The following is a 228,792-nucleotide window of genomic DNA, read 5'->3' as shown; positions in this document are numbered from 1 at the left end:
CCCATCCAGTGCGAGTATTACGCACTCGAGGGCCTGAGCCAGCTGCTGAAAAACATCGAGATGATCCAGAAGCATTTGAATGCTGATCTGGAAGTCTCCACCATTCTGCTGACCATGTACGACGGCCGGACGAACCTGGCCGCGCAGGTCGCCGCTGAAGTCCGGCAGCACTTCCCGGACCAGGTGCTGGGCGCTGTGGTCCCGCGCTCCGTGCGGATCTCCGAGGCGCCGAGCTACCAGCAGACTGTCATGACCTACGATCCATCCTCCAGCGGCGCGTTGTCCTACCTGGAAGCCGCAGCGGAAATCGCTGAGCGTTAGAATTTTCCAAACACAGCAACAGCCGGAGCCCGGCATAGCCGGGCTCTTCCGATGGAGGGAATCATCCATGAGCGATAAGCGACGCGGGCTCGGTCGCGGTCTTGGCGCACTCATTCCAAGTTCCGCTTCCGCAGGCGCTTCGGGTAACGGAGCAGCTCCGTCGCGCCCTGTGGATCTCTTCTTCCCGGAGGCGCGCAAGGCGGCTGAACCCGTCCCTGCCGTAGATTCGGACGAGTCAGTCCTCGACGAAGCGCCGGCGCGCCGGTCCGGCCTGAAGGCTGCGGCTGAAGCTCCGGACTCGGCCGAAGCGGGCGACTCGGATGCGGCGAAGCCCTCTCCTGCCAAGTCCACGGCCAGGACTGCCGATCCTCGGGGTGTCGCTTCGGGTGCCGGCGCGGATGCCGGCAGGAATGCTGGTGCGGCCAAGTCCGCCGAGGATGCTGAGAAGTCCGAGGCCATTCGCCAAGACACATCCGCAGTGGCTGAGCCTCGGAACGATGGAGATTCGGCCCCGGCTGTCGCCGGCGCGCAAAAAGCAGGCGTCGCTGCTGTCCTGGATAACGACGTCGAACTCGTCGAGGTGCCTGGCGTCCGTTTTGCCGAAATCCCGGTTACTGACATCCATCCCAACCGCAAACAACCGCGTACCGTCTTCGATGAGGACGACATGGCGGAGCTTGTTCACTCTGTTCGAGAAATAGGCGTCCTCCAGCCAATCGTGGTGCGTACTTCAACCGAAAAGGGTGGAGAACCGTACGAGCTGGTAATGGGTGAGCGTCGGTGGCGGGCAGTTCAGGCCGCCGGACTCTCCACGATCCCGGCGATTGTCCGTGACACGACGGATGATGACCTGCTTCGTGACGCGCTTCTGGAGAACCTGCACCGCAGCCAGCTGAATCCGCTCGAAGAGGCAGCCGCGTACCAGCAGCTGCTGGAGGACTTTGGCACAACGCACGAGCAGTTGGCTGACCGCATCGGACGTTCACGCCCCCAGGTATCCAACACTCTACGGCTGTTGAAGCTCCCCCCGCTGGTCCAACGTCGTGTAGCAGCCAATGTGCTCTCGGCCGGGCACGCCCGGGCTCTCCTCTCGCTTCCTGATGCAGCGGCCATGGAACGCCTTGCCCAGAAGATTGTGGCTGAAGGCATGTCGGTCCGTGCCACAGAGGAAGCCGTCACACTGCACCGTGAACCCGCGACACCGGCCAAGAACAACATCCCCCGCCCGGGTGCACGACACGAACGTCTGGATTACCTGGCCTCCTCGCTCTCGGACAGGCTCGACACCAACGTGAAGATCTCGCTCGGAGCGCGCAAGGGCCGCGTGAGCATTGAGTTCGCGAGTGTTGAAGACCTCAACCGCATCATGGACGTCCTCGCACCGGGGGCCGACAACTAAGGTATTAGTTGAAGATTGGGGTCCGTTCAGATGAACGGGCCCTTTTCTATTCCTGTGTGCGGATCCTGGCTGGATTGCACGCCGGCTAGGGGCTACTGGACTGCTGCTCAGGGTGGTCGGCCCTGGTGAGTTGACTTCTGATGGGCTGTTGGCGGCGCCGGCCTATGGACCAACGGTGGGGCTCAAGGGGCCTCTTTGAAAGGCGTTCCTGGTTGCGCGCAGAACATGTGCTGTCTGCAGGAGTGCCGCAACGAAAAGTTTCGGTGCTTGAACGCGAATGCGGTCAGCTAGAACTCGCTGTATGTGTCGTGCCCGCCTATTCCGGGAGTTTCGTGGCGGCTCCATTTGTCTCGGCCGCTATGGCTCCTACTAATTGCCGTTGTAGCAAGTCCGTGAGTCGCCGCTAATGTGGGCTCTAGCACGTCTTATGCGCTTTGCGCGCGTGAAGACTGGACGCCAGCCCGGCCTATTCGGCGCTGGCGCGCTCAAAGCCCCCTTAGAGGGGCCGCTGGCGCCGTCCTGGGCTGCCACTATCATCCGGAGGCGGAGGCGCGGGCGCGCCACCGTTGACCGGCAGCCGCTCGCATCCGTGCACACCGCGTAAAGCTGGATGGCAGAAGGCTTTGCTTTTCATCCGGCGGCCGGTTTGGCTTCGAGTTCTGGCGTGTGGGAAACTCGCGGACGCAAGCATGCGTGCCTTATGGTCCTGACGTGCAAAGTGACGGTTTCGGTGCAGTGCGATGCGGTGCATGGCCGTCGGTTTCAGTGTGATGTTGCCTTCCAGTGCCTGGTCCTGTTTCACGTGAAACTCCGCCCGGACTTATCGCCCTATCCGGCTAAACGCCGGACCTGATTCTGGGAAATCGTGACGCTATTGCCGCGGCTGTTTCTCCGGTGTTACCGTGGCCAGCGCGCCAAGGCGCGGATGCGCTCTTGTTAGCTGGGTGTTCTACACCGCGGCGATAGAGTTACCTACACTGGCTGTGTCCCTGCTTCCCACTCACGTTTGGCCGTGAACTTATCGCCCACTTGTGGCCGAGGCTGCCACAACTCTGCTCGTCAGGCACGCCTCCCACATTGTTTGGGAACGCCCCATGTCCCCAGTGTGCAACCCACGGTTGCGGCGGCTGCAGGCTGTGCAGCTGACTGTTTCTTGGTTCTGGGTCTAGCGACTCGGGTTACCTCGTTTGTACCTGCGGAGTAGCTCTTGCCCTGGTTGTGCGGTGCCGTGACGAGCGTAGGGGCATCACGCCCCGGGCACCCGTTTCACGTGAAACGTCAGCGTCGCGCGTTGCACCTTTCAGTTGAGAGTCCTTCAGGCGCCCCGTTTCACGTGAAACAAGCGAACGGCAGACCCCTAAGCAACGCCATTGACCGTGCCACGAATGTGAATTCCTCCGTGCAGGCGGCCAGCATTTTCAGTGCCTCATGCCGGCATTGAATTTGCCGAGTATCGGACGCGATGACGCTAAGCCAAAGCGCGCATGCAGTGGCGCAGGGTACTGACGTCCATCGGAGGCTCTTAGGATGCTTCTGTGGTCCTCCTAAGGCCCCATGCGAAGAGCTGCAGGCCGGGCTGGCAAAAGGGCACGGAGGCCGAGCGCTCGATTGTCAGGGGTGTCGGGGGTGGCAACCAACCGGGGGTCGGACGGAGCCCTTGTGAGCAGGATCCCGACACGGATCCGGGCTCGATCCGATACCTCAGAGGTTTCGATGAACAGTGGCGCAACAGGCAGGTTCCGCGGATGCTCCTCTGGGTTCTGCCATTGTTCGCCTGCCCCGTGTACGGGATCGTCGTGAGGGGGCGGCAGCGTAAGGATATGTCGTTTCGAATATGGCCGGTGCCAAGCTCCACCGGTGCTCGTAGCGTTCTGTTTTTGTCCGTCTCCCCCGTGTATGCGATCACCGCACGAAGCCTGCACGACAGTGACAAATCGTGTCGTAGATGGCTCCCTCCAAGACCAGCGGGTGCTCCTCAGATCTTCTTTCGTCTGCCCACCGTGTACGCGATCATCGCGCAAAGCCTGCAAGGCAGCGTCTAACCACTTGGAAGATATCTAGCGCCAGGCCGACTTCCGTCGCAATCCGCTGACCGCTGCCTGCGCCAGGAAGCGCGCCTGTTCTGAGAGTCCAGCCGCTCCTCTCTCGTAGTTCGGCCACCCAGCGTTTCACGTGAAACGTCCCTATCACTGGCAACGCGCTTCGACTAGCTGTCCAGGCGGAGAACCTAGCGCCTCCCAGAAGTCGACTGTGGGGCCGCTCCGTCTCGGCAACTCATTGACGCTCGGCAACTCATTGACGCTCGGCAACTCATTAGCGCGGCGCATTGGCGTGCGGGGCCGTTTCCAATTCGACCGAATCCCCCGTATGCGTCCGCCGTCAGGCAGCATCAGAGCAACGCCGAAATCTCCGGGTTATGCCTGGCTGCGATAGTGGTCCGGTTGTGGGATCGCATTCGGCCTGCATCGAATCCGCGGACTGAATGTCCTCACCAGCCTGCCGGGCGTTCGTCCCTACCCCTACAGAAGTCCAGTGGGGGCGCCCAATTGCCAGAGCCGCGTGGCGGGCTCCGTCGTATTGGATTTGCCTTTACCCGACCCGAGGGCTGCACTGGTTCTCGGTCGGCGGCCCCAGAGTCACTGTTATAGCACCAAGGGGTGCCGACAGCAAGGTAGCTGGTCCACCGTTCAAGCTGCCTGACTCGAGCGCATGACATTGGCGAGAGCCGTCCGAGTGCCGGGGAATCCACAGGTTCCCACCGGCTTTCCCGGCTCTCTCCACTGGTGATAAGCCGGTGGATAAGGCTGTGGATAACCCTGTGGGTAAAGCTGGGGATATGACGCAGTCCGCGGCCGAGTTGACCAGGTCAGTGGGTCCGGTCGGGCGTGGGTGATGCCCGCTCTCGTAGGTTCCTGCTGCGGATGTTTCACGTGAAACGGCGCATCAGTACCAGCGCGCCGGTGCGCTCCAGCACTTAGGGCGGCTCTTGCAGTCATTCAACGAGCCCAATAGGTTTCCTATCCCCTTTCCTGACGCACAGTTTCAGTGGATCGTCGTCCGGACGACCATATGGAATCGTACGGCGCAACTCCGCGGAGCGCGCGCCCGGGACAAGTCACGCTGTGAATTTCCTCATAGACGCCCCCTCGTAATCCACAGCACAGCGCAGCGGGCTGTGGATAAGGCTGTGGATTCCGTTGTGGATAAGTCTGTGAATAATGTCATTGTGAGTCTCAATACATCGGCACATGAAGGCCCCTTGATTCGCTTCAGGTCTGCCATTCCGTGGGTTCCGCAGGGGCCCTCGGACCGGTTTTGGGAGAAGCCACAACGGAGATGTCCGATCCCGAGCCATCCCTCATGGTGCCTGGTCGCCCGAGAAGGCACGACTCCGGATTCACCATCTAGCCCCGACGCCGGGTGGACAGTGCGTGCGGCGCACGCTGAACCACCTCTCCCGCAAGCAGGTCGTGGCGCGCCCTTGATCTGATCAAAGCTCGATAGGCCGCTGGTATTCCAGTGCACGGTTGCATGAACTTTGCCGTAGGGGCTCCAACTGGCGCGTTGGCCTCCGGGGCAGGGTATGGAATTCGGCGATCGGGCCAGCGGGCCGGCGTGGAGAGCGCACCATGGAGTAGTGCCCTTACATACGGGCGGTAGCCGAAGCCCCTCGGTTCCACGTGCTCAGGGCCCACGGCCCGGAGCTTGGTCGTTTCCTGGAGGCCGGGGGTGAAAGCCCCTAACCACGATGCAGGCCCTGGGGCGACCATCGTCCGCTTCCATGCTGGAGTCGGTGCCTGTACATTAGTGTCGGTCACCAACCGCGACGTTGGTGCCGTGGTCCAGCGATTGTTTCTGCTGCCCTGTGCCGGGGTGAGGATGCTGTGGCCTCAGACTGGAGTCGCCCAGGTTTGCCACCCTTCGGATGCATGCGGCGTCGCGTCCACCTGCCGGACGTTGAGAGATGCCGGCCCTTCTCATTTCGCCTTCGAGGCTGAGTACGGACCATCGCCGGATGAGCTGGTTGCTTCGGATGCCACCGTGCGGGGTCACCGACGGCTCTGTCGGTATCGGTCGTCCTTCAACAGCCGTCGGGGCCGGTGACTATGAAGACGTGAGCAGGTTTGACGTGTGATGACGTGGAGGCCCGAGCGGGCCTGGCAGGACGCGGTATAGGACCTCTTGAGTGGACGGGCACAGCGGTCGACTCGAAGCGGTCGCGAGTTGGGGGCCGTGCAGCGCTATGCACCGTTCGCCGGTCAAGAGTGCTTGTGACCGTACGGCGAAGCCGTACTCAGCACTTCGTGGTCCTTCCCCATCCGTGACGTCTTCGCCTGCGTTTTTCGGACCAGCCAGGTAAACGCTCAGTGCCGGGACGAGCATGACCGTGAAAGCGAGGGCTCCGAGCCATGGTGGTGCTTGGCGTGCGGATCGTCTTGTTGCGGTGCGCCCATTTCTTCCGCTAGTTTCACGTGAAACGTTGAGTACGAGCCTAGCCCTGTGGTTCTCCGCGCTACGGGCAGTTCTTCGAAGTAGCTGGCCGCTGCAATGCATGCAGCTTCGCTGCATGCATTGGTCTCCGTCCTCGGTGAGGTGCCCGTTCGGTGAATGTGGCAGGTGGCAGCCTGCAGATTGGAGCCCCGTGGAATGTGAATGAAGGCCTGCACGTACGCTTGCCCCGACTTGGCGGGGCCAGGACTGAGTTTGAGGAGCGGATCGATGACGAGGATGCCCCGAGCACTGTTGTGGAACGTTTTCGCGAGTATGGCTACTCGCCCGTAGGCATGCCGAAGCCCGACTGGCACTGCCACGCACTGTTTCACGTGAAACACCCTTACGGGATAGTGGTGGCATGCGACCCGCCAAGATTGTTCGTGTTTCACCTGAAATGAGAACTTGCGTCTCGGCTAAACACTGCCGGTGCTGCACAGGGCCGACCCTGCAGGATAGCGCGGTTGGCCGCCCCAGAGGTGACTACTTGACCACGTTGCGTACAGAAGCACACGGCATCTTCGCGGAACACAACCCCTTCATTGTCTATGCTGTCCTGGCGGGCGGCATGTCAGGCTCCGATGACAGTCTCCAAGCAATTGGAGTGGTTCGAGCGAAAGCTGGTCTCCTCCGGCGCTATATTCGTTAGTCCGCCCAAGCGCACACGCCTACCTACTTCCTGGCCGCGATTGAGTTCGGCAGATGGCTCTGTTCTTCCTTGATGCTCTCTGACGCGGGCGTATGTTCCGCTACGTGCCCATGGTGCATTGAGTGCGTGGCCCGGGTGCAGGTGAATCGATTAGTGTCGCCGCAGGCTGGCCGAAGGGAGGCACCCTCTGCACCCACGAAGAATCTCCTGAAGAATCCTCCAGTTCTTGGTGAGCCTTCTTCAGTTTCTGGGTAGGTGAGTGTGCAGGCGGATCGGGTGCTTGCTTTGACTAGCGATTTGCGTTGAATATCCGTCCACGCAGCGGATTTGTCGCATTCGCCACTCATTCGCTTCCCATGCCGGATTTCGGAAATCACGCGATCGGAACATGGGGCATCTGGTGGCTATTGGAGATCTGTGACAATCTGAACCGCCCGCCCGCCGGAGGCGGGCGTTCTATAGCCCCCGCGCAAGACTGGGTCGGAGTCAGGCGGGGACGCCCCAAACGCTGCGGATAGAGGGGTGCGCTGAGGGCTCAGGGTACGCCCTGATGTGTCCAGCCGCGGGCCGGTGCTGTCTGTTTATGGCGGGCAACTGGATGGATAGTCGGGTAGGGGACTGCTCAGGACTGCTACGGTCGGTGCGGTGTGTTTCACGTGAAACACACCTGCCTCAAAGGGCTCCCAGCAAGGCGTTCGCCGAGGGCTTTCGGGTTCCCAGGAGACGCTGTTATATCCGCCGGTGCTGTAGCCGGCACCATGCGCCGCGGTCCGAGCGGCTGCGCCAAGAAGGGGACCGCGCCTAAGTGAAGGCCCGGAGTTCGATTTGTCAGTACATTGCGGGGCGCCTTCAGGGGTAGTTCGTGTCGTTCATGGCGCTGCCGGTAATGACTGGTGGGCATCACCAGAAGTCCCTTGCGGACGCGCTGTTGCGGAGACAGTCGTTCCCAATGCTTTGCGAAACGTGCGCGGGGTGCGCGTAGTGCCGGCATGAACGTGGACTGTTACTGAGATGGGTCGTTTTTTTCTGGCAAACCCCACAATGGCGGCCCACGCCGGCGGCCCTGTACGCGAATGGGGCACGTCGTGGCCCAGATCCCAGATCCAGTCGCTCAGCCCGCTAGTTTCACGTGAAACATTGCCACTGGGCGGGCGCCTCGGAGGAACTGGTTTCGGCTAGCTCCGAAGGACATCGAATGCACCCGATCTGAAAAGGTCATCAGCCAAGATGCGGCGGTTCTGGAGGGTGTCTGCGGGTCAAAGGTTGCTCGCACCACGCTTCGGTGTCGTCGGATGGATTCTGGGTGAAAATACAGCGAGAAAGAAATCGAAAGAGGTTCGTTTAGCCCAACTGCCTCGAAGTTTGGCTCCACTTGTGAGCATGCCTGCACTGGGCCCCCGGATTGGACTCGGGATTGAAGTCTGCGGCACGAGCGTATCGGCCTACGCTGGACCGGACGGCTGTAAGGCTGGACTGGCTGGGGCCTTCGGCCTCCCCTGCTGGTGATGACGCCGTCGCTGAGCTGCAGGTGTCATCGTGCACGAGACCCAGCAGAGGAACAAAAAGGTGGCCACCACTCCCCTGAGAGTGATGGCCACCGTTGTACGCATCGCCGGCGTTGCCTGTCAGGTTTCCCGTCAAGGCCTGATGTGGCTTAGGACAGAACGTCCGCGAATTCCTTCTCGAAGAACTGCTTCGGCTTGGCACCGATGACTGTGCTCTTCACTTCGCCGCCCTGGAACAGGTACACGGCGGGAATGGAGGTGATGCCGTACTCCGCGGCGATGGCCGGGTTGTCATCGACGTTCACCTTGACGACATTGACCTTCTCGCCGTACTCCACCGAGATCTCATCCAGGATGGGACCCAGTTTCCGGCACGGACCGCACCATTCGGCCCAGAAGTCAACGATTACCGGCTTGTCAGCGGCGAGTACATCAGTGCTGAAGCTCGCGTCAGTTACGTCTTTTGCGTTGCTCATAACCCTTGTCTCTCTCTTCGAATGATTTTTCAGCGCCGGTCAGGCGTGAAGGTCTGCGAGGTAGTGCTCGACGTCGATCGCTGCAACACAGCCGGAGCCTGATGCAGTGATCGCCTGGCGGTAGGTCGGGTCCACGACGTCGCCGGCGGCGAAGACTCCCTTGATGCTGGTGCGGGAGCTGCGGCCCTCGACGGCGATGGTTCCGGCGTCCGTGATCTCGAGGCTGTCCTTGATGAGCTCTGTGCGCGGATCGTTGCCTATCGCCACGAAGACGCCGGTCACGGCGAGCTCGGACTCGGTGCCGTCGACCAGGTTCTTCAGCTTCAGGCCGGTGACTTTGTCTCCGCCGAGGACGTCCTCGACGGCGGTGTTCCACACGAAGCTGATCTTCTCGTGGGCCTGCGCGCGGTCACCCATGATTTTGGACGCCTTCAGCGTGTCGCGGCGGTGCACCACGGTCACGGACTTGGCGAACTTGGTGAGGAAGAGTGCTTCCTCCATGGCAGAGTCGCCGCCGCCGATCACTGCGATGTCCTGGTCCTTGAAGAAGAAACCGTCGCAGGTTGCACACCAGCTGACACCGTGGCCCGAGAGCCGCTTTTCGTTGGCCAGGCCGAGTTCACGATACGCCGAGCCGGTGGAAAGAATGATGGCGCGGGCGCGGAAGGTCTCCCCCGTTGCGATCGTGACCGTCTTGATGTCGCCGTCGAGATCCAAGGCTGTGACGTCCTCGAACTGGATCTCGGTGCCGAAGCGGGCAGCCTGCTTTTCGAAGTTCTCCATCAGGTCCGGACCCATGATGCCCTCCGGGAAGCCCGGGTAGTTCTCGACATCCGTGGTGTTCATGAGCTCACCGCCCGCGGTAACGGAGCCAGCCAGCAGCAGCGGCTTCAGGTTGGCGCGGGCCGTGTACACGGCGGCCGTGTAACCTGCGGGGCCGGAGCCGACGATGATGACATCACGTACTTCTGACGCGCTGTTTTCTGCGGTGCTCACTGAACGGTGAACCTCTTCCTTTGTCGATGCGCCAGCCTTCCGGCCGGCCACATGGCACAACTGATTGGCAGTGCGGAATATTCCAAACGTGTTTGGAGGCAGGCGAGAACGCCCGTGCCTGCACGGACACACCGCCACGGGACTTTCCACAAGGGTACCGCCTCCGGCGACCCCAGGGCATGCCGGTTACGCCCGGGAGGAACGTGACTGCTGAACGGCAGTGACCCTACTGGACCTTGATCTCCGCGAGCCGCAGGCCGTAACCAAAGCGGGTCTTCGGAGCAGCAAGCTTGGGCAGGTTCTTGATCGAGATGATGACGTACTGCGCGGTCACCGGTTCGGCCAGCGGCATGGTGAGGTCAGGCGAGGTGAAGCTGTTGGTTCCCACCTGCTTAGCACCGTCGAGCGCCGGGCGGTCGTTGGTGTAGACCGTGATGCTTCCGCCCGAGGCACCCAGCTGGTTCAGAGTGATCGAGGAGACCTGGGACGGGCTCTTGAGCTTGACCACCAGCGGGACACCCTCGGGAGCAAGGCCGCCCCAGTCCTCGGTAGCAAACTCCATGTCTGACCAGTAGCTGGCCGCATTTCCGTCGAACGCCTTGCCGAGGTCGTCGTCGTACGTCGCAGCGAAATCAAAGTTGCCCTGGCGGGTGATCCCCTCGATGGCCGGCGGCCCTGCCGCCGGAGCGGTGCTCTTGGTCGGCGTTCCGGCACTCGGCTCGGTGGCAGCCGACGGCGGTGCGGTGGCTCCGGGGGTCGCTTCCGTTTGCGGTGCGCTCTTGAAGAGGCTGCCGAGGTTGGTCACGGCGAAGATGAGCCCGACGATCAGTACGGCCGCGAGAAGGCCACCGACAAGCCACCGCATGGAACGCGGTTCCTTCTGTGGCTCGTCGTCTTCATCGCCGTAATAGTCGGCAGCGGGAGCAGTGCCGGTGCGGGCAACGGCAGGGAAATTGCCTGCACGGCGGTCCTGCTCGTGCGCGTTGGTGCCCTCGTCGTCGTACTCGTCTTCGGGGACGTAGTCATAGTCGTTTTCGGACCACAGCGACACCTTGGATGAGTTATGGCCGTCACCCGAAGCGGCGGCGGCACCGGCGGCCGCTGCACGTGCGCCCGCGGCACCTCGTGCGGCGTTTCCGGGGCGGTTGTTGTCGCGCTGCAGAAGTGCCTGCTCAACGTTGTTATGCTGCGCGGCGTCCTGCTCGTAGCCCTGATCCGGCTGAATCGGCTGCGGCGCAGTGGTCTCCGGGACGCCCTGCCTGTTGCTCCGCGACCCAGCCACCCCCGCGGCGGCGGCACCTGCGCCAGCCACACCCGCGGCTGCGGCACCTGCGGCACCGGCACCCGCGGCGGGACGGGCCGAAGGAAGCGGCGGCACGACAGGAGCCTTCCGCGCCGGCGCTGTGGGTGCCTGCGCAGGAGCCTGCTGCCCCAGCCCCTGCGGAGCCGCTGCCCCGTGGCTGGACCGGCTGGCGGCGGGGGCCGGCGCGGTGGCAGGGTACTGCCCGTCCGGCCGTGACTGGCCTTCGTTGTAGTTGATGTACCCGGCTTCGACCTCGTCTTCGTCGTCGTAGGCTTCGGGTTCGTAGGAGCGGGCCTGGCCGAAGATCTCGCTGCCCAGGGTGTCCGTGAAGAACGGCTCTACGTAGGGCGGGTTTGAGGCAACCACGAGGTCCAGCAGGTCAGCGGCCGAGGTGTGGTTGGTGATCAGATACGTCGTTGCGTCGCTGACTCCGAGGTCCAGGATCTGCACGTTTCCCGGGCGCTCTCCCGTGGCCACTTCGCGGGCGCTTTGGGCTACCTGGTCAGCGTTGTACGGGCCGGCCACCAGGATGCTGACCGGACGGTTCAGCACCTGGTCCACACCGTCCAGCACCAGATCCTGGTCATGCGAACTCAGCACTGTGGCCGTGACCTTGTAGCGGCCGCCAAGTACTGATCCGACATCGATCGGGTGGGACACGTGTTCCTCCTAGCCTGTCCGGGAATTGCTTCTGGCCCTGGCGATGCATCGCCGGAGAAGGCCTCCGGCGCGCCGGCGGACCCCTTGGTCTGCAACTACCCTTGTTCCCCTCGATCCTAGCCGATGCTGTGCAACGGCCGCGGAAGACGGGGCTGGCCGACTCCCGTCCAGGCTACTTTTTCTTCCGCCGCCGCGACGGGAAATGCGGGTTCTGGCCGGGGGTCCCCTGATAGGTCCGGCGGCCAGGGAGCGGGATCTCCCCGCGCAGGACGTTCCCTCGGGCTGTCCCGGGGACGTCCTCCTCAGGAAGGTAAGCGGCGCCGTCGTAATCTTCCGGTTCCGGCCGGGGCGTAGGCCCGACACGGAAGGAGGCAGAATCGAACTCGCCGGAAATCCGGGGAATCAGGCCGGTGTCCGAAGAGACCGTGGCGCGTTCCGGCGTCGGACGCCGCCTCGAGGCAGTGCCAGGGGACGCTCCGGCAGCCGAAGCCCCCGCGGTTGCACGGGCAGGCGGAGCAGCCGCCGGTGCGCCGGAACCGCGGCCCAGCCGCCCCAGCAGCGGCCGCAGCAGGTCGCGCAGCTCGGTGACCCGGAACAGCTTCAGCAGCACCAGGTACGCGGCAAGCATGACAGGCCCGACGACGACGATGGTCACCAGGGCGGCGGGCCGGCTGCTCCAGGCGAAGCCGACCGGGCTGTAGCTGCCCATGAGCCACAGTGCCCCCACGCCGGCAATGGCCGAGCCGAGGGCGGCGTAGCCCATGCGGATGTATGAGTTGATGATCCGCGGACCGTCCAGGTGTCCCAGCAGCCGGCGGAGGAAGATGGCGGAGACGACCACCGAGAGGATGTTCCCTGCGGTGTATAGGACGGCGATGGCGAAAATGATCTGGTCGAACGGCAGGAACTGGATGAAGAACGCGGCCACGACATTAACCAGGGCCAGCACCAGCTGGATGTAGAACGGCGTGCGCGCGTCCTCGTTCGCGTAAAAGACCCGGGACATCATGAAGTTGGCGCTCATGAACGGGGTGCTGAGCGCCAGGATGGTGAGGGTCTGCGCCAGCAGGACACCGTCCGTGGGGCGACCGCCGGAGAAAAACATGCCCAACGGACCCGCCAGGGCGAAAAGCGCCAAGGCTCCGAAAACGGTCGCCACGGCCATGGTCCGCAGGCCGTGGGACAGGGCATCGCGGAGCTCCGCACGGTTCCCATCCTGGGAAGCCCTGGTCATCCTGTTGAACAGCACGGTGGCCAGGGAGAGCGCGATGATCGAGTGCGGCAGCAGGTACAGCTGGCTGGCCACCTCGAGCACGGCGTTGCCGGGCAGCATGGCGGCTGTGCCATGGTCACCCGCCTTCTCGAGGCGAAGCCGCTCGGTACCGGGAATGGTGGCGATGCGCATTACGTACAGGAAGGCGAGCTGCCCGACGGCGGCCGTCAAGAGCGTCCACACGCTCAGTCTTGCGGCGTGGCCGAGTCCCACGCCGCGCCAGCCGAACCGCGGACGCAGTCCCAGCTTCAGCCGGAACACGGGAACCAGCAGAATGGCGGTCTGGGCAACCACGCCGATCGTGGAGAAACCGGCGACATAAAACGTCTGGGACCCGCCCCAGTTGTCCAGCGAATGCGGATTGGTCGTGTTGGCGCCGAAAATCCATATGAACATGCCGAGGCCCGCGATGGCCACGATGTTGTTCAGAATGGGCGCCCACATGGCAGGTCCAAACGCGCCATTGGCATTGAGGACCTGGGTGAGCAGGGCATACAGGCCGTAGAAGAAAATCTGCGGCAGGCACCAGAAGGCGAAGGCAACGGCCAGCGACTTCTGCTGCGGCGAGTAGCCCTGCGTTGTGAGTTCAATAACGGCCGGTGCAAACAGGGTGACGAGCAGGGTCAGGGACATCAGCACCAGGACGGCCAGCGTGAGCAGCCTGCTGATGTAGTCCGCTCCCCTGTCCGGGGCCTTGCTCGCTTTGATGATCTGTGGCACCAGCACCGCATTGAAGACGCCGCCAGCTACCAGAAGGAAGATCAGGTTGGGCAGGTTGTTGGCGTTGATGAAAGTGTCAGTGACTGTGGAGCCCAAGCCGAGGGCGGCGCCCAGCATCCAGGTCTTGCCGAAGCCCAGAAAACGCGAAACGAGGGTTCCGGCCGCCATGATGGCGCTGGAACGGGCCTCGCCGGGCTGCGCGGCACTGGAGGCTGCCTCGCTGGCAGGCGTCACACCGGATGGTGTTTCGCCCGGCTGTGCGGGCTGGTCGGAGGACGGATTGGCTGCTGACATCGTCTTCATCGTCTCACCCGGACGCTGATTTTGCGGCACGCAAAGGGCATCCGGCGGGCATTGCCGGACGGTCAGAGGTGCTCGGGAAGGACTTCGCGTGCCAGGTCGGCGATGCGGCGTTCATTGGGGAACGAAAGCTTGCGGGCAAGCTCGTGGATGGGAACCCAGGCAACATCAACCGCTTCCTTGTCAGGATCGTTTTCGATGGTGAGTTCACCCCCGGTGGCTCGCAGCAGGTAGTGGTGGACTGTCTTGTGGACGCGGTGCCCGCTGACAGTGAACCAGTAATCGATGCTGCCCAGCGGGGCCAGAATGTCACCGTCGATGCCGGTTTCCTCGGCAATCTCACGGACCGCGGCTTCCTCATTGTTCTCCCGGCCCTCCGGATGCCCTTTGGGCAGGCACCACTCCAGCCGGCCGCCCCTGTTAAGGCGGGCAATAATCGCAACCCTCAGTTCGTCGTCGGACGTGTCCACCACGACGCCCCCGGCGGAGACCTCCTCAACGGTGGGGAGCGAGGCCGGGGCCGAGTGCGGTGCAGGCGCGACGTGGGCACCGATTGCCGATGGCAACGGTGGGTTCGTCCTCCTGCCGGGAGCGCTCGGTACTGGATGGGCCATGCAGTCCACTCTAACGACTCTTGCCCCGCGGTGATGACCGGGACATGGCCAGCAGGTGGACTCCATGTGACGGGCTTCGCCGGCGCCGTCGGACAATGACGGGATTTGGTGCGGTGGGGCTTGGTTTTCTGACAAGCTTAAGTAACTATGGCGCACGCACATCAAAAGACTGATCTTCACACCGTTGACTTCCAGGTGGACCCGGTGGTCCTGGAGCTTGGTCAACGGTTCGTGGATGCCGGTCATGAGCTGTCGCTCGTCGGCGGCCCGGTCCGGGACCTCTTCCTGGGCCGCACCTCCCCCGACCTCGATTTCACGACGGACGCGACGCCGGACCAGACCGTGGCGCTGATCAAGAAGTGGGCGGACAACTTCTGGGAGATCGGCCGTGCTTTCGGAACGATCGGCATGCGCAAGGCCGGCTTCCAGATCGAAATCACTACCTACCGGGCCGAAGCCTACGACCCCGAGTCCCGGAAGCCCGTGGTGGCCTTCGGTTCCTCCCTCACGGACGACCTGCTGCGCCGCGACTTCACCATCAACGCCATGGCCCTGCGGCTGCCCTCGATGGAACTGGTGGATCCTTTCGGCGGAGTCCGCGACCTGCACGCCTCCGTGCTGGCCACCCCGGGCGCTCCCGAGGCATCTTTTTCCGACGATCCCCTGCGGATGATGCGGGCAGCGAGGTTTGCATCCCAGCTGGGGGTGGCTGTGCGGGACGACGTCCGAGTTGCCATGACCCGGATGGCCGGGCGCATCAGCATCATCTCGGCTGAACGCGTCCGTGATGAGTTGGTCAAACTCGTCTGCGGGCGGTATCCCCGCGTGGGCATCGACCTGCTGGTGGACACCGGCCTTGCCGAGTTCGTGCTGCCCGAGGTGTCCGCGCTCAGGCTGGAATCTGACGAGCACCACCGCCACAAGGACGTCTACCAGCACTCCCTCCAGGTCCTCGAACAGGCGGCCGCCCTGGAGACGGATTCCGACGGCGCCGTCCCCGGTCCGGACTTTGTCCTGCGGTTTGCGGCGCTGATGCACGACGTCGGGAAGCCGGCTACGCGCCGGTTCGAACCGGGCGGTGCGGTCAGCTTCCGCCACCACGACATGGTGGGGGCCAAACTGACGACGAAGCGGATGAAGAACCTGCGCTTCGATAATGACACCATCAAGGCCGTGGCCCGACTCGTGGAACTGCACATGCGCTTCTACGGCTACGGAGACGCCGGCTGGACCGATTCCGCAGTGCGCCGTTACGTCACCGACGCCGGTCCCCTGCTGGAACGCCTGCACCGCCTGACCCGCTCCGACGTCACCACACGCAACCAGCGCAAGGCCGACCGGCTGTCCTTCGCCTACGACGACCTCGAAGCCCGGATTGCGGCCCTCCGTGAACAGGAATCCTTGGACGCGGTCCGGCCGGACCTCAACGGCGCCGAGATCATGGCCCTGCTGGACCTGAAACCCGGACCCGTCGTGGGCAGGGCGTACAAGTTCCTCCTGGAGGAACGGATGGACAACGGCCCGCTCGATCCTGCTGACGCCGAGTCCCGGCTGCGGGCGTGGTGGGCTGAGCAGCCCGAGTCAGTTGCTCCTTCTCCCGACTCTCACGCTTCTCCCGCCGACGTCGAATCTTCCCTAACCGAGGAGTCCAAGTGAACGCCGCCAACATCGCCCGCCCCCAGCTCTGGATCCTGCGGCACGGCGAAACCGAATGGTCCAAGAGCGGCCAGTACACCGGACTGACGGATCTTCCCCTGACGGTGGAGGGCGAGCAGCAGGCCGTCGAGGCGCGCAGGATCCTGGACACCGTCGATTTCGACCTGGTCCTGACCTCTCCGCTGCGCCGAGCGCGGCGGACCGCGGAACTCGCCGGTTTCCCCGATGCCGTCCACGAACCGCTGGCCGTTGAATGGGACTACGGCGACTACGAGGGCATCAGCTCCGACCTGATCCGCAAGGACAACCCTGATTACCTCATCTGGACGCACGGCGTCCCCAACGGCGAGAAGCTCCATGATGTGGCCGCCCGGGCAGACAAGATCGTGGCCCGGGTCCTGGAGTCCGGGCTGGACAACGTCCTGATCGTGGCCCACGGCCACTTTTCCCGCATCCTTACCGCTCGCTGGCTCGAACTCGAACCTGAAGAGGGCCGGCACTTCATCCTGGGAACAGCCAAAGTCTGCACCCTGGGCTGGGACAAAAGGACGCCTGCCATTGTCCGCTGGGGTCTGTAAAAAGCACCTTGTGGATTTATTTTCAGAATTTCTTGGAAATAAGTAGTCAACCCCATCATTCTTGGTGTACTTTTATTTCTGACCCCAGAGCGACCTGCCAGGGTCATGGCGCACGTTGTCCGGCCAGTCAGCCAGCAACGGCATAGCAGAAAAGGAGGTTGGGAAAATGATTACTTTGACTAGCGGATGGAAGATGACCATCACCGCGTTTCCGGCCTTCGTTGCTGATCCGCGCCCTCTTCACGGACTCGCCCGAGCCTAATTCTGACCCTTCAGCCGCTCTCCCACTTAACAGGAGAGCAGGCCGGACATCGGCAGATGATTCTGCCACCTTTTCAGAAACTCTGACTTCGGCGGTCTGATGTAGCGGTACCCCGCGGTTGCGCAGCTCCCCATAATTCGGAACCCTGCTTCTTGTTGGGGTTGCCGCGCTGCCGATTCTTGGGCCAATTGCCGCTTTTGCGGATTCCTTTTCCTTACCGGGCATTTCTTTGCCTTTTTATGGCCATTTCTTTGCATGCCCGAATGGCTCCAATTGCCATGCCCGGATTATTTTCCTCATTTCCTGAAAGGGGGTGACAAACTATGCTCCGCAAACTCCAAGAGATCCTTTCCGGCCGCGATTCCAGCGGTGATGCCGGCCCTTCCGGCCCCGATTCCGCATCGGCCCAGCCACAGTTCGATGGCCGGCTGCTGGACCGGAAACGGGAGGACGTCTACACGCTCATGCATCAGCAGATGAGCAGCCTGCGCTGACCACCGGCCCTTCGCGGTTTGGATCCAACCCCTTCGAACCAATCAGGAGGATCTGATGGGCCACATCGGTCAGCCATCTCCGCAGGGAGCCCGCGCGGCTACGCGCGGGCTCTCGCCTTTTAAGCTCCCGCCCTTTTAAGCGGGGACCCACCGGTAAGCTCGAGACCATGCAGGAGACACAGCCGCCGCCCGATCGGAAGCTCGCCCGCCTGGTGGTGCCGAGCCGCAGCGACCGGCTCCTGCGGAACTTCACCGAGCTCATCGGCGGGCCCCTGGGCCACCGGTCTGCGCCGGGGGTGGTCGCGCCCGGCTTCTTCACAGTGGAACGCGTGCTGATCATCCTGACCGTGCTCGCTGCCCTCGCTGCCATCGCCATCAAGGACTACTGCCGGGTGAACGGCTGGGAGACGCCGTCGCAGTTCTACGCAACCTGCTATTCGGATTTCCCTGAGTTGTTCCGCAACCGGGGCCTGGGCGACGGGGCCTTCCCGTTCTTCACCCCGGGTGCCCTCTTCGAGTACCCGGTTCTGATGGGCCTGATTGCGGGTATCACGGCCCGCCTGGTGCCCGGCGAGGGAGTCACGGACGCCCGGATCCTCGGCTACTTCGACGTCAACGCGACCCTGATCGTCGCCGTCTGGATCGTCACCGTGCTGGCCACGGCCCGCATGACCGGGCGGCGGCCCTGGGACGCAGCCATGGTGGCCCTGGCGCCCGGCATCGTCCTCGCCGGAGTGATCAACTGGGACATGTGGGCCGTGGCCATGCTGGCCCTTGGCATGTATTTCCTGTCCCGGGAGCGGCTGGTCCTGGCCGGCGTCATGATCGGCCTGGGGACTGCCACCAAGCTCTACCCCGTCCTGGTCTTTGGCGCCATCTTCCTGCTGGCCCTGCGCACCGGGAAGATCCGTGCTTTCGTAGTCCCGGCAGCATCTGCCGCCGCAGCCTGGCTCGCCGTCAACCTGCCCATTGCCGCGCGGGACCCGGCCGGCTGGAAGTACTTCTTCGAATTCACGCAGGACCGCCCCGCCGGTTACAGCTCGCCCTGGTTTGCTTACAACCTGGTTGCCGGGCGGGTGCACTGGACGCTTCTCACTCCGGAGGCCATCAACACGCTCGCCCTGAATGTGTTCCTGCTTGCGTGCGTCCTCATTGCGGTCCTTGCCCTGTCAGTCCCGCAGCGGCCGCGGATTGCGCAGCTGACCTTCCTGATTGTGGCGGCCTTCATCCTCACCAACAAGGTCTACTCGCCCCAGTTTGTCCTGTGGCTCGTGCCGCTGCTGGCCCTCGCCCGGCCGACGTGGCGTGATTTCCTGATCTGGCAGGGCATCGAGGGGCTGCACTGGGCAGCAATCTGGATGTATCTTGGCCAAGTGACCAGCGGCGGCGTCTCACAGCACAACATCGACATGCCGTACTACGTCCTGGCCGTCGCCGCCCACATGCTTGCGACTGCATATCTCATGCTGCGGGTCGCCTGGGACGTCTGGGACTCCCGCTACGATCCCATCCGGCGGCACGCCATGGACGACCCCCACGGCGGCCCCTTCGACAAGGCCCGGGACAGGCTGCGGATCGATCTGCTCCGCCCCTCTGCTTCCCTGCTCCCGTGGCGAACGGTCGCCCGCGATGCCTGACGTCGCCGTCGTTGGTTCCGGCCCTAACGGACTCGCCGCCGCCGTCGTCATGGCACGAGCGGGGCTCAAGGTGCACGTGTACGAGGCCGCGGACCAGCTCGGCGGAGGATCCCGGACGTCCCAGGTCATCGAGGAAGGGCACTGGCACGACATCTGCTCGGCTGTGCACCCCATGGCGCTGGCCTCGCCCTTTTTCCGGGCGTTCGAACTATCGCGGCGGGTGGACCTGCAGCTGCCGCCAGTGCAGTTCGGCTCCCCGTTGGATGGTGGCCGGTCGGCCCTGGCGTACCGGTCGCTCGACCGGACCGCCGACGAGCTGGGCCGGGACGGCCGGGCCTACCGCCGGCTCCTCGCTCCGTTGCTCCGGCACATTGACGGCATTGTGCAAATCACGTCCGACCAGCTGCTGCGCTTTCCCGCCGACCCGCTGGCCGCCGCCGTTCTGGGACTGCGGACCTTCGAACAGGGATCGCCGATCTGGAACCTGCGCTTCCGGCAGGACCTGGCACCCGCCCTTGTCAGCGGTGTGGCAGCCCACGCCGTGGCCCGGCTGCCATCGCTGTCGGCGGCCGGCGCCGGCCTACTCCTTAACGCTTTGGCGCATAGCGGGGGCTGGCCCATCCCGGTGGGCGGATCGTCCGCGATCGCCGAAGCATTGACCAAGGACATCGAAGCCCATGGCGGCGTGCTGCAGACAGGGTTCCGAGTCACGTCGCTGGCCGAGCTTGAGCCGGCGAAGGCAGTGCTGCTGGATGTGGCGCCTCCCGCCCTCTCACGCATCGCCGGTGACCGCCTGCCCGCCTCCTACCGCCGCGCGCTGGAGTCCTTCCGGTTTGGCAACGGCGCATGCAAGGTGGACTTCATCCTGTCCGGTCCCGTGCCGTGGACCGCTGCAGGACTGGCAGGGGCCGGAACAGTGCACGTCGGCGGCACACGGGAGGAGATGACGGAGGCGGAGAACGCCGTGTCCCGGGGCCGGCACCCGGAGCGGCCCTACGTCCTGGTTTCGCAGCCGTCCGTGGTTGATCCCGGCCGCGCACCGGAGGGCAGGCACATCCTCTGGACCTACTGCCATGTGCCTGCGGGGTCCACGGTTGACATGGGCCAGGCCGTCATGGACCAGCTGGAGCGCTTCGCCCCCGGGTTCCGTGACCTCGTGCTGCGGCATAGGGTCACAACCGCGGCAGAGCTGGCCTCCTACAACGAAAACTATGTCGGCGGCGACTTCAGCGCCGGACTCCTGGACGCCCGGGGCCTGATCCAGCGGCCGGTCGTCTCGCCCGTTCCATGGCGCACTCCTGCACGCGGCGTATACCTGTGCTCCTCCTCGACACCGCCCGGACCCGGCGTCACCGGCATGTCCGGGTTCCATACGGCCAAATATGCGCTCAAAGACATATTTGGGTTGGACGTCCCTGTACTAGGCCTTTAGCCCGCGTTTCTTCCGTAACAGCGGACGGACAATTGAGCCCGCTGACCGCGGGCGCACTGGGCGCCAAGTGCCTGCTTGTCGTGCCGGAGCGGGGGTGGGTTGTGGCGTGGCTGGCGCCGGGCGGCCGCCGGGGGATAATAACGCGGTGGGGAACACTAAAAAACTTTCACTTGTCCTTGTCGGTCTCATACTCAGCGGCTCACTGGTGGGCTGCGACGACGGCCGCGGCGGCGCGGAAGCGGCAGCGAAGCAACTGGCCTCCGCCGTCGCCGGCCTGGACCTCCGCCCGGTGGCCTTCGACGGGCGCGATTCGACAGTGGCCAACGACCAGCTCAACCAGGTCTTCAAGGCGCTGGCGCCGGCCAAGCCTTCCGTCGAAGCGGGCGAGCTGACGCTCGACGGCGACACCGCCCGGATCCCGCTGAACTACAGCTGGAAGATTTCCACCGGCGAGTGGAAGTACACGGTCTCGGCCGACCTGCGGAAATCCGGCGACAAGTGGCTTACCGTGTGGTCGCCCGGGCTACTGGTCCCGAACCTGGGCGAAGGGGAGATCCTCAGCAAGGCCACGCAGTCGTCCCCGCGAGCCGACATTCTCGGTGCCGGCAACCAGAAACTCGTGACGTTGCGCCCGGTGGTCAAGGTGGGCATCGACAAGCCGCAGCTGGGCGGTGCCGATGCCGCAGATTCCGCCACCAGGCTCGCCAAGCTCGTGGGCGTGGATCCCGCGGCCTACGTGCAGCAGGTGCAGGCGTCCGGGGCTGAGGCATTCGTTCCCGCCATCACCCTGCGTAACACCAGCGACCGTGCCGTGACCGACGCCGAGATCGAGGCCATCCCGGGTGGCAGGGCCATCCCGGACGAACTGCCGCTGGCACCGACGCGGAACTTCGCCAGGGCTGTCCTTGGCACCGTTGGCGAAGCCAGCGCGGAGCAGATTGAAAAGTCCAACGGTACCCTGACCGCCGGCGACGTCATCGGCACCGGCGGACTTCAGCAGCGGTACGACGCCCAGCTCCGCGGAACCGACGGCACCGTAGTCCGCGTGCAGCGCGCCGATCTGACCCGGGAAGAGATCCAGGCCGCAGCCACCGACCCGCGGCGCACCGTCTTTGAGGTGCAGGCTGTTCCCGGCACGCCGCTGCGGACCACCCTCGACACGAAGCTGCAGCAGCTTGCCGAGGACACCCTTGCCGACATCAAGCCGGCGTCAGCCATCGTGGCACTCCGGCCGTCCACGGGAGCGGTGCTCGCCGCCGCGTCGGGACCCGGAAGCAACGGCTACAACACCGCGATGCTAGGCCAGTACGCGCCGGGATCTACCTTCAAGGTGGTGGATTCCCTCGCCATGATGCGTAACGGATTCACCCCCGATTCCACCGTCGAATGCACGCCCACGCTCACCGTCGACGGCAGGAAATTCAAGAACGCCGAGGGCTATCCCAAGGACTCCCTCGGATCCGTGACCCTGCGTGACGCCTTCGCCCACTCCTGCAACACCGCCTTCATTGCCGCCCGGGACAAGGTCACCCAGGCCCAGCTGGAGTCGGCCGCCACCTCCCTCGGGGTAGCCGTAGAGGCCCCGAAGCTGGGAGCCGAGGCATTCCTGGGCTCCGTTCCCAGTGAGGCCGAGGGCACCGAACACGCGGCAGCCATGATCGGCCAGGGCCGGGTGCTGATGTCACCGCTGTCGGCAGCCGTTATGGCGGGCTCGGTGGCAAAGGGCTCACCCGTGTCCCCGGTCCTGGTGGAGGAGACCGCTCCGGCAGTATCGTCGTCGGCCAGCCCGGCGCCGACAACGGAAGGTTCCGCCCCGGCCTCGACCGTCACAGCTGAGGCCCCCGCGAAAACCGCCCAGACACCAGTGACCAAGGCCGAAGCGGCGGCCCTCGCGGACATGATGCGTGCGGTGGTGACCTCCGGCCACGCCGGATTCCTGGCCGACGTCCCCGGCGAACCAGTTGGTGCCAAGACCGGAACCGCCGAGTTCGGCAACGCCAACCCGCCCAAGACCCACGCATGGATCATTGCCGTGCATGGGGACCTGGCCGTAGCCGTGTTCGTCGAGGACGGTGGGCTCGGCGCCACCACCTCCGGCCCGCTCCTGAAGAAGTTCCTGACCGCCGCCGGCTAACGCCCGCGCACTCCCACCCCCACCCCGGAGTTTTTGTCCTCTCGTCGCAACTCCATTTGTGCACGATATCTGTACAAAAAATGCGGCGTGCGGGGCGTGGGAGAATTGCCCGGTGGCCCATATTGACGTTTCCGGCATCGACTACTTCCTCTCCGACGGCACCCAGCTTCTTAATGGGGTGACCTTCAAGGTCCCTGACGGCACCAAGACGGCGCTCATCGGACCCAACGGAACGGGCAAGACCACCCTGTTCCGGATCATCGCCGGAGACCTCACCCCGGACGAAGGCGTGATCGGCCGCTCCGGCAACATGGGTATCATGCGGCAGTTCGTGGGGCAGGTCCGCGACGACTCCACCGTCCGCGACCTCCTGGTGTCCGCCGCACCCCCGGCGCTGGCCGACGCCGCCCGCGCCGTGGATGAGGCTGAGCTGGCCATGTTGGAGCACGACGACGAGCCCAGCCAGATGCGGTACGCCCAGGCAATCGTCGACTGGGGAGACGCCGGCGGGTACGACGTCGAGACCGTCTGGGACGAGGTCTGCATGGCCGCGCTGGGACTGCCCTTTGACCGCGCCCAGCACCGCCGCGCGTCCACGCTGTCCGGCGGCGAGCAGAAGCGGCTGGTGCTGGAGGCCCTCTTTGCCGGTCCCGACGAACTGCTGCTCCTCGACGAACCGGACAACTACCTCGATGTCCCGGGCAAGCGCTGGCTCGAGGACAAGCTCAATGATTCGAAGAAAACAGTCTTCTTCATCAGCCACGACCGAGAGCTGCTGAACAACGCCGCCGGCCGCATCGTCACTCTTGAACCGGGCATCAACGGGGCCGGCGCCTGGATCCACGGCGGCGGCTTCGGATCCTACGTGGAGGCGCGGGCGGACCGGAACGCGCGCTTCGAGGAGCTTCGCAAGCGCTGGGACGAGGAGCACGCGAAGCTGAAGGAACTGGTCAACATGTACAAGAACAAGGCTGCCTTCCGCTCGGACATGGCCAACCGCTACCACGCAGCCCAGACCCGGCTGGCGAAGTTCCTCGAGGTCGGCCCGCCCGAAGCGCTGCCGATCGAGCAGAACGTGCAGATGCGGCTCAAGGGCGGGCGCACCGCCAAGCGCGCCATCGTGGCCGAAAAGCTGGAGTTGACCGGCCTGATGAAGGCCTTCTCCACGGAGATCTGGTTCGGGGACCGGGTGGGCGTGCTGGGCTCCAATGGATCCGGCAAGTCGCACTTCCTGCGGCTGCTCGCCACCGGGGGCACTGATCCGGAGCGGGAACACCTTCCGGTGTCGGACGTCGAAATCGCCGAAGTGCCCCACGAGGGCACCGTGAAACTTGGCGCCCGTATCCGCCCCGGGTTCTTTGCGCAGACCCACGTCCGGCCCGACCTGATGAACCGCACCCTGCTGGACATCCTGCACCGCGGCGACGAGCACCGTTCCGGCCTGGGGCGCGAGGCCGCTGCGGGTGCACTCGACGGCTACGGGCTGGCGGGACAGTCGGAACAGAAGTACGAGTCGCTGTCCGGCGGACAGCAGGCACGGTTCCAGATCCTGCTGCTGCAGCTGTCCGGCGCCACACTGCTGCTGCTGGACGAGCCCACCGACAACCTCGACCTGCACTCGGCCGAGGCCTTGGAGCGGGCCATCGACCACTTCGAGGGCACCGTCCTTGCCGTCACGCACGACCGCTGGTTCGCCCGGACCTTTGACCGCTTCCTGGTCTTCGGCTCCGACGGAAGGGTGTACGAGTCCGCCGAGCCGGTCTGGGACGAGAAGCGGGTGGAACGCGCCCGCTGAGGGTTTCGGCAGGCACAACCAGCGGCTGGCACCCTGACTGACTAGAGTTGTCGAATGACCTCAACCCAGCAGCTTGCCGGCCGGCAGGTCTCCGCCGCCGCCTTGGCCACGTTCATCATTTTCGGCGCCAACGGCCTGGTCTTTGCGAGCTGGGCGGCCCGCATTCCGGCTGTTACGGAGATCCTGGGAATCTCGTCCGGGCAGATGGGCACCCTGCTGCTGTGCACCGCCGTCGGATCGCTGATCGCGCTTCCCACCGCCGGCCACGTCATCACCCGGATCGGCACCGCCAACAGCGTGCGGGCGGGCGGCCTCCTCGCCGCGCTGGCGAGTGCGGGCATCTCGGCGTCGCTATTGGCTGAATCAGTGCCCGCCACGGCTGCCTCGCTTTTCTTCTTTGGCATGGGCGTGGGTCTCTGGGACGTATCCCAGAATGTTGAGGGGGCGGACGTCGAGCACCGGCTCCGGAAGACCGTGATGCCCAAGTTCCATGCGGCCTTCAGCGGCGGCGCCTTCGTGGGCGCGCTGATCGGGGCAGGCCTGTCCGGGTTGGGCGTTGGCCTGCCGCAGCACCTGCTGGTCATCGCCGCCTCGGTGGCCGTGCTGACGTTCGTGGTCCCCCGGTATTTCCTCCCCCACACCGCACCCGAACAGCCCGGCGATGGTGAAGCCAAGATGGCCCGCGGACCATCGGCATGGCGGGACGGCCGCACCCTGCTGATCGGCGTCGTGGTCCTTGGGGCCACGCTGACAGAGGGTGCAGGCAACGACTGGATCGCCAAGGCGTCAGTGGACGGACTGGGAACTTCCGAGGCCACCGGTGCCCTGCTCTTCGCCCTCTTTGTGCTGGCCATGACCGCCATGCGGTTCTTCGGCGGCCCGGTCATCGACAAGTACGGCCGGGTGGCAGTGCTCCGTGGAAGCATGGCTGCTGCTGCCCTGGGCCTGGCCCTGTTCGTCTTCGCCGGAAACCTCTGGCTGGCTGCTGTTGGCGCAGCGCTGTGGGGAGTGGGGGCGGCCCTGGCGTTTCCCATGGGAATGTCGGCCGCCGCGGACGATCCGCGGCACGCGGCGGCGAGGGTGTCGGTGGTTTCCACCATCGGCTACGTCGCCTTCCTGGCCGGTCCCCCGCTGCTTGGCTATCTGGGGGACCTGACGGGAATCCACCTGGCACTGCTGGCCATCGGTGTGCCCATCCTGGTCGCCCTGCTGCTCGCCGGCGCCGCCAAGCCTCTTCCAGTCAGGGAATAACCCGCCGGGGACAGAAATCAGCCGTAGCGGGAACACACCCCTGTACCGGGCGGTAGGGTGGGGAAATGCGACGAATGCTGCGCCGCGGCCCCGGCTGGGTTGCCGCCCTCGACCGCACGCTGATGCGGGCCGTCTCCGGCTTTCCGGGCGGGCACCATGACACCTTCTTCAGGCGCCTTTCGGCCTCGGCCAACAAGGGAAAGCTTTGGTTTGGCGTGGCTGCCGTGGCTGCCGCCATCCCCGGACGCACCAGGCGCGCGGCGGTCCACGGGCTGCTGGCCCAGGGTGTGGCGTCAGCCGTGACCAACCTCGTTTTCAAGGCCGTGCTGCCCCGCGCCCGGCCCCTGCCAGAGCACTTGCCGGTGTTCCGATTCGTCCATCCGCAACCCACCAGCTCGTCCATGCCCTCGGGCCACTCCGCCTCCGCGGTGGCGTTCGCCCTCGGCACGGGACTGGTGCAGCCCGTGCTTGGAGCCGTCATAGCTCCCGTGGCAGCGGGCGTCGCATACTCCAGAGTGCATACAGGCGCCCACTGGCCCTCGGATGTGCTGTTCGGTTCCGCGATCGGGGCCGGTGCAGCCCTCGTGACGAGGAAGTGGTGGCCTGTCCGCCCGCCCATGCCTGCCACCTCCAGGCGACGGGTGGAGGCGGCCCCGCTGCCGCAGGGCGAGGGCCTGAGCATCGCAGTGAACACGCTGGGCGGCTCCTTTAGCGAGGAAACCGCTGCCGCCCTGAAGGAAGTATTCCCGCACGCTCATATAACCCTCATTGCCCCCGAGGACGATGTGGCCCGGAGGATGGAGGAGGCAGCCACTCTGCCGGGCATCGTCGCTCTCGGCGTGTGGGGCGGGGACGGCACGGTGGGCACTGCCGCGGCTGCCGCCGTCGCACATGATCTTCCCTTGCTGGTGCTGGCCGGCGGAACCCTCAACCACTTCGCCCGCGATGCCGGAACGCCCTCCCTGATGGAGGCGGTGGCCGCAGCGGAACGCGGCGAAGCGGCGCTGGCAGACGTGGGCGCCGTGACTGTTGAACGCGGCCTCGCGGACGATCCCGAAAAGGTGGAGCTGATCATGCTCAACACCGCGAGCATCGGGCTGTACCCGAACCTGGTGCGGCGCCGCGAACATCTGCAGCCCGCGCTGGGCAAGCCGCTTGCCGGCGTCGTGGCGATGTTCCGGACCTTCGCCGTGGAGAAGCCGATTACGCTGATCGTCAATGGCGTCCGGCACAGGCTGTGGATCATGTATCTGGGCCGCGGCCGCTACTACCCCCGGGACCACGCCCCGCTCTTCCGGCCGGTGCTGGATGACGGTGTGCTGGACGTCAGGATGATGACTGCCGACGAGTCGTTCGCCCGGCTGCGCATGCTCTGGTCCGTGCTGACCGGTACGGTGGCGACGTCCAGGATCACCCACCTCACCGAAGCCACCCGTGTCCGCGTGGAATGCGGTACCGGGCCCATGGTGCTGGCGGTGGACGGCGAAACCATGCCCGGCGTCCGGGCCGTCGAGTTCACCCTGAAGCGCGCCGCCCTGCGCTACTACTCACCGGCGGACGGCAGCTGAGCCTGGGCCGCCGACCCGCGCCGCTCATCCCACCGGATGACACGCGTTACCCTGAGTGGCCCCTGAATCATCCCTGAGACCGGCGAATTCGGCAGTCGGCGTCGGTAGCGTGGGACGTGCACACCAGACAGCACGCCCGTAGCTACGCAAAGGAAAGCTTCCATGATTGAGGCAGAAGGCCTGACAAAGGTCTACGGCGACAAAACCGCCGTCGGCGGCGTCAGTTTCACCGTCCAAGCCGGCCAGGTCACCGGCTTCCTGGGACCCAACGGGGCCGGCAAGTCGACCACCATGCGCATGATCATGGGCCTGGACACCCCGACGGCGGGAACGGTCACCGTGAACGGCGTCCCGTTCGCCCGGCACACGGCACCGCTGCGCGAAATCGGGGCGCTGCTGGACGCCAAGGCCGTCCACACGAGCCGCTCCGCGTACAACCACCTGCTGGCCATGGCCGCCACGCACAGCATCCCGCGGAAGCGGGTGCACGAGGTCATCGACATGACAGGCCTCGCGGATGTGGCCCGGAAAAAGGTCAAGGGGTTCTCCCTGGGCATGGGGCAGCGGCTGGGCATCGCCGCCGCGCTCCTCGGCGATCCGCAGACCATCATCCTGGACGAACCCGTCAACGGACTCGATCCGGAAGGCGTGGTCTGGGTGCGAAACCTCGTGAAGTACCTGGCCTCCGAGGGGCGCACGGTGTTCCTCTCCAGCCACCTCATGAGCGAGATGGCCTTGACCGCCGACCACCTGATCGTGATCGGCCGCGGAAAGATCATCGCCGACGCACCCATCAAGGACATCATCACGGGCAAGGGCCAGAGCCGGACCCGGGTCCGCTCCGACCAACCCGACCGGCTCATGCACGTTCTCGCCGGAACAGGTGTCTCGGTGGAGCTGCAGGACCACGAACTCCTTGAGGTCGCGGGCCTGGACCCCCGACAGATCGCCCGCAGCGCCCTGGACAACCAGGTTCTGATCTACGAACTCACACCGCTCCAGGCGAGCCTCGAAGAGGCCTACATGGAGCTGACCAAGGACGAGGTCGAATACCACTCGCTGATCACCACGGGAGCCCCGGTTCCCGCCCAGTCCGGAGGCAACTGACGCCATGAGCACATCGACTTCAACCCAGCCTGCCGCGGGTCCCGGCCGCGCTGCCACCCGCAACGCAGCAAGCCCGGGGCCCGGTCCAAGCTTCTTCCGGGTGCTGAACTCGGAATTCATCAAGTTCCGCACGCTCCTGTCCACGCTGATCCTGCTTGTTTCGACGGCCGTCGTCATGGTTGGCTTCGGCGCCCTATCCGCCTGGGGAACAGGCCAGTTCGCGGACCAGGCCAGCTCCGATCCCGAGGCGGCTGCGGCCATCGCGGCACAGGGCGGCGACCTCGCCGTCACGGTCCCCACCTCGGGCGTCGCCTTTGCACAGCTGATTCTGGGCTCATTGGGCGTCCTGCTCATGAGTTCGGAGTTCACCAGCGGCATGGCCCGCTCGACGTTCGCGGCCGTGCCCAAGCGGCTCCCCGCATTCATTGCCAAGCTCGTGGTGGTCATCCTCAGCGCCTTCGTCCTGACGGCAGTGTCCACCTACATCGCCGGCCTGGTTGCGGTGCCGATCCTGGACAACTTCAATCTCAAGCTCGACCTCGCCAGCTCGCAGTCGGTCAAGCTGCTCCTCGTCACCAGCGCGTACGTGGCAGCGGTGGCCGCAATCGGCATGGCATTCGGCACGCTGCTGCGGAATTCAGCCGGCGGCATTATGGCCCTCGTTGGCCTGTTCTTCGTGGCACCGATCGCGTTCCAGCTCATTCCGGGCGACTTCTTCGAGGAGGCCCGAAAGTACCTCCCCGGGAACACGATCAACCCGCTGACCGCCGTGGAGCACGTCCCGGACACACTCGAAGTCTGGCAGGCGGCCCTCGTACTCGGCGCCTGGGTGGTTGTGCCGGTGGTGCTGGCCATGGTCCTGCTGAAGAAACGGGACGTCTAGCAGCACCCAGTTCCTGCCCATGATTGATGCTGCTTCCGTGAAGGACACGCCAGCCACACCGGCCGACGCGTCTTTCGCCGAGCTTGCGGCCCGACGGCGGGGCCTGCTCCGGCGCTACCTGCACCGGCGTCCGCGGGTCATGGATGCCGTGGTCGTCGCCTGCTATGCGGTGCTGGTGGTGCCCACCGTGATCGACGCCGCGAATGCGGGCAGGTGGGCCGCTGTCGGGCTGCTCGCCGCCGTCGCGCTGTCCCTGCTCCTGCGGCGCCGGCGCCCGGTGGCCGTGGTGGTGTTCGTTGCGCTGGCCGAAGTTGGCGTGACCCTGCTCCACCCGTGGGGCTCCAATGTGTCGGCAGGGCTGTGGTTTTCGCTTTACGCCGTGGCCGTAGTGCACACGCGCCGCTTTACCCTGCTCACGATGGCTGTGGCCACCGCGCCGCTGGCATTGCTGTACTTCCTGGCCCCGGTGGGGCCGCTGGACCGGGAACTGCCAACCCGTGCTGCCTCGCCCGAGGAGTTCCACCTGGTGACCAGCATCGCCGCGGGCACCAGCATCGCGTTTTCCAATATCATCGCCACCGGAATCGGCATTTCTGTCCGCCAGCGGCGTGAGCACGAGCAGGAAATTGCAGCGTGGGCCGCGCAGGCCGCCCGCCTGGGTTCCGTCAATGAACGCAACAGGATTGCCCGGGAGATGCACGACGTCGTTGCCCACTCGCTGACCGTGATGGTCGCCCTGTCCGACGGGGCCGCCGTCGTGGTCCGCAGGGATCCGGAACGCGCCGCAGAGGTCCTGGCAGAACTGTCCAGGACCGGCCGCGCCGCCCTCGCGGACATGCGCCGGGTACTCGGGGTCCTGCGGGATGACGCGTCCGCCGGCCAGGCGCCCCGTGAGCCGCTCGCGGATGGCGCCAGCCTCGGGAAGCTGCTGGACGGGTTCCGGACTGCCGGCCTTCCGGTCCATTACTCGCACATGGGTCCGGCGCTGCCGGAGGACGTGGCCCTCCAGCTGACCGTGTACCGAATCGTGCAGGAATCACTGACCAACGTGCTGCGCTACGGCCGCGCACTGAGCCGGGTGGACGTGTTGGTGGTGCGCGACGATTCCACCGTCACCATTGAAGTGCTCGACGACGGCCGGGGCACCGTTGATGCCGTCACTTCCGGCGGGACAGGACAGGGCCTGATCGGGATGAAGGAACGGGCTGGAATCTACGGCGGTACGGTGGAGGCAGGCCCTGCTGCCGGCGGCTGGCGTGTCCGGGCGGTCCTGGCACTGAACGGCAAGATGCGGGACGGCAGCCGCTGACCGGCAGGATGCGGGACGGCAGCCGCTGACCGGCAGGATGCGGGACGGCAGCACGCTGACCGGCAGGATGCGGGACGGCAACTTGGAGAACGGCAAATGGGGGAACAAATGAACGAGTCCGGACGCCTCCGGGTCCTGCTGGCGGATGACCAGCCGCTGCTGCGGATGGGTTTCCGGCTCATTCTGGAGGGTGAGGACGGCCTCGAGGTGGTGGGCGAGGCCTCCGACGGGGCCGACGCCGTCCGCCAGGTGGGCCACCTCGATCCCGACGTCGTGCTCATGGACGTCCGGATGCCTACGCTCGACGGGATCGAGGCTACCCGGGCCATCACCGGCTCCGGTTCGCGCGCCAGGATCATCATCCTGACCACCTTCGACCTGGATGAGTACGCCTTCGCCGGGCTCCAGGCCGGGGCCTCCGCCTTCCTGCTGAAGGATGTGGCACCCGCCGAGCTAGTCCAGGCCGTCCGGGTGGTGGCCAGCGGGGACGCCGTGGTGGCGCCCCGCGTGACCCAGCGGCTTCTTGAGACGTACGTCCGCGGTGCCGGACCCGCTCCCGCGTGGGATGGTCCGGGCATGGCGTCCCCGGCGGCCGCGGCACCTGCCCCCCGCGACCCGCTGCTGGCGGACCTCACTCCCCGGGAAACCGAGATGCTGGAAGCGATGTCCGAGGGGCTGTCCAATGCGGAGATCGCGCACCGCTATTTCCTGTCGGAGGCCACCGTGAAGACCCATGTGCGGCGGATCCTGACCAAGCTGCACCTCCGTGACCGCGTCCAGGCCGTGGTGTACGCCTACGAAACCGGTCTGGTGACCCCGAGCAACCCGGACTACTGAGCTGGCAAGTTACTGAAACAGGCTCCACAGCTCCCACACAGCCGGGCCCTATGCAGGCCATAGCAGGCTGGAGTTGGATGGTGCCATGACAACTGCACCCCGCACGCCCGTTGGACAGCAGCTCCAGCACCAGCCGAATCCCAACCATGACCGCGGGCTCGAGTTCGATCTCTCCACGCTGATGTCCCGACGCTCACTGGGAATGTTCTTCGGCGCCGGCACGGCGGCCGCGCTAGCGGCCTGCACGCCCGGCGGTTCGTCAGGATCACCGTCGGGATCGCCGTCGTCGGCTTCCCCCAGCCCAACGGCCACCGCCACCACAGCAACGACGGCGCCGGCAGCTTCCACAACCGCCTCGGCTTCCGCTTCCCCCACCGTGACCCGTGCCATCGCCGATTGCCGCGTGGAGATACCGCAGGAGACGGCCGGGCCGTACCCTGGCGACGGCTCCAACGGACCGAACGTCCTGGAAGCCTCCGGGGTGGTCCGGCAGGACATCATCTCAAGCTTCGGCACGTCCACCACGAAAGCGGACGGTGTGCCGCTAACCGTCACGCTTACCCTGCTCGACAACGCCAACGGCTGCGTCCCGCTGGCCGGCGCGGCCGTCTACGCCTGGCACTGCGACAAGGAGGGGCGCTACTCGCTCTACGATTCGGGGCTGGAGAAGGAGAACTTCCTGCGCGGCGTGCAGGAGGCGGACGCCAACGGCCAGGTCAGCTTCAAGACCATCTACCCCGGCGCCTACAATGGCCGCTGGCCGCACATCCACTTCGAAGTGTTCGAGTCCATGAACAACGCCACGGCGGCAGGGCAGGTCCTTGCGGTCTCGCAGATAGCCCTGACGAACGCCGCCTGCCGGGAGGTCTACGCCTCCACGGGCTACGAAACCAGCGCCCGGAATTTCCCCAACACCACGCTGCAGTCGGACAACGTGTTCGGCGAGGACGGTGGCATCTACCAGCTGGCCACCATGACGGGTTCTGTCTCCGGCGGCTACACGGCAGGGCTCAACGTCACCATCTAGGCCAACGCTAGACTCGGAGCCATGCCTCTCCATTCCTCCCCCGCCGAGCACATCCGGGACCTGGGCGACTACGTCAGCGCCTCGCCGTCGAGCTTTCACGCCGCCCACGAGGGCGCCCGGCGCCTGGCGGAGGCCGGCTTCACCGGCCTGGACGAGCTGCAGCCCTGGGACGCCACGGCAGGCAAGTTCTACGTCGTTCGGGACGGTGCGCTCATTGCTTGGGTCACGCCCGAAGGTGCCGGGCCCACCACCGGCTTCAACATCCTGGGCGCCCACACGGATTCGCCGTCGTTCAAGCTCAAGCCCAAGCCGACCACGGGGCGGTTCGGGTGGCTCCAGGCCGGCGTGGAGGTGTACGGCGGTCCGCTGCTGAACTCGTGGCTGGACCGGGAACTGCAGCTGGCCGGGCGCCTGGTGATGCTCGACGGCACCCAGCACCTGACCGCCACCGGTCCGCTGCTGCGCTTTCCGCAGCTGGCCATCCACCTGGACCGGGCCGTGAACGAGGGCCTGACCCTCGACAAACAGCAGCACATGAACCCTGTGTTCGGGCTCGGCGATCCTGGCGGGGAGGACCTGCTGGCGGTGCTGGCCGAACGGGTGTACGGCGAGGGCACGCCTGTTGACCCGGCCCAGATCGGCGGCTATGACGTCGTCATCGCGGACACGCAGCCGCCCGCGGTTTTCGGGGTCAGAAGTGAGTTCTTCGCCTCCGGGCGGCTGGACAACCTGTCCGCCACGCACGCCGGGATCACGGCGCTCATCGCGCACGCTGACGCTTCCGACGGCGGCCCGGACGCTCCCGGGGGAACCGCACCGATTGCGGTGCTCGCCGCCTTCGACCACGAGGAAATCGGCTCCGCGTCCCGGTCCGGTGCGTGCGGGCCGGTCCTGGAAGACATTCTGGTCCGGATCTCGGACGGGCTGGGCGCGTCGGTGAGCCAGCGGCGGCAGGCGTTCGCGGCGTCGTTCTGTGTTTCTGCCGACGCCGGCCACGCCGTCCACCCCAACTATGCCGAACGGCACGACCCCGTCAACCGTCCCGTCCTCAACGGCGGGCCGCTGCTAAAGATCAACGCCAACCAGCGGTACGCCACCGACGCCGCCGGGGCTGCACTCTGGGCGCGGCTGTGCGGCGAGGCCGGGGTCCCCTTCCAGGAGTTTGTCTCCAACAACGTGATGCCGTGCGGTTCCACGATCGGCCCGCTGACGGCCACCCGGCTGGGCATCAGGACCGTGGACGTGGGTGTTCCCCTGCTGTCCATGCACTCGGCCAGGGAGCTCTGCGGCGTGGAGGATCCGCACCGCCTTGCCCGGGTGACTGAGCTGTTCTTTGGAGCCGCAGCGCACGCCTAGTGCGCAGGTGACAGATTTCCACGCGGTTACAAAAGTGCCTTATGGGCAACCTTTGTTGCTTGGCGGCGTGCTTGGCTGGAAATGTGCCTGTTTTTGATTGCCGTAAACTGTGTCTTTGCACAGCCCGGACCTGCCTCCGGCTCCCTTATTGTGAAACGCACAGTGTGGTCCCCGGCACAGACTTCGCCGCCCGGCCACTGCCCAAAACCTGCAATCAAAACGAGGATGGCGCAGCCATGCACGCTGACCAACAACTGTCGAAATCCCTAAAACCCCGGCACCTGTCGATGATCGCCATTGCGGGCGTCATCGGCGCCGGCCTGTTTGTCGGCTCCGGCGCGGCCATCCAGCAGGCCGGTCCCGGCATCCTGCTGGCCTATATGGCCGCAGGCATCGTGGTCATCCTCGTCATGCGGATGCTTGGCGAGATGGCGGCCGCGAACCCCGAAACCGGTTCCTTCTCCACCTACGCAGACAAGGCGCTGGGCCGCTGGGCGGGCTTCAGCATCGGCTGGCTCTACGCGTGGTTCTGGATCATCGTGCTGGGCATCGAAGCCACAGCCGGTGCGGCGATCATGCACCGGTGGGTGCCCGGCATCGACCAGTGGGTCTGGGCTCTGGCGCTCATGATCCTGCTCACGCTGACCAACCTGGGCTCGGTGAAGTCCTATGGGGAGTTCGAGTTCTGGTTCGCCTCCATCAAGGTCACGGCCATCATCCTGTTCCTCCTTTTCGGCGTGGCGGCGATCCTCGGCCTGGTTCCGGGCGTTCCGGCGCCGGGCCTGAGCAACCTGACCGGCAACGGCGGCTTCCTCCCCAACGGCCCGGGAGCCGTCCTGGCCGGAATCCTCGTGGTGGTCTTCGCGTTCTTCGGCGCAGAGATCGCCACCATCGCAGCCGGTGAATCCGAAAACCCGGTTGAAGCGGTCAAGAAGGCCGTAAAGTCCACCGTCTGGCGCATCCTCGTCTTCTACATCGGCTCCATCGCGATTGTGGTTACGCTGCTCCCCTGGAACTCCGCCAACGTGGCCAAGAGCCCTTATGTCGCGGTCATCGAGCTGTTCGGCATCCCCGGCGCGGGCACCATCATGGACGTCGTGGTGCTGACCTCGGTGCTGTCCTGCCTGAACTCCGGCCTCTACACGGCCAGCCGCATGCTGTTCTCGCTTTCGCAGCGCGGCGATGCCCCGAAGTCCTGGACCCGCATCTCCAAGCGCGGCGTGCCCGCCGCAGCAGTGTTGGCCTCCACCGTGGTTGGCTTCATCACGGTGGGACTGAACTACATCGCCCCGGACACGGTCTTCCTGTTCCTCGTGAACACCTCCGGTGCCATCGCACTGTTTGTCTGGCTGGTCATTGCATCGTCCCAGCTGGTGCTGCGCCGCCGGATGGGGGCCGCAGCGAAGGACCTGACGCTGAAGATGTGGTTCTTCCCCTACCTCACCTGGCTGGCAATCGGCAGCATCGTGGCGCTCATCATCGGCATGGTGATCCTGGATTCCACCCGCGAGTCGCTCCTGCTCTCCGTGGCACTGGCCGCCGTGGTGGTCGGCATCGGTGTGTGGCGCTACCGCAAGGGCGGTCCGGGCCGGGCTGAGGTGGCGGCCGCCGCCGAAACGTCCGCCGAAACCGCGGACGCAGGCGTGGGGTCCGGCCCGGCGTCGTAATCACGCCTCTGCACCCGTCTTTCCCCTTTCTGGAACCATCCGCCCGGTTGGCCGTTTACGGCCTGACCGGGCGGATGGTCTTTATTTGGGCGTCAGCCGTGTCTGGGGGCGAACATGATGACGGCGACGCCAACGAGGCAGACGGCGGCACCGATGATGTCCCAGCGGTCGGGCCGGAAACCGTCCAGAAGCATGCCCCACACCAGCGAGCCGGCGATGAAGACCCCGCCGTACGCCGCCAGGACCCGGCCGAAATGGGCATCCGGCTGGAAGGCGGCGACAAAGCCGTAGAGCCCCAGCGCCACAATTCCGAGTCCGGCCCACCACCACGCCTTGTCCTCCCGCACGGCCTGCCAGATCAGCCAGGCTCCGCCGATCTCCGCCACGGCAGCAAGGGTGAAAAGGAGCACGGATTTCAGAATCGTCATAGCTCCAGTATTCAGCGCCGGAATTTGTCCACAGCCCGAGGCCATATGACTGGCGCCGGCGCCGGATTCCCCTTAGATTCACAGCATCAGTGAGAGTCCGACAGAAATCTGGGGAAAATGTCGCAACAACCACCTGTTTCCGCGCCTGCCGTGCCCGATCTTCCGGCGCATCAACCTGGAACACCTCCGGGCCCACAACCGGGCAATTCATTCTTCGATTTCCGCCTGCTTTGGACCGGCGCTGCCGCTGCGGCTGCCTCCTACGTCGCGGTGTACATGTTCAGCCTCGCAACCGTGGTCCTGTCACTCGCAGGCATTGCCGCCAGCCAAGGCAACCCGATCCCGGCACTGGGCGGAGCAATTGCCGCGGAGCAGGCACCCGACGCCTGGTCCCAGCTGGGCCAGCTAACCGCCCAGCTGGTGGCCATGGCGCATTTGGGCAGTGCGGGTACCGCCGTGGCAGGTGTGGTGCCGTTTCTTGGGTCCGTCCGGGGTGAGGGCCACGTCTACGCAGTCCCGTTGGCGGTGCTGCTGGTCAGTGCTGTGGGCATCTATCTGGCCAGCCGCCTGGCGGAACGGCGGTTTCCGTCCGCTGGCCGTCCGCAGCTCCTGCTTCAGTCCGCAGTCAGCGGCGCGGTTTTCGCGCTGCTGGTCAACGGTGTGGCCGCGGCCGCTGCCGTCCGTTTCCCTGCCGGGGACGGATTCAGCATCGATCCCATTTCAGCAGCCGGCGGATGGCCTGTTTTTGTTGCCTTCCTTCTTGCTGCCGGCCTGTCTGCGCTGTCCCGGAACGCTACATATTCGCGGCGTGCGGCGAACGGTGCGGCACTCCTTCGCGGACAACTGAACCTGCCGCTGGCCGTCGTCGCTATACACGTGGCAGTTTTTTCGGTCATCGCCGTCCCCGCGGCATGGATAACAGCCGCCGTCTCCGCCGGCTGGGCGGCCCTGCTGTCCGGTCCGCTGCTAATCGGCAACGCGGCGGGTTATGGCCTTGTAGCCGGCCACCTCGGAGGCCTCCACGTGCTGTCAGAAACGACGCAGATTTTCGCGGCACAGCAGAGCCGGAACGAGGACCAGACCATTTACGGCTTCGGTGCTGACGCAGCAGGCACGGGCGCCGCGGGCGCTGCGTGGGCGGCGCTGGCACTGGCATTGGTCTGCACGGTCATTTCCGGCCTTTGCGTTCTGCTGCGCAGGGGACCGGTTCCAAACGCTGACCTCCGGTCATGGATACCCGTGCCTGCCGGGTTCCTCCTTCTGGGACTGCTTCTGCTGCCTCTCCTGACCGTCCGCGCTGACTTTGATGCACCGGGACTCGCGGCCGGGCAATATGTCCTGGCGCCGGCGTGGTGGTCGCCAGCCGTCTTCCTCGGCTGGGGGCTGCTGGTCGAAGTTGCGGCACGTTTCCTGGCGCCCTACCTGGTGCCGGTGGTGCCGGCCCGGCTGCAGCGGCTGCTCCGTGTCCTCCCCGCCAGGCTCCAAGGCTGTCCGGGAACCGCCTATCCCGGAACCACCCATCCCGGCCCGGCAGCAGGCGGCGGGGTCGCGAATCAGCCGTCCGGGGAAAGCCAGCCGGGTGTAGCCGGTCCTCCGGCAACCGCCCCTGCTGAACGGCTGCTTACGGCCAAGGGCAGGAAGCGCCTGCTGGTGTCAGCCGCCGTCGTCGGCGTGGTCCTGGTGCTGGCCATCGGCTCGGTGGTGACGGTCAATGCGGTCAAACCAGGCCCGGACCAGCCGGTGAAGGACTACGCCCAGGCACTCGTTGACGGCGATGCGCGCAGAGCCCTGGAAATTCTGGATCCTGACGTGCCCCACGAGGAACGGACCCTCCTGACGAATGAGGTCCTCGGCGCCGCAGCCAACCGCATCGACGGCTTCTCGATTATTTCCACCAAGATTTCCGGTGAGTCGGCGCAGGTCCGTGCCGAACTGAGGCAGGGCGGGCGCAAGTACGAGCAGACGTTCGCCCTCGTCAAGAACCAGCCCGAGCTTTTGGACGACCACTGGAAGCTTGAGGCGTTCCCTCTGCAGCACGTCACCGTGTCCGCCGATGCTCCCCTGGCTGCCGTCGCGGTGAACGGAGTAACTGTCACCGCGGGTCAGAATGAGGCCACTGCTTTTGGGACAAACATCAGTCTCCCGGCGTTTCCCGGATCCTACTCGGTAGGTCTTCCCGACACCGAGAAGTACCTCTCGGCCGAGGACCAGCAGGTGATGGTCTCGGGCGGGGCGCTGCCGCAGGCACCCGAGACGGCCAGGCTTACGGTGAAGGCCTCGGACGCGCTCGTGGCGGAAACGTCCCGGCAGGTGGCCGCCGCCCTTGCCGGCTGCGAAAAATCCACTGACCTTGAACCGGAGGGATGCCCGTTCTCATGGTTTGCCTTCGGCGATGTCCGGAACGTGAAGTGGTCGGTCACCGCCGATCCCGACTACGGGCTTACCCGGTCGTTTGATGGCACTTGGCGGCTCAGCGGAGGCAAAGCCGGCGAGGCCACGGTGAGCTACGAGCGGAGTGCCTCCTTCAGCAAGGCGAACCCGGAGTGGGAGAAGGAGACGGACCAGGTGCAGTTCTACGTCAGGGGCAACGTGTCAGTCGAGTCGGGCAAGGTGCTGGTGAGTCTTTCCCGCTTCTGACGCCGGGGTTTTCCACATAGCCTGCCCGCCACTTCCGGCCCACTGTCGGGGACAGTAGCCTTGGAGCTGTCCGAATCGCGGAAATCCTCCCCGATGCACTAGGATAGTGAAGTCTGTGCTGCGCCCTGGTCCGTTTTTGGATGCGGGCGTGCACGGCATCGCAAATGAACCTCCTGTTACGGAAATACCGTAACCGCTTAGCCCAAAGGAGGTGGGTTCACATATGCGTCCTTACGAATTGATGGTAATCATCGACCCCGAGGTCGAAGAGCGTACCGTAGAGCCGTCGCTTCAGAAGTTCCTGAACGTCATCACCAACGATGGTGGAACCATCGAGAAGGTTGACATCTGGGGCCGTCGCCGTCTGGCTTACGACATCAAGAAGAAGTCCGAAGGTATCTACGCCGTGGTGAACTTCACCGCGACGCCGGCTACCGCCAAGGAACTTGACCGCCAGCTGGGTCTCAACGAGACCATCATGCGCACCAAGATCATCCGCCCCGAAGAGCAGAAGGTTGTTGCTGAGTAATTTCAGCTACGAACTTTCATTCTTTACCCCGCAGGAACGAACAAGGAGGCAGTAGATGGCAGGCGAAACCACTATTACGGTCATTGGTAATCTCACCAATGACCCCGAACTGAGGTTCACACCGTCAGGTTCGGCAGTAGCGAACTTCACCATCGCGTCCACGCCTCGCACCTTCGACCGCCAGTCCAATGAGTGGAAGGACGGGGAAACCTTGTTCCTGCGTGCTTCGGTCTGGCGCGAGGCAGCAGAGAACGTCGCCGAGTCCCTCACCAAGGGCACCCGCGTGATTGTTTCCGGCCGCCTGAAGAGCCGTTCCTACGAAACAAAAGAAGGCGAGAAGCGCACCGTTATCGAGCTCGAAGTCGACGAAATCGGCCCGAGCTTGCGTTATGCCAATGCCAAGGTCAACCGCACCCAGCGCTCCGGCGGCCAGGGCGGTTTCGGCGGCGGCAACAGCGGCGGTTTCGGTGGCGGTGGATTCGGTGGCGGCCAGGGTGGAAACCAGGGCGGCAACACCGGAGGAAGCTGGGGCGGCAACCAGCCCGCAGCAGGGCAGGATGACCCATGGGCCACGCCCGGGGTCAGCAATGCGGGCGGCGGCTGGGGCAACGGCCCGGATTCCGAACCTCCCTTCTAAACAACAAAACAAAGGTCCGGCGCAGCTTCCGCCACAGCGTTCCAGATGGGACGTTTTGTGCATGCCGCGGTCGGACCACCACCATCCCGTGGATCACGATTCACGGGCTCCCTAGAATAGGAGCTCCACGATGGCTAAGGCTGAACTCCGTAAGCCCAAACCAAAGTCCAACCCCTTGAAGGCCGCTGACATCACTGTCATCGACTACAAGGACGTAGCATTGCTGCGCAAGTTCATCTCCGACCGCGGAAAGATCCGCGCCCGTCGCGTCACTGGCGTCACGGTGCAGGAGCAGCGCAAGATCGCCCAGGCAATCAAGAACGCCCGCGAAGTTGCTCTGCTGCCCTACTCCGGCGCTGGCCGGGGCTAAGGAAAGGGATTAACTAACATGGCAAAGCTCATTCTGACCCACGAAGTAACCGGTCTCGGTGCTGCTGGCGACGTTGTCGAGGTCAAGGACGGTTACGCACGTAACTTCCTGCTGCCCCGCGGCTTCGCTCTGACCTGGTCCAAGGGTGGCGAGAAGCAGGTTGAGTCCATCAAGGCTGCCCGCGTTGCCCGCGAGCACGCTTCCCTGGAAGACGCTCAGAAGCAGGCTGCTGCACTCTCCGCCAAGCCGGTCAAGCTCGTTGTCAAGGCTGGCGAGACCGGACGCCTGTTCGGCACCGTCAAGCAGGGCGACGTGGCCGACGCTGTTGAGGCCGCTGGCCTCGGCCGCATCGACAAGCGCAAGGTTGAACTTCCGGCTCACATCAAGTCGGTCGGTTCCTACCAGGCCAACGTCCGTCTGCACGACGACGTTGCCGCTGTGATCGAACTCGACGTAGTCGCAGGCAAGTAGTAGATCCGGCATTTGCCGGATCACTCCGCAGTCCTGAACTGCTGACGGCCCCCGCCGTCGGATTCCTCCGGGAAGCCGACGGCGGGGGCTTCGTCGTTCCGGCGGCTTTCGTCCGGCCGCCTACCTGCTGTGCAGGATTGTGGTCCCGTAGCGGTAGCCTATGCTGATCAGCTCGGCCAGCACGGCTTCATCGACGTCGGCCAGCTTGTTGATGTAGAGGCAGCTGGCGCCCGTCTTGTGCTTTCCCAGGCGGCCAGGAGCGCAGCCGACTCCGGTGCGTTCGTTAGGCCATAGAGCGAGAGGCTGGCTTTGCGGGGAGAAAACCCCACCGCTGCAGTGTCCCCTTCGCGCCCGGTGGCGTATTTATAGTGCACCCTGCCGAATCCGACGATGGTGGGACCCCACATTTCCGGCTCCTGGCCCGTCAACTCCGCCAGGAGGGCGCGAAGGCCCACGCCGTCCTGCCGGCGCACCGGGTGCTCCAGAGCCGCGATGTAGTCGTCCGCCGAAACCCCCGTCACCTGTGTCTTGTTATCCGCCATGGACGCAGTGCACTGGGCCGTCTAGTGGGCAGCGGAATAAAGGCCGGTCCTCCCGGGTTGAGCGAATAGATGCAAATGCATATACCGAGCAAACAAGAGGAGACCGCCATGGAGACCCGCCGCATAACCGTTCTGTCCGCCGGCCTGGGAGTGCCGTCGTCGACCCGCCTGCTGGCCGACCAGCTGGCGGCCGCCGCCACACGGGAGCTGACGGCCGCCGGCTACGACGTGACCACCGAGGTCGTGGAGCTCCGTGAACTGGCCGCGGACATCGCCAACAACTTCGTCACGGGTTTTGCTCCGCCCCGGCTGGCAGAGGTGATCGCCGGCGTCGAGGCCTCCGACGGGATCATCGCGGTCTCACCGGTGTTCAGCGCCTCTTACAGCGGGCTGTTCAAGTCGTTCATTGACGTGCTGGACCCCAAGTCCCTGGACGGCAAGGCGGCCCTCTTGGGGGCCACCGGCGGAACGGACCGCCACCAGATGGTGCTCGACCACGCCATGCGCCCGCTGTTCAGCTACCTGCGTACGCGGACCGCGGCCACAGCTGTCTTCGCCGGCCCCCAGGACTGGGGAAACGCCGACGACGGCGGGACCCCGCTTTCGGTGCGGATCGAACGGGCGGCGGCAGAGTTCAGCCGCCTCCTGGAAGGGGACCAGCCGGGCCGCAAGCCGGCCCTGCTGGAGTCGCTGCCCTTTGAACAGCTGCTGGCCGGAATCTCACGCGGGCAGTAACGCGAACTAATCGCAGCACCCGCTCGTTGTGCCGGGCATGAAATGTCCCATTGATTCTTCAGACCTGGTCATGAGCGAACGCAGCGGTGTGGAAATCGACTACTGTCCGCAGTGCCGGGGTGTGTGGCTGGACCGCGGCGAACTGGACAAGATCATCGACCGGGTCAACGCCGGGGCGCCGGCGGCACCTCCGGCGCCCATTCGCCCTGCTCCCGCGTCACCCGCGCCCGGCATGGTTCCTCCGCCGCTGTACCGCAACTCCGAACCGCGGCGTGACCAGCCGCGCTACGACGACCGTAGCTACGGCAAGGGATACGACCGCGACAATGACCGCCGCCGCCACAAGAAGAAAGAAGGCTGGCTGGGGGACCTGTTCGACTTCTAGCTGGCTGCGGCCACCCGGCCGCGGTTAGTCGTCGAGCAGGGCGATGAATTCGCGCGCCTGCTTCATGGTGATGTCCGAGTGCCGGGTCAGCGCGGTGGCGGCTGCTTCGATGTTGCCGCTCTTGGCCAGCGTGCGGATGCGGCCATAGATTTCGTCATTGAGCATGTTGCTGCTGACCTCCCGGGTGACATCGCCTTTGCTGGCAATGGCCCGGTACCGGTACGGGAACCGCTGAGGTGGCTCGTCGTCGTCTTCGGGTTCGCTGGGTTCCTGGGCCGGTGAGCGGAAAGGCTGCGGGTGGGCTGCCAGCGCGGCCACTGCGTCCCGCGATGCGCGCAAGCCCTGTCCTGACACCTCGTAGTACAGCTTGATGGCCGCCATGGCCTGGCCTTGTGCGATGAGCGCATACAGCCGCCTGTGTTCTTCCTCGGACAGCTTGGCTGCGGCTTCCCTTGCCAGCTCTGTGGACTCCGCCGGTGGTTTGGCCGGCTCCCGAACCGTGCGCCGGCGGCGGCTCAACGCACGTGCCGCGAGGGCCACAGCGACAGCCACGGCCACGAGGATCAGGAAGGGGATCAGGAGCGATTCCATGGTTACAGCCGATCTACATATTGCTTGGCGGTCAAAAGGTTGGCATGGGTGGCCTGGCGCAAAAGCCGTATGGCCTGGAGCTTCTGCCCGTTGCGCACCAATGTCTGCAGCTGCAGCGCCGGCTGTGGGTTCAGCATGGTCCCGGGCGCAAGTGCCGCAGGGTCAGAGCCGTACGGGTAGCCAGGATGGTGGCCGGGATCGTGACCAGGATTGCCCGGTGGCGGCGTCGGACGATGGTCATGCTGCTGGATCTCCTGCTGCCGGTTCTGGCTTGGCAGGGTTGCCGCCTCCAGGCGTGCCCTTGCCGCCATGGCCGCCTGAACTTGGGCTGCGTAGTGGGCTTGGGAACGCCGAGCCAGATCCAGCTGGTAGCGGTCCGCGTCGGACATGCCCCCATCACGCGGCTTCAGTGCCGTAGCGAGAGCCCAGAGGGCTGCGGCGAGGACAAGGGCAGGAACCAAGACTGTCAGAACGTCGCCCATACCTAGAGCTTAACGCCAGATCCGCGTTATCCACAGCATATGCCCGGCTGCGTATAGTGCGGGCCTGCGGTGATGACCCTTGACGGGAAGATTCGTGCAGGCGGCATGCATGCCGGGACAGCTCGGACATATCCCGGTGACCCGTATCACAAAGTGGGAATGTAGGTTGCGAAAACGCCCTCCTGGAGCGGACTTACCGGCCGGTATCCCCAGTAGACGGTTAAGGCTGTGGATGAAGGTTGGCGCAAGATTTAAATTTGTCCACAGGAAAATCTCAACGTTTCCGCACGTCAGACCGCATATATGCCGAAAAGAAAATTTCTATCCACAGCTTCCCCCACAGGCTGTGCACAAGCAGCAGTATCTTGTGCACACGTTATCCACAGAGGTGCGAAACTGCGGGCTTTGTGAGTGGCCAGTCGGACGCTAACGTATCGGAGACACCCCATTCGGGTGAGTTTTCCCTTCCGGCCTGAAGACCGGAGCCGGCGGACAGCCGGACTCCGGGCGATTCGTGCTGCCCTGTGGAAAACCTGTGGATGAGGTGTCGCCGGGGTTCAACGGCCCCGACCGAAAATGTCAGGGCCTGCTGGTGTAGTTGCATTAGCCCGGGCAGCAGATGTTTGCTGCGCGGCCCACCCCCGGCACACGGCACACGCGCCGCAGTCCTCCTGCACGGACTGCGGACACAATGGAGGACGGCAGCTTTGTCAGTTACGCACCTGGACTCAATCGAAGGTACCCGCGAATCCGAAGGCAGCCGTAAACCTCCCCAGGACATCCCCGCCGAACAGTCCGTACTGGGCGGCATGATGCTCTCCAAGGACGCCATTGCGGACGTGGTTGAGATCCTGCGCGGGCAGGACTTCTACCGTCCTGCCCACGAAACCATCTACGAGGCCGTCATCGACCTCTATGGCCGCGGAGAACCCGCGGATGCCGTCACGGTGTCCGATGAGCTGACCAAACGCGGCGAGATCAACCGGATCGGCGGACCGGCGTACCTCCATGAGCTCATTCAGACGGTACCCACAGCCGCGAACGCGGGCTACTACGCCGAGATCGTGGCCGAGCGCGCCGTGCTCCGGCGGCTGGTCAATGCCGGCACCAAGATCGTGCAGCTCGGGTACGGGCAGGACGGCGAGGTGGAAGACCTGGTCAACCAGGCCCAGGCGGAGGTCTACGCGGTTGCCGAACGCCGCACAGCGGAAGACTACGTCGTCCTGAAGGACGTCATGGAGTCCACGGTGGATGAGATCGAGGCCTCCGGCCACCGCGGCGAAGGCATGGTGGGCGTTCCCACCGGCTTCTACGAACTGGACGAGCTGACGCACGGGCTGCATCCGGGCCAGATGATCGTCATTGCCGCCCGGCCTGCCGTGGGTAAGTCCACCTTCGCGCTGGACTTTGCCCGCTCGGCCGCCATTAAGAACAACCTGAGCACGGTGATGTTCTCCCTGGAAATGGGGCGCAACGAGATCGCCATGCGTCTTCTGTCGGCCGAGGCCACCATCGGCCTGCAGGACCTTCGCAAGGGCACCATCAAGGATGAGCAGTGGTCCAAGATCGCCACCACCATGGGGCGAATGAATGATGCCCCGCTGTTCATTGACGACAGCCCCAACATGTCCCTTATGGAGATCCGGGCCAAATGCCGCCGCCTCAAGCAGCAGCACGACCTTAAACTCGTGATCCTTGACTACCTGCAGCTCATGAGTTCGGGCAAGAAGGTGGAGTCCCGCCAGCAGGAAGTCTCCGAGTTCTCCCGTGCGCTGAAGCTGCTCGCCAAGGAACTCCAGGTCCCCGTCATCGCGCTGTCGCAGCTAAACCGTGGTTCCGAGCAACGCCAGGACAAGCGCCCCATGGTCTCGGACCTGCGTGAATCGGGGTCCATCGAGCAGGACGCCGACATGGTGATCCTGCTGCACCGCGAGGACGTCTACGACAAGGAGTCCCCGCGTGCCGGTGAGGCAGACATCCTCGTGGCGAAACATCGTAACGGCCCCACCAAGGACATCGTGGTTGCGTTCCAGGGCCACTACTCGCGGTTCGCCAACATGGCGGGGGATGCCGGAGGAGGAGGCGGCTTCTAGGCTGCGGTGGTTCCGGCCCGGTGTTCCGCTGGAACAGTTTCCAAGGTGAAGCTTCCGTGCGGAACAGCGCAGGCCGCCGGTGTTAGTGCGGTTGCGACTGCAGCAGGTGGTTGGGGAGCCTGTTCCCCGGGGCCGCTGCCCTGATTTCCAGGAGCTCCCGCGCATGGGCGTGGAGCCGCTTATCCTCCTCGGACACGGGGGTCCATGCCGGGATGGGGACCGAGGTGCCTTCGGCGTCGCGGGCGACCATGACGGTGAGGCAGTAGGTGGTCAGGTTCAGTTCACGGCCCTTGGGGTCCCCGGAGCGGACATGTACGGCTATGTGCATGCCCTTGGTGCCCGTGTAGACCAGCCGGGCCTCCACCTCCACCACGTGGCCGATCAGCAGCGGCCGGTAGAAGCGCACGCCGCCGGAGAAGACAGCTACCGTGTCCCGGCCGCAGTAGCGCGAGGCGCAGACATATGCGGCCTCATCGATCCATTTCATGACGATGCCGCCATGGACTTTTCCGCCCCAGTTCACGTCGGTAGGCGCCGCCATGAACCGCAGGACGACGCGCTCGGCGGTGCCGGCATCGGTATATTCCTGCGCGCTCATGGCTTCGACGATCTGCTCGCGGATCGCGATGCGTGCCAGGGCGTGGTCCCGCTGTTCCAGTTCCTCCGCCGTTACCGGCTCGAACTGCTTTACCGGGACGGGTTTCCCATCCTCGCCAACCGCCACAAAGATCACCATGCACTGGCTGCGCATGGTGGCCGGACCGCCCTTGGGGTCCCCGGAGGAAACCACCGTTCGGATATGCATGGAGGAGCGGCCGGTGTAGACGATCGTGGCCGTGACCTCAACCATGTCGCCTATGTTCACCGGGTCTGCAAAGTGGATGTTCCCCACGTAGGCGGTGACGCAGTAGGACTTGGCCCAGCCTACGGCCGCCGCATAGGCCGCCTTGTCCACCCACTCGAGCACTGTTCCGGCGTCAACGGATCCGCTGTGGCCCACGTCCATGGGGGCGGCAAGGAAGCGGAGGGTTACTGAGTTGGCGGCAGTCTCGCTCATGACCGCAGTTTACTGACACCTGTCCTTGGGGCAGATCCCGGCCTTCACAAACGTGCCCATCGACGCCATAAGGCGCAGGCCCTGCATCCCGCGTCATGCAAGAGGCGCAGTGGCGGAGACACTAAAGATAATGATTATCATTAGTGTCATGCTGATGAGACGATCTACTCTTCCTGCCCCGACCACCACCCGCCGCCGCGGCCGCTCAGAGGACCCATGTGCAAGGTTGTCCACAAAGCCGCTCACGGTCGCTTTCAAAAGGCCCCTCGCAGCGCCGCTAGTCGCGCAGGTGGCCGCCGCCTGCGGAGCTGCGCTGCTGCTGTCAGGCTGCGCTGCCGGCCCGGCGCAAAGTTCCGCCGAACGTTCCGCCGGCCCTTCGCTGCACGCAAAGACCGCACAACCTACCGAGCTTCGCGCACCTGAGCCGCGCCTGGTCTACACGTACGCTGGCGGCATCGGAGTGCTGGACGCGGCCACCCTTGAGCCCGTGGGGGACGTTGCGGTGGACGGCTACAACCGCATCAGCCCTGCCGGGGACGGCCGCCACGTCCTGGTGGCGGCGGGTGAGTCGTTCCGCGTGCTCGATGCCGGCATCTGGACCGAGCAGCATGGCGACCATGGCCATTCCTATGCCGCCGAGCCCACGCTGACGGATCACGCATTCGAGGCGAGCAAGCCGGGCCACGTGGTGCGGCACGCCGGGAGGACCGTCCTGTTCAGTGACGGGTCCGGCAAGGTGGAGTCTTTTGAATCGGCCGCCCTCGGAGCGCTGGCGGATGACGGTCTTCCGCAAACGTCCACCTACACCGCGCCCGAGGCCCACCACGGCGTGGCTGTGGAACTGGATGACGGCAGGCTGCTGGTGACAGTGGGAGACGAGGATGCCCGCAACGCCGTGGCTCTCCTGGGGCAGGCCGCGGGCCAGGACCGCAAGGAGATCCTGCGGAGCCAGAACTGCCCGGGTGTCCACGGTGAGGCGGTGGCCGGCGAAAACACCGTGATTTTCGGATGTGAGGATGGGATGCTGGTGTTCGAGGACGGCAAGTTCGCCAAGGTCTCCAGCCCTGACGCCTATGGCAGGATGGGCAACCAGGCGGGCTCGCCGGCGTCGCCTGTGGTGCTGGGGGACTACAAGGTGGACAAGGATGCAGTGCTGGAGCGGCCCACCAGGATTTCACTGGTGAACACTGGCACCAAGGCCCTGAAGCTGGTGGAACTCGGGACCAGCTACTCCTTCCGGTCGCTGGGGCGCGGGCCGGCCGGGGAGGCGCTGGTTCTAGGCACCGATGGCGCACTGCATGTTCTCAATCCGCTGACCGGCGCCACCGTGTCCACGGTCCCCGTCGTGCCGGCCTGGCAGGAGCCCGAGGCGTGGCAGGACCCGCGGCCCACCCTGTACGTCCAGGGCTCCACGGCCTACGTAACCGAGCCGGCCGCGCGGAAACTCCACGCCGTCGACCTGAAGACGGGGAAGACCGTCCGCACCGCAACGTTGGCCCATGCGCCGGATGAACTGACGGGCGTCACCGGCTGAGGTAACAGCCATCGGCTGAATCACAACAACCGGCCGAAACTACGGAAAACATCGAAACAACGGCGGCCGCCCACCGGGCACCGAAGCGCCAGGCGAGCAGCCGCCGTCGTTGTTTCCTGGACAGTCACCGTTTTGGAGCGGCGCTGCAAATCCGGGATGTTACGCGAGGACCTTGAGCTTTGAATCATTGCGGCCGAACAGGGCTGCATCCGCTGAGAGGCGGCCGGCTCCGGCAAGGGCGATGGCCGCTGCTCCGGCTGCAAGCAGGAGAACCAGCTCGTAGCCGCCGGTGGCCACGAAAACTCCGGCCGAGGCGTGGACCAGGAAGAGGGCGCCGAGCATGTCCAGTGCGAGCAGCGCGGCGAAAACGCGGGTCAGCACGCCGAGGATGAGGGCGATGCCGCCCACCAGTTCCAGGGTGGCGACGAGCGGGGCGGCGATTTCAGCGGCCGGAACCCCCATCTTGGCGAAGGATGCCTGCGTGCCGGCGATGGTGAATTCGTTGAACTTCTGCCAGCCGTGCGCGGCGAAGAGGAATCCCGCGATCACTCGCAGGATCGTCAGGGCTGTGGTGGTCTGGGTGGACTGGTTCATGGAGATTCTCACCGTTCGGATCGATTGGGGGTTTGTCTCTTTTGGGCACGCGGTCCGGAGCGCGTCGGGTGAAGCTTCCCTTCCACTCTCCCGAAATTTTGTTGAAGTGTCAACTAATGTGTCACGGTTATCTTTTTTGCGGCAGCTAGGCTAAACCCGTGCCCCACTCGCCTTCCGCCGCCGTGTCCACCCCAAAACCCGAGAGCCACGGCCGTGAAATCCTCCGGCTTGCCGTTCCCGCCTTTGGCGCGCTGATCGCCGAACCGCTCTTTCTGCTTGCCGATTCGGCCATCGTGGGGCACCTGGGCGTTGCCCAGCTGGCCGGCGTCGGACTGGCCTCGGCGGTGCTGCATACCGCGGTGGGGCTGATGGTTTTCCTGGCCTACTCCACCACCCCCGCCGTGGCGCGGGCGGTGGGGGACCGCCAGCTGGGCAGGGCGCTGGCCGCCGGGCGCGACGGCGTCTGGCTGGCCCTGCTGCTCGGGACCGCGCTGGCGCTGGCAGGATTCCTTGCCGCGGAGCCGCTGATCGGGCTCATGGGACCGAGCCCGGAGATCCGCACCTTCGCCGTGGACTATCTGCGCTGGTCCATGCCCGGGCTGGTCGCGATGCTGCTGATCTTTGCCGGCACGGGTGTGCTGAGGGGGCTGCAGGACACCCGGACGCCATTGGTGGTGGCCACGGCGGGATTCTCGCTGAACATCGTGCTGAACCTGGTGCTGGTTTACGGACTCGGGCTGTCTGTTGTCGGGTCTGCAGTGGGAACGAGCATCGCGCAGTGGGCCATGGCTGCGGTGTATCTGGTGATGGTGCAGCGCAACGCCCGTCACCATGGCGTCAGCCTGCTGCCCGACTGGCACGGGATCCGGGCCATGACAAAGGTGGGTTCCTGGCTCATGCTGCGGACCCTCAGCCTGCGCACCGCCATCCTTGCCACCGTGCTCGTGGTCACGGCCCAGGGTGCCGTGAACCTGGCTGCCCACCAGTTGGCCATGACGGTCTTCACCTTCCTTGCCTTCGCACTGGACGCCCTGGCCATCGCTGCGCAGGCGCTGATCGGCAAGGAACTGGGGGCCTCCAACCCCGGCAAAGCCCGGATCCTAACCCGGACCATGATCCGCTGGGGCGCCGGCTTCGGTGTGGCCACCGGCGTGCTGCTCGCCCTGGCGGCCCCGTTCGCCGGGGCCCTCTTCACACCCGACGCCGGCGTCCAGTCGGTGCTGACCGCGGCGCTGTGGGTACTGGCCGCGGGCCAGCCCCTCGCGGGGTACGTGTTCGTCCTCGACGGGGTGCTGATCGGGGCGGGCGACGCGAAGTATCTGGCGATTGCCGGCGTCGTTAATCTTGCGGTGTACCTTCCGCTGCTGCTGGCGGTGCCGCTGGCCGGGTCCGACGGCGCGGCGGCGCTGGTTTGGGTGTGGGTGGCCTTTTCGCTGGGCTACATGTGCGCCCGCGCCCTGACGCTCGGGCTGCGGGCCAGGACAGACCGCTGGATGGTGCTCGGCTCATAGCTCGCGGCCTGGATTCGCGGGAGCAGGCTGGCGCACTAAACTGGAGCGGTGACTTCCCCTGCTAACCCTGCCGAATCCGACGTGCCTGCCCCCTCGGCGGAGCTGTGGAAACCCGCCCTGCTGCGGGCCGCCGCCGCACTGGTCTTCGGTGCCGTAACCGTGTTCTGGGCGGCTCCTTCCGTGACCGGAATGTCACTGGCGGGCGGAGTGTATCTGCTGGCCACCGGCCTGATCCTGCTGTGGGGCATTCCGCCGACCGGTTTCCGCCGGGACGCGCCTGCCGGCCGCATGCTGTCCGCCGCGGGAGCGGCCCTGACCGGTGCCGGCGTGGCGCTGCTGTTCCTGCAGGGCAGCCTGGTGTTCGCCGTGATTGGCGCTTTGGGGCTGGCCGTGGCGTCGGCAGCGGAACTGTATCTGGGCATCAGGTTCCGAGGACGGCATGTCCTGGCCCGTGACTGGTTGGCCTCCGGAATCATCGGGCTGGGCACGGCCGGCACCCTGCCGTTCTTTGTGGGCCTTGGCCCGCATGCGCTGCTGGGGGTTGCCGGCGGCGGTGCCATTATCTCGGGCGTGCTCTGGATCCTGGCGGGCCTCTCGCTCCGGCACGATGCGCGGGCGGACACGCCAAAGGCCGTAAACTAGTACCCAGGGCTTCTACTCGTTGTAGAACAGCCTTCGACAACCAGTACCCCTTCAGGACCAGCACACATCACAGCGGGCAGGCCGCATCGCGCCGCCCGCACGGGAGGAATCACCTTGGCACACCAGAAACCAGGAGAACCGCGCAATCTGCGGACCTCGGTGAAGGGACCCCTGATGTTCTCCGCCTTCTGGGCCGTGGTGGCATTCTTCGCAGTGCTGATTTTTGCTTCCGGCGGCAGCGCCCGGTCGCCGCGGTTCGACCTGGCCTTCACCGCCGCCGGCATCGCCTTCATCGTCACCCTCGTCATCGCCGCGATGCTGTCCATGAGCTACAAGGACAACGCCGCCCACCTGGGCAAAGGCTCCGGCGTGAACCTGAGCTCGGCCCGGAAGCCCTCGCAGGGACACGGAGGCCATGGGACCCAGGGTACCCAAAGCGAGGGAACTCAGCGCCGCCCCGATGCCCCGGGCGCTGCGGGTTCGGCCGGAACGGGTGACTCCGGGCCCGACGCCGGAGCCTCCTAACGCCCGACAGCCAGTCGCCGCCGGCGCGGCTTGCTCTCTGCCCGCGCTGACTACTCTCCGCTGGCGCTGATTACTCTCCGCTGGCGCGGCGCGCCCGGTACGCCGCCACATGCGCGCGGTTGGCGCAGTTTCCGGTGTCGCAGTATCGCTTGGACCGGTTCCGGCTGAGGTCGAGCACCGCCGCGTCGCAGTCATCGGCCGCGCACACGAGCATGCGGTCCATCTCCTTGCTGCGGATCACGTCCACCAGCGCCATGGCTGCTTCGGTGCCCATCCTGTCCGCCAGCGGCGCATCGTGCGTGGTGGCGTGCAGGTGCCAGTCCCACTGGTCGTGCTTGAGGAGCTGGGGGAGTGCTTGGGCCTCGCGCAGGAGCCGATTGACGCCAGCCACGGCCGTATCCTCATCCGCTGTCCACAGCGTTGCCAGTTCCGTCCGCAGTGCGTGGATGCTGGACAGTTCGGCGGCGTCGTGGGTGCGGGAACCGGTAAAGCCCTCCTGCCGCAGGAACTCGTCCAGATCTTCCACTGTGGCCAGCTTTTCCTCGCCGTTCGCGGCCGAGTTGATGAGCTTCACCACGAAGCGCAGCGCGAGTTCCGTGTCAGGGGCAAAGACCATCTTGACTCCTTACAATGCGGGGGCGTAGTGTCAGGACCAATACCCCACTTTACTCCTGACGGGAGGCATCCGTGCCCGCATCGAACAACCGCGCCGAAACGGCGCTAACTTCCGCGGCTCGCGCTTCGGCGGTGGCTCCGGCCCCTACTCAGGCTGCCGCTCCCGCACGGGCTGCCACGGCCAAAGCCTCCGGCTTCCTTGCGTCAGGACTGGGTGTCGCCCTTTTTTCCTCCGCGATCTTCGGGCTCTCCGGCTCCTTCGCCAAGGCACTGCTGGAAACCGGCTGGACGCCCGGGGCTGCCGTCACCGCCCGGCTGACGGGTGCCGCGCTCATCCTCGCAATCCCCGCGGTTCCGGCGCTCCGGGGCCGATGGCACCAGCTGCGGTCGAACTGGCTGACCATTGTGCTGTTTGGCCTGATCGGCGTCGCAGGCTGCCAGCTCTTCTACTTCAACGCCGTGGCCCGGCTGTCCGTTGGCGTGGCACTGCTGCTCGAATACCTCGGCCCCGTATTGATTGTGCTGTGGCTCTGGGTTGTCAGCCGGAAGCGGCCGCGCCCCCTCACCGTCGCAGGGACGCTGCTGTCCTTGGGCGGTCTGGTCCTCGTCCTGGATCTCACCGGTGCTGTGAAGGTCGACGCCGTCGGTGTGCTCTGGGGCCTTGCCGCGGCTGTCTGCCTTGCTATCTATTTCTTCCTCACGGCCAAGGAGAACGACACCCTGCCGCCCATCGTCCTCGCATCGGGCGGGCTCTTGGTGGGCGCCGCTGTCACGTGGTTGGCGGCAGCCACCGGCCTCCTGCCCATGGTCATGAGCACGGCCGACACCAGGCTCGGTCCATGGACCACGCCGTGGTGGGTTCCGCTGGGCGGTCTGGTGGTGCTGGCGACTGTCCTGGCTTACGTCTCCGGGATCATGGCTGCACGCGCACTCGGCACCAAGGTGGCCTCGTTCGTGTCCCTGACCGAGGTACTGTTTGCCGTGATCTGGGCCTGGCTGCTGCTTGGCGAACTGCCTGGTGCCATTCAGCTCGCGGGCGGAGTGCTGATCGTCGGCGGGGTGCTGTGCGTCCGGCTGGATGAGCTCCGAGGAGCCAAACCGGGGGCCCAGGCAGCGGTGACCGAGCCGCTCAACCACGCGAACGACGTCGAACCCGTCCCCTAAGTCTGCAGCGACTAAGTCTGCAGCGACGACCGGTCTTTAAGTGACGGACCGCTTAAATGCCGGAGGGCCGGACGCATGGTGCGTCCGGCCCTCCGGTGCATTGCCGGTCTAGCCGCGGGAAGCTTCCTCCTGCTGGGAAGCGTTGCGGCTGGCCTGCTTGCCGGCCTCGTCCAGAGCCTGCGCCACCTTGGCAAGGGCTGCTGCGTGCTGGCCATTCCACTCGCTGCGGAACTTGTCAGCGTCCGGGCCCTTCCAGTCGGTGCCCTCGAGCACCTTGGTCAGCAGCGACTTCTGCTTCTCGATTTCATTCGAACCAGCCTGCAGCTTGTTGCCCAGGTTCTTCAGCTGCTGAGTGTCTGCACCCCAAAAAGCCATTAGATATCTCCTTTAATCAACGGACCCGATCCAGTCGGCATCCCCAGCGGCCTCCGGCTCGTCCGGAAGATCCATTGCCTAAAAACTATCCTCCGGTTCAAAGGAGTGTCGATGGGCAGCGCTCCCCATGCAGTCCTGCCCATGGGGCACATGCCCTGCCCGCAGCGGGCCCGGAAGGGTCGATCCTCGGCGTTCCAGAGCCTAGCATGATGGTATGTGCCGGAATATCCGTACCCTCCACAATTACGAACCGCATGCCACGTCGGAGGAGATACACGCCGCGGCGTTGCAGTACGTGCGAAAAATCAGCGGCAGCACCAAGCCCTCCAAGGCCAACGAGGAGGCGTTCGAGCACGCCGTGCACGAGATAGCACACGTGACCCAGCACCTGCTCGAGTCCCTTGTGACGCACGCTCCCGCCAAGGACCGCGACGAGGAAGCGGCCAAGGCGAAGGCACGGGCGGCCGTCCGCTTCGGGACGGCCTAGGGTCCGGGTACCTGCCGGCCCAAGTGAGCAGCAGCAGTGGGCTTTCCCAGCTGGGAACGCCCCCAGCTGCTACATAGTTGGGTACTACCTGCCGAAGCGGCGCAGCCTGAGCGAGTTGGCCACCACCAGCACCGAGCTCGCCGCCATGGCCACGCCGGCCACCATGGGATTGAGCAGGCCGAGGGCCGCTACCGGAATGCCCACCGCGTTGTAGAAGAAGGCCCAGAACAGGTTGGTCTTGATGGTGGCCAGCGTGCCTCGGGACAGCTCGATTGCGGTGGCCACGTGCCCGAGGTCGTTGCCCATTACGGTCAGGTCAGCGGCCTCGATCGCCACGTCCGTGCCGGAGCCCATTGCGATGCCGAGGTCGGCCTGTGCCAGGGCCGCGGCGTCGTTCACGCCGTCACCTGCCATGGCCACCGTCGCGCCGCCGGCCTGCAGTCGCCGGACGGCTTCCACCTTGCCTTCGGGCAGCACACCGGCGAAGACATCGTCCGCGTCGATTCCGACGGCGGCAGCCACCTGGGCCGCGACCGCGGCGTTGTCGCCCGTGAGCAGCATCGGCCGCAGGCCCAGGGCCTTGAGACGTGCGACAGCTGCCTTCGATCCCGCCTTGACCGTGTCCCGCAGCTCGATGATGCCGGCAGCCTCGCCGTCCACTGTCACCCAGATTGCCGTGGCGCCGGACTCTTCAGCGGCGCGGAGCGCCTGATCCTGCGCCGGGGTGGGCTCAACGCCGTTGTCCCGGAGCCAACCGCTGCGCCCGGCAACCACGAGCCGGCCTTCAACGGTTCCCACCACTCCGCCGCCCGGCGCGGAATGGAAGCCGACGACGGCGGGTAGGTCCGCGCCGTCGTTCGCTTCACTGCCGCTATGGCTCGTGTACGACCGCCGGCCCGCAGCGGGCACAGCTGACCTTGCGGCCGCAGCGATCGCGGCGGCGATCGGATGCTCCGACGCCGACTCGACCGCACCCGCGAGCCGCAGGACTTCCGCCTCGCTGAACGGGGCGAACGCCGCGGTTGCGACCACGGACAGCTGGCCGCTGGTGACGGTTCCGGTCTTGTCCAGCAGAATGGTGTCCACCATGCGGGTGTCCTCCAGGACCTGCGGACCCTTGATGAGGATGCCCAGTTGGGCACCGCGACCCGTGCCGGTCAGGAGACCCACGGGGGTAGCCAGGCCAAGGGCGCAGGGGCACGCGATGACCAGCACCGCCACCGCAGCCGTGAAGGCCGCGCGAAGCTCCGGCCCCGTGATGTCCGGCCCGGCGGCAAGCAGCCAGCCGGCGAACGTGAGGACAGCGATGGCCAGGACCACCGGCACGAATGCCGCGCTGATCCGGTCAGCAAGCCGGGCGATCGGCGCCTTGCCGGTCTGCGCCTGCGAAACGAGCCGCCCCATCTGGGCCAGGGTGGTTTCGGCGCCGACGCGCGTGGCCCGGACCAGCACCCGGCCGGATGTATTGATGGTGGCACCGGTGACAAGGCTGCCCGGACCGACGTCCACGGGAACCGATTCGCCAGTGACCAGCGAGGCGTCCACTGCCGAGACGCCGTCCACCACCACTCCGTCGGTAGCGATCTTCTCACCGGGGCGGACCACGATCAGGTCCCCGACCGCCAGCCGGCTGGCCGGGATCTTTACCTCGGTGCCGTTTTGCAGGACGGTGGCGTCCTTGGCCCCCAGGTCCAGGAGGGCGCGCAGGGCGTCCCCGGCCTTCGACTTGGCGTTCGCCTCCAGGAACCGGCCCAGCAGGAGGAACGTGGTGACCACGCTGGCCACCTCGAAGTACAGGCCGCCGGAACCCGCACCGCCCATCTGTTCCATGCCGGGGTGCTCGGTCAGGCGGGGGCTGGCGAGGAGCTGCCAGGCGGAAAACAGGTAGGCGGCGATGACACCGAGCGATACCAGAGTGTCCATGGTGGAGGCGAAGTGGCGGGCGTTGATGGCGGCCGCCCTGTGGAACGGCCACGCAGCCCAGCTGACCACCGGCAGCGCCAAGGCGCCCACCACCCAGCCCCAGTTGGGGAACTGGAAGGCGGGGAACATCGAGATCAGGAACACCGGCACGGCGAGGACTGCCGCGACGAGCAGACGCGGTTTCAGTTCGGATGCCTTGCTGCCGTGGGCCATGTGGTCTTGGTCCTCCGCCGGTCCGCCATGCTCCGCGTGCTCGCTCGTTCCTCGCTTAGACGCACGCTTCCGCATGCCGGCACCGGCGTCGGTTGCTTGCGTCGTCGGGTGTTGGGCTGGCCTGACTCTTGCCTTGTAGCCGGCTGCGGCTACCTGGTCTGTGACCTGCTGGTCGGTAATGCCTGCCGGGACTGTTACGTGGGCTGTTTCCAGAGGCAGGTTGACCGTGGCCTGGACGCCGTCGAGCTTGGCGAGCTTTTTTTCCACCCTGTTCACGCAAGACGCGCAGGTCATACCCTCGACGTCGAGTTCGATCATCCGGCGGGCGGAGCCTGCGGGAAGGTGTTCGGTGCGCATGACTGGTCCTTCTGTGATGGTGCTTTGGTGGTGCTCGGTGCGGATGGGAGGCGGGGTTAGGCCTCGTTGGCCACCACCACGTAGCCCGCCTCGGCCACTGCCTCGCCGATTTCCGAGGGGGAGAGCTTCTGCGTGGAGGTGATGGTGACAGTCGAAACGCCGCCGGCATTGAGGTCGATATCGATCTCCTCGACGCCGGCAAGTGCCTCGAGCTCCTCGCTGACGGCGGACACACAGTGCCCGCAGGTCATTCCGGAGACGTGGACTTTTGTGGAGATGGTGCTCATTGCTGACTCCTCGTTGGTGCGCTGACTGGGTTGGCCAGCTGGGTGGGTGGTGGTTTTGCCGCTAGCGCAGGAGGCGCCCGATGGCACCCGCCGCCTCCTTGACCTTGACGTCGATGGCTTCTGCCCGCAGGTCCGGATCAGGTTCAGAGGCCGCCCCGACAACGCAGTGGCCGATGTGTTCTTCCACAAGGCCCAGGCTGACGGCGTGCAGGGCCTTGGTAACGGCCGCGACCTGCGTCAGGATGTCGATGCAGTACTTGTCCTCCTCGACCATCCGGGCGATTCCGCGGACCTGTCCCTCGATCCGCCGGAGCCGGCGCAGGTACGCGTCCTTGTCCGCCGTGTAGCCGTGCTGCAGGGATTCAGTAATAGCTTCTTCGTTGGGCGCCGTGGGCGTCCGTCCTTCGGAAGTCTCCATGCCCACCAAACTATACCCCTAGGGGGTATCAGTCAAGGAAGATGCGGGAAGTCAGCAATGGTGCGAAAAGTGAGGATCCGAGAGAAAACCGGATGCCCGAAGGTTTTCGGGCAACAAAAAAGCTCCGGAGCGCGTTATTGGGGGATACGCACTCCGGAGCGGTCTTTGGGCGGGCTCTGGATCAGCCTGCCTGATCAGCTTACTTGCCGGTAGCCAGGTTGGCCACCGCCACGAATAACTACTTTCGCTTTACTTTCCGCAGCTGCACAAAGTCGGCGCTGAAGCCGCCATCCGGCTACTCCGCCCGGTCCTGATGCGCCGCCATCCGGAAGGGGACCACCAGCACGGGCCGGCTCTGATGGTGGGTGAGCCAGGCGGCCACGGAACCGTTGAGGAGTTCCGTTATGCGGTGCCCGAAGCCGCGTTCCGGCGTACCAACAATGATCATCGGAGCATTGACTTCCGACGCCAGCCTGCCGAGGGCGCGGGCGGGGTCCCCCGCCAGCGTCCGCAAGGTCCATGCCGGTCCGCCGTCCTGGATGGCCGACGTGATGACCGACTTCAGTTCTGTGGTTACGGAACGGATGTCGTCGTCGTCCTTATCCGGATGCAGGGAGAGGCGGTGCGCGGAGCGCGCCGGATCCCACTCAACCAGGTAGCTTGCCTCGTCCACAAAGGCGCAGAGCAAGGGGGCCGACAGCTTCTGGGCCAGGCCGACTGCGGTCTTGAGGACCTCCGGATGCTGGCCGGGGACCACGCCCACAAGGAGGGGAGGCGGGCCGCTGAAGTGCTCTGCATCCATAATCAATTGTGTGCCCGCGGCATCTGGAAAGGCCAGAGCCACCCGAGGCCGTCGCCCAGCTCAGTGGCGGTTTTCAACCCCGCGGTATGGCTGCGGTCCTGTGCGGGAGAGTGCCGGTTTTCCCTTGAATCCCGCGCGCAGCGAGCCTAGCGTGGAGACGTAGAAAGGCGGCGTCCCATGCAGATTTACATGTGGTGGCTTGATCTGGACCTAAAAAGCAAGGAATGGCTTCGCGAGAATCTGCGGGCCAGCGACGTTCCGCTGTTCGTGATGCAGGGGATCGCCGAAGCGGGAGGTCCGCACCCGGATACCCCGCAGGCAGTCCTCACCGAAGCCGAGTGGGATTTCATCGAGACGCAGTCTGAGTTTGTGGACTGAGGAGTTCGTAGACTGACTGGTTCGCGGACCGCGGGCCGGTCAGGCTGCGCGCACCACCGGTAACTCGTCCCAGTGCGTGGTGTAGCGCGGTGAACGCATTCCACGCTTCATGCTCCAGTCCAGGCCGCTCCTCAGGCCTGCGAACCCTAGCCCGATCGTGCCCCTGCCGTACTTCCGGCTGATCTGCTCAACCAGCGGGCCGATCCCGCGTTCCTCGTGCGGGTTGGTGAAGAGCTCCAGGGGCTGCTGATTGCCGGAAGGCCGCAGGTCGGTGACCATGATGCCGGCACGGGCGTATTTGACGCCGTCCTGGATCGCGGGAAGCAGGGCGTGGGCAGCTCTGGTGAGCAGCACCGGGTCTGAGGTTGGCATGGGCAGCGGAACGCACACCGAGGGAAACGACTTGTCGTTCGGGTTGTAATGGGACGTGCCGGCGAACGCGGTAAGGACCTTGGCCTGAAGGTGGTGCCGGGCCAGCCGGGCACTCGCCTGCTGGGCATAGACGCTCAGGACCTGGCGAAATTCGGGGACCGAGGTCAGGGGTGTGGAAAACGAACGGGAGAAGATCAGTTGGTCCCGCCCCGGGCGTTCCTCCTCCAGCGGAATGCAGGGTGTTCCGCGCAGTTCCAACACAGTGCGCATCGGCACTACCGACAAGCGGTCGCGTACCATCACCGGGTCTGCCCGGCTAAGCTCCAGGATGGAGCAGATCCCCATGGCGTTCAGCCGCCTTTCCAGCCGGCCCGCCACGCCCCAGACCTCCGAGACCGGCAGCCGGGCCATGAGCAGCTCACGCGCCTCCGGGGGCATCGACTCCCAGCGGCACACCCCTCCAAGCCCGGGGTTGTTCTTGGCCCACCGGTTGGCGAGTTTGGCGAGGGTTTTGGTGCTGGCGATGCCGACGCACACGGGCACCCCGACGTTGCGCTGGACCGCGGCCTTCATGGTCCGTCCGAGCCCCACCACGTGTTCGGGGCTGCCCTTGATGCCCAGGAAGGCCTCGTCGATGCTGTACACCTCGAGCCAGGCCGAGTAGCGTCCCAGCAGTTCCATGACGCGGGCACTGATGTCGCCGTACAGTTCATAGTTGCTGGACCGGGCAACGAGGCCCCACTCCTTGGCCCGAGGGGCGAGCTTGAACCACGGTTCGCCCGTGCTGATCCCCAGGGCCTTGGCCTCCGGACTGCGGGTCACGGCGCAGCCGTCGTTGTTGGAGAGCACGACCAGCGGTTTGCCTTCGAGGGAGGGGTCGAAGGCACGCTCCGCGCTGGCGTAAAAGCAATTCACGTCCACCAGGGCTATCTGCTGCCGCGTTTCAGACATAGTGCAGGCACCTCGTGGCCACGCCCCAAATGGTGAGGTCGGCCAAGGCGGGGACGCTGATGTCCGGATACAAAGGGTTGGCCGCCTGGAGCACTACACCGGCCGCCGTGATCTTCAGGCGCTTGATGGTCAGTTCGCCGTCCAGCACTGCGACGACCACGGATCCGTCCCCGCGGTTCCAGTGCACGGTTGACGATCAGTTCGTCGCCGTCGCTGATGCCGGCCTGCTCCATGGAGTCCCCGGACACCCGCACGATGTAGGTGCTGGTGATGTCCTTGATCAGGTGCTCGTTCAGGTCGATCCGCCCGTCAAAGTAGTCCTGGGCCGGGGACGGGAAGCCTGCCGCCACGGCGACGGGTGAGATCAGCACCAGCCGTACGGAAAGTCCCGCCTCTATCACGCGGGGACCAATGACCACGCCCACAACACACCTTTTTTCGAATATATGTTCGATAGTTCAGTGTAGCCCCCGGGGCTGACAGAATGCAGCCAGGCCAAGTAGCGGTTGTATTCATCACACGTTCGTCGTGCCGTCTCCGTCGCAGCGGGTCTGCGTCGCATACTGGTCTCATGGGGATGCAAGGCGCAGGAGGATCAGTGGTGGAAACCTTGAAGAGGGTGGTGCGGAACGAGTACTTTCCGGCATCAGCCGTGCTGACGCTGGTGGTGCTCTTCTGGGTTGCGGGCCTGTTCGGCGGCCTGTCCCTGCTGAGCCGGAGCCAGCCCCCGATCGCCACGCTCACCTGGCTGCTGTTCGTTTACGCCGCCGCCGTCCTTACGCCCCTGGCAGGAATCCTGGCCGCCGCCGATCTGCTCCGCCGGTGGTGGCGGAACCGCCGTGCCGCGAAAGCCGGCACCGCGAAAGCCGCGAGAATCGGGTCCTAGGGCCGGCCCCTGGCAACGTACCCAGGCAAACTCAGGGGGGCCATAACCATTGCAGCCCCTCCGCCCGAGTGGTTGCATGGGGTGCATGAATGCCTCAGAGAGTTTCGTTTTAGCAATCGGGACCAAAAAGGGCCTCTGGCTGGCCACCAGCCAGGACCGGAAGCAGTGGTCCTTTTCCGGCCCGCACTTCCTGATGAGCGAGATACCCAGCATCGGAATCGACAGACGGGACGGCCGCACACGCATCATGGTGGGGGTGCGGTCCGAGCACTGGGGCCCCTACGTTGCCCACTCAGATGACCTCGGCGCCACCTGGACTGAGCCCGAGCAGGGCGCCATCAAGTTCCCAGAAGGCACCGATGCCGCTGTGGAACGGATCTGGCAGATCTACCCCGACGCGGAATCCCGACCGGGGGTGGTCTGGGCCGGCGCGGAGCCGATTTCGGTGTGGAAATCGACCGACGGCGGTGAGCACTTCGAGCTGAACCGCGGTCTGTGGGACCACCCGCACCGCAGTGAGTGGGGTGCCGGTTATGGTGGCGCAGCCGCCCACTCGATCGTGGTCAACCCCGCCGGGGACAACGTGCACGTGGCCATGAGCACCGGGGGAGTGTACCGCTCGCTCGACGGCGGGACGTCCTGGGAGCCGCGGAACAAAGGCATCTCCGCCTACTTCATGCCCGATCCCAACCCGGAATTCGGCCAGTGCGTGCACAAGATTGCGGCGGATGCCGCCGTCGAAGGCCGCCTTTACGCGCAGAACCACCACGGCGTGTACCGCACCGATGACAACGCCGAGAACTGGGAATCGATAGCGGAGGGCCTGCCGGCCGACTTCGGGTTCGTCATGCTGACGCACCCCAGGCGTGCAGGCACGGCCTGGGTTGTCCCCTTAAAGGCCGACGGCGAACGCATCCCGCCGGACGGAAAGCTCGCCGTCCACCGTACCGACGACGCAGGCGCCACCTGGAAGCGCCTGGACTCCGGGCTCCCGCAGTCAGAATTCAACGCCGTGCTCCGTGACGCGGCCGCCGTGGATTCCGCTGAACCCGCCGGGGTGTACTTCGGAACGCGAGGGGGCGCGGTGTATGCGAGCGCCGACGAAGGTGAAACCTTTGCGGAGGTGGCGTCCCACCTGCCGGATGTGTTGTGCGTCCGCGCTGCTGTTGTGGCCGGAGCCCCGGTTACCGCGGCGGCATCTGCATGAGGATATGCAGTGGCTGAGATCAGCGTGGTCCTTCCCAGCGTCCTCCAGCCGCTCGCCGGCGGGCAGTCCATACTGACTACACCCGCCGACGGGGCGGTGACTGTGGGGTGTTTGCTGGATTCCGTGACCGGGACCTACCCGGTGCTCGCCAGGCGGCTGCGGGACGAAACTGGTGCCCTCCGCCGCTACGTGAATATTTACGTGAACGGTGAGGAGGTCCGGCGTCTCCGCGGCCTGGAAACGGAGGTTTCTGCCGGCCAGGAAGTGCTGATTATTCAGTCGGTAGCCGGCGGTTAGGGGGCTCAGGCGACGCGCCAAACGCTGCATTCGTCCGTGTTGATGGCCTTGCGCATGCCCGTGTGATGATCCATGATCCACACGACGCCGATGCCCGGGGCTGTCTCCTGGACGCTGCCGCGGCGGATGATGACGTCGTCATAGCTGGGGCCCACCGACAGGCGGGCCTCGATCTCGTCGCCGCGATGCAGCTGGTCCAGGGCACGGACCCGGGTGATGTGGGGTTTGGCTTCCTTCAACATGGCGTGGCCTCCTGAGCTGGAGCTGGTGCCTGCAATTGCCGGCACATCCAGTGTGGCTGGGCAATGTTGCGCACGGGTTTCCTGCCCGTTAGCGCCCGGTTAGTTTCCGGCGCCGATGCGGTTTCCGCGCGCCATCACCGGCTGTGGGGCCCCGCTGACGGCCATCGGGGAGCCGTGGAGGATGCCTGCATCCGGTGGCGCATTTCGCCGACGCCGCGCATGTAGGTGACGAGTTCGACGTCTCCGGGGAACAGCTGCGTGACTTTGGAGAGGCGGGCGATGATCTCCGGAACCGGGAAGACCATGTTCGAGGTGTTGCCCTTCTGGACCTGTTCGGCGTTGATGTCACAGCCCAGTTCGATGCTGTCAGGGTCCTCGAATTCGTCGGAGGTGACCAGCAGCGGACCGGCTGGCCCGAACCCGGGGAAGGACTTGGCGAGGCTGTACTGCGGCGCCGGCCCGGCTGACTGCATGGTGCGTTCGGACAGGTCCTGCCCGATGGTGATCCCGGCGACGTGGCTCCACGCCGTGTCCGCCGGGATGTTCGTGGGCGCGTGTACGACAAGACGCCTGGCCGGTTAATGCCCTGCGAGGCGTCCTACTGGCTGTCGCGGCCCGCAACGCCGTTTCCGCAGCCGGCGGCTGACTGCAATAAAGGTCTTGAGCTGACGCCAGAACGGAAGACGGTGGTGGCCCGCACGTATGTGGTGGTGTAGCCCCGGCAGCCACGGGTGAACGCCCCGTTCGGTAATTGAAAGGGCATAGGATGGGTGCGGACACCACGGGCGCGGGCCCTGAGCGGATGCGAACCGGGAGCAGACATGGCGGCGGGACGAAGCGCGGCAGAAGCAGACGAAGCACAAGGAACCGATGCCACGACTGCCGATGAGTCGGCAGACCTGACCAACAAGTCCGTCATTAAGGCAACTGTCCTGCTTAGCGAATTGGGCCGCCACAGGCAGGGCATCACCGTCACGGAACTGGCCCAGGCCGTGGGCATGACCCGCCCGACGGCCTTCCGCCTGCTTCTCAGCCTGGAAAAGACGGGCTTTGTGGACCGCGTGGACAACCGCTATCTGCTGGGCTGGCAGGTGGCCCGGCTGGGCAGGCTTGCCGACCCCTACACGGGCGCCATTGCCAGGATCCAGCCAATCTTGGACGAATACGCCGCGAAACTCAACGAGACGATCAGCTTCGCGGTGGTCCGGAGTGACACGTCCTACGACGTGATCGCCGAAGCCTCGGGCTCCCGCTACCTCAACGCCACCCATCTGTACGTCGGAGGGAACTACCCCGCACACGCCAGTGCTACGGGGAAACTCCTACTTTCTGAACTCAGCGACGACGGTATTGCCGCGACGCTTCCTGAGAAGCTGGAGGCCTACACCGCCCGCACCATTACGAACCGGAAGGCACTCCTGCAGGAGATCCGACAGGTCCGCGAACAGGGCTATGCAGTCACCGATGAGGAGCTTGAAGAGGGCCTTTTCGCCGTCGCCTATCCGGTGCGTGACCGTTCGGACGGGCTGATCGGGGTGCTTGGGGCCCAGGGACCAGTCCAGCGGTTCAAATCTGACAAGCTTCCCGGGGTTGTCGACCAACTGCACAAGGCTGCCGACGATGTCGCGAAGGCTTTGCCCTAGCGGCGGCCTCTTTTGCAAGCACAAGCGTCACCGGCATAAGCCATGGGCCGAGGCCATTGACCGCCGATTCTTCTGGAACAAGACTTTCAGTGGGCCAGCAGCCCGCCACCGTCGACCAGGAGGAGCCAGCGATGACCACGCAGGAAACCGAGGCAGAGGCGGCCTACCGGGCCGGCAGGGAGTGGTTCAAGAGCGCGGTGGTGTACCAGATCTATCCGCGCAGCTTCGCTGATTCGGACGGCGACGGCATCGGCGACCTCCGCGGGATCATCGGCAAGCTGGACTATCTGCAAAAGCTGGGGGTCGACGTCGTCTGGCTGTCCCCGGTGTACCGGTCACCGCAGGATGACAACGGCTACGACATCAGCGACTACCGCGACATCGACCCCGTGTTCGGCGACCTGGAGACCCTCGACGAACTGCTGGACGGCCTGCACTCGCGGGACATGAAGCTGGTGATGGACCTCGTGGTCAACCACACCTCGGACGAGCACCCGTGGTTCGTGGAATCCCGCTCCAGCAGGGACAACCCGAAGCGGGACTGGTACTGGTGGCGGCCGCCGCGCGAAGGCCGTGGGCTGGAAACGGCAGCGCCGGGCACACCCGGCGCCGAGCCCAACAACTGGGGCTCTGCCTTCTCGGGCCCGGCCTGGGAGTACGACGCGGAGACGGGGGAGTACTACCTGCACCTGTTCTCCCGGAAGCAGCCGGACCTCAACTGGGAAAGCCCGGAGGTGCGGGCCGCCGTGTACGACATGATGAACTGGTGGCTTGACCGCGGTGTGGACGGCTTCCGGATGGATGTCATCAACTTCATCTCCAAGGAGCAGTCGCTGCCGGACGGTCCGCAGGCCGAAGGGATGCTCTATGGCGACGGCGGCCCTTACTTCATCTGCGGCCCGCGCATCCACGAATTCCTGCAGGAGATGCACCAGGAGGTCTTCGCGGGGCGGGACAAGGACCTCCTGACCGTGGGCGAGATGCCGGGCGTCACCGTCGAGGATGCTGTCCTCTTCACGGATCCCGGCCGGCGGGAGGTGGACATGGTGTTCCAGTTCGAGCACGTGGCACTCGACCAGGAGGGCGGCAACAAGTGGCGGCCCAAGAAGCTGCTGCTCACCGACCTCAAAAAGTCCCTGGGCCGCTGGCAGGAAGGGCTTGCCGGGCGCGGCTGGAACAGCCTCTACTGGGGGAACCACGATCAGGCCCGCGCCGTTTCCCGGTTCGGCGACGACGGCCAGTACCGGGAGCTGTCGGCGAAGATGCTGGCCGCCGTCCTGCACCTGCACCGCGGCACGCCGTACGTCTACCAGGGCGAAGAGCTGGGCATGACCAACATGGCGTTCGGCGCAATCAGCGACTACCGGGACATCGAAGTCCTCAACCACCACCGCGAAGCCACCACGCACCTGGGCCACACCGACGCCGAGGTCCTCGCGGCCCTGGCACCGCTGAACCGGGACAACGCCCGGACGCCGGTGCAGTGGGACGCCAGCCGGCATGGCGGCTTCACCACCGGGGCGCCCTGGATTGCGGTGAATCCCAACGCCAACACGATCAACGCCGCCGCCCAGGTTGACGACCCCGGGTCGGTCTTCAACTTCTATCGCAAGGTGATCGCCTTCCGGCACTCGGATCCCGTGGTCGCGTACGGGGATTTCAGCATGCTGCTGCCCGACGACGAACACATCTATGCGTTCAAGCGCTCCCTTCCGGGCGGCGAACCAACGAACAGTGAGGCAGCGGGTGCTGAACTTCTGGTGCTGGCCAACTTTTCGGGGACCGGCCGGACGGCCGACGTCGACGACGGCACCTGGTTTAACGAGGGCGCCGAGCTAGTGCTGGGAAACTACCCGCCGGGCGCCGGCGAAGCGCAGCCGTTCGATCTGCGCCCATGGGAGGTCAAGGTCTTCCGCCGGAACCTTTAGCCGGGCCCGGGGTCAGGGCGCCAGGCGGTCGCCCGGCCGGTGGACGCGGAACCAGCGGTAGCCGTACCGGCCCAGCTCAACGGTGAACCCGCCGTCGGACTCCAACGGAACGTTCCCGCCGTCGAACAAATCCAACAGCATGGCGTCCCTGAACGCCCGCGGTGGACTGTCCTCGGACCCGACGTTCGCGGTGACCTTGACGGGCGTCGCGCCGAAGTTGTGGAGCAGCACCACGGTGGCCTCCGGCGAGCTGCAGCGGTGCGCAAACACGGCCGGCTCGGGCTGTTCGAGGACGGCGAACTCGCCCCAGCCCAGCTCCGGTGACTCGCGGTACCGCTGGATGAGCGTGGCCATGAAGTTCCACAGCGACTCAGGGTCCCGTTTGGCGCTGGCCGCGTTGACCTTTTCCGGGCCGTACTCCCCGCGGGGCAGCGGGACCACCAGCTCGGACACCTTGGCGCTGGAGAAGCCGCCGTTCTTTTCGTCGTTCCACTGCATGGGCGTGCGGACGGCGGCGCGGCCCTTCTGCCGCAGGTCCTCGCCCATGCCGATCTCCTCGCCGTAGAAGAGGACCGGTGTGCCGGGCAGGGAGAACATCAGCGAGTAGACCATCCAGATCCGGTCGGCGTCGCCGTCCAGCATCGGCGGCAGCCGGCGCCGCAGTCCCCGCCCGTAGAGCTGCATGTTCTTGTCCGGTCCGAACGCGGCGAAGACCTCTTCCCGCTCTCGGTCGCTGAGCTTGTCCAGCGTGAGCTCGTCATGGTTGCGCACGAACATCGCCCAGTGGTTGTCGGGATGCAGCCGCGGACGCGTCTTCAGCGTTTCGGCCAGCGGACGGGCGTCCTGCCTGGCGAGCGACAGGTAGATGTGCTGCATGGACATGAAGTCGAACTGCATGTTCAGCTCGTTGCCTTCGGCGCCGCCGAAATACTCCAGCTGGTCCTTGTACGGCAGGTTCACCTCGCCCAGCAGCACCGCGGCGCCGTTGCGCCGGTTGACGAAGCTGCGCAGGGCGCTGAGGTAGTCGTGCGGGTCGATGTTGGCCGCCTCGTCCTTGGGCGCGCCCCGGGTCTCGAGGAAAAAAGGCACCGCATCCAGACGGAATCCGTCCAGCCCGAGCTCCAGCCAGAGGCCCATGGCCTTGGCGATCTCGTTACGGACTTTGGGGTTGGTCACGTTGAGGTCCGGCTGGTGCTCCATGAACATGTGCAGGTACCACTCGCCGGTGGCATCGTCCTGGGTCCAGAGGGAGGTCTGTTCGCCCGGGAACACCACTTCGGAGGACGTGTCAGGCGGCGGATCGCTCCGCCAGACGTAGTAGTCCCGGTACGGGTTGTCCACGGATTTGCGGGCCTCGACGAACCAGGGGTGCTGGTTGGAGGTGTGGTTGACCACGAAGTCGGCGATTACCCGGATGCCGCGGTCCTTCGCGGTGCGGATGAACTCCACAAAGTCGCCCAGCGTGCCCAGCCGGCGGTCGACGTCGAAGAAGTCCGTCACGTCGTAGCCGTCGTCCCGGTCCGGCGACGGATAGAAGGGCATGAGCCAGATGCAGTTCACGCCCAGCGCCGCCAGGTAGTCCACGCGCTGGGTCAGGCCGCCGAAATCACCGGTGCCGTCGCCGTCGTAGTCAAAGAAAGTTTCCACGTCCAGGCAGTAGACGACGGCGGTTTTCCACCACAGGTCCGATGTCTCCGCGATGTTCATGCCACAGGGACCTTCCGCAGCTGCGGCAGGACACTCTGCGCGAAGGCGTCGATGAACGGCGCCTGCTCCTGCCCCACGAAGTGGAGGTACAGCTCGTCGAAGCCGAGGTCCAGATACTCGCCCAGCCACTGCACGTGGCGGTCCAGGCTGGCGGAGACGTTCACCGATTTCCTCACCTGGGCTTCCCCGACGTCCGCGCTGACGCCGTCGAAGTGCGCCGCCGTCGGCAGGTCCCACGGGATGGGCGGGGTGAAGACGTTCGAACGCCACTGATCCATGGCAATGGCGACGGCGTCCTCCTCCCGGGGAGCCCAGGACAGGTGGATCTGCAGCACGGCCTTGCCCTTGCCGCCCTCGGACCGGTACGCCGCCAGCATTTCCGTGAGCTTTTCGGCCGGCTGGTTCACAGTCACCAGGCCGTCAGCCCAGCCGGCGGCCCGGCGCGCCGTGTCCACGCTGATGGCCGGTGCGATCAGGGGCGGCGGCGGCGAGGGCACATCCCAGATCCGTGCCTGTTCCACGGTGACCAGGCCGTGGTGGGTCACCTCCTCGCCGGCGTGCAGCCGGCGGATGACGTCCACGCACTCCTCCAGCCGTTGCTGGCGCGTCTCCTTCAACGGCCAGGGGTCGCCGGTGACGTGCTCGTTCATGTACTCGCCGCTGCCAGGGGCCATCCAGAACCGGCCGGGAAACATGGACGCCAGCGTGGCCGAGGCGTGGGCGATGATGGCCGGGTGGTACCGCTGTCCCGGCGCGGTGACCACGCCGAAGCGCAGGCCAGTAGTGGCCAGGGCGGCGCCGAGCCAGGACCACGCGAAGCCCGAGTGCCCCTGCCGGGCCGACCACGGTTCGATGTGGTCTGAGCACATGGCGGCGTCGAAGCCCGCCTCCTCGGCGAGCCGGACGTCCTTCAGGAGCTGGCCGGGGCTGATCTGTTCATGCGATGCGTGGAAACCGATAGCTGCCATCGTTAATGTCTACCGGCGGGCGGGGGTCGTGTCGAGGGATGGGCGGTGTTGAGGAGCGGCTGGCTGCCGGCCATCCTCAAGTAGACCCGTCCGGGCCGGGGGTGGCGTCCGGCAAGGTCCCGGGCAAGAATGGGGCCTATGCAGCTGCCGGTCATGCCCCCTGTCGCCCCCATGCTGGCCAAATCGGTCGGTGCCATCCCCGAAGGCCGCCTGAGCTACGAGCCGAAGTGGGACGGCTTCCGCTCCATCATCTTCCGCGACGGCGACGACGTGGAGATCGGCAGCCGCAACGAGAAGCCGATGACGCGCTACTTCCCCGAACTCGTGGAGGCGCTGAAGGCCAACCTGCCGCCCAAATGCGTGATCGACGGCGAGATCGTTTTGGTGGGCTCGTCCGGCGATCGGCTGGACTTCGACGCCCTGCAGCAGCGGATCCACCCCGCGGCCAGCAGGGTCAAGCTGCTTTCCGAACAGACACCGGCCAAATTCGTGGCCTTCGATCTGCTGGCCCTCGGTGACGAGGACTTCAGCGGCCGTCCCTTCGCCGAGCGGCGAGCCGCCCTGGAGCAGGCGTTCGCCGGCGCCAGCGCCCCGGTCCACCTGACCTCCGCCACACAGGATCCGGAGCTGGCCGGAAAATGGTTCCACCAGTTCGAGGGCGCGGGCCTGGACGGAATCATTGCCAAGCCGCTGGACGGGCCATACCAGCCGGACAAGCGTGTGATGTTCAAGATCAAGCACGAACGGACCGCCGACTGTGTCCTGGCCGGCTACCGCGTCCACAAGAGCGGCACCGACACGATCGGGTCGCTGCTGCTGGGCCTGTACAGACCCGACGGCGAACTCGCCAGCGTGGGAGTGGTTGGCGCCTTTCCAATGAAGCGGCGCAAGGAACTTTTCGAGGAGCTCCAGCCCCTGGTCACCAGCTTCGACGAGCACCCGTGGGCCTGGGCCAAGCAGGAGGAAGGCACCCGGACACCCCGCAACGCGGAGGGCAGCAGGTGGAGCGCAGGCAAGGACCTGTCCTTCACGCCGTTGCGGCCGGAGCGGGTGCTGGAAGTGAAATACGACCACATGGAAGGCGAGCGGTTCCGCCACACCGCCCAGTTCGTGCGCTGGCGCCCGGACCGGGACCCGGAGTCCTGCAACTTTGAACAGCTCGAGGAACCAGTGAAGTTCGACCTCGCCGAAGTGCTTGCCACCTGATGGCTGTTTAAATCCCGACGGCGGTCCGCCCCTTCCGAAAAGGGGTGGACCGCCGTCGTAAAGCGATTGGCTTGGGCCGGGCTACTTGAGCCCGAGCTCCTTGGTGGGAACCTTGAAGGTCTCCTTGGCCGTAAAGGCCGAGACGGCGGCGATGACGCAGATGACCGCGGTGAAGATGCTGATCTGCACCCAGCCGCCGGGCTTGATGCCGCCCATGGCCGCGACGATGGCAGGGGCGAAGCCGGCCATGAGGAAGCCGAGCTGCGTGCCGATGGCCAGGCCGGAGAAGCGGACCTTGGTGCTGAACATCTCGGCGTAGAAGGACGGCCAGACCGCGTTCGAGGCCGCGTAGCCACAGGAGAAGAAGACGATGGCGGCCACGAACATCAGCGGGACGTTGCCGGACTCAAGGCTCAGCAGGAACAGCGGGGCCAGCGCCGCGCTGGACAGGGCGCCGTAAATGAACACGGGCTTCCGGCCGATCCGGTCCGCCAGCTTGCCGAACAGCGGCTGGGTGCCCAGTGCAACGAGGTTGGCGCCCACCACGAGCCAGAGAGTGGTGGTGCCGTCCACGCCGGCCACGGTCTTGGCGTAACTGATGGCGAGGGTGCCGAACACCGTGGAGACGGCGGCGATGAAGGCGCAGCAGATGACCCGGACGACGTCGCGCCAGTGGGCCTTGAGCAGGTCGGCCACGGGCAGCTTGGCGATCTGGGCTGACTTCTGGGCAGCTTCGAAGGCCGGCGGCTCGTGCAGGCTGCGGCGGATGAAGAAGGCAACAATGACAACCACGGCGCTGAGCCAGAACGGGATCCGCCAGCCGATGCCGTACTTGATCTCGTCGGGCAGTGCGAGCACCGGAATGAAGACGAGTGCCGCGAGGATCTGGCCGCCCTGCGTGCCGGTCAGGGTCCACGACGTGAAGAAGGAACGCTGGTTGTCCGGAGCGTGCTCCAGGGTCATGGAGGATGCGCCGGCCTGTTCACCGGCCGCGGAGAGGCCCTGGCAGAGGCGGGCCAGCACCAGCAGGGCCGGAGCCCACCAGCCAACGGTGTTGAAGTCCGGCAGGCAGCCGATCAGGAAGGTGGAAGCGCCCATGAGGACCAGGGTGAACATGAGGACCTTGCGCCGGCCCACCCGGTCACCAAAGTGTCCCAGCACAACCGCGCCGATGGGCCGCGCGATGTAGGCAAAACCAAACGTCGCAAACGACATGATGGCGGCGTTGGCGTCGGCGCTCGGGAAAAACACGTGCGGGAAGATCAGTGCGGCTGCCGAGCCGAAGATAAAGAAGTCGTAGTACTCGACGGCGCTGCCGAGGAAGCTGGCAAGGGCTGCCTTCTTCGGTGTCCCGGCCGGGGCAACGGTGCCCGGCGCGGCGGACGGAATGGTCTGGCTCATGGTGTTCCTTCAGGGGGACGACGTTGTCGCGGGATAAAGCAGGTCGCGGCCGCCGTCCTTGTTGGGAGGGGGCGGTTGGAGGTCCTTGGAAGACCCGGACTCAGTAGCCACATGGTGAGAGCTACTTTTGCGATACAGCAATGATGGCTGTGAGGACAGTCACCTGTCAAGAAACCTGCTCACGATCTAGAAATAGCTCTCACATTGTGGCAACATCGAGTTATGAGTGTGAAGGAAGCCACAGGCGAAGACGCCTCCCCAGATACCCCCGTTGGAGCAGCAGCACCCGCCAAGGGGCAGTCCCGCACCGACATGGTGGGCAAGGCCCTGGGCCTGCTGGTCCTGCTGGGGGATGAGCCCCGCGGAGCCAGCGCGGCAGAGATTTCCCGGCGCGCGGACCTTCCCTTCAGCACCACCTACCGGCTCCTCGGCTCGCTCACCCGCGATGGGTTCGTGGACTACGAACCGGACGGCCGCCGGTACCACCTCGGCCTGCGCATCTTCCAGCTGGGCCAGCGGGTCTCCAACCACCACGGCTTCGCCGGTACGGCGCTGCCCATCCTGCGCCGCGTCACCGAGCAGACGGGGGAAGCCACCATCCTCTCCGTCCGCGACGGCATCCACCACCTCACGGTGAACAAGGTTGACGGCCCACAGACCTTCCGCGTGACCAGCGACCCCGGGTTTCTTGGCGCGCTCCACACCACCTCCGTCGGCAAGGCACTCGTCGCGTTCGCGGAGGATGAGGACCGCGAGCGGCTGCTCGAGGAGCTTCCGCTGGAGCCGCTGACCAGCCTGTCCATCACCGACCGGGACGCCTTCCGCGCCGAGATCGAGCAAGTCCGGCGGCAGGGATACGCGGTCATGGATGAGGAAAACGAGCTTGGCATGCGCGCCATAGCCGTGCCCGTCTTTAACTCCCAGGGCGTCGCTTTTGCGTCCCTGGCCACCGCCGCTCCGGTGTTCCGGCTCAGCATGGAGGCGATGGTGGCGCTGGTTCCCCTCCTGCAGGCGGCCGCCGTCGAGCTTTCCGCCCGGCTGCCCCAGCGCTAAAGTCGCGCCCGAACTGCTGCCCAAAGAGCTTTGTTCGTATCTAGAACAAGAGTGCATCATATGAACTTTTCCTGTACTGTTATCCGTATCACCCGGCCAGCGTGGGGCGCAGCAGGCGCCCCAAACCGGTCGAGTGCCGTTGTCAAAGGAGCCGCACGCATGAGCAATCGAACCGAGTCCTACCTCATAGGACTTGTCGGGGATGGCGTGATGCCGTCGCTCTCGCCCCACATGCATGAGCGCGAAGGCGACGTGCAGGGCGTCCGCTACCTGTACCGGCCCATTGACCTGCACGAGCTCGACCTGCCGGCCGCCGCCGTCGGCGACCTGCTGCAAAGCGCCTACCGGATGGGCTTCAACGGGCTGAACATCACGCACCCGTGCAAGCAGCTGGTCCTCGAGCACCTCGACGAGATCGCCCCGGATGCCGAACGCCTGGGTGCCGTCAATACCGTGGTGATCCAGGACGGCCGGTTCATCGGCCACAACACAGACTTCTCCGGCTTTGCCGCCGCCCTCGCCTCCGGACTTCCGGACGCCAAGCTGGACCGCGTGGTGCAGCTGGGAGCGGGCGGCGCCGGATCCGCCGTCGCCTACGCACTGCTCACGGCCGGCGTGCAGACGCTGGAGCTCGTGGACATGGATCCGGCGCGCTGCGCCGAACGCGCCGCCGAACTTGCCGGCTTCTTCCCGGACCGCACCGTCACCGCCCGCACGACGGCGGAGCTGCCGCAGCTGATGCCCGCCGCCGACGGGCTGGTGCACTGCACCCCCGTGGGCATGGCCGCACACCCCGGCACGCCGCTGGACATGGCCCTCGTGGAGCCCCGGCACTGGGTGGCGGACATCGTCTACCGCCCCATCGAAACCGAGCTCGTCCGCGAAGCGCGGGCCAAGGGCTGCCAGGTACTGGACGGCGGACGCATGGCAGTGGGCCAGGCCGCCGATGCTTTCCGGATCTTCACCGGACTCGAGCCCGACGCCGAACGGATGCGCGCCCACTTCCTGGAGCTCATTGCGGCGGAAGAGGTGGCCGTCTGATGCGCACCGGGATCGCCACCGTCTGCCTCTCCGGCACGCTGAAGGAAAAGATGCAGGCCTGCGCCATCGCGGGCTTCGACGGCATCGAGATCTTCGAGCAGGACCTGGTCACCTCGTCGCTGAGCCCTGAAGACGTCCGCAAGATGGCAGCGGACCTGGGCCTCACGCTGGACCTCTACCAGCCGTTCCGCGACTTCGACAGTGTTACCGAGGACCTGCTGGCAGCCAACCTCCGCCGGGCCGGGGCCAAGTTCCGGCTCATGTCCCGGCTGGGCATGGACACCATCCTGGTCTGCACCAACGTCGCCACCGCCTCGATCAACGACGACGACCTCCGCGCCGCGCAGCTCGCCGCCCTGGCGGACCTAGCGGGTGAGCACGGCGTCAAGGTTGCCTACGAGGCCCTCGCCTGGGGCAAGTACGTCAACGACTTCGAGCACGCCCACCGCCTCGTGGAGATGGTGGACCACCCCAACCTCGGCACGTGCCTGGACTCCTTCCACATCCTGTCCCGGGACTGGGACACCGCGCCCATCGAGGACATCAACGCCGACAAGATCTTCTTCGTGCAGGTGGCCGACGCCCCGAAGCTCTCCATGGACGTGCTCTCCTGGAGCCGGCACTACCGGGTCTTCCCGGGCGAGGGCCAGTTCGAGCTCGCGAAGTTCATGGGCCACGTGGTGCGCGCCGGCTACACCGGGCCGGTGTCCCTGGAGGTCTTCAACGACGTCTTCCGCCAGTCCGACGTCGAACGCACCGCCGTCGACGCGATGCGCTCACTGATCTGGCTGGAGGAGCAGAGCGCCAAGTGGCTGGACACGAACGCGCCGGCCTCCTTCGGTGGTGCCGGAGGCACTGCTGCTGGTGGTCCTCCGGCCCCTGCCCGCCGTCGTTATCCCATGGAACTGGCAACGCTCCCGCAGGTGGCAGAGCCCGCCGGCTTCAACTTCGCCGAGGTCAAGGCAGCGGACACCGGAGTGCTGGAAACCGTCCTCGGCCAACTCGGCTTCGAGTTCAACGGACGCCACCGCACCAAGGACGTCCAGCTCTGGACCATGGGCCACGCCCGGGTGATCATCAACGAACAGGCCCCCGAAGCTGCCGAACCCGCCATCGCCGCCCTGGGGTTCGACGTCGACTCCCCGGTGATTGCCTCGGCCCGCGCCCAGCAGCTCAAGGCCCCCGTGGTTCCCCGGAAGAGCCAGGCCAACGAGGAAGTGTTCCAGGGCTTCGCCGCCCCGGACTCCACCGAGATTTTCCTGTGCCAGGGCAACCCGGACGGAACCGCCGCCTGGACCCGTGAGTTCGGTGAGGGGCTCGAGGTACCTTCCGGCGCCCGGACCGCGGTGATCGACCACGTGAACCTGGCCCAGCCGTGGCAGCACTTCGACGAGGCCGTCCTCTTCTACACGAGCGCCCTGGCGCTGGAGCCGCTGCCGTACGCCGAGGTGGCCAGCCCCAGCGGGCTGGTCCGGTCGCAGGTCATGCAGACCTCGGACCGGGACGTGCGCCTGGTCCTGAACCTGGCCCCGGTCATCCAGCAGGACGGCGCGGAGCCGCGGACGGCCCCGCGGAAGACCTACCAGGAGCACATCGCCTTTGCGGTGGATGACCTGGTGGCCACCGCCCGCGCCGCCAGCAACCGGGGACTGGCCTTCCTGCAGATCCCGGAAAACTACTACGAGGACCTGGACGCCCGCTTCGACCTCGACCCCGGTTTCCTGGACACGCTCCGGGACCTCAACCTGCTGTACGACCGCGACGCCGACGGCGAGTTCCTGCACTTCTACACCGCCACGGTGGGCAGCGTGTTCTTCGAAATGGTGGAACGCCGCGGCAACTACGACGGCTACGGGGCGCCCAACGCACCGGTGCGCCACGCCGTCCAGTACGACCATCTGCACGACCTGACCCAAACCAACCACTGATTCCAACCACAGATTGAAAGGAGGCTGCTGTGCCTGAAGACGTGAATCTCGCAACGTACAACGCCGACGCGCTGACCGAGGACCTGTCGGACGCAGTACCCGCAACCCCGGCCGCCCCGACGGCTGTCCCCGCTGAAGCGCGCCGCGTGGAAACCCAGCAGGATCTCGACGCGGAGATCAAGGCCCTCGGAGACGCCTACGCCCGGGCGCTGAAGGACGGTGCGGCGCCGGAAACCCAGCCGCGCCTGGACTTCCCGCCCTACCGCAGCAGCCTCCTGCGCCACCCCACCAAGAGCCTGCACCACGCCGACCCGGAAACCATCGAGCTGTACTCCCCGGCGTTCGGTCACCAGGACGTCCACGAGCTGGAATCGGACCTGACCATCCAGCACAACGGCGAACCGCTGGGTGAGCGGATCATCGTCCAGGGCAAGGTCCTCGACGGCGACGGCCGCCCGGTGGCCGGCCAGCTGGTGGAGATCTGGCAGGCCAACTCCTCCGGCCGCTACATCCACAAGCGCGACCAGCACCCGGCACCGCTGGACCCCAACTTCACCGGCGTGGGGCGCTGCATCACCGGCCCTGACGGCTCCTACCGCTTCGTCACCATCAAGCCGGGCGCCTACCCGTGGAAGAACCACCTCAACGCCTGGCGTCCCGCGCACATCCACTTCTCGCTGTTCGGCCAGGAGTTCACGCAGCGGATCGTGACCCAGATGTACTTCCCTGGCGACCAGCTCTTCCCGCTGGACCCGATCTACCAGTCGATCGTGGACCAGGATGCCCGCGACCGCCTCGTGGCCACCTACGACCACGACCTCACCCAGCCGGAATGGGCGCTGGGCTACAACTGGGACATCATCCTGACGGGCTCCAAGCGGACCTGGACCGAGAACGAGGCGCTAGGCGCGGAAGGCGACGACCATGAGTAACTCCACCAAGCTTGTTCCCACCCCGGGCCAGACCGTAGGCCCGTTTTACGGCTACGCCCTGCCCTACAATAAAGACCGCGAGCTGCTTGCCCCCGGATCCCCGGGCTCCATCCGCCTCCAGGGCACCGTCTACGACGGCGCCGGGCACCCGGTTCCGGATGCCATCCTCGAAATCTGGCAGCCGGACTCCGAGGGCAACATCGTCCACCGGACCGGCTCCCTGGTCCGGGACGGCTACACCTTCACCGGCTTCGGCCGCAGCGCCGTCGGCAACACCGGCGTCTACACCTTCACCACGGTGAACCCCGGTCCCACCGAACCCGGCGCAGCAGCCTTCATCTCCGTCGCGGTCTTTGCCCGCGGCCTGATGAACCGCCTCTTCACCCGCGTGTACCTGCCGGAGAACGACGAAGCACTGGCGAAGGACCCGCTGCTGTCCTCGCTGGACCCCGAGCGCCGCAAGACGCTGATCGCACGCCGCGACGCCGACGGCGGCCTCACCTGGGACATCCGCCTGCAGGGCGAGGGCGAAACCGTCTTCCTCGACTTCGAGGGAACCGGAACCGGGGGCGCCGCACAGTGACCGGCTTCCAGGCAGCGGGCGCCGGCGGCGGGCTGTACGGCGACGCGGCGCTCCACGGCGACGCCGGGTTCGGCGACGTTGGTCTGCTGAGCCCCGTGTCGGCGTCGCCCCTCGTGGCGGCACTGACCGGCGACCGGGCCGTCCTCGCGGCGATTCTCGCCGTCGAGGCCGGCTGGGGCGCGGTGCTGGAGCAGCATGACCTCACTCCCGCCGGCTCCGCTGCCGTGGTAGCCCACGCTGCCGACGCCTCCCGGTACGATCTTGCCGACATCGCCAGGCGGGCCCAGGGCGGCGGCAACCCGGTGATCCCGCTGCTGGCCGACCTCCGGATCCAGGTCAAGGCGCTGGACACCGCCGGCGTCGGTGCCGCGAAGGCAGTGCACACCTCGCTGACCAGCCAGGACGTGCTGGACACGGCCCTGATGCTGGTGGCCCGCAACACCGTTGCGGCGCTGCTCGCAGACGTGAAAGGCACGACGGCGGTGCTCGCCCGCATGGCGGAACAGCATGCGGACACGCTGTGCGTCGGCAGGAGCCTGACCCAGCATTCACTACCGTTCACGTTCGGGCTTCGGGCGGCTCAGTGGTTCCACGGATTGGCGGCCGCCGCACGCCGGCTCGAGGCGCTGGAGCTGCCGGTGCAGTTTGGCGGCGCGGCGGGCACGCTGGCCGCCGGCACGGTGCTGACTTCAAATGCCGGGTTGACTTCAACTGCCGGGCTTACCTCCAAGGCAGGGCCCACCTCCGGCCCTGCCACGGACCCCTTCGCTCTGTCTGACGCGCTGGCCGCCCAACTGGGACTCGCCGCCGCGCCGGCACCTTGGCACACCAACCGGCTGGCCGTGACGTCGCTGGGCGACGCCGTGGCCTCCGCGGTGGACGCGCTCGGCAAGATCGCTGCGGATGTCCTGTTCCTGAGCCGTCCCGAGGTGGCCGAAGTGGCCGAACCGCGCGCCCCGGGCCGCGGAGTGTCCTCGGCGATGCCGCAGAAGCAGAACCCCGTGCTGTCGGTGCTGGTTCGCAGCGCCGCCCTGCAGGCGCCCGGCCTGGCTGCGCAGCTGCACTTGGCCGCGGCCACCTTCAACGACGAACGCCCCGACGGTGCGTGGCACACCGAATGGCCGGCCCTGCGCCAGCTGCTCGCCCTTGCCCTCGGCGCCGCCGGCCACGTGCGGGAACTCGCGGACGGGCTGCAGGTCTTCCCCGAGGCCATGCGGCGGAACCTGGACCTGTCCGGCCCGCTGCTGCTCAGCGAGGCCGTCTCGGCGGCGGTGGCGCCGCTTCTTTCCGCCGACGGAGCTGGCGCTGGCGCCCCCGGAGCTGTCCTGGACGGGAAGCAGCAGCTGCAGGCCGTCGTCGACAAGACGCTGCAGGCGCCGCCGGCCGAACAGGCCGGCACCTACCGCCGGCTGCTGCGCGAGGCCGTCCCCGCGGACAGGCTCTCCGATGCCCAGCTGGAGGAGCTGCTCGACCCCGCCACCTACCTCGGGCAGGCAGCCGAGATCTCGCGGCGGATCCTGGCGGCTTTCCCGGATTTTGCGCTTACTTCAACCGAACCAGACGGAAACGGAGATTCCCGTGGCTAAACCAGCAGTGAAGGCAGTGCTGCTTTCCCCCCAGCGCTCGCTGGGGGACAAACCGCTCCTGATCGTCGGGCCGTCGCTCGGCACCTCCTCGGTGCTGTGGGCCCGGGTCGGCTCGCTCCTGGGCACCGACTTCGACGTCGTCGCCTGGGACCTGCCCGGACACGGTGTTTCTGCCGCCGCCGCCGAAACGTTCAGCGTCGCGGACCTCGCGGACGCCGTCGTCGAACTTGTTGACTCGATCGCCCCCGGAGAGAAGTTCCACTACGCCGGAGTGTCCCTTGGCGGGGCCACCGGCCTGCAGCTGGGCATCAAGCACGGCGACCGGCTCAAGAGCCTCTCCGTGCAGTGCTCCGGCGCCAAGCTCGGCACCCCCGAGGGCTGGCTGGAACGCGCCGAGACTGTCCGCACCCAGGGCACCCCGGTGATGATCCAGGGCTCGGCCGAACGCTGGTTCGCGCCCGGGTTCATGGACCGCGAACCCGAACTCAGCAGCCGGCTCCTGCACTCCCTGCGCGACGCCGACCGCTTCAGCTACGCCTTCTGCTGCGAGGCACTGGCGGGCTTCGACGTGCGCGACCAGCTCGGCAGCATCACCGTCCCGACGCAGGTGGTGGCGGGTGCGCTGGACGGGGTGGCCCCGCCGTCGTTCGCCGAAGAGGTAGCCGCCGGCATCACGGCCGGCGGCGGCACAGCGTCCGCAGCCACGCTCGAAGGCGTGGCGCACCTGGCGCCCGCCGAGGCACCGGCCCACGTGGCCGAGCTGATGCGGAGCCTCATTTCCTGGACCGAAACCAACGGAGGAGCGAAGTGAGCGGCGCCGAAGCTACTGGCACCCAAGCGGCGGGCACCCAGCCTGCCGACACCCGGCCTGCCGACGCCCGGCGCAACGGTGTGGTCCAGCCGGACGCCACCAGCCAGGAGATTTACGACGGCGGAATGGTGGTCCGGCGCGAAGTGCTCGGCGACGCGCACGTGGACCGGGCCAACGCCAAGAAGGACGCCTTCACCGAGGACTTCCAGGACATGATCACCCGCATCGCGTGGGGCGGCATCTGGACCCGCCCGGGCCTGCCGCGCCAGATGCGCTCCGCCGTCACCATCACCGCCATGGTGGCGCACGGGCACTGGGAAGAGCTGGCCATGCACATCCGCGCGGCCATTACCAACGGACTGAGCAGGGACGAGATCAAGGAGATCCTGCTGCAGACCGCCATCTACTGCGGAGTCCCCTCCGCCAACACCGCCTTCAAGACAGCCCAGCAGGTCTTCCATGAAATGGACAGCGCCGGGCTCGACAACACCCCCATCCCACCCAACTAGGTAGCAGCAGAGGGCGTTCTGAGCTCTCATAACGCCCTTAAGTGCTACCCAGTTGGGTCCAGAGAATTCGAGGAATTCATGAACCAGGCATTTGTATACGACGCCGTACGCACGCCGTTCGGAAAGTTCGGCTCCGGCCTCGCCGGCGTCCGGCCCGACGACCTTGCAGCGCATGTGATCGGCGAGTCTGTGAAGCGCGCCCCGCAGCTTGACGTTGAGCGGATTGATGAGGTGGTCTTCGGGAACGCGAACGGTGCCGGCGAGGAGAACCGCAACATCGCCCGGATGGGCACGTTGCTGGCCGGGCTGCCGGTCTCGATCCCCGGCACCACGGTGAACCGGCTCTGCGGTTCGTCGCTGGATGCGGCGATCATCGCGTCCCGTCAGATCAACGCCGGCGACGCAGACCTGGTCCTCGTGGGCGGCGCCGAGTCGATGAGCCGCGCGCCGTGGGTGCTGCCCAAGACGGAGAAGCCCTACCCGGCCGGGGACATGACCCTGGCGTCCACCACGCTGGGCTGGCGCCTGGTGAACAAGGCCATGCCGAAGGAGTGGACCATCTCCCTGGGTGAGGCCACCGAGCGTTTGCGTGAGAAGTATGGCGTGACCCGGCAGCAGCAGGATGAGTTCGCCGCGAACTCGCACAACCTGTCGGCCGCGGCGTGGGACGAGGGGTTCTACGACAACCTGGTGGCCCCGGTTCCGGGCACGGACCTGGTCCGCGATGAGGGCATCCGCCCCGGTTCGTCGGCGGAGAAGCTGGCCGGGCTGAAGACGGTGTTCCGTGCTGAGGCTGACGATGCTGCGTCGGGAACCACTAAGGGTGGCACGGTCACCGCCGGAAACGCCTCGCCGCTGTCCGACGGCGCGTCCGCGGCCTGGGTCGGGTCCGAGAATGCTTCATCGATCCTGGGACTGGAACCTTTGGCACGCATCGCGGGCAGGGGCGCGCACGGCAACGATCCGCAGTTCTTCGGCTTCGCCCCCGTGGAGGCGGCGAACAAGGCCCTCGCGAAGGCGGGCATCGGCTGGGACCAGGTGGGCGCCGTCGAACTTAACGAGGCCTTCGCCGCGCAGTCCCTGGCGTGCATCAACGCCTGGGGGATCGACCCTTCGATCGTGAACCGCCACGGCGGGGCGATCGCGATGGGCCACCCGCTGGGCGCGTCCGGTACCCGGATCCTGGGCACGCTGGCGCGGAGCCTGCAGGCCTCCGGTGAGCGCTGGGGAGTGGCGGCGATCTGCATCGGCGTCGGCCAGGGCCTCGCCGTCGTGCTCGAAAACGTGACTCCTTCCTCCGGAAACAACACAGGAAAGGCATAGGCGATGCTGAATTTCGTTGACACGGTCGGCGAGGCCGTCGCGGCCGTCAAGGACGGCTCCACCGTGATGATCGGCGGATTCGGCAACGCCGGCCAGCCGTTCGAACTGATCGACGCGCTGCTGGACAGCGGCGCCACGGACCTGACCGTCGTGAACAACAACGCCGGCCAGGGCGACCAGGGCCTGGCGCTGCTCATCAAGGAAGGCCGGGTCCGCAAGATGATCTGCTCCTTCCCGCGGCAGTCCGACTCCTGGCACTTTGACGCGAAGTACAAGGCCGGGCAGATCGAGCTGGAGCTGGTGCCGCAGGGCAACCTGGCTGAACGCATCCGCGCCGCCGGCGCCGGCATCGGCGGCTTCTTCACGCCGACCGGCTACGGCACCATGCTGGCCGAGGGCAAGGAAACCCGCATTATCGACGGCCGCGGCCAGGTTTTCGAAACACCCATTCACGCCGACGTCGCACTGATCAAGGCGCTGAAGGCCGACGGCGTCGGAAACCTGATCTACCGCAAGACCGCCCGGAACTTCGGCCCGATCATGGCCGCCGCGGCCAAGCACACCGTGGTCCAGGTGTCCGAGGTCGTGCCCACCGGCGCGCTGGACCCGGAGAACATCGTGACCCCCGGCATTTACGTCAACAGCATCGTCCGTATTGATTCCCGCGGAGCTGCCGCCGCCGGCACCGCAGAACAGGTGGCCTGAGATGAGCCTTGTAGAAACGAGCATCCAGACGTCCGAAACGCCGCTGGGGCGCGACGACCTCGCCCGGCTCGTGGCCCGGGACATCGCGCCGGGGTCGTTCGTAAACCTGGGGATCGGCCAGCCCACACTGGTGTCGAACTACCTCAAGCCGGAGCAGAACATCACCCTCCACACCGAAAACGGCATGCTGGGAATGGGCCCGGTGGCCACCGGGGACCAGATCGATGAGGACCTCATCAACGCCGGCAAGATCCCCGTCACCGAGCTCCCGGGCGCGTCGTACTTCCACCACGCCGACTCGTTCGCGATCATGCGCGGCGGCCACCTGGACATCTGCGTCCTCGGCGCGTTCCAGGTTTCCGCGACCGGCGACCTCGCCAACTGGCACACCGGAGCTCCTGACGCCATCCCCGCCGTGGGCGGCGCGATGGATCTGGCCACCGGGGCCAAGGACGTGTTCGTGATGATGACCCTTCTGACCAGGGAAGGGGCCTCCAAGATCGTGGAATCCTGCACCTACCCGCTCACCGGCGTGGGCTGCGTGACCCGCGTCTACACGGACAAAGCCGTATTCCTCACCGGGCCCGACGGCGTCCGCGTCCGGGAAACCTTCGGCTGCACCCTCGAGGAACTCCAGGCCCTGGTGCCCGTCCCGCTCACGGCAGCCCCCGCCGTCGAGCACTAACCCGCCGTTCCCTCCGACTCCCAGCGCGAACGGACACTTGGCGCCCTTGCCCTCGCTCGGGCCGGGGCCGGAAGTGTCCGTTCGCGCTGGGGGCGGGGCCGGAAGTGTCCGTTCGCGCTGGGGGCGGGGCCGGAAGTGTCCGTTCGCGCCGATTAGGATTGGTGACCATGACCGACGCAGCAGCAGGGACCACGCCTCGGGCGGGCCGCCCGCCGAAGGACGGTGCGGCGCCAGCGGCCAGTGACCAGTACGTACAGTCGCTCGCGCGCGGGCTGGCGGTCATCCGCGCGTTCGACACAGAGCATGCCGACATGACGCTCACCGAGGTGGCTGCCCGCACGGATCTCACGCGTGCCACGGCCCGGCGTTTCCTGCACACGCTCGTGGAGCTCGGCTACGTCCGCACCGACGGCAAGACCTTCGCGCTCACGGCCCAGGTTTTGCAGCTCGGTTACGCCTACCTTTCAGGGCTCTCCCTGCCGCAACTGGCCCAGCCGCACCTTGAAGAGCTGTCGCTGAAGCTCGGGGAGTCGACGTCGGCGGCGGTGCTGGACGGGACCGACATCGCCTACATCGCCAGGGTTACCACCCGCCGGATCATGACCATCGGCATCACCGTGGGGACCAGGTTCCCGGCCTATGCGACGTCGATGGGCAGGGTGCTGCTCGCCGGGCTTCCCCCGGAGCGGCTGAAGGAATACCTGGCCGCGGCGGAGATCAAACCCCTCACCCCGCGCGCGATCGGCACGGTGAGAGACCTTTTGGCCACCCTCGACAAAGTCCGGGCTCAAGGCTGGTGCCTGCTGGACCAGGAGCTAGAGCTTGGGCTGATGTCCGTGGCCGCTCCGGTCTACCACGGTCCGAAGGTTGTGGCCGCGGTCAACGTTTCGCTGCAGGCACAGTCCGTGGCCGCCAAGCCGGATCCCGAGGCCTACCTCGAATCCGTGCGGAAGGAAATCGTCGCCACGGCAGAGCGAATTTCGTCAGACTTCTCCAGCGGTCGGTAGGGGCAGTCAGCGGTACACACAGGCCGGTTCACTCCAACGCGAATTCGACGGGTCACCCTCCCGCCACGCGGTCTTGGGCCATAGACTCTAGCCAACTACGTGCAGCAGCGCCGCTCCGTCCATCCGACCGCGAAGGTCCGGAAACTCCAAGGGAGCAGAAGCGCCGCTGCACCCGTTGGAAGGAAGTGGCGGGTGAAGCTGGGCATAGCGCGGGAGCGCCGGGAAGGCGAACGGCGGGTCGCTGCGACGCCGGAAACCGTAAAGCAGCTGGCCGGACTGGGCCTGGAGGTGCTGGTCGAATCCCGGGCGGGCGTCTCCGCCGGGCATGCCGACGATGAATACCGCCAGGCAGGCGCCCACATCGTTGCCGACCTCGACCCCGCCGGGCTGGATATCCTCGCCCATGTCCGCCCGCTGGAACTCCCGACGGCGACAGCCCTGAAGCGGGGCGCCGTCACCGTGGGTTTGGCCTCGCCGTCGTCCGAACTCGCAACCGTGAGGGCGCTCGCCGAACGTGGGGTCACGTCGTTCGCGCTGGAACTCGTGCCGCGCATCTCCCGTGCCCAGTCCATGGACGCCCTCTCCTCGCAGGCCCTCGTGGCCGGCTACCGCTGCGTCCTCGAAGCTGCCATCCGCCTGCCCCGCTTCTTCCCGCTGTACATGACAGCAGCTGGAACTGTCCCGCCCGCGAGGGTGCTGGTGCTCGGCGTCGGCGTGGCCGGGCTGCAGGCGATCGGAACGGCGAAGCGGCTCGGCGCCCGCGTCTCCGCCAACGACATCCGGCCCTCCTCCGCTGAAGAAGTCACGTCCATGGGCGGCACCTTCATCAAACTGGACCTGGAGACGGCCGAGGCGGCTGGCGGGTACGCCCGTGAGCTCAGCGCCGACCGCGGCGCGCTGCAGCGCCAGTTGCTGGCTCCGCATGTCGCCGATGCCGACGTGCTGATCACGACGGCGGCGGTTCCCGGCCGGCATGCCCCGCTCCTGGTGACCCGGGAGATGGTGCAGGGGATGCGCCCCGGGTCGGTCGTCGTCGACCTCGCCGCGGAGTCAGGCGGCAACGTCGAAGGGTCCGTTGCCGGCCGGGACATCCACGTCCCCACCGCCGACGGAAAGGGGACCGTCACCGTCGTCGGCCTCAAGGACGCGCCGTCGGCCATGCCCACTGACGCGTCCCGGCTCTACGCAAAGAACGTGGCCAACCTGCTCGCCCTGATGACGCGGGACGGGATGGTGGCCCCGGATTTCGGCGACGACGTGATAGCAGGTGCCTGCCTGACGCACGACGGCGTGGTGCGGCACCCGCCGACGGCGGACGCCCTCGCGGCGCTCGCCGGGGACAACGCGCCGGAGGGCGGCGCGTCAGACGGCGCGCCACCAGATACTGCCGACGGGGCGGACAGCGAACTCGCAGACCAGATGGCGAATGACCCGGTGAAGGCGTCGGAAAACGAAGGGGTGGTCTGATGGACGGCATCAGCCTGCTGACGATCACAGTGCTTGCGGTGTTTGTCGGCTTCGAAGTGGTGTCGAAGGTCTCCAGCACGCTGCACACGCCATTGATGTCCGGTGCGAACGCAATCCACGGGATCATCCTGGTTGGCGCCATCATCGTCGCCGGCCGGGCCACGCACCCCTGGGTCCTCGCGGTGGCGCTGCTGGCGGTCGTTCTTGCCACGGCGAACCTGGTGGGCGGCTTCGTCGTGACGGACCGCATGCTTGAGATGTTCCGCGGCCGCAAGCCGGTTAAACCGGCCAAACCCGCCCCCGAGGTCGGAGCTCCAGGGCAGGGCGTCCCTCAGAGTGAAACCCAGGAGAACACGGAGGCCACGCGGTGATCCTCCTCGACCCCAACGTCACCGCCCTGCTCTACCTCGCGGCCGCCGTCTTCTTCATCCTGGCGCTGAAGGGCCTGAATTCCCCGCGCACCGCCCGCCGCGGCAACCTCATCGGCGCCTTCGGTGCGCTGGTCGCCGTCGTTACGGTCTTTTTCTCCACCCGGCTGGACAACGTCCCCCTGATCCTCGGCGCCATTGTCGTCGGTTCCGGTGTGGCCGCCCCCGTGGCCAGGCGCGTCAAGATGACCCAGATGCCCCAGCTCGTCGCCCTCTTCAATGGCGTGGGCGGCGGCGCCGCCGCCCTCGTGGCGCTGCTGGAACTGCCGCATGCGGAGGACGCCTGGGTGCGCGTCGCCGTCGTCTTTACCCTGCTGGTGGGGGCGGTGTCCTTCGCCGGCTCAGCCGTGACGTTTGCGAAGCTGCAGGAGCTCATGACCACCCGCCCCGTGGTGTTCCCCGGCCTGCCAGTGCTCATGGGGGCGGTGCTGCTGGCCGCAGTCGGTGCCGCGGCCGCCGTTGTGATGGGCGGCTCGCTCGTCCTGGCGCTGCTGCTCCTGCTGCTGGGCCTGGCGGCAGGCGTGCTGTTGGTGCTGCCGGTGGGCGGCGCCGACGTGCCTATCGTCATCTCGCTGCTCAACGCGTTCACCGGTCTCGCCGTTGCCGCGTCCGGACTGGTGCTGGGCAACGTGCTGCTGGTGGTGGCGGGCACGCTGGTGGGGGCGTCGGGCACCATCCTCACCCGGGCGATGGCCGCGGCCATGGGCCGCAGCGTGGCCGGCATCCTGTTCGGCGCCTTCAGGGGAGGTTCGATGGCGGGATCCACCACCGTGAGCGACCGTCCGGTCCGTTCGTCCAGCCCGGAGGACGTGGCCGTGCTGCTGGGCTACGCGCAGCGAGTGATCATCGTTCCCGGCTACGGCCTGGCCGTAGCGCAGGGACAGCACACCGCGGCCGAGCTGGCTCAGGCCCTGGAATCCCGGGGTATCCGGGTGGACTTCGCCATCCATCCCGTGGCGGGACGCATGCCCGGGCACATGAACGTGCTTCTCGCCGAGGCCAATGTGCCGTACGAATCGCTCAAGGAAATGGGCGAGATCAACTCCGAGTTCCGCACCGCCGACGTCGCGCTGGTGGTGGGCGCGAACGACGTCGTCAACCCCGCCGCGAAGACCACCGCCGGCTCCCCGATCTACGGGATGCCGATCCTCGAGGTGGCGGACGCGCGCCAGGTGGTGTTCCTCAAACGCTCCATGCGGCCGGGGTTCGCCGGGATCGAGAACGACCTCATGTTCGAGCCGCAAACCACGCTGCTGTTCGGCGACGCGAAGGAGTCCCTGACGAAGGTGCTAGGGGCGGTGAAGGCCCTGTAGGGTATTGGGTCCGGGGGTGTCTGCCATCCCCTTCCGGCGGCTCCGCCGTTACCTAAATGTGACTTTTGGTACGTGCATGCGATAGCCTCGGCCGGTGCCCTGGTTCCAATCAGGGCATTCCCGGGCAGAATGCCGAGCCCTGCCGCTGACCGGGATCCGTTCGCTATAACCGACAGGCAGGGACGGGGGAACCACCTTAGTACCGGCCTTGCGCGTCAAGGCCTTGGGGTTAAGTCCAGCGCTGCGCCTACCCGGCGGGCAGGACCGGGTGACTCCCATCCGAACCCGACAGCTCACCCCGCAGGCATGGGAGAGGCAATCCACCATGTCACGTAAGTCCGCATCCGCGCGCCACCGCGCCACCCCAACGACGTCCATCGCCCTGCAGGGTCTGTCGTATTCCCTGAAGTCCAACGCAGCCTCGGTTGCCAAGCCGGCGGCTGCCGCCGCCGTCGCTTCCGGTCTCCTCTTCGGCGCCGGGGCACCCGCCCACGCAGGCGCCTACGCCCCTGAGACCCCGGACGCCGCTGCACAGTCCGCCACCGGCCAGGCAGTGGCCGCCCCGGCCGCCGCTGCACAGTCCGCCACCGGCCAGGCAGTGGCCGCCCCGGCCGCCACTGCCCAGTCCGTCGCTGGCCAGGCGCTCGCCGCACCGGCAGTCCCGGCCCCGGCAGGCGGAGGATCTGCTGTTGCCGGTGCGTCGCACACCGTCGAGCCCGGCGACACCCTTGGTGCCATCGCAGCACGCCATGGTATCAGCCTTGATGCACTTCTCGCAGAGAACGGCTTGTCCCTGGCCTCGGTCATTTACCCCGGCGACCAGATCTTCATCCCCGGGCCGGGTGCAGCTGCGGCTCCGGCAGCTCCTGCGGCTCCGGCAGCTCCTGCCGCGCCGGCAGCCCCTGCGGCCCCGGCCGTCCCGGCGCCCACCGGCATGGGAATCTACAACGCCTCCGCGTCGATAACGCCGGCAGCAACACCCGCTCCGGCAGCCAGCGGCGTGGGCGCAGCCATTGTGGCTTCCGCCCGGGCGCAGCTCGGTGCCACCCAGGACTGCACCATCCTGGTGGAACAGGCTCTGCGCTCCGTCGGCAAGTCCGTCGGCGACCTGGCGCCCGCGCAGTTCCATCAGTACGGCACTCCGGTTTCCGCCCCGCAGCCCGGCGACCTGATGATCAGCGCCGGGCACGTCGGCGTTTACATCGGCGGCGGCCAGGCCATCAGCAGCGGCATGAACGGTGTCAACGAAACCATCGTGCACCCGGCCTCGTGGCTCACCGGCTCCACCTACGTGCGGGTGAACGCTTAACAGGCGGCAGGGTCCATACAGCAGCGGCGGGTGCATCAGCACCCGCCGCTGCTGCGTTTGGTCGCTTTCGCAATACCGTGGCCCTGTTGTGCTGCCGCCTGGTCGGGGTGCCTAGTTTCGGTGCGGCGGCAGCGTTTGGGCGGCGCGGACGACGGCGTCCGTCACCTCCGTGAGGCCCGGTGAATCCAGCGTCCACACCTGCCAGTAGAGCCGAAGGTCCTCGCTCCACGCCGGGTCGAGCTCCACGAGTGAGTTTTCCGGATCCTGTTGGTCCGGCACCATGCCCCAGCCCAGGCCCGCGTGGACCGATTCGACGTACTGGACTGAATCGGGAATGAAGTGCTGCGGGGGAGTGGCATCCGGCGCGATGCGCGCGAGGACAGCGAGCTGGTGGGTGTCCTTCCGGTCGTACTGCATGACGGGGGCTGCGGCGAGGGCCTCAGGGGTGGGGCCGTCGGGGAACCAGCGGGCCACGAACTCGCGCGACGCCTTGGCCCGGTACACCATGGTGCCCAGCGGCCGGATGGTGCATCCCTGCACCGGCCGGGGATCCGCGGTGATCGCACCGACGGCGTCGCCGGATCGAAGGAGGTCGGCCGTGGAGTGCTCGTCGTCGCGCAGCAGCTCAAGGGCGACGCGGCCGCCGAGCGCAATCTCCCGGTAGGCCGCCGGCAGCCACGTCGCGATCGAGTCCGCGTTGGCCACGATGGGAACCCGCAGCCGCTCGGCACTGGGCTGCCCGCCGTCGTCCCACTCCGCGCGCCCCGGCCCCCGCAGGGCAAGGACCGCCTCGTCGGCGAGGAGCAGGAGCTGCCGCGCGGATCGGAGGAGCTGCTCGCCCGCCGGCGTAGGCCGGACCGGCTTGAGGCGCCGCACCAGGACGCTGCCCACGGAGCGTTCGAGTGCCTTGATCCGCTGGCTCACGGCTGAGGGGGTGAGCCGGAGTTCCCCCGCCGCGGCGTCGAAGGTCTCGTGGTCGACGACGGCGGCAAGCGCCCTGAGCTGGTCGAGTTCCATGAAGATACTCTAATGGAAGTACAGAAAAAGTGAATTGTGTTTCAGATTATCGGATCGTACCTTCGAAGAATGCTTTCTTTTCTGACCGGACTCGGAGCCGGCCTCAGCCTCATCGTCGCCATTGGAGCCCAGAACGCATTTGTCCTGCGCCAGGGCCTCAAGCGCGAGGCCGTTCTTCCGGTCGTCCTGGTGTGCCTCGCCAGCGATGCGGTCCTGATCCTCGCCGGGGTCGCCGGGATCGGCGCGCTCGTCCAGGGCGCGCCGCTGCTCCTTGCCGCAGTGCGGTGGTTCGGCGTCGCGTTCCTTCTGGCGTACGGGGTTTTCGCTGCTCGGCGTGCAGTGCGGCCCGGAGCGCTCAAGGCAGCAGATTCCCCGGGCAGGGGAACCGTCTGGTCTGCTGTGCTCACCGCCGCTGGCATCACCTGGCTCAATCCCCACGTTTACCTCGACACGCTGGTGCTGCTGGGCTCGCTGGCCAACACCCACGGTGATTCAGGCAAGTGGCTGTTCGGGGCAGGGGCTGCCGCCGGCAGCGCCGTCTGGTTTCCCCTTATCGGCTACGGGGCACGTGGACTCAGCGGCTTTTTCGCGCGGCCAGCGTCGTGGCGCATCCTCGACGGCGGTGTCGCCCTGCTCATGCTCACTTTGGCCGTCGTCCTGGCGACTGGTCACTGACGCTCGCAACCGCGCACTGACGCTCGCAACCGGATCCTGACCATCGTCCTCGCGACCTGACACCGGCGGCTGCCCGGCCGGCGGTCCGGAGCCGCCTTGCTACGGCGGGCCGCCGGCCATTCGATCGAGTATCCCGGCGATGATGTCCAGCGCACGGGCCAGCTGCAGATCGGTCGGGGCGCCGTATCCCATGACCAAACCGTTCTCCGGCGTCCGTTCTGCAAAGTAGCTTGCCAGTGTTACGACCCGGACCCCCTGTCCCAGTGCTTCCTCGGCCAGGCGCTCGGCAGGAACGTTCCACTGGAGCCGGATGACGGCGTGCAGGCCGCCGTCCAGGGCCGCCAACTGTACATCTGTCCGGCCTCCGAGCCGGTCAAGCAGCAGTTCGCGGCGATGCGCGTACTGGCGCCGTGCCCGGGCGATGTGCCGCGCGAGGCCGCCGCCGGCGATGTAGTTGGCCAAGGCAGACTGCATCACTCCGGGAACGGGCGTGCCGAGGTCAAGCCGCGCGTTCTTGAGGCGCTGCCCTGAGGTGCCGCGAAGCACGAGATACCCGCACCGCAGCCACGGGCTCAGCGACTTTGAGAAGGTGCCCACCAAAACGACTTCGGCCGCGGAGGGCAGCGAGGCGAGGGCAGGCAGGGGCATCCTGCGGTGCCGGAACTCGCTGTCGTAGTCGTCCTCCAAGATGATCACGCGGTTGGCTTCAGCCCAGGCCAAGAGAGCCAGCCTTTCCTTCACCGGCATCCGGCCGCCCAGGGGGTACTGGTGGCTGGGCGTCACCAGGATGGCGTCAGGATGGGGGCCGAGGGCCGCAAGCTGTGCCGCTTCCAGTCCGTCGTCGTCAACCGGAAGGGTTTCCACCGCGGCTCCCGCGGCGGAAAGCACCCGCCTGGCCGTGGGATAGCCGGGGTCCTCCATCAGCACGCGGGGCCGGTCCGCCGGTCCACGGAGTGCTGCGACGATCAGCTGCAGGGCGTCACTGGTGCCTGCCGTGATGATGACGTCCTCAGCACTCACTGTCAGCCCGCGGGCAGCCGCGAGGTGATCGGCAACGGCAGCGCGAAGGGCCGGGGTGCCCAAGGCGGCCGGAAGCTCAACCTCCACCGGCTCGGCAACGGCCTTCCGCCAGGCGGCCCGCCAGTCGCGGTCACGGAACGGGGCGCCGGACGGCCGTCCGGGCGTGAGGTCGATCGTTGCAGTTTGCTCCATGCCGGATGCCGCCAGGGTGCCTTCCGACGCCAAGCCCCGGCCGTCGGAGCGTACCGCCACACGGGTACCGCCCGAGCCCCGGCCCTCCAGGTACCCCTCGCCGGCAAGCTGCTCGTAGGCGCGGACCACCACTCCGCGGGAGACGCCCAGCCCGGCGGCAAGGCGCCGCGATGCGGGAAGCGTGTGCTCCGGCCTCAGGGTCCCGTCCAGGATGGCTTCCCGCAGCCTGCCGACCAGCTGGGTGGCCAGCGGAACGCGGCTCTGGTGGTCTAGAACCAGCGGCAGTTCGGCTTCGATCTTGGTCCTCCTGAATTGTGGATTCTTGGATCTATGCTAGGACCAATCCGGCTGTGAGCATGAAGGGAGAAACCAAAGCTGAACTGAAGAGAGGACACCTTTCATGTTTAAAGGCCTTTGTGCGTTTCCCCTGACTCCGCTCGCTGGGGACAACGTCGACGAAGCCGCACTGGTGCGGCTGGTCGGCCGGTGTGTTGATGCCGGAGCGGACTCCATCGGTGTGCTTGGTTCGACGGGCGTCTACACCTATCTGCTGCGCGGGGAACGCCGCAGGGTGGTGGAGGCCGCCGTCGAAGCTGCCCAGAGGACTCCCGTGGTGGCAGGTGTCGGTGCCATGCGCACCCGTGACGTGCTGGAGTGCGTCAGTGATGCCCAGGCTGCGGGCGCCTCGGGTCTGCTGCTGGCGCCGGTTTCGTATCAGCGGCTGACCGAAGAAGAGGTCTACGGCCTCTATTGCGAGGTCTCGTCCGCGTCCGATCTGCCGATCGCCGTCTACGACAACCCGGCCACGACAGGGTTCACCTTCTCGGATGAACTCCACGGCCGCATCGCTGAACTTCCGGGCATTGCCTCGATCAAGTTCCCGCCCCCGGCCCCGGGACAGGCCGCCGACCGCATCGCCCGGCTCCGGGCGGCAGTTCCTGGGGGTGTCTCTTTGGGTATCAGCGGCGACTGGGCCGCAGCGGAGGCATTGCTCGCCGGCTGCGACGTTTGGTATTCAGTCATCGCTGGCCTGTTTCCCAAAACCGCCAGGGTGATTGTGGATCTTGCCCAGACCGCCCAGATCGGCCAGACGGTCCAGTCCGGCCAACCGTCCGGCCAGGGCGACCTGGCGCTGGAAGCATCTGCTGCGCTGGAGCCCGTATGGGCGCTCTTCCGCGGGTACGGGAGCCTGCGGGTCGCTGCCACCATGGCCGAAGTGCTGGGCTTCGTGGAGGCGCCGTGCCTGCCCCGCCCACTGAAAAGCCTCGACGGTGAGGGCCGCACCCGAGTCGAGGAAGCCCTGCGGCTCAGCGGCTTGGGCGCCTGAGCAGGTACGGCATGGGTAGCCTGAACCGCGGTACGGCGGAGCAAGAAGCACGGGTGGAGCAGGAAGCGCCGAAGAAGCAGGCACCGGCCCGGGCCGGCGGCGGACTGGCCCGCTACGTGGCGGCCGCGACGCTGGCACGCACCGCGGACGGCGGGGCCGTTGTGGCGATTGTCCTCATGGTCACCACAGGAGGGGCGCCGGGTTGGCTTGCCGGCTTGCTCGGTGCCTGCATCACCGCGCCGCACCTGCTGGGGCCGCTGGTGGCGCGGAGTCTGGACTCCTGCCGTGACGGACGCGTCCTGATCGCGTGGGCGTGCGTCGTCCATGGCGCTACGCTGGCCGCCGCCGTGCTGCTGTACCCGGTGACGTGGCCGGCGGTCACGGGCGTTTTGCTGGTGGTTTCGGGGCTGGTCGGGCCGCTGCTGACCGGTGGCATCAGCAGCCGCCTTCCGGCAATCGCCGGCCCGGACCAGGTCAGCCAGCGCCGTGCGCAGGGATGGGACGTGGCCACCTACGGAATAGGCGGGACCATCGGCCCGAGCGTCGTGGCCGCCGTCTCCGCCTGGGCCGGGCCCACTGTAGCCGCGCTTATCCTGGCGGCGGCCACATTCGTGGCTGGCGCCGTCGTTCGATTGCTGCCCTACGCTCCTCCCGCAGCAGTGGCAGCCGAGGTTCCGGGGCCGGCGAAGACCCTGCGGCTCATGGCTGTCACAGGCCGCCTTCGGAGAATGCTGTACCTGACCGTCACGGTGGCGTTCTCCGTTGCGGCTCTCCCCATCGCGGCCGTCGCCTCCACCGCCATGTTCCAGGTGCAACCGGCGGCCGCCGGCGTTCTGACGGCCGCCTACGGGCTGGGCGGCCTGGCAGGTTCGGCCGGAGTGATGTGCCGTCCGCTGCGGGGCGACGCGGACCGGCTGGTGACGCGTCTCGCGGGATTCGTCGCTGCGGCGCTGGCCGTCGCCGCCCTGTCCGGGTCCTTTGTGCCTGCCGTCGCCGCTTACGCAGCCGCTGGGGTCTTGAACTCGTACTTCTTCGCGGCGACCCTCGCCGCCCGGAGCGAATTTGCCCCGCCGCAGGTCCGGGGGCAGGTGTTCGTTTGGGTTGGTGCCCTCAAAATCACCGCCGGGTCCGCCGGAACAGCCGCGGCCGGCGTCGTCATAACAGGGGAGCCGCAGCTTCCCCTGTTCCTTGCCGCCGCACTCATCCTGGCCAGTGCCGGGGCATCGGTCCTGGACCGCCGCGGCGCCGGCGGGCTGAAGACGGCGCACTGAGGGTCGCCGGCCGCGCACCGGTCGCCTTCGCAAGTATCAGCCGGATGGATAGGGCCGTGCCCCATATCCCGGGATCGCGGTTACGATTTGAGTTCCGGGGCTTTCGGGCCCGCCCGCAGCAGCCGAAGGACACCATGACAGCCCAGAATGCTTCCTCGCCGCCACGGGCCGCCGTGGTCGTAAACCCCGCCAAGGCTGTTGGCGCCGACCTCCGCGCCTCGCTGGTCCGGCTGTGCGATACGCAGGGCTGGGCCGAGCCCATGTGGCTGGAAACCACAGTTGAAGACCCGGGCGTAGGCCAAGCCCGCGAGGCGCTGGAGGCGGGGGTCGACGTCGTTATTGCCGCCGGCGGCGACGGTACCGTGCGGTGCGTGGCTGAGGCGCTGGCCGGAACCGATACCCCGATGGGGATGGTGCCGCTGGGCACGGGCAACTTGCTGGCCCGCAACATGGGCGTGGACATCTCCGATCCCGTTTCCGCCGCGTACGACGTGCTCAACGGGACCGACCGCACGGTTGACGTCGCCAGGGCCACCTTTGACGGGTCCGCGGACGAGAACGTCTTCCTGGTGATGGCCGGTGTGGGCTACGACGCCGCGATCATGGCGGACACCGTGGATGCGCTCAAGGACCGCATGGGCTGGCTCGCGTACGTTGAAGCCGGCATCCGGAAGCTGCCGGGCAAGCCGGTCAGGGCAACCGTCAGGGTGGACGACAAGCACCCGGTCAAGCGCCGGATCCGCAGTGTCATGGCCGGTAACTGCGGCCGGATCATGGGCGGCATCGAGATTTTCCCCGAGGCGAAGATCGACGACGGCAATTTTGGACCTGCTGATCCTGGCCCCCCGCGGGCACTTCGGCTGGCTCGGCGTCGTGGCGGGGATATTCGGCCGCAGGAAGAACAAAAAGGAATCCGCGGAGTACTTCCAGGGCAAGAAGATCGAGGTCACATTGGAGCAGGAGGAGGAGTTCCAGCTCGACGGCGATCACGTCGGCGCCGTCAAGCAGCTGTCCATTTGGGTGGAGCCCGGGGCGCTCAAGGTCCGGATGTAGCCCGATCCGGATGTAGGTCCACTCCGGAAGCAGAGCGCCCCGGGCTTGGGAGTGCCCGGGCCTGGCCTGTACAGACAGGCGCGTCAGTCCCCGAGGAGCCTGCCCCACCTTGGTGCGAGCAAGGGTGAGCCGGCAAGTTTCAGGCAGTGCCACAGCGTCACGGCAACCGAGTCCAGGACCGGTACGCCCGTGCCCGCCTCGATTTCTGCCGCGATGTTGGCGCCGTACAGGTTGGTGCAGAGGTAGATCAGCGCATCCGGAGCGTCGGCCGCGAGCTCCAGGGAGCCGGGACGCATTTCATCGTCGGTGACCCGGCCGAAGGACTCGTTGTCGCTCAGGCCCAGGCAGCGGTGGCTGACGGTTTTGATGCCGTCCCGCTCATAGGACTTGATGATGGCCTCGTTGACGTCCTCCGTGTATGGCGTGAACAGCGCGATCCGCTCGGTGCCGAAGGACCGGAACGCCTCGAAGTATGCGAGCGTGGACGTCGTGGCGGGGATGCCGGTGGCGTCGGTGATTTCAAGGACGAGGTCGCGGTCGTGAGTGGACCCCAGCCATGATCCCGAGGTGCCATTCCAGGCGATCACGTCGACGTCCGCCGTCGCCAGCAGCCTGGCGGCCTCGCGCATGACGGCGGGGTTGAACTGCCTGTCCGATGAATCGTCCAGCGCAATCCGTGTGACCGGGATCCGGGTGAAGTGGATGGTGACGTCGGTGCGGTCGCCCAGGATGCGGTAGCTCTGCGGTTCCAGGCAGGTGTTGGAGGACGGCACGATCATGCCGATCCGGGTCGGGCGGACAGCCGGAGTTGGGCGGAAAGGTGAAGTCTGGCGGTTCACGGGTGCTCCTAGAGGGTCGCGGCGGACAGGTCGGCAGCGGCGGCAAGGTGTTCCCGGAATCCGTTCCTGGAAACGAAGCGGCCCACAGCGCCGGGATCGTGGAAGCCCTCCCGGTCCAGTACCACACGGCCTGCGGAAACCACGACGGCGGGCCAGCCGGCCAGCGTGCGGCCGTCGAAAGGCGAGAAGTCGGTGCCCATGTGCAGCGCGCCGCCGTCCACCGTCCTGTGTTCTGAAGGATCGAAGAGCACCAGGTCGGCGTCGAAGCCCTCGGCGATGGAGCCCTTGCCGGGCAGGGCGTTGATGCGCGCCGGTCCGGCGGAGAAGACCTCCACAAAGGCCTCCACGTTGCTGCCGCATTCAGCCATCGCCGTGAACGTGACGGGCATGCGGGTTTCCACGCCCGGGAGGCCGTGCGGCATGGCGCGGACGTCGTCGGTGCGTTCCCGCTTCTGGGTCAGGTCGTAGCAGGAATGGTCCGAGGAGACGGTGTGGATGGCGCCGTCGGCCAGCCGTTCCCTGAGCGCCGCGACCGTTTCCGGGCTGCGCATCGGCGGGCAGCAGGCGTACCACTCCGGGAAGGCCGAGCCGTACACGGTGTCGTCGAGCGTGAGATAGTGCGGGCACGTTTCCGAGTAAGCCTCCTGGCCGCGGGCACGGGCCTCGGTGACCAGGTCGACCGCTCCGGGCGTGGACTGGTGGACAAAGTACACCGGGGCCTTCGTGTACTGGGCCATGGCCAGGGTTTCCTTGACCGAGATTTCCTCGGCAAGTTCGGGGCGCGTGCGGTGCAGGTGCTCGATGCCGATCCTGCCGTCGTCGGCGTGCTGCGCCGTGCAGTCCGCGATGATGGGGTCGTGCTCGGCGTGGATGTACGTGAGCCCGTCCAGCCGGACCATTTCTCGCATCACCTTCAGGATGGTGTCCCCGTCCGCCATGGTGGTGCCGCGGTTAGTGGTGTACATCTTCACGGAGCGGACACCCTCGGCGGCGAGCTGTTCGAGCTGCCACGGCACGGTCTCGTCCCAGCTGATCACGGACCCGTGCAGGGCCACGTCGCAGCGGGACTCCTGCGCCAATTCCTTCTTGTTGAGCACGGCCGCCAGCGGGGTTTCGCGGGCGTCACGGGGGATGCCGAAGTCGATGAGGGTGGTAGTGCCTCCCCACAGGGCAGCGGTAGAGGTGGTCCGGTAATCGTCCAGGGTGCGGAACCGGCCGGTTACCTGGGCCACGTGGCAGTGCCCGTCCACGCCGCCGGGGATCACCAGCTGGCCGGTGGCGTCGATGGTGCATTCGGCGTCGGGCGCGGGTTCTGCTGCGTCGACGAGCTGGCTGATCTTGCCGTCCACCACCACGATGTGGGCGGACCGGCGGCCGAAGCTGTTGACGACGGTGCCGTTGGCGATGACGAGTTCGGGGATGCGGGACATCGTTGTCCTCCTGACTGGGAAGCTGACGGGATTAGTTGTGCGTGGAAGCCGCGGCGTTTGCTGCCGTCTGGGCGGCGGTCAGGGCGGCGTCGAGGTTTTCGGACAGGCCCTTGCGGGCCTTGACCGGCGGCGGGGCGAAGGCGCCGGCCCGGTGCAGGCCGGACTGGAGCCCCACCACGGCCTCGGCCATCCGGATGCCGGCGGAGATGCCGTCCACCACCGGCACGGGGATCTGCCCCCGGAGTTCGCGGGCCAGCCCCGCCAGAGGCGCTCCGGCGAGGATGACGACGTCGGCCCCGTCCTCCGCGACGGCCTGCCGGCTGAGTGCCAGGAGGGTTTCCTTGAAGTCCTGCTGCACCGAGCCGATGGCGTTCAGGGTCTCGTTGATGGAGCGGATGGAGGCCAGCCGTCCGCCGAGGCCGAACCGCTCCACGCAGTCCAGGTACCACGGGCGGATCCGGTCCGAGATGGCAATGATGGAGAACCGGTGCCCCTGCAGCGCCGCGGCGCAAAGGGCTGCCTCGGTGATTCCGATGACGGGGACGTCGGCCAGCTCCTTCAGGGCCGGCATTCCGGGGTCCCCGAAGGCCGCCACAACGACGCCGTCGATGGGATCGCCGTCGCTGCCGCCTGTGGCGGTGTGTTCGGCGATGATTTCGGCGACGGCGCCCGCCGCGATGAGTGACTCAAAGCGGGTTTCGATGTACTCCACCCCGTGGCCGGCCGTGCGGACCACCAGGCTGGTCCCGGGCGAGGCGGAGCGCAGGGCCTCGGACCCGATCAGGGCAGTGACGTCGTCGCTGATGTTGGGGTTGATGACAAGGAGTTTCATTTTTTCTTCCGGTGAAGGGCGGGTTCTGTTTTCTGGAAGTCGTCGGGGAACTGTTCACGGTATTTGCCGATGTGCGACGCCGACTGGGCTGCGGCCCGGTCGGGATCACCGCTGGCGATGGCATCGTAAAGTTCCCGGTGTTCCTGGATCAGTTCGGGCAGGTCGCTGACGTGGCGGAACAGCCAGTGCATTCGGCCCTGGAGCGGTTCAAGGGCGGACTTGAGGAAGCCGTTGTCCGCGATCCGGGTGATCGCGTCATGGAATTCGCTGTTGGCCCGGTGGGCCTCCATGACGGCGCCTTTGGCGAGGTGGCCGTCGGCCTCGTCCAGGAGCCCGTCAAGGTAGCTGAGATCTTCCGGTGTTGCCCTGACTGCGGCAAGGCGGCAGGCCAGCACTTCCAGCGACTGGCGGACGTCGAAGAGATCCTCCACGTCTTTGGGGCTGAGTGAGCTGACCTCGGCGCCGCGGGCTCCCCGGTCACTTAGGAGGCCTTCCTGGCGCAGCATCCGAAGCGCCTCGCGAACCGGCAAGCGGGAGACATTGAACTCGGCTGCCAGGTCGCGTTCCACCAGCCGTGTGCCGGGAGCGTAATGCCCTTCGAAGATCCGGGTGCGGAGCGTGTCCCGGACAGTCTCGCGGAGGGGCCGTTCCTTGTTCTGGGTTTCTTCTGCGGCAAGCATGGTGCTCCATTCGTGGTTTTTCACAGACTCTATGTCCTCGGCGGCATCCATCTCAGGTCAATCCGCCGAACCTGGCCGGGGACCTGAATGGCGGAGGGCTGGAGCGGCCAAACTTCCGTTCAAGGGCCGCGGCGACGGCGAGTACCTCGCGGTCCCGGTATGGCCGGCCCACCACCTGGACGCCCACGGGCAGGCCCTCGCTGGAAAGCCCGCACGGCACAACCGCCACTGGGAAACCAAGGATGCTGATGGCTCGGCAGCAGGATCCCAGCTCCGTCCAGGGAATGTCCTTGCCGCTGACATTGAAGGTTCCGGTCCGGGGATCCGACGCCGGAACGCTGGCCACGGGCAGCAGCAGGATGTTGTGCTCCTCCATGAACCCCAGCACCAGTGCGCGGATCGCATCCCGCTCCGCGGCAGCCTTGCGGTATTCCGCCACCGTGCCGGGTGCTGCGCCCAGCAGGGAGCTGCGGAGGTTGCTACCCAGCTCCTCCTCGCGCCCTGAGGCAAGTTCCACCACTTCCGGCATTCCCTCGGCCGTGCGGAGAGCCACGAAGGCTGCCGCCGCCCGCTCGATGCCTGGCGGCCTGCCGTGCTTCGTCGGAACACCGAGGTCCTCGAGGGCTTCCGCGGCCCTCCGGACGGCAGCCACCAGATCGTCCCGGACGGGGTGGGTACCCTCGTCCTCGAACCAGGCACAGCTGATCCCGGCCAAGGAATCGACCGGACCGCCCAGCGGAACCGGCACGGTGGAGGGATCCACCCCATCCGGCCCGGCGAGGATGCCAAGCAGTACGCCCAGATCGTCCACGCTCCGGGCCAGCCACGCCATGGTGCCGAGCCTGTGCAGGGCAGACATCGAGTTGGGTGCGGGCAGGCTCTCGCCGGCCGCTGGCGGCACGTACGGCAGGAGACCTGTCTCGGGCACCAGTCCGACGGTGGGCCGCAGGGCTGCCAGGCCTGTACAGTGGGCCGGCCAGCGGATGGACCCGCCAAAGTCGGTGCCGAGCCCGAAGGCACTCATACCGGACGCCACGGCTGCGCTGTCGCCGCCGGTGGAACCGCCGGACGTCAGGCCCGTGTCCCAAGGATTCCAGGTGTCACCGAAGAGCGCGTTGCGCGTGTGTGTCTCAACCGCGAACTCCGAACAGTTCGTCTTGCCCAGCAACACCGCTCCTGCCTCCTGAAGGCGGCGGACCGCCGTCGCGGACTGCTCCGGAACGTAATCCCCCAGAAGGGGGCTTCCCGCCGTGGTGCGCAGGCCTTTCGTAGCGAGCGTGTCCTTCACCGTGAACGGCACTCCGTGCAAGGGGCCCAGCGACCTGCCGTCGGCGGCAGCCCTGTCCGCGACGGCAGCTTCCTCAGCGGCCAGGGGGTTGAGGGTGACGACGGCGTTCAGGCGGGGGTTCTCCTGGGCGATCCGTTCCAGGTGTAGCTCCAGGCATTCCGTGGCCGTCAGGCGGCCCTCCTGCAGGGCGCCCGCCCATTCGGTCATGGAAAGTTGGGTCAACTGCTCCTTGTCCCTGGTGGCCTGCAGTGAAGGCAGGGCGGTGTTGTTCATGTCCATGATCCTTATCGTGTGGTGCTGGCCGTCTTGCCGGCCTCGTTCATGGTGATCTTGGACGTTTCCTTGGCAACGTAGACGCAGAACACCATGAGCAGCAGTGCGGCGGACAGGTATCCAGCCACGGCGAATCCGGAGCTGGTCAGGACGATCAGCTGGATGGCGATCAGCGGGGCAAAGCCGCCGCCAAAGACGCCAGCGAGCTGGAAGCCTACGGCGGAGCCGGTGTAGCGGACCTTGGTTGCGAACAGTTCGGGGATGAACGAAGCCACCGGGGCGTACATGGCCGCAACGATCACCAGGCCGATGGCGGGGGCGATGAGCACCAGGAACGGGTCCTTGGAGTTAAGCATCGCAATGAACACGAAGCTGTAAATGATGCCCGCGACGGCGCCGCCGATCATGACGGGCCTGCGGCCCACACGGTCCGAGAGTGCGCCGAACAGCGGGATGCTGATCATCTGGGCAACAGCCGAAATGGTCGATGCCGCCAGGGCCAGGCTCTTTGGCAGGCCGAGGTGTTCGGTTCCGTAGACGAGGACGAACAGCGCGAAGATGTAGAACGCGATGTCGCTGCCGATGCGGGCGCCGACGGCCAGGGCCAGTTGCTTCTTATAGTGCTTGAAGACATATAGGAGTGGAGCCTTGACTTCTTCCTGCTTCTTCTCCGCGGCCTTCTGTTCCGTCTGTTCGAAGATTGGCGATTCCGCGAGCTTCAGTCGGATGTAGAGACCGATGGCAACGAGCGCAAAGCTGATCAGGAACGGGATCCGCCAACCCCAGGCGAGGAAGGCTTCCTTCGAGAGGGCCGAGGTCATGAGCGTGAAGATGCCGGTGGCCAGGAGCAAGCCCGTGGGCGCGGCGGTCTGGACGAGGCTGCCGAAGAGCCCGCGCCGGCCGCTCTTGTCCGACTCGGTGACCATGAGGGCAGCTCCGCCCCATTCGCCGCCGATGCCGATTCCCTGCAGGAAGCGCAGGCTAACCAGAAGGACCGGAGCCCAGATGCCGATGTTGTCGTAGGTGGGCAGGAGCCCGACGGCGGCACTGGCCAGGCCCATCAGGAGCAGTGTGGTGACCAGGACGTTTTTACGTCCAATTTTGTCGCCGAAGTGGCCGAAGATGGCGGCGCCCAGGGGACGCACCACGTAGCCCACCGCGTAGGTGGCCAAGGCCAGCAGGAGGCCGGTGGCAGGTTCTGAACCTGGGAAGAACAGGATGGGGAAGACGATGGAGGCTGCTGTGCTGTAGGCAAAGAAGTCGTAGTACTCAAGTGTGGTGCCGACGAAGCTCGCGGCAACGACCCTCTTCATTGAGTTCCCGCCGCCCTTCTGTTTGGCGTCGGACAGGGAACTGCGGGTTTGGGAGTTGATCGACATGTTGCCCTCCTGGGCGATGCGACGGGGGTACAGGACCGGGTTGAGGTGAGGAAGCTGTGTCCTCGTATTACCGGTTTGGGATCCCAAATATGACGGTAGGTTGTGAATGAGCTGATGTCAATGGTTTGGGATCCCAAAGCAGGGATCGTTTAGAACGACAGGCTCGGCCGGTTTAGACCGGCAGCCGCTTGTTGTAGTTCAGGGTGAGCACGGAGACCCCCATGATGATGGCGGATCCCACGAAGTAGAGCAGCGCCCAGGTGTAGGAGCCGGTGGCGCCGACGATGAGGCCGACGGCGATCGGCGTGACAAACCCGGAGATGTTGCCGCTGAAGTTCATCGCCCCGCCGAGTACACCGGCGTTGGTGCGGCCGCCCAGGATGGACGGGATGCTCCAGAACAGGCCCACCCAGCGGAGGAAGAACATCACCACGGAGAGAAGGACGACGGCGGTGGTCGGGTCAGCGACGACGGTCACCCCGACGAGGCCGCCCACCACCACGACGCTGGAGATGCCCAGCAGCGTCCGCATGACGCGGTTGGCGGAGGCGCCGGTCGCCCGCCACTTGTCGGCGATAGTGCCGCCCAGGATCTCGCCGACGAAGCCGGCTCCAAAGATCACGAAGGTGGACCAGCCGATGGTTTTCAGGTCGAAGCCCTTGGCCTGGGCGAGGTAGAGAGGGCCCCACGTGAGCAGGCCGTAGAACACGCCGTTGAAGCCCAGCCAGCCAAAGCACATGGCCCAGAAGGAGCGGAATTTCAGGTAGGGGAGCAGTGCCCGCTTGCCCTTGCTGCCTTCCCTCTCGGCTTCGGCATCCTCCTCGGCGTGGGAGGCCTCGATGTAGTCGGCCTCGGCCGCGTTGACGCCGCGGTGCTGGCGGGGATTGTCGCGGACGTACCACCAGACGGCCAGACCCATGAGCACTGTGGCGGCGCCGGCGATGACGAACGAACTGCGCCAGCTGCCGGTGGCGGCGATGAGGCCGGCGATGAGGATGCCGCCCAGGCCGGCGCCGAGTGGTGCGCCGGCGTCCAGGATGGTGGCGCCGCGGCCACGCTCCGACTTGTGCATCCAGATGGCGTTCAGCTTGCCGCCGGCCGGCATCACGCCGGCCTCGGTGACGCCGATGCCGAGGCGGGCGATGAACATGCTCAGGAAGCCGCCGGCCATGCCGGAGGCGGCGGTGGCCGCGCCCCAGCCGACGCAGGAGGCGGTCATGACCTTCCGCGGACCGAACTTGTCGATTAGCAGGCCGATCGGGATCTGCATCAGGGCGTAGGTCCAAAAAAAGGCCGAGAGCAGGAGGCCCACGAGCTCCGGGGCGAGGTTGAATTCCTTTTGGATGATGGGCAGCGCCACCGAGATGGAACCGCGGTCGATGTAGTTGACGGAGACCAGGACGAGCAGCAGCAAAAAGAGCTTCCAGCGGACGCTGGTGCGCCGTTGCACGCCGTCCTTGCCGGGCTTGATGCTGCGGGGTTCGGTGGATTGGGCCGGGGTTGTCACTGCTTCAGTTTCTGGGAGAGACACAGCTTCTCCTTTGCGGGAAGGGTGCGGACAGGAAAGGGGGATGAGCTTGTGCGGGGCGGTGCGGCCGCGGTTGGCGGGACCTCCGGAAGGGCGGATTGTTGGATGTCGCCGCGGAGACATCTTGCCGTTTGGGATCCCGTTTTGGGATCCCAAACTCAAGGTAAGGAGTGGCGTGGGACACTGTCAAGGGTTTTCGGAGAAGATGGCCGTGGCTCACGAAAAAACGAATTGTGACCGCGGCCCGACGGCAAGACATCGAAAGGAAGTAGCGAGTGAAAACGGTCCGACTTGGAAACTCCGGTCTGGAAATCAGCGCCGTTGTCCTGGGCATGATGAGCTACGGCGATCCGGGAAAGGGCTCGCACGAGTGGAGCGTGGGCCTCGAGGAAGCCAGGCCGTTCGTGCGGCGCGCCTACGAAGCGGGCATCACCACCTTCGACACAGCGAATGTGTACTCGGCCGGTTCGAGCGAGGAGATCACCGGCGCCCTGCTCAAGGAACTGGCGCCCCGTGAGGAGGTCCAGATCGCCACCAAGGTCCACGGCCGGATGCGCCAGGCCCGCAACGGCGCCGGCCTCAGCCGGGCCGCGATCATGCACGAGATCGACGCATCCCTCACCCGGCTTGGCACGGACTACGTGGACCTGTACCAGATCCACCGCTATGACCCGGTGACTCCCGTCGAGGAGACGATGGAGGCCCTGCACGACGTCGTGAAGGCAGGAAAGGCCCGGTACATCGGGGCGTCAAGCATGTGGGCCTGGCAGTTCGCCCGGATGCAGCATGTGGCGGAGCTGAACGGCTGGACCAGGTTCGTGTCGATGCAGGACCAGTACAACCTCCTCGAGCGGGAGGAAGAGCGGGAAATGCACCCGTTCTGCCTGGCAACAGGTGTGGGCGTCATCCCCTGGAGCCCGCTGGCGCGCGGAAACCTGACCAGGCCCTGGGGTGCTGCGGGGTCCGGGACCCGGAAGGACATGGACGAGTTCGGCAAGGGCCTGTACAAGCAGGACGAGGACGCGAACAGGGCCATCGTCGACGCAGTCGCCGCCGTGGCCGACGAACGCGGCGTGCCGATGGCGCAGATCGCCTTGGCCTGGAGCGCGGGCAAGTCCGCAGTCACCGCCCCCATCATCGGGGCGACGAAGGAACGCCATATCGACGACGCCGCTGCCGCCGTCCAACTTAACCTGACCGAGTCGGAGGTCCGGCGCCTCGAAGAAAGCTACACGCCCCGCTATCCGTCCGGGTTCTGACCGACCCGAAGAGGCTCCCGGTGCGCCAGGATTTCGGCGAGCTCCGCGAGCCGGTGGGCGCGGGCCGACTCAGCGGGCGTGAACGGTTCGCCGGGACGGAAAAAGGTGATGGGTCCGTGCCAGGCGGTCGGAATCTTCAGGACGGTGCCGGCGTCGTTCGTTGCACCGCCGTGGCGGGCTGACTCGCTGCCGGGGTCGAGGATCCTGGCGGACAGCAGTTCCGCCACGGCCAGCGGAAGCTCCCCCGGCGCGGCGGCGATCCGTGTGGCCAGGCTCAGGGCCTTGGTCTGCCCGTCGGCCATGGCCAGGGCTGTGGTGGGCCAGACCTGCGTGCTGCGTCCGCCGCCGTCCATCAGGGCTTCCAGCAGCTGGCGCTCGCTGACTCCGCCGGGGGCGGACAGGACGAATTCATCCATCACCCCGCCCCGAACCGGATGGACGTGGATGCCCAGGATGTTGGTGTCCAGCAGTGCCAGCGACCTGGTGATCCGCTTGAGGGAGCCGGGCTCGTCGCGGAGCACCGTCCGGGCACGCCACAGCGCAGGTGCCGTGCCAAGCCGCCGTCGGTGCCGCAGCGCGGGCGCGTGGAGCCACCGCCGCAGGATCCGCGCCGCGGACGGCTCGGCCACCCAGATCACCAGGACCGTGGCCGTCAGCGTCAGGACCAGTACCTTGGCCACGTAAGGCAGATGCGTCTGCACCACCAGCGCGTGCACCAGCAGTTCGATGGGCAGCATGACGGCGACATTGGCCACCGTGAGGCGTGTCTTGGTGGGCTCGGGCATCTGCCCGCAGACTTCGCAGCTGAGCTCGGCCGCGGCGGGGGTCGGTTTGTGATGGTTCCGCACGGGGGACTTCGGCGCCTGGGGCTTCATGGTCCCAGCCTGCCCGCCCGCTGTTACGGCGGGATTGCCCCCGCGTTCCGATCCCGCGAAACATTAGCCGTTCCGCAGCGCTCTGGCCAGCCTCCGGCCCCTGTACCTACACTGAAGGGACCAGCGTGCGGAGCTCCCGTACAACGGCCTGCTCGCACGGAAGAGTCGACTCGTGGAGAGCACCGTCATGCCCATCAGCATCAGTTCAGGCCATATACGCCGCCGTGCCGCGGTAGGGTTCCTCGCCCTCGCCGTGCTCCTGGTCCCCGCACCCGTCGCCTCGGCCGGAGAGGCCCGAGCAGTGCAATCCCGTTCGGGGGATGTCGCTCCGGTCATCCTGCTGGACGGGGCCAAGGGTGCCGAAGGCATCGCGGCCGCCGGCAGCACCAAATTCTTCGCCGGTGACCTGGTCACCGGGGACATCTACCGTGGGGACATCCGCAAGGACAAGGCGACCAAGTTTATCGATGCGCCCGACGGCAGGGTGGCCGTGGGCATGAAGGCGGACCGGCACAACGACCTGCTGTTCGTGGCCGGCGGCCCCACCGGGCAGGCCTACGTGTACGACACCGACACGGGCAAGACGGTCAGGACCTTCCAGCTGACCAAGAAGGAAGCCTTCATCAACGACGTGGCGCTCACCGACCACGGCGCCTGGTTCACCAACTCGCGGCAGGCTGAGCTGTACTTCATCCCGGTGGACGACGACGGTGACCTCGGCACCGTGCGCACGCTGACCCTGAAGGGCCCCGCGGCGGATACCAGCAAGCAGTTCAACCTCAACGGCATCGCCTACTCACGCGACGCCCGCCGTCTGGTGGTGGCCCACTCGGGCAACCAGGCGCTGTACACGGTCAGCCCGCGGACCGGCGCCAGCACCGAGATCACCGGTGTGAAGGTGCCCAACGTCGATGGCGTCCTGGTCAAGGGCGATACCGTCTGGGCCGTGCAGAACATGTCCAACCAGATCAGCCGGCTGCGGGTAAACTTCCACGAATCGACGGCAAAGCTGCGGGAGGTCATCACCAGCCCGGACTTCAACATCCCGACGACGGCCGCCCTCTTCGATGACACCCTCGCCGCCGTCAACGCCAAATTTGGCGTGCCGAACGCCAAGACCTTTGAAGTGATCACGGTAGACGCACGCACCAACGCCACCAGGTAGGCGGACCGATTAGGCCGGACCGATTAGGCCTGACCGATTGGGTCCGGCTGAGGAGGCGCCGGCGGCCAGGGAGCCGGACTAACGCTCAGGGAGACGAACGCAACAGGGCAGCAGGCGGCCTCCGGGGGAATGGCCGCGGCCGCCCCCGTTAAACTGGTAAGCGGACGCCAGCGCCGCCGTCGTCAGATCCAGACTGCAACGAAAGGCGCCATTCCCCCGTGAAGCTGCTGGCCGAGATGTTCACCCTTGCCCCGCCAAACAAGGATCATCACGTCGCCGTGCGGTGCGCCGTGGGGGTGTTCGTGCCGCTGATCACCCTGGTGCTGCTGGGCCGCCTGGACCTGGCGATTTTTGCCTCCTTCGGCGCATTCACGGGCATCTACGGCCGCGGGGAGCTGCACCGCAAGCGGTTCTTCATTCAGGTCCGGGCGGGTGCGCTCATGCTCCTGGTGATCCTCCTGGCCACGGTGACCGCCCGCGTCGTGCACGCGGGCGGACTGTCCCACGAGGCGGGCATCTGGCTGCAGGTTCTGGCCACCACCCTCGTGGCCGGCGGCTGCTCACTGGTGATCGCCCGGTGGCGGCACCGGCCGGCCGGCTCGCTGTTCCACATCTTCGCGTTCGCCGCGATCGCGTCCATCCCCAACCAGCCGCCGCTGTGGCAGTGCTTGCTGGTGTCCGTCGTGACCACGCTTTTCTGCCTGGCGGTGGGGCTGTCCTCCCGGGTACTGCGGAGCCACCGGACGCCGTGGGAGATGCCTCCGCCCGTCCGGCTTACCGCCGAGGAGAAGCGTGCGGCCCGGCTCGAGGCCGGGGGCTACCTGGTGGCCGCGGGGCTCGCAGGCACCCTCGCGACCCTCGTGGGCCAGCTGCTCGGCTTCGGGCACAACTACTGGGCCATGGTGGCGGCAGTCGTTCCGCTGGTGGGACGCACCACCCGGCACCGCATCGCCCGCGGCATCCAGAGGATCATCGGCACAGTGCTGGGCCTCATCCTGCTGGCGGGCATCCTGCTGCTGCAGCCCGTGCCATGGCAGACGGTCCTGGTGATCGCCGTCTGCCAGTTCGGCGCCGAGCTCTTCATTGCCCGGAACTACGTGCTGGCCCAGGTTTTCGTGACGCCGCTGGCACTGACCTCGACGCTGCTGGTCTCGCCTGCCGCGCCCGGCATCCTCCTCCGGGACCGGATCGTGGAGACGGTGATCGGCGCGGCAGTCGGAATCGGCGTGGTGCTGGCCCCCGCCGTGTGGTCCCGGCTTTCGCAGCGGACTTCGGCGGGAGTGCCGGCGCGGTAAGGCGGCTTCAGTCCCCGCGCACTCAGCCGCCGTTCATTCAGCCACCAGGAGCGCCTGGGGCGCGGCCTGCTTCATCCTGGTCTGCAGCCACCGGATCTCCAGCTCCGAATCGCCCTCACACTGCTCCACGACGCCCTGGAGGTCCTTGTCCCGGTCACCCTTGGCGGCCTGCCCCACCATCATCCAGGTGACGTCGATGTGGCTGACCAGCACGTACAGGTCCTGCAGGTCCAGCATCAAAGCCAGCGGACCGGAACGGACTTCCTTCACGCCGTTGGCCGTCAGCCGGTGCTCCTCCTCGCCCTCCACGTCTTCGCCGTAGCGATCGATGACAGGCTTCAATGCTTCCCGGTGCGCGTCGCACTTCTTGGCGAACGTCTGCAGGATGAAGTGTACGTCGGGTTCGTCGCCGTGGCCGTCCGCCACAACCCGGAACGACGACGCCAGCGTGGCTTCCGCCTCGTCCAGCAGGCCGATGTAGACAGGTAGTTTCATCGCCGGGCTCCTGTCGCGCGGCGGGATGCGGTGGTGTCCGGGGCCTTCGACGGGCCGTCGCCGCTCCGCAGCTTTTCCACCCGGACGGCCGCGTTCTTGAACAGTGGCTGCTTGGACACCGGGTCCCATTCGGTGACGGTGAGTTCGTTCGCGGCACGGTGCCGGCCGCCGTCGGACGTGTCCCAGTAGCCATAGTGGAACGGCGCGAAGACGGTGCCCGGCCGGATGTCCCCGACCCGCACCGGAACTTCCAGGCTGCCGCGGCGTGACGTCACCCGGGCGATGTCCCCCTCCTGGCAGCCGGCGCGTGCGGCGTCCTCCACGGACATCTCGATCCATGGCTCCGGTGCGGCGCCATTGAGGCGGCGGCTGCGGCCGGTCTTGGTCCGGGTGTGGAAGTGGTACGCCGTCCGGCCGGTGGTGTAGCGCAACGGGTAGTCGGCGTCGGGTTCCTCGTGCGGCGGCGTGTACTCGAGGGCCTTGAGCCAGGCCTTCCCGGGTTCGACGGTTGCCTTGTACTGGGTTTCGCCCGTGGTGGCGCCGGTGAGGAGGTCGTGCCCGAAGGACTCGCAGTGCTCGGGCGCGGTGGGGAATTCGGCGTCGGTGTACAGTCGCTCGGTGCCGCCGGGCTGCTCCGCGGTGCAGGGCCACTGGATGCCGCTGCCGCCGCGGAGCTTGTCGTAGCTGAGCCCCGTGTAGTCGCACGGCCGGCCGCGCGAGCATTCCTTCCAGGCCTCGAAGCCGTCCTCGGGGCCGGACCAGTCCAGCAGTGGCTGCCCGTCCCTGTCCGTAAAACCCATCCGGCGGGCATAGTCGAGGAAGACGTCGAGGTCGCTCCGTGCCTCGCCCGGCGGATCGACGGCCTTCTCGGACAGGTGGACGGTCCGGTCAACGTTGGTGAAGGTGCCGGTCTTCTCGCCCCACGCAGCGCAGGGGAGGACGACGTCGGCATACTGCGCTGTTTCGGTGAGGTAGATGTCCTGCACCACCAGGAACAGGCTGTCCTTGTCCAGGATGTGACGTATGCGTTCCAGCTGCGGCATGGACACGGCAGGGTTTGTGGCGGAAATCCACAGCAGGCCGATGGAGCCCTGCTCGACGTAGCGGAAGATCTGCAGGGCGTGGGTGGGCGGGGCCCAGTCCGGGATGATGCCCGGGTCAACGTTCCACAGCCGGGCCAGGTCCTCCACATGCTGCGGGTTCTCCCAGTTGCGGAAGCCCGGCAGGTCGCCGTCGGCCCCGCACTCCCTGTTGTTCTGGGCGGTGGGCTGGCCGTTCATCTGCAGCAGGCCGCAGCCGGGGCTGCCCAGCATGCCGCGGAGCAGATGCAGGTTGTTGACCTGGCACGCGGACGCCGTCGCGTGGGCCGACTGGTAGAAGCCCTGCAGGACCGTGGAAAGCACCCTGTCTTCAGTGCCGAAGATCTCCGCCGCGCGCCGCACGTCGGCGGCATCCACGCCGCATGTTTCGGCCACTTTCTCCGGGGTCCACGGCTCCACCACGCTGCGCAGTTGCTCCACGTTGGCAGTGTGCTCGGCGATGTAGGCCTCATCGATCCAGCCATTGGCGAAGAGCTCGCGGACCAGCCCGTTCATCAGCGCCAGATTGGTGCCCGGATGAACTGCCAGGTGCACGTCGGCGCGGCGGGCCACCTCGGTGTCGCGCGGGTCAACGCACACGAGCTTCGGCGGGTTGGGCCCGTCCAGCCGGTCCAGCACGCGCGACCACAGCACCGTCTGCGTCTCCGCCATGTTGTGGCCATACAGGAAGACGGCGCTGCACTCATCGACGTCGGCATAGCTGCCGGGCTGGCCGTCGGCGCCGAAGGATTCCTTCAGCGCCGCCGCAGCCGTGGCCGTGCAGAGCCGCGTGTTGCCGTCCATGTGCGGCGTGCCGATCCCGGCCTTGCCGAGGATGCCCAGCGCGTAATACTCCTCCAGGAACAGTTGCCCGCTGGTGTAGAAGCCGTGGCTGAGCGGGCCCTTGCTGGCCAGGAGTTCTTTGCTCCGCTCCACGATGCGGCCCATGGCGGTGTCCCAGTCCGTTTCCACCAGCCCGCCATCCACCCTGATCAGCGGGCGGGTCAGGCGGTCCCGGTGTGCTTCGCCCTGCCAGCTGCCGTAGAGGCCTTTCGGCCCGAGCCTGCCCCGGTTCACCCGGTCTGCCGCTCGGCCGCGGATCCCCACCATTTTCCCGTCCTTGACGGCGATGTCGCAGCCGCAGCCGTTGCTGCACAGGACGCAGGCCGACTGCACCCAGCGGTCCACGTCGCCGTCGGTCAGCCCCTCGGCCAGAACCTGGTCCACGCGCTCGGGCCACGCCTGGCCGCTTCCGTGGGGTGTCCGTTCGCCCCAGATGTCTGCGATCCGGTCCGTCATGGGGCCAGCCTCCAAGGATGGTAAGTGAACTTACTGTCCCTAGGTTACCCGCCGCCGTCGCCAGCGGAAGGGGCGATGCAATGTGCGCGTTTAGGAGCGCCCGACGCCGGACGGTTGGCCGGGTGCCGGGGCGATCGCGTGGGGGACGGCCACCAGGGCCAGCACTCCGAGCACCGCGGCGGCGGCGAAGACGTAGAAGCCCCACGGGTACGCGATGCCGGCGGCCACCAGGGTTCCGGTGACGGCCGGTCCCATGATGGCGCCGAGCCGTCCCACGCCCGCGGCAAAGCCGAGGGCTGTGCCGCGGAGCCGGGCCGGGAAGAGCTGGCTGACCCACGCGTAGACGAGGACCTGCGAGCTGAAGACGAACACGCCGGTCACGAACACGGCGGCGTTGAGCAGAAATTCGCTCTGGATCTTGATGCTGAGGACAGCGAGGAAGAGGGCGGACAAGCCGAACCAGAGGAGCACGATCTTCTTGGTGCCGTGCTTGTCGGCCAGGATGCCGGCCACGATCAGGCCCACCACGGCGCCCACGTTAAGCACCAGCAGCAGCACCAGGCCTGTGCTGACCGTGTACCCGGCGGCGGACATGAGCTGAGGCAGCCAGGTGTTCAGGCCGTACACCAGCAGGAGGCCCATGAATGACGCCACAGCAATACCCAGGGCAACCAGCGGATACGGCTTGCGGGTGAGGTCCCGGAAGCTGGCCCGCTCGCCGGCCTGGTCGGCAGCCAGCAGCGACGCCGGCGCGGCCTCGGGTTCAGCCGCCGGCACGGCGATGGGCCGGTGTGCCCGGGCGGCCCCGGCACGACGGGCTTCCGCTGGTTCACCTTTGGCGCCCCTGGTTTCGGTGCCCTGCTCGGCAAGGACCGGCGGCAGGGTCTCCGGCAGCCGGAACCACAGGAATGGCACCAGCGCGAACCCGGCAAGTCCCCCCACCACGAACATGATGCGCCAGTCCGGCACCACCAGGATGGCCAGGAAAGCGGTGGCCACGGCGCCCACGTGATAGCCGGTCATGGTCCTGGTGGTGGACTTTCCTGCCGTTCCGGCCCGGGCGTAGTCGTTCATATAGGCCAGTGCTGCCGGCAGGCAGGCGCCGAGCCCCACGCCTGCGAGGAGCCGGAAGATCCCGAACATGGCGACGTTGGGGGCAAAAACCACGGCGATGGTGAACAAGGAGAACCAGGCGACGCATGCAACCAGCAGGCGGCGGCGTCCAAAGCGGTCGGAGAGCGGTGCGATGAAGAGCGCTCCGATGCCCACACCCACCAGGGAGATGGTGGCAGCATAGGTCGCTCCCACGGCGTCGAAGCCAAGGTCCTGCGTCTTGATCAGGGTGGGAATGACGGTGCCCAGCACCACCAGGTCGAAACCGTCCAGCACCATGGCCAGCCAGCAAAGCCAGACGGGCCACTGGGAGCGGCGGGCAACAGAGAGCGTTGACATGGGAACCTCATCGTCCGGGTAGAAGCTTTTATGGAAGCGAAGGTGGTGCGGGGCTGCAGCTGCACCGGACCGGCAGTTCTTCCGGAAGCGGTGGGCCGCGAAGCGCTCGGGGCGGTGTGCCAGGGGCTCCTGTTGGCTCCGGGCTGCCGACATCACATTCGACATGAGATTTGTATCACCGCCGGGTGTAATCTGGGACAACCAAAACCATTCAATGGAAGCGTGGATGTGGTGGCCAATTCAGTTTCCGGGGATTCAGTGGTGGACCGTGTGGTGCGCGTCATCGCGGCGTTCCCGGCCGGCGTCACCGTCCTGCAGCTGTCCGAGCTCGCGGAGCGCGCGGACCTCCCCCTCACCACCGCCCACCGTCTGGTGCGGCAGCTGGCCACGCACGGACTCCTGGAAACCAGCCCCGGCGGCTCGGTGCGCCCGGGCCTGAGGCTGTGGGAGCTGGTGAACCGCAATTCGCCCACGCTGGCCTTGCGTCAGGCGGCCATGCCCTTCATGGAGGACATCCAGCATGTGCTGAACCAGAACGTGAATCTCGCGGTGCTTGACGGTTGGGAAGCGCTCTTTGTTGAGCGGCTGTCCCGCCGCGGATCCGTAGCCAACCGGGCCCAGGTCGCGGGCCGGATGGCAGTCCACGTCTCGTCGGCCGGACTGGCCCTGATGTCGCACCAGCCAAAGCACGTCCAGGCCGAGTACCTGGACCAGTTCGCGGACCCTGTCGGAAAAGTTGGCCGTGACGAAGTGCGCGCCTTGCTGGCCGAGGCCGCGAACCAGGGCTTCGCCGAACTGGCTGGCGTGATCGATCCCGACACCTGGGGTATTGCTGTTCCCGTGCTGGACGGCCAGAAGCGCGCGGTGGCAGCGATCGGCGTCGTGGTTCCGCTGCGGGAGATGCGCATGCAGGCGCTGGTACCGGCGCTTCAGACGGCGGCGCGCGGCATCGCCCGGCGGCTCAGCGAGGGTGCCGGATAAGCTCTCTCACCGCCGATGCTTCCATTCAGCGGAATGGCTGTAACGCCGACCACACTCTCCGGCGCACACTGTTAGCCAGCGACCACCTTCTGCCCGGACTCCCGGGCCACGCAACGGAGCGAGGAACACCATGGCACGACAGATCATCACCACCCAGGTGGCCATTCTGGGCGCCGGCCCTGCGGGACTCATGCTGTCCCACCTGCTGGCCAAGGCCGGAATTGAATCCACGGTGATCGAAATCCGCAGCCGCCAGGAAATTTCGGAGACAGTCCGCGCGGGCATCCTGGAGCACGGCACAGTGAACATGCTCGTCGACGGTGGTGTGTCCGACCGCGTGCTGCGGGAAGGCGACCGGCACGACGGCATCGAGCTGCGGTTCAACGGCGAAAGCCACCGCATCGACTTCAAGGAACTCGTGGGCGAGTCCGTCTGGCTCTACCCGCAGACCGACGTCTTCATGGACCTCGCCGCACGCCGGGAGGCCGACGGCGGGGACGTCCGCTACCGCGTCACCGAAACGACCATCCACGACATCGAGGACAAGCCCAAGGTCTGGTTCACGGATGCTGACGGCGTGGAGTACGAGCTCCAGGCCGACTTCATCACCGGTGCCGACGGCTCGCGCAGCCACTGCCGCTTCCAGATCCCCGAGGCGCACCGCAAGTGGTACTTCCACGAGTACCCGTTCGCGTGGTTCGGCATCCTTGCCGAGGCGCCGCGCAGTTCCGACGAGCTGATCTACGCCAACTCCGAGAACGGCTTTGCCCTCATCAGCCAGCGCACTGAAACCGTGCAGCGCATGTACTTCCAGTGCGACCCCAAGGAAAACGTGGCCGACTGGAACGATGAGCGGATCTGGGCGGAGTTCCGCAGCCGGGTCAACGGCAACGGCTTCGAGCTGAAGGAAGGCCCGGTCATCGACAAGATGGTCCTGCCGTTCCGCAGCTTCGTGCACACGCCCATGCGGCACGGGAAGCTGTTCCTCGCCGGCGACGCCGCGCACACCGTTCCGCCAACGGGCGCCAAGGGCCTGAACCTGGCGATCCACGACGTGAAGGTGCTGTTCGAGGGGCTGGACAGCTACTACAACAGCGGCTCCACGGCCCTCCTGGACTCATACAGCGACCGCGCCCTGGACCGCGTGTGGAAGGCCCAGCAGTTCTCCTACTGGATGACCACTATGCTGCACACCCCTGCCGATGCCGGCGACTTCGCCCGGGCCCGTCAGCTGGGCGAGCTGAACTCCGTGGTGTCCTCCCGGCACGGCCAGGCGTACCTTGCCGAGGCCTACACCGGCTGGCCGTCGGCCTAAGTCCCCGGCCGCCCGCGCTGGGGCGTCCCGCTCTCCCGGCGTCCCGCCCTCCCGGCGTCCCGCCGTCGGGCTTAACATCGGTCCATGGAAGCCATAACCATCATCGGCGGCGGCATTGCCGGCCTCGCGCTCGCGGCCGGCCTGGATCCGGAGCGCTTCGCCGTGACCATCCACGAGCAGCGGCCCGGTGTGCCGGCGGTGGAGACGTCGCTGGCCATGTGGCCGGAGGCCCAGGCGGCGCTGGCGGTCCTGGGGGTCCTGCCGCAGATCAGGGAGGCGGGCACGACCTTCGGCGGGATGGCCCTGCGTGACGCCACGGGCACAGCCCTGGTGGCACCCGAGGTCCGCGGGGTCCTGGGCGTCTCCCGGGTGGATCTCCTGCGGATCCTCGAAGCCGTCGTGCCCGCATCCGTGCGCCGCGCCGAGGGCAGGGTGGACGACATCCCCGCTACCGGACCGCTGGCGTCAGGCCTGCTGGTGGGGGCCGACGGCGTCCACAGCGTGGTGCGCCGCTCCTTCTGGGGCGCCAGGTCGCAGGCAAGGCTGACGCCGTACCTGGCGCTGCGCGGTGTCCTTCCGGTGCCCGTCCAGGCCGACGCCGGCGGGGAATACTGGGGACGGGGACAACTGTTCGGCATCACGCCCGCGTCCGGCGGGAGGACGTACTGGTATGCCTCATTCCGCTCAAGCCTGGGCCCGGCAGGCGTCGACGCGGCTGAAGCACTGAAGCAGGCCAAGGAGCGGTTCGCCGGAAGCGCGCCGGCCGTCCGGGCAGTGCTGGAGCAGGCCACGCCGGACGCCACGCTGGCGCAGCGGATCTGGACCACGCCCAACCTCGGCAGCTTTGTGCGGCCGGGCGCCGTCCTGGCGGGCGACGCTGCCCACGGCATGACGCCCAATCTTGGTCGCGGCGCGTGCGAGGCGCTCGTGGACGCCGTCACGCTGGCCGAACTCCTCAATACCCGGCCGCTGGAGGACGCGCTTAAGGCCTACAACCGGCAGCGCGCCCTCAAGACCCAGCTGCTGGGGCTGGCTTCCTCCGCCATGGCGGGCGTGGCCCTGGCCGAACGGGCACAGCCGCTGCGCGACGGGCTCCTCAGGCTGGCTTCCCGTTAGGGCCCTGGCGGCGCGCCCTGGCTTTCCCGAATCCCGGACGACGGCGGTTCGCTAGTCCTGCTGGAGCGTTTCAGTGAGGTGGTGCGTGGGGATGCGGTCGCGGTCGTAGGTGATTTCCGTGTAGCCGTGCGGCTCCGGCTTACCGGTGGCGCTGAGGTTCACGAACACGATCTCCTCAATGGTGAGGATGCTCTGCCGGGTGATCATGTTGCGTACCTCGGCGCGCATGGTCAGCGACGTGCGGCCAAAGCGCGTGGCTGTCAGGCCCATCTCAATCAGGTCGCCCTGGACCGCGGAGCTGACGAAGTTGATTTCGGAGATGTACTTGGTGACGGCGCGGCCGTTGCCCAGCTGGAGGATGGCGTAGATCGCGGCTTCCTCGTCGATCCATTTCAGCAGGCTGCCACCGAACAGCGTGCCGTTGGCGTTGAGGTCCTCAGGCCGCACCCACTTGCGGGTGCGGAACGTAATGTCTTTGGTTTCCATAGCGCGAGATTAGCCGACCGCGGCCCGCCCCACCTGAGTGTGACGGCAGCCGCTCAGGCCATGGCGGTGTGCGCTGCACTGTGGCAATCGATCCGCTTGGCGAAACAGTACGAGTGCTCGACGCCGACGTAGGGGCCGAAATTTGGAACGGGATCGAAGCCTGAGTTCGCGTAGAAGTTGCGGCCGTCAGTCTGTACCGAGCCGGCCTCCGCGGTGATCCGGGTAATCCCCCGGGCAAAGGCCTCCGCCTCGAGGGCTGCCAGGATGGAACTGGCCACGCCGGAGCCGCGGGTGTAGGGGAGAACGTAGAGGCGCTTGATCTCCGCCGTCTCGGCGTCGAGCAGCCGCAGGCCGCCGCAGCCCACCGGCTGGCCGGACCCCTTGTCGTAGGCCACGAGGAACACGGCCGTGTCGGCTTCGGACGGTTTGGGTCCGGGCTCATGGTCGGCACATCCGAAGCGGGCGTCCAGTTCAGCCTGCTGTGCCGCGCGGAGGTCGGCGCCAACCGGGTTGGACCAGCTGACTTTCCGGATGTTGAGCCGGGGGTTGGTCTGCATCTGAGCCTCGATTCGCCGAAGGGGTGATGCACATCAAGGCTAGAAGGGCGCCGTTACCGCGGTGTTTCCTGCCGGTAAGCGCCGTGGGAACACTTGGCGCCCGTCCAGCACTGATGGCAACGGGGTCCTAGCCCGTGGTCTTTTCCCATCGGGTCCTCGGCGGTGGGATCGGCCAGGGCGAGGCCGCCCACCGGGCTGGCGTCCCAGTGGATCAGGTTCCAGCCGCCCTCGGGTTCGCCTTCCAGCGCCACAATGCCGGTGTTGGCGAGGACGTGCCGAGCGGCGAATTCCATGTCGATGTTGTCCGCCCGGTGCCCTGCCCAGACGCGGATCGCGGCGCCGTGGCTCACCAGCGCGATTGCGCCGGCGTCGGCGGCTTCCGCGGCCACCTTGGCGATGGCCGCGTCATAGCGCTCGAAGAACTCGTGACCGTTGGGTCCGGCGGGCATCCGGCGGTCGAAATCACCGTCAGCCCAGGCGAAGACGGTGCTCATGTACCGCCGGTGGGACTCGTGGTCCGTCAGCTTCTCGAGGGCGCCCGCTTCGATCTCGTGGATGCCGTCCAGGATCTCCACATCGAGGCCGAGCTCCCGGCTCAGCGGTTTGGCAGTGATCTGGGTGCGAAGCAACGTGGAGGCGTACAGGGCGCTAATCGGCTCGTTCACCAGGGCACGCGGCAGGGCCTCCGCCTGGCGTTCGCCCAGCTCGGTGAGGCCGGGGCCCGGGTGGGCGGTGTCCAGCTGACCCAGCACGTTCCCGGGAGTTTCGCCGTGGCGGATGAGCAGCAGCCTCATGGTTTCGCCGTCCTTGTCATCGTCGGGAAGGTAGGCGGCACGAGCCGCCTAGGGCGGGATTGGCCGCTTCTTGCGGACGCCGCCGGAAACGGAAGCGGTGCCGGGCAGCAAAGCCCGGCACCGCCGTCGTACTTACTTGAGGTGGTCCACCAGCTGGTCCGCGATGCCGGTGTACTTGCCGGGTGTCAGGGCGAGCAGCCGCGCCTCGGCCTCTGCGGAGAGGCCCAGGCCCTGTACGAACTCCTGCATCCGGGCGGCGTCCACGCGCTGTCCGCGGGTGAGGTCCTTGAGCCGTTCGTACGGGTTCTCCATGCCTTCGACGCCGGCAATCGACTCCGCGCGCATCACCATCTGGATGGCTTCGCCCAGGACTTCCCAGTTCGTGTCGAGGTCCCCGGCCAGCACGTCTTCGGCCACGTCGAGCCGCTCCAGGCCCTTGGCCACATTGGAGATGGCCAACAGGGAGTGACCGAAGGCCACGCCGATGTTGCGCTGGCTGGAGGAGTCCGTGAGGTCACGCTGCCAGCGCGAGGTGACCAGAGTGGAGCCCAGCACGTCCAGGAGCCCGGAGGAGATCTCCAGGTTGGCCTCTGCGTTTTCGAAGCGGATTGGGTTTACCTTGTGCGGCATCGTGGAGGAACCGGTGGCACCTGCCACGGGAATCTGCGCGAAGTAGCCGATCGAGATGTAGCTCCAGATGTCCGTGCAGACGTTGTGCAGGATCCGGTTGAAGCGGGCGACGTCGGCGTACAGCTCGGCCTGCCAGTCGTGGCTTTCAATCTGGGTGGTCAGCGGGTTCCAGGTCAGTCCCAGCTTCTCCACGAACGACTTCGAGACCTGCTGCCAGTCCGCGCCCGGGACAGAGGCCACGTGGGCGGCGTACGTGCCAGTGGCGCCGTTGATCTTGCCGAGGTATTCGGTCCTGGCGATGCGCTCCAGCTGCCGGTTCAGGCGGTGCGCGATGACGGCGAGTTCCTTGCCCAGGGTGGTGGGCGTGGCGGGCTGGCCGTGCGTGCGGGACAGCATCGGAACGGCGCGGTTGTCCTCGGCCATCTTGCCGATCTGGGCCACGAGGGCCCGGGCAGCGGGCAGCCACACGTCCTCCACAGCACCCTTCACACCCAGGGCGTAGGACAGGTTGTTGATGTCCTCGGAGGTGCAGCCGAAGTGCACCATCGCGGTCAGGTTCTCGATCCCGATGGCGGGCAGGCGGCGGCCGATGTAGTACTCCACGGCCTTCACGTCGTGGACGGTGACGGCTTCGATTTCGGCCAGCTCGGCGACGGAGGAGGCATCGAATTCGGTGACGATGGCCCGCAGCTGCTGCTGCTGGTCCTCGGTCAGGGGGCCGGCGCCCGGGAGGACGTTGTCCCCGGTCAGGTGGATAAGCCACTCCACCTCGACGGCGACGCGGTCGCGGTTGAGGGCTGCCTCGGACAGGTAGTCAACGAGGGGTGCGACGGCGGACTTGTAGCGGCCGTCCAGCGGGCCAAGCGCGATTTCTTCCCCTGACGCGGCGAGGGCGAGGCGTCCGGAGGGCGTACGGGTGTCAGCTGTGGCGGCAGTTTCAGGCATGTCCTGATTCTTTCATGAAGTTCTGTGCGCGCTGAAGAACGGGATTCCGTGTGACTTCTCCTCCACAGCCCCCGCCCTCACGTACTTCTCCACATGGACGACGCCGGCCATTCTGTCGGCGGCGGACTGCACCTTAACGTCGTGGGCAGGAAGCGAGGAAGGGCCGGGCACCGGGCGCCGGCCCACAGGGGATGGGGGTATCCGGATGAGCGCCAGCATCACGGCGATGAGCGCCAGCGTCACGGCGGCCGACGCCGCGGCATGTTCGTCGCGCAGTTTCGAAGTCCAGCTGTTGGCCGGGCGGGTGGAGGCCTGCGCGGAACAGATCGAAGCCGTCCAAGCCAGGCTCTCGCAGCTCCAGCTCATGGACTGGCGGTCGCCTGCCGGGCAGGCATACCGGTCCAAGCTCCGGGTGCAGGCCATTGCCCTGGGCAGGGCGCGGGAAAAGGCGCTTGCTGCTGCCCTTGCCCTGCGCCGGCACTCCGTGCACGTCGCCGAGTCCGCCCTCCCTGCCGCCGGGGGCTACTGATGGCCGAAGCCGCGCCAGGCGGAGGCGGCGGGCAGCTCCGTCCCGCCGAACCGGCCTCCAACGGTGTCCTCTCCGTGCGAGGCGGAGTAGGCGGGATCTCCTTCCAGCTCGAGGAACTGGATACGGGGGCGCGGGAGCTGGATGTGCTCGCCCGGGACTTGGCGGCGGTGGAACTGGGCATCTACAGGGTCTGGGAGGCGTTGGGAGGCTACCAGCGGGATGACCCGTTCAGCGGCGCCGAGGCCCTGACCGCCGTCTGGGAAGGGCAGCGCTCCGTGGCGGCCGTGCGGGAGGAGCTGGAGCACCTGGCCGGCGGCGTGCGCACCTGCCAGCTCGAGTACAGCGCCGCCGAGGGCGCGAATCTTATTTGGACGCGGCTCCACCTGGACTCGCCGTGGTTGGCGGGGCGGCAGTTCTTCGACCTGGGTCTGTCCGGTGACGGGCGCCCGAACACGGCAACCACCGAGGCGATCGCCTCGAGCGACCCCGTGGCTGCCGGCGTCCTCCTTGCGGCGCTCCTGGGAGTGCGGCTGAGTCCCGTGGATGCCGCCGTGAAGATGGCACTGGTCGCCGGCATGACCGGCTCGAGTGTCCCAACCCTTGCCCGGATGCTGGTGGACCGCGTCCTGCCGGAACTCAGGCCGCGGCCGGTCAGGGCACTGAAGCAGGGCTCCGCAGACATTGACCTGGATGCCTCCCCGGCAGGCCTCCTCACCCGGGCAGGGGAGGTGGAAGACGCTGGCCCGGGCCAAATCGAGATCATCCAGACAACCAGCCGAGGACGCGACGCGTTCATCGTGATCATTCCCGGGACCCAGCCCGGCAATACCGGCGGCCCGAATCCCTTCGACGAGGCAGGCATCGGCGAATCGCTGGGGTACGGATCGGAGTACACGGCCGCAGCCATCCGGACGGCCCTGCGCCAGGCCGGGGCGGAAGCCGGGGACCAGGTGGTGGCCGTGGGCTACAGCCAGGGCGGAATCCATGCGATGAACCTGAGCCAGGACAAAGCGTTCCTTGCCGACTATGACCTCAAGTACGTGCTAACCGCGGGATCGCCGGTGGGTGCGATAACCCCGGAGCCTGGCGTCAGCAGCCTGCACCTGGAGCACCGGCAGGACTGGGTTCCCGGCAGCGAAGGCCTTCCCAACCCGGACACCAAGGACCGGGTGACGGTAACGCTGAACGGAGTGGTCAGGACGCCTACCGGTGAGGATGCCGGTCTCGGCCCCGGGCACAGGCTCTCCAATTACGAGGCCGGGGCCCGGGCAGTTTCCGCGAGCCCTGACCCTTCGCTGGTGGCGTCCACCGCCGCGCTTGCCGGAGTGGTGGGTGCGGGAGGAACGGCGAGGGCCACCCGCTTCCAGCTGGTCCGTGCGCCAAAGCCGCCCGCGCCCGCCCTGCAGCCGTCACCGCCTGGTCTGGGTAGGGTCATCCTTCCCGTCGGCGGGGGTGTCAGCGGTGGCGGGCGCCGGGGAGCCGGTCAGCCACCAGCGAAATGACGGTGATGATGATGGCGGCCAGCACGGCGGTCCAGAAGAACGAATCGATCGTAAAGTGCACGGGCGTGTAGCCGCTGATCCAGGAGGTGAGGTAGAGCATCGCGGCGTTGATCACGACCGTGAACAGCCCCAGCGTCAGGATGGTGATGGGCAGGGAGAGGAAGCTGACCACCGGCCGCACGAAGGCATTGACCAGGCCGAAAATCAGCCCGATGAACAGGTACGCCAGGACAATGCCGGCGGCATCGGTTCCCTGGTTCACCCCGGTCTTGGCTATGGCTTCCGTGGTGGCTGTGGTGGAGATATCCAGGCCGGGCAGAAGCCAGCTGGCGATCCACAGCGCCAGCCCATTAATGATCACGCGCATGATGAAAGACCGCATGCGCCCATGCTGTCACACCGCAAGGTCAGGCAGGCAGTCAGGGGCATAGGCTAGGTGGCATGACTTCATCAGAGACTATGGCGGGGGGCCTGAGGCCCCGACCGGTGGTTGACCGGCTGCCCCGCTACGCTGCCGGCAAGCCGCCCGTCGCCGTCGACGGCCTTGCAAGCTACAAACTGTCGTCCAACGAGAATCCGCTGCCGCCCATCCCGGCCGTGGTGGAGGCCATTGCCGCCCAGACCGACTTCAACCGCTACCCCGACCCGCTCAGCACCAAGCTGCGCACGGCGCTCGCCGGGTTCCTGGACGTCCCGGCCGAGGACATCGTCACCGGTGCGGGCAGCCTCGGCGCCCTCACCCAGTTGCTGAGTACGTTCGCCGGCCAGAATGACGACGGCAAACCGGACGAAGTGATCTACGCGTGGCGGTCCTTCGAGGCCTATCCCATCTGCGTCGGGCTGACCGGGGCAGAGAGCGTCGGGATCCCCGTGACGGCTGACGGACGCCATGACCTCGACGCCATGGCCGCAGCCGTGACTGCGCAAACACGGGTGATCCTGCTCTGCACACCGAACAACCCCACCGGCCCCATCCTGACCGCCGAGGAAACTGAGCGGTTCATCAGGTCCATGCCTTCGGACGTGGTGGTGGTCATCGACGAGGCCTACCAGGAGTTCGTCCGGGCAGAGGACGCCGTGGACGGCATCGAGATGTACCGAAAGTACCCCAATGTAGTGGTGCTCAGGACGTTTTCCAAGGCGCACGGCCTCGCCGGCCTCCGCGTCGGCTACAGCGTTTCCCAGCCCCAGCTCACCCAGCACCTGCGCGTCGCCGCCACCCCGTTCGCGGTCTCGCAGATCGCCGAACAAGCCGCGGTGGTGTCCCTGCAGAATTTTGACCAGGTTGTAGAAAGGGTACAAAGCCTGGTGGAGGAGCGGGACCGCGTGACAGCAGGTCTCCGGGACCTCGGCTGGTTCGTTCCGGACGCGCAGGGGAACTTTGTCTGGCTTGATCTGGGCGAGAACAGCGCGGAGTTTGCCCAGCTCGCCGGGGAACGGGCGCTGTCCGTGCGCGCCTTCGGCAACGAGGGCGTTCGGGTTAGCATCGGCGAAGTGGAAGCGAATACTCGCTTCCTGGAACTCTGTGCGGTGTACACAAAACCGCCACGCCGTTCCTAGCGCTTAACAAACAGCCGGCGCTACCTACGCCGGATAAAGTAAGGAACAGTAAGCCAAATATATATGCCTCGCCGGGAATGCATTCCCGGCGAGGCATATATCCCAGCGACATTGCAACGCATCCGGATGCGGCAGGCAAGGAGACGGTATGGGCGCAACACATCTGCCCTCCACCGAGTTCGATGGAACGGAACTGGACGACCAGCTCGAGGCGCAGGCCGAGGCTGCCTTAGGCGTGCCTCCAACTGAAATGGTCCAGCTTCTGGGCCCCGATGGCACGCTGGGCACGGACTCCGTGTTCTCCGAATACGCCGACCGTCTGGATGCGGAAAAGCTCCGGGGTTTCTATGCGGACATGGCGGCCATCCGTCGCTTTGACCAAGAAGCCACGGCCCTGCAACGGCAGGGCCAGCTGGCACTGTGGGTTCCGCTGACGGGCCAGGAGGCCGCCCAGATCGGATCCGGGCGGGCCAGCCAGCCGCAGGACTACATCTTCCCCACCTACCGCGAGCACGGCGTCGCCCTGACCCGCAACGTGGACCTGGCCGAACTGCTGAGGCAGTTCCGGGGAGTCTCCAACGGCGGCTGGAACCCCAAGGACACCAACTTCCACCTGTACACGCTGGTGCTGGCTGCGCAGACGCCGCACGCCGTCGGATATGCCATGGGCATCCAGCGCGACCAGCGGCTGGCAGAGGCTCAAGGTGTGGAAGGCTCAGCCGAACCGAAGGCCGCCGTCATGGTCTACTTCGGCGACGGCGCGAGCTCCGAGGGTGACGTCCACGAGTCCATGGTCTTTGCCTCCTCGTACAACGCCCCGGTGGTCTTCTTCTGCCAGAACAACCACTGGGCCATCTCCGTGCCCACCGCAGTGCAGACGCGCATCCCGCTCTCCAACCGCGCCAAGGGCTACGGCTTCCCGGGCATCCGCGTGGACGGCAACGACGTCATCGCTGTCCATGCCGTTACCGAATGGGCGCTCGAACACGCACGCCAGGGCAACGGCCCGGTCCTGATTGAGGCTTTCACCTACCGCGTGGGAGCCCACACAACAGCCGACGATCCCACGAAGTACCGCGAGTCCTCAGAAGAGGCCCTGTGGCGCGAAAAGGACCCGCTGGACCGCCTGGAGAAGTACCTTCGCGCGGAGGGTATGGCCGACGAAGCCTTCTTCGCCAAGGTTGCTGCCGAGGGCGACGAGCTCGCTGCCTACATCCGCAAGTCCACCTACGAGTCGGACGCCCCGGACATCAGGACGGCCTTTGCCAACACCTACGTCGAGGCACATCCGCTCGTGGCCGAGGAACTGGCGTGGTTCGAAGAGTACAGCGCGGGCTTTGCCGGCGAGGACGAGGGAGAAGGGGCAGGCCGCTGATGACCACCATGACCATTGCCAAGGCCATCAACGAAGGCCTGCGCGCCACGCTCAGCAACAACCCCAAGTCCCTCCTCATGGGCGAGGACATCGGCCCCCTCGGCGGCGTCTACCGCGTCACCGACGGCCTGATCAGCGAGTTCGGGCCCGACCGCGTGGTGGACACCCCGCTGGCAGAGTCCGGCATCATCGGCACCGCGATCGGCCTGGCGCTGCGCGGCTACCTGCCCGTTGCCGAAATCCAGTTCGACGGCTTCGTCTTTCCCGGCTTCAACCAGATCACCACCCAGCTCGCCAAAATGCACTCGCGCAGCAACGGCAATCTCACCGTGCCCGTGGTCATCCGCATCCCGTACGGCGGCGGCATCGGCTCCATCGAGCACCACTCGGAATCGCCGGAGGCGCTGTTCGCGCACACCCCTGGCCTGCGCATCATCACCCCGTCCAACCCCCACGACGCATACTGGATGATCCAGCAGGCCGTGAACTGCCAGGACCCGGTGATCGTCTTCGAACCGAAGCGCCGCTACTGGCTCAAGGGCGAGGTCGATACCGAATCGGCCGGCCCGGCTGAAGACCCGTTCAAGGCCCACGTGGTCCGGGAGGGAACCGACGCCACCGTGGTGGTGTACGGCCCGCTCGTCCCCGTGGCCCTCGCCGCCGCCAACGCCGCGGCCGAGGACGGCCGCAGCATTGAGGTGATCGACCTGCGCTCCATCTCGCCCATCGATTTCGACGCCATCGAGGCCTCCGTCAAGAAAACGGGCCGGCTGGTCGTGGCGCACGAGGCTCCCACCTTCGGCGGCATCGGCGGCGAAATTGCTGCCCGCATCAGCGAACGGGCCTTCCTGTCGCTGGAGGCGCCGGTCATCCGGGTGGGCGGCTTCCACATGCCCTACCCCGTGGCCAAGATCGAAGAAGACTACCTCCCGGACATCGACCGCATCCTTGAGGCGCTGGACCGCACCTTCGCGTACTAACGCCGTTGGGCGCCAACGCCTGCCGACTCTTTCGCCTACAGTTGCCTCCGCACCTCCCGGAGCCGACCAGCTTTCGAACCCGAGGATCCCATGACGCTTAATAAGTTCAACCTCCCCGACGTCGGTGAGGGCCTGACCGAGGCAGAGATCGTTTCGTGGAAGGTCAAGCCCGGCGACGCGGTGGCCATCAACGACGTCCTGTGCGAGATCGAGACCGCCAAGTCCCTCGTGGAGCTCCCGTCGCCGTTCGCCGGTACGGTCACCGAACTGATGGTTCCGGAAGGGGCGACGGTCGACGTCGGGACCGCCATTATCAGCGTGTCCGACACCATGTCCGGCGATCCGACGCCGGCCGATGCGCCGCTGCCCCCGGTCCCGGATGCCGAGCCGACGCCGATGTACGGAAAGCTGAAGGACGACGGCGAAGCTGGCGTAAGCGGTCTTGCTGCCGGTCCCCTGGTGGGTTCCGGTCCGAAGGCCGACGCCGTGAAGCGGCGGCCGCGCAAGACGGGGCACGTTATTCCGGCAGACGCAATGCACGGTGCTCCGGAGGTTGAGCCTGTCCAGCCCCGATCTGCCGAGGAAGTACTCGCTGACGGTCCGGCCAGCGCCGGGCCGGTAGCCGGCCCTGCCGTGACGAGGCGGCCCGAGTGGACTCCTGCAGTCGAGACGGACAAACCGACCTTCGGCGGCGCCATTTCCGGACTCATGAACAGGGTCCTGGCCAAGCCGCCGGTGCGCAAGATTGCCCGCGACCTGGGCATTGACCTCGCCGACGTCGTGGCCACAGGCGCGCGCGGCGAGGTGACGCGCGAGGACCTGGTCAGCTACCAGGCGCAGCGCGATGCGGAACTGGACAAGGCGGACACCTTCTGGGGCACGTCAGGCCGTCCGCAGGAGCAGCGGATCGAGCGGATCCCGGTCAAGGGCGTCCGTAAGGCCACTGCCAAGGCCATGGTGGAGTCGGCGTTCTCCGCCCCGCATGTGAGCATCTTCGTGGACGTGGATGCCAGCCGGACCATGGAATTCGTCAAGCGGCTCAAGGCTTCGCGCGACTTTGAAGGCATCAAGGTCTCACCTCTGCTGATCCTCGCGAAGGCAGTCATCTGGGCGGCGGCACGGAACCCGAGCGTCAATGCCACTTGGGTGGACAACCCGGACGGCAGTGACTCCGCCGAGATCCACGTCAAGCACTTCATGAACCTCGGGATCGCCGCGGCGACGCCCCGCGGGCTGATGGTCCCCAACATCAAGAACGCCCAGGATCTGTCCCTCAAGGAACTGGCGCTGGCTCTCAACGAACTCGCCACCACCGCGCGGGCCGGCAAGACCCAGCCCGCGCAGATGCAGGGCGGCACGCTGACCGTCACCAACATCGGTGCCCTCGGCATCGACACCGGGACCCCCATCATCAACCCCGGCGAGGTGGCCATCGTGGCATTCGGCACCATCAAGCAAAAGCCGTGGGTCCTCGACGGTGAGGTCATTCCGCGCTGGATCACCACGCTCGGCGGATCCTTCGACCACCGCGTCGTGGACGGCGACCTTTCCGCCCGCTTCATGGCCGACGTCGCTGCCATCCTGGAAGAGCCGGCACTGCTGCTGGACTGACCTGCTCGACTGACCGGCCCCCGGAGGGGTACCCTCCGGGGAAAGGGGGGAAGGACCGGACAGGCAGGGACGGGGTTCCCATGGGTGAGGATCGCGGGATCGTCAGCATCCGCGTGAAGAACCGCGTGGCCCGGATCGTTACGGAGGCCCTTCAGCCGCCCATCACCGTGGCGCTGCTGCTGCTACTCAGCCCGGCAATGGAACCCGGCTTTCCCGGCACGGTCTGGTTCGGCGCTGTGGCGGTGCTGTTTGTGTGCGTGCTGCCGCTGGCTGCCGTCGTCGTTCTTGTGCGGCTGGGCAAGGTGACGGACCACCACGTCAGCGACCGCAAGCAACGCGCACCGGTGCTCGCCATGTCAACGGTGTCTTTACTCGCAGGGCTGGGAGTCCTGCTGGCCATCAATGCTCCGTACAGCGTCATTGTGGTGGTGCTGGCGATAGTGGGCGGCGTGGTGGTGCTCGCCGTCATCAGCCTGTTCTGGAAAATCAGCGGCCATGCCGGGGCCATCGCGCTGACAACGGTCATCACCGTGCTGATCCTGGGCGTTCCGTGGATTCCGCTGCTGCTGCTGATTCCTGCTGTCGGCTGGTCCCGCGTGGTGCTGCGCGCCCACACGGTGGCGCAGGTTGTTGCCGGCGCCCTGGTGGGCGGCGGCGTCACTGCCGGGCTCTGGTGGCTGCTGCGTGAGCTGCTGGTCCGGATCGGCTGACGCCGGCGATTGATACCGGGGGCAGCGGCCGGGGACCGGCGCCCAGCGCCTTGATGGGCGGAGGCTGGCCTAGTAGGCGGAGTAGGAGTTCGCCAGCAGCTGGGCCACGGCCGGATCTGCGGACATGCCTGCCATGCTTACCGCGGCGGCCAGCATGACGCCACAGACGGCGGCGATGCCGCTGCTCACGAGGGTGAGGAACTTCCAGTCATCGCGCAGGACGCTCTTAAGCGTGTCCGGAAGCTGCAGGTCGGGGGAGATGAGATTCGGGGCGCTATCAACGGAACCGTCGTCGAGGAGGGCAATGACGCGGCCGGCCGAGCGGTCCACACGCATGGCGCTGATGTGGTTGCCGTGGCGGGCAAGCAGGATGTCGTGGCCGACGAGGTGGCGACGCTGGAGTGTAAGCACAGTGTTCCCCTGAAAGGTAGATTTGGGTTTGTCCGCACCATCGGGGGCACCTCCAATTTTATCTTTCAGGGCATGCCGGACTGCCGGAAAACGGGGTGAGACTGCCCACCAGCCCGGGTGATCCGCGTCAAGTCAGGCCCGCGCTGCGCTAGTCGGCGCCGTAGGTATTCGCGATGTAGACGTCGCAGGACGCGCTGTGGGCAACGCTGTTCGCCACACTGCCCAGCACACGCCCCAGGCCTTGCATGCGGCGGTTTCCCACCACGATCATGCTTGCGTCGAGCCGGTCCGCCTCCCTGACCAGGGCTTCGGCGGGCTTGCCCCGCGCGGAGGAGTAGGTGATCTGGAGCTCGCCGGCCGCCAGGGCTGCCGCCACCTCCCGGGCCACCTTTTCGGCTTCCCCGGCGTCGGACACGATCCACCGGTCACTGCCGCTGCCGAAGACTTCGGTCCGGTCGGTATCGAACGCGGACACGACGTGGAGCCTGGCGCCCAGCGCCGCAGCGAGGTCCCGCGCCACCTCCGCTGCCTTGCGTGCGGTGCCGCTTCCGTCCACACCCACAACAATTGTTCCCGCCATGGCTTTGCCTCCTTGGTGTCGTGACTAATCTGATGTCCTTTTCGCGGCCGCAGCTCAGGCCAGCGCGTCTATGGCTTCCTGCAGCACCGGAGCCAGGCGTCGCACGCCCTCGGCGATGGCCTCCGGCGGAACGGCGCTGAACGCCAGGCGGAGTTTGTTCGACGGGGAGTCCGAATGCGTGAAGGCCGCGCCCGGAATGAAGACGACGCCGGCATCAATCGCCTTGCGGAGCAGGGGGTACGTGTCCACGCCCTCCGGCAGGGTCACCCAGACGAAGAATCCGCCCTGCGGCCGGGTCCAGCTGAGCCCCTCGGGCATGTGCGCCGCCAGGGCAGCCAGCATCGCGTGGCAGCGCTCGGCATACAGCCCGCGGTACGTCTCGATCTGGCCCTTCCAGTCGTAGTCCCGGAGATATGCCGAGACGAGCATCTGGTTCAGCGTGGGAGGGCAGAGCGTCACTGCCTCGGAGGCGAGGTAGTAGCGGCGCTGCAGGTGGGCGGGAACCAGGGCCCAGCCGATGCGCAATCCCGGGGCAAAGATCTTCGAGAACGAGCCCATGTAGATGACGTCGTCGGGGTTCCCTGCGCGCAGGGGGGCCAGCGGCTCGCCGTCGAACCGCAGCAGTCCGTAGGGGTTGTCCTCCAGAACCAGGATGTTGGCGCGGCGGCAGATGTCCACGATCTGCTGCCGGCGATCCTGCGCCAGTGTGATGCCCGACGGGTTGTTGAAGTTGGGGATGGTGTAGAGGAACTTGATGTTTTTCCCGGCGGTCTGGAGTGCCGCGATCCGGGCCTCAAGAAGCTCAGGCGCCAGGCCGTCGTCGTCCATGGGGACGGCCTCCACCTGGACCTGGTAGGCCTCGAACGTGTTCAGCGCCCCCACGTAGGTGGGTTCCTCCACGAGGACCACGTCGCCGGGGTTGCAGAACACCTTGGTGGCCACGTCCTGGGCGGACTGCGAACCCGCCGTGATCACCACGTTCTCCGGCCGGGCGTCCAGGATGCCTTCGGCGGCCATGACTTCGCAGATCTGCGTGCGCAGTTCCTCGGTGCCCTGGCCTCCGCCATACTGAAGTGCGGTGAGGCCGTCCTCGGCGATGATCCGCGCGGCCGTATTGGCGAGCTTTTCAAGGGGCAGGGACTGCAGGTAGGGGCTGCCGCCGGCCAGCGAGACCAGGCCAGGCCGCATGGAGATGTCGAAAACATCCCGAACCGCCGACTGCTTGATGTTCGCCGCGCGCTCGGAGAACAGTTCGTCGTGGCGGTGGGCTGATGTCGCGGCCCGCTCGATGGCGTCGATGGCTTCGGCGGGGAGGACGGCTGCGGCGGCGTCGAGTGTCTCGTGGGTCACACTCCCAGAGTACAGCCTTGGGTTGCTGATTAGGCAACATCTGTTGACCGACATCTCGAGGGAAATCTGAACTGGTGCCCACGGACTCCTTTACGTCCGGCGGGGCAGGGCATGGAATGGAGCCATGACGTCACTCGAGCCTACGCCCGCACTGTCCCAGCCCGCCAAGGCCGACGCCTTCCGCCAGATGCACGCGGGCGGTGCTGTTCCGCTGGTGCTCGTGAACGTCTGGGATGCCGCATCTGCCCGGCTCGTGGAGAAGGCCGGGGCGCGCGCCATTGCCACGTCGAGTTCGGCCATCTCGTGGAGCCTCGGGTTTCCGGACGGCAGCCACGTGCCGCCGGGCCTTGCCTTCGACGCGCTCCGCAGGATTACCGCGGCCACGACTGTCCCGGTAACGGCGGATATCGAAGCAGGGTACGCAGGTGCGGACGGTGCTTTCGACGACGGCCTGCTCCGGCAGGCTGTCACGGCGGTGCTGGAGGCCGGCGCGGTGGGCGTGAACATCGAAGACTCAGGGGGCACGTCCCTCACGGCCGTGGACGAGCAGGCCCGCAGGATCAGTCTGGTCCGCGGCATCGCGGCGGAGTCCGGGGTGCGCCTCTTCATCAATGCCCGGACGGACACGTACCTTTCCGGGCAGTCCGGGGACTCCGCCTTCGAGGAAACGGTGGAGCGTGCCAGGGGCTACCTCGCCGCGGGGGCCGACGGAATCTTCGTTCCCGGCGTGACGGACCTCCATATCCTGCATGAACTCAGCAGGCGGATACCGGCGCCGCTCAATGCGCTTGCCGGCGTCGGGTCGGCGTCAGTGGGCGAACTGCACGACGCCGGTGTGCGGCGGGTCAGCATCGGCGGCAACGCGGCGAAGGCGGCGTACGCAACGGTTTCCCGCGTGGCAGCCGAAATCCTGGGCGACGGCAACTGGTCCGAACTTGCCGGCTCGCCGAGCCACGCTGAGATGGATGCCCTGTTCTCCGGGGAGGCCGGCTCTCCCGGGGTCCCGAGCGCCTAGTGGTCCGGGTCTAACGGAGGCCGAGAACGTCGGCCAGCGGCACCCCGCTGACGTAGATTTCCGCCCGGACGGCACCCACGGCCGTTACGGCTGTATGGGTGAGTTGCGCTTCAATCCGCGGAAGATCGCAGACGCCGCCGGGTTGCACCGCACCGGTCAGGTTCACCACCACGGTAGTGCCGTCGAGGTAGCCGGAGGCGTACTGGAGCGAGGACGCCGAGAGCGCGTTGTACAGGCCACTGGCAGGCGGCGCGCCCGGACCTGACAACAGCCTGCTCATGGCGGCCTGCAGCGGCTCACTGATGGTGGAGTCGGCATTGTGCACTGCCACCAGACTGTCGTTGCAGCCGAAGCGCACGCCGGACCGGCCGCCGTCGTCGAGGGCAACGTAGTAGACCGCAGTCCCGACGCTGGGAGCTGCGCCCGTACCGATACCCGGTGACGTGGAACCCGGTGCCGTGAAGCCCGCTGTGGGATCCGGGGCAGCGGGGCCGGCTGGGGCTCCCGAAGCAGGCGCGGGCTGCCCGGCTCCGCCCGGCAGCTGTGCCTGGGTGTCCGGACCGCCGGCGCCGGCCCCGGGTCCGCCGGACGGAAGGCCGCCCGGCCCTGACCCACCGGCCGCTGACCCACCGGCCGCCGGGCCGCCGGGGTTCGAGCCCGAGGGCGGAGGAACCGAGCCGGCCGACGGAACAGGTTCCGAAGCCGCGGCCGCCGTTTCCTGACCTGGTGTGCCCGGACCAGCACTCTGGCCGGATGCTCCCAGACGGGATCCGGATGCGGTGGGCGCGCCGGCTTCCTCGGGCGGGCTCACCGGAGGTGCCGGACGGGGTTCGGGTGCCGCCGCAGGAGCGGCCCCGGCGTCGTATGCATTTGGGAGGGGAGCGCAGGAGGCGAGGCACAAGGGGAGCGTCAGGCAGAAGGCGGCAACCGCCGTCGTCAGCGGTCTGACTCCCCAGCTCGACTTCATGACTGCACCGCACTCCCTGCCCCGGCACGTCCCGTACATCAACGTTACGGCGGGGCGGCGGGCCGGGGAACGACGCCCGGGTGTCAGTTTGGCCGCAGCTCAGTCACGGATTGGTTGCGGCCTGCCCTGGCTGGCGCCACCACGCAGAGGCCGGAAAATAGCGCACGCCCCCGGCCACTGGATGGCCGGGGGCGTGTGAAAGGGGGAGCTGCTTAGGCAGCCGCACCGGCAGGCTCGACGGCGGCAAGCGCACCGAAGAGTTCCTTGATCTGCTCAACGACCTCGGCGTCGTCCTTCGGGTGGGTTTCCGCGAAGCGGACCATGGAGCCGGGGACGGCGAGTTTGGCGTCCTCCAGGACACGGGCCCCGGCGATGCCGACAGCCTTGCGGGCCTCGTCCTGGGCCCAGACGCCGCCGAACTGGCCAAAGGCGGTGCCGACGACGGCGGTGGGCTTTCCGGCGAGGGCGCCGGCGCCGAACGGGCGGGACAGCCAGTCGATGGCGTTCTTCAGCGAGGCGGGCATGGTGCCGTTGTGCTCGGGGGTGACCAGCAGCAGGGCGTCTGCCTGGCTGGCTGCCTCGCGCAGGGCGGTGGCAGCCGCCGGGACCTCGCCTTCGACGTCGATGTCCTCGTTATAGAACGGGATGTTGCCGAGGCTCTCGTGGATCACGATCTCGACGCCTTCCGGGGCGTTCAGCTGGATGGCTTCGGCAAGCTTGCGGTTGTGGGAGTCGGCGCGCAGGCTTCCCACCAGGGCGAGTACGGTGCTCTTGGACATGTGAACTCCTTAGGTCTTGCCGCGGAACGCTCCGTGGCGAATGGTTCTGGAGGCGTTTGGTGCCTTCATCCAGACTAAACGGACTACGGTCCGGATATTATTCCCGGGTCTAGAATGCTTGGTGTGAGCCTCATCCCAATCCGCTCCGGGTCCTCATCCGGCCCAGGGTCATCGCCCGGCTCCGGAGCGGAACGCAGCGACGCTGCCCGGAACCGGGAGCTGCTCCTGTGTGCTGCCCGGCAGCTCGTGGAGGAGTGCGGCGCCGACGGCGTGACCATGGACAAGCTGGCGGAGCGCGCAGGCGTGGGCAAGGGGACTGTGTTCCGCCGCTTCGGCAGCCGCGCCGGCCTCATGATGGCCCTGCTCAGCGACGCCGAAGCCGAATTCCAGGGCCGCTTCATGTTCGGGCCGCCGCCGCTTGGTCCCGGGGCGCCGCCGCTGGAACGGCTGATCGCTTTCGGTGCCGAACGCATCCGGTACGTCCTGGAATACGGTGAGCTTGCGAGGGCCGCCGAAGCGTCCCTGCACAACAGGTTCGAGGCCCCGCCGGCGGTGCTGTGGCACCGGCACATTGAGCACCTGCTGCGCTCGGCGGGTTTCGATGCGGACCCGTGGCTGATGGCCATGTCCCTGAGCGCAACCCTCGATCCTGAACGGCTGCTGCACGCCGTTCGGGTGCAGCACGTTTCGCCGGAGCGGCTGGAGGAGTCCTGGCGCCAGCTCGTCACCCGCGTCGTCGGAGGTTTGGCGGGCTGAACGCCTGATAGCTGAACCGGCTGAACCGGCTCAAGCGGGAGCTCGTGGGCGGTGGCCCAGGCCCAGGGGGTAGCGTGGCACCATGAGCATCGATTCCTCCACATTCCCCACCCCCATACGTACCGCCGTGGTGGGCTTTGGCCTGTCCGGCCGGGTTTTTCATGCGCCGCTGGTCGCGGCGGACCCCGGCTACTCGCTGGACGTGATCGCAACCTCTGACCCCGGCCGGCAGGCTGCCGCCGTGGGGCAGTATCCCGGCGTGAAAACAGTGCTCGACGGCGATGCCGTCCTTGCGCTGGCCCCTGACCTTGACCTTGTGGTGCTGGGGACGCCGCCGGCCACCCACTATCCTCTGGCGAAGGCCGCGCTGGAGGCCGGGCTCGACGTCGTCGTCGACAAGCCGTTCACCGTGACGAGCGCCCAGGGGCAGGAACTGGTTGTGCTCGCAGAGCGCCTGGGACGGGTGCTGACGGTGTTCCAGAACCGGCGCTGGGACGGGGACTACCTCACGGTCAAAGCCCTGCTGGAAGGCGGCGTGCTGGGTGGGGTGACGCGGTTTGAATCACGGTTTGAACGGTGGTCGCCCGAAGTTTCCAAGGCCTGGAAGGCGGAGGCCACGGCGGCCGACGGCGGCGGCGTCCTGTTCGACCTCGGCACCCACCTCCTGGACCAGGCGCTGCAGCTCTTTGGCCCGGGTACGGTTGTCCATGCTGAGCTCCTGGCCCGGCGCCCGGGCGAAAAGACGGATGACGACTGCTTCGTGGTCCTGCGGCATGGAAACGGCGTGCTCAGCCACCACTGGATGAACATGCTCTGCGCACAGCAGGGCCCGCGCTACCGGGTCCTCGGCACCGGCGGCGGCTACACCAAGCACGGCGTGGATCCGCAGGAGCCGTACATTGTCGCCGGCGGGAGCCCGCTGGATGCTGAGTACGGCGTAGAGGCCGCCGAGTGGGCCGGCCAGCTGGGCCGCGACGGGCACCTCGACCGGCTGCTGACCGAACGCGGAAACTACCCGGAGTTCTACCGGATCCTCGCAGCCAAGATCTCCGACGGCGGCACCGCCTCGGCTTTGCCCGTTCCGGTGGATCCGGCCGGCCCCGTCGAAGTCCTCAAGCTGATAGAACAGGCCCGGGTGCTCGCCGCTGGTTGAGCAATAAACGGCAGAACGGCAGCCATCCAAAAGGATGACTGCCGTTCAGGGCGGCGGAACCCGCTACGCGGAGACCAGCTCGTGCCAGTCCGCCACCAGGGGCAGGTTGTGCGCCTCGGAGACGGAGTGGTGTGCCACGTGGCCCGCGGCGATGTTCAGTCCGGCCGCGAGTGCCGGATCCTTCTCGAAGGCGGCCTTCACGCCGAGGTTTGCCAGGGCCACGCCGTAGCGGAGCGTGACGTTGGTCAGCGCGTAGGTGGAGGTGTTCGGGACGGCGCCGGGCATGTTGGCCACGCAGTAGAAGATCGTGTTGTGGACCTTGTACGTGGGTTCCTGGTGGGTGGTGGGGTGGGTGTCCTCGAAGCAGCCGCCCTGGTCCACGGCGATGTCCACGAGTACGGAGCCGGGCTTCATGCGGGCCACGAGTTCGTTGGTCACCAGCTTGGGCGCCTTGGCGCCGGGAATGAGGACGGAGCCGATCACGAGGTCGGCGTCCACCACGGACTTCTCGATCTCGTACTTGTTGGACGCCACTGTCTTGAGGCGGCCCTGGTACTGGGCGTCGAGTTCGCGCAGCCGGTTGATGTTGATGTCCAGGATGGTGACGTCGGCGCCGAGGCCCAGCGCCATGGCGGCTGCGTTGGTGCCTGCGACGCCTGCGCCCAGGACCACGACCTTGGCGGGGCGGACGCCCGGAACGCCGCCGAGGAGCACTCCCTTGCCGCCGGCTGGCGCCATCAGGGAGGTCGCACCGACCTGGACGGAGAGCCGGCCGGCCACCTCGGACATGGGGGCGAGCAGGGGCAGGGTGCGGCCTTCCTGGACGGTCTCGTAGGCGATGGCGGTGACGCCGGAGTTGACGAGGGCCTGTGTAAGTTCGGGCTCGGCGGCCAGGTGCAGGTAGGTGAAGAGGATCAGGCCCTTGCGGAAGCGGTGGTACTCGGCCTTGATGGGTTCCTTGACCTTCATCACCATGTCCGCTCGGGACCAAACCTCGTCGGCGTCGGCGATGATTTCGGCGCCCGCGATGGCGTATTCCTCGTCGGTGATGCCGGAACCCAGGCCAGCGCCGCGCTCCACCAGGACCGTGTGGCCGTGGGTGCGGAATTCGTGAACGCCGGCAGCCGTGATGGCGACGCGGAATTCGTTGTTCTTGATCTCTTTGGGGATACCGATGATCATTTTTGGGCTCCAGATTCGATGGCTGCAAGGCCGGAATGTGCGGGGAAGTTGTGATTCCAGAATAGATCCGGCTGTGAGGCGCACTACAGGAACCCGATGCCCTGCCCAGAGCTAAACCGCGTGTTTCCGCGGTTTTCCAGTACGGCGGCTCGACTAATGTCGACCGCGAGGGCGTCAGGTGTCGCCTGATGTCCGTTCGCCCGGGACCCCCTGCGGGACGTAGTCTGTCACCATGCAGCAGGATGTGGAACAGCTCGTCGAACGGGTGGCCCTTAAGCTGGGCCGCGGGCTTTCCCTGGAGGACCTCGACGGCCTTTTGCTCGCCTACAGCTCCAACCAGTCGCATGCGGACCGAGTACGGGTTAACTTCCTGCTCAGCAAGCGGGTGCCGCTGGACGTCAAAAACTGGCAGCTCTCGCACGGCATCGCCACCGCCGTACGGCCTGTGGTGGTGCCCGCCAACGAGGAGTTGGGCATGCTTGGGCGCGTCTGCGTCCCGCTGCTGGTCCGTGGGTTCCGTGTAGGTTACCTGTGGGTGCAGCTGGACGCGGAAGACCAAAGTGCGACGGCGATCCTCGCCGAACTGCCCGGCGTCCGGGACGAGCTGGACGTGCTGTCCGGGCTCCTGCTTGACTCCAACACCGCGGAATCCGAGTTCAGGCGCAGCCGCGAACGGGAATTCCTGGCGGCCTGCGCCGGGGAAGCCAATGCGGTTGCCGCCGTGGCGGGCTGGAAGGAAGTGCAGGACCGCGGTCCCTGGCAGCTGGTCACGGTCCTTGATGCCGACGGCTGGATGGCCGGTCCGGATCCGATCGCCTCGACGCTGATCCACCGCGCCGCGGCGCTGCAGGCCACCATCGGCGTGGACGCAGTCCTGTTCAGCGCCGGCGCGGAAACCCATTCGGTGGTCCTTTTCCGGGAGTCCACGGGTCGCGCCAGCCAGGCTCAGGTTCTGGTGCACTATCAGTTGGAGCTTGCGAAGCGTTCCGGAAGGTCCGTGGAGCGGATCATCCTGGGAACCAGTGAGGGATTCAGCCGCACCAAGGGCCTGGCCGAAGCTTACCGGCAGTCTAAGGTTGCCGCCCTGGCTGCGGCGGTTGATCCGCGGCTCGGCGAGCTTGTGGACTGCCGGGCCACCGGGGTGTACCAGCTCCTGGCATCGGCCGGCGGCGGGGCCGGCGTCTGGAGCGACGCAAGTTCGGTCAATTTCCGGGCCCTTGAGGACCACGACCGGAACGGGGAACTGCTGCCGGTGCTGGAACTGCTCTATGACAATGACGGTTCCGTCCAGGATGTTGCCGAAAAACTGCACCTGCACCGCAGCAGCATCTATAACCGGCTGGGCCGCATCCGTCAGCTGTTGGGCGTCGATCCGCTCAAGGGGATGGTGCGGCTGGAGCTGCATGCCGCCCTGAAGGCACGGCGCTGGGCATCAAGGCCAAGAATCTGAGGCGGTGAGGGGGCCACGCCGCCAGGGTTACCTGGCCGAGCTTGCGAGGTGAGGGAGGCGGTGGGGAGGAACCGACTAGGCGGCGTTGCCTTCGCCGCTGGGCAACTGCTCGGCCGCTCGTTCGGCAGGCGGTTCCGTGGTCCGCTCGGCGGTCCGCTCCAGCGCGACGCCGTCGGGAAGATGTTGCGGGAGTCCCTGGAGCCGGGTGCGGTTGGCGACGCGGCTCTGGACCCACAGGGATACTGCCACGAAGACCACGCAGCTGGAGGTAAAAACGGCGGTGTTGTTCAGGCCCATGATGCTTCCCAGGGCAGCCGCCACACCCATTGCGACGATGCCCGCCACGATGTGCAACCCCCTGAATCTCACCACGAATAAAGAGTAACCCCGTCCGCCAGCCGGAAACCCTGGTTCCGAGGGATCGTTGCTTGATCCTTATCAGCCCGTCATTTAGTCCCGGAGGGTGATCAGCTTCCAAGGCAGGCGCGTGGGTTTGGCGGGCGAAACGTCCACTGAGATGTCGGCCCGTGCCATGTCCTCTTCCAGGAAAGGGTTCCCGTGGCGATGCGTGCGTTGTTGGACGCGATGACGCGGCCGTTGGGCCCCAGCAGCACCACGACCGGCTCGCGGAGCTGGAGGGCACGGAGGAAGATTCCCTCAAGGTTCGCATCGTCAATCTGAGATGCTGCTCTATCAAGTATTCGATCTCGTTTCGGCTGTGGAGCTCTGCGGCGCTGGCGGCCGCGTCAGCGTCCCGCGCCCTGATGGCGTCAACGATTGCGGCGTGTTCTTCCAGGACTTGCCGTCAGTTCCGGCCTGGCCGGAGTGCCCCCACCACAGGGTCATGAGTTCGGCTTCAAGCTGAAGGGCGGCCGAGGTCAGCCTGCTGGACTGCGCGGCGATGCTGACGGCGACGTGGAACCGGCTGTCCATGCGGCGGCGCGCCCGGTCGTCGGCCGAGTCCCGGTGGCGCCTTGCCAGATCCTCGAGGTGCTCCACATTCTTAGGGTCCGCCCGGCCGGCGGCAAGCCCCGCGGACATTGACGCGATGGCGGCCCCCAAGTCGCCGAGATCCCTGAGGGCCTCGGTACTCGTGTCCCGAAGCTTGTCCTGCAACTGTGAATCTGTGAATTCGATCTGCCGGCGAATCAACCTGCCGCCGCTGCGCCCCGGCTGGTGTCGATCAGGCCCTGGTCCGCAGGGCGGCGAGGGACTGCCGGAGGGTGATCGGGGAGATGCCCAGTTCCCCGGCAAGCACGGACTCCGTGGGCAGCCTGTCGCCTTCGGTGAGGATGCCCATCAGAATGGCGGTTTCGATCTGGTAGCAGACCTGATCCGCCCGCCCGAGCCCCTCGGGTTCGCTCCCGCGGAGGAGCAGAAGCAGGTCAAGCGCGGAGGTGGAAATTGCCGCACTTTCCATTCCCAGGCCTCCTGCAGTCCGTGGCTCCGGTGTGGCCGGTGTCGATGCCCGAGGCTTCGGGCGCCAGCGCATTTCCGATTACCTTCAATCTTTGCACGTTTAGCGTTTCAGCCACTGCTGCACGAGCGAAACGCTACATTCCGATTTCGCCGTCGGAGGTCTCGCCGTCGGGGGTCTCGCCGGCCGCGTCAGCTGCCGCCTGCTTCTTTTTCTGCCCCTCCAGCCAGGCCATGATGGCGGCCAGTCTTATGCGGCGGTGTGTGCCGCGGTATTCCACCGGTATCTCGCCCCGGTCCGTCATGTTCCGCAGGTAGGTGTGGGAGATGCCGGCCAGTTCGGCAGCCTGCGAGGTGGTCAGCATTTCCTCTACGCTGCTTACGGTCACCGCTTCGCCGCGGCTGAACCTGGCCAGGAGATCGATGACGGCATCCCTCGCCTGGGGCGGAAGCCGGTGGACGGTTCCGTCCACGAACACAGTGATGTCAGTGCCGCCGTCGAGCACGCGCTGCAGCGCCAGCGCGTCTTCGGCAGGAAGGGCGGGGGCCACCCTGGGAGCAATCAGTGCCATGGCAGAAGCCTAGCCGCTGCGGAGCTGTGGGCCGGGTATGCTCGGCGGATGAGACTTGCCGATGGAGTTGCTGTGACGGCGAACGGCCTGACGGGCCGCCTGTACACGTCGAATGCGCCTTCGGGCGCGGGCCAGCCGGCGTATGTGCTGCTCCACGGCATCGGCGTCTCGCACCGCTACCTCGCCCGGCTGCACGTCGAACTGGCCCAAGGCGCGGAGGCACCCCAAAGCCCGCAAGCAGAGTGCCTGGACCGTGGCGCCGCGGTCTATTCGTTCGACCTGCCGGGATTTGGAGGCATGCCGCGCCCCGGCCGGCAGGTGACGGTAGGCGAATATGCAGCCTTCGTTGCCACCGTCCTGGCGGAGCGCGGCGTCGAGTCCTGCATCGTGATCGGCCACTCCATGGGTGTGCAGTTCGCGGTCGAGTTGGCGCTCCAGGTACCCGGGCTGGTGACCCGGACGGTGCTCATGGGACCGGTGGTGGATCCCGCACGCAGGAGCGCCGCCTGGCATGCGCTCGCGCTGACGCGTGACTCGTTGTTCAGCGAGCCTCCACTGACCAACGTGGTGGTCTTCACGGACTATTTCCGGACCGGTTTTCGGTGGTACCTCACGGAACTGCCCGTGATGATGGAGTATCCGCTGGATTCCCGGCTCCGGGGCGTGGCGCAGCCGGTACTGGTGCTCCGCGGTGGGCGGGATCCGATCGCACGCCGGCCGTGGTGTGAATATCTCGCGGCGCAGGCAACGGATGGTGCCTTTGCCGAGGTGTCCGGGCGCGGGCACGTGGTCCAGGACACCGCTACCGGTGAGGTTGCACAGGCCATCCGACGCTGGGCAGGCACCGCAGCCGAGGGCTCCGCGGCGGCCGGCGGCTCCACGGCCTGAACGCAATACGCCGGAGGAACCCCGGAAAGCGGGCAGGCGCCCGGAACTCCGGGCACCTGCCTGCTTCAGACTCCTGCCCGCTTCCGGCCGGTCGACCTACAGTCCGAGCTCCTCCAGAATGGGCAGCTTCTCCCGGACCCAGGCCCGGGCTTCCACCGCACTGGGCGCAGACAGGGCCAGCTTGGCCAGCTCCTGGGCCTCAGCCAGCGTGACGGTCTTCAGTACTGCAGCCACCGCTGCCAGCGACCGGGCGGTCATGGACAGCGTGGTGACGCCCAGTCCGGTCAGCACGACGGCGAGGGCCGGGTCCGCCGCAGCCTCGCCGCAGACACCCACCGGCTTGCTGTGTCCCTCGGCCCTGGAGCCCTCAACGGTCAGGCTCACGAGGCGCAGTACCGCAGGCTGCCACGGCGTATTCAGCCCGGCGAGAGGACCCAGCTGGCGGTCGGCGGCCATGGCGTACTGGGTGAGGTCGTTGGTTCCCAGGCTGGCGAAGGCCACTTCGCGCAGGATGGTGTCGGCCGTGAGGGCGGCGGACGGGACTTCCACCATGACCCCCGGCGTCTTGATTCCAGCCTCGGCACACATGGAGGCGAAACGGGCGGCTTCCTCCGCCGTCGAAATCATGGGAGCCATGACCCAGACGTCGGCCTCCGACGCCTTTTCAGCCTTCGCGATCGCCTCCAGCTGCCGGTCCAGGACCCCCGGTGTGGTGAAGTCGGTGCGGTAGCCGCGGACGCCCAGCGCCGGGTTGGGTTCGGTGGAGTCGGTGAGGAAAGGAAGTGGTTTGTCCGCGCCGGCATCCAGGGTGCGGAGCACCACCTTCTTGCCGGGGAAGGCATCGAACACGCCCTTGTACGCGGCGGCCTGTTCCTCGACGGTGGGCTCGGTGTCCCGCTCGAGGAAGCAGAACTCGGTGCGGAACAGGCCCACGCCCTGGGCTCCGAGCTTGGCCGCGGCCTGGGCGTCCTTGGCTCCGCCCACGTTGGCGAGGAGGGGCACGAGGTGGCCGTCCGCCGTCGAACCCGTTCCGCTGAACTCGGCAAGGAGGGACGCCGTGGCGGCCCAGGCCTCGGCGGCCGCGCGCAGCGAGTCATCCGGGCTGGCCGTGATGGAACCGGCGGCGCCGTCGACGTAAACCTCGGTGCCGTCCGGCAGTTCGTCGACGCCGACGGCGGCCACGACCGCGGGCAGGCCGAGCGAGCGGGCGATGATCGCGGTGTGGGACTGCGGGCCGCCGCCTGCGGTCACCAGGGCCAGGACCTTGTTGGGATCGAGGGTGGCGGTGTCGGCAGGGGCCAGGTCTTCGGCCACAAGGATGAACGGTTCGTTCGACGACGGGATGCCCGGGGCGGGCACGCCGCGGAGTTCGGCCACGATGCGGGCACGGACATCCAGGATGTCGGTGGCGCGCTCCGCCATGTAACCGCCGAGATTGTGCAGCATTTCGGAAACCGAGGAACCCGATTCCCAGATGGCCCGCTGCGGCGAGGTGCCGCGGGCGATCAGTTTCGCGGCGCCCTTGATCAGCATGGTGTCCTTGGCCATCAGGGCCGTGGCTTCCAGGACGGCCTTGCCATCACCGGTGGCGTGGTCGGCGCGGGCCTTCAGCTCATCGTGGACGGCGCCCGCTGCGGCCTTCAGTGCTGCCGTGGCGTCTTCGGGTGTGGTCCCGGCAGCCAGCTGCTCGCCGGCCGGAGGTTCGCTGATGGGCTTGGGCATCTGGCGGATCCTGCCGATGATGCGGCCGGGGCTGACGCCTACTCCTGGGAAGTTCTGCACTGAAGGTCCTCGTTCTCTGCCGGTAGCCAGGCCCGCCGGTATCTGCCCGGGCGGGAGCCCGGAAGCTCGGAACGGCTGCGTCCGATGCTGCGTTGCGGTGCCTGAAAAAATTGTATGTGATTCAGTTCATATAGCGTTGCTATAGGTGCTAGGGTAGCGGTTATGAGTTTCGATGGCCAGCTTCCGCCCAAAGTGCGGCTGTTGCGTGCGGCAGCCGAATTGCTGGCCAAGTCCGCGGGGGCACCTGTTTCCACCCGCCAGATCACGCAGCTGGCGGGCGTCACGGCGCCCACCCTCTATCACCACTTTGGTGACAAGGAGGGCCTGTTTGACGCAGTTGTCGCCGCCGGCTTCGAAGAGTATGTGGCGGGCGAGAGGGACTTCGCCCCGTCCGGACAGCCGCTGGTGGACATCCGGCGGATGTGGGACAACCACGTGCAGTTCGGGCTCAAGCAGCCCGAACTTTATCTGGTCATGTTCGGTAACATCCGCCCCGAGAGCCGCCCAGCCATCGTTGCCGATGCAGAGGGCCTCATGGAGGAAATGCTGAGCAAGGCCGCTGCGGCCGGGCAGCTGAACGTCCAGCCACGCGAAGCCGCCAGGAGCATCCTGGCCGCCAACGTGGGCGTGACGCTCATGCTGATCGCAGAGCCGGCCGCGGAGCGGAACCTGGAGCTGTCCACGATGACCCGGGACGCCATGATCTTTGCGGTGTCCCGGGACCAAGGGCGGGATGCGGGACCGGAGGACTCCGGGAAGTCATCGGTGGTGGTGGCTGCCATTGCGCTGAACGCGGCGCTGCAGGCATCCCACTCGGACCAGCTCACCAGCTCGGAACTCAAGCTTTTTCTCGAATGGCTCCACCGGATCTCCACCGGTTCCACCAGCTAGACGAAACTATCGGACTATCCTGCGGTGCCGCAGGGACCACGTTAGGAAATCAGATGGCAACAGAGACAGTTGCAAAACCCAAAACCAGTGCGCGGGTGCACGTCCAGAGGTTCGGGACGTTCCTGTCCGGCATGATCATGCCCAACATCGGCGCCTTTATCGCCTGGGGGCTCATCACAGCCCTCTTCATCGAGAAAGGCTGGATCCCCGTTGCGGCACTGGGCGGGTTCGGCACCAACGCGGCGGGCGCGCCCAACGTTGGCCTCGTTGGCCCCATGATCACCTACCTGCTGCCGCTCCTGATCGGCTACACCGGCGGCAAGATGGTCTATGACGTCCGGGGTGGCGTCGTCGGCGCCATCGGCACCATGGGCGTGATCGTGGGCGCAGGCATCCCGATGTTCATCGGCGCCATGATCATGGGCCCGCTTGGTGGCTGGACCATGAAGAAGCTCGACGCGATCTGGCACGGCAAGATCCGCCCGGGCTTCGAGATGCTGGTGAACAACTTCTCCGCCGGAATCTGGGGCGCACTGCTGGCCATGCTGGGCTTCTACGGCATCTCGCCGCTGGTGACGGCGTTCAGCACGGCTGCCGGCAACTTCGTCCAGTTCCTGGTGAACAACGGCCTGCTTCCGCTGACCTCCATCTTCATCGAACCGGCCAAGGTCCTCTTCCTGAACAACGCCATCAACCATGGCGTGCTGACCCCGCTGGGCGTCCAGCAGTCGCTGGAGCAGGGCAAATCCATCCTCTTCCTGCTGGAGGCCAACCCCGGCCCGGGCTTCGGTATCCTGCTGGCCTACATGTTCTTCGGCCGCGGTGCGGCGAAGGCTTCCGCTCCCGGCGCTGCCATCATCCAGTTCCTCGGCGGAATCCATGAGATCTACTTCCCTTACGTCCTCATGCGCCCGCTGCTGATCCTGGCAGCGATCGCCGGCGGCATGACCGGCATCGCCACCCTTGCCGTCACGGGCGCCGGCCTGGTTGCCCCGGCCGCTCCGGGATCCATCTTTGCGGTATTCGCCCAAACTGCCCGTGACAGCTACCTCGGGGTTGCCCTCTCGGTTCTGCTCGCCGCCACGGCGTCCTTCCTGGTCGCCTCGGTGATCCTGCGCACGACGCGCCATAGCGACGAGGACGACCTCAGCGCAGCCACCAGCCGGATGGAGGAGATGAAGGGCAAGAAGAGCTCCGTCGCTTCCACCCTCACCGGGGCAGGCGCCGGTGGCGGAGTGGGCGTCCTGACCGGCCCCATCAAGAACATCGTGTTCGCTTGCGACGCCGGCATGGGCTCCAGCGCCATGGGCGCCTCCGTCCTGCGCAACAAGATCAAGGCTGCCGGGTTCCCGGAAGTCAACGTCACCAACGCGTCCATCGCCAACCTCGGCGACACGTACGACGTCGTGGTCACGCACCAGGACCTTACCGAGCGTGCCAAGCCTGCTACGGCCAGTGCCGTCCACGTCTCCGTGGACAACTTCATGAACAGCCCGCGCTATGACGAGATCGTGGAGCTGGTCCAGCGCAGCAACGCGGAAGAAGCGGGCGCTCCTGCGGCCGGGGCCGCTACTGCGGCAGCAACCACCCCCGAAACCACCGCTGCCCCCGAAACCGGCGCAGCGCCGTCGGACATCCTGGTGCCGGAGAGCGTGGTCCTCCACGGCTCCGCATCCACCCGGGATGCCGCCATCGACGAGGCGGGCCAGCTGCTGCTGGCGCGCGGCGCCGTGGACAACGACTACATCCTCGCGATGCACGAGCGCGAGGAGTCCGTGTCCACGTACATGGGCAGCTTCCTCGCGATCCCGCACGGCACCAACGCCGCGAAGGACCATATCAGGAAGTCGGCCGTCTCGGTGGTCCGCTACCCCGAGGGCATCGACTGGAACGGGAAGCAGGTCAAGTTCGTGGTGGGCGTGGCCGGTGTCAACAACGAGCACCTGCACATCCTGTCCTCGATCGCCAAGGTCTTCACGAACAAGGCGCAGGTGGCGCAGCTTGAGGCGGCGTCAACCGTGGACGAAGTCCTGGAGCTGTTCGGAAAGGTCAACGCATAGTGAAGGCTGTACATTTTGGAGCCGGCAACATCGGCCGGGGGTTCGTAGGACTGCTGCTGCACGATGCCGGGTATGAGGTGGTGTTCGCGGACGTTGCCGACGCCCTGATCACCCAGCTCGCCGCCGCGGACAGCTACAGCGTGCACGAGGTGGGGGAGAACCCCGCCGTCCGCACGGTGGACAACTTCCGGGCGGTCAACTCCGGCACCCAGGAGCCGCAGCTCATCGAGGAAATCGCGACGGCGGACATCGTCACCACCGCGGTGGGGCCGCATATCCTCAAGTTCTTGGCCCCCGCGATCGCCAAGGGAATTGCAGCCCGGGCTCCGGGGCTGCCGCCGCTGCAGGTGATGGCCTGCGAGAACGCCATCAACGCCACGGACATCCTGCGCGAGTCGATCGTGGAGTGCTGGGATGAGGCCGCGGGATCACTGCAGGACACGGCTGTATTCGCCAACACTGCCGTGGACCGGATCGTGCCCAACCAGGAACCGGGCCAGGGCCTGGACGTCACGGTGGAGACGTTCTACGAGTGGGTCATCGACCGGACGCCCTTTGGCGGTGCCGGCCCGGTGATTCCCGGCGCCACCTTCGTGGACGAGCTCGGCCCCTACATCGAGCGCAAGCTGTTCACGGTGAACACGGGGCACGCGTCCGCGGCGTACTTCGGCTTCGAAGCCGGGCTGGAGAAGATCTCCGACGCCATGGCCGACGAGGACGTTGCCGCCGACGTGCGCGCCGTGCTCGACGAGACCAAGCAGCTGCTCGTGTCCAAGCACGGCTTCAGCTACGACGAGCAGGAGGCCTACGTCCAGAAGATCCTGGCCCGCTTCACCAACCCGCACCTGCCGGACACGGTGCACCGCGTAGGGCGCGCGCCGCTGCGCAAGCTCAGCCGGCACGAACGGTTCATCGGCCCGGCTGCGGAACTTGCCGAACGCGGGATTGTCCCCGAGGCACTGCTCGGGGCGATCGCAGCAGCCTTGCGGTTCAACGATCCGGCCGACGCCGAGGCCGTCGAGCTGGGCCAGATCCTGGCGGACTCCGAACCTGCCGCCGCCACGGAGCGCATCACCGGGCTGGCGCAGGACCACCCACTCTTCGCCGCGGTCTGCGGCCTGGTCGAGGAGCGCAAGGCGGAGGACGTCGCCGCCCCGGCGTAGCCTCCCCGCGGCCCTGCTGCACGGCGGACACGACGAAACTGAACACAACGAAACGCATGACGCCGGAACCCAAACTGGGTTCCGGCGTCATGCGTTTATCCGGCTTCATTCAGACGCTTCCTCACGTCCTGCCGCTTTTTTCCCGACGCTGCCTCACGTCCTGCTGCCTTCGCCGCAACGCTTCCGCACTCGGTGCCGGTCAGGCCAGACCTGCCTGCGCCAAGTGAGGAAGGGTTTGAAGAAAACCTGCAGGACGTGATGAAGGGTCACCGAAAAACCTGCAGGATCTGCGGGAGCGTTTGGAAGTCGGGCTTGAGGTGGCTAGCTCGCCTGGGGGCTCACTGCAGCGGCGGCGGCTTGGACGGCCTCGCGCAGCGGCGTTGTGGGGCGGCCGAGCAGGGCGCTCAGGTCACCGCTGGTGACGAGGAGGTCGCCACGCGCGATGCCGAGGTCACTGTCCGCCAGGATAGCCGCGTAGGGCTCCGGCAGCCCGGCTTCCACCAGGACCTGGGTGTACTTCTCCGCCGGCAGATCGTTATACGTCACCGGCGTTCCGGACGCCGCGCTGACTTCCCCGGCCAGCTCACTGAGAGTGAAGGCGTCGTCGCCGCCCAGCTCGTAGACCTTGCCGCCCTGGTCATCCCGGAGCAGGACCGCCGCTGCCGCCGCCGCGTAGTCGGCCCGGGCGGCCGCGCTCACCCGGCCGTCGCCGGCGCTGCCGAGCACGGCGCCATGCTGGACCTGAACCGGGAGCTGGCCTGTGTAGTTCTCCAGGTACCAGCCGTTGCGGAGCAGGACGAAGGGGACGCCGGAGTCCCGGAGGATCCCTTCAGTAGCGATGTGCTCATCGGCCAGCTTCATGGCGGTGGTGTCCGCGTTGGCGACGCTGGTGTAGGCGATTAGTCCAACGTCGGCGTCCCTGGCCGCTTCGATCGCGTTGCGGTGCTGCTCAATGCGCTGGCCCACCTCGCTGCCGGAGACGAGCAGGACCTTGTCCGCGCCGGCGAACGCCTGCCGCAGCGACTCGGGTTGGCTGTAATCGATGGAGCGGACCTGGACGCCGCGCTGGCTGAGGTCCGCGATCCTGTCCACGGTACGGCCTGCGGCCACGATCTGCTCCGCGGGCAGGCCGCTTTCGAGCAGTTCTTCGACGACGAGGCGGCCGAGCTGGCCGGTGGCTCCGGTGATGACGATGGTCATTGTGGTCCTTTCTGGGGTGACTGTCAGTGGTGCCAACCCGGTCCCGTCTGGATTACTTCCCAAAAGAGAGTACGCACTTTCAGGTAAGGTACTGTCATGAAGGTAAGTACCCCAGCCAAGGTCGCCGCGTTTCCCTTCGCCGACGGGATCTTTCCCGCCGGATGCCCCAGCCGGACCGTCCTGGACCATGTCACCAGCAAGTGGGGCGTGCTGCTCCTGGTTGCCCTGTCAGAGGGTCCCCAGCGCTGGAGCGAACTCCGCCGCCGGGCCGAGGGCATCAGCGAGAAAATGCTCGCCCAGACATTGAAGACCCTCGAAGCCGACGGCTTCGTCCGCCGAGAGGCCCAGCCCGTCATTCCTCCTCGCGTGGACTACAGCCTGACCGGCCGCGGGGAGGAATTGGGTGCCCTGCTGCTTCCCCTCGTCGCCTGGGTGGCCGAGCACGCCGAGGCGATCGTGAACCGTCCGGCGAGCTAGGCAGCAGCCCTAGGCGGTGCGTGCCACCGTGTAGTCGAAGGTCCCGGACTCGACTGCCACGAGTCACTGCTAAAGCAGGACGGTGGCGCACCCATTGCATTTAGGCGTCCTAACTATTAGGCTACCTAAGTATGGAAACAAAGAATGCCCCCGCACTGCAGGAGCTTGCGCAGGACTTCCGCGAGGCGCTTCGGCACAGCGTGTACCTGGTCCGGCGCCTCGATGCGGACGGTGAACTGAGCGCCGCCCAGCTGAGCACGCTCAAAATGCTGCTCGAGGACGGCGTCCGGGTGGGCGAGATCGCCAGGAACCTTGGCGTCAGGGTGCCCAGTGCCACCGAGCAGGTCATTAAGCTCGAGCGGGCAGGACTGGCCCGCCGGGAAGCGGACCCGGACGACTCCCGGGCGGTCCGCGTTGTGCTGACCGCCCAAGGCCGTGACGCCGTCGAATCCGCCAACCGGCGCCGGAACGCCGTGATGGCCGGCATTCTCGAATCCCTTACCGATGATGAAAGGCGCTCCCTGGCGGCGGCCCTCCCGGTCATCGAAAAGATCAACAGCACCCTCCATAACTGACAAGCGCTTCAAAACTGGCAAGCGACTCAGAACTGAAACAGCGACACTTAGGAGTTCCTTCCATGGACGGCCAGCTCGCAGACACCCTGCCGGCACCACAATCCACTCTTGAGGCTGAGAAGGCCTCATTCCTCAAGCAGCCCAAAGCGGTCTGGGCCACGGCGCTCGCGGCAGTGTTCGCGTTCATGGGCATCGGCCTGGTGGATCCCATCCTGCCGGCCATCGCCAAGAACCTGGACGCCAGCCCCAGCCAGGTCTCACTGCTTTTCACCAGCTATTTCCTGGTCACCGCGGTGGCCATGCTCCTCACCGGTTTCGTCTCGTCGCGCATCGGCGGAAAGCGCACCCTGCTGGCCGGGCTGGCCGTGATCGTGGTGTTCTCCTCGCTCTCCGGCATGTCCGGCAGCGTCGGCGAACTGGTTGGATTCCGCGCGGGATGGGGGCTCGGCAACGCACTCTTTGTGGCCACCGCGCTCGCCGTCATTGTCGGCGTGGCCAGCGGCGGCGCGGGCACGGCGATCATCCTCTATGAGGCCGCACTGGGTCTGGGCATCTCGCTGGGGCCACTCCTCGGCGCCCTCCTCGGAGGCTGGCAGTGGCGCGCCCCGTTCTTCGGCACGGCCGCGCTGATGGCGGCGGCCTTCATTGCACTCACCGCGCTGCTTCCGAAAACCCCGTTGCCCGCCCGCAAGGTAAGCCTGGCCGATCCGCTGCGGGCCCTGGGCAACAAGGGACTGCGGACGACGGCGGCCAGCGGCCTGTTCTACAACTACGGCTTTTTCACCGTGCTCGCCTTCACCCCGTTTATCCTGGGCATGGACGCGTATGGCATCGGCGGGGTGTTCTTCGGCTGGGGTGTCGCCGTCGCCGTCTTTTCGGTCTTCGTGGCCCCGGCGCTGCAGAACCGTTTCGGCGCCACGAAGGTGCTCCTCGGCACGCTTGGCCTGCTGATGCTGGACCTGGCAGGTTTAGGCCTGGCTGCGGGTCACTCCGTGCCGGCCGTTGTTGCGCTCGTGGTGGCCTCCGGGGCGCTGCTGGGCATCAACAACACCATCTACACCGAGCTGGCGATGGGTGTCTCGGACTCGCCGCGCCCGGTCGCCTCGGCTGGGTACAACTTCGTCCGCTGGATGGGCGGCGCCCTGGCGCCCTTTGCAGCTGCGCAGCTTGGCGAGCACTTCGGGCCGCAGGTGCCGTTCTTCGCCGGCGCGGTGGCAATGATCGTCGCCATGGCTGTGGTGGCCGGCGGGCGGCGCTATCTCGCCGCCCATGAACCGCACGTGGTCTGAGCCGGGAGCCCGTCAATCCCAAGGTGCGCAGAAAACAAAAGACGCCCACGTTCCCGGGACACAGTCCGCAGGGAACATGGGCGTCTTCCGTTTCATGCCGGAGGAGCCAAGAGCCGGTCAGACCTTGACAGACCCCTTCGGAACAAACAGGGTCTCAGCCTGTTCCAGCGACATGCCGTTCGTCTCCGGCACCTTGTACATGACGAAGAAGAACGAGGCTGCCGCGAAGAGTGCGTACATGGCGTACGTCAGCGGCAGCGAGCCTGCGGCCATCACGGGGAAGCTCAGCGTGATGGCAAAGTTGGCGATCCACTGGGCGGCGGCGGCCAGGCCCAGCGCCCGGGCGCGGATCCGGGCCGGGAAGATCTCACCCAGCAGGACCCATACCAGCGGTCCCCAGGATGCTCCGAAGCTGATTACGAACACGTTCGCGGCCACCAGGGCAACGGTGCCCCAGGCGCCGGGGAGCGTGATGTCGGAGCCGGTGCCCGTGGCCGAGGCGAAGGCCAGGGCCATGGCACCGAGGGATACGGCCATACCGATGGAACCGGCCAGCAGAATGGGGCGGCGGCCGATCCTGTCCACGAGGGCGATGGCCACGAGCGTGACCAGGATGTTGGTGATGGACGTGGCCACCGAGATGGTCAGCGAGTCCTTCTCCTGGAAACCCACGGCCTTCCAGAGCGTGGTGGAGTAGTAGAAGATCACGTTGATGCCCACGAACTGCTGCAGGACGGACAGCGTGATGCCGATCCAGACCACGGCCTGCAGCCCGAACGCCTTGCCGCGGAGGGAGCCCTTCCTGCCGGCGAGCTGGTCCTCCTCGATGGCCTCGCGGATTTCGCGCAGGTGGCGGTCGGTGTCCTCATCCGGGGCGATGGAGTCGAAGACCTTACGGGCCAGGTCCTCCTTGCCCTGGACCACCAGGAAGCGCGGGGACTCGGGCAGCGTGAACGCGATGACGCCGTAGAGCACGGCCGGAACGGCGGCGGCCAGGAACATCCAGCGCCAGGCCTCGATGCCCAGCCAGAATGCCTGGTGCGCGCCGCCGGCGGAGGTAGCGAACAGTGCGTCGGACAGCAGGGCGGCGAAGATGCCCGTGGTGATGGCCAGCTGCTGCAGCGATGCGAGCCGGCCGCGGACGTGCCGGGGCGAGATTTCGGAGATGTATGCCGGGGCGATGACCGAGGCCAGGCCGATGCCGAGCCCGCCAACCAGGCGCCAGAAAATGAGGTCCCAGACGCTGAGGCAGAAGCCGGTCCCGATGGCGCTGATGAAGAACAGCAGTGCCCCAAGCTTCATCGCGGGGATGCGGCCGTAGCGGTCCGCCACCTTGCCGGCCAGGTACGCGCCGGCTGCGCAGCCCAGCAATGCTACTGCCACGGCGAAACCGGTGACGGCCTCACTGAGCGCGAATTCGTCCTTCATGGCATCCACGGCGCCGTTGACCACGGAGGAGTCGAAGCCGAACAGGAAGCCGCCCACGGCGCCGGCAAGCGCCAGCCAGATCACCCGCTTGGGGATTTTGGCGGTTGTCTGCTTGTCGGTGGACATGGTTCTCCCTTGGTTCGGGGGTTGGGTGGATGCGGTGCAAACGTCGTCGGCTGCGGAAACCGGCCCTGTCGGCCGGCGCACACGCGCCTAACAGTGTGCCACGTCACCGCCCGCTGATCCACTCCGGGACGGAGGACGACGACGTCGGGCGGTCCCGCCGTCGTCGTCCGTTTGGTGCCGTTTACGGCGGATTTCCGCGGAAAACGAAACGGCAGGCACCCCGGAAGGTGCCTGCCGTAACGCAGGTGCGGAAGTACCGTAAACCGTGCCTAGTGGGCGGCCGCGGGCTCCTTCATCACTGCCTTGGGGTCCGTCAGTTTCTTCTTCGGCAGCGCGAAGCTGATGAGGAAGGCGATGCCGGTGAGGACGGCGGCGGTGAGCATGACCGCGTCGATCGACTGGGCAAAGCCCTCGGTGATGGGCCGGGTGAGCACCGGGTTCGCGGAGTGCAGCCAGCTGGTGTCGTTGAGGGAATCGTTGCTGGCGCCGTTCTTGAAGAAATCATGGAGCTTGGCGTTGGCGGGGTCGGCGGCGACGGCGGGGTCCTGGAGGACCTTCACGTAGTCGGCGTTCTGCATGGCGTCCTTCATGCCGTTGGCGATCTTGTCCGCGGCCAGGCTGAACAGCATGGAAATGAACACCGCAGTGCCCACCGCGCCGCCCATGGAGCGGAAGAACGCGGCGGTGGAGGTGCCCACGCCCATGTCCTTCGAAGGCACCGAGACCTGCATCGCGAGGGTGAGCGGCTGCATGCAGAAGCCCAGGCCCAGACCGAAGAAGACCGCGATCAGACCGGGGACCCAGAGTTCGGTGTCAGCGCCAAGCGACAGACCCATGACGATGGCAGCGGTGGTCAGGATCGCGGTGCCGAGGATCGGGAAAATCCGGAAGGTGCCCGACGACGAGATGGTGCGCCCGGCGGTGATGGAGCCGATCAGGATGCCGATTGTGAAGGTGATCATCATCAGGCCGGCTTCGGTGGGCGTCAGGCCCTTGACCAGCTGCAGGTACATGGGCAACATGGCGATGGCACCGAACATGCCGATGCCGATGATGAAGTTCAGCAGCGAGGACAGCCCGAAGGTGACATTCCGGAAGAGGCGCAGCGGGATGAGCGCGTAGTCGCCGGCGCGGCGCTCGGCCAGCAGGAACGCAACAATGCCGGCCACTCCCAGGCCGTAGCAGATGAAGGAGTTGGCCGAGGTCCAGCCCCAGCTGCGGCCCTGTTCGGCCACGAGCAGCAGCGGCACGATGGCCAGCGTGATGGCGGCGGCGCCCCAGTAGTCGATCTTCTGCTTCACGTGCTTGGCGGGCAGGTGCAGGTAGAGAAACACCACGGCCAGTGCGGCCAGGCCGATGGGCAGGTTGATGAAGAAGACCCAGCGCCAACCGTCGAAGCCAAGGATGCTCTCCGAACCGGCGAAGGCACCGCCCACCACCGGGCCGAGGACCGAGGAGATGCCGAACACGGACATGAAGTAGCCCTGGAACTTGGCCCGGTCCTTGAGCGGGACGATGTCGCCGATGATGGTCAGCGCCAGTGCCAGCAGGCCGCCGGCGCCCATGCCCTGGATGCCGCGGGCGATGGCAAGTTCCGTCATCGAGTGCACTGAGCCCGCATACAGCGAGCCGGCAAGGAAGATGATGATCGCCGCGAGGTAGAGCGGACGGCGGCCGAAGATATCGCTGAGCTTGCCGTACAGCGGCGTGGTGACCGTGGACGTGATGAGGTACGCGGTGGTCGCCCATGCCTGTAGCGAGAGCCCGTCGAGGTCGTTGGCGATGGTGTAGATGGAGGTGGACACGATGGTCTGGTCCAGCGAGGACAGGAACATACCGAGCATCAGCCCCACCATGACGGTGATGGTCTGCCGCTGCGTCAGGGCCTCTCCGGGCGCGGGTCCGGCGGTGGTTTTGGACATGGCTGCTCCAAGGTCAAGAGAAAGGGGATCGCATTTGATAGTTGCTTTCAGTAACTATGTTACTTGCAGCTTTGTTCCCCGGAGCAACGGACATTTTTCCGCGGCTCTTCTCGCGCGTCCCTTAGCGTTCGATGAGGATTCCGTCCGGGTCACACCAGATCCTGGCTCCGGTGCGGATGGTCACGCCGTCGATCAGCAGGTCAACGTCAGTCTCTCCCGCCCCGGCCTTGGCGCTCTTGCGCGGGTTGCTGCCGAGGGCCTTGACGCCGAGGGGGAGTTCGGCGATGGCCTCGCGGTCGCGGATGGCACCGTTAACTACAACGCCGGCCCAGCCGTTCGCCACGGCGCTCGCCGCGATCAGGTCCCCCATCAGTGCTGTCCGCAGGGAACCGCCCCCGTCGACGACGAGCACGGCGCCGTTCCCGGGTGTGGCGAGGACAGTCTTGACGAGGGCGTTGTCCTCCAGGCAGCGCACGGTCCGGACGGGCCCGCTGAAATGTGTGCGGCCGCCCAGGGACTGGAACTGCAGGGAGATGGAGTCCAGCTCGTCGCCGCGCTCATCGTAGAGGTCGGCGGTGTTGACGGCGGCAGTGGTGGCGGGGGCTGAGTGGCTGGCAGGCGAAGCGGTCATTGGTTCTCCTAGGACGGTCTCTTGGCCTCGGACGGAAGCAGCGCGGGGTCACCTATCGCCCGATGTGATGCCCGGATTGGGCCGTAAGCGACTCCGCGTTGCTGTTGATGCCCACGATAGTCTGATTCCATCATCACGATGTTCCAGGGGGAGACCGCTATGAGCCTGTCCGACATACCCGGTGCGGTACCCGACCCCGGCCTGGTGGGTAGCCGGCAGTCCGCCGCGCTCGCCGAACCGGAGCGGAAGGTCACCGCGCGCTGGGTGACCGGTCTGGTCCTCGTCAACGTCGGCATCAACGCCGCCTTCTTCGGGCCCATCAACGTCTTCATTGGCCAGCAGGCCATCAGCATCGATGCACCCAGCAAAGAAGCGATCTATTCGCTCGTCACCAGCTGCGGTGCCGCGGTTTCACTGGTGGCCAATCCACTTTTCGGCGCCCTGTCCGACCGTACGGTCTCCGGCTTCGGCCGGCGTGCCCCGTGGGTCCTGGCAGGGGCCATCCTTGCGACGGCGGCACTGCTGGCGATGTCCGGGACCACGACCGTTGCCTTGATGCTGCTGTTCTGGTGCCTGGTCCAGCTCGGTGCGAACGCCGCTTACGCCGCCATCACGGCGGCCGTTCCGGACCGCGTTCCGGTGCCCCAGCGCGCCACCGTTGGCGGGTTGGCCGCCATGGGCCAGACTGTTGGCATCCTTATCGGCGCCGTCTTTGGTGCGATGGTCTCCGGGAACTACATGGTGGGGTACTGGCTCTGTGCCGCGGCCCTCATACTGTCAGTTTTGCCGTATCTGTTCCACCGGAACGATCCGGTGCTGCCACTGTTCGCACGCCCGCCGTTCCAGCTGAAGGCCTTCGCCCGGGGTTTCTGGATCAGTCCGGCACGGCACCCTGACTTTTCCTGGGCCTGGCTCACACGCTTCCTGATGAACGTGGGCAACCAGCTGACCATCGTGTACCTGCTTTTCTTTCTCCGCGACATCATCGGCCACGAGGACCCGGCCCTGGGCGTGCTCGTCCTTACCGGCATCTACGCGGTCATGGTGATTATCACCGCGGTGCTGGCCGGACCGTGGAGCGACCGCGTAGGCAAGCGCAAGCCCTTCGTGATCGGGTCATCCGTAACCATCGCCATGGCAGGACTCATCCTGGCCTTCTTCCCTGTCTGGCCCGGTGCAGTGGCCGGCGCTGCCGTGCTGGGGATCGGCTTCGGCGCTTACCTGGCTGTGGATTTTGCCCTGCTTACGCAAGTCCTGCCGCAGGCGGCGGACCGCGGCAAGGACATGGGGGTCATCAATGTGGCCGCCTCCCTGCCGCAGGTGTTTGTCCCGCTGCTCGCCTTCCTGTCCGTCCGGTACTTCGGCGGCTATGTCACGCTGTTTTCCGCCGCCGCCGTCATCGGCCTGCTGGGTGCCGTGTTTGTGGTGAAGATCAAGGGCGTCGAGTAACTGCTGGTCGGCCCAAACCTGCCGGGATCGGGAGCGCCTCCTGCAATAGCCCCGGCGGCACGTCAGGCTCCCGGGGAACCCGGAGACCCGTGCCGTATAGTGGAGTGCGAATCGCGGCAGGACCGGGAATGGGGCTCTCCCTGACTGCAGCAGGAATCCCAACCTCCGGACTGATGATGCTTGACTCTACGCCTGATCTTCCGCCCATGGCCGCCCCGCCTACCCTTCCCCGGCAGCAGCGCCGCTATAACCGCATCCTCGAGGTTGCTGCCGGCTTCGCGCGGAAAGGCCTCAAGTCCGTAACCCTCTCCGAGGTTGCCGCCCAGGCCAACGTTCCCCTCGGCACCCTGTACCGCTACTTTCCCTCTGCCACCCATCTGATGCTGGCCCTTTACCGGCATCAGCTCGGTGAGCTCAAGACGGGAACCGGGCAGGGCGCCGTCCGCATCCATGCGCTCGCCGGTGTGGCGATGGAAATCTTCCACATGCGCGTCATGCAGCCCGCCGTGGAACAGTGCCTCAGCCAGGGCGTGTACCTCAAGGACCGGGACACCACCGGCCTGCTGCGGGAGATCGACTCCCTGGCGGAACGTGCCGTCACCTCCGTCTGCGGGGACGCGGCGGTCGCCCGGGTCCTGCTGCTGACACTAACCGGTCTAGTCCAGTCGGTGCGCTGCCGGCGGCTTTCCCTGTTCGAGGCGGAGGAAGAACTTAAGAAGGGCTGCACCCTGCTGATGCCCGCACCCCGGCTGGCGCGGAACACAGCGTAACCGGTCTAGACCGGCAGGTCATAAAAGGCACGAAAAGCGGTGAAATAAGCCACAAGTTAGCTCAAAATCTGCTTTATTCCCTCAATCCGGCCCGATCTGGCACCGGGTGGGCCTTTGTCCTGTCTAACATGGCAGTAGCGGAGTGGCCAGCACCCACCAGCTCCACGGGCTTTCTGACGGGACCCGCCACCCTTGGGCCGTCAGCGGAAGCGCGTTTCTGACCATCTTGAGCCTCGAATGCTTGAGCCATACTGTGCCGTGCGCCCACGGCTAGCAACAGGAGACAACGACGTGTCCACTGAAACTATCGCTCCGAATGACACCAGTGCAGCCGCAGAGCTGACTGACCAGGAAATTTTCGCTGCCCACGAGGGCGGCAAGCTTTCCATCGCCAGCACCGTTCCCCTCGGCAACAAGCGTGACCTCTCCATCGCCTACACGCCGGGCGTTGCCCAGGTCAGCCGGGCCATCCACGCTGACCCGGAGCTCGCCAAGAGCCACACCTGGGCCCAGCGCCTCGTGGCCGTCGTCAGCGACGGCACGGCCGTCCTCGGCCTGGGAAACATCGGCGCCAGCGCCTCGCTGCCCGTCATGGAGGGCAAGTCCGCCCTCTTCAAGGCCTTCGGCGAGCTGGACTCCATCCCGCTGGTCCTCAACACCACCGACGTCGATGAGATCGTGGAGACCCTTGTCCGGCTGCGCCCCAGCTTCGGTGCCGTCAACCTCGAGGACGTCTCCGCTCCGCGCTGCTTCGAGCTGGAAGAAAAGCTCATCGAAGCCCTCGACTGCCCCGTCATGCACGATGACCAGCATGGCACCGCCGTCGTGGTCCTCGCCGCGCTGACCGGAGCCGCCAAGGTCACCGGCCGCGGGCTCGAGGAACTCCGCGTGGTGATCTCCGGCGCCGGTGCCGCAGGCATCGCCATCGCCGAAATCCTTCTCACCGCTGGCATCGATGACGTGGTGCTGCTGGATTCGCGTGGCGTGATCAACTCCGAGCGGGCCGACATCATTGCCGACCCCGCCAGCAAGAAGGCGCAGATGGCGCAGCGCAGCAACCCGCGCGGCATCTCAGGTGGCCCCGGGGAAGCCCTGCTGGGCGCGGACGTCTTCGTCGGCGTTTCCTCCTCCAAGCTGGCCGAGGAGCACCTGAAGCTGATGAACCACAGCTCCATCGTGTTCGCACTGTCCAACCCGGACCCCGAAGTCCTTCCCGAGGTCGCGTCCAAGTACGCCGCGGTGGTGGCCACCGGCCGCAGCGACTTCCCCAACCAGATCAACAACGTCCTGGCGTTCCCCGGCATCTTCCGAGGCGCCCTGGACGCCGGTGCGCGCCGCATCACCCCTGCAATGAAGGTTGCCGCGGCCCGCGCCATTGCCGAACTGGCCGATGACAAGCTGTCCGCGTCCTACATTGTGCCCAGCCCGCTGGACCCGCGCGTTGCCCCGGCCGTCACGGCCGCGGTTGCCGCGGCAGTCGAAGCCGAAGCCAACTAGGGCCGACGCCGGTTTAGGCCGACTGAAGCGCCGGCCGGGAACGGCTGGCTGAAGGCGCAGGGCTATCCGGAGCCCGACGGCGGTGCCTCCCGTGCTGGGGAGGCGCCGCCGTCGTCGTTCCCGGCAAGTCCGCGCTCCGCGGAGCAAAACCCTACGCCGCCCGGACCCTAGACTGGGGGCATGAACGCCCAAACCCTCGTGACCGTCCTCTGCGGCCTGGCTATCCTGGTTGGCGTTGCCGGCACCGTCATCCCCGTCCTGCCGGGCAGTTTCCTGATCGGCCTGAGCCTGTTGGCATGGGCAATCTGGGGCGGTGAGGGTGTGACCGGCTGGGTGGTTTTCGCCGTGGGCATGGTGTTTGTGCTGGCAGGCATGGCGGCCAGCGCCGTCCTCGCCGGCCGAAAACTGAGGGAACACCGGATCCCCAACCGGAGCGTCGCAATCGGCGTTGTACTGGGGATTGCCGGCATGTTCGTCATTCCCGTGGTGGGCCTGTTCGTGGGCTTTGCCGCCGGGCTGCTCCTCAGTGAAGTCCAGCGCACGCGCAACTTCCGGGCAGCGCTGACCTCGAGCTGGGCGGCCCTGAAGGCCACCGGGCTGGGAATGCTCGTGGAGTTCGGCCTGGCCTGCCTCGCGGCCAGCACCTGGGTGGTGGGCGTGTGGGTGGGCGCCGCTTCGGCGTAGTTCCGGGCCGCCGTTAGCATGGAGGAATGAGCGCGGGGCAGTTTCCAGGACCGATCTACCGCGACACGCGCGACCTCACGCCCTTCGGCGGCAGCAGAATCCGCACCCCGGTGCGCGAAATAGCCGAAGGCATGGGCGGGCTCATCCACGGCATGCTCGGGGGAGGGGACTCCCGGCTTAGCGTGGACGGCAGCGTCCCGCGGCTCAAGCTGCTGCCCGGAAAAGCGGCCCGGACCGTGTACGACGCCATCTTCTCCAACGCAGACCCCAACCGGCTCATCGCCGCCGGCCGCGCCTACCCGGGCTGGGCCGGACTCTGCTGCGTGATGGCCGGCCTCCTCGCCTACAAGCAGGGCGGCTACCTGCGGGCCGCGGAGCTCCTGCAGCGCGGGCTTTCCATAAGGAACGACGACGAGGCCAACCAGTTCGCCGCCAGTTACCTCACGCGCGTGGTCACCCGGGTGGAAGTGGCCGAACGCATCGTGGTGCCGGTGCTGTTCAGCGAGGAGTCGGTATTCCTTGCTCTCTCGCATTCCCTCCGCGAGACGGGACAGACCGAGGCGGCTTTTGAAACGCTGGTCAGGCTGCCGCCGTCGCTGCCCACCGCACTGGCGAGGTGCGCACTCGCAGCCGCCCTAGGCAGGGACCAGGAGGTGGTGGTCTGGACGGAAGGCCTGCTGAACGCCGACGACCTCTCCGCTGCACTGCTCCTGGTGCGGGCGCGCTCCCTCCGCCGGCTCGGCGCGTACAGTCAGGCCCAGCAGGCACTCAAGGAAGTCCTGCGGCGGCAGAAGACCAGCATGTCCCTGCGCAACGACGCCCTGACGGACCGTGCCCTGATGCTCCTGGACAACGGACGGAAGTCCCTCAACCCTCGGGACTGGCAGCGCGGCAAGCAGGCCGAGCTCGAAACGTTCGAGGTCATCCGCAAGGACATCGAGGCGCGCAGGGCGTGGGAACAGAAATGGAAGCAGTTCGGGGGCGACTGAGGCGGCGGGCTCTTGTGGGTAGTACAGGGCCGAGATACAACGGACCCATGACTGACGCAATCAGGCAGTGGATGGACAAATACATCGCGGCGTGGACCACGAACGATCCCGAGGATATCGGGGCGCTCTTCACGGAGGAGGCCGTGTACGCCACGCGGCCCTACGATCCTGATCCGTGGCGCGGCCGGGCACAGATCGTGGAGCGGTGGATCGGCTCTGCTGACCAGCCGGGGGACTGGAGGTTCGAATGGTCCCTGCTGGGGTCCGACGGAGACCTCGCGTTCGTGCAGGGCCGCACCACGTACCTTGATGACCGTCCGAGCTACGAGAACCTGTGGGTGGTCCGGCTCGATTCCGACGGGCGCGGGTCGGGCTTCACCGAGTGGTTCATGGAGCGCAAAGTCTGAGCCGGCCGGACCGGCTGCTATACGAACCGGCTCTTGGGCGGACCTGGTTCTATATAAACCGGGCCAGGGCCGGAAGCAGCTGCTCCGAGAGCAGCGCGGCGCCAAGGACCACCATGATGATGCCGCTGGTCAGCGTGACCCTCCGGGCTGCGTTCGGCCGGGACTGCAGCAGTTTCCGCGACAGCAGCGCCACGCAGGTGTACACAAAGGCCGCGAGCAGCACGAAGGTCAGCCCCAGCAAGCCGGACTGCACCGGCACCGGCAGCGGCGCGTCGACGCTGACGAACTGCGGCACGAGGGCCAGGAAGAACAGGAGCCCCTTGGGATTGATGCCGCTGGTCCCCATGCCCTGAAGGAAGGACCGGAACAGGTTCTGCCCCAAATTTCCGACGGCGGTCGCGGCGGTGAAGCTGGCACCCCGCCATGATCTGATGGTGACCGTTCCCAGCCACAGCAGGTAGACGGCGCCGGCCACCGTAATCCAACCCAGCAGGCCCGGCATGCTAGCCAGGACGGCGGCGAGCCCGGCCACCATGAGGAGGGTGTGCAGGACGTATCCGCTGCACAGCCCCGCGATGGCGGGGACGAAACTGCGGCGGCCGAGACCGGCTGTGATGGAGTAGGCCCAGTCCACCCCCGGGGTGCAGGCGAGGGCGGCTGCGACCACGATAAAAGCGAGAAAAAGCTGGGGATTCATGGCGGGCTCCTGCGGGTTTGGCTGTAAGAAAAGCCTAGGCAAAACGGCCCCAGATGTGCTCTCAAATTTCGCGCGGATCGCTGCTGCTGGAGTAAGATTCTTGCGTGATTGACCATGTCGACAGAAGTATTTTGCGCCATCTCAAAGAGGACGGCAGAATGACTGCCACGGCACTGGCCGCCAAGGTGGGGCTGACCGTGGCGCCCTGCCACCGCCGGCTCCGTGACCTCGAGCAGTCCGGCGTGATCCGCGGCTATAAAGCGGACATCGACCCGGCCGCCGTCGGGCTTGGCTTTGAGGCGATTGTGTTCGTAACCCTCCGGCAGGTGGACCGCCCGACCATGGAGATCTTCGAGAACCTGGTGTCGGAGAACCCGAACATCGTGGAGGCGCAGCGGCTGTTCGGTTCCCCGGACTACCTGCTCAAGGTGATCGCGGCGGACCTGCCCTCCTACCAGCGTTTCTATGACAGCGAGCTGACGGTGCTGCCCGGGGTTGAACGGCTGACCTCAACCCTGGTGATGAAGAACCTGAAATCCAACGCAGGCCCGCCCGTCTAGGGAGCCGCCAGGCCCGCCGTCGTGCGCTCCTTAAACCCAGAGCGCGCCTTAAACCCATAGCGCGAACGGACACTTGTGGCCCCGAATCCGACTGGATCCGGGGCCACAAGTGTTCGTTCGCGCTTTACAGAGTCCCGGCTGTCAGCGGGGGTTCAGGATGGACGCCTGGAAGTCCCCCCGGCTGTTGCCCGAGTAGAGCCAGAGCAGTCCGTCCGGTGCGATGGCAATCATGCCCGGACTGCCGGTTCCTGCCAGGCGGCCCACATTTGCTATGGCTTTGTACATGTTCCACGCACTGCCAAGCTGTTTCCGCGGAAGGAAACCGCCCGAGCCGTTCCCCGGATAAAGCCACAGGACGCCATCAGTGGTTCGGGCCATAATGTCGTTCTTCCCATCCCCGGTGAAGTCGTTTGCGGCAGCGATTTGGTTGAAGATGTTCCACCCGAACCCGAGTGACCGGGGAGCCTGGAGGCCTCCGACCCCGTTGCCAGGGTAGAGCCAAAGCCTGCCGTCGGCAGACTGCGCAAACAGGTCGCTCCGGCCGTCTCCGGTGAAGTCGCCGGGCGACAGGAACCGGGTGAATCCCTGCAACGACCTCGCCAGAAGTTTTCTCGGAAGGAGATTGCCTTTTCCGTCGGTGGGGTAGACCCAGAGCACCCCGTCTGCTGCCCTTGCAATCAGGTCAGGACCGCCGGTCCCATCAAAGTTTCCTGCAGTGAAGATCTGGTCGTAAGTCTGCCATCCCGAATTTAGCGGCCTGGCGGGCTGGAAACTCCCGGAACCGTTGCCCGGATGAAGCCACAGCGCGCCTTGCGTTGTTAGGGCGAACACGTCGGCAATGCCGTCACCGGTGGCATCGCCAGCCTCCCACACCAGCCGGAACTTGTCCCAGCCGGTACCTATAGCAATCCGGGTAGCAAAACGGCCTGTTTGATCGCCAGGATATAGGGTCATCGAGCCCGTTGAAGTCGTTACCAAAAGATCCGTTTTCGCGTCCCCGTTGAAGTCATGGCCTCCGATGAGGTCCTTGAATGAGGCCCATCCGCCTCCAAGCCGGGTGGGCGCAAGGAACCCTCCGGTTCCGTTGCCGGGATAGAAGTAGAGCGTTCCGTCCTGGGTGCGGGCCATCAGTCCGCCCTGGTTGCCGCTGAATGCGCTGGCCGGCGCGACTGCCGTAAAGGTGTTCCATCCGGATCCCGCCTGCCTCGTTGTGGGAAAGCCGCCGGCTCCCGTGCCGGGATACAGCCAGAGCGTTCCGTCCGGCTTAATGCCCGCCAGGTCCCTTTTCCCATCGCCCGTCAGGTCCCCGGGTGCAACGATGCGCTTGAATATTTGCCAGCCTGCACCTATGCGGATGCGGGTAAGGAAGCCACCGTTCCCGTTTCCGGGGTAGAGCCACAGGACACCTTCCGAAGTGCGCCCGAGTACGTCCGGCTTTCCGTCTCCTGTGTAGTCGGCGTCCCCAACCACGGTGTTGAAGATGTTCCAGCCACCACCCAGCCGTATTGGCATTCCAATCTTGTTTCCGGCCTGACCGGGGAGGAGCAGCAGGGTGCCATCGGCTTCGCGGGACATGACATCAGCCCGGCCGTCCCCGTTGAAGTCGCCGGCAGAGAACTGGATCTTGGTGTGAAGGGCGAGGTCGGCGTCGATGGTGACAGTGGCAGATGTGGCGCTGACGGCATTGATGGTTACGCGGGTGCCCGCGTGCGTGGTGAAGGTCCGGCCGGCCTGCCAGGTGTAATTGGTGCCGTAGTAGCCCGTGAACGGAACGGTGGACGGCATCAGGATCAGCGAGGACGAGGGGGTGGCTCCGCCGCGCTGGATGACCTTCACTCCCCGGTTCCCTGCCGGTCCGCTGGCCAGGTAGGAGTCGTAGCCAGCCGGCTGCCGCAGCTCCAGGTAGTAGACCTCCCGGCTGACCGGATCGGTGAACTTGACTGCACGGTACGCCAGCCTGGTGTCGCCCCAGGGCTTCAGCGTGTAGCTATGCACCCCGGACACGACGCCGAGGTCGCGGATGTCGGTGGCGGCCCCCAGCCCCCTGGCGTCCCAGAACGGTGAGCTGATCACAGGCATGCTGTAGCTGGACAGCCCCATCAGGTCTGTGCTGTCGCCGTACTCGCGGATGTAGCAGGATGAATCGGTGAACTGGCCCGTGCTCGTGGTGCCGACGTCGGAGACGCCGCTGCTGCACTGCAGGGCATCGGCGTGCATGGACCCAAGGACGTGCCCGAATTCGTGGGCGATCACACTGTTGGTGAAGCCGCTGATCTGCGGCATGATGACCCGGCCGCTGTTGCCGCTACTGCTGTAGCCGGCACCGAGCGCGCCGTAGGAGAGCCTATCGGTGGGGACGAAGATCACCAGCGCCTTGTTGGGGGCATAGGTCCATTTCAGCTCGGTGGTGATCTTGTTGATCATGTCGTAGTAGGAGTCCGTCGACCTGGCCGCTGAAACAAAGCCAACTTTTGTCTGCAACGGGTCCACCGTCATCGAAATGCGGCCGCCGGACATGGCCTTCCAGTAGCTGCTCGTGGCGATGATGGCGCGTTTTGCTGCTTCAATGTCGACGATGCTGCTCCCGGTGTCCGCCAGCTTGACTGTGACGAGCTTGACGGTGAGCGGCGCCGACGCCGTCCCGCCCGCCTCGGTCTGCAAGGCCAGTCCGGAAGGCGGGCCGTCCATCGGCACGCCGGGCGCGGACTCGTACACGTGGTGCTCATGATTCGCCGAGGACTCGACCGGCAGTGAGGTGCCGTTCCCGGCAGGATCCGTGGCTGCGATTGCGGTGGCGGGAAGTGAGACGAGGCCCGCGGCGAAAAGCAGCAAGCCGGTGGCCGACGCGATTGAACGGGAAAAAGAGCGCATTGAGTTCCTTATTGAGACCGACCCCCCCGGCGGAGACCCCGAGTGAACAATGCACCCGCTGCGTGCCCAGCGCTGCGGCAGATGCTGAATCAGGTTACAGTCGCCACCGCAGGACAGCCGCCGGAATATCCGCAGTTTTCCCCAATGATTTCCGCAATATCGGAGCGGCGTTCCGGAGGGGCCGGAATCAGTGCCCTAGGAGGCCCGTGGTCCGGTAGGGAATCACCTCGCGCAGGAACATGCTCGTGGACGTCCGCACGATTCCCGGGCACAGCCGGATCTCCTCGGAAACCCGGTACAGGTCATCAGGGCTTGTGGCCACCACCCGGATCAGCAGGTCCGTGTCGCCGGCCGGGGCGTGGCACTCCAGCACCTCGGGGATCTCGCGCAGCGCGGCGATGGCCTCATTGAGATGGCTCTGGTCCAGTTCGGCGCTGACAGCGGCGGCGACACCCCGGCCCAGGGCCGCGGGCAGCACGCGGCTGCTGTTGGGGCGGAGGGCACCCGACGCCGTCATGCGCTCCAGGCGCGACTGTACAGTGCCGCGCGCCAGGCCCAGCCGCTGGGCCAAGACCATGATGGGGAGCCGAGGATCCTCGTCGAGGGCGGCAAGGATCCGCCGGTCCGTGGCGTCGAGCTGCTGCAATCTGATCACTTCCTGACTGGTTTGCGGGTGCAGGGCTGGTCAGATTGACCGGTCCGTGCCATGCCTGTTGCGCCTACTGTAGGTGTTCTGCTCAGATAGTGGCAACGCAGGCGACGGTTACCCCCGCAGCCAGCAGGCTACAGGCTTCCGGCACACCACCCGGCCCCCTGGACCACGCTTCCCGCAAGGAGCAGCCGCTGATTGACACTTGTTCACGCATTCGTCTTTCCGCAAGAAGTGCCTCGATTTCCGTGACGGAGCCCCGTGCGGGGCAGGCACGCAAGAGCCCCTGAGCCACCGATTCCCGGCCAACGCCCGGAGTGCGCGGTAGCTGAGGGGCTCTTGTGGTGTTCGGCATAGGCTGGAGGGCATGACTCGCGCTGGCCGTTTTGCCCCCAGCCCGTCCGGTGAGCTGCACGTGGGAAACCTCCGGACGGCAATCCTGGCCTGGCTCTTTGCCCGTTCCACCGGACGCCGGTTCCTGCTGCGGGTCGAGGACCTCGACCGCGCACGGGCGGGGGCTGAAGCCGGTCAGCTGCGGGACCTGGCCGCAATCGGAGTGACCTGGGACGGTACGGTGGTGCGCCAGACGGACCGCGAACCGCTGTACACGGCGGCCATCGGAGAGCTGGCGGCGGCCGGGCTGACGTACGAATGCTTCTGCACCCGCCGTGAGATCCAGGAGGCACCGTCCGCGCCGCACGCGCCCCAGGGTGCCTATCCCGGAACGTGCAGGGGACTGTTGGCGGCGGAGCTCGAGTTCAAGCGGTCCACCCGCCCAGCGGCCATCCGGCTGCGTTCCTCCGTGGCCGAATGGACTATCGAGGATGTGCTGCACGGATCGTTCACGGGAGCGGTGGATGACTTTGTCTTGCGCCGGAACGACGGCGTGACCGCTTACAACCTGGCCGTCGTCGTGGATGATGCCGAGCAGGGTATAGACCAGGTGGTCCGGGGTGACGATCTCCTGCCGTCCACGCCCCGGCAGGCATATCTGGCGTCGCTCTTGAATATGCCCACTCCGGAATATGCGCACGTGCCGCTGGTGGTGAATGCCGACGGCGCACGGCTGGCCAAGCGGGACGGCGCGGTCACCCTGGGCGACCTTGCCGCCCTCGGACTCTCCGCAGAAGTCGTGCGACGGACGATTCTGGAGTCTCTGGGTCTGCCGGGCGCGTCCCTGGACGCAGCCCTCCAAGGGTTCTCACCCGCCAGCCTGCCGCGTGAGCCGTGGGTGTGGCCCGGGGCGTAGCGGCTGGCGTTAGGCGGTCTTGGCCCGCTGTTCCAGCTTCTCCAGCGCCGCGTGCAGCAGGTCCGTGCTCCGGCGTTCATCGATAACGATCGAGGCCCCGAGGGCGGCAACAATGATGAGCAGGCAGACAGGAACCGAGACGCCCGCCGCCGCCAGGGCCACGGTTCCGGCGAGTACGCAGACCACTCCGGTGGTGACGGCGATGAGGATGCGGTCGACGCATGTCATGACGCTGAAGAGCGCCGTGAGGGAGACCTTGAACAGCGCCACGGGGACGGCGATGCTGGCGACTGCCACGGCGGCGCTGATGTGTGCGGCATGGTCGATGTAATACGCGGCGACGTGCAGGCCCGCCCCGGTGGCGGCGATCGCGGCGAAAACGGGAATGTGGCCGTAACCGAAGAAGTAGGAACGGTGACGCTGCAGGTGCAGGGCCCTGCCGGCGGGCAGGATGAAGTAGATCCACCACATGCCGAAGGCCAGCGCGGTGCCGCCGAAACCCACCAGGGCGGCATCGAGCGACCAGCCATGATTGGCCACGATGGCCCGGAGTGTCTCGACGGCGCCGATCAGGCATTCGCCGAGCGCGATGATGGCCAGCAGTCCGTAGCGTTCGGCGATGTGGTGGGCGTGCCAGGGAGTGGTTGCGTTCCGCTCGGCCGCATACGGGGTGGCCAGTTCCAGGACGTACAGCGGTGCAATCATCAGGAACGTGGTGAGCACGTCCGCGTGGATGAACAGCACGGCGATCCACCCCAGCTGGACCACTGCCAGGTATCCCGCGTAGCGCAGGCATGTCTTCCTCCGGGCCGGGTCCTGCCGTGCGGCCCGCAGCCACTGCGAGACCAGGGCCAGGCGCATGACGATGTAGCCGGCCACGATGACCGTGTTCTCCACATGCTTTCCCTCCACGAGGGAGTGGAACATGGGCTCGATCCCCATCGTCAGGATCAGGACGCCCACTAGTTGGACCATGGTGACCACCCGGAACACCCAGTCGTCGGTGTCGTAGGCGCTGGCGAACCAGGTGAAGTTGATCCAGGCCCAGATCACGGCAAACATCGCGAAGGAAAAGCCGAGCAGCCCGGCGCCGAAGTGTGCCTCCGCGATCTCATGGGCGAACTGGCTGCCGGCCACCCCGAAGGCGATCACGAAGGTCAGGTCAAAGAAGAGCTCCAGTGGGGTGGCTGTCCGGTGCGGCTGGTGCGGATCCCGGCCGCCCATGCGGGCCACGGCGTGCCGGAGGGGATTTGAGGGCATGGGTCAAACAGTAGCGCGTCTTCGTGCCCGCCAGAGCAGGGCAATGTATGCCAGGTCGAACACGCTGCACAATGCTCCGAGCCCAAGGATCAGGGTTGAGTTTCCGAATCCGCCGTAGACGATGGTGGGGGCAAGGGTGCCGGTCCACTTGGCCACTGCGATCACCAGCGACTGGCCCCGGCCGCTTCCGCGCGAGACGAACATCGCGATGAACAGCCCGGACATCAGCAGGTTCTGTAGGAACGCGGCGTACTTGGTGGCGTCGTCCCAGCCGAATTCCGCCACGAACAGCAGCTGCACCGCGAACGACGTGACGCCCAGCAGGACGGCCCAGGCCAGGAAGAGCGGCCGCGTGACCCAGGGCGCCAGCTCGGCCCGCCCGAACCTGAGGAAGGTGTAGACGATGAGGACGTCCGCCACGCCCCACACGATGTTGAAGACACCCTGCGCCGATATTTCCGTGGCCACGGACCGCGCCGCGTAGATGGCCTCCCAGGCGAAGTTGAGCGCCAGGGCCGCCGCCGGAATGGCGTAGGTGCGCTGCCGGAAGCCCAGCCGGATCGCCTCGACGTACACGACGGTCCAGGCCACTCCGCTGACGATCGTGAGAAACAGGATCACGGCTCTTCCTTCCCGTGGCCATTCCGATGGAAGCGTGCCCAGCTAGACGGTAGCCCACGTCTACGGTGCGGGGAACCGTCGAAATGGCGGCGGGGCAGAGCTACACTCGGCCCAGGGCGTCGATGTCCTCCAGGAACTCCTGGTGCACGTCGTCGCTGACGGTGGTGCGGGTGTCCGCGATGGCGTCGAGGTAGTCCTGGGTGGCGGGACCCTTCCGGACCGCCTCGCGGACGGACACGCCGCCACCGGACGCCAGCCCGCCGTCGTCGTACACTGCTTTTTCCAGCGCCCGCTGGGAGGCGCTGCGGGCGGCAAACTCGATGTCCGCGGGGGAGAAGCCCTCGGTGCGGTCCACGAGCTGCTCCACGTCCACGTTGTCCACCACTGCGGCGGGGATGAAGCGCTGCCACATGGCTTCGCGGGCCTGCCGGTCGGGAAGGCCGATGGGGATCACGTAGTCGAACCGGCCATGCCGCAGGAAGGCGGAGTCGAGCGCGCGGATGAAGTTGGTGGCGCAGACCAGCAGGCGCCCGGGCTGTTCGCGGAAGGCGGGGATGATCTTGAGGAGCTCGTTGGTGACGCCCTGCAGCGGCGACGGCGGTTCGCCGGACCGCTGGGAGGCGATCTCCTCCACTTCGTCGATGAAGACGACGGCGTGCTCGAGCTCCGAGATCTCCAGGAACGTCTCCCGCAGCGCGCCGGCCAGGCCCTTGGGATCGGAGGCAAGCCGGGAGGGGAAGACTTCCACGAACGGCCACTCCAAACGGGAGGCGATCGCCTTGGCGAAGGTGGTCTTGCCGGTGCCGGGCGGCCCGAACAGCACAACGGCCCGCGGCGGCACCACGCCGAATTCGTCGGCGAGGTCGGCCTCGGCCAGCGGCAGGACCAGGCGGCGCTCCAGGAGCTCCTTCTCCCGGCGCATGCCGGCCACGTTTTCCCACAGGTCCCGGGCCAGGATGCGGCCGCCGAGCAGGCCCAGGGGTTCAAGTTCCTGCCGCTGCACGGGGATGGTGCGCTCGAAGTAGCGCAGGTTTTTCTTGAGCACGAAGCCGCGGCTCAGGAAGGCCTCCACCCGGGTTTCCGACTCGGGCATCAGCGCGGAAAGCTTGTTCAGTCCGTGCGGCGCCATCCGGTTTTCGACGGCGGCCAGCAGGGAGGTGCCGATGCCCCGGCCACGGAATTCGGGCAGTGTGGCCAGGAAGACGATCCAGCCCTGGTCATGGGCCGCGCGGCCGACGGCGGCGCCCACCACCTGGTCGCCGAGGACGGCGACCACGGCGTGGTCCTTTTCGCAGGATGCCAGCACTTCGGAGAGCGCGTAGACGGGCTCGACGTTGGTGGCCTTCAGCGATTCCCAGAGGTGCAGGATGCCGTCAAGGTCCGCGGAGTGGAAGTCCCGGATCCGCCAGTTGGTCATGAGGTTGTCTCCCGTGGTTCGACGTTGAGCCAGTTCTGTGCCGCTCAGCCGAGCATAGGCGATGGCGCGCCGGCACGGGGTTGCAGGTGCGTTGCGTTACGCGGCGCGGTCAGCTCTTGGCCGCGTCCACGGAGCCGTCGTTGGCCTGGGCACGCTTGCGGAAATGGTGGGCGCGCTCGTGGTCGTCCTTGGTGTGCACCACCAGGACCGGGCAGTCGGCATGCGACACACAGGCTGAGCTGACCGACCCCAGGTGGAGGCCCAGGAAGCCGCCGTGGCCCCTGCGTCCAACCACCAGCATCCGGGCTCCGGCGCCGGCCTCCACCAGCTTCTCCGGCGCTGGGCCGCGCACCAGTTCACTGGTCAGGGTGTCCGGGACGTCCGGCCCGAATGCCTTCTCGATGGACTGGGCCAGCATCTTGGCAGCCGAGGTCTCGAACGCCTCGAAATCCGGAGGGATGTACCCGGCATACATCTCCGGGAAGTGCCAGCAGGCCACGGCATGGACGCGGGCACCCAGGCCCGGTGCCAGCCGCGCCGCCAAACGGAGGGCCTCCACCGAGGAGTCCGAGCCGTCCACGCCCACAACCACTTTGCCTTCTCCATCCATCGTTGTTCTCCTTTGCAACCTAGACTTTGCAACTTCGACCGGATTTTCGGTCACGGATAGGACGGTCACCGCCGCTGTAGCGGCTGCATCTGCAAGGCGACGCCGGCGGCCGCGGCGTCCCGGAACCGGGCATCGATCTGCACCACATCCCGCCCAGCCCGCTGCAGCAGGCTGGCTGCGACACCCGCACGGTAGCCGGTGGCGCAGTGGACCCAGAGGCACCCCTCGGGCAGTTCGCCCAGACGGTCCAGCAGTTCGTGCAGCGGCACGTTGATGGCGCCGGCCACGTGGGAGGCGGCAAACTCGTCCGAGCGCCGAACGTCCAGTACGGGGTCGCCGTCGGGCTTTTCATGAACGACGGCGGGCCAGCCCGCCCGGGGGTAGGAGGCGACGGGAGCTCCCGGCGCGAGTTCGCCGGGTTCCGTTCCCACCGCGGCATCGGGGCGGTCGATGCCGATGCGGGACAGGTCCCGGACGGCGTTTTGCAGATCCTCGCGGCCGCCGACGAGCGTCAGCTTCTCGCCCCAGGGCAGGACCCAGCCCAGATAGGAACTGAAGCTTCGCCCCGAGCCGTATTCGAAGCTGACGGTGCCCTGCAGGTGGTTGCTGGCGAACAGCACGCGGTGGCGCAGGTCCACCACCCACTCGCCGCTCGTCAGCCGCTCCGTCAGTTCACCGGCGCCGAGGGACTCCGGCAGGCTCAGGTCCGCAGGCTCGGGGCCGGTCATGTTGATGGGGGCCATGTGGGCGTAATACGAAGGGTAGGCGGAGAGATTGGCCATGAGTTCCGCCGCGAAGTGCTCGGGATCCGGGTCCGCCAGAGCATGGTTGGCTTCCCGCTGCTCCGCGATGGTTGACGTCTCCGCGCGCGTGGCGGGCCCGATCGAGCAGAACGAGCCGAACCCGTGGGTGGGATAGAGCGCAGCATCCGGTCCGGCTTCGTCGGCGAGCCGATGGACGGACGCGTACTGGTCCCGCGTTAGCCCGGCCGTGTCCCCGGGGCCGAGGAGATCGGTTCGGCCCACGGAGCCGAAGAGCAGGCTGCCGCCGGAAAACACGGCCCGGGCCTGTCCGTCCGTGACTATGTAGGACAGGTGCGTGTGCGTGTGCCCCGGAGTGGCCACCGCGCGGAGGGTGAGCGCGCCGATCCGTACGGTTTGGCCGTCCTCAACCGGCTCGCGCTCGTAGGCCACCTGATCCGCGGCGTTTATCAGGTATCTGGCGCCGTGCGTGCGGGCGAGGATCAGGCCGCCGGTGAGGTAGTCGTTGTGGACGTGGGTTTCGGCCACATGGGTGATCTGTACCCCGGCCTTCCGGGCGGCCTCCTCGATGCGGTCCGTGTCCCGCTGGGCGTCGACCACCAGCGCCACGCGTCCGTCGTGGACCAGGTAGCTGCGGTCCCCGAGCTGCGGGGTTTCGATGACAACGACGTCCATTGGTCCGGCCCCTTCGACGCACCGCACTTCAACCCACCGGAGAGGCGCCGCCCACCGCGGGCCTGGCCCCGGATGCCTCCATGGTAGGCCGATTGGCGCCGGAAGGACCTTGCGGACGTGCGTGCAAGGCATTTCTGTACAGCCTTCACCGGTGCACGGTGTGCGCGCCGGATTGGCGCCGGAGCGCCCTGCGGCGTGGGATAGCTGCAGAGATGTCAGTATCCGACCCCCGGCTTAAGCGCGAACGGACACTTGGGCCCCGGACTTGGGGCCTCAAGTGTCCGTTCGCGCTCAGCGGGCGCCGATGTTGGGGAGGAGAAGAGCTGGCGGGCTAGATCCGGTCCGCGGCGCCGGGGCCGGGGCGGTTGGCGATGACGGGGGACATGCCGGTGAACCCTTCTCGGGCTTCGGCGATCTCGTGGATCCGTTTGCGGCAGGCGTACCAGCCGGCGACCATGAGGGCGATGGCGATGAGTGTGACCAGCAGGGTCAGGGGCGAGTCGATGAAGACCATGACGAGGACGCCGACCAGGAAGAGCAGTGAGAGGTAGCCGGTGTAGGGGGCGCCGAACATCCGGAAGGCGGGGCGTTTGAGCCAGCCTTTGTCTGCCCAGCGCTTGAGTTGGATCTGGCACAGGACGATGGTGGCCCAGGTGACGATGATGCCCACGGAGGCGATGTTCAGGACGATCTCGAACGCCTGGGAGGGGACGAGGTAGTTCAGCGGGACGCCGAGCAGGGAGACGCCGGCGGTGATGGCGATGCCGCCGTAGGGGACGCCGGCTTTGTTCATGCGCTGGGCGAATTTGGGGGCGGAGCCGGCGACGGACATGGAGCGCAGGATCCGGCCGGTGGAGTAGAGGCCGGCGTTGAGGGAGGACAGGGCGGCGGTGAGGACCACGAGGTTCATGATGACGTCCACGCCCTGGATGCCGATGGAGCCGAAGAATGTCACGAAGGGGCTGACGCCCTTCTGGTAGGAGGTGAAGGGCAGGAGCAGGGCCAGCAGGATGACGGAGCCGACGTAGAACACGGCGATGCGGAAGACCACGGAGTTGATGGCCTTGGGCATGATTTTTTCGGGGTTTTCGGTTTCGCCGGCGGCGGTGCCGACGAGTTCGATGGAGGCGTAGGCGAACAGGACGCCCTGCATGAGGATGATCATGGGCAGGAGGCCGTTGGGGAAGATGCCGCCGTTGTCGGTGATGAGGTTGAACCCGGTTTCCTGGCCGGGCACGGGGGTGCCGAAGATGACGAAGTAGGTGCCGATGAGCAGGAACGCGACGAGGGCGGCGACCTTGATGATGGCGAACCAGAATTCCATCTCGCCGAAGACCTTGACGGAGACGAGGTTCAGGCCCAGGACGACGATGAGGGCGGTCAGGGCCCAGACCCACTGGGGGACATCGGCCATCCAGGGGACGTAGTTGCCGAAGAAGTTCATGTAGAGGGCGGCGGCGGTGATGTCCACGATGGTGGTGGTGGCCCAGTTGATCCAGTAGAACCAGCCGGAGACGAAGGCTGCCTTTTCGCCGAAGAATTCGCGGGCGTAGGAGACGAACGAGCCGGAGGAGGGCCGGTGGAGGACGAGTTCGCCGAGGGCGCGCAGGATCAGGAAGGCGAAGAAGCCGCAGACGGCGTAGGCGATGACCAGGGAGGGGCCGGCGGCGTTGAGTCGGCCGCCGGCGCCGAGGAACAGGCCGGTGCCGATCGCGCCGCCGATGGCGATCATCTGGATCTGCCGCGGCTTCAGGCTCTTGTGGTAGCCCTTGTCCTCGGCGTGGAGAAGGTTTTCGGTGGCGTGTGCCTGGGCCGGGACCGTATGGTCCGTGATGGTCGCCTGGCTAGCGGCGCCCTGTTGGGGGTTGGACATGAGAGATCCTTTGGTTTCCGGTTGGGGTCGGACGGGTAGGACGTTATTTGCTGAGGTTTGCCAGGCGTTCGGGGCTGAGGAGCTCCTGCAGCTGGGCTTCGGTGAGCAGGCCGTGTTCAAGAACCAGTTCGGCCACGCCGCGGCCGGTGGCCAGGGCTTCCTGCGCGATCGCGGTGGCGGTGGCGTAGCCGAGGTGCGGGTTGAGGGCGGTCACCAGGCCGATGGATTGTTCCACCGTGAGGCGCAGCCGTTCGGTGTTGGCGGTGATGCCGCGGACGCAGCGCGCCGTGAGCGTGCGGCAGGCCGCTTCGAGGTGCGAGATGCTCTTGTGCAGGCTGTGCACGATGATCGGTTCGAAGGCGTTGAGCTGGAGCTGCCCGGCTTCGGCGGCCATGGTGATGGTGACGTCGTTGCCGATGACTTCGTAGGCCACCTGGCTGACCACTTCCGGGATCACCGGGTTGATCTTGCCGGGCATGATGGAGGATCCGGACTGGACGGCCGGAAGGTTGATCTCGCCGAACCCGGCGCGCGGTCCGGAGGACAGCAGGCGGAGGTCGTTGCAGATCTTGGACAGCTTGACGGCCACGCGCTTGAGCACGCCGGAGAGGTGGACGAAGGCGCCCACGTCCTGGGTGGCCTCGATGAGGTCGACGGCGGTGACCAGCGGCAGGCCCGTGATTTCGGCCAGGTGCCGGCAGGCGGCCTCGGCGTAGCCGGCGGGGGCGTTCAGCCCGGTGCCGATCGCGGTGGCGCCGAGGTTGATCTCATGGATGAGCAGGTCCGCTTCGGCAAGCCGCTGCCGGTCCTCGCCGATGGTCACGGCGTAGGTGCCGAATTCCTGGCCCAGGGTCATGGGAACGGCGTCCTGGAGTTGGGTGCGGCCCATTTTCACCACGGTGCGGAACTCCATGGCCTTTTCCGCGAACGCCTCCTCGAGTTCGGCCAGCGCGGAGAGCAGCTCGCGGGCGGCGAAGATGGTGCCGAGCTTCACTGCGGTGGGGTAGACGTCGTTGGTGGACTGGCTGAGGTTTACGTGGTCGTTGGGGTGCAGCCGCGCGTAGTCGCCCTTGGGATGGCCCAGGATTTCTAGGGCGCGGTTGGCGATGACCTCGTTCGCGTTCATGTTCGACGACGTTCCCGCGCCGCCTTGGACCACGTCGACCACGAACTGCTCGTTGAGCTCGCCGTTCATCACATCGGCGCATGCCTGTTCGATGGCCGCAGCCCGTTCGGCGTCCAACAGCCCGAGTTCCAGGTTGGTGCGGGCGGCCGCCAGTTTCACGGCGGCGAGGCCGCGGACCAGGTGCATGTTGCTGGAGAGCGGCTGCCCGGTGATGGGGAAGTTTTCCACGGCGCGGAGCGTGTGGACGCCCCAGTAGGCGCCGGCGGGGATGTCCCGGTCGCCGAGCAGGTCGTGCTCGGAGCGGACGTCAGACAGGGATTGGGTATCCGGCAGGGTTTGGGTTTCGGTCATGTGGTGCAGTCCTTAAGGAACGTCGTTGGTCGGGGACAGGGAGGAAAAGTCTGCGGCCTGCAGCAGGCCCACCTGGTGGCCTCCGCCGAGGACCGCGCCGGTGGCGATGCCCGCAAGGGCGGAGGTGTCGACGTCGAGCGCTTCCAGCGCGCGGACGGTGACGGGCATTCTGGCCCGGTCACCGCCGTCGGAAATCTTGACCGCAACGGCGCGTCCGTCCGGCAGCCCAACCAGCTGGATGCCTTCGAAGCCGTCCTTCGCCAGGGCACCGGGCAGGAGGCGCATCAGCTCCGTGACGTCGCGGCCCTCGCCCGCCACCATTTCCGGATGGCGGCGCATGGAATGTGCGACGGCGGCTTCCGGGCTTTCGGGGGCGGATGCACCATCAGCCAGTTCGGCCGAGGCGAGGCGACCGAAGGCGCGGGCCATTCCAGCGAGGGTGAGGGCGAACAGCGGGGTTCCGCAGCCGTCGGTGCTGAGGCCGGCGGGTTCCTCTCCGGTCAGGTCGGTGACGGTCTCGGCGACGAGCTTTTGCAGCGGATGGGAGGGGGCGAGGTAGCCCTGCACCGGCCAGCCGTTGATGACGCAGGTGGCGGCCATGGCGGCGTGTTTGCCAGAGCAGTTCTGGGCCAGCTGGGTGGGCCGGCCGCCGTCGCGCAGCCACTCCTCGCGCTCGCGGACGCCGTAGGGGAGGTCGGAGCTGTTTTCAAGGGCTGCCGGCGTGAGGCCGTGCAGTTCCAGGATGCGGGTGGCGCCGTCGAGGTGCCGGGCTGCGCCGGAGTGGCTCGCGGCGGTGAGGGCCAGCAGATCGGCCGGCAGGTCCAGTCCGGCCCGGACCATGGCCACGGACTGCAGGGGCTTGAGGGAGGACCGGGGGTAGAACGCGGCCTGGGGGTCGCCGGCGGAGAGCAGGGTGCGGCCGCCCGGGGCGGTGGCGATCAGGGAGCCGTAGTGGACACTTTCCACCAGCCCGTCACGGGTCTGGAACGCGAGGGGCTCGTGCCGCGGCAGGATCACTGCGGCGGCGGGCAGCGCGGAAAGGGAATGGCTTGCCGGCATGGCGGGGGAAGGCATGGAGTCCTCTGTGTTTCGTTGACTTGAGTTGGGTGTGGCGTGGAGGAGTCGGGTGGGGCCGGATGGTTCGGAGTGCCAGGAAGGCCGGGGCACCTACCGGTTGAGGATGGAGTCGAGGGCTTCGCCGACGGCGCGCAGGTGCCCGGCCATGGCGGCGCTGGCGTCTGCGGCGGAGCCGGCTTCGATGGCGTCCAGGATGAGGCGGTGCTCGACGTCGGAGGCGTGCTGGCGGTCGGCCACCATGTTGAGGGTTTCGGACTGGTGGGCGAGGGCATCGCGGATGTCAGCCACCACGCTTTCGAATACCTTGTTGCCGCTGGCCCGGGCGATGGCTGCATGGAAGCTGGAGTCGAGGGCGACCCAGGCTTCGGGGTCGGTTTCCGCGGCCATGGACGCCATCATGCCGCGGAGGATTTCCAGGTCCTCGGCGGTGCGGCGTTCGGCGGCCAGGCCGGCGGCCGGGACTTCGATATGCGGGCGTGCCTCGGTGAGGTCCCGGGCGGAGAACTGGCCCAGGAAGAGGTCGTTTGCCACATGGTCGGCGACGACGAACGTGCCCCGGCCCGTCCTGGTAACGGTCAGGCCCAGGGCGGTGCAGGAGCGCAGGGCCTCGCGGATCACGGAGCGGCTCACCCCGTATTGCGAGGCCAGGGCGGCTTCCGAGCTGAGCTTGGTGCCGACGGCCAGCTCGCCGCTCTGGATGTCGCCGCGGATAGCGTTGAAGACAGCTTCGGCCGCACTGAGGCGCGCCAGCGGAAAGGTGCTCGCTCCGCTTTGCTGTCCGGCTGTCCGGCTGTCTGACAGGTTCACGTTAAAAATATGGCACGGGTCACAGGCGGGTGTCAACCCTGGCGGCCTCGGTGAGATCGGCCTTCGAAGGTTTGTCAGGAGGCCGGGGGCGGAACCGGTCCCAGCCGGGCCAGGAACGGCAGGCGTGCGAGCGCTGCCAGCCCGTATTTGTTCCAGAGGCCCGTGATGAAGGAGGCTCCGGTCAGGGAGGTGAGGAACGACGCCGCGACGTCGGTGGGGTAGTGGACGCCAAGATAGACGCGGGACAGGGCAACGGTCACGGCCACCAAGGCTCCCATCGCCAGGACGGGCCATTGCCAGCCGGTGCCCCGCGCCAGCAGGAAGAGAGCGATGGCGAGTGCCACGGCGAGGGCGGTATGCCCGCTCGGGAAGCTGTCGGTGCCGGGTTCGGGGGTGAGGGGATCGAAAAGCGCGGTGGAGTCGGGCCGATGGCGGGCGACAACCAGCTTGAACAGCTCGCTGCTGACCCACGAGCCAGCGGCCACCAGCCCCGTGGCAACGGCATTCACCGGGCTCCGGCGGGCCAGCAGCAGGAACAGGCAGATCGCGGCGATCATCACCACACCCGCCGGAGGGCTGAACGCGACGTTAATGAAGAGGGCGATCGCCGTCAGCTGCGGCGTGTGGTCATGGCTCAGGGCGGCATCGACGGAGAGGTCGGCGGCAGTGAGGGCGGGTGCGGACCGCATGGTCAACCCCGCGGCCACAATCAGGACGGCGAACACCAGCGGCAGCGCGATCCAGTGCCGCAGCTGCGGCAGTATCGCCAACCGCGTACGCTCCGCTGTGCTCTCGTTTGCCCTCTCCACCCTGCCCACTGGCCATCCCTTTCTTTTGCAGCGGCAGCGGTCATGCGTGCCTGATTCAAGTGTGGAAGGACTGCGCCAAGAAATCTCTAAGAACCTAATTGGAGCGTGTGGCAGCCACAACTCGTCACCGGTACGTTCGTTCTGAATTGCCTGTTTACAGCAGCAAACGGCGGGCATAGACTGCCTTTAGCTGTGAAACGGCACGATCGTGCCGGTTGTGACAGGCGGTAGCCGTTAGGACAGGCATTAATGGTTCGGAGGAGGCGTCTTGACTGATTCATTCGGGGGCCGCCTTGCCGCGGCCGTCCGCGCCCGGCGCGGTGACCTCCGCCTGAGCCAGCAGGACCTCGCCGACATGGCCGGGGTCTCTGAGCGCTTCGTCCGATTCGTGGAGCAAGGCAAGCCGAGTCTCCGGCTTGACACTCTGCTGGCCTTGCTGGACACGCTAGGCCTCGAGCTGCAGCTCGCCACCCGGACCAGCGCCGCCGCCCGCGCACTGGTGACCCAAACGCTGGTGACCCAAGCGCTGGTGACCCAACCGCTGGTGACCCAACCGCTGTTGGACGTCACGCCGTCGGCCGCCCCGCTGGAAGACAGCGGACCCGGCGAACGGGAGAACCGGCCGTGAGGCACCGCATCGCTGACATCTATAAGCGCGGCGTCCTGGCCGCCCGTTTGGAACGGCACGACGGCGGCACCAGGTTCAGTTATCTGCCGGCCTACCTGCAGAGCGGCCGCCCTGCTGTCGCGAGTTCCCTGCCGCTGTCGCCGGTTCCGGTCCTGTCCGGGGCAGGGGCGGCGCCGCCGTACTTCACCGGGCTGCTCCCGGAGGGCCGGCGGCTGAACGCGCTGCGCCGGTCCATCAAGACCAGCGCGGACGACGACCTCTCCCTGCTTATCGCCGCGGGCGGCAACCCTGTGGGCGACGTGCAGATCGTGGGCCACGGGGAGCCGCTGGACCAGGAGGAACACGCCGTCGAGGTGGACCCCCGCAAGCCAGTGGACTTCGACGAGCTCCTGGGCGACTCGGGCCTGATCGATCCGGTGGCGCTCGCCGGTGTGCAGGACAAGCTGTCCGCCGGGATGATCTCCATGCCGGTGGCCAGCGCGGGGCGCCGCTTCATCCTCAAGCTCAACGCCCCGGAATTCCCGCACGTGGTGGAGAACGAGTTCATCATGTTCCGCTACGCGGCGAAGCTGCGGATTCCGCTGAGCCGGGTGCAGCTGATGCGCGACGTCGCCGGCCGGCCCGGGCTGCTGGTGGAGCGGTTCGACCGGGTGCCCCTGGCCAGTGGGACGTCGGCAGGCGGGCTGGCGGCCGGCGGGAAAGCTGCCGGATCCGCAGGCCCACAGGACGCGGTGCAGCGCCTCGCCGTCGAGGACGGCGCGCAGGTTCTGAAGCTGTACCCGGCGGACAAGTACAACGTGGGGTTCGGAACGGTGTGCCATGCGCTCGCCGAGTACTGCGCGGCGCCGCTGCCGGCGCTGCGGAACCTCGCCATCCAGGCCGCCTTCGCGCTGCTCAGCGGCAACGGCGACCTGCATGCGAAGAACGTGTCCATGGTGCAGCAGCCGCACGGGGAGTGGTCCATCGCGCCCGTGTACGACATCCCCTCCACAGTGGTCTACGGGGACAAGACGCTCGCCCTGACGCTCGGCGGCAAGCGCAGCGGTATCTCCCGCAAACACTTCCTGGCCTGGGCCACTGGCCTCGGGCTGCCCGAACGCACGGCTGTCCAGGCGGTGGATCTGGCGCTGAAGGCCGCCGGTCCGCTGCTCGCGGACTTGGAGGCCGGGGCGGCCTTTGCGTCTACTGCTTTCGTTTCAACGGCTGCCGCTTCAACTGCCACCGTTTCAGCGGACGACGGCGGCGCCTCGCCTTTTCCGGACATGGTCACCAGGGCGTGGGTCAAGGAGCTCAAGCACCGGCGGCGGCTGCTGGAGGGGTGAGCCCCGGAAGCCTAAAGCTCCGGTCTGCTGAAGGTCGGGACCGCCTAAAGGTGGGACCCGCCTAAAGGTCAGGGCCGCCGTCGTACCAGTTGAGCACGCGCAGGGCCCGAAGCGTGTTCCAGCGGCTGGGGCGCCCGTCGCCGTCCTCCATGGCGAAGTGGATGCGGCCGGGGTGGGTGTTCTCAAGCAGCCAGGTTCCGTCGGGCTGCCGTTTTGAGCGGAGCAGACCGACGGCCTCGGCAAGGCGGGTGTCCGGCCGCCCGCCCGTGTCCTGGAAATACGCGTCGCGAAAGTAATCAAGGCCGCGCAGCGCGTCATAGAACCAGCGGGTCGGGTAGGAAAACTGCAGCCAGTCCGGGTCCACCAGCTCTCCGGTGCTCTTGCGCCGGAGCAGCGCACGTTCCAGCAGGTATTCCTCGCCCCGCTTCCGCGCAGCAATGGATTCCGGAGTTCCGCCGGTCGCCCGCTCGTATTCCAGCAGCCCTTCCAACACGTTGATGGTGGTCGCGAATGACGAGCGCACCGACCCCCGCTCCGCCTCGCAGTTCCAGCCGCCGTCGGCGAGCTGCTCGCCGAGCAGCCGCCGGACGATGCCGTCGACGTTCTCGCCGAAGTACGCGCCGAGGGCGACGGCCTTTCCGTTGATGCAGGGCTCCACCTCGCCATCGAAGAACGGCTGGCCGCCCTCTTCCCAGCGGCTGTTCTCCCGCACTTTCCGGACCGCTGCGCGGGCCTCCTCGCTGCCGGGGTCGAGTCCGAGGTCGCGCAGGAGCAGCAGGCTGTAGGTCGTGGCGGTCCAGGGCTGGCCCGCCTCGGAGCCGTCGTAAGGGACCGGGAAGAACGTCCCGCCGTCCCACTGGCCATCGTCGCCCTGCAGGGCGAGCAGCCGCGCACCCCATCCCTCGGCGGCCACCCGGGCACGCTCGGTTCGCACCTCTTCGGCAGGCGCATCCGTCAGGTCGCGCAGGACCTGCCACCGTATGGAGGGGTCGGAATCGAGCAGCCAGTCGAGCACGCGTTTCACCGGGCCGGTAACCGGGGAGCTAAAGGTGCTGGATGCCCGCGCGCTGCATGGCGTCCTTGTAAACCTCCACGCTCTTGGTCAGGAGTTCTTCCTGCTTGGCCTCGGAAACAGCAAAGGCCCGCCCGCCGAGCGCGCTGGCCTTGTAGATTTTGATGCCGTTGTTCTTGAGTGAGTAATGGTACGTCTTCTCGAAGAGCGTCAGGAAGGTGGCGGCGTCGGTCCCGTGGGCGATGATGGCCGAGACGCGCCTGTTGATCTTCATGAACTGCCGGAAGGGGCGCAGGCCGTCCGTCTTTTCCTGGACGCTGAGGGCCGAGGGCATGTCCGGGTCGCGTACCCAAGGGTAAGCGTTCCACGGCATGACGTAGCGCGGATCCAGCTCGGCGAGCTCGTAGATCTGGGTGGCGCGCCGTGCGGCCTCGTCGTCGTTGAAATGGGACACGAAACCGGACTCGGTTCCCTTGCCCGGGCTGACCTGGAGGCTGACAATCCGGCATTCGTCCTCGTCATGGACGGGGTCGATGTAAGGAACGATCGATCCCGGCTTCTTCTCCATGAGTTCATCGCACAGTTGCGTCACTGCTGCGATGTTCGGTTCCTGTAGCAGGGCTTTCTTTTCGTCCCAGTCAATCGTCACGATTTCTCCCTTAGCTGCATGGCGTCCAAGAATCAGGCGTCTTAGGCCACTCTACGCTTTTGACGGTAAGGGTGGGTGGGGGAGTTCCCGCCGACCCAACAGGAGTTCTAAACACCTGCACCCCGCAACGTGAACCGGCCCGCCACGAGCGTTGCAGCGACGGGCATTGCGGCGAACACAGCATCGGACGCGGCAAGGGGATCCGCATCCAGCACCGCGATATCCGCCACATCCCCGGCCCGGATCCGGCCGCGTCCCCGCGTTGATGCGAGCAGCGCCTCCTCCCGGGTCAGTGCCTGCTCCGGGTGCCAGGGGCCGCGGCCGTCGTCCCGCGCCCGCGCCGTCGAGGCGGACATCGCCAGCCACGGATCCAGCGGTGCCACTGGTGCATCGGAACCCAGCACCAGCCGCGCCCCACCGTCCAGCAGGGAGCGCAGCGGGAAGGCCCGGTCAGTGCGGCCCGTCCAGCTCGCGTCCGCGGCGTCGCGGTCGTCGAGGGCGTGGGCGGGCTGGACGCTGGCCGTCAGGCCGAGCTCGCCGAACCGGGTGAAGTCCTCCTGCCGCACAAACTGGGCGTGCTCGATCCGGCCTCCGGTCCCAACTTCGGCGAAGGCATCCAGCGCAACCTGGTTGGCGCCGTCGCCAATGGCGTGGACCGCCGGCACGAAGCCCGTCTCCCGGGCCCTGGCGAGCAGGGCAACCAGCTCGGCTTCGCTCATGGTCAGGATGCCGTGCCCGCCGTGCGGGTACGGGTCAACGCAGAAGGCGGTGCGCGTGTTGAGGGAGCCGTCGATGAGCACCTTTAGCGGACCGACCCGCAAAAGGCCCGCCCCGCCGTCGACCTCCTGTCCGGTCCGCATCCCCTCAGCGGCCGCCCGCTCCAGGTCCTCCGGATACACGCCAGCGTCCACGCGAAGAGAGCTGAACCCGCCGGCGATCCGGCGCAACCAGACATCGCGGTTCCATGTCATCTCCAGGTCCACCACGCCCACAACACCGCGGGCGGCGGCTTCCTGGCCGGCCGTGCGCACCCAACCGTCGACGACGCCGTCGGGCAGCTTTCCGAGCTCGCGCGTGACGGAGAACGCAGCCTCCTCGCGGAGCAGCCCGTCTGCCGGGAGCTGAACGCCGTACCGCCGGGCGGCCGCGGAATTCAGCCAGACGCAGTGCAGGTCATGGCTGATCAGGGCCGTGGGCACTCCCCGGGTGGCGTCGTCGAGCATTTCGGTGCTGGGGACGTCGTCCCATACCGCGTCCCCGAATCCGGCGCCCACCACCGTCATGGTCGGTTCTGTCTCGGGGGTTGCCTCCGTAATCCGCTTCCGGACAAGTTCGACGGCGGCGCGCGCCGAAGCGGCGCCGGACAGGTCGATCCGGTTGGCGGCCAGCGCCCACTGCGTCATGTGGACGTGCTCGTCCCACAGCCCCGGAATGACGAAACGCCCCTCAAGATCCAGCACCTGAGCATCCGCTGCCGTGGACCCTCCGGGGCGTTCTGCGGCCGCGGTGATCGCCGAGAGGTGGCCGTCGCGGATATAGACGTCGCAGCATTCTGTCTCGCCGGGCAGCCTCACGGAGGCCAGCACCATTTCGGCGGGCGTCAGGTCTTGCGGGGATGCTTGGTCCTGGCTGGAAGGCATACGAACAGGCTAGGCAGGTTTCCGGCCGGCACCAATTCGCGCTGCATCGTTCCTTTTCGCACCGTTCCTTGGTGCGCTGTCCCTGGCCGCCGTCAGAGCTCCGCCGGGAACGCCTCTTCCCAGCGCTGGCACAGAAGGTGCATTCTGGACGTTACACGGTTCCGACAATGAAGTCGGGGAGGCGTTGGCTACATGAACCTTAATTTCCGGTCCCTTTATACGTTCCGGCCGATTCAACTTGGGCAGCGACTGCCCGGCCGGGGGACGTGAGCGCTGTGGACATCACTGCCAGTCATCACCGCCTCAAGGTCGTGGTCCACATCGACGCGAACATGGAGCGCGCCTGCATCGAGGTCCGCGGAACCCTGACGCCGGCCAACAGCCGGGCGCTATATGTTGTTGCGCGGCGTGCCAGGACTCTGCTGCCAGGCAAGGAAATCATTCTGGACCTGTCGATGGCCCGTGCCGCCATGGACACCATCACCGCGCTCCATGATCCCGCCCAGCTCACCCAACTCAGCGGCGAAGGCACGTCCGAAAAACCCTGCCGGCTGAGCATTCTGGACCCCCGGCCGGGCATCCACGCGCACCCTTCATTCACTCACGGGCACGGTGACCACAGACAATCCGACCACAAGCACCCCGACCATAAACACGGTGACCACAAGCATCCTGACGGCAAGCACAAAGACAATCAGCACCTGGACGGCAAGCACAAAGACAAGGCCCGCAGTACCCAGCAAATCAGCGGCGAACAACCAGCCGCCCGATCACGCACGGCCCGATCACGCACCGTCCGATCAAGCGCCGTCCAATCAACTGCCGTGGAACCGGGCACCGCCCAACCCAGCGATGCCGAACCACGGGTGGCAGCCCGCCGCAGGGTCCGAGACAAGGAACCGGCATGAAACCTGGCCGCATGGTGATGCTCGTCCTCGGTACAATCGCCGCGCTCCTGGGAGTGGGGCTGCTGGCGGGCGCAGCCGGGGTGGGCTGGCTCAACTTCCAGCAGCGCGACGAAGGCTACTTCACCACGCAATCGCACCGGTTCGACGCCGCGTCCTCCGCCATCACCTCGGCAGGACTAGACGTCATGGTCAGCGGCAGGCTGCCGGACGTCATCCCGTCGGACGCGGCCGGCAGCATCCTGCTCCGCGGATCGGGGGCCAGCCCGGGCAAAGGGATCTTCATCGGCGTCGCACCGCAACAGGACGCGGCGCGCTATCTCGACGGAGTTAAGCGCTCCGAAATCCGGGAACTGAATCTGCGGCCCTTCAGGGTCGATTACACCGAAGTGCCCGGGACGCGGTCCCCTGCCCGCCCCGGAACCCAGAATTTCTGGGTCGCGTCCGCAGAGGGCACCGGTACGCAGGAACTCAGATGGAACATCCTTCCCGGCAGCTGGACGGTGGTGATCATGAACGCCGACGCCACCGCTCCGGTTTCCGTGGATCTGCAGGCCGGCGTCCGCTCCGACTTGCTCTGGCCGCTGTTCCTGTGGCTGCTTATCGCCGGGATTGTTCTGCTGGTTGTCGGCGTGCCCCTGATCGTTGCAGGCGCCATGGGGTTGGGACGCCACGGGCCGCCGCCGCACCTTCCCCCGGGCCAGTACCACCCCGGCCGCTATCCGCCTGGCCATCCGCTCGCGGGCCAGGCTCCGCCAGTGGAAACCCCGACGACGGGACCTCCCGCCGCTGCCGGCGCCACGGGTCCGTTCGCCAGTTCTGCCGTCGCGGGCGGAAATGCAGGCGTTCCGCCCGGGAACGCAGGAGTGCCACCGGGGACCGCGCCTGTGCCACCAGGCATGCAACCGGCTTCGTACCCGGCTCCCGGCTATCCGGCGCCTGGCTATCCCGCCCCCGGCGGCGGGGCGGGCGCACCGCCGCCTCCCGCCGTCGTCGACCTTTTGGAGAACCCGAGGTACCCGGCCCGCCTGACCGGCCATGTGGACCCGGCGCTGTCCCGGTGGATGTGGCTGGTCAAATGGTTCCTGGCCATCCCGCACCTGATCGTTCTGTTCTTCCTCTGGTTCGCACTTATCGTTACCAGCATCGTGGCGTGGTTCGCGATCCTGTTTACCGCCCGCTACCCGCACTCACTGTTCAACTTCAATGTGGGCGTGCTGCGCTGGAGCTGGCGGGTGTCCTTCTACGCCTTCACGGCGATCGGCACGGATCGCTACCCGCCCTTCACCCTGGCCCGCACCGACTACCCGGCCGACTTTGAGGTGGACTATCCGGACCATCTGTCGCGCGGCCTGGTGCTGGTGAAGTCCTGGCTGCTCGCCATCCCCCACCTCCTGATTGTGGGCGCGCTCGCGGGATCCACGCGTACCTGGGTGGCTGCGTCGGATGACGACTTCGCAGGTGCCGGCCGCTACTCGGCAGGCAACGCTATCTCCCTGCTCTCGCTGCTGGCCTTCATTGCCGGCGTCATCCTGCTGTTCACCGGCAGATACCTCCGGAGCCTGTTCGACCTGCTCATCGGCCTCAACCGCTGGGTTTACCGCGTCCTGGCATACGTCGTGCTGATGCGGGACGAGTATCCTCCGTTCCGGCTCGACATGGGCCCCGCCGATCCGGGCGAGCCCCCGGCCGCCAGTCCACAAACCACTCCACCGGGAGGGCCATGATGAAACTCACCGTCCACACCTTCGTGAGCCTCGACGGCGTCATGCAGGCCCCGGGCGGCAGGGACGAGGACGCCAGCGGGGGCTTCGAATTCGGCGGCTGGGTGGTGCCGCTCTTCGACGAGGACATGGGCAGGATCGTGAATGGGTGGTTCGCCGAAGCCGACGCCATTCTTCTGGGCCGCACGACCTACCAGATGTTCCAGCCGTACTGGGAGCAGGTCACTGACCCGGACGACGCCGTAGCCAAGGCGCTCAACAGCCTGCCCAAGTACGTGGTGTCCTCAACGCTCACCGAAGCGACGTGGAACAACACCACCATCCTCCCCGCGAACTTCCTCGAGGCCGTTGACGACCTCAAAACAACCCCCGGCAGGGAGCTCCAGGTCCACGGCAGCTACAGGCTGGTCCGTGCCCTGCACGATGCCGGCCTCGTGGACGAATACCGGCTAATCATCTTCCCGGTGGTCCTCGGCCAGGGCAAGCGGCTCTTCGAACCCGGCGTCACGCCGTCGGCATTTACCCTTGCCGGGAGCAAGGCAACGTCGTCAGGAGCGGTGCACCTGACCCTGCTGCCCGCTGCCTTCGGTGCAGCTGACCTGGAGGTGGGGGAGTTCGAGGTGCGGGACGGCCGCGAGCAGGTCAAGGACTGAGGCGCCGGCAGTCCAAACCGCCCTGTCAGCCCAAGCCGCGCAGGCGCTCCATCTCGCGGCGGTCCTTCTTGGTGGGCCGGCCGGTCCCGCGGTCGCGCTGCGGCAGCCCAAGCGCCGGAGCCACCGGCCGGGGAGGCGTATGGTCTGTGAAGCAGTGCGAGGCTGCCTCCGCACCCACGCGCTTGGCGATAAGCCTGCGCACTTCGAGGATACGTTCGTAGCCGGGCTGGCGGACGCGGACGGTGTCGCCGGGCACCAGTGACTGCGAGGCCTTGGCCGGATTCCCGTTGATGCGCACATGCCCCGCGCGGCACGCGGCGGTGGCGGCGGACCTTGTCTTGTAGGCGCGGACGGCCCACAGCCACGCGTCGACGCGGACGGTGCTGGGGGCTAAGGGAAGGCTGCTCATAACTGCAGCCGAGTATAGCCGGGCCCGCAGCGGACCTAGGCGTCCGATACGGCGGAACTTACCGCCGTCGGACTGTCGTATTCCTTATCGGGAATTTTCTGGAGGGCATCCAGAACACTGGTGTCCGCGCCCGACTCCTTGGCGCGGGAGAGGAGGGTTTCCCGGCTGGCGGGATAGTCGATCCCGCCCAGAAACTTTTGGATCTGGATGGGGTTGGGTGTTTCAGCCATGTCAGTTCCTTTCGGCTAGTTGTTGCTGTGCATCGTTGGGGTTGTCCGCCAGCACGACGTCGAAGGCCTCCACGCGGCGGTCTGTAACGGTGGTGGGGGATTCCAGGTGGACCGCTCCAGTAGGAAGGATGCCCGCGCCGCCGGACGTCTCCATTACCCGCCACTGGACCACGACGTCCTCGCCGCAGTGCTCTGGCGGCAGCTGCGCCCAGAACTGAAAACCGCCGGCTTCCTCCAGGGCCTGGCGGCGGAACATGGTGCACCCTCCCAGCCAGGCCACCTTGTACGGAATCCACTCCCCTGGCGCCAGCCCCAGTTCGGCGCTCAGGTGGGCCAGGTTTGCTGCGCTGTGCAGTGGCCAGCGCTGGAAGCCCTCCTCATCGGGACGGATGCGCTCCGGAGTCACGGGTCCCTCCCACGGTGCGAAGGTGACGGTCTGCTCCGGACGCCGGTCACTCAAAAAGGAGAGGCCCTGAGGGGCCATGCCCACAAAGCCGCAGCCCAGGGCATCGAGCGCATCACTCATCCTGGCCAGAGCCCCCGGCTCCAACCAAACATCGTCATCGAGGAACAACACTTTGTCCGCCCGCACCTGCTCCAGCGCAAACTGGCGGTGTTCGGCGAGGCCGCGCCGCGGCAGGTGGCGGTGCAGCTCAACTGGCGTTCCCTGCGCACGGAGGACACGGACCAGGCTGGCTGCCGCTGGAAGCTCCCAGGCCGGCGGTCCGTCCGACTGGTCACTGACCACCAGCCGGAAGGCCGGTCCGCTCTGCGCTGCGAGGCCGGCCAGAGTGACGGCCAGTTCTGCGGGCCGGTTGCAGGTGGGGATGAGGACGTCGAGGGCAGGGTCGCGGGCTGTTTGGCCCGAGGCCCAGGTGGCAGATGTGTGGCGATCCATGACCACCGCCTTTCCGAAGCCAGAAGTCGGTCAAGACCAGTGAGTCCCTGCGCTGCACTGATTCAGATACCCAGGGCTGTTGCTGGCTAAACCCGCTTCGGGCGTGTCGGACCGGACTCGCCGAGCCTAGGCGACGAGGACGGCCGCCGCGGAGTCCATGTGTTCGCGGATGGTGTTGCGGGCCAGGGTGGCGTCCCCGGTTTCGATGGCGGCGACGATGTCGTTGTGCCGGTCCACGCTCATGTTCCGCACGCCCTTTTCGAGGCCGGCGAACATGATGGACATCCGGATGGAGCCCTCCAGGGATTCCCACGAATGCAGCAGGGTCTCGTTGCCGGTGAGGCGGCACATGGTGCGGTGGAAGTCGAGGTCGGATTCGACCCGCTCCTCCATGCTGCCGTGGGTGGCTGCCTCCATGGCCTGGATGGCCGCGCGGAGGGACCCGATGACGTGCTGGCGGTCGGGCAGTTCGCACAGCGTGCGGGCCGCCAGGGATTCAAGGGCCGCGCGGACGGAGTAAATGTCGCGGATTTCCTTGGCATCCAGGTGGCGGACCGACAACCGGCCGCGGGCGCCCGCGGAGATGAGGCCCTCCTGCTGGAGTTGCCGCAAAGCCTCCCGGAGCGTTCCACGGCTGATCTGCAGCATCTCGGACAGCTCGGTTTCCACCAAATGGCGGCCGGGCTCAAGCGCTCCGCTGGTGATGGCAGTGCGCAACGCCGCCACCGCCTGCTCGCGAAGGCTTTTCTTTTCCAGTCCCAGCAGGGTTGCTGTCGCGGCCATCGGATTCTCCCAAGGTCAGAGGTCGACTGTTTACAGTCGCCGTGTTAACAATGATGCCACGGCAGGAGCGCTGGTCCAGGTTGTACCGGCGCTCCTACCGCGGCCGTGCCTAGCGGAGCCGAAGCCGGACTTAGCCGAGCTCGGCAAGCACCTTGGCGACGATCCGCTGCACGGACAGGCCGTAGCGCTCGTGCAGCGTCGGCAGGGCCCCGGCGTCGAGGAATGCGTCGGGCAGCGCCACCGGCACCACGCGCTTGCCGAGGCCGGCGGTCACCACGGCCGAGGCGACGGTTTCGAACAGCCCGCCCACCACGCTGTGGTTCTCCAGGGTCACGGCGAGCCGGTCGGTGTTGATCTCGGCCAGGACGGTTTCCGCGTCGAACGGCTTGATGGTGGGGGTGTGGACGACGGCGACATCCACGTTGTGTTCAGCCAGAGCCTTGGCTGCCTGGAGGGCACGCATGGTCATGAGGCCGCTGGAGACGAAGACGACGTCGTTGCCCCCGCGCAGGACCTTGGCCTTGCCGAGTTCGAAGGTGTAGTCGTACTCGTCCAGGACCGTGGGCACGTTGCCGCGCAGCAGGCGCAGGTACGTGGGTCCTTCGCTGGCGGCCAGTTGCGGGACGGCCTGTTCGATGTCGATGGAGTCGCACGGGTCCACGATGGTCAGGTTGGGCATGCCGCGGAAGATCGCCATGTCCTCGGTGGCCTGGTGGCTGGGGCCGTATCCGGTGGTGAGTCCGGGGAGGCCGCCCACGATGTTGACGTTGAGGTTGGGCTCGGCCGCGTCCAGGCAGAGGAAGTCGTAGGCGCGGCGGGCAGCGAACACGGAATAGGTGGAGGCGAACGGCACCAGGCCGGTTTCTGCAAGGCCCGCGGCTGCGCCGAAGAGGAGCTGCTCGGCCATGCCCATCTGGAAGAACCGCTCCGGGAAGGCCTGCGCGAAGATATGCATGTCCGTGTACTTGCCCAGGTCCGCGGTGAGGCCGACGATCTTGTCGTTCTCCTGCGCGGCCTTGACGAGTGCATGCCCGAACGGGGCGGAGGTGGTTTTCTGGCCCGGGTCGGCGAAGGACGCGATCATGGCCGAGGTCTTGAGCTTGGGCGCGGTGCCTGTTCCGGCGGTGGCCTTCACTGCGGTGCCCTTGGCTGCTGTGGTGGTGCTCATCGGGCGGCCTTTCCTTCGTATCCTGCAGTCAACTGCTCGCGGCAGAGCGGCCATTCGTGTTCTTCGATGCGCATGAAGTGCGCCTTTTCCCGTTCCTCCAGCAGCGGCACGCCGCGCCCCACCTTCGTGTCACAGAGGATCACGGCGGGGCGTCCGCTGGTGGCGGCCTGTGCTGCGGCGTTGTCGAACGCGACGAGCAGCGCGGCCATATCGTTGCCGTCCACCCGCTGGGTGTACCAGCCGGCGGCTTCCCATTTTTCGGTGATCGGTTCGGTGCGCAGCACGGTGTCGGTCTTGCCGTCGGCCTGCAGGGCGTTGATATCCACCATGGCGGTCAGGTTGCCGAGCTGGTGGTGGTGCGCGCCCATTGCTGCTTCCCAGGTGGAGCCTTCGTCCAGTTCCCCATCCGAGAGGAAGTTGTAGATCCTGGCGCCGGAGCCCTGGTAGCGCAGGCCCAGGGCCATGCCGACGGCGATGGTCAGTCCGTGGCCCAGGGAGCCGCCGGAGATTTCCATGCCGGGGGTGTAGGTGGACATGCCGGACATGGGGAGCCGGGAGTCGTCGGAGCCGTAGGTTTCGAGCTCGGATTCGGGGATGATGCCGGCCTCGGCAAGGGCGGCGTAGTGACCGATGGCGTAATGCCCGGTGGAGAGCAGGAACCGGTCGCGGCCCTCCCAGTGCGGGTCCTCCGCGCGGTAGCGGAGCTGATCGGCGTACACGACGGCGAGCATGTCCGCTGCGCCGAGGGCCTGGCCCACGTAGCCCTGACCCTGCACCTCGCCCATGTTCAGGGCGTGGTGCCGGATCCGGTAGGCGGCGGCACTGACCCGCTCAAGTCGTTCGGCGGCAGTTTCCAGGGTCATTCGTTCCTTCTCGGGGAGTTCTTGGGTGTGCAGTTGCGGCGGGGTGGCTTCGCGGACGGCGGTCATCAGGCATCCACCGACTGAGGTGTGTTTTTGGTGGCTTCATCGGCGAGGTGCCGTTCCCGCTTGCCCCAGGTTTCCCGGGTGGCGATGGCTGCCCAGAGGCCGATAGCCGCGTAGAGACCGAACAGCAGGGCCGGGCCCATCCAGCCGAAGCTGACGAACAGCAAGGTGGTGATGAACGGGGTGAAGCCCGAGACCATGGCGGAGATCTGGTAGGCGAGCGAAGCGCCGGACGCCCGGGTCTTGGCCTGGAAGAGTTCGGGGAACCATGCGCCCTGGGCTCCGGCAAGGGAATTCTGGCAGACAGCGTAGGAGATGACGATGGTGGCGATGATGAAGACGAACAGGCCGGTGTTGACCAGCAGGAACATCGGAACAGCGAACAGGACGGCGAAGGCCGTGGACCAGACGTAGACCGGGCGGCGGCCGATCCTGTCGGTCAGGCGGGCCCACGCCTGGGTGGCGAAGATGCCGATCGCGGACGCGATGCACAGGGCCACCAGGGTCTGGGTCTTGTCGGCCAGGTGCTGGGTGTTCAGGTAGGAAATCATGTACGTGATGGACACGGCGTAACCGGCGGTCTCGGCGACGCGCAGGCCGATTCCCTTCACGATGCTGCGCCAGTCGGTCTTGATGACCTCCACGATCGGGGACTTGACGATGGCGCCGCTGTCCTTGACCTCATCGAAGACCGGGGACTCGGGAACCTTGGAACGGATAATCAGGCCGACTACCACCAGCACAATGCTGGCGAGGAAGGGAACACGCCAGGCGAGCTCGCCACCGAGGTTCACGCTGACCAGAAACACCAGGTTGGCCAGCAGCAGGCCCACGGGGAAGCCGGCCTGGACGATACCAGTGAACTTGCCCTTGGACTTCCACGGCGCGTGCTCGTAGCTCATCAGGATGGCTCCGCCCCACTCGGCGCCGAAGGCCAAGCCCTGGACGATGCGGACGAACACCAGCAGCGCCGGAGCCAGCAGCCCCACCTGGCTGTAGGTGGGCAGGAGGCCGATGAGGAACGTGGCCACGCCCATGAGGATCAGGGAGGCCACCAGGACGGGCTTGCGTCCTACCTTGTCGCCCAGGTGTCCGCCGATGATGCCGCCCAGCGGCCGGGCCGCGAAGCCGACGCCGAGCGTGGCAAAGGCGGCGAGCGTTCCGGTGACCGGGTCCCCGGTGGGGAAGAAGGCAGTTCCGAAGTACAGGGCGGCCGCTGTGCCGAAGCCGATGAAGTCGTACGTCTCGATTACAGCGCCGACGCCCGAGCCGATGGCGACCCGCCTGGCGTCCTTGGTGCCGTGGACGTGCCCCCGCATTTTTAGAGCTTCGTTGCTCATGTTGGTTCCCTTTCGAAGAGCGGCTGAAGGTCCAGCGCGCTGTCGACTGTTAACAAGATACGTCCCAGTGTGACCGGCGTCATGCTGACTGTCAACAGTCGCCTTCAGGAGTTGACTGTTAACAGTCGACGCACGTAATGTGGTGTCCATCACTACAGCCTGCCGGGCACTACCAGAGGATCAACGACGATGTTCCATTCCCGACTCGGGTGCTCATCCATCAGCTTCCGCCACCAAAATCTGCCGACAGCCTTGCGAACCATGGCTGGGCTCGGTTTCGGTGAGATCGACCTTGGCGCCCTCCCCGGCGTCTGCGATCACGTTCCGTATGAACTCGACGCAGATGCCGTCTCAGCCGTGGCCAGTGACGTGGCCGCATCCGGCCTGCGGGTGCGCTCAGTCAACGGGGATATCGGTGACCTGAATGCAGTGCTCGACGCCGGCCAGCAGGCTGAGCGGGACAGGCACCTTGACGCCCTGCTCGCCCTCACCGCTAAAACGGGGGCCAAGGCACTGGTCCTTCCCTGCGGTGCGCTGAGCCACGAGCCGGTTCGCAGCCTCGAGGAGGACCTGGACACCGTCGCGGCGCAGCTAATCCGGGCGGGGGAGCGCGCGGCCGGGTTCGGCGTCGAACTCTGGACCGAATCACTGCACTTCCTGCGGTTCTGCTGGAACCTGGAACGTGCCGAACTGCTGGCGCAGCGGCTGGCGGGGTCCGGCGTCGGGATAGTCATGGACTTCAGCCACATCGTCGCCGCCGGCGAGGAACCGCTGGAGTACCTGGCACGCCACGAGGGCCGGATAGCCCACGTGCACCTGCGCGATGCCGTGCCCGGGAACATCAACCTCAGCATCGGCAACGGCCAGGCCGATTTCCCTGCCGGGCTGCGGGGCCTTGCCGAACAGGGCTACACGGGGCACTTCAGCCTGGAACTCGAAACCCGGGACATCACCCACGACGAACGGCCGGCAGCCGCCGCCAAGGCAGCCAGCTTCATCACCGACCTCATCTGAACAACCCCACAAAATCCACCAAGGAGAATCATGACCGCCATTCAGCGCACTGCCGTCCTCACCGGAGCCACCTCGGAACGGGGCATCGGCATCACCACCGCCCGCCGCTATGCCAGCCAGGGCTGGGGCGTGGTGATCCTGGACCTCGACGGCGAGAAGTCCGCAAAGGTCGCCACCGAAATCGGCAACGAATTCAACGTCCCGGCGTTCGGCTACGAGATTGACGTCGCCAACGAGGACTCCGTCAACGCCGCGTACAAGGCAGTTTCAGCCGAGGTCACGAGCGGCGCCCTTCCCGCTGTCGGCGCGCTGGCCAACATCGCCGGCATCACTTCGCCGGTGCCTTTCCTGGAAACCACGCTTGACCTCTGGAACAAGGTCATGGCCGTGAACTCCACCGGAACCTACCTCGTCACGAAGGCCTTCCTGCCGGACATGATCGATAACGGCTGGGGCCGGATCGTCAACATGTCCTCCGTTTCCGCGCAGCGCGGCGGCGGCGTCTTCGGCAAGGTTCCCTACTCCGCTGCGAAGGCCGCCATCCTCGGCTTCACCAAGGCCCTCGCCCGCGAACTCGGGGACTCCGGTGTGACCGTCAACGCCATCACCCCGGGCGCCGTGGACACCAACATCCGCGTCGGCAGCACCGAGGAGCAGGAGGCGGCCATCAACGCCGGCATCCCGCTGGGCCGCAACGCCACCACTGAAGAAGTCGCCGCCGTCATCACCTTCCTGTCCTCCGAGGACTCCGCCTACCTGACCGGCACCACCATCGACATCAACGGCGGAAGCCACATGCACTAACAGCGTTTGCCCTGGGCGCCGGGGCGGGAGATGTTCTGGCCGCCGGCGGGGATGCCTGGGCGTCGACTACAAGAACCGCGTTATGGAGGACCTCCGTCGCCCGGTTCACTCGGCGCTGACACCTATTCGACGATGACCCGCACGCGCTGCACCGTGTTGTTGCCCATGCCCTGGTAATTCCAGTGCTGCTCCAGCGGTTGGATGGCCCCGGTCGCGTCGGTGGCCCTGCACGCCAGTTCATGGTGGCCGGGGTCGGCCACCCACGGCAGGCTCCAGCCGCGCCAAGCGAAGGCACCGGCAGGCTTGTCCAGCTGCGCCGGAACCCACTTGCCGTCGATGCCGACTTCCACCTTCGTCACGGCGCCTTCACCGGACCACGCCCGGCCCTGGAGCATGACGGGCCCGCGGGGCAGGTACCTGCGGCGGGTGAAAAAGTCAGGAATGCCTGGCGGGACCATCAGGGACCGCACCCTGATCCGCGAAACCGGGGTGCCGGCGTCGTCCGCGTTGTGCTGGTAGCGGTAGGCGACCGACTGCTGGAAACCGGTGAACGGCGTCGTGACCACCTGGACCGACTGCAGCCACTTGACGCTGGCCATGCCGTACCAGCCGGGGACGACGAGCCGTAGCGGGTAGCCGTGCTGCGGCGGCAGTTCGTTGCCGTTCATCTTGTAGGCAAGGACGACGTCGGCCCGGGACGCTTCCGCAATCGGCAGGCTCCGGGCGTACTGGTGCCTCACGCCACCCTGGATCCCGGCGTCCAGCCCGGTGAACACCACCTCGACGGCCTCGGGCTCGACGCCGGCCTGGGCAAGCAGGTAGGCCAGCGGAACACCAGTCCACACTGCCGTTCCCACGCCTTCCAGGGTCCAGGGCTGGCTGAGTGGCCGCGGCCTGAGCAGCGATCGCCCGTTGCCGGCGCATTCCATGGTCACCTGGACACTGATGGCCGGATCCCGCTTCAGTGCCGCAAGGCTTAGTTCCATAGCCCGTTCCACGGCGCCGCCGATCCGCAGGTGCCAAGCGCCGCTGACCTGCGGAATGTCGAAGTGCGTCAGCACGTAATGCAGCCCGGGCGGAGTCACATCCTGGCGCAGGGCCTCGAGCGGCATCGAGTGGTTCCGCACGGCGAGCTGCAGCTCTTCCCGGGTGAGCGGGCCGTGCGTGGGTTCACCGGAATGGGGTGCGGGGCGGGCGGACGGTCGGCGTCGGTAGATCAGCTTGGACATGGCCTTGCGATTCTGCTCGGTGCTGCGGGGTGCAGCTGCTGATAGGCGTGCTCCTTCTCACAGGTTTACGCCGCGCGCATATGACCGTCAACAGCGCCTGACCGTCAACAGCCCGTGATCGTCAACAACCCAGCACCGTCAACAGGCCCCTACAGCTGCGGCAGCTTCACCAATTCCTCGAGTGCCATCGGGTCCTGACCGGTGAGGCCGTGCACGTCCGACGTCACCCCGGCCAGTTCTCCGGCGGCGATCGCCGTGTACGTGCTGACCCAGGCCTCGACCTGCCACGCCGGTGCGCCGTAGGAAGCGCGGGAGGCGAACGCTTCGTCCACGGTTTCGTGATGATACGTAACGGTTCTGCCCGTGGCACGCGTGAGCACCTCGGCGGCGTGCGCCAGCGAGATGTCTTCCGGTCCGGTCAGGTCGTAGGTTGCCCCTGCGTGGACGGCGGGGTCACGGAGAACGGCCACCGCGGACCGGGCAATGTCCTCCCGCGCGACTGCGGCCATCACACCGTCGCCCGCCGGACCCCGGACGACGCCGTCCTCCCCGGCCAGCCTGGGCAGGAAATCGAGGTAGAAGTTGTCCCGCAGGAACGTGAACCCCATGCCGGACGCCCTGATCCGCTCCTCGGTGGCGTAATGGTCGCGGCCCAGGGTGAAGGTGCAGTCCGGCGCCGCCCCGAAGAAGGACGTGTACACAACGTGCCGCACGCCGGCCTCTGCTGCGGTGTCCACGAAGGCGTAATGCTGCTGCAGCCGGTCCTCCGCCTCCGCCGCCGACACCATGAAGAGGACTTTGACTCCTTCCAGGGCCGGGCGGGACAGCACGGGGTCCCCATAACTGACCACCACCGCTGGGGCGTCCTTCAGGTCCGGCGCCCGCCGGGGGTCGCGCAACAGCAGGCGCTGGGAGAATCCGGCGTCGGACAATTGGCGGGCCACCATGCCGCCAAGGACCCCGGTGGCGCCGGTGACCGCAAGGTCTGGAAGATCCGTCATGGGTGCTCCTAGGCCTCGCGGGTTGCGGGGGACTTTGTCTGGGCCGGGTCCCGCTCGGCGAGGGAGCCGACGGCGGCGTCGATCTTCTTCAGGACGTCCGGGTCAAGGCGCACGCCGGCGGCCGCGGCGCTGTCGGCCACCTGTTCCGGCCGGGAGGCGCCCACGATGGCGGAGGCGACGTTCGGATTCTGCAGTACCCAGGCCACCGCCAGCTGCGGCATGGTCAGTCCCGCTTCCTCGGCGACCGGCCGCAACTCCTGCACGGCGGCCAGGACGTCGTCCCGCATCCAGCGCTGGATCATCTTGGCACCGCCCTTGTCGTCGGTGGCGCGGCTGCCCTCCGGGAGCGGCTGGCCGGGCAGGTACTTGCCGCTCAGCACACCCTGCGCCATGGGGGACCAGACGATCTGGGAGACGCCCAGTTCCTCCGACGCCGGAACCACTTCCTCCTCGATGACCCGCCACAGCATGGAGTACTGCGGCTGGTTGGAGATCAGCTGGAAGCCAAGTTCCTTGGCCAGGGCGTGGCCGTGGCGGAGCTGCTCGGCGGTCCACTCGCTCACCCCGATGTACAGGGCCTTTCCCTGCCGGACGATGTCGGCGAACGCCTGCATCGTTTCCTCCAGCGGCGTTTCAAAGTCGTAGCGGTGCGCCTGGTACAGGTCCACGTAGTCCGTCTGCAGCCGGCTGAGGGACCCGTCGATGGATTCCATGATGTGCTTCCGGGACAGTCCGAGGTCGTTCTTGCCCTTGGGGCCGGTGGGACCGAATACCTTCGTGAAGATCTCGATGGACTGTCGGCGTTCGCCCTTGAGCGCTTCGCCCAGAACTGTTTCCGCCGCGGTGTTGGCGTAGACGTCCGCCGTGTCGAAGGTGCTGATGCCGGCGTCCAGCGCCGCCCGCACGCACCGGGTGGCGACGTCGTTCTCCACCTGGGAGCCATGCGTGAGCCAGTTGCCGAACGTGATTTCCGAAATCTTGAAGCCGCTGTTTCCGAGGTATCTGAATTCCATGGGTTTCACGCTAGCGGACATGGTTGCTCAGGGTAAGGGATGTTGGCGGCCTATCTCGCTGCCCGCCTCGTGACTGGCCCGCTGCCGGCGCCTGACCGGCATGGAACCAGCCGGTCAGGCGCGGCTGCGGGCGTCCGGGTGCTGCGCCAGCGACGTCATGGAACCGGTGTCCAGGACGGTGACATGTCCGGCTATGGCCGGTTTCCGCGCAGGCCGTGGCGGCTGGGCGGACAGCGCCAAGGCGGACCGGACGGTTTCGCCCTTGCTGGCAGGGTCGGCCGGAACGGCATCGTGGCGCAGGGCCGACTCCACGAGCGGAGCCACCTCGGTCACGCTGGCCGCGGCGACGTCGGGCGGCGGCAGGTCCCGCACGGTGACCTTGACTTCCGGCGCGGCGGCCCGGGCACGCGCCACTGCGCGGGCGTCGGCGGCAGCTACGGCGTCGGCCCAGTCCTTCGCGAGGACGGGCGGCACCGGACGGGCGGCAGTCACCAGGGGATGGTGGACGACGGCGCTGCGGAGCGCCTCCTGAAGGCCGGCGCGGGTCCGCAGTTTCTTCCAGTCGATCGGTGCGCGGGGCTCGCGGACCGGCCGGGGGGCCTTGGCGGCTTTTTTGGCCTTGGCTTTTGCCGGCACCACTTCTGCGTCCGCGGGCAGCGGGCTTCCGTCAGCAGCGAGCCGCACGATCTCGACGGTCTCGTTCCTGGGGAGGCGGCCGAACAGCGCCATCACGATCAACGCCACAAGGCGTCCCAGCCCCGCAATCACCAGCGTGAGCATGACACTGATGCACAGGCCGATGAACATCAGGAAGGCAACACCCAGGGTGCCAAAAAAGGTCAGGTTCAGTGCAATCGTTGTCGGATCTTCCACTTCACCCTCCTTACCATCGGCGCGCCCGGCCCGTCACCGACGTGATCGAGCCCGGTGATTACGCCGGAAATCAGCCCCTAACCACCATACGGACTATTTACTGCCGACATGCCCTCATGGCAAGTACCGGCAACTGTTGTTTCAAAGCTGTTATAGGACCCGGCCGTATCAAGCCGCCTATAGTCTGATTCAGCAAGCGACCCACCACGTTCCCAGGGATGCCATGACCGAGCCAGAACCCTTTACCGGTAATTGCCCGTGCCTTTCCGGCGAGCATTACGCCGACTGCTGCGGCCGGTTCCACAGCGGCGCTGCAGAGGCAGCCACCGCCGAGCAGCTGATGCGTTCCCGCTACTCTGCCTTCGTCCTGCTGGATGCCGGCTACCTGCTGAAAACATGGCACTCCAGCACACGGCCCGCGGAGCTGGAGTTCGAGCCGGGCCTGGAGTGGCGGCGGCTGGACATTGTGTCCGTCGAGCGGGGCGGCCCGCTCGATACCGAAGGCGTCGTGGAATTCAAGGCGCACTTCCGTCAGGACGGCGAGCGGGGCGTCCACCATGAAACGAGCCGCTTCCTCAGGGTGGACCGGCGCTGGTACTACGTGGACGCCGTCGCGCATTACCGGTAGGAAATGACCGGCAGCCGGTCAGCGGTCCTCCTATTCAGTGCTCCTCATAATCCGCCGTGGGAGTGAAGCCGGCGCGGTCCACCTTGCGGTGGAAGTGCATGCCGGCCATGCCGCCCAGTACGGCACCAACCAGCGCCACCAGGGCGACCACGACGGCGGCAATGATGCCGGTGGTGGTCACCTGGCCCTCGTTGACCGGAATCCGGGGGAAGCTGTTCAGCTGCGCCAGGATATTGAACTGCTCGCCGGCGATCATGCCGAGCACGGCCACCAGCACAGCGGCGATCAGGGCCCAGATCCACACCATGAACCCCTGCTTCGCGCCATTGAACCGGGCCATCCTGCCGGCGACGTAGCCTCCGCTGTAGTAGGAAGCGAAGAGGATGACCAGCAGGACGATGATGCCCGCGATTCCCACTGTCTGGTTCGAGGCAGCCCGGCCCACGGCGGCGTTCACGTCGGTGTTCGTGGCAAGTCCCACGGCAGTCCCGGCCGCGGCGACCAGGGCGGTCAACAGCACAGCCATGCCCGTGGCGGCCAGCCAGCCAAAGAACGCCGAGCCGATCTTCATGCCGCCGAACGCCTCCTTTTGGCGGGCCGCTGCCATCTCCCGGGTGGCAAAGGCCGGGTCGTCGGGCCGTGCTGTGTCCGGGCGGCCGTCCGGTTCATTGCCGGGGGTGTAGTCGCGCTCGGCGTATGGCGTGTCCGTGGTGTTGAGTGCCCGGGTGTGCGTGTCCGTCGTGGCGCCGGTGCTGGTGACGCCGGGATGGTCCGAACGCCGGGTCTGGGTGGCATCGTAGACAGGAGTAGCTTCCGTGGGCGCGTCTGCCGAACTGCGATCCGCGGAGCTGTAGGTGGCAGGGTAGGGCTCTGCCGCGCTGTGTTCAGGCCTGTTGTGTTCGGACCTGCCGGTTTCGGACGTGCCTGATTCAGAGGAAATGCGCCGGGGGCGTCTGTCCCCGGAGCCGATTGGGCTGCTCATCAGGTTACTCGCTTTCATTGAACGGACCCGGGCTCAGGGGCCTAAGCCGGGCAACGCAATGCCGAGGCCAAGGCGCCGGCCTCACTTTCTAGCTAACTCCGTTCAATGGGCATTAGCAAGGATGCTTAGTATCTTGGTGTGGCGCGTCTTCCCTTGTCAGGGGCGGCGTGGAGGTCAGGTCGGGTGCCTGGGTGCCCCGTGCGTAGCGTCTTGTGACGGGCGCGGTCAGCGGTAGGCGCGGTGCAGGTTCTCCTTGGTCGACTCGCGGGCGGAGGCATCGGCGATCCAGGGACCGGTCCCTTCGGACTGGTCCAGCACACCGGCCTCCAGCCACGTGTAGTTGCCGGCCAGCACCTTGCGCGCCACGTCGCGGTCGCCGTCGTCGGTGTTCCGCCACAGCTGGTCGAAGTACTCGTCCACCCGGACGCGTGCCTGCTCGCAGAAGGCGTCGGCCAGTTCAAACGCGGTGGCGCCGCGTTCGGGTGCTGTGCGGAGCAGCATCTCGGCGCGGGAGCAGCTGGCGGCCATGGCGAACAGTTCGGCACCGATGTCCACGATCCGGCCCAGGAACGCCTGTTTGTGCTCAAGGCGGGCCTGCCAGCGGCCCATGCCGTAGAAGGTCTGGCGGGCGAGCCGGCGCGAGGACCGCTCCACGAAGCGGAGGTGCTTGGCCAGCCGCCCGAAATCACTGTAGGAGCGCGGATCCATGCCCGGGCCCGCCACCAGTTTGGGCAGCCATTTTGCGTAGAAGCCGGAGGCGCCGACGGCTGCCCGCGCCTTGTCCGAAAGGCTCGCCTCCGCGGAGGCCAGGTCCCCGGCGGCGGCGAGGTGCGCGTCCACGGCCTCGCGGGCTATCAGCAGCCGCATGATCTCGGACGATCCCTCGAAGATGCGGTTGATCCGCAGGTCGCGCAGCTGCTGCTCCGCGGGGACGGCACGCTCGCCGCGGGCCTCAAGCGAGTCGGCCGTCTCAAAGCCGCGGCCGCCGCGAATCTGCACAAGTTCGTCCGCGATCCGGTAGCTGATCTCGGTGGACCACAGTTTGGCCAGTGCCGCCTCGATGCGGACGTCCTTTTGCCCGGCATCGGCCATCTCCGCGGACAGCTCGAACACGGCGTCCAGGGCGAATGCAGTTGCTGCGATGAACGCTATCTTCTTGCTCACGGCTTCGTGCTTACCTATCGGGCGGCCCCACTGTGTGCGGGCGTTGGCCCATTCCCGGGCGATCTTGAGGCTCCAGCGGCCGGTCGCCACGCACAGCGCTGGCAGCGAAAGCCTGCCGGTGTTCAGTGTAGTGAGCGCAATCTTCAGGCCCTGGCCTTCACGGCCCAGCCGATTGGCGGCGGGCACGCGGACCTGGTGGAACCTGGTCACGCCGTTCTCGATGCCGCGCAGCCCCATGAAGGTGTTGCGGTTCTCCACCGTGATTCCGGGGGAGTCCATTTCCACGACGAAGGCGGTAATGCCGCCCTTGTGGACGGCGCCGCCCGCATCGGTGTGCTGCGGCACCACGGCCATCACCACCACGAGCTCGGCGATCACGCCGTTGGTGGTCCAGAGTTTGACGCCGTCCAGAACGTACGACTCGCCGTCGGCACTGGGAACAGCGGTGCTGCCCATCCGGGCGGGGTCGCTGCCGACGTCGGGCTCGGTCAGCAGGAATGCCGTGACCGCCCCGTCCGCGCAGCGCGGCAGGTACTTGCGTTTCTGCTCGGGTGTGCCGAACACCTTCACCGGTTCCGGCACACCGATGGACTGGTGGGCGGAGAGCAGGGCCCCCAGGCTCGGGTGCACAGATCCGAGCAGGGCCAGCGCGCGGCCGTAATAGACCAGGGACAGGCCCAGGCCGCGGTACTCCTGTGGAATCTTCATGCCGAACACGCCCAGCTCTGCCAGGCCGCGGAGGTATTCGTCGGGAATTTTCGCGTCGCGTTCGATGGTCCGGCCGGACATGGTGCGGCAGAACTCCGTCAGCTGTGCCATGAAGGCCTCGCCGCGTTCCACGTCATCGGGTTTGGCGGCGGGCCAGGGATGGATGAGGCCCAGGTCAAAGCTGCCGAGGTACAGGCCCTTGGCGAAGCTGGGCCTGGCCCACTCGGTTTCGCGTGCTGCTTCGGCAATGGCGCGGGCGTCCTCGGCGGACGCGCCCGCGCCGATCTTCTCTGGAGCGACGGGCGTTTGGGACGCGGGACTGTCCACGGGCGGGACGGCACCAGTGCCGTCCGCAGCCGTGGTGCCTGCTGCCGTGCTGTCAGTGGCCGGGCGTTCAGTCGCCTGGCTCTCAGTGGCGGAGCTCACGGGGCATCTCCTCTAACCGGATGACCGGCTCAAAGCCCTGGGTCCGCCGCGGGTGGAGAACCCTTCAGCTGTCCCTCAATGCTACCCGCGGGTAGGTTCCGGTGCTAGGGGACGGCTGCCCCTGAAACTCCGCCGGAAACTCGACCGCAGAGGCGTGGTGTACCAGGCTGTCCCAGACGTGGTTGATCGCGTGGACGGTCCGGAGCAGCGCCGCGGCAATGACCAGCCAGGCCAGCCTCCCCACGCCTACCAGGACGAGTGCGGCGAATGCCGCCACCGCCACGAACAAGACAAGCACCAGGGCAAACATCAGCGTTCCAATGAACACCAAGGTGGCTGTCTCCACTGCACTCAAGTCGAACTCCATGCTTCCCCCTGCGCCGTTGCTGCGGATGGATCAGTAGCTCGAGACTAGGGCCAGGAGCGAAGCTTCCTCCAGCGTCTCGGCCACCTTGTGGCCGCCTTGATACGGGATCGAGACAATACTCTTGCGTAGGTCACAGACTGATTGCGAAAACCTCATCTGTCACACCCGTAACGTTGCCTTTCGGGCAACCGCGTCCGTTTAGGGGTTCTCCCGGGATCGCGGCGCGGGCCGGCCTGTGGCTCTGCGTTAACCTTGTAGTTGGCAGTTTTCGGGTTTCCGCTGCCCAGACCATCCCCCAAGTTGCTGAAGGAGAGTGTGTGCCCCGGTCCGCCACGTCCTCCGCTGATGCGATCAGCGCCAGGCTCAGGGACCTTGAGCTCCTCACCCAAGGGCCGGCATGGGCCCTCACCCGTTCCGCCCCGTGGGTAATCGCGGTCCTGCAGGCGTCCTTTACCCGCACCCGGCCGCAGCTTCCGCTGGAAGAATTCCACGCCGACGTCGACTCCTTCCTTGAGCAGTTGCGCCGCCGGGACCCGGGGCTGGGCGGGCATGCCAACGGGAAGTCCTTCGGCGACGAGTGGACCCGCAAGCAGTTCCTGACGCGCAGGAACCAGTCGGGACAGATCGTTTACGAGGTCACGGAGGCGGCCGCCCGCGTGCTGGCGTTCCTGGACAGCCTCTCCAGCGAAAGGTCCACGCTTAACGGCTCCCGGCTAGGCACTCTCCTGGGTGACGTGGAGAAGCTCGCCAACGAGACCAACCCGGACCAGAGCGCACGGCTGGAAGCGCTGGAGGAGGAGATCGAGGAGCGGCAGCAGCTGATCGAGGACATCAGCTCCGGTGACTTCGACGGCCTGCTCGACGACGACCAGGCTGTGGAAGCCGCCGGCAACATCCTGGACCTCGCCGCCAGCCTGCCCGCGGACTACAAGAAGATGCGTGACCGCATCGAGGAGCTCGTGGGCGAGCTCCGGAACCAGATCATCGAGGAATCCCTGACCAAGGGCGCCACGATGGCGCAGGTTCTTGAGGCGGACAAGCGGCTGCGCCAGAGTCCGGAGGGCAGGACGTTCCGTTCCTTCACCGCCTTCCTCGAGGACCCGCAGCAGCAGCTGCGCTTTCGCTCCGCGATCGGTGAAGTCCTCAGCCGCCAGTTCGCGGACGACCTGTCGCCGGAAGACCGCGAGACCCTGAAAAACCTGGTGGCCGAACTTCGGCAGCAGCACAGCCAGATCCAGCGCATCTACGGCAAGCTCAGCGAGAGCCTGAACACCTACGTCCAGAGCGACGACTTCCGCCAGTCGGTCCGGCTCCGCAAGGTGCTGCGCGAGGCGGAACAGGCCATCCGGTCCCTGCCCTACGAGCGCGAACGGCCGGGCCTGGTCCACGGTCCGGTGCTCTTCAACGCCGGTTTCGAATCCCTGGCCATGGTCAAGCTCTTCAATCCGGACGAGTTTGCCGCCCCGCCCAAGCTCGCCGACCCCATCGCGTTCAGCGACTCGGACCGGGTCCGCCCGCCCCGGACCGCCAAGGCCAGGCCCGAGGCGATCCGCGCCGCGGCTGCGGGGGCCTCCACCCTCGCGGAGGCGTGGGAGCAGCTTCCGCCCGGGGAACAGCACATCAACTCCATCCGGGCGCTCCTCTCGCACGCACTCCACACCGGCGCCGGCTTTGACCAGCTGGCGTGGGAGGCCCTCGACTTCGAACAGATAGACGGCACCACCCGCAAGGCGTACCTGCCGGTGGTAACGCTCAAGAAGGATTAGCGATGACTGAAGAGATGACGACGGCAGACTCCGCGACACCGCCGGTTGCGCCTGGGGCCACGCCTGCCGGGTTCCCTGACCGAGCTTGCGAGGTTAGGGGGCAGGTGGGGAGCAGCGGCGTCGGCCCCCGCGACACCTTTGTGGACGGTGCCGCCCTCTTCCCCGGTGATACCGGCGTGCTGCCCATGAAGGTCCGCCAAGCCCTCGTGAAGCTGCTGAAAGGCCCATACGTCGACGGCGGCCGGGACGAGAAACTCTGGACAACACTGCTGGACAACCAGCTGATCCTGCGCAGCCGGCTCTCCGAGCTGTTCCTTACGCTGCAGCTGGACCACGAGCGCAAGATCGCGGTGCTGCGTCCCGTTGACCCCGACGCGATCGGTGGCAGCGCCCGCTCCAGCATCCTGCGCCAGCAGCGTGCCCTGAGCCGGGTGGAAACCATCGTGCTGCTGCGCCTGCGGCTCCTGCTGGACCGCCACGTCACCGCGCAGACGGACCCCACCATCACCCGCGAAGAAATCGCCGAACTCGTGGCGCACTACCAGCCGGCCGGCCAGCAGGACGCCCTGCGCGACTCGGACGTGGTGAACCGCGCGATTACCAAGCTCCTCGCCCGCCAGCTCCTGCTCACCACCGGCCTGGACGACGTCTACACCATCTCCAACGCCCTGCCCCTGGCCCTCCCCTTCGACAACATAGGCGACATTCCCGCCCAAATCGAAGCCCTAATGGCAGCCACGGCAGACCCGTCAGGCACAGAACCCCTACTTGAGCTCGAGGCAGACACGGCGGACCCGGCGGAAGACACCGACGATGAGGCCCAAGGTGACGGGGCTGCGGAGTCGAAGGCGGCCAGCGAAGCGGAGGCCTCCAAGTGAGCATTGCGAGCATGCTTCCGCTGGGCGAGGTCGTCAACCCTGGCCAGATGCGCCTGGCGCTGGTGCAGGTGGTCAACTGGGGCACCTTCCACGGCGCGCACACGATGCACGTGGACCGCAACGGCACCCTGCTGACCGGCAACTCGGGCGTGGGCAAGTCGACGCTGTTCGACGCCATGCTGCGGGTGTTCGACGCGCGGCCGCGCTCCAACGAGGCCGCCGCGCAGCGCTCGGGCGCCATGGAGGACAAACGGACCACGTTCACGTACATGCGCGGCAAGGTGGGGGACAAAGCCGTCGGGGAGGGCTCGGCCAGCGCGTTCCAGCGTCCCGGTGCCACCTGGTCCGCCGTAGCCCTGACGTTCGACAACGCGGCGGGCACCAAGGTGACCGTGTCGGCGCTGTTTGACCTGCCCAAGAACGGCACGGAGTCGAGCGTCGGCCGGTACTACCTGATTGACAACAGGCCGCTGGACCTCGCCGCGATCGAGGACATCGCCGAGAAGCGCTTCACCAGGGCCGCGCTGGAGAGCATCTTCCCCGACGCCCAGGTCTTTGACGTCCACAAGGCATTCGCGGAGCGGTTCCGGCGGCTCCTGGGCATCAACTCAGACCAGGCGCTGCCCTTGCTCCGTGTCATCCAGGCCGGAAAGGGCCTCGGCGGCAGCGTGAACACATTCTTCCGCGACCAGGTGCTGGACGCCCCGGCCACCCTGGCCGCGGCCGACGACGTCGTCGAGGAATTCAGCAACCTCATGTCCATCCGGCAGCGCCTGGAGGACGTCCGGCAGCAGCGCGACCAGCTGGCCCCGGTTCCGGGCCTGAACAGGGAGTACGCCCAGTCGCTGCTGGACGCGAACCGGCTCCGCGAGCTCGCGGGCGAGGAGTTTGAGGCCTACCGGCAGCAGCTTGCCGTCACCGTGCACGAGAAAACGCTGGCCCGCTTCAAGGCGCTCGCCCAGGCGAAGGCGAGGGAGCTCGCAGCGGAACGCGGCGTGCGGGACGGGCTGGCCAAGGAGCTCCGGCAGCTTGAGACGGAGTACAACAGCCAGGGCGGCAACGCCATCTCCTCGATCGAGCAGTCCCTCGAGAACGCCCGGGTAGGGCTGAAGCTCCGACAGCAGGTGGAAGAGGCGGCCCGGCAGGCGCTGACGGACGCCGGCCTGGATCTGGAGTGGACGGCTGAGGGCTGGGAGCAGGCGCACGAACAGGCGGCCACCCGCTCGGCCGAGCTGAAGGATGACTCCGCGGCCCTGCAGGAGCTCCGTTTCGAGGCCTTCGACGCCCATGCCACGAAGAAGCGCGAGCTTGCCGCGGCGGAGCAGGAGCTTGTGTCGCTGAAAACGCGCAAGTCCCTGCTGCCGCCGTCGAGCATTGAAAACCGGGCGGCGATTGCGGCCGCCACCGGCGTCCCCGAAGAACAGATGCCGTTCGGCGGCGAGCTGATCGACCTGGCCGAAGGCCAGGAGCAGTGGCGGCCCGCAGCTGAACGTGCCCTGCGGAACCTGGCCACCACCCTGCTTGTTCCGGGCGAGCACTTCGCCGCGGTCACCCGCTATCTGAACGGCCACACGGTGCGCGGCGCTTTGCGCGCGGTGGACGTCTCCAAGCCGCTCGCCGGAGCGGCGCTCGCGGTGGAGGACGTGGCCGACGGCGACCTGCTGACCAAGCTGGACATCCTCACCACCGGGACAAATGCGGAAGCCGGAGTGTGGATCCGTGAGCGGATCGCCCTCGACTTCGCGTACCCGTGCGTGGACAACCCCGACGAACTGGCGGCCCTGGACAGGGGCCTGAGCCTGGGCGGCGTGGTCAAACGCAACCGGCACACCGTGGAGAAGGACGACCGCTTCACCAGCCGCCAGGATTACGTCCTCGGGTTCGACAACGCCTCCAAACTGGAGCTCGTGGCAGGGCAGGTGGAAGACCTGCGCCAGGAACTGGCCAAGGCGGCGCAGCTGGCGCAAAGCCGCGAGGAATCACACCAGGGCCTGTCACGGCAGCTCGAGGCCCTCGGCCGGGTGGCCGAGGACCACCGCCCGTGGGAACAGGTCTCTGCAGCGGTTGCTGCAGACGAGCTCAGCAGGATTGAACAGCGGCTCAAGGACGCCCTCGCCGCCCAGGCTGACCTCGAACCGCTTCGCGCCAACATTGAAGCGGCGCGCCAGAAGCACCAGTCCAGCACGGAGGCCGCCGCGGTGCTGCAGAGCGAATACAAGGCATTGGACCAGCAGCTCACCGCCTCCGATTCACTGCTGGAAGCCGGACGCACCCGCCTGAACCAAGCCCCGCCGTCGGACTCCACCACCGCAGCACTGGCGCCCTACTTCGCCGAATTCGGCGACGTCACGGAAATGCATGAACTGGACAACCTCGCCGGCCGGGTGCGGACCCAGCTTCTCGGCGAACTGCACGGTGCAGAGTCCCGCGCCCAGGCCACGTCGGAGCGGCTCACGCGGATCTTCGAAGGCTTCGTCCGCGACTGGGGCACCGCCATTTCGGCCGACCATGGCACGTCCATCGGCGCCGTCGGCGAGTTCGAGGCCCGGTATCACGCGATCATCAATGATGGGCTTCCCGCGCAGGAGGCCGAGTTCCGGCAGTTCTTCAACCAGCGCACGCACGAGTCGTTCAGCACCCTGCTCCACCTGCTGGATGAGGAGCGCCGTTCCATCACCAGCAGGATCCTGCCGCTGAACGGCATCCTGTCCGAGGTGAATTTCCACGAAGGCAGCTACCTGGAACTCGACATCAAGCAGACCCTGCCGGCCACGGCCAAGCAGTTCAAGGACGCCATCCAGAACGCGCTGAAGACCCGCCACACACGGCATGGCAAGACTGAAACCGCTCACGCGGGCCAGAATGACGACGCCGAACTGACCGCCCGCTACAAGTCGCTGGAGACGCTGGTGAAGCGGCTGGGGTCGCAGACTCCCGAGGACCGGCGCTGGCGGGCCGAGGTGCTGGATGTGCGCGGCCACCTGTTCATCCAGTGCAAGGAGCACCGCGAGGTGGACGCCCCCGGGAAGAAGGGTGGCAAGCGCACGGAAGTGTTCATGCACGCAGACACCGGCTCCATGTCCGGCGGTGAACGCCAGCGGTTCACCGCGTTCATCATGGCGGCGGCGCTGAGCTACCAGCTGGGCATCGCCGAGCAGGGCTTCACCACGTACGGCACGGTGATGATGGACGAGGCGTTCGTGCTGGCTTCCGAGGAATTCGCCGGCGCCGGCATCAAGGCGCTGCATGAGTTTGGCTTCCAGCTGCTACTTGCGGCACCAGAGAACGTCATAGACCTGTCCCGGCACCTGGGCTCGGTCACCGAGATCCTGCGGGACAGGCGCACCAACCGCTCCGGCGTGCTCACTGCTCCCGTTATCACCCCGAAACCGGGAACAGAAGGGCAGTGGCGGTCCGAGGCCAATCCCGTGGATATCGTGCTGCGCTAGTCCGGAACGCTTCTCCCGGTCTATAACAAATCGATGGATTTATTGCGCTGGCCCTGGTGGGGCCTCGCGGCGCAGCCCGCGCCGGCCGCCAGTACGCGTTCTACGTGGACCGGATGACAGCAATGCGACCTACCGCATGCACCTGGCGGCAGGGCCCCCAAGCCAGGACAGGGCTCCGCGCTCGACGGCATCATCCGCGCCAGGGACGGTGTGATCGTGGCGGACGTGCAGTTCATCGAGAAGCCCTTCGCCAATGACGCCGCGGCCAAGTCCTGGCTGGCGGGCACCGAGGGGCAGGCCCTCAAGGCGCTGCTGCTGAGCATCTCGTACAGCTAGGACATCGCCGGTTGAGCTGTCCACTACCGGCCGCGGACCCGGTCCAGGAACTGGCCGGTCCGCGCCAGCAGCCCGTCGATCTGGCGCACGACGACGGCGGCCGGGTTCGGGTTGATCTCGTTGGCGGGCGGCTCCACCCGCACGTTTCCGCAGCACAGGAAGTCCGCACAGATAAGCGTGCCCGCCGTGTTGCCGTCACGGCCGGACTGCCCGGCCCGTTTGGCCACCCAGAGCTTGGCGGCCTCCGAGCGGCTGGCGTTGATGAACGAGGAGCGTACCTGTTGGGCGGTGATTTCTTGCATGGGAGATCCATCGGGAAGTGTTGCCGGGGCCACGACCGCCGGGTTCCTTGGCCGAGCTTGCGAGGTTAGGGGACGGGCGGGGAGGGATGTGCGGCCGTGCAGGCGTCGATCTGGGCCTGGACAATCCCGCCGTAGTAGGCCACCAGCTCGTCAAAGTCCCAGCCGTCGAAGAGTCCGAGGGTCCGCACGGTTTCGCCAAACCCTGTCATCAGCGCGGTGACCGTCGAGGCATAGCGGCGGTCCGGCGTCGCATCCCCGATCAGCTTTGCGATGCTGCCGAGGTAGCGTTCGCGCAATTCGTTCCGTGCCGCGTCTGGGTCCGGGGCATCGTGAACATTGATCGGAATGATGGCCCAGGGTTCCTGCATGCCCCGTTCCCGCCGCATCAGCACCCGGAAGACCAGGGCGCCGCCGAGTTCGGATGGCGGGACGGTCAGTTCGGTGAGCAGCGACTCATCCGGCTGCACCGCCGCGAACAGCTTGGCCTTGGAGATGAACAGTTTCATCACCAGGGCAGCCGAAACCCCGGCCTCCGCAGCGATGTCGCGGACCGTCACCGCCCGGTAGCCCCGTTCGCCGAACAGCCGCCCGGCTGCGGTGAGGATGGACTCCTGGCTGGGGCTGCTCATGCTCGCACCGGCTCCCCGCCGGTCCGTTCTGCGCTGGTCTGTCCGGCGCCGGTCCCTTCGGGAAGGTGTTCGGCTGTAAGGTCCACGGTCACGGACCGGTTGTCGACGGCGAGCTTCCGCGCCACGGCTTGATGAGTCACGGGATGAAGCATAGTCACTATGTAGCGTCCGGTGGCGGGCAGCGGAAGTGTGTACACGCCGTCGTCGTCCGTCCTGGCGGTGTCCACATGCTCGCCGGTGGCGTGCAGCAGCGTCACCACGGCGCCGGCCACGGGCTCGCGGCCAATGGCCGCCCGGCCGCTGATTGCGAGCCGCTCGTGCAGGAGGAAGTTCTGCCTCAGCGTGCGGCCGTCGAAATCGAAGACCTCGGCCATCGGCGCCCAGCCCGCCGCGTTGGCCACCACCAGGTACTTCCCGGCGCCCGGCAGCGCCACGGAATAGTTGCCGTCGGTGTCCACGCGGCTCCAGTCGACCCGCTCGCCCTCCGTCTGGAGGACGGTGACGACGGCGGGCGTGAGCGGGCGGTGGTCTGGTGCCAGGACGCGCCCCTGCACCACCAGCTCTGCCGACGCCGGCGCGGCGGGGCGGTGGGTGGTGATGCGCGGAATGAAGATGGCGGCGAGGGCGGAGGCGGCGGACGCCAGCGCGGCCATCCAGAACACATCCCTGAAGGCATCGAACGAGGGCAGCCGGGCGGCGCCGAGCGGAATGGTGACAGAGGTGAGCACGGCGGCGACGGCGGCGCTGGACGTCGACGTGCCAATGGAGCGGACCAGGCTGTTCAGACCGTTGGCGGAGGCGGTCTCCGTGATCGGGACGGCACCCATGATCAGCGTTGGCATGGCGGCGTAGGCGATGGCCGTGCCGACGCTCACCACCGTGGAGCCGATGATCACCCACGTGATGGAGTCGTAGAAGAACACCCGGCCCACGTACCCCACGATCATCACGGCCGCGCCGGTCATCAGGGCGGACCTGCCCCCGAAGCGCCGGATGATGCCGCCGGACACCGGGGCGAACACCACCATGGCCAGTCCGGACGGCACCATGCAGAGGCCAGCGGTGATGACGTTCAGTTCAAAGCCGTAGCCGGTGGCGCGGGGGAGCTGAAGCTGCTGGGTGGTCAGGAGCATGTTGGCGAACATGGCGAAACCGATCAGCAGCGACGCGAGGTTGGTCATCAGGACAGGCCGCCGCGCCGTGGTGCGAAGATCCACCATGGGCTGGCCCACCCTGAGTTCGTAGGGAATCCAGATGGCCAGCAGCAGCGCCGCCGCGAGGAACAGCAGGAGCACAGGTTCCGAGCCCCAGCCCCAGGCGCCGCCCTTGGAAATGGCCAGCAGCAGCGATCCCAGTGCGGCGGAGAGCACAAGAGCGCCCGCGTAGTCGAAGCGGCCGGGAGTGCGCACCTTGGATTCCGGGACCACGAGTACAACCGCCAGCAGCAGCAGCGTGCCGGCGGCCGCGGAAACCCAGAAGATCGACGTCCAGCCGAGGCTCTCATAGAGGAGGCCGGCCAGGGGCAGGCCCATGGCGCTGCCGATGCCCAGGGTGGCGCTCATGAGTGCCACCGCGGAGCCCATCTTTTCCTTGGGCAGTTCATCGCGCATGATGCTGATGCCCACCGGGATCAGTGATGCGGAGAACCCTTGGAGCGCCCGTCCGATAATCAGCCACAGGAAGGTCCCGCCCAGGGCAGCCATGACCGAACCGGCCACCATGATGGCCAGGCAGATGACCATCATCTTCCGCTTGCCGTACATGTCGGCGCTGCGGGACACGATCGGGGTGGCGACGGCGCTGGCGAGGAGCGTCGCTGTCACCAGCCAGGATGCGTCGTCAGGAGTGACCGACAGAATCCGCGGAAAGTCGGGCAGCAGCGGCACCACCAGGGTCTGCATGAGCGCCACAAGCGTGCCGCTGAGCGCCAGGACCGTGGTGATGGCGGACGGGCTGCGGGTCGGTTTCGGGGTGGGGGGTGCTGTCATGTGCGGCAGGCCTTTGCGGGGAGAGGTCCCGTGTAGAGGGTGAACGGGCGTTTACTCCTTCGAGTGAACCACTGTTCACCGTTGGCTGGCAAGGCGCCGGGCAGTTATTCTGGCCACTCGGAACGATTACGTGACACAAACCTTTCGTAATCTCGGAAAGGGTAGGCTAGCCTTACTTAGGTTCGCTTCATTCACCTAAGGAGTTCCGTGACTTCCCCCTTCTTCCCCGGCCGGGAGGCCGTTGCCGGCGGCGCTGGCGCCGTTGGCACCACGCGCCGTTCCCTGCTCAGGACCGCCGGCAAGGCCACCGCCGTCCTCGCCGCCGCGGCACTTTCCCTGACCGCCTGCTCCACCGGGCCGGCCTCCACCGCCTCGGGGGCCAGCGCTGCATCATCCGCCAGCGCACAGTTCCCGGTGACCATCAAGCACGTCTTTGGCGAAACCACCATCAAGGACCAGCCCAAGCGCGTTGTCACGGTCTCCTGGGTCAACGACGACGTTGCCATTGCACTGGGCGTGGTTCCGGTGGGCGTGCCCAAGAACGAGTGGGGCGGCAACGGCAAGGGCTCCACACCTTGGAAGGACGCCGCGCTGGAGAAGCTCGGCGCGGGCTTTGGCTCGGACAAGGCGCCGGTCCAGTTCTCTGAGGCCGACGGCATCAACTTCACGGAAATCGCCAAGCTCAACCCGGACGTCATCCTGGCCGCCTACTCCGGCCTGACGGAAGAGGACTACAAGAAGCTCAGCGAGATCGCGCCTGTGGTTGCGCATCCCGAGCTGGCCTACGGCACCTCCTGGCAGGACTCCACGAGCATCATCGGCAAGGCGCTGGGCAAGGAAGCCGAGGCCACGAAGCTGATCGCCGACACCGAGGCCACCATCAAGGACAAGGTCTCCGCCTACCCGCAGCTCGCAGGCAAGAGCTTCATCTACGGAAACCTCGAGCCGGCCAAGAGCGACGGCGTGAACGTATACACCGCCAACGACAACCGGCCGCGCTTCCTCAGTGAGATCGGCATGAAGCTCGCCCCGGTGGTGGAGGAGAACTCGAAAGGATCCAAGGAGTTCTTCATCCAGTGGTCAGCGGAGAAGGCCAACGAGCTCGAGTCCGACATTTTCGTGACCTGGGTTCCGGACTCCAAAACCACCGATTCCATCAAGGCGGATCCGCTGCTGGGCCAGATCCCGGCCATCAAGAACGGCGCCATGGTCGCGGACTCGGACAACACGCTCACCCTGTCCATCTCGGCCTCCTCGCCGCTGAGCCTGCCGTGGTCGCTGGACACGTTCCTGCCGCAGCTGGCGAGCGCAGCGGATAAAGCCACTGACGCGGCCTAAACCCAGGTCCAGTAGGCAACTTCTCATGACTCCGAGCACGACGCCGGCCCCCGCCGCCCAGCGCGAACGTACACTTGGGGCCCCTGTGGCCGCAGCAGTAGGGCCGCAAGTGTCCGTTCGCGCCCAGCCTCCTCGCAGGGTCTCCGGGCCGCGCACCGCATGGCTGCTGGGCGCCGTCGTCGTGCTGGTTGTTGTCTGTTGCGCCTCACTTGCCGTCGGCGCACGGGGCCTGTCCCTCGACACCGTGTGGCAGGCCCTGGCCCAGTTCGACCCGGCGGACGGCGACCACGCCGTGGTGCACGCCCGGATCCCGCGGACCGTCCTGGGTCTGCTCGCCGGTGCGGCGCTGGGCATGGCCGGTGCCGCCATGCAGGGCGTGGCACGCAACCCGCTGGCAGACCCGGGCATCATCGGCGTCAACGCCGGCGCCGCCCTGGCCGTGGTCACCGGAATCTACGTCTTCGGCATCTCCTCGCTGACCGGCTACATCTGGTTCGCCTTCATCGGCGCGGCGGCTGCCGCCGTCGTTGTGTACCTCATTGCCTCCATGGGCCGGGATGGCGCGACGCCGGTCAAGCTCGCCCTGGCGGGCGCCGCCATGAGCGCGGGGCTGTTCTCCCTAATGAACGTCATCCTGGTCTCCAGCCAGGACACCTGGGACCGCTTCCGGTTCTGGCAGGTGGGCGGCATCGCGGGCCGCGACTGGTCCATGGTGCTGCCCGGCCTGCCGTTCCTCATCGTGGGGGCACTGATCGTGCTCCTGGCCGGAAGGGTCCTCAACAGCCTGGCGCTCGGCGACGACGTCGCCCGCGGCCTGGGCCAGAACGTCGGCCTGGCGCGGGCGGTCACCGCGCTGGGCATAGTCCTGCTGTGCGGGTCGGCGACGGCGCTCGCCGGCCCCATAGGGTTCGTGGGCCTCGTTGTCCCGCACGCCGTCCGCTCCCTGACCGGTCCCGACTACCGCTGGATCCTGCCGTTTTCCGCCGTGCTCGCACCCGCGCTGCTGCTCGTGTCCGACGTCGTGGGCCGCGTGATCCTGCTTCCCGGCGAGGTCCCGGCCGGCATCATGACCGCCCTGATCGGCGCGCCGGTCTTCGTCTGGCTGGTCCGCCGCGGCAAGGGGGCAGGCCTGTGACTCCGAACCCGCCCACCCCCATGCGCGAACGGGCACTTGGGGCCCCCACCCCCATGCGCGAACGGGCAGATAATGCCCTCCAAACCCCGGAAACAGGGCATTATCTGCCCGTTCGCGCTTCGAACCGGACGGTGCTAAACCGCCGCCTGCTGAACCGGACGGCGGTACTGGCCGCCGGCGTCGTGCTTCTGTTGGCCGCCAGTATCCTGCTGGGCAGCTACACGGTGACCATCCCCGACTTCTTCAAAATCCTCACTGCCCACTTCACCGGCGGCGAGAAGATCCCCGGCGCCAGCTTCATCGTGATGGAAGCCAAGCTGCCGCGGGCGGTCATCGGCACACTGATCGGCCTGGCCTTCGGGCTCTCGGGCGCGCTGTTCCAGACCATGCTCCGCAATCCGCTGGCCAGCCCGGACGTGATCGGCATCAGCTACGGCGCCAGCGCGGCCGCGGTGCTGGCCATCGTGGTTTTCGGCGCCTCCGGTGCTGCGGTGTCCGGCGCTGCTCTCGGCGGTGCTATGGCCGTGGCGGCACTGATCTACGGCATTTCCCGCAGCGGATCCCTGGGCCTCGGCAGCGGCAGCCGCGGGAATGCCGCCGGTAGCCGCCTCATCCTCGCCGGCGTCGGTATTGCCGCCGCGCTGCACGCCATGGTCAGTTTCCTCATGACCCGGGCGGACATCCGCACCGCCGCGGAGGCGCTGATCTGGATCAACGGCTCGCTCAACTCCGCCAGCTGGGACCGTGCGGGCGTGCTGGCCCTGACCCTCATGGTCCTGGTTCCGGTTGCGGCCCTGCTTGCCGCGCCGCTGCGCATCCTCGAATTGGGGGACGACGCCGCAGCGGGACTCGGTGTCCGTGTGGGTGTCACCCGGCTGGGTCTGGTGCTCACCGCCGTCGCGCTGGCCGCAGTGGCGACGGCAGCTGCCGGGCCGGTGGCGTTCGTCGCCTTCCTGGCCGGCCCCATCGCGCGCCGCTTCACCGGGCGCTCCAGCCTCCCTGCGTCGGCCCTGGTGGGCGCCCTGATCGTCCTGGTGGCGGACTACTTCGCCGCCAATATCGCCCCGCTGCTGCTGGACGGCACCGTCCTGCCCGTCGGCGTCGTCACCGGCGCCCTCGGTGCCCCGTTCCTGCTGTGGCTCCTGGTCACGTCCAACCGAAAGGATGCCTGATGGCTGTTCTGCAAGCCCGGGACCTCACGCTGCAGTACGAGCAGCGCCGGGTCGTGGAAAACCTCACGGCGGAGATCCCCGAGGGCAGGGTGACCATGATCGTGGGCGCCAACGCCTGCGGAAAATCAACGCTCCTGCGCGGCCTGTCCCGGCTCCTGAAACCTGCCGGCGGCACGGTCACCCTCGACGGCAAGGACATCCACTCGCGCCCGGCGCGCGAGCTGGCCCGCACGCTCGGCCTGCTGCCGCAGCATCCGACGGCGCCGGACGGCATTACCGTCCGTGACCTGGTGGGCCGCGGGCGGTACCCGCACCAGGGCCTCTTCCGCAGCTGGTCGGAGAAGGACGACGCCGCGGTGCAGCGCGCGCTGGAAGCCACCGAAACGCTGGAGCTCGCCGGGCGGAATGTCGATGAACTCTCCGGCGGACAGCGCCAGCGGGCGTGGATCGCCATGGCGCTCGCCCAGGAAACGGACGTGCTGCTGCTCGACGAGCCCACCACCTACCTTGACCTGGCGCACCAGGTTGAGGTGCTGGACCTGCTCACCGACCTCAACCGCCAGCGCGGCACCACCGTGGCGATCGTGCTGCACGACCTCAACCTCGCGGCGCGTTACGCCGACCATGTCATCGCCCTGAAGGCCGGTCAGATCGTGGCCGAGGGCGCATCTAGCGGCGTAATTACGGAGGAACTGGTCCGGAATGTCTTCGGACTGGACTCCCGGGTGGTCCCGGATCCGGTGTCCGGCACCCCGCTGATCATCCCCCTCGGCAGGCACCACGCCGACCCAAAAGTTCGGACCACGACCCTGGAGATGGCCTCATGAACGCAGTACAGGACAGTTCAGCCCGCACCTCCATCGCGGGCCGTCCCGGCCTAGCCACCGAGCCGATGACCCTGGCGTTTGATGTCACCGTCTCGGCCATGCAGGAGCTGAGCCCGAACTTCCGGCGCGTGACGTTCGGCGGCTACTCGCTGCGCAACTTCGGTGTCCACGGGGACAGCCTGGACCTGCGCATCAAACTCATGATCCCGTCGTTGGCGCCGGACGGCAGCCGGCTTCCGCTGCCGGTGTTCCGGATGGAGGAGAGCGGCTGGTACCAGGAGTGGCTGGCCATGGATCCGGCCACCCGCGGCTGCATGCGGACCTATACCGTCCGGCAGGCCAGGCTGGACGCCGTGTACCCGGAGATCGACGTCGACTTCGTGATGCATTTCGACGCCGACGGCAACGGCGGTCCCGCGGCGAACTGGGCGCTGACGGCCAAGCCGGGCGACGCCCTCACCCTGATCGGGCCGAACAACCGGGCGGCGCACTGCGTCACCGCGGAAACGTATTCGGGCATCGAATGGCGGCCGGGCCTAGCCGGGCGTGTGCTTCTGGCCGGCGATGAGACGGCTGTCCCCGCGATCAGCGCCGTACTCGAAAGCCTGCCGGACTACATGACCGGGCACGCGTTCCTGGAGGTTCCGGAGGCCGGTGACTTCCTGGACCTGGAGACGGCGGCCGACGTCGAAATCACCTGGCTGGCACGCGGCGCCTCGATCGGCAGGTCCCGGCCGCACGGCGAACTCCTTCAGGAAGCGGTCAGGGCGGCCGTCCCCGTGCCGGGCTGGGTGGGCATCAAGTCTGCCGAAGCCGCCGGCCCGGAGCCCGACGACGTGAACGTTGACCAGGAAATCCTCTGGGAAACCCCTGCCCGCCTCGATACCGCCGCGGTCAGCGCCACGAAGAACCCCGACAAGCCCGCGGGTGCCCTGCCGTTCTACGCGTGGATCGCCGGCGAGGCGGGTGTCATCAAGGACATGCGGCGCTACCTGGTCCGCGACGTCGGGATCGACCGGAAGCAGGTGGCTTTCATGGGCTACTGGCGGCAGGGAAAGGCCGAGCTCTGACCCCGGACGCTTCCTCAGCTTTCGTCGCCTGACCCCGGACGCTTCCTCAGCTTTCGTCGCCTGACCCCGGACGCTTCCTCAGCTTTCGTCGCCTGACCCCGGACGCTTCCTCAGCTTTCGTCGCCTGACCCCGGACGCTTCCTCAGCTGCCAGGGAAAATGTGGCGTTCATCTACGGTTTCCCCGGGTGTCGCTCCATGTGTGTAGCTTGTCGGGGTGAGTGTCTCTCCATTGCTTCCGGACCGTGGCCGGCGGCGGGTGTTCGTTGCCCTAGGGGATTCCTTCACCGAAGGCGTGGGCGACCGGAGTTCCCGGATGCCGAACGGCGTGCGCGGCTGGGCGGACCGCGTGGCGGAGAAGCTGGCGAAGGCAGAACCCGGCTGGCATTACGCCAACCTGGCGATCAGGAGCAAGCGGCTGCGCCACATCGTGGATGAGCAGCTGGAGCAGGCGCTGGCCATGGAGCCCACGCTCATCACCCTCTATGCCGGCGGCAACGACATCCTGGACTTCGGAACGGACATCAATGTCCTTATGGCGCAGTACGAAGCCCTCGTCGCCAGGCTGGCTGCGACCGGCGCCACTCTGGTTCTGTTCACTGGTTTCGACGTCAAAGTGTCCGCCGTGCTGGAGCCCTTGAAGAAGCGGAACGCCGTGTACAACCAGCGGGTGCGTGAACTTGCAGCCAAATACGGGGCCGTCCTGGTGGACTACTGGTGCTTTGAGGCCTTCCATGACAGCCGGATGTGGGATGCGGATCGGCTGCACATGTCCAAGGCAGGCCACAAATACCTGGCGGCGCAGGTCCTCGACCACCTGGGCGTGCCGCACAAGATCAGCCTCAAGGAGTGGGAGCCCCCGGCCAGGATGACCCTCCGCGACTGGGAACGGCGGCAGCGGCGCTGGGTGAACGACTGGGTGTTTCCCCTTTTCGGAAGGAAGCTCCGCGGCGTCACGCTGGGTGACAACCTCAGCCCGCGATGGCCCCGGCCTGTGAAAGTTCCGCGCAAAGGCGGCCTGAAGAAGCTGGTGGACCAGTAGGGCTCCTCCCGATTAGCGGCTTGACTGGTGCCCCTGTAATCAACCGTTGACTTGTGTGCAACATCACAGCTAGTGTTGCGGCACTGACTTCATTCCCTGCACCGTGCTGGAACGCAACGGCATCGAGGCCCTGGTGGACCTTGGCGGGCTGGGTACGGCACGGGTTGTAGACCGCGGAGTCCAAGGCGAAAACTATGCCGTCTCCATCCGGCCGGAGCACCTCAAATTCCGCTCGGCAGGTGAAGGCGGCAACGGCGGCGCGGCAACGTTGGACCCGCATTCCGCCTGTTGAGGCCCCGGGCAGCGCGTCCGGGGCCTCAAAGGTGGGCTAGTTCTGCTGCCCGAGCTAGTCCAGCAGGTTCTCGAACCCCGGCGCAGTGCGGTTTGCGGCGAACTCCATGACGTCGAAGTCGGCTATGCCGTGCACGTTGAACGGGTCCTTGGCCAAGGACCCGTCGAGTGTGGGACGGTCGGCCTTGGAGAGAAGCACGCCTCCCGTGCGCGGAACCTTGCGCCCGGCGGCGATGAAGACGCCTTCGTCAAAGGCACCCTTCAGCCAGTCCACGTGGGCATCCAGGTGCTGGTCCACGATCTCTTGGGCAACTTTGTAGGTCAGGGAAACTACGTACATGACGGCCAGCCTACCGCCAGAGCCTTGGCCGCCCGGCGACTCGCCGCCGCCGGAACCGGCCTTGAACCGTCAAGCGTCAGTTCTCCTAGGATGGAGTAATGACCGAACCGCGCTGGCTCAACGCCAATGAACGCCGGGCATGGCTTGCCCTGCTGAGCATCAACACCATGCTGCCCGCGTCGCTTGATACCCAGCTGCATGCCGCCGGCAAGGTGTCGCTGTTCGACTACAACGTGCTGGCGATGCTCTCCGAGGCCGACGGGCGCTTCCTGCCGATGAGCGAGCTGGCGGCACGGACCAGCGCCTCCCTGTCCCGGCTCTCCCATGTGGTCACCAAGCTCCAGAACCGCGGCTGGGTGGAACGCCGGCCACATCCCGGCGATGCCCGCGTCACCACCGCACACCTCACCGAAGAGGGCATGTCCACCATCGTGGAGCTGGCGCCCGGCCACGTCGAATCCGTGCGCTCGCTGTTTCTCGATGCCCTGACAGAGCGTGATGTTGCGGACCTCGCCCGCATCGGCGAAAAGATTGTGGCCCGCCTGGACGGCAATCACTGGATTCTCCGCGAGCGGCAGCAGTAGCAGCACCCAGGCAACACCTGCACCGCGGAGCTGTCTTGGTTGCTCCCGGCAACGGGTGGCAGACTTGCTCCCATGGATTTCACGGCCCGCTACGTCGCCCTCGGAGATTCCTTCACAGAGGGCGTGGGCGACGACGACCCGACGCGGCCCAACGGGGTCCGCGGCTGGGCTGACCGGGTGGCGGAGCAGCTGGCCGCGGCTGACCCCTGCTTCGGCTACGCCAACCTCGCCATCCGCGGCCGCAAGCTGCGGCAGATCCTGGACGAGCAGGTGGACGCCGCCATCGCGCTCAATCCCACGCTGGTGACCCTCTACGCGGGCGCCAACGACATTCTCCGGCCCAAGATCGACATCGACGACCTGCTCGCGGACTACGAAAAAGCCGTGGGGAAGCTCGCGGCCGCGGGCGCCACCGTGGTGCTGTTCACGGGCTTCGACGCGCGGGGCTCGAAGGTCTTCGGCACCATGAGGGGGCGTACGGCCATCTACAACGAACTGGTGCGTGGCATCGCCGGGGACCACGGAGCCCTGCTGGTGGACTACTGGCGCTTCAACGAATACTACGACTGGGGCATGTGGGCGAAGGACCGGATGCACATGTCCGCCGCCGGCCACGCCAACATGGCCAAGCGCGTCCTGACGGTCCTCGAACACGAGCACTCCATCGAGGTTCCGCCGATGACCCCCGTCCCGGAGCTCAGCAAGGCGGAGGCGCTAAGGGCTAACGCCCGCTGGGTCCGGGAATTTGCCGCGCCGTGGGTGGTCCGGCGGGTCACGGGCAAGTCCTCCGGCGACAACCTCCGGCCCAGGTACGCCCAGCTCTCCCGGCTCTAGCGGGCGGGCCCGCCGCCCGATTCGATCCCGGTGCGAGCCGAAACTACCGCCGGAACCCACCCGTCGCCAGCAGCCCGCCATTTGCACCTACGGCCAGCGCCTCGATGTCCCACATGGCGGTGCCGCGGTTGAGCATGGGGACCCCGCCGGCCACGATCGCGGTTGCCAGCACATCGGCGGTGACCACATCCGCTGCGGCCACGGAGACCTGCCGGAATTCCGCGGCTCCGGCCGTGACGCTCCAGATATGATCCCCGCGTTCAGCGGAACCGGAGGTGGCCAGCGCCGCCCGGGTCCCCCCGTCGGCCGTCTTTCCCCCCAGCGGGAAACCGGCCAGCAGGGTCCTCCGGTCCGCCGGATCGACAATCCCCGCCCGCCAGGGCACATCGGTGCCGGGATTGGGGGAGCCGCTGACAAGCACGTCCCCGCCGGCGTTTAGGCACCAGTTGGCCATCCCGAGCGCCACCAGCGACATGCCGGCTTCCCTGATGGCGTGCCCCTTGACGATTCCGGAGAGATCCAGCGCCCCGTCCGGACGTTCCGGCGTGAACGCACCCTCCGTGAGGAGCCTCCACTCGGCCGCCTCCTCATATAGCGCCCGCATTTCCGCGGAAGCCTCCGGCAGCGCGAGTTCGCCGCGCACCAGCCTGCTCGCCTCCGAACCGGGGCGGTAGAGGCTGAAGATGCTGTCCAGTTCAGTGAAAAGGCGTTCGACGACGGCGGTCGCCGCTTCCAGCTCATCAGCCGCAGCCTGGGGTGCTTTGTGCGCGTCCGCGGGGACAGTCAGGCTGATGACGGTCCCCATGCAGGTAAAAGTCCGGGCCCGGAGGCGGTGGGTGGTCTCAGAGGTTTGCTGCATCAAGGGCCGCCTGGAGGGAGGTGAGGTAGGCGTCGCTGGTCACGGTCGCGCCACCCACGGTCTGAACGTTGGCGGACTGTGCTTGGAGCACTTCGCTGCGAAGAATGGGGGCGGCGTAATTGCTGATCTGCACGGACCGGCCCTCGGCGTCGGTGAGTTTCAGCGCCGTGACGTCGGTGATCTGCCCGGCCTTTACGGTGATCTGGACCTGCACGGTGCCGAATCGGGTCTGGACCGCATCGCCGTCGTAAGTGCCGCCGGCCTTGGCCGCCGCACCGGCGGCGCCAGCGGCTCCCGCCGCGCCGGATGCGCCCGTCGCTCCCAAGCTGCCTGTCGTCCCGGACGATGTTGATGATCCGGTGCCGCTGTTGTCCGTGGTTCCCGCCTCCGAAGCCTGATTTCCCGTTGCTGCGGCCGCAACCGCGCTGCGTGTATCGGCCACATGGACACCTGATTGCCAGCCGACCAGGAGGATGCCGGCCGAAGCCAAGGCGGCTGAAACTGCAGCTCTGATTCTCACCAGTCGAACCTTTCGTGATGGAGCTGATCTTCATGGACGCCAGCGGCGCGGGCAGCCTTCAGGACGCTGCCCGCCCACCGTGAGGGCCCGCATACATAGACGTCGGCGTGGGCGATTTCCGGAACGTAGTCCTCCAGCGAGTACCCGGCGCGGTGCTCGGCGGCCGGAAGCCAGCTGTCAGGTGAGCCGGGGTCCCGTCCGCCGGTCAGGTGGAACAGGGTGGCGCCGCGCTGCCGGCACAGTTCGAGAATTTCCTCGCCCAGGTAGAGCTCCTGGTTGCTGTGCCCGCGGAGCAGAACCGTCGCCTGGCCGGGGGCGAAAGGGGTGTTCTCCAGGAGGGCCCGCAACGGCGTAATACCGATGCCGGCGCCGATCATCACCACACGGTCCTTGCTGCGCGCGGCTGAACTGAAGAGTCCGTACGGCCCTTCTACGGCGACCTTCGTTCCGCGCCGCAGCCTCAGCAGTTGCGCCGATCCCCGGCCGAGATCACGAACCGTGATCCGCACTCTCCCGTGCCCATCAGGCCCGGTCCGCATCGGCTCCGCAGACAGGCTGAACGGATGCGGATGCCACCACAGCCCCGGGGCGAGGAAGCGCCAGATGAAGAACCGCCCGCCGTTGCCGGCCAGCGAACCTAGCTGCAGGCCGCTCATTTCGATGTTGACCACCCCTGGGGCCACAGAGGTGACGCGCTCAACTGTGAGTTGATGCCTGAAGGTTGCCCGCACAGGCTGGATGATCCGGTAGTACAGCAGGGCGGCCCCTGTGGCGATGCAGATGGCCAGCCAGTACCAGCGCTGCCAGGTGCCCACGGCGAACAGCCCGCCCACGCTGAACTGATGCGGCAGCGAGGCGAGCACCGCAGCATAGGTGAGCAGGTGCACGGCGTACCAGAATTCGTACGGGAAGCGCCGGCGGACCGCCACCAGGGACGTGACAACAACCGCGATGAAGAGTGCCAGGGAGATGAACGCGAGCCACATGTCGGGCACCAGCACCCAGAGCGCCGCAGCTTCGCTGACCGGGTCGAGCCCTTCTGCCATGCCGTAGCCCACCGCGATGAGGAGGCCGTGGGCCAGCAGCAGGTACAGCGAGGGTTTCCCCAGCTTCCGGTGAAACTCCAGCGCCCGGTCATGCCCCACCGCGCTGTCGATGAACGGGATCCTGGCGGCCAGCAGCAGCATGAGCAGCACGAGGTCCATGCCGGCAAGGCCGGCAACAATGCCCAGCGCCGTGATCATTCCGGCCGGCGAGGACGACGCCGCCAGGCCGCCGTCGGCAAGCCAAAGCGCAACCGAAGCGGCCAACGAGGACCAGGCCGTCACGGCCAGGGCATCGGCGCGGAGGAGCCTGCGCCGGTGCTGGCCGGCGAAGCGGCCGGTCTCCCGAACCGGAGCAGGCCCGTGGGCCGGACGCGTCGGGGTGCCGGTCCCGGGGGAGGGCAAGAGCTGTGTGTTCATGGCTCCAGATTCCGCCCCGAGTCTTTGACTTTGCTGTGAGGAGCCTTCTTTACGGATATGTCTTGGGAGGGAGGCCCGCTCGAGGGAGGCCCTCTCGACGGCGGGACGGCGGGACGGCCGGAGGGCCGCCGGTCCACGGGGCCCCATACACCGTTTGCCCGCCGGATTGGTCTTTAATTCGCGTGTCTCGTAGACTTGGTTGGCGCTAGGTGGCGCGGAGCGTGTGCAATTGCTCCGGTTTGCGGTGGCTGTTGGCAGTATTGACAGTCCCGGGGGCCGGTAGTTAGGGGCTCAAGTTGCGTGCATTCCTGTATTCGCCCAGTATCCCGGCACTTCGCAGTGGCTTCCATTGCCAAGTGTTCGTGGCTCATCGTATTCCGCCGCAGTAAACCCGGTTCGCCGGTGTTGAAACGCGCGGACGCCTGAGGCTGGATGCGGACGCCGCCTGCCGCACGGTGAAGCAGAACTCTGCCAGCCGTTTCATTCATTTTTTCAGAGGAGAGTCGTCATGGCAGCACACTGCCAGGTGACCGGAGCCGAGCCGGGCTTTGGACACAGCATTTCGCACTCGCACCGCCGCAACAAGCGCCGGTTCGACCCGAACATCCAGAAGAAGCGCTACTGGGTTCCGTCCCTGCGCCGCAATGTCACTCTGCAGGTCTCTGCAAAGGGCATCAAGACCATCGACGTACGCGGCATTGACGTTGTCGTCGCCGACATCCTGGCACGAGGAGTGAAGCTCTAGTGGCAAAGGACAAGGACGTACGTCCGATCATCAAGCTCAAGTCGACCGCGGGCACGGGTTACACCTACGTAACCCGCAAGAACCGTCGTAACGATCCGGACCGCCTGGTCCTGAAGAAGTACGACCCCAAGATCCGCCAGCACGTCGAATTCCGAGAGGAGCGCTAAACACATGGCTAAGAAGTCCAAGATTGCTCGCAACGAGCAGCGCAAGGTCATCGTTGAGCGTTACGCTGCTAAGCGCCTCGAGCTGAAGAAGACCCTGGTTGACCCGAACGCGACTGACGAAGCACGCGAAGCTGCACGCCTCGGCCTGCAGAAGCTGCCCCGCAACGCCTCCCCGATCCGTCTGCGTAACCGCGACATCATCGACGGCCGTCCGCGCGGTACCTTCCAGAAGTTTGGTATCTCCCGTGTTCGCTTCCGCGACATGGCTCACCGCGGCGAGCTCCCGGGCATCACCAAGTCTTCCTGGTAATCCAGCACCGCTGATTCCAGCTGCTTGAGGAGGGCCGGCAACCATATGGTTGCCGGCCCTCCTTTGCGTTAGTGGCTCTTTTTTGCGTGGGGCCCGGGCGTGATGGAGCGCACAGGATCGAATTACGACGTCGGTCCCTCTTTTTCGGCGGTTGGAACCTGTTTTCCCCGGAATGACGGGTTCTCCGATGCCATCGGAGCTGGTTTGCATACGCGCTCCTGGGCCTGTAAAGTATTTCGAGTCGCCGCCGCTGAAGCGGAAAAATAGCGACCGACCCCTTTCAAACAGCCTGAAAAATGGTGCACTAAGCAGTGTGCCGCAGACGGGCCGGGGACCTCCCTGCAAGCGAAATTCGCGGAAACGCTGATTTGCAAAGCTTCGCCGGACCGGGTAAGTTTGAAAAGTTGCTCCGGAGCGATCCTGAACGTTGGTTTGGGTGGTGCCGGGTGTGTCTGTTGTTTGAGAACTCAATAGTGTGCCAAGTTTGTTGATACCGATTTTTTATTAAATTGGTTGAATTTGCCGGGCTGCCCACCCCCGTGGTGTGGCCTGGTGTTTTTGGCTGGTTTCAAATTTTGTGCAGCCTTCGTTCCTGTTATTTCCGGGGGTGTTGGTTGTGTCTGTTTTTCTTCAACGGAGAGTTTGATCCTGGCTCAGGATGAACGCTGGCGGCGTGCTTAACACATGCAAGTCGAACGATGATCCGGTGCTTGCATCGGGGATTAGTGGCGAACGGGTGAGTAACACGTGAGTAACCTGCCCTTGACTCTGGGATAAGCCTGGGAAACTGGGTCTAATACCGGATATGACTCCTCATCGCATGGTGGGGGGTGGAAAGCTTTTGTGGTTTTGGATGGACTCGCGGCCTATCAGCTTGTTGGTGAGGTAATGGCTCACCAAGGCGACGACGGGTAGCCGGCCTGAGAGGGTGACCGGCCACACTGGGACTGAGACACGGCCCAGACTCCTACGGGAGGCAGCAGTGGGGAATATTGCACAATGGGCGAAAGCCTGATGCAGCGACGCCGCGTGAGGGATGACGGCCTTCGGGTTGTAAACCTCTTTCAGTAGGGAAGAAGCGAAAGTGACGGTACCTGCAGAAGAAGCGCCGGCTAACTACGTGCCAGCAGCCGCGGTAATACGTAGGGCGCAAGCGTTATCCGGAATTATTGGGCGTAAAGAGCTCGTAGGCGGTTTGTCGCGTCTGCCGTGAAAGTCCGGGGCTCAACTCCGGATCTGCGGTGGGTACGGGCAGACTAGAGTGATGTAGGGGAGACTGGAATTCCTGGTGTAGCGGTGAAATGCGCAGATATCAGGAGGAACACCGATGGCGAAGGCAGGTCTCTGGGCATTAACTGACGCTGAGGAGCGAAAGCATGGGGAGCGAACAGGATTAGATACCCTGGTAGTCCATGCCGTAAACGTTGGGCACTAGGTGTGGGGGACATTCCACGTTTTCCGCGCCGTAGCTAACGCATTAAGTGCCCCGCCTGGGGAGTACGGCCGCAAGGCTAAAACTCAAAGGAATTGACGGGGGCCCGCACAAGCGGCGGAGCATGCGGATTAATTCGATGCAACGCGAAGAACCTTACCAAGGCTTGACATGGACCGGACCGCCGCAGAAATGTGGTTTCTCCTTTTGGGGCCGGTTCACAGGTGGTGCATGGTTGTCGTCAGCTCGTGTCGTGAGATGTTGGGTTAAGTCCCGCAACGAGCGCAACCCTCGTTCCATGTTGCCAGCACGTAGTGGTGGGGACTCATGGGAGACTGCCGGGGTCAACTCGGAGGAAGGTGGGGACGACGTCAAATCATCATGCCCCTTATGTCTTGGGCTTCACGCATGCTACAATGGCCGGTACAAAGGGTTGCGATACTGTGAGGTGGAGCTAATCCCAAAAAGCCGGTCTCAGTTCGGATTGGGGTCTGCAACTCGACCCCATGAAGTCGGAGTCGCTAGTAATCGCAGATCAGCAACGCTGCGGTGAATACGTTCCCGGGCCTTGTACACACCGCCCGTCAAGTCACGAAAGTTGGTAACACCCGAAGCCGGTGGCCTAACCCCTTGTGGGAGGGAGCCGTCGAAGGTGGGACTGGCGATTGGGACTAAGTCGTAACAAGGTAGCCGTACCGGAAGGTGCGGCTGGATCACCTCCTTTCTAAGGAGCACCTACAGTTCCCTTGCCCCGTGTATGCGGGTGTGGGGGGGGTTGTCAGGAGTAAAGGCCCGTTGCGCAGGCGATTGTTCTGCGGCGGGTGCTCATGGGTGGAATATCAGCAAATAGCGGCTGCATGGTTTTTGTCCTGGTTCAGTACGGATGGTGTGCCCCTTGTGGGTGGCTGTCCTGGAACGGCGGGGGCGGGGGTTGTGTGGTTTTGTGTTTGGCACACTGTTGGGTCCTGAGGCAACAGGGCCGGGGGAGGGGTGGTTTTGGCTGCCTGTTTTCCGGGACTTGTGTTTCTGGTTTCCTGGCTGCACCGATCGCACGGTTGACCTTTTGGGGTTGTGTGTGGGGTGTGTGGTACGGGGTTGTTGTTTGAGAACTACATAGTGGACGCGAGCATCTTTTATAAGAAGCAATTTCCAAGAATATGAACCTGGATCTGGCCGTGCATCTTTCGGGGTGTGGGGTTGGTTTCCGTGGTTCTCTCGAAAGTGTTTTTTGATCTTTTGTGGTCAAGTTTTTAAGAGCACACGGTGGATGCCTTGGCATTAGGAGCCGAAGAAGGACGTAGGAATCTGCGATAAGCCTGGGGGAGTCGATAACCGGACTGTGATCCCAGGGTGTCCGAATGGGGAAACCCCGCCAGACGCGCGAGTGATCTGGTGACCCGCATCTGAACACATAGGGTGCGTGGAGGGAACGCGGGGAAGTGAAACATCTCAGTACCCGCAGGAAGAGAAAACAACAGTGATTCCGTTAGTAGTGGCGAGCGAACGCGGATCAGGCTAAACCGACCCATGTGTGATAGCCGGCGGGCGTTGCATGGGCGGGGTTGTGGGACTTGTTGTCCTGGTTCTGCCGGACCGGGGAGGTGTGAGTGCTGGTATAGGTGAACGGTCTTGAAAGGCCGGCCGTAGAGGGTGTGAGCCCCGTAACCGTAATGCTGTGCGCCGCCTTTGATGAGTATCCCAAGTAGCACGGGGCCCGAGAAATCCCGTGTGAATCTGTCAGGACCACCTGATAAGCCTAAATACTCCCTAATGACCGATAGCGGACCAGTACCGTGAGGGAAAGGTGAAAAGTACCCCGGGAGGGGAGTGAAACAGTACCTGAAACCGTGTGCTTACAATCCGTCGGAGCAGCCTTGTAGCTGTGACGGCGTGCCTTTTGAAGAATGAGCCTGCGAGTTAGTGTTACGTCGCGAGGTTAACCCGTGTGGGGAAGCCGTAGCGAAAGCGAGTCTGAACAGGGCGTTGCAGTGGCGTGATCTAGACCCGAAGCGAAGTGATCTACCCATGGCCAGGTTGAAGCGACGGTAAGACGTCGTGGAGGACCGAACCCACTTCAGTTGAAAATGGAGGGGATGAGCTGTGGGTAGGGGTGAAAGGCCAATCAAACTTCGTGATAGCTGGTTCTCCCCGAAATGCATTTAGGTGCAGCGTTGCGTGTTTCTTACCGGAGGTAGAGCTACTGGATGGCTAATGGGCCCTACAAGGTTACTGACGTCAGCCAAACTCCGAATGCCGGTAAGTGAGAGCGCAGCAGTGAGACTGTGGGGGATAAGCTTCATAGTCGAGAGGGAAACAGCCCAGACCACCAACTAAGGCCCCTAAGCGTGTGCTAAGTGGGAAAGGATGTGGAGTTGCGAAGACAACCAGGAGGTTGGCTTAGAAGCAGCCATCCTTAAAAGAGTGCGTAATAGCTCACTGGTCAAGTGATTCCGCGCCGACAATGTAGCGGGGCTCAAGTACACCGCCGAAGTTGTGGCATTCACATATTTTCCAAGCCTTTGTGGTTCAGGAGTGTGGATGGGTAGGGGAGCGTCGTGTGGGCGGTGAAGTCGCGGTGTAAACCAGCGGTGGAGCCTACACGAGTGAGAATGCAGGCATGAGTAGCGAAAGACGGGTGAGAAACCCGTCCGCCGGATGATCAAGGGTTCCAGGGTCAAGCTAATCTGCCCTGGGTAAGTCGGGACCTAAGGCGAGGCCGACAGGCGTAGTCGATGGACAACGGGTTGATATTCCCGTACCGGCGAAAAACCGCCCATGTTGAACAGGGGATACTAACCGCCCGAGACCTGACCAATCACCCTTGTGGTGTGCGGTTTTTGGTGGAGCGCGGGACCTGATCCTGGGAGGCAAGCGTATTAACAGGTGTGACGCAGGAAGGTAGCCGAGCCGGGCGATGGTTGTCCCGGTCCAAGGATGTAGGGCGAACGGTAGGCAAATCCGCTGTTCATGTGCCTGAGATCTGACGGGACTCCCGTAAAGGGGGGATTCGGTGATCCTATGCTGCCTAGAAAAGCATCGGCGCGAGGTTTTAGCCGCCCGTACCCCAAACCGACACAGGTGATCAGGTAGAGAATACTAAGGCGATCGAGAGAATTATGGTTAAGGAACTCGGCAAAATGCCCCCGTAACTTCGGGAGAAGGGGGGCCCCAACCTTGAACGGTACTAGCGACCGGGAGGGGATCGGGGCCGCAGAGACCAGGGGGAAGCGACTGTTTACTAAAAACACAGGTCCGTGCGAAGTCGCAAGACGATGTATACGGACTGACTCCTGCCCGGTGCTGGAAGGTTAAGAGGACCGGTTAGTCCGCAAGGGCGAAGCTGAGAATTTAAGCCCCAGTAAACGGCGGTGGTAACTATAACCATCCTAAGGTAGCGAAATTCCTTGTCGGGTAAGTTCCGACCTGCACGAATGGAGTAACGACTTCCCCGCTGTCTCAACCATAAACTCGGCGAAATTGCAGTACGAGTAAAGATGCTCGTTACGCGCAGCAGGACGGAAAGACCCCGAGACCTTTACTATAGTTTGGTATTGGTGTTCGGAGTGGCTTGTGTAGGATAGGTGGGAGACGTTGAAGCCCGGACGCCAGTTCGGGTGGAGTCATCGTTGAAATACCACTCTGGTCACTTTGGACATCTAACTTCGGCCCGTAATCCGGGTCAGGGACAGTGCCTGATGGGTAGTTTAACTGGGGCGGTTGCCTCCTAAAAAGTAACGGAGGCGCCCAAAGGTTCCCTCAGCCTGGTTGGCAATCAGGTGTCGAGTGTAAGTGCACAAGGGAGCTTGACTGTGAGAGAGACATCTCGAGCAGGGACGAAAGTCGGGACTAGTGATCCGGCGGTACATTGTGGAATGGCCGTCGCTCAACGGATAAAAGGTACCTCGGGGATAACAGGCTGATCTTGCCCAAGAGTCCATATCGACGGCATGGTTTGGCACCTCGATGTCGGCTCGTCGCATCCTGGGGCTGGAGTAGGTCCCAAGGGTTGGGCTGTTCGCCCATTAAAGCGGTACGCGAGCTGGGTTTAGAACGTCGTGAGACAGTTCGGTCCCTATCCGCTGCGCGCGCAGGAAATTTGAGAAGGGCTGTCCTTAGTACGAGAGGACCGGGACGGACGAACCTCTGGTGTGTCAGTTGTACTGCCAAGTGCACCGCTGATTAGCTACGTTCGGATGGGATAACCGCTGAAAGCATCTAAGCGGGAAGCTCGCTTCGAGATGAGATTTCCATACACCTTGTGTGTGAGAGGCCCCCAGCCAGACCACTGGGTTGATAGGCCGGATGTGGAAGCGAGGACTAACGACTCGTGAAGCTGACCGGTACTAATAGGCCGATAACTTACACCACACACCATCCCGCAAACGGATTCAAAAGCGTTTGCAACCAGGGATGGTAAAAAGATAACAAGACTGCTTGCGTCCACTATGTGGTTCCCAACCAACAAACCCGTTGCTTGAGAACCGATAAAATTGAATAACAACACCACACCTGCCTCACCAGGCAGGAAGGTTGTAACCACAAAGATTTCCCCGTCACGGCCCGGCCGCGGCGGAGGAGCAAGGGTTACGGCGGTCATAGCGTGGGGGAAACGCCCGGTCCCATTCCGAACCCGGAAGCTAAGACCCACAGCGCCGATGGTACTGCACCCGGGAGGGTGTGGGAGAGTAGGTCACCGCCGGACAACCATTAGAAAAACGGTCGAGAGCCCCAACCAGCCATGGTCGGGGCTCTCCCGCATTTAAGC

At 66.5% G+C, this 228,792-nt stretch carries 207 protein-coding genes, 3 rRNA genes, 1 pseudogene and 1 riboswitch (1 of these 212 only partly in view); of the genes and pseudogenes, 117 read left to right on the top strand and 94 right to left on the bottom strand.

From position 1 onward, the window contains the following. Positions 1–321 carry the 3' end of a ParA family protein gene (locus QFZ23_RS01055; protein ID WP_306920116.1) on the top strand. The gene continues 732 nt to the left of window position 1, outside the view, so 321 of the gene's 1,053 nt are visible here — the last part of the coding sequence; its start codon lies off the left edge, out of view; its stop codon occupies positions 319–321. 67 nt (positions 322–388) lie between these two features. Further along, the gene (locus QFZ23_RS01050) at positions 389–1,720 is read left to right on the top strand and encodes a ParB/RepB/Spo0J family partition protein (protein WP_306920115.1); all 1,332 of its coding nucleotides are present in this window, start codon (positions 389–391) and stop codon (positions 1,718–1,720) included. 6,794 nt (positions 1,721–8,514) lie between these two features. Here QFZ23_RS01050 and trxA read toward each other — a convergent pair. The 5 genes from trxA to QFZ23_RS01025 all read right to left on the bottom strand — a co-directional run bounded on the left by trxA (position 8,515) and on the right by QFZ23_RS01025 (position 14,659). Then, the gene (trxA, locus tag QFZ23_RS01045) at positions 8,515–8,841 is read right to left on the bottom strand and encodes a thioredoxin (protein ID WP_003800194.1); all 327 of its coding nucleotides are present in this window, start codon (positions 8,839–8,841) and stop codon (positions 8,515–8,517) included. Positions 8,842–8,880: 39 nt separating this feature from the next. Continuing rightward, positions 8,881–9,837 carry a thioredoxin-disulfide reductase gene (trxB, locus tag QFZ23_RS01040; RefSeq protein WP_306920114.1) on the bottom strand — a complete coding sequence of 319 codons (957 nt, stop codon included), beginning with the start codon at positions 9,835–9,837 and terminating at the stop codon, positions 8,881–8,883. A 226-nt stretch (positions 9,838–10,063) separates the two neighbouring features. After that, a complete protein-coding gene (locus QFZ23_RS01035) occupies positions 10,064–11,800 on the bottom strand; it encodes an ABC transporter substrate-binding protein (RefSeq protein WP_306920113.1) in 1,737 nt (578 codons plus the stop codon). A 172-nt stretch (positions 11,801–11,972) separates the two neighbouring features. Then, a complete protein-coding gene (gene murJ / locus QFZ23_RS01030) occupies positions 11,973–14,087 on the bottom strand; it encodes a murein biosynthesis integral membrane protein MurJ (protein ID WP_306920112.1) in 2,115 nt (704 codons plus the stop codon). Between the two features lie 71 nt (positions 14,088–14,158). Then, positions 14,159–14,659, bottom strand: coding sequence for an NUDIX hydrolase (locus QFZ23_RS01025; RefSeq protein ID WP_003800186.1), 501 nt, complete (start codon positions 14,657–14,659; stop codon positions 14,159–14,161). 195 nt (positions 14,660–14,854) lie between these two features. On the opposite strand from QFZ23_RS01025, the gene QFZ23_RS01020 reads away from it, so the two are divergent. The 16 genes from QFZ23_RS01020 (at position 14,855) to QFZ23_RS00945 (ending at position 35,700) form a co-directional block, all read left to right on the top strand. Then, on the top strand, positions 14,855–16,363 hold the full coding sequence (locus QFZ23_RS01020; protein ID WP_306920111.1) for a CCA tRNA nucleotidyltransferase: 1,509 nt from the start codon (positions 14,855–14,857) through the stop codon (positions 16,361–16,363). Then, a complete protein-coding gene (locus QFZ23_RS01015) occupies positions 16,360–16,941 on the top strand; it encodes a histidine phosphatase family protein (protein ID WP_306920110.1) in 582 nt (193 codons plus the stop codon). The genes QFZ23_RS01020 and QFZ23_RS01015 overlap by 4 nt, the downstream gene beginning before the upstream one ends. A 585-nt stretch (positions 16,942–17,526) precedes the next feature. Then, positions 17,527–17,697 (top strand): hypothetical protein, encoded by a 171-nt coding sequence (locus QFZ23_RS01010; protein ID WP_306920109.1) that lies wholly within the window; start codon positions 17,527–17,529, stop codon positions 17,695–17,697. 167 nt (positions 17,698–17,864) lie between these two features. After that, on the top strand, positions 17,865–19,334 hold the full coding sequence (locus QFZ23_RS01005; protein WP_306920108.1) for a glycosyltransferase family 87 protein: 1,470 nt from the start codon (positions 17,865–17,867) through the stop codon (positions 19,332–19,334). Continuing rightward, a complete protein-coding gene (locus tag QFZ23_RS01000) occupies positions 19,327–20,766 on the top strand; it encodes a phytoene desaturase family protein (protein ID WP_306920107.1) in 1,440 nt (479 codons plus the stop codon). Before QFZ23_RS01005 ends, QFZ23_RS01000 begins: the two co-directional genes overlap by 8 nt. Before the next feature lie 145 nt (positions 20,767–20,911). Beyond that, positions 20,912–22,900: a penicillin-binding transpeptidase domain-containing protein gene (locus QFZ23_RS00995; RefSeq protein ID WP_306920106.1), complete on the top strand. Its 1,989-nt coding sequence runs from the start codon at positions 20,912–20,914 to the stop codon at positions 22,898–22,900. Between the two features lie 112 nt (positions 22,901–23,012). Beyond that, positions 23,013–24,695: an ABC-F family ATP-binding cassette domain-containing protein gene (locus QFZ23_RS00990; protein ID WP_306920105.1), complete on the top strand. Its 1,683-nt coding sequence runs from the start codon at positions 23,013–23,015 to the stop codon at positions 24,693–24,695. 54 nt (positions 24,696–24,749) lie between these two features. Then, positions 24,750–25,946, top strand: a complete 1,197-nt coding sequence (locus QFZ23_RS00985; protein ID WP_306920104.1) for an MFS transporter — start codon at positions 24,750–24,752, stop codon at positions 25,944–25,946. 65 nt (positions 25,947–26,011) lie between these two features. Then, complete coding sequence (locus tag QFZ23_RS00980) at positions 26,012–27,514, top strand: bifunctional phosphatase PAP2/diacylglycerol kinase family protein (protein WP_306920103.1); 1,503 nt, start codon at positions 26,012–26,014, stop codon at positions 27,512–27,514. 162 nt (positions 27,515–27,676) lie between these two features. Continuing rightward, complete coding sequence (locus tag QFZ23_RS00975; RefSeq protein WP_306920102.1) at positions 27,677–28,621, top strand: ABC transporter ATP-binding protein; 945 nt, start codon at positions 27,677–27,679, stop codon at positions 28,619–28,621. A 4-nt stretch (positions 28,622–28,625) separates the two neighbouring features. Continuing rightward, the gene (locus QFZ23_RS00970; RefSeq protein ID WP_306920101.1) at positions 28,626–29,504 is read left to right on the top strand and encodes an ABC transporter permease; all 879 of its coding nucleotides are present in this window, start codon (positions 28,626–28,628) and stop codon (positions 29,502–29,504) included. A 19-nt stretch (positions 29,505–29,523) separates the two neighbouring features. Next, positions 29,524–30,813 carry a sensor histidine kinase gene (locus QFZ23_RS00965; RefSeq protein WP_306920100.1) on the top strand — a complete coding sequence of 430 codons (1,290 nt, stop codon included), beginning with the start codon at positions 29,524–29,526 and terminating at the stop codon, positions 30,811–30,813. A gap of 108 nt (positions 30,814–30,921) precedes the next feature. Then, positions 30,922–31,650: a response regulator gene (locus tag QFZ23_RS00960; RefSeq protein WP_306920099.1), complete on the top strand. Its 729-nt coding sequence runs from the start codon at positions 30,922–30,924 to the stop codon at positions 31,648–31,650. An 85-nt stretch (positions 31,651–31,735) separates the two neighbouring features. Then, positions 31,736–32,677: an intradiol ring-cleavage dioxygenase gene (locus tag QFZ23_RS00955; RefSeq protein ID WP_306920098.1), complete on the top strand. Its 942-nt coding sequence runs from the start codon at positions 31,736–31,738 to the stop codon at positions 32,675–32,677. Between the two features lie 21 nt (positions 32,678–32,698). Beyond that, the gene (locus QFZ23_RS00950; RefSeq protein ID WP_306920097.1) at positions 32,699–34,033 is read left to right on the top strand and encodes a M18 family aminopeptidase; all 1,335 of its coding nucleotides are present in this window, start codon (positions 32,699–32,701) and stop codon (positions 34,031–34,033) included. A 236-nt stretch (positions 34,034–34,269) separates the two neighbouring features. Next, positions 34,270–35,700, top strand: coding sequence for an amino acid permease (locus QFZ23_RS00945; RefSeq protein WP_306920096.1), 1,431 nt, complete (start codon positions 34,270–34,272; stop codon positions 35,698–35,700). Positions 35,701–35,792: 92 nt separating this feature from the next. Here the strand turns inward: QFZ23_RS00945 and QFZ23_RS00940 are convergent, their stop codons facing one another. Then, positions 35,793–36,128, bottom strand: a complete 336-nt coding sequence (locus QFZ23_RS00940) for a YnfA family protein (protein ID WP_306920095.1) — start codon at positions 36,126–36,128, stop codon at positions 35,793–35,795. 117 nt (positions 36,129–36,245) lie between these two features. Here QFZ23_RS00940 and QFZ23_RS00935 point away from each other — a divergent pair, with 117 nt between their 5' ends. From QFZ23_RS00935 to rplI, 5 genes are all read left to right on the top strand, one after another. Then, positions 36,246–38,765 carry a hypothetical protein gene (locus QFZ23_RS00935; protein ID WP_306920094.1) on the top strand — a complete coding sequence of 840 codons (2,520 nt, stop codon included), beginning with the start codon at positions 36,246–36,248 and terminating at the stop codon, positions 38,763–38,765. Positions 38,766–38,988: 223 nt separating this feature from the next. Further along, complete coding sequence (gene rpsF, locus QFZ23_RS00930) at positions 38,989–39,294, top strand: 30S ribosomal protein S6 (RefSeq protein WP_003800148.1); 306 nt, start codon at positions 38,989–38,991, stop codon at positions 39,292–39,294. A 55-nt stretch (positions 39,295–39,349) separates the two neighbouring features. After that, a complete protein-coding gene (locus QFZ23_RS00925) occupies positions 39,350–39,931 on the top strand; it encodes a single-stranded DNA-binding protein (RefSeq protein WP_306920093.1) in 582 nt (193 codons plus the stop codon). 130 nt (positions 39,932–40,061) lie between these two features. Then, the gene (gene rpsR / locus QFZ23_RS00920) at positions 40,062–40,301 is read left to right on the top strand and encodes a 30S ribosomal protein S18 (protein ID WP_003800144.1); all 240 of its coding nucleotides are present in this window, start codon (positions 40,062–40,064) and stop codon (positions 40,299–40,301) included. An 18-nt stretch (positions 40,302–40,319) separates the two neighbouring features. Continuing rightward, the gene (gene rplI / locus QFZ23_RS00915; RefSeq protein ID WP_011693939.1) at positions 40,320–40,772 is read left to right on the top strand and encodes a 50S ribosomal protein L9; all 453 of its coding nucleotides are present in this window, start codon (positions 40,320–40,322) and stop codon (positions 40,770–40,772) included. A gap of 167 nt (positions 40,773–40,939) precedes the next feature. On the opposite strand, the gene QFZ23_RS00910 is transcribed toward rplI, so the two are convergent. Beyond that, positions 40,940–41,314: a DUF1801 domain-containing protein gene (locus QFZ23_RS00910; RefSeq protein WP_373427832.1), complete on the bottom strand. Its 375-nt coding sequence runs from the start codon at positions 41,312–41,314 to the stop codon at positions 40,940–40,942. 108 nt (positions 41,315–41,422) lie between these two features. Here QFZ23_RS00910 and QFZ23_RS00905 point away from each other — a divergent pair, with 108 nt between their 5' ends. Together QFZ23_RS00905 and QFZ23_RS00900 are read left to right on the top strand one after the other, a co-directional pair. Next, on the top strand, positions 41,423–42,049 hold the full coding sequence (locus tag QFZ23_RS00905) for an FMN reductase (protein ID WP_306920092.1): 627 nt from the start codon (positions 41,423–41,425) through the stop codon (positions 42,047–42,049). Between the two features lie 37 nt (positions 42,050–42,086). Continuing rightward, entirely contained in the window at positions 42,087–42,434 is a 348-nt protein-coding gene (locus QFZ23_RS00900; RefSeq protein WP_306920091.1) for a TFIIB-type zinc ribbon-containing protein, read from the top strand. A gap of 24 nt (positions 42,435–42,458) precedes the next feature. Here QFZ23_RS00900 and QFZ23_RS00895 read toward each other — a convergent pair whose 3' ends face one another. Beyond that, positions 42,459–43,025, bottom strand: a complete 567-nt coding sequence (locus QFZ23_RS00895) for a hypothetical protein (RefSeq protein ID WP_306920090.1) — start codon at positions 43,023–43,025, stop codon at positions 42,459–42,461. A gap of 2 nt (positions 43,026–43,027) precedes the next feature. Then, a complete protein-coding gene (locus tag QFZ23_RS00890; RefSeq protein WP_306920089.1) occupies positions 43,028–43,507 on the bottom strand; it encodes a hypothetical protein in 480 nt (159 codons plus the stop codon). A 707-nt stretch (positions 43,508–44,214) separates the two neighbouring features. Here QFZ23_RS00890 and dnaB point away from each other — a divergent pair. After that, positions 44,215–45,600: a replicative DNA helicase gene (gene dnaB, locus QFZ23_RS00885; RefSeq protein WP_003800110.1), complete on the top strand. Its 1,386-nt coding sequence runs from the start codon at positions 44,215–44,217 to the stop codon at positions 45,598–45,600. Between the two features lie 82 nt (positions 45,601–45,682). On the opposite strand, the gene QFZ23_RS00880 is transcribed toward dnaB, so the two are convergent. Beyond that, a complete protein-coding gene (locus QFZ23_RS00880; protein WP_306920088.1) occupies positions 45,683–46,657 on the bottom strand; it encodes an acyl-CoA thioesterase in 975 nt (324 codons plus the stop codon). A 226-nt stretch (positions 46,658–46,883) separates the two neighbouring features. Between QFZ23_RS00880 and aztD the strand changes: the two genes are divergently transcribed. Beyond that, positions 46,884–48,191, top strand: a complete 1,308-nt coding sequence (gene aztD, locus QFZ23_RS00875; RefSeq protein WP_306920087.1) for a zinc metallochaperone AztD — start codon at positions 46,884–46,886, stop codon at positions 48,189–48,191. A gap of 159 nt (positions 48,192–48,350) precedes the next feature. Here aztD and QFZ23_RS00870 read toward each other — a convergent pair whose 3' ends face one another. Next, positions 48,351–48,785 carry a DoxX family protein gene (locus QFZ23_RS00870; protein WP_306920086.1) on the bottom strand — a complete coding sequence of 145 codons (435 nt, stop codon included), beginning with the start codon at positions 48,783–48,785 and terminating at the stop codon, positions 48,351–48,353. Positions 48,786–48,943: 158 nt separating this feature from the next. On the opposite strand from QFZ23_RS00870, the gene QFZ23_RS00865 reads away from it, so the two are divergent. From QFZ23_RS00865 to QFZ23_RS00855, 3 genes are all read left to right on the top strand, one after another. After that, on the top strand, positions 48,944–50,296 hold the full coding sequence (locus QFZ23_RS00865; RefSeq protein ID WP_306920085.1) for an MATE family efflux transporter: 1,353 nt from the start codon (positions 48,944–48,946) through the stop codon (positions 50,294–50,296). A 48-nt stretch (positions 50,297–50,344) separates the two neighbouring features. After that, positions 50,345–50,938, top strand: a complete 594-nt coding sequence (locus QFZ23_RS00860) for a hypothetical protein (protein ID WP_306920084.1) — start codon at positions 50,345–50,347, stop codon at positions 50,936–50,938. 114 nt (positions 50,939–51,052) lie between these two features. Next, the gene (locus tag QFZ23_RS00855) at positions 51,053–51,463 is read left to right on the top strand and encodes a hypothetical protein (RefSeq protein ID WP_306920083.1); all 411 of its coding nucleotides are present in this window, start codon (positions 51,053–51,055) and stop codon (positions 51,461–51,463) included. A gap of 70 nt (positions 51,464–51,533) precedes the next feature. Here QFZ23_RS00855 and QFZ23_RS00850 read toward each other — a convergent pair whose 3' ends face one another. Then, the gene (locus tag QFZ23_RS00850; protein ID WP_306920082.1) at positions 51,534–52,079 is read right to left on the bottom strand and encodes a CGNR zinc finger domain-containing protein; all 546 of its coding nucleotides are present in this window, start codon (positions 52,077–52,079) and stop codon (positions 51,534–51,536) included. 131 nt (positions 52,080–52,210) lie between these two features. Between QFZ23_RS00850 and QFZ23_RS00845 the strand changes: the two genes are divergently transcribed. Next, on the top strand, positions 52,211–53,242 hold the full coding sequence (locus QFZ23_RS00845) for an EamA family transporter (RefSeq protein WP_306926592.1): 1,032 nt from the start codon (positions 52,211–52,213) through the stop codon (positions 53,240–53,242). A gap of 108 nt (positions 53,243–53,350) precedes the next feature. Here QFZ23_RS00845 and QFZ23_RS00840 read toward each other — a convergent pair whose 3' ends face one another. After that, positions 53,351–53,617, bottom strand: coding sequence for a hypothetical protein (locus QFZ23_RS00840; protein ID WP_306920081.1), 267 nt, complete (start codon positions 53,615–53,617; stop codon positions 53,351–53,353). Between the two features lie 214 nt (positions 53,618–53,831). On the opposite strand from QFZ23_RS00840, the gene QFZ23_RS00835 reads away from it, so the two are divergent. Further along, positions 53,832–54,104: a DUF2277 domain-containing protein gene (locus QFZ23_RS00835; RefSeq protein ID WP_306920080.1), complete on the top strand. Its 273-nt coding sequence runs from the start codon at positions 53,832–53,834 to the stop codon at positions 54,102–54,104. 84 nt (positions 54,105–54,188) lie between these two features. Here the strand turns inward: QFZ23_RS00835 and QFZ23_RS00830 are convergent, their stop codons facing one another. The 4 genes from QFZ23_RS00830 to QFZ23_RS00815 form a co-directional block, all read right to left on the bottom strand. Further along, complete coding sequence (locus QFZ23_RS00830; protein WP_306920079.1) at positions 54,189–56,597, bottom strand: heavy metal translocating P-type ATPase; 2,409 nt, start codon at positions 56,595–56,597, stop codon at positions 54,189–54,191. A gap of 56 nt (positions 56,598–56,653) precedes the next feature. Beyond that, complete coding sequence (locus tag QFZ23_RS00825) at positions 56,654–56,884, bottom strand: heavy-metal-associated domain-containing protein (RefSeq protein ID WP_306920078.1); 231 nt, start codon at positions 56,882–56,884, stop codon at positions 56,654–56,656. A 61-nt stretch (positions 56,885–56,945) separates the two neighbouring features. Then, complete coding sequence (locus QFZ23_RS00820) at positions 56,946–57,302, bottom strand: metal-sensitive transcriptional regulator (RefSeq protein WP_306920077.1); 357 nt, start codon at positions 57,300–57,302, stop codon at positions 56,946–56,948. Positions 57,303–57,597: 295 nt separating this feature from the next. Continuing rightward, positions 57,598–58,104, bottom strand: coding sequence for a universal stress protein (locus QFZ23_RS00815; protein ID WP_306920076.1), 507 nt, complete (start codon positions 58,102–58,104; stop codon positions 57,598–57,600). Positions 58,105–58,281: 177 nt separating this feature from the next. Between QFZ23_RS00815 and QFZ23_RS00810 the strand changes: the two genes are divergently transcribed. Continuing rightward, on the top strand, positions 58,282–58,482 hold the full coding sequence (locus QFZ23_RS00810) for a hypothetical protein (protein WP_306920075.1): 201 nt from the start codon (positions 58,282–58,284) through the stop codon (positions 58,480–58,482). Between the two features lie 39 nt (positions 58,483–58,521). Here QFZ23_RS00810 and QFZ23_RS00805 read toward each other — a convergent pair whose 3' ends face one another. Both QFZ23_RS00805 and QFZ23_RS00800 read right to left on the bottom strand, forming a co-directional pair. Continuing rightward, positions 58,522–59,805, bottom strand: coding sequence for a Y-family DNA polymerase (locus QFZ23_RS00805; protein ID WP_306920074.1), 1,284 nt, complete (start codon positions 59,803–59,805; stop codon positions 58,522–58,524). Next, a pseudogene (locus tag QFZ23_RS00800) lies at positions 59,798–60,230 on the bottom strand (LexA family protein). Before QFZ23_RS00800 ends, QFZ23_RS00805 begins: the two are co-directional and overlap by 8 nt. 176 nt (positions 60,231–60,406) lie before the next feature. On the opposite strand from QFZ23_RS00800, the gene QFZ23_RS00795 reads away from it, so the two are divergent. The 3 genes from QFZ23_RS00795 (at position 60,407) to QFZ23_RS00785 (ending at position 62,195) form a co-directional block, all read left to right on the top strand. Then, positions 60,407–60,691: a hypothetical protein gene (locus tag QFZ23_RS00795; RefSeq protein ID WP_306920073.1), complete on the top strand. Its 285-nt coding sequence runs from the start codon at positions 60,407–60,409 to the stop codon at positions 60,689–60,691. A 76-nt stretch (positions 60,692–60,767) separates the two neighbouring features. Next, positions 60,768–61,898, top strand: a complete 1,131-nt coding sequence (locus tag QFZ23_RS00790; protein WP_306920072.1) for a WD40/YVTN/BNR-like repeat-containing protein — start codon at positions 60,768–60,770, stop codon at positions 61,896–61,898. A gap of 9 nt (positions 61,899–61,907) precedes the next feature. Further along, positions 61,908–62,195, top strand: a complete 288-nt coding sequence (locus QFZ23_RS00785; protein WP_306920071.1) for a MoaD/ThiS family protein — start codon at positions 61,908–61,910, stop codon at positions 62,193–62,195. Between the two features lie 5 nt (positions 62,196–62,200). Here the strand turns inward: QFZ23_RS00785 and QFZ23_RS00780 are convergent, their stop codons facing one another. Beyond that, positions 62,201–62,437, bottom strand: a complete 237-nt coding sequence (locus QFZ23_RS00780) for a hypothetical protein (RefSeq protein WP_306920070.1) — start codon at positions 62,435–62,437, stop codon at positions 62,201–62,203. Positions 62,438–62,571: 134 nt separating this feature from the next. Next, on the bottom strand, positions 62,572–62,979 hold the full coding sequence (locus QFZ23_RS00775) for a fumarylacetoacetate hydrolase family protein (RefSeq protein ID WP_306926590.1): 408 nt from the start codon (positions 62,977–62,979) through the stop codon (positions 62,572–62,574). A 279-nt stretch (positions 62,980–63,258) separates the two neighbouring features. Here QFZ23_RS00775 and QFZ23_RS00770 point away from each other — a divergent pair, with 279 nt between their 5' ends. Both QFZ23_RS00770 and QFZ23_RS00765 read left to right on the top strand, forming a co-directional pair. Next, positions 63,259–64,080 carry an IclR family transcriptional regulator gene (locus QFZ23_RS00770; protein WP_306920069.1) on the top strand — a complete coding sequence of 274 codons (822 nt, stop codon included), beginning with the start codon at positions 63,259–63,261 and terminating at the stop codon, positions 64,078–64,080. 131 nt (positions 64,081–64,211) lie between these two features. Next, positions 64,212–66,008 (top strand): glycoside hydrolase family 13 protein, encoded by a 1,797-nt coding sequence (locus tag QFZ23_RS00765; protein WP_306920068.1) that lies wholly within the window; start codon positions 64,212–64,214, stop codon positions 66,006–66,008. 12 nt (positions 66,009–66,020) lie between these two features. On the opposite strand, the gene QFZ23_RS00760 is transcribed toward QFZ23_RS00765, so the two are convergent. Together QFZ23_RS00760 and QFZ23_RS00755 are read right to left on the bottom strand one after the other, a co-directional pair. Further along, the gene (locus QFZ23_RS00760; protein WP_306920067.1) at positions 66,021–67,715 is read right to left on the bottom strand and encodes an alpha-amylase family protein; all 1,695 of its coding nucleotides are present in this window, start codon (positions 67,713–67,715) and stop codon (positions 66,021–66,023) included. After that, positions 67,712–68,683 (bottom strand): TIGR03885 family FMN-dependent LLM class oxidoreductase, encoded by a 972-nt coding sequence (locus QFZ23_RS00755; RefSeq protein ID WP_306920066.1) that lies wholly within the window; start codon positions 68,681–68,683, stop codon positions 67,712–67,714. Before QFZ23_RS00755 ends, QFZ23_RS00760 begins: the two co-directional genes overlap by 4 nt. A 138-nt stretch (positions 68,684–68,821) precedes the next feature. Between QFZ23_RS00755 and QFZ23_RS00750 the strand changes: the two genes are divergently transcribed. Then, complete coding sequence (locus QFZ23_RS00750) at positions 68,822–69,889, top strand: ATP-dependent DNA ligase (RefSeq protein ID WP_306920065.1); 1,068 nt, start codon at positions 68,822–68,824, stop codon at positions 69,887–69,889. Positions 69,890–69,970: 81 nt separating this feature from the next. Here the strand turns inward: QFZ23_RS00750 and QFZ23_RS00745 are convergent, their stop codons facing one another. Then, positions 69,971–71,290, bottom strand: a complete 1,320-nt coding sequence (locus QFZ23_RS00745; RefSeq protein WP_306920064.1) for an MFS transporter — start codon at positions 71,288–71,290, stop codon at positions 69,971–69,973. A gap of 222 nt (positions 71,291–71,512) precedes the next feature. On the opposite strand from QFZ23_RS00745, the gene QFZ23_RS00740 reads away from it, so the two are divergent. From QFZ23_RS00740 to QFZ23_RS00665, 16 genes are all read left to right on the top strand, one after another. Continuing rightward, positions 71,513–72,343 carry an IclR family transcriptional regulator gene (locus QFZ23_RS00740; protein WP_373427831.1) on the top strand — a complete coding sequence of 277 codons (831 nt, stop codon included), beginning with the start codon at positions 71,513–71,515 and terminating at the stop codon, positions 72,341–72,343. Between the two features lie 159 nt (positions 72,344–72,502). After that, entirely contained in the window at positions 72,503–73,384 is an 882-nt protein-coding gene (locus tag QFZ23_RS00735; protein WP_306920063.1) for a shikimate dehydrogenase, read from the top strand. Further along, entirely contained in the window at positions 73,384–75,312 is a 1,929-nt protein-coding gene (locus tag QFZ23_RS00730; protein ID WP_306920062.1) for a bifunctional sugar phosphate isomerase/epimerase/4-hydroxyphenylpyruvate dioxygenase family protein, read from the top strand. The genes QFZ23_RS00735 and QFZ23_RS00730 overlap by 1 nt, the downstream gene beginning before the upstream one ends. Before the next feature lie 83 nt (positions 75,313–75,395). Next, positions 75,396–76,244 carry a protocatechuate 3,4-dioxygenase subunit beta gene (gene pcaH / locus QFZ23_RS00725; RefSeq protein ID WP_373427917.1) on the top strand — a complete coding sequence of 283 codons (849 nt, stop codon included), beginning with the start codon at positions 75,396–75,398 and terminating at the stop codon, positions 76,242–76,244. After that, positions 76,237–76,827, top strand: coding sequence for a protocatechuate 3,4-dioxygenase subunit alpha (pcaG, locus tag QFZ23_RS00720; protein ID WP_306920060.1), 591 nt, complete (start codon positions 76,237–76,239; stop codon positions 76,825–76,827). The genes pcaH and pcaG overlap by 8 nt, the downstream gene beginning before the upstream one ends. 32 nt (positions 76,828–76,859) lie before the next feature. Next, complete coding sequence (locus QFZ23_RS00715) at positions 76,860–78,413, top strand: lyase family protein (RefSeq protein ID WP_306926588.1); 1,554 nt, start codon at positions 76,860–76,862, stop codon at positions 78,411–78,413. Further along, a complete protein-coding gene (locus QFZ23_RS00710; protein WP_306920059.1) occupies positions 78,406–79,224 on the top strand; it encodes an alpha/beta fold hydrolase in 819 nt (272 codons plus the stop codon). The genes QFZ23_RS00715 and QFZ23_RS00710 overlap by 8 nt, the downstream gene beginning before the upstream one ends. An 80-nt stretch (positions 79,225–79,304) precedes the next feature. Then, a complete protein-coding gene (pcaC, locus tag QFZ23_RS00705) occupies positions 79,305–79,733 on the top strand; it encodes a 4-carboxymuconolactone decarboxylase (protein WP_306926587.1) in 429 nt (142 codons plus the stop codon). 78 nt (positions 79,734–79,811) lie between these two features. After that, positions 79,812–81,056: a thiolase family protein gene (locus QFZ23_RS00700; RefSeq protein WP_306920058.1), complete on the top strand. Its 1,245-nt coding sequence runs from the start codon at positions 79,812–79,814 to the stop codon at positions 81,054–81,056. A 3-nt stretch (positions 81,057–81,059) separates the two neighbouring features. After that, entirely contained in the window at positions 81,060–81,761 is a 702-nt protein-coding gene (locus QFZ23_RS00695; RefSeq protein WP_306920057.1) for a 3-oxoacid CoA-transferase subunit A, read from the top strand. Position 81,762: 1 nt separating this feature from the next. Further along, a complete protein-coding gene (locus tag QFZ23_RS00690; protein ID WP_306920056.1) occupies positions 81,763–82,446 on the top strand; it encodes a 3-oxoacid CoA-transferase subunit B in 684 nt (227 codons plus the stop codon). Between the two features lie 167 nt (positions 82,447–82,613). Then, entirely contained in the window at positions 82,614–83,453 is an 840-nt protein-coding gene (locus QFZ23_RS00685; RefSeq protein ID WP_306920055.1) for an IclR family transcriptional regulator domain-containing protein, read from the top strand. A 192-nt stretch (positions 83,454–83,645) separates the two neighbouring features. After that, positions 83,646–84,920 (top strand): Re/Si-specific NAD(P)(+) transhydrogenase subunit alpha, encoded by a 1,275-nt coding sequence (locus tag QFZ23_RS00680; RefSeq protein WP_306920054.1) that lies wholly within the window; start codon positions 83,646–83,648, stop codon positions 84,918–84,920. Beyond that, complete coding sequence (locus QFZ23_RS00675) at positions 84,920–85,291, top strand: NAD(P) transhydrogenase subunit alpha (RefSeq protein ID WP_306920053.1); 372 nt, start codon at positions 84,920–84,922, stop codon at positions 85,289–85,291. The genes QFZ23_RS00680 and QFZ23_RS00675 overlap by 1 nt, the downstream gene beginning before the upstream one ends. Next, positions 85,288–86,661 (top strand): NAD(P)(+) transhydrogenase (Re/Si-specific) subunit beta, encoded by a 1,374-nt coding sequence (locus QFZ23_RS00670; protein ID WP_306920052.1) that lies wholly within the window; start codon positions 85,288–85,290, stop codon positions 86,659–86,661. Before QFZ23_RS00675 ends, QFZ23_RS00670 begins: the two co-directional genes overlap by 4 nt. Before the next feature lie 151 nt (positions 86,662–86,812). After that, positions 86,813–86,983, top strand: a riboswitch (cyclic di-AMP (ydaO/yuaA leader). 3 nt (positions 86,984–86,986) lie between these two features. Next, the gene (locus QFZ23_RS00665) at positions 86,987–87,970 is read left to right on the top strand and encodes a C40 family peptidase (protein WP_306920051.1); all 984 of its coding nucleotides are present in this window, start codon (positions 86,987–86,989) and stop codon (positions 87,968–87,970) included. A gap of 111 nt (positions 87,971–88,081) precedes the next feature. Here QFZ23_RS00665 and QFZ23_RS00660 read toward each other — a convergent pair whose 3' ends face one another. Next, entirely contained in the window at positions 88,082–88,987 is a 906-nt protein-coding gene (locus QFZ23_RS00660; protein WP_306920050.1) for an ArgP/LysG family DNA-binding transcriptional regulator, read from the bottom strand. 69 nt (positions 88,988–89,056) lie between these two features. Between QFZ23_RS00660 and QFZ23_RS00655 the strand changes: the two genes are divergently transcribed. Beyond that, positions 89,057–89,662, top strand: coding sequence for a LysE/ArgO family amino acid transporter (locus tag QFZ23_RS00655; protein ID WP_306920049.1), 606 nt, complete (start codon positions 89,057–89,059; stop codon positions 89,660–89,662). Between the two features lie 99 nt (positions 89,663–89,761). Here the strand turns inward: QFZ23_RS00655 and pdxR are convergent, their stop codons facing one another. Then, on the bottom strand, positions 89,762–91,123 hold the full coding sequence (pdxR, locus tag QFZ23_RS00650) for a MocR-like pyridoxine biosynthesis transcription factor PdxR (protein ID WP_444861251.1): 1,362 nt from the start codon (positions 91,121–91,123) through the stop codon (positions 89,762–89,764). A 151-nt stretch (positions 91,124–91,274) separates the two neighbouring features. Here pdxR and QFZ23_RS00645 point away from each other — a divergent pair, with 151 nt between their 5' ends. From QFZ23_RS00645 to QFZ23_RS00635, 3 genes are all read left to right on the top strand, one after another. Beyond that, positions 91,275–92,201, top strand: a complete 927-nt coding sequence (locus QFZ23_RS00645) for a dihydrodipicolinate synthase family protein (RefSeq protein ID WP_306920048.1) — start codon at positions 91,275–91,277, stop codon at positions 92,199–92,201. 11 nt (positions 92,202–92,212) lie between these two features. After that, on the top strand, positions 92,213–93,472 hold the full coding sequence (locus tag QFZ23_RS00640) for an MFS transporter (RefSeq protein WP_306920047.1): 1,260 nt from the start codon (positions 92,213–92,215) through the stop codon (positions 93,470–93,472). Between the two features lie 134 nt (positions 93,473–93,606). Beyond that, positions 93,607–94,653, top strand: a complete 1,047-nt coding sequence (locus tag QFZ23_RS00635) for a diacylglycerol/lipid kinase family protein (RefSeq protein ID WP_306920046.1) — start codon at positions 93,607–93,609, stop codon at positions 94,651–94,653. Here the strand turns inward: QFZ23_RS00635 and QFZ23_RS00630 are convergent. The 7 genes from QFZ23_RS00630 to QFZ23_RS00600 form a co-directional block, all read right to left on the bottom strand. Then, entirely contained in the window at positions 94,609–95,304 is a 696-nt protein-coding gene (locus QFZ23_RS00630) for a maleate cis-trans isomerase family protein (RefSeq protein ID WP_444861250.1), read from the bottom strand. The genes QFZ23_RS00635 and QFZ23_RS00630 overlap by 45 nt on opposite strands. A gap of 68 nt (positions 95,305–95,372) precedes the next feature. Next, positions 95,373–96,794, bottom strand: a complete 1,422-nt coding sequence (locus QFZ23_RS00625) for an amidohydrolase family protein (protein ID WP_306920044.1) — start codon at positions 96,792–96,794, stop codon at positions 95,373–95,375. A 31-nt stretch (positions 96,795–96,825) separates the two neighbouring features. Then, on the bottom strand, positions 96,826–97,626 hold the full coding sequence (locus tag QFZ23_RS00620) for an aspartate/glutamate racemase family protein (protein ID WP_306920043.1): 801 nt from the start codon (positions 97,624–97,626) through the stop codon (positions 96,826–96,828). Then, positions 97,623–98,330: a GntR family transcriptional regulator gene (locus tag QFZ23_RS00615; RefSeq protein ID WP_306920042.1), complete on the bottom strand. Its 708-nt coding sequence runs from the start codon at positions 98,328–98,330 to the stop codon at positions 97,623–97,625. The genes QFZ23_RS00620 and QFZ23_RS00615 overlap by 4 nt, the downstream gene beginning before the upstream one ends. Positions 98,331–98,358: 28 nt before the next feature. Then, positions 98,359–99,867 carry an amidase gene (locus QFZ23_RS00610; RefSeq protein ID WP_306920041.1) on the bottom strand — a complete coding sequence of 503 codons (1,509 nt, stop codon included), beginning with the start codon at positions 99,865–99,867 and terminating at the stop codon, positions 98,359–98,361. A gap of 11 nt (positions 99,868–99,878) precedes the next feature. Continuing rightward, complete coding sequence (locus tag QFZ23_RS00605) at positions 99,879–101,246, bottom strand: MFS transporter (protein WP_306920040.1); 1,368 nt, start codon at positions 101,244–101,246, stop codon at positions 99,879–99,881. A gap of 172 nt (positions 101,247–101,418) precedes the next feature. Continuing rightward, the gene (locus tag QFZ23_RS00600) at positions 101,419–102,753 is read right to left on the bottom strand and encodes an MFS transporter (RefSeq protein ID WP_306920039.1); all 1,335 of its coding nucleotides are present in this window, start codon (positions 102,751–102,753) and stop codon (positions 101,419–101,421) included. A gap of 296 nt (positions 102,754–103,049) precedes the next feature. On the opposite strand from QFZ23_RS00600, the gene QFZ23_RS00595 reads away from it, so the two are divergent. Beyond that, the gene (locus QFZ23_RS00595) at positions 103,050–104,033 is read left to right on the top strand and encodes an aldo/keto reductase (protein WP_306920038.1); all 984 of its coding nucleotides are present in this window, start codon (positions 103,050–103,052) and stop codon (positions 104,031–104,033) included. On the opposite strand, the gene QFZ23_RS00590 is transcribed toward QFZ23_RS00595, so the two are convergent. After that, complete coding sequence (locus QFZ23_RS00590; RefSeq protein WP_306920037.1) at positions 104,015–104,908, bottom strand: amino acid-binding protein; 894 nt, start codon at positions 104,906–104,908, stop codon at positions 104,015–104,017. The genes QFZ23_RS00595 and QFZ23_RS00590 overlap by 19 nt on opposite strands. A 172-nt stretch (positions 104,909–105,080) precedes the next feature. Here QFZ23_RS00590 and QFZ23_RS00585 point away from each other — a divergent pair, with 172 nt between their 5' ends. Further along, positions 105,081–106,073 carry a hypothetical protein gene (locus QFZ23_RS00585; RefSeq protein WP_306920036.1) on the top strand — a complete coding sequence of 331 codons (993 nt, stop codon included), beginning with the start codon at positions 105,081–105,083 and terminating at the stop codon, positions 106,071–106,073. 218 nt (positions 106,074–106,291) lie between these two features. Beyond that, on the top strand, positions 106,292–107,368 hold the full coding sequence (locus QFZ23_RS00580; RefSeq protein WP_306920035.1) for an FUSC family protein: 1,077 nt from the start codon (positions 106,292–106,294) through the stop codon (positions 107,366–107,368). A gap of 33 nt (positions 107,369–107,401) precedes the next feature. Here QFZ23_RS00580 and QFZ23_RS00575 read toward each other — a convergent pair whose 3' ends face one another. The 3 genes from QFZ23_RS00575 to QFZ23_RS00565 all read right to left on the bottom strand — a co-directional run bounded on the left by QFZ23_RS00575 (position 107,402) and on the right by QFZ23_RS00565 (position 111,693). Continuing rightward, positions 107,402–107,863, bottom strand: coding sequence for a hypothetical protein (locus tag QFZ23_RS00575; protein WP_306920034.1), 462 nt, complete (start codon positions 107,861–107,863; stop codon positions 107,402–107,404). Continuing rightward, positions 107,860–110,241, bottom strand: coding sequence for a molybdopterin oxidoreductase family protein (locus QFZ23_RS00570; protein ID WP_306920033.1), 2,382 nt, complete (start codon positions 110,239–110,241; stop codon positions 107,860–107,862). Before QFZ23_RS00570 ends, QFZ23_RS00575 begins: the two co-directional genes overlap by 4 nt. A gap of 90 nt (positions 110,242–110,331) precedes the next feature. After that, complete coding sequence (locus QFZ23_RS00565) at positions 110,332–111,693, bottom strand: MFS transporter (protein WP_306926584.1); 1,362 nt, start codon at positions 111,691–111,693, stop codon at positions 110,332–110,334. A 231-nt stretch (positions 111,694–111,924) separates the two neighbouring features. On the opposite strand from QFZ23_RS00565, the gene QFZ23_RS00560 reads away from it, so the two are divergent. The 3 genes from QFZ23_RS00560 to QFZ23_RS00550 all read left to right on the top strand — a co-directional run bounded on the left by QFZ23_RS00560 (position 111,925) and on the right by QFZ23_RS00550 (position 115,105). After that, complete coding sequence (locus tag QFZ23_RS00560; protein WP_306920032.1) at positions 111,925–112,674, top strand: IclR family transcriptional regulator; 750 nt, start codon at positions 111,925–111,927, stop codon at positions 112,672–112,674. Between the two features lie 130 nt (positions 112,675–112,804). After that, a complete protein-coding gene (locus tag QFZ23_RS00555) occupies positions 112,805–113,989 on the top strand; it encodes a 4-hydroxybenzoate 3-monooxygenase (protein WP_306920031.1) in 1,185 nt (394 codons plus the stop codon). Between the two features lie 84 nt (positions 113,990–114,073). Continuing rightward, complete coding sequence (locus QFZ23_RS00550) at positions 114,074–115,105, top strand: FAD-dependent monooxygenase (protein ID WP_306920030.1); 1,032 nt, start codon at positions 114,074–114,076, stop codon at positions 115,103–115,105. A gap of 51 nt (positions 115,106–115,156) precedes the next feature. On the opposite strand, the gene QFZ23_RS00545 is transcribed toward QFZ23_RS00550, so the two are convergent. The 4 genes from QFZ23_RS00545 to purB all read right to left on the bottom strand — a co-directional run bounded on the left by QFZ23_RS00545 (position 115,157) and on the right by purB (position 118,517). Further along, on the bottom strand, positions 115,157–115,591 hold the full coding sequence (locus QFZ23_RS00545) for an acyl-CoA thioesterase (RefSeq protein WP_306920029.1): 435 nt from the start codon (positions 115,589–115,591) through the stop codon (positions 115,157–115,159). Between the two features lie 53 nt (positions 115,592–115,644). Further along, positions 115,645–116,148, bottom strand: coding sequence for a GNAT family N-acetyltransferase (locus QFZ23_RS00540; RefSeq protein ID WP_306920028.1), 504 nt, complete (start codon positions 116,146–116,148; stop codon positions 115,645–115,647). Between the two features lie 53 nt (positions 116,149–116,201). Further along, positions 116,202–116,942, bottom strand: a complete 741-nt coding sequence (locus tag QFZ23_RS00535) for a histidine phosphatase family protein (RefSeq protein WP_306920027.1) — start codon at positions 116,940–116,942, stop codon at positions 116,202–116,204. Positions 116,943–117,074: 132 nt separating this feature from the next. Next, a complete protein-coding gene (purB, locus tag QFZ23_RS00530) occupies positions 117,075–118,517 on the bottom strand; it encodes an adenylosuccinate lyase (protein ID WP_306920026.1) in 1,443 nt (480 codons plus the stop codon). A gap of 205 nt (positions 118,518–118,722) precedes the next feature. Between purB and QFZ23_RS00525 the strand changes: the two genes are divergently transcribed. Together QFZ23_RS00525 and QFZ23_RS00520 are read left to right on the top strand one after the other, a co-directional pair. Then, the gene (locus QFZ23_RS00525; RefSeq protein ID WP_306920025.1) at positions 118,723–119,046 is read left to right on the top strand and encodes a hypothetical protein; all 324 of its coding nucleotides are present in this window, start codon (positions 118,723–118,725) and stop codon (positions 119,044–119,046) included. Then, the gene (locus QFZ23_RS00520; RefSeq protein ID WP_306920024.1) at positions 119,046–120,548 is read left to right on the top strand and encodes a PE-PPE domain-containing protein; all 1,503 of its coding nucleotides are present in this window, start codon (positions 119,046–119,048) and stop codon (positions 120,546–120,548) included. Before QFZ23_RS00525 ends, QFZ23_RS00520 begins: the two co-directional genes overlap by 1 nt. Here QFZ23_RS00520 and QFZ23_RS00515 read toward each other — a convergent pair. Further along, on the bottom strand, positions 120,502–120,930 hold the full coding sequence (locus QFZ23_RS00515; RefSeq protein ID WP_306920023.1) for a phage holin family protein: 429 nt from the start codon (positions 120,928–120,930) through the stop codon (positions 120,502–120,504). The two genes, QFZ23_RS00520 and QFZ23_RS00515, sit on opposite strands and share 47 nt — an antisense overlap. Positions 120,931–120,989: 59 nt before the next feature. Here QFZ23_RS00515 and QFZ23_RS00510 point away from each other — a divergent pair, with 59 nt between their 5' ends. The 5 genes from QFZ23_RS00510 to QFZ23_RS00490 all read left to right on the top strand — a co-directional run bounded on the left by QFZ23_RS00510 (position 120,990) and on the right by QFZ23_RS00490 (position 126,784). After that, positions 120,990–122,108, top strand: coding sequence for a histidinol-phosphate transaminase (locus tag QFZ23_RS00510; RefSeq protein ID WP_306920022.1), 1,119 nt, complete (start codon positions 120,990–120,992; stop codon positions 122,106–122,108). Positions 122,109–122,256: 148 nt separating this feature from the next. Next, positions 122,257–123,483, top strand: a complete 1,227-nt coding sequence (pdhA, locus tag QFZ23_RS00505; protein ID WP_306920021.1) for a pyruvate dehydrogenase (acetyl-transferring) E1 component subunit alpha — start codon at positions 122,257–122,259, stop codon at positions 123,481–123,483. Further along, on the top strand, positions 123,483–124,463 hold the full coding sequence (locus tag QFZ23_RS00500; protein ID WP_306920020.1) for an alpha-ketoacid dehydrogenase subunit beta: 981 nt from the start codon (positions 123,483–123,485) through the stop codon (positions 124,461–124,463). Before pdhA ends, QFZ23_RS00500 begins: the two co-directional genes overlap by 1 nt. Positions 124,464–124,553: 90 nt before the next feature. After that, positions 124,554–126,074, top strand: a complete 1,521-nt coding sequence (locus tag QFZ23_RS00495; RefSeq protein ID WP_306920019.1) for a dihydrolipoamide acetyltransferase family protein — start codon at positions 124,554–124,556, stop codon at positions 126,072–126,074. A gap of 80 nt (positions 126,075–126,154) precedes the next feature. Continuing rightward, a complete protein-coding gene (locus QFZ23_RS00490) occupies positions 126,155–126,784 on the top strand; it encodes a phosphatase PAP2 family protein (protein ID WP_306920018.1) in 630 nt (209 codons plus the stop codon). Positions 126,785–126,853: 69 nt separating this feature from the next. Here the strand turns inward: QFZ23_RS00490 and QFZ23_RS00485 are convergent, their stop codons facing one another. The 3 genes from QFZ23_RS00485 to QFZ23_RS00475 all read right to left on the bottom strand — a co-directional run bounded on the left by QFZ23_RS00485 (position 126,854) and on the right by QFZ23_RS00475 (position 129,125). Then, positions 126,854–127,195, bottom strand: a complete 342-nt coding sequence (locus tag QFZ23_RS00485; protein WP_306920017.1) for a hypothetical protein — start codon at positions 127,193–127,195, stop codon at positions 126,854–126,856. A gap of 148 nt (positions 127,196–127,343) precedes the next feature. Next, the gene (locus tag QFZ23_RS00480) at positions 127,344–127,775 is read right to left on the bottom strand and encodes a universal stress protein (protein ID WP_306920016.1); all 432 of its coding nucleotides are present in this window, start codon (positions 127,773–127,775) and stop codon (positions 127,344–127,346) included. Positions 127,776–127,829: 54 nt separating this feature from the next. Next, positions 127,830–129,125 carry an aminotransferase-like domain-containing protein gene (locus QFZ23_RS00475; protein ID WP_306920015.1) on the bottom strand — a complete coding sequence of 432 codons (1,296 nt, stop codon included), beginning with the start codon at positions 129,123–129,125 and terminating at the stop codon, positions 127,830–127,832. 124 nt (positions 129,126–129,249) lie between these two features. Between QFZ23_RS00475 and QFZ23_RS00470 the strand changes: the two genes are divergently transcribed. Further along, positions 129,250–130,140, top strand: coding sequence for an isocitrate lyase/PEP mutase family protein (locus tag QFZ23_RS00470; RefSeq protein ID WP_306920014.1), 891 nt, complete (start codon positions 129,250–129,252; stop codon positions 130,138–130,140). A gap of 10 nt (positions 130,141–130,150) precedes the next feature. On the opposite strand, the gene QFZ23_RS00465 is transcribed toward QFZ23_RS00470, so the two are convergent. Together QFZ23_RS00465 and QFZ23_RS00460 are read right to left on the bottom strand one after the other, a co-directional pair. After that, positions 130,151–131,107: a GerMN domain-containing protein gene (locus QFZ23_RS00465; RefSeq protein WP_306920013.1), complete on the bottom strand. Its 957-nt coding sequence runs from the start codon at positions 131,105–131,107 to the stop codon at positions 130,151–130,153. Between the two features lie 212 nt (positions 131,108–131,319). Next, positions 131,320–131,886: an NAD(P)H-dependent oxidoreductase gene (locus QFZ23_RS00460; RefSeq protein ID WP_306920012.1), complete on the bottom strand. Its 567-nt coding sequence runs from the start codon at positions 131,884–131,886 to the stop codon at positions 131,320–131,322. Positions 131,887–132,009: 123 nt separating this feature from the next. On the opposite strand from QFZ23_RS00460, the gene QFZ23_RS00455 reads away from it, so the two are divergent. Continuing rightward, on the top strand, positions 132,010–132,642 hold the full coding sequence (locus QFZ23_RS00455) for a TetR/AcrR family transcriptional regulator (RefSeq protein ID WP_306920011.1): 633 nt from the start codon (positions 132,010–132,012) through the stop codon (positions 132,640–132,642). Positions 132,643–132,724: 82 nt separating this feature from the next. After that, positions 132,725–133,795 carry a Gfo/Idh/MocA family protein gene (locus tag QFZ23_RS00450; protein ID WP_306920010.1) on the top strand — a complete coding sequence of 357 codons (1,071 nt, stop codon included), beginning with the start codon at positions 132,725–132,727 and terminating at the stop codon, positions 133,793–133,795. 63 nt (positions 133,796–133,858) lie between these two features. Here the strand turns inward: QFZ23_RS00450 and ald are convergent, their stop codons facing one another. Continuing rightward, entirely contained in the window at positions 133,859–134,977 is a 1,119-nt protein-coding gene (ald, locus tag QFZ23_RS00445) for an alanine dehydrogenase (protein WP_306920009.1), read from the bottom strand. Positions 134,978–135,209: 232 nt separating this feature from the next. Here ald and QFZ23_RS00440 point away from each other — a divergent pair, with 232 nt between their 5' ends. Beyond that, positions 135,210–136,427, top strand: coding sequence for a PucR family transcriptional regulator (locus QFZ23_RS00440; RefSeq protein ID WP_306920008.1), 1,218 nt, complete (start codon positions 135,210–135,212; stop codon positions 136,425–136,427). Positions 136,428–136,502: 75 nt separating this feature from the next. Here the strand turns inward: QFZ23_RS00440 and QFZ23_RS00435 are convergent, their stop codons facing one another. The 4 genes from QFZ23_RS00435 to QFZ23_RS00420 form a co-directional block, all read right to left on the bottom strand. Next, the gene (locus QFZ23_RS00435) at positions 136,503–136,799 is read right to left on the bottom strand and encodes a hypothetical protein (RefSeq protein WP_306920007.1); all 297 of its coding nucleotides are present in this window, start codon (positions 136,797–136,799) and stop codon (positions 136,503–136,505) included. Between the two features lie 321 nt (positions 136,800–137,120). Continuing rightward, positions 137,121–137,543 carry an FCD domain-containing protein gene (locus QFZ23_RS00430; protein ID WP_306920006.1) on the bottom strand — a complete coding sequence of 141 codons (423 nt, stop codon included), beginning with the start codon at positions 137,541–137,543 and terminating at the stop codon, positions 137,121–137,123. 67 nt (positions 137,544–137,610) lie between these two features. Beyond that, positions 137,611–137,847, bottom strand: a complete 237-nt coding sequence (locus QFZ23_RS00425; protein WP_306920005.1) for a GntR family transcriptional regulator — start codon at positions 137,845–137,847, stop codon at positions 137,611–137,613. Positions 137,848–137,980: 133 nt separating this feature from the next. Beyond that, on the bottom strand, positions 137,981–138,415 hold the full coding sequence (locus tag QFZ23_RS00420) for a helix-turn-helix domain-containing protein (RefSeq protein WP_306920004.1): 435 nt from the start codon (positions 138,413–138,415) through the stop codon (positions 137,981–137,983). Between the two features lie 48 nt (positions 138,416–138,463). On the opposite strand from QFZ23_RS00420, the gene QFZ23_RS00415 reads away from it, so the two are divergent. Then, entirely contained in the window at positions 138,464–139,303 is an 840-nt protein-coding gene (locus tag QFZ23_RS00415) for an alpha/beta fold hydrolase (protein ID WP_306920003.1), read from the top strand. Between the two features lie 96 nt (positions 139,304–139,399). On the opposite strand, the gene ptsP is transcribed toward QFZ23_RS00415, so the two are convergent. Beyond that, entirely contained in the window at positions 139,400–141,085 is a 1,686-nt protein-coding gene (gene ptsP / locus QFZ23_RS00410; protein WP_306920002.1) for a phosphoenolpyruvate--protein phosphotransferase, read from the bottom strand. Positions 141,086–141,247: 162 nt separating this feature from the next. Here ptsP and QFZ23_RS00405 point away from each other — a divergent pair, with 162 nt between their 5' ends. From QFZ23_RS00405 to QFZ23_RS00395, 3 genes are read left to right on the top strand one after another with little or no spacing between them, the layout of a single operon-like run. Continuing rightward, the gene (locus QFZ23_RS00405) at positions 141,248–141,976 is read left to right on the top strand and encodes a TetR/AcrR family transcriptional regulator (protein WP_306920001.1); all 729 of its coding nucleotides are present in this window, start codon (positions 141,248–141,250) and stop codon (positions 141,974–141,976) included. 53 nt (positions 141,977–142,029) lie between these two features. Beyond that, positions 142,030–144,036, top strand: a complete 2,007-nt coding sequence (locus QFZ23_RS00400; RefSeq protein ID WP_306920000.1) for a PTS mannitol transporter subunit IICBA — start codon at positions 142,030–142,032, stop codon at positions 144,034–144,036. Beyond that, positions 144,036–145,199 (top strand): mannitol-1-phosphate 5-dehydrogenase, encoded by a 1,164-nt coding sequence (locus QFZ23_RS00395; RefSeq protein WP_306919999.1) that lies wholly within the window; start codon positions 144,036–144,038, stop codon positions 145,197–145,199. Before QFZ23_RS00400 ends, QFZ23_RS00395 begins: the two co-directional genes overlap by 1 nt. A gap of 321 nt (positions 145,200–145,520) precedes the next feature. Here QFZ23_RS00395 and QFZ23_RS00390 read toward each other — a convergent pair whose 3' ends face one another. Then, positions 145,521–146,399: an SDR family oxidoreductase gene (locus QFZ23_RS00390; RefSeq protein ID WP_306919998.1), complete on the bottom strand. Its 879-nt coding sequence runs from the start codon at positions 146,397–146,399 to the stop codon at positions 145,521–145,523. A gap of 96 nt (positions 146,400–146,495) precedes the next feature. Between QFZ23_RS00390 and QFZ23_RS00385 the strand changes: the two genes are divergently transcribed. From QFZ23_RS00385 to QFZ23_RS00375, 3 genes are all read left to right on the top strand, one after another. Next, complete coding sequence (locus QFZ23_RS00385; RefSeq protein ID WP_306919997.1) at positions 146,496–146,876, top strand: winged helix-turn-helix transcriptional regulator; 381 nt, start codon at positions 146,496–146,498, stop codon at positions 146,874–146,876. A 131-nt stretch (positions 146,877–147,007) separates the two neighbouring features. After that, complete coding sequence (locus QFZ23_RS00380) at positions 147,008–147,451, top strand: MarR family winged helix-turn-helix transcriptional regulator (protein ID WP_306919996.1); 444 nt, start codon at positions 147,008–147,010, stop codon at positions 147,449–147,451. Between the two features lie 62 nt (positions 147,452–147,513). Continuing rightward, entirely contained in the window at positions 147,514–148,740 is a 1,227-nt protein-coding gene (locus tag QFZ23_RS00375) for an MFS transporter (RefSeq protein WP_306919995.1), read from the top strand. Between the two features lie 117 nt (positions 148,741–148,857). Here the strand turns inward: QFZ23_RS00375 and QFZ23_RS00370 are convergent, their stop codons facing one another. From QFZ23_RS00370 to rraA, 3 genes are all read right to left on the bottom strand, one after another. After that, positions 148,858–150,294, bottom strand: a complete 1,437-nt coding sequence (locus QFZ23_RS00370) for a sugar porter family MFS transporter (RefSeq protein WP_306919994.1) — start codon at positions 150,292–150,294, stop codon at positions 148,858–148,860. 269 nt (positions 150,295–150,563) lie between these two features. After that, positions 150,564–152,216, bottom strand: coding sequence for an MDR family MFS transporter (locus tag QFZ23_RS00365; protein WP_306919993.1), 1,653 nt, complete (start codon positions 152,214–152,216; stop codon positions 150,564–150,566). Positions 152,217–152,337: 121 nt separating this feature from the next. Then, entirely contained in the window at positions 152,338–152,847 is a 510-nt protein-coding gene (rraA, locus tag QFZ23_RS00360) for a ribonuclease E activity regulator RraA (RefSeq protein WP_306919992.1), read from the bottom strand. A gap of 159 nt (positions 152,848–153,006) precedes the next feature. Here rraA and QFZ23_RS00355 point away from each other — a divergent pair, with 159 nt between their 5' ends. From QFZ23_RS00355 to QFZ23_RS00330, 6 genes are all read left to right on the top strand, one after another. Next, a complete protein-coding gene (locus QFZ23_RS00355; protein WP_306919991.1) occupies positions 153,007–154,296 on the top strand; it encodes an MFS transporter in 1,290 nt (429 codons plus the stop codon). 206 nt (positions 154,297–154,502) lie between these two features. Next, entirely contained in the window at positions 154,503–155,066 is a 564-nt protein-coding gene (locus QFZ23_RS00350; protein ID WP_373427830.1) for a TetR/AcrR family transcriptional regulator, read from the top strand. A gap of 291 nt (positions 155,067–155,357) precedes the next feature. Further along, on the top strand, positions 155,358–156,563 hold the full coding sequence (locus QFZ23_RS00345) for an NAD(P)-dependent malic enzyme (protein ID WP_306919990.1): 1,206 nt from the start codon (positions 155,358–155,360) through the stop codon (positions 156,561–156,563). Positions 156,564–156,743: 180 nt separating this feature from the next. Continuing rightward, the gene (locus QFZ23_RS00340) at positions 156,744–157,247 is read left to right on the top strand and encodes a DUF456 domain-containing protein (RefSeq protein WP_306919989.1); all 504 of its coding nucleotides are present in this window, start codon (positions 156,744–156,746) and stop codon (positions 157,245–157,247) included. A gap of 26 nt (positions 157,248–157,273) precedes the next feature. Then, a complete protein-coding gene (locus QFZ23_RS00335; RefSeq protein ID WP_306919988.1) occupies positions 157,274–158,236 on the top strand; it encodes a hypothetical protein in 963 nt (320 codons plus the stop codon). A 47-nt stretch (positions 158,237–158,283) separates the two neighbouring features. After that, on the top strand, positions 158,284–158,643 hold the full coding sequence (locus QFZ23_RS00330; RefSeq protein WP_306919987.1) for a YybH family protein: 360 nt from the start codon (positions 158,284–158,286) through the stop codon (positions 158,641–158,643). Between the two features lie 49 nt (positions 158,644–158,692). Here the strand turns inward: QFZ23_RS00330 and QFZ23_RS00325 are convergent, their stop codons facing one another. Next, the gene (locus QFZ23_RS00325; protein ID WP_306919986.1) at positions 158,693–159,340 is read right to left on the bottom strand and encodes a LysE family translocator; all 648 of its coding nucleotides are present in this window, start codon (positions 159,338–159,340) and stop codon (positions 158,693–158,695) included. A 104-nt stretch (positions 159,341–159,444) separates the two neighbouring features. Here QFZ23_RS00325 and QFZ23_RS00320 point away from each other — a divergent pair, with 104 nt between their 5' ends. After that, the gene (locus tag QFZ23_RS00320) at positions 159,445–159,900 is read left to right on the top strand and encodes an Lrp/AsnC family transcriptional regulator (RefSeq protein ID WP_306919985.1); all 456 of its coding nucleotides are present in this window, start codon (positions 159,445–159,447) and stop codon (positions 159,898–159,900) included. 141 nt (positions 159,901–160,041) lie between these two features. Here the strand turns inward: QFZ23_RS00320 and QFZ23_RS00315 are convergent, their stop codons facing one another. Both QFZ23_RS00315 and QFZ23_RS00310 read right to left on the bottom strand, forming a co-directional pair. Beyond that, entirely contained in the window at positions 160,042–162,771 is a 2,730-nt protein-coding gene (locus tag QFZ23_RS00315) for an FG-GAP-like repeat-containing protein (RefSeq protein WP_306919984.1), read from the bottom strand. Between the two features lie 187 nt (positions 162,772–162,958). Beyond that, the gene (locus QFZ23_RS00310) at positions 162,959–163,417 is read right to left on the bottom strand and encodes an Lrp/AsnC family transcriptional regulator (RefSeq protein WP_306926580.1); all 459 of its coding nucleotides are present in this window, start codon (positions 163,415–163,417) and stop codon (positions 162,959–162,961) included. 370 nt (positions 163,418–163,787) lie between these two features. Between QFZ23_RS00310 and gluQRS the strand changes: the two genes are divergently transcribed. After that, positions 163,788–164,669, top strand: coding sequence for a tRNA glutamyl-Q(34) synthetase GluQRS (gluQRS, locus tag QFZ23_RS00305; RefSeq protein WP_306919983.1), 882 nt, complete (start codon positions 163,788–163,790; stop codon positions 164,667–164,669). Positions 164,670–164,678: 9 nt separating this feature from the next. On the opposite strand, the gene QFZ23_RS00300 is transcribed toward gluQRS, so the two are convergent. The 10 genes from QFZ23_RS00300 to QFZ23_RS00255 all read right to left on the bottom strand — a co-directional run bounded on the left by QFZ23_RS00300 (position 164,679) and on the right by QFZ23_RS00255 (position 176,017). Continuing rightward, positions 164,679–165,929, bottom strand: coding sequence for a low temperature requirement protein A (locus QFZ23_RS00300; protein WP_306919982.1), 1,251 nt, complete (start codon positions 165,927–165,929; stop codon positions 164,679–164,681). 3 nt (positions 165,930–165,932) lie between these two features. Next, complete coding sequence (locus tag QFZ23_RS00295) at positions 165,933–166,592, bottom strand: transmembrane-type terpene cyclase (RefSeq protein ID WP_444861249.1); 660 nt, start codon at positions 166,590–166,592, stop codon at positions 165,933–165,935. Positions 166,593–166,650: 58 nt separating this feature from the next. After that, on the bottom strand, positions 166,651–167,967 hold the full coding sequence (locus QFZ23_RS00290) for an ATP-binding protein (protein ID WP_306919980.1): 1,317 nt from the start codon (positions 167,965–167,967) through the stop codon (positions 166,651–166,653). Between the two features lie 109 nt (positions 167,968–168,076). Further along, complete coding sequence (locus tag QFZ23_RS00285; RefSeq protein ID WP_306919979.1) at positions 168,077–168,577, bottom strand: universal stress protein; 501 nt, start codon at positions 168,575–168,577, stop codon at positions 168,077–168,079. Between the two features lie 65 nt (positions 168,578–168,642). After that, a complete protein-coding gene (locus QFZ23_RS00280) occupies positions 168,643–170,013 on the bottom strand; it encodes an MBL fold metallo-hydrolase (RefSeq protein ID WP_306919978.1) in 1,371 nt (456 codons plus the stop codon). A 331-nt stretch (positions 170,014–170,344) separates the two neighbouring features. Beyond that, positions 170,345–171,886, bottom strand: coding sequence for an amino acid permease (locus QFZ23_RS00275; RefSeq protein ID WP_306919977.1), 1,542 nt, complete (start codon positions 171,884–171,886; stop codon positions 170,345–170,347). Positions 171,887–171,929: 43 nt separating this feature from the next. Beyond that, on the bottom strand, positions 171,930–173,363 hold the full coding sequence (locus tag QFZ23_RS00270) for an aspartate ammonia-lyase (RefSeq protein ID WP_306919976.1): 1,434 nt from the start codon (positions 173,361–173,363) through the stop codon (positions 171,930–171,932). A gap of 12 nt (positions 173,364–173,375) precedes the next feature. Next, positions 173,376–174,437, bottom strand: coding sequence for an asparaginase (locus QFZ23_RS00265; protein ID WP_306919975.1), 1,062 nt, complete (start codon positions 174,435–174,437; stop codon positions 173,376–173,378). A 93-nt stretch (positions 174,438–174,530) separates the two neighbouring features. Beyond that, positions 174,531–175,247 carry a FadR/GntR family transcriptional regulator gene (locus QFZ23_RS00260; protein ID WP_306919974.1) on the bottom strand — a complete coding sequence of 239 codons (717 nt, stop codon included), beginning with the start codon at positions 175,245–175,247 and terminating at the stop codon, positions 174,531–174,533. Between the two features lie 74 nt (positions 175,248–175,321). Continuing rightward, the gene (locus tag QFZ23_RS00255) at positions 175,322–176,017 is read right to left on the bottom strand and encodes a phosphatase PAP2 family protein (RefSeq protein WP_306919973.1); all 696 of its coding nucleotides are present in this window, start codon (positions 176,015–176,017) and stop codon (positions 175,322–175,324) included. A 307-nt stretch (positions 176,018–176,324) separates the two neighbouring features. Here QFZ23_RS00255 and QFZ23_RS00250 point away from each other — a divergent pair, with 307 nt between their 5' ends. Both QFZ23_RS00250 and QFZ23_RS00245 read left to right on the top strand, forming a co-directional pair. Beyond that, positions 176,325–176,684, top strand: coding sequence for a type II toxin-antitoxin system Y4mF family antitoxin (locus QFZ23_RS00250; RefSeq protein ID WP_306919972.1), 360 nt, complete (start codon positions 176,325–176,327; stop codon positions 176,682–176,684). Then, complete coding sequence (locus QFZ23_RS00245; RefSeq protein ID WP_306919971.1) at positions 176,681–178,006, top strand: type II toxin-antitoxin system HipA family toxin; 1,326 nt, start codon at positions 176,681–176,683, stop codon at positions 178,004–178,006. Before QFZ23_RS00250 ends, QFZ23_RS00245 begins: the two co-directional genes overlap by 4 nt. 61 nt (positions 178,007–178,067) lie before the next feature. Here the strand turns inward: QFZ23_RS00245 and QFZ23_RS00240 are convergent, their stop codons facing one another. The 3 genes from QFZ23_RS00240 to QFZ23_RS00230 all read right to left on the bottom strand — a co-directional run bounded on the left by QFZ23_RS00240 (position 178,068) and on the right by QFZ23_RS00230 (position 181,307). Then, positions 178,068–179,021 (bottom strand): hypothetical protein, encoded by a 954-nt coding sequence (locus QFZ23_RS00240; RefSeq protein ID WP_306926578.1) that lies wholly within the window; start codon positions 179,019–179,021, stop codon positions 178,068–178,070. 28 nt (positions 179,022–179,049) lie between these two features. Continuing rightward, positions 179,050–179,667 (bottom strand): uracil-DNA glycosylase, encoded by a 618-nt coding sequence (locus QFZ23_RS00235; protein ID WP_306919970.1) that lies wholly within the window; start codon positions 179,665–179,667, stop codon positions 179,050–179,052. Positions 179,668–179,774: 107 nt separating this feature from the next. Beyond that, positions 179,775–181,307, bottom strand: coding sequence for an amidohydrolase (locus tag QFZ23_RS00230; RefSeq protein ID WP_306919969.1), 1,533 nt, complete (start codon positions 181,305–181,307; stop codon positions 179,775–179,777). Positions 181,308–181,573: 266 nt separating this feature from the next. Here QFZ23_RS00230 and QFZ23_RS00225 point away from each other — a divergent pair, with 266 nt between their 5' ends. Genes QFZ23_RS00225 through QFZ23_RS00215 form a run of 3 tightly spaced genes read left to right on the top strand, consistent with a single transcriptional unit; the run spans position 181,574 to position 184,589 of the window. Beyond that, on the top strand, positions 181,574–182,215 hold the full coding sequence (locus QFZ23_RS00225; RefSeq protein ID WP_306919968.1) for a hypothetical protein: 642 nt from the start codon (positions 181,574–181,576) through the stop codon (positions 182,213–182,215). Continuing rightward, positions 182,212–183,939, top strand: a complete 1,728-nt coding sequence (locus QFZ23_RS00220) for a DUF4389 domain-containing protein (protein ID WP_306919967.1) — start codon at positions 182,212–182,214, stop codon at positions 183,937–183,939. Before QFZ23_RS00225 ends, QFZ23_RS00220 begins: the two co-directional genes overlap by 4 nt. Next, entirely contained in the window at positions 183,936–184,589 is a 654-nt protein-coding gene (locus QFZ23_RS00215) for a dihydrofolate reductase family protein (RefSeq protein WP_306919966.1), read from the top strand. Before QFZ23_RS00220 ends, QFZ23_RS00215 begins: the two co-directional genes overlap by 4 nt. A 25-nt stretch (positions 184,590–184,614) precedes the next feature. On the opposite strand, the gene QFZ23_RS00210 is transcribed toward QFZ23_RS00215, so the two are convergent. The 7 genes from QFZ23_RS00210 to QFZ23_RS00180 all read right to left on the bottom strand — a co-directional run bounded on the left by QFZ23_RS00210 (position 184,615) and on the right by QFZ23_RS00180 (position 190,343). Next, the gene (locus tag QFZ23_RS00210; RefSeq protein WP_306919965.1) at positions 184,615–184,998 is read right to left on the bottom strand and encodes an RNA-binding S4 domain-containing protein; all 384 of its coding nucleotides are present in this window, start codon (positions 184,996–184,998) and stop codon (positions 184,615–184,617) included. A gap of 35 nt (positions 184,999–185,033) precedes the next feature. Continuing rightward, positions 185,034–185,228: a DUF2795 domain-containing protein gene (locus QFZ23_RS00205; protein ID WP_306919964.1), complete on the bottom strand. Its 195-nt coding sequence runs from the start codon at positions 185,226–185,228 to the stop codon at positions 185,034–185,036. A 1-nt stretch (position 185,229) separates the two neighbouring features. Beyond that, positions 185,230–186,126 (bottom strand): glycosyltransferase family 2 protein, encoded by an 897-nt coding sequence (locus tag QFZ23_RS00200; protein ID WP_306919963.1) that lies wholly within the window; start codon positions 186,124–186,126, stop codon positions 185,230–185,232. A gap of 126 nt (positions 186,127–186,252) precedes the next feature. Then, entirely contained in the window at positions 186,253–186,909 is a 657-nt protein-coding gene (locus tag QFZ23_RS00195) for a GntR family transcriptional regulator (protein ID WP_306919962.1), read from the bottom strand. 130 nt (positions 186,910–187,039) lie between these two features. After that, the gene (locus QFZ23_RS00190) at positions 187,040–188,077 is read right to left on the bottom strand and encodes a transketolase family protein (RefSeq protein ID WP_306919961.1); all 1,038 of its coding nucleotides are present in this window, start codon (positions 188,075–188,077) and stop codon (positions 187,040–187,042) included. Continuing rightward, positions 188,074–188,940 (bottom strand): transketolase, encoded by an 867-nt coding sequence (locus tag QFZ23_RS00185; RefSeq protein WP_306926576.1) that lies wholly within the window; start codon positions 188,938–188,940, stop codon positions 188,074–188,076. Before QFZ23_RS00185 ends, QFZ23_RS00190 begins: the two co-directional genes overlap by 4 nt. Positions 188,941–189,005: 65 nt before the next feature. After that, on the bottom strand, positions 189,006–190,343 hold the full coding sequence (locus tag QFZ23_RS00180) for an MFS transporter (protein WP_306919960.1): 1,338 nt from the start codon (positions 190,341–190,343) through the stop codon (positions 189,006–189,008). 189 nt (positions 190,344–190,532) lie between these two features. Between QFZ23_RS00180 and QFZ23_RS00175 the strand changes: the two genes are divergently transcribed. After that, on the top strand, positions 190,533–191,357 hold the full coding sequence (locus QFZ23_RS00175) for a sugar phosphate isomerase/epimerase family protein (RefSeq protein WP_306919959.1): 825 nt from the start codon (positions 190,533–190,535) through the stop codon (positions 191,355–191,357). Positions 191,358–191,387: 30 nt separating this feature from the next. Beyond that, positions 191,388–192,161, top strand: a complete 774-nt coding sequence (locus QFZ23_RS00170) for an SDR family NAD(P)-dependent oxidoreductase (protein WP_306919958.1) — start codon at positions 191,388–191,390, stop codon at positions 192,159–192,161. 122 nt (positions 192,162–192,283) lie between these two features. Here the strand turns inward: QFZ23_RS00170 and QFZ23_RS00165 are convergent, their stop codons facing one another. The 4 genes from QFZ23_RS00165 to QFZ23_RS00150 form a co-directional block, all read right to left on the bottom strand. Continuing rightward, the gene (locus tag QFZ23_RS00165; protein ID WP_306919957.1) at positions 192,284–193,390 is read right to left on the bottom strand and encodes a sulfite oxidase; all 1,107 of its coding nucleotides are present in this window, start codon (positions 193,388–193,390) and stop codon (positions 192,284–192,286) included. 149 nt (positions 193,391–193,539) lie between these two features. Beyond that, entirely contained in the window at positions 193,540–194,391 is an 852-nt protein-coding gene (locus tag QFZ23_RS00160; protein WP_306919956.1) for an SDR family oxidoreductase, read from the bottom strand. An 8-nt stretch (positions 194,392–194,399) separates the two neighbouring features. Further along, positions 194,400–195,404, bottom strand: coding sequence for an aldo/keto reductase family protein (locus QFZ23_RS00155; RefSeq protein ID WP_306919955.1), 1,005 nt, complete (start codon positions 195,402–195,404; stop codon positions 194,400–194,402). Positions 195,405–195,518: 114 nt separating this feature from the next. After that, positions 195,519–196,277 (bottom strand): hypothetical protein, encoded by a 759-nt coding sequence (locus QFZ23_RS00150; RefSeq protein WP_306919954.1) that lies wholly within the window; start codon positions 196,275–196,277, stop codon positions 195,519–195,521. Positions 196,278–196,500: 223 nt separating this feature from the next. Between QFZ23_RS00150 and QFZ23_RS00145 the strand changes: the two genes are divergently transcribed. Continuing rightward, positions 196,501–196,905, top strand: coding sequence for a YchJ family protein (locus QFZ23_RS00145; protein ID WP_306919953.1), 405 nt, complete (start codon positions 196,501–196,503; stop codon positions 196,903–196,905). A gap of 34 nt (positions 196,906–196,939) precedes the next feature. Here QFZ23_RS00145 and QFZ23_RS00140 read toward each other — a convergent pair whose 3' ends face one another. From QFZ23_RS00140 to QFZ23_RS00130, 3 genes are all read right to left on the bottom strand, one after another. Further along, positions 196,940–197,887 carry a YrzE family protein gene (locus tag QFZ23_RS00140; protein ID WP_306919952.1) on the bottom strand — a complete coding sequence of 316 codons (948 nt, stop codon included), beginning with the start codon at positions 197,885–197,887 and terminating at the stop codon, positions 196,940–196,942. Positions 197,888–198,112: 225 nt separating this feature from the next. Further along, on the bottom strand, positions 198,113–200,086 hold the full coding sequence (locus tag QFZ23_RS00135) for an acyl-CoA dehydrogenase family protein (protein WP_306926575.1): 1,974 nt from the start codon (positions 200,084–200,086) through the stop codon (positions 198,113–198,115). Between the two features lie 163 nt (positions 200,087–200,249). Further along, positions 200,250–200,552, bottom strand: a complete 303-nt coding sequence (locus QFZ23_RS00130; protein ID WP_306919951.1) for a hypothetical protein — start codon at positions 200,550–200,552, stop codon at positions 200,250–200,252. A gap of 317 nt (positions 200,553–200,869) precedes the next feature. Between QFZ23_RS00130 and QFZ23_RS00125 the strand changes: the two genes are divergently transcribed. Genes QFZ23_RS00125 through QFZ23_RS00115 form a run of 3 tightly spaced genes read left to right on the top strand, consistent with a single transcriptional unit; the run spans position 200,870 to position 206,645 of the window. Beyond that, positions 200,870–202,318 (top strand): DUF3375 family protein, encoded by a 1,449-nt coding sequence (locus QFZ23_RS00125; RefSeq protein ID WP_306919950.1) that lies wholly within the window; start codon positions 200,870–200,872, stop codon positions 202,316–202,318. A 2-nt stretch (positions 202,319–202,320) separates the two neighbouring features. Continuing rightward, positions 202,321–203,196 (top strand): DUF4194 domain-containing protein, encoded by an 876-nt coding sequence (locus QFZ23_RS00120; protein ID WP_306919949.1) that lies wholly within the window; start codon positions 202,321–202,323, stop codon positions 203,194–203,196. Further along, positions 203,193–206,645, top strand: a complete 3,453-nt coding sequence (locus QFZ23_RS00115) for an ATP-binding protein (protein ID WP_306919948.1) — start codon at positions 203,193–203,195, stop codon at positions 206,643–206,645. Before QFZ23_RS00120 ends, QFZ23_RS00115 begins: the two co-directional genes overlap by 4 nt. A gap of 359 nt (positions 206,646–207,004) precedes the next feature. Here the strand turns inward: QFZ23_RS00115 and QFZ23_RS00110 are convergent, their stop codons facing one another. The 3 genes from QFZ23_RS00110 to QFZ23_RS00100 all read right to left on the bottom strand — a co-directional run bounded on the left by QFZ23_RS00110 (position 207,005) and on the right by QFZ23_RS00100 (position 209,900). Then, complete coding sequence (locus QFZ23_RS00110) at positions 207,005–207,283, bottom strand: FBP domain-containing protein (RefSeq protein WP_306919947.1); 279 nt, start codon at positions 207,281–207,283, stop codon at positions 207,005–207,007. Positions 207,284–207,348: 65 nt separating this feature from the next. Then, on the bottom strand, positions 207,349–207,912 hold the full coding sequence (locus QFZ23_RS00105; RefSeq protein WP_306919946.1) for a TetR/AcrR family transcriptional regulator: 564 nt from the start codon (positions 207,910–207,912) through the stop codon (positions 207,349–207,351). Then, the gene (locus QFZ23_RS00100) at positions 207,909–209,900 is read right to left on the bottom strand and encodes an MFS transporter (RefSeq protein WP_306919945.1); all 1,992 of its coding nucleotides are present in this window, start codon (positions 209,898–209,900) and stop codon (positions 207,909–207,911) included. The genes QFZ23_RS00105 and QFZ23_RS00100 overlap by 4 nt, the downstream gene beginning before the upstream one ends. Positions 209,901–210,107: 207 nt before the next feature. On the opposite strand from QFZ23_RS00100, the gene QFZ23_RS00095 reads away from it, so the two are divergent. The 7 genes from QFZ23_RS00095 (at position 210,108) to QFZ23_RS00065 (ending at position 216,774) form a co-directional block, all read left to right on the top strand. Further along, positions 210,108–211,238 (top strand): iron-siderophore ABC transporter substrate-binding protein, encoded by a 1,131-nt coding sequence (locus QFZ23_RS00095; RefSeq protein WP_373427829.1) that lies wholly within the window; start codon positions 210,108–210,110, stop codon positions 211,236–211,238. A gap of 25 nt (positions 211,239–211,263) precedes the next feature. Beyond that, positions 211,264–212,373, top strand: coding sequence for a FecCD family ABC transporter permease (locus QFZ23_RS00090; RefSeq protein WP_306919944.1), 1,110 nt, complete (start codon positions 211,264–211,266; stop codon positions 212,371–212,373). Between the two features lie 53 nt (positions 212,374–212,426). Then, entirely contained in the window at positions 212,427–213,545 is a 1,119-nt protein-coding gene (locus tag QFZ23_RS00085) for a FecCD family ABC transporter permease (RefSeq protein ID WP_373427916.1), read from the top strand. Continuing rightward, on the top strand, positions 213,545–214,372 hold the full coding sequence (locus tag QFZ23_RS00080) for an ABC transporter ATP-binding protein (RefSeq protein WP_306919942.1): 828 nt from the start codon (positions 213,545–213,547) through the stop codon (positions 214,370–214,372). Before QFZ23_RS00085 ends, QFZ23_RS00080 begins: the two co-directional genes overlap by 1 nt. Continuing rightward, positions 214,369–215,442, top strand: a complete 1,074-nt coding sequence (locus QFZ23_RS00075; protein WP_373427828.1) for a siderophore-interacting protein — start codon at positions 214,369–214,371, stop codon at positions 215,440–215,442. The genes QFZ23_RS00080 and QFZ23_RS00075 overlap by 4 nt, the downstream gene beginning before the upstream one ends. Positions 215,443–215,657: 215 nt before the next feature. After that, the gene (locus tag QFZ23_RS00070) at positions 215,658–216,482 is read left to right on the top strand and encodes an SGNH/GDSL hydrolase family protein (RefSeq protein ID WP_306919941.1); all 825 of its coding nucleotides are present in this window, start codon (positions 215,658–215,660) and stop codon (positions 216,480–216,482) included. Between the two features lie 103 nt (positions 216,483–216,585). Continuing rightward, positions 216,586–216,774, top strand: a complete 189-nt coding sequence (locus QFZ23_RS00065; protein WP_306919940.1) for a hypothetical protein — start codon at positions 216,586–216,588, stop codon at positions 216,772–216,774. Positions 216,775–216,828: 54 nt separating this feature from the next. On the opposite strand, the gene QFZ23_RS00060 is transcribed toward QFZ23_RS00065, so the two are convergent. After that, positions 216,829–217,113 carry a YciI family protein gene (locus QFZ23_RS00060; protein WP_306919939.1) on the bottom strand — a complete coding sequence of 95 codons (285 nt, stop codon included), beginning with the start codon at positions 217,111–217,113 and terminating at the stop codon, positions 216,829–216,831. A gap of 98 nt (positions 217,114–217,211) precedes the next feature. Here QFZ23_RS00060 and QFZ23_RS00055 point away from each other — a divergent pair, with 98 nt between their 5' ends. Then, positions 217,212–217,697, top strand: a complete 486-nt coding sequence (locus QFZ23_RS00055) for a MarR family winged helix-turn-helix transcriptional regulator (protein ID WP_306919938.1) — start codon at positions 217,212–217,214, stop codon at positions 217,695–217,697. Positions 217,698–217,769: 72 nt separating this feature from the next. Continuing rightward, positions 217,770–218,531, top strand: coding sequence for an SGNH/GDSL hydrolase family protein (locus QFZ23_RS00050; protein WP_306919937.1), 762 nt, complete (start codon positions 217,770–217,772; stop codon positions 218,529–218,531). Between the two features lie 43 nt (positions 218,532–218,574). Here the strand turns inward: QFZ23_RS00050 and QFZ23_RS00045 are convergent, their stop codons facing one another. Genes QFZ23_RS00045 through QFZ23_RS00035 form a run of 3 tightly spaced genes read right to left on the bottom strand, consistent with a single transcriptional unit; the run spans position 218,575 to position 221,373 of the window. Further along, positions 218,575–219,336, bottom strand: a complete 762-nt coding sequence (locus QFZ23_RS00045) for an FAD:protein FMN transferase (protein ID WP_306919936.1) — start codon at positions 219,334–219,336, stop codon at positions 218,575–218,577. Positions 219,337–219,373: 37 nt separating this feature from the next. After that, the gene (locus QFZ23_RS00040; RefSeq protein ID WP_306919935.1) at positions 219,374–219,910 is read right to left on the bottom strand and encodes an FMN-binding protein; all 537 of its coding nucleotides are present in this window, start codon (positions 219,908–219,910) and stop codon (positions 219,374–219,376) included. Next, complete coding sequence (locus QFZ23_RS00035) at positions 219,907–221,373, bottom strand: ferredoxin reductase family protein (protein WP_306919934.1); 1,467 nt, start codon at positions 221,371–221,373, stop codon at positions 219,907–219,909. Before QFZ23_RS00035 ends, QFZ23_RS00040 begins: the two co-directional genes overlap by 4 nt. A gap of 508 nt (positions 221,374–221,881) precedes the next feature. On the opposite strand from QFZ23_RS00035, the gene rpmB reads away from it, so the two are divergent. From rpmB to rrf, 6 genes are all read left to right on the top strand, one after another. Beyond that, positions 221,882–222,118 carry a 50S ribosomal protein L28 gene (rpmB, locus tag QFZ23_RS00030; protein ID WP_003798559.1) on the top strand — a complete coding sequence of 79 codons (237 nt, stop codon included), beginning with the start codon at positions 221,882–221,884 and terminating at the stop codon, positions 222,116–222,118. After that, positions 222,118–222,285 carry a 50S ribosomal protein L33 gene (gene rpmG, locus QFZ23_RS00025; protein ID WP_003798558.1) on the top strand — a complete coding sequence of 56 codons (168 nt, stop codon included), beginning with the start codon at positions 222,118–222,120 and terminating at the stop codon, positions 222,283–222,285. The genes rpmB and rpmG overlap by 1 nt, the downstream gene beginning before the upstream one ends. Positions 222,286–222,289: 4 nt before the next feature. Next, a complete protein-coding gene (gene rpsN, locus QFZ23_RS00020; protein ID WP_003798555.1) occupies positions 222,290–222,595 on the top strand; it encodes a 30S ribosomal protein S14 in 306 nt (101 codons plus the stop codon). 630 nt (positions 222,596–223,225) lie between these two features. Next, positions 223,226–224,751: ribosomal RNA gene (locus tag QFZ23_RS00015) — 16S ribosomal RNA — on the top strand. A gap of 516 nt (positions 224,752–225,267) precedes the next feature. Further along, positions 225,268–228,395, top strand: a 23S ribosomal RNA gene (locus tag QFZ23_RS00010). Between the two features lie 217 nt (positions 228,396–228,612). Then, positions 228,613–228,729: ribosomal RNA gene (gene rrf / locus QFZ23_RS00005) — 5S ribosomal RNA — on the top strand. Together the 16S, 23S and 5S rRNA genes form the textbook arrangement of a ribosomal RNA operon. Positions 228,730–228,792 lie beyond the last annotated feature (63 nt).

The organism is Arthrobacter globiformis (assembly GCF_030818015.1).
GTDB lineage: Bacteria > Actinomycetota > Actinomycetes > Actinomycetales > Micrococcaceae > Arthrobacter > Arthrobacter globiformis_C.
This window is presented reverse-complemented; position numbering and strand designations above follow the sequence as displayed.

Coding starts and splice junctions, on each gene's coding strand:
- QFZ23_RS00045 (WP_306919936.1), bottom strand. CDS start 219,336: ATGGGGACCGTCATCAGCCTGACTGTCCCCGCGGACGCGCACAAAGCA.
- QFZ23_RS00780 (WP_306920070.1), bottom strand. CDS start 62,437: ATGTTGAAGGAAGCCAAACCCCACATCACCCGGGTCCGTGCCCTGGAC.
- QFZ23_RS00480 (WP_306920016.1), bottom strand. CDS start 127,775: ATGGCGGGAACAATTGTTGTGGGTGTGGACGGAAGCGGCACCGCACGC.
- QFZ23_RS00540 (WP_306920028.1), bottom strand. CDS start 116,148: ATGCAGACCAACCCCCGGCTCAACATCCGGAAAGTCAGCTGGTCCAAC.
- QFZ23_RS00145 (WP_306919953.1), top strand. CDS start 196,501: ATGACCGAGCCAGAACCCTTTACCGGTAATTGCCCGTGCCTTTCCGGC.
- QFZ23_RS00035 (WP_306919934.1), bottom strand. CDS start 221,373: ATGAACACACAGCTCTTGCCCTCCCCCGGGACCGGCACCCCGACGCGT.
- QFZ23_RS00565 (WP_306926584.1), bottom strand. CDS start 111,693: ATGTCAACGCTCTCTGTTGCCCGCCGCTCCCAGTGGCCCGTCTGGCTT.
- QFZ23_RS00335 (WP_306919988.1), top strand. CDS start 157,274: ATGAGCGCGGGGCAGTTTCCAGGACCGATCTACCGCGACACGCGCGAC.
- QFZ23_RS00760 (WP_306920067.1), bottom strand. CDS start 67,715: ATGAACATCGCGGAGACATCGGACCTGTGGTGGAAAACCGCCGTCGTC.
- QFZ23_RS00160 (WP_306919956.1), bottom strand. CDS start 194,391: ATGACGGATCTTCCAGACCTTGCGGTCACCGGCGCCACCGGGGTCCTT.
- QFZ23_RS00730 (WP_306920062.1), top strand. CDS start 73,384: ATGCGCACCGGGATCGCCACCGTCTGCCTCTCCGGCACGCTGAAGGAA.
- QFZ23_RS00440 (WP_306920008.1), top strand. CDS start 135,210: ATGCAGCAGGATGTGGAACAGCTCGTCGAACGGGTGGCCCTTAAGCTG.
- QFZ23_RS00355 (WP_306919991.1), top strand. CDS start 153,007: ATGAGCCTGTCCGACATACCCGGTGCGGTACCCGACCCCGGCCTGGTG.
- QFZ23_RS00870 (WP_306920086.1), bottom strand. CDS start 48,785: ATGAACCAGTCCACCCAGACCACCACAGCCCTGACGATCCTGCGAGTG.
- QFZ23_RS00265 (WP_306919975.1), bottom strand. CDS start 174,437: ATGCCTTCCCCCGCCATGCCGGCAAGCCATTCCCTTTCCGCGCTGCCC.
- QFZ23_RS00120 (WP_306919949.1), top strand. CDS start 202,321: ATGACTGAAGAGATGACGACGGCAGACTCCGCGACACCGCCGGTTGCG.
- QFZ23_RS00500 (WP_306920020.1), top strand. CDS start 123,483: ATGACCACCATGACCATTGCCAAGGCCATCAACGAAGGCCTGCGCGCC.
- QFZ23_RS00940 (WP_306920095.1), bottom strand. CDS start 36,128: ATGACGATTCTGAAATCCGTGCTCCTTTTCACCCTTGCTGCCGTGGCG.
- QFZ23_RS00570 (WP_306920033.1), bottom strand. CDS start 110,241: ATGACGGACCGGATCGCAGACATCTGGGGCGAACGGACACCCCACGGA.
- QFZ23_RS01000 (WP_306920107.1), top strand. CDS start 19,327: ATGCCTGACGTCGCCGTCGTTGGTTCCGGCCCTAACGGACTCGCCGCC.
- QFZ23_RS00895 (WP_306920090.1), bottom strand. CDS start 43,025: ATGGAATCGCTCCTGATCCCCTTCCTGATCCTCGTGGCCGTGGCTGTC.
- QFZ23_RS00370 (WP_306919994.1), bottom strand. CDS start 150,294: ATGTCCACCGACAAGCAGACAACCGCCAAAATCCCCAAGCGGGTGATC.
- QFZ23_RS00470 (WP_306920014.1), top strand. CDS start 129,250: ATGACGTCACTCGAGCCTACGCCCGCACTGTCCCAGCCCGCCAAGGCC.
- QFZ23_RS00365 (WP_306919993.1), bottom strand. CDS start 152,216: ATGTCCAAAACCACCGCCGGACCCGCGCCCGGAGAGGCCCTGACGCAG.
- QFZ23_RS00985 (WP_306920104.1), top strand. CDS start 24,750: ATGACCTCAACCCAGCAGCTTGCCGGCCGGCAGGTCTCCGCCGCCGCC.
- QFZ23_RS00835 (WP_306920080.1), top strand. CDS start 53,832: ATGTGCCGGAATATCCGTACCCTCCACAATTACGAACCGCATGCCACG.
- QFZ23_RS00900 (WP_306920091.1), top strand. CDS start 42,087: ATGAAATGTCCCATTGATTCTTCAGACCTGGTCATGAGCGAACGCAGC.
- QFZ23_RS00755 (WP_306920066.1), bottom strand. CDS start 68,683: ATGGCAGCTATCGGTTTCCACGCATCGCATGAACAGATCAGCCCCGGC.
- QFZ23_RS00735 (WP_306920063.1), top strand. CDS start 72,503: ATGAGCAATCGAACCGAGTCCTACCTCATAGGACTTGTCGGGGATGGC.
- QFZ23_RS00215 (WP_306919966.1), top strand. CDS start 183,936: ATGATGAAACTCACCGTCCACACCTTCGTGAGCCTCGACGGCGTCATG.
- QFZ23_RS00210 (WP_306919965.1), bottom strand. CDS start 184,998: ATGAGCAGCCTTCCCTTAGCCCCCAGCACCGTCCGCGTCGACGCGTGG.
- QFZ23_RS00690 (WP_306920056.1), top strand. CDS start 81,763: ATGAGCCTTGTAGAAACGAGCATCCAGACGTCCGAAACGCCGCTGGGG.
- QFZ23_RS00205 (WP_306919964.1), bottom strand. CDS start 185,228: ATGGCTGAAACACCCAACCCCATCCAGATCCAAAAGTTTCTGGGCGGG.
- QFZ23_RS00810 (WP_306920075.1), top strand. CDS start 58,282: ATGCAGATTTACATGTGGTGGCTTGATCTGGACCTAAAAAGCAAGGAA.
- QFZ23_RS00490 (WP_306920018.1), top strand. CDS start 126,155: ATGGGTGAGGATCGCGGGATCGTCAGCATCCGCGTGAAGAACCGCGTG.
- QFZ23_RS00790 (WP_306920072.1), top strand. CDS start 60,768: ATGGGGTGCATGAATGCCTCAGAGAGTTTCGTTTTAGCAATCGGGACC.
- QFZ23_RS00820 (WP_306920077.1), bottom strand. CDS start 57,302: ATGGAGACTTCCGAAGGACGGACGCCCACGGCGCCCAACGAAGAAGCT.
- QFZ23_RS00315 (WP_306919984.1), bottom strand. CDS start 162,771: ATGCGCTCTTTTTCCCGTTCAATCGCGTCGGCCACCGGCTTGCTGCTT.
- QFZ23_RS00880 (WP_306920088.1), bottom strand. CDS start 46,657: ATGAGCGAGACTGCCGCCAACTCAGTAACCCTCCGCTTCCTTGCCGCC.
- QFZ23_RS00750 (WP_306920065.1), top strand. CDS start 68,822: ATGCAGCTGCCGGTCATGCCCCCTGTCGCCCCCATGCTGGCCAAATCG.
- QFZ23_RS00170 (WP_306919958.1), top strand. CDS start 191,388: ATGACCGCCATTCAGCGCACTGCCGTCCTCACCGGAGCCACCTCGGAA.
- QFZ23_RS00905 (WP_306920092.1), top strand. CDS start 41,423: ATGGAGACCCGCCGCATAACCGTTCTGTCCGCCGGCCTGGGAGTGCCG.
- QFZ23_RS00695 (WP_306920057.1), top strand. CDS start 81,060: ATGCTGAATTTCGTTGACACGGTCGGCGAGGCCGTCGCGGCCGTCAAG.
- QFZ23_RS00330 (WP_306919987.1), top strand. CDS start 158,284: ATGACTGACGCAATCAGGCAGTGGATGGACAAATACATCGCGGCGTGG.
- QFZ23_RS01020 (WP_306920111.1), top strand. CDS start 14,855: ATGGCGCACGCACATCAAAAGACTGATCTTCACACCGTTGACTTCCAG.
- QFZ23_RS00450 (WP_306920010.1), top strand. CDS start 132,725: ATGAGCATCGATTCCTCCACATTCCCCACCCCCATACGTACCGCCGTG.
- QFZ23_RS00275 (WP_306919977.1), bottom strand. CDS start 171,886: ATGTCCAACCCCCAACAGGGCGCCGCTAGCCAGGCGACCATCACGGAC.
- QFZ23_RS00575 (WP_306920034.1), bottom strand. CDS start 107,863: ATGAAACTACCTGTCTACATCGGCCTGCTGGACGAGGCGGAAGCCACG.
- ald (WP_306920009.1), bottom strand. CDS start 134,977: ATGATCATCGGTATCCCCAAAGAGATCAAGAACAACGAATTCCGCGTC.
- QFZ23_RS00155 (WP_306919955.1), bottom strand. CDS start 195,404: ATGGAATTCAGATACCTCGGAAACAGCGGCTTCAAGATTTCGGAAATC.
- QFZ23_RS00830 (WP_306920079.1), bottom strand. CDS start 56,597: ATGCGCACCGAACACCTTCCCGCAGGCTCCGCCCGCCGGATGATCGAA.
- QFZ23_RS00645 (WP_306920048.1), top strand. CDS start 91,275: ATGTTTAAAGGCCTTTGTGCGTTTCCCCTGACTCCGCTCGCTGGGGAC.
- QFZ23_RS00625 (WP_306920044.1), bottom strand. CDS start 96,794: ATGTCCCGCATCCCCGAACTCGTCATCGCCAACGGCACCGTCGTCAAC.
- QFZ23_RS00520 (WP_306920024.1), top strand. CDS start 119,046: ATGGCCGAAGCCGCGCCAGGCGGAGGCGGCGGGCAGCTCCGTCCCGCC.
- rpsR (WP_003800144.1), top strand. CDS start 40,062: ATGGCTAAGGCTGAACTCCGTAAGCCCAAACCAAAGTCCAACCCCTTG.
- QFZ23_RS00340 (WP_306919989.1), top strand. CDS start 156,744: ATGAACGCCCAAACCCTCGTGACCGTCCTCTGCGGCCTGGCTATCCTG.
- QFZ23_RS00535 (WP_306920027.1), bottom strand. CDS start 116,942: ATGAGGCTGCTGCTCATCCGCCACGGCGAAACTCCCGGGAACGTGCTG.
- QFZ23_RS00945 (WP_306920096.1), top strand. CDS start 34,270: ATGCACGCTGACCAACAACTGTCGAAATCCCTAAAACCCCGGCACCTG.
- QFZ23_RS00605 (WP_306920040.1), bottom strand. CDS start 101,246: ATGTCGATCAACTCCCAAACCCGCAGTTCCCTGTCCGACGCCAAACAG.
- QFZ23_RS00965 (WP_306920100.1), top strand. CDS start 29,524: ATGATTGATGCTGCTTCCGTGAAGGACACGCCAGCCACACCGGCCGAC.
- QFZ23_RS00925 (WP_306920093.1), top strand. CDS start 39,350: ATGGCAGGCGAAACCACTATTACGGTCATTGGTAATCTCACCAATGAC.
- QFZ23_RS00425 (WP_306920005.1), bottom strand. CDS start 137,847: ATGGAAAGTGCGGCAATTTCCACCTCCGCGCTTGACCTGCTTCTGCTC.
- QFZ23_RS00060 (WP_306919939.1), bottom strand. CDS start 217,113: ATGTACGTAGTTTCCCTGACCTACAAAGTTGCCCAAGAGATCGTGGAC.
- QFZ23_RS00590 (WP_306920037.1), bottom strand. CDS start 104,908: ATGAAGCCCCAGGCGCCGAAGTCCCCCGTGCGGAACCATCACAAACCG.
- QFZ23_RS00105 (WP_306919946.1), bottom strand. CDS start 207,912: ATGAGCAGCCCCAGCCAGGAGTCCATCCTCACCGCAGCCGGGCGGCTG.
- QFZ23_RS00130 (WP_306919951.1), bottom strand. CDS start 200,552: ATGGAGTTCGACTTGAGTGCAGTGGAGACAGCCACCTTGGTGTTCATT.
- QFZ23_RS00660 (WP_306920050.1), bottom strand. CDS start 88,987: ATGGAACTCGACCAGCTCAGGGCGCTTGCCGCCGTCGTCGACCACGAG.
- QFZ23_RS00975 (WP_306920102.1), top strand. CDS start 27,677: ATGATTGAGGCAGAAGGCCTGACAAAGGTCTACGGCGACAAAACCGCC.
- QFZ23_RS00525 (WP_306920025.1), top strand. CDS start 118,723: ATGAGCGCCAGCATCACGGCGATGAGCGCCAGCGTCACGGCGGCCGAC.
- QFZ23_RS00385 (WP_306919997.1), top strand. CDS start 146,496: ATGAAGGTAAGTACCCCAGCCAAGGTCGCCGCGTTTCCCTTCGCCGAC.
- QFZ23_RS00350 (WP_373427830.1), top strand. CDS start 154,503: ATGGCCGCCCCGCCTACCCTTCCCCGGCAGCAGCGCCGCTATAACCGC.
- QFZ23_RS00220 (WP_306919967.1), top strand. CDS start 182,212: ATGAAACCTGGCCGCATGGTGATGCTCGTCCTCGGTACAATCGCCGCG.
- murJ (WP_306920112.1), bottom strand. CDS start 14,087: ATGTCAGCAGCCAATCCGTCCTCCGACCAGCCCGCACAGCCGGGCGAA.
- QFZ23_RS00280 (WP_306919978.1), bottom strand. CDS start 170,013: ATGGACGTCGTTGTCATCGAAACCCCGCAGCTCGGGGACCGCAGCTAC.
- purB (WP_306920026.1), bottom strand. CDS start 118,517: ATGCCTGAAACTGCCGCCACAGCTGACACCCGTACGCCCTCCGGACGC.
- QFZ23_RS00175 (WP_306919959.1), top strand. CDS start 190,533: ATGTTCCATTCCCGACTCGGGTGCTCATCCATCAGCTTCCGCCACCAA.
- QFZ23_RS01005 (WP_306920108.1), top strand. CDS start 17,865: ATGCAGGAGACACAGCCGCCGCCCGATCGGAAGCTCGCCCGCCTGGTG.
- QFZ23_RS00140 (WP_306919952.1), bottom strand. CDS start 197,887: ATGAGCAGCCCAATCGGCTCCGGGGACAGACGCCCCCGGCGCATTTCC.
- QFZ23_RS00290 (WP_306919980.1), bottom strand. CDS start 167,967: ATGACCAACTGGCGGATCCGGGACTTCCACTCCGCGGACCTTGACGGC.
- QFZ23_RS00285 (WP_306919979.1), bottom strand. CDS start 168,577: ATGGATGGAGAAGGCAAAGTGGTTGTGGGCGTGGACGGCTCGGACTCC.
- QFZ23_RS00850 (WP_306920082.1), bottom strand. CDS start 52,079: ATGGTCTTTGCCCCTGACACGGAACTCGCGCTGCGCTTCGTGGTGAAG.
- QFZ23_RS00805 (WP_306920074.1), bottom strand. CDS start 59,805: ATGTCTGAAACGCGGCAGCAGATAGCCCTGGTGGACGTGAATTGCTTT.
- rpmB (WP_003798559.1), top strand. CDS start 221,882: ATGGCAGCACACTGCCAGGTGACCGGAGCCGAGCCGGGCTTTGGACAC.
- QFZ23_RS00055 (WP_306919938.1), top strand. CDS start 217,212: ATGACCGAACCGCGCTGGCTCAACGCCAATGAACGCCGGGCATGGCTT.
- QFZ23_RS00400 (WP_306920000.1), top strand. CDS start 142,030: ATGGCAACAGAGACAGTTGCAAAACCCAAAACCAGTGCGCGGGTGCAC.
- QFZ23_RS00745 (WP_306920064.1), bottom strand. CDS start 71,290: ATGAGCCAGACCATTCCGTCCGCCGCGCCGGGCACCGTTGCCCCGGCC.
- pdhA (WP_306920021.1), top strand. CDS start 122,257: ATGGGCGCAACACATCTGCCCTCCACCGAGTTCGATGGAACGGAACTG.
- QFZ23_RS00300 (WP_306919982.1), bottom strand. CDS start 165,929: ATGCCCTCAAATCCCCTCCGGCACGCCGTGGCCCGCATGGGCGGCCGG.
- QFZ23_RS01050 (WP_306920115.1), top strand. CDS start 389: ATGAGCGATAAGCGACGCGGGCTCGGTCGCGGTCTTGGCGCACTCATT.
- QFZ23_RS00090 (WP_306919944.1), top strand. CDS start 211,264: ATGACTCCGAGCACGACGCCGGCCCCCGCCGCCCAGCGCGAACGTACA.
- rpsF (WP_003800148.1), top strand. CDS start 38,989: ATGCGTCCTTACGAATTGATGGTAATCATCGACCCCGAGGTCGAAGAG.
- QFZ23_RS00195 (WP_306919962.1), bottom strand. CDS start 186,909: ATGGCCGCGACAGCAACCCTGCTGGGACTGGAAAAGAAAAGCCTTCGC.
- QFZ23_RS00405 (WP_306920001.1), top strand. CDS start 141,248: ATGAGTTTCGATGGCCAGCTTCCGCCCAAAGTGCGGCTGTTGCGTGCG.
- QFZ23_RS00770 (WP_306920069.1), top strand. CDS start 63,259: ATGGCGGCGGGACGAAGCGCGGCAGAAGCAGACGAAGCACAAGGAACC.
- QFZ23_RS00415 (WP_306920003.1), top strand. CDS start 138,464: ATGAGACTTGCCGATGGAGTTGCTGTGACGGCGAACGGCCTGACGGGC.
- QFZ23_RS00910 (WP_373427832.1), bottom strand. CDS start 41,314: ATGGCGGATAACAAGACACAGGTGACGGGGGTTTCGGCGGACGACTAC.
- QFZ23_RS00825 (WP_306920078.1), bottom strand. CDS start 56,884: ATGAGCACCATCTCCACAAAAGTCCACGTCTCCGGAATGACCTGCGGG.
- QFZ23_RS00190 (WP_306919961.1), bottom strand. CDS start 188,077: ATGAGCACCACCACAGCAGCCAAGGGCACCGCAGTGAAGGCCACCGCC.
- QFZ23_RS00270 (WP_306919976.1), bottom strand. CDS start 173,363: ATGACCGAAACCCAAACCCTGCCGGATACCCAATCCCTGTCTGACGTC.
- QFZ23_RS00675 (WP_306920053.1), top strand. CDS start 84,920: ATGGACGGCATCAGCCTGCTGACGATCACAGTGCTTGCGGTGTTTGTC.
- rpsN (WP_003798555.1), top strand. CDS start 222,290: ATGGCTAAGAAGTCCAAGATTGCTCGCAACGAGCAGCGCAAGGTCATC.
- QFZ23_RS00700 (WP_306920058.1), top strand. CDS start 79,812: ATGAACCAGGCATTTGTATACGACGCCGTACGCACGCCGTTCGGAAAG.
- QFZ23_RS00510 (WP_306920022.1), top strand. CDS start 120,990: ATGACTTCATCAGAGACTATGGCGGGGGGCCTGAGGCCCCGACCGGTG.
- QFZ23_RS00740 (WP_373427831.1), top strand. CDS start 71,513: ATGAGTGTGAAGGAAGCCACAGGCGAAGACGCCTCCCCAGATACCCCC.
- QFZ23_RS00390 (WP_306919998.1), bottom strand. CDS start 146,399: ATGACCATCGTCATCACCGGAGCCACCGGCCAGCTCGGCCGCCTCGTC.
- QFZ23_RS00185 (WP_306926576.1), bottom strand. CDS start 188,940: ATGACCCTGGAAACTGCCGCCGAACGACTTGAGCGGGTCAGTGCCGCC.
- QFZ23_RS00630 (WP_444861250.1), bottom strand. CDS start 95,304: ATGATCGTGCCGTCCTCCAACACCTGCCTGGAACCGCAGAGCTACCGC.
- QFZ23_RS00230 (WP_306919969.1), bottom strand. CDS start 181,307: ATGCCTTCCAGCCAGGACCAAGCATCCCCGCAAGACCTGACGCCCGCC.
- QFZ23_RS00420 (WP_306920004.1), bottom strand. CDS start 138,415: ATGGCACTGATTGCTCCCAGGGTGGCCCCCGCCCTTCCTGCCGAAGAC.
- QFZ23_RS00180 (WP_306919960.1), bottom strand. CDS start 190,343: ATGAGCAACGAAGCTCTAAAAATGCGGGGGCACGTCCACGGCACCAAG.
- QFZ23_RS00815 (WP_306920076.1), bottom strand. CDS start 58,104: ATGGATGCAGAGCACTTCAGCGGCCCGCCTCCCCTCCTTGTGGGCGTG.
- pcaG (WP_306920060.1), top strand. CDS start 76,237: ATGAGTAACTCCACCAAGCTTGTTCCCACCCCGGGCCAGACCGTAGGC.
- QFZ23_RS00960 (WP_306920099.1), top strand. CDS start 30,922: ATGAACGAGTCCGGACGCCTCCGGGTCCTGCTGGCGGATGACCAGCCG.
- QFZ23_RS00685 (WP_306920055.1), top strand. CDS start 82,614: ATGACCGACGCAGCAGCAGGGACCACGCCTCGGGCGGGCCGCCCGCCG.
- rplI (WP_011693939.1), top strand. CDS start 40,320: ATGGCAAAGCTCATTCTGACCCACGAAGTAACCGGTCTCGGTGCTGCT.
- gluQRS (WP_306919983.1), top strand. CDS start 163,788: ATGACTCGCGCTGGCCGTTTTGCCCCCAGCCCGTCCGGTGAGCTGCAC.
- QFZ23_RS00325 (WP_306919986.1), bottom strand. CDS start 159,340: ATGAATCCCCAGCTTTTTCTCGCTTTTATCGTGGTCGCAGCCGCCCTC.
- QFZ23_RS00555 (WP_306920031.1), top strand. CDS start 112,805: ATGGCACGACAGATCATCACCACCCAGGTGGCCATTCTGGGCGCCGGC.
- QFZ23_RS00935 (WP_306920094.1), top strand. CDS start 36,246: ATGTCGCAACAACCACCTGTTTCCGCGCCTGCCGTGCCCGATCTTCCG.
- QFZ23_RS00375 (WP_306919995.1), top strand. CDS start 147,514: ATGGACGGCCAGCTCGCAGACACCCTGCCGGCACCACAATCCACTCTT.
- QFZ23_RS00955 (WP_306920098.1), top strand. CDS start 31,736: ATGACAACTGCACCCCGCACGCCCGTTGGACAGCAGCTCCAGCACCAG.
- QFZ23_RS00110 (WP_306919947.1), bottom strand. CDS start 207,283: ATGCAAGAAATCACCGCCCAACAGGTACGCTCCTCGTTCATCAACGCC.
- QFZ23_RS00050 (WP_306919937.1), top strand. CDS start 217,770: ATGGATTTCACGGCCCGCTACGTCGCCCTCGGAGATTCCTTCACAGAG.
- QFZ23_RS00460 (WP_306920012.1), bottom strand. CDS start 131,886: ATGTCCAAGAGCACCGTACTCGCCCTGGTGGGAAGCCTGCGCGCCGAC.
- QFZ23_RS01010 (WP_306920109.1), top strand. CDS start 17,527: ATGCTCCGCAAACTCCAAGAGATCCTTTCCGGCCGCGATTCCAGCGGT.
- QFZ23_RS00950 (WP_306920097.1), top strand. CDS start 32,699: ATGCCTCTCCATTCCTCCCCCGCCGAGCACATCCGGGACCTGGGCGAC.
- QFZ23_RS00890 (WP_306920089.1), bottom strand. CDS start 43,507: ATGGGCGACGTTCTGACAGTCTTGGTTCCTGCCCTTGTCCTCGCCGCA.
- QFZ23_RS00165 (WP_306919957.1), bottom strand. CDS start 193,390: ATGTCCAAGCTGATCTACCGACGCCGACCGTCCGCCCGCCCCGCACCC.
- QFZ23_RS00655 (WP_306920049.1), top strand. CDS start 89,057: ATGCTTTCTTTTCTGACCGGACTCGGAGCCGGCCTCAGCCTCATCGTC.
- QFZ23_RS00380 (WP_306919996.1), top strand. CDS start 147,008: ATGGAAACAAAGAATGCCCCCGCACTGCAGGAGCTTGCGCAGGACTTC.
- QFZ23_RS00610 (WP_306920041.1), bottom strand. CDS start 99,867: ATGAACAACACCGCCCTGCCTTCACTGCAGGCCACCAGGGACAAGGAG.
- QFZ23_RS00840 (WP_306920081.1), bottom strand. CDS start 53,617: ATGGCTTTTTGGGGTGCAGACACTCAGCAGCTGAAGAACCTGGGCAAC.
- QFZ23_RS00665 (WP_306920051.1), top strand. CDS start 86,987: ATGTCACGTAAGTCCGCATCCGCGCGCCACCGCGCCACCCCAACGACG.
- QFZ23_RS00545 (WP_306920029.1), bottom strand. CDS start 115,591: ATGGAAACCAAAGACATTACGTTCCGCACCCGCAAGTGGGTGCGGCCT.
- QFZ23_RS00465 (WP_306920013.1), bottom strand. CDS start 131,107: ATGAAGTCGAGCTGGGGAGTCAGACCGCTGACGACGGCGGTTGCCGCC.
- trxA (WP_003800194.1), bottom strand. CDS start 8,841: ATGAGCAACGCAAAAGACGTAACTGACGCGAGCTTCAGCACTGATGTA.
- QFZ23_RS00620 (WP_306920043.1), bottom strand. CDS start 97,626: ATGAAACTCCTTGTCATCAACCCCAACATCAGCGACGACGTCACTGCC.
- QFZ23_RS00085 (WP_373427916.1), top strand. CDS start 212,427: ATGCGCGAACGGGCAGATAATGCCCTCCAAACCCCGGAAACAGGGCAT.
- QFZ23_RS00635 (WP_306920046.1), top strand. CDS start 93,607: ATGACAGCCCAGAATGCTTCCTCGCCGCCACGGGCCGCCGTGGTCGTA.
- QFZ23_RS00640 (WP_306920047.1), top strand. CDS start 92,213: ATGGGTAGCCTGAACCGCGGTACGGCGGAGCAAGAAGCACGGGTGGAG.
- QFZ23_RS00080 (WP_306919942.1), top strand. CDS start 213,545: ATGGCTGTTCTGCAAGCCCGGGACCTCACGCTGCAGTACGAGCAGCGC.
- QFZ23_RS00550 (WP_306920030.1), top strand. CDS start 114,074: ATGGAAGCCATAACCATCATCGGCGGCGGCATTGCCGGCCTCGCGCTC.
- rraA (WP_306919992.1), bottom strand. CDS start 152,847: ATGACCGCTTCGCCTGCCAGCCACTCAGCCCCCGCCACCACTGCCGCC.
- QFZ23_RS00200 (WP_306919963.1), bottom strand. CDS start 186,126: ATGGATCGCCACACATCTGCCACCTGGGCCTCGGGCCAAACAGCCCGC.
- QFZ23_RS00495 (WP_306920019.1), top strand. CDS start 124,554: ATGACGCTTAATAAGTTCAACCTCCCCGACGTCGGTGAGGGCCTGACC.
- QFZ23_RS00765 (WP_306920068.1), top strand. CDS start 64,212: ATGACCACGCAGGAAACCGAGGCAGAGGCGGCCTACCGGGCCGGCAGG.
- QFZ23_RS00100 (WP_306919945.1), bottom strand. CDS start 209,900: ATGACAGCACCCCCCACCCCGAAACCGACCCGCAGCCCGTCCGCCATC.
- QFZ23_RS00980 (WP_306920103.1), top strand. CDS start 26,012: ATGCGACGAATGCTGCGCCGCGGCCCCGGCTGGGTTGCCGCCCTCGAC.
- QFZ23_RS00075 (WP_373427828.1), top strand. CDS start 214,369: ATGAACGCAGTACAGGACAGTTCAGCCCGCACCTCCATCGCGGGCCGT.
- QFZ23_RS00970 (WP_306920101.1), top strand. CDS start 28,626: ATGAGCACATCGACTTCAACCCAGCCTGCCGCGGGTCCCGGCCGCGCT.
- QFZ23_RS00515 (WP_306920023.1), bottom strand. CDS start 120,930: ATGCGGTCTTTCATCATGCGCGTGATCATTAATGGGCTGGCGCTGTGG.